At 60.4% G+C, this 230,686-nt stretch carries 207 protein-coding genes and 14 pseudogenes (1 of these 221 cut by a window edge); 128 read left to right on the plus strand and 93 right to left on the minus strand.

Annotated elements, in window-relative coordinates; all coding sequences use genetic code 11:
* Positions 1-212: hypothetical protein (locus tag AC1DX6_RS25075; RefSeq protein ID WP_477318314.1), on the plus strand; the 212-nt coding region annotated here is incomplete at its 5' end.
* A gap of 114 nt (positions 213-326) precedes the next feature.
* On the opposite strand, the gene AC1DX6_RS25080 is transcribed toward AC1DX6_RS25075, so the two are convergent.
* The 6 genes from AC1DX6_RS25080 to AC1DX6_RS25105 form a co-directional block, all read right to left on the minus strand.
* On the minus strand, positions 327-665 hold the full coding sequence (locus AC1DX6_RS25080; RefSeq protein WP_477318316.1) for a hypothetical protein: 339 nt from the start codon (positions 663-665) through the stop codon (positions 327-329).
* Positions 666-723: 58 nt separating this feature from the next.
* Positions 724-1,047: a DUF736 domain-containing protein gene (locus AC1DX6_RS25085; RefSeq protein WP_477318318.1), complete on the minus strand. Its 324-nt coding sequence runs from the start codon at positions 1,045-1,047 to the stop codon at positions 724-726.
* A gap of 705 nt (positions 1,048-1,752) precedes the next feature.
* A complete protein-coding gene (locus AC1DX6_RS25090; RefSeq protein WP_477318320.1) occupies positions 1,753-2,286 on the minus strand; it encodes a hypothetical protein in 534 nt (177 codons plus the stop codon).
* Positions 2,287-2,600: 314 nt separating this feature from the next.
* Positions 2,601-3,542, minus strand: coding sequence for a DUF2493 domain-containing protein (locus AC1DX6_RS25095; RefSeq protein WP_477318322.1), 942 nt, complete (start codon positions 3,540-3,542; stop codon positions 2,601-2,603).
* A 246-nt stretch (positions 3,543-3,788) separates the two neighbouring features.
* Positions 3,789-4,832, minus strand: coding sequence for a DUF7146 domain-containing protein (locus AC1DX6_RS25100; protein WP_477318324.1), 1,044 nt, complete (start codon positions 4,830-4,832; stop codon positions 3,789-3,791).
* A 12-nt stretch (positions 4,833-4,844) separates the two neighbouring features.
* Positions 4,845-9,341, minus strand: coding sequence for a strawberry notch-like NTP hydrolase domain-containing protein (locus AC1DX6_RS25105; protein WP_477318326.1), 4,497 nt, complete (start codon positions 9,339-9,341; stop codon positions 4,845-4,847).
* A gap of 185 nt (positions 9,342-9,526) precedes the next feature.
* On the opposite strand from AC1DX6_RS25105, the gene AC1DX6_RS25110 reads away from it, so the two are divergent.
* Positions 9,527-10,720, plus strand: coding sequence for a DUF1173 domain-containing protein (locus tag AC1DX6_RS25110; protein WP_477318719.1), 1,194 nt, complete (start codon positions 9,527-9,529; stop codon positions 10,718-10,720).
* A 34-nt stretch (positions 10,721-10,754) separates the two neighbouring features.
* Here the strand turns inward: AC1DX6_RS25110 and AC1DX6_RS25115 are convergent, their stop codons facing one another.
* The gene (locus tag AC1DX6_RS25115; protein WP_477318328.1) at positions 10,755-11,219 is read right to left on the minus strand and encodes a transposase; all 465 of its coding nucleotides are present in this window, start codon (positions 11,217-11,219) and stop codon (positions 10,755-10,757) included.
* Positions 11,219-11,437: a hypothetical protein gene (locus AC1DX6_RS25120; RefSeq protein ID WP_477318330.1), complete on the minus strand. Its 219-nt coding sequence runs from the start codon at positions 11,435-11,437 to the stop codon at positions 11,219-11,221. Before AC1DX6_RS25120 ends, AC1DX6_RS25115 begins: the two co-directional genes overlap by 1 nt.
* 292 nt (positions 11,438-11,729) lie before the next feature.
* Between AC1DX6_RS25120 and AC1DX6_RS25125 the strand changes: the two genes are divergently transcribed.
* Positions 11,730-12,125, plus strand: a complete 396-nt coding sequence (locus AC1DX6_RS25125; protein ID WP_477318332.1) for a hypothetical protein — start codon at positions 11,730-11,732, stop codon at positions 12,123-12,125.
* 172 nt (positions 12,126-12,297) lie between these two features.
* Here AC1DX6_RS25125 and AC1DX6_RS25130 read toward each other — a convergent pair whose 3' ends face one another.
* From AC1DX6_RS25130 to AC1DX6_RS25145, 4 genes are all read right to left on the minus strand, one after another.
* Positions 12,298-12,897, minus strand: a complete 600-nt coding sequence (locus AC1DX6_RS25130) for a DUF1419 domain-containing protein (RefSeq protein WP_477318334.1) — start codon at positions 12,895-12,897, stop codon at positions 12,298-12,300.
* Positions 12,894-13,430, minus strand: a complete 537-nt coding sequence (locus AC1DX6_RS25135) for a hypothetical protein (protein ID WP_477318336.1) — start codon at positions 13,428-13,430, stop codon at positions 12,894-12,896. The genes AC1DX6_RS25130 and AC1DX6_RS25135 overlap by 4 nt, the downstream gene beginning before the upstream one ends.
* A 105-nt stretch (positions 13,431-13,535) precedes the next feature.
* Positions 13,536-15,686: a ParB/RepB/Spo0J family partition protein gene (locus AC1DX6_RS25140; protein WP_477318338.1), complete on the minus strand. Its 2,151-nt coding sequence runs from the start codon at positions 15,684-15,686 to the stop codon at positions 13,536-13,538.
* 285 nt (positions 15,687-15,971) lie between these two features.
* Positions 15,972-17,168: a DUF932 domain-containing protein gene (locus tag AC1DX6_RS25145; RefSeq protein WP_477318340.1), complete on the minus strand. Its 1,197-nt coding sequence runs from the start codon at positions 17,166-17,168 to the stop codon at positions 15,972-15,974.
* A gap of 407 nt (positions 17,169-17,575) precedes the next feature.
* Here AC1DX6_RS25145 and AC1DX6_RS25150 point away from each other — a divergent pair, with 407 nt between their 5' ends.
* Both AC1DX6_RS25150 and AC1DX6_RS25155 read left to right on the plus strand, forming a co-directional pair.
* Entirely contained in the window at positions 17,576-17,818 is a 243-nt protein-coding gene (locus AC1DX6_RS25150) for a DUF982 domain-containing protein (RefSeq protein WP_095775686.1), read from the plus strand.
* A gap of 199 nt (positions 17,819-18,017) precedes the next feature.
* Positions 18,018-18,236, plus strand: a complete 219-nt coding sequence (locus tag AC1DX6_RS25155; RefSeq protein ID WP_127399524.1) for a hypothetical protein — start codon at positions 18,018-18,020, stop codon at positions 18,234-18,236.
* Positions 18,237-18,663: 427 nt separating this feature from the next.
* Here the strand turns inward: AC1DX6_RS25155 and repC are convergent, their stop codons facing one another.
* The 3 genes from repC to repA all read right to left on the minus strand — a co-directional run bounded on the left by repC (position 18,664) and on the right by repA (position 22,236).
* Complete coding sequence (gene repC / locus AC1DX6_RS25160; RefSeq protein ID WP_477318342.1) at positions 18,664-19,869, minus strand: plasmid replication protein RepC; 1,206 nt, start codon at positions 19,867-19,869, stop codon at positions 18,664-18,666.
* Positions 19,870-20,023: 154 nt separating this feature from the next.
* Positions 20,024-21,058 (minus strand): plasmid partitioning protein RepB, encoded by a 1,035-nt coding sequence (gene repB / locus AC1DX6_RS25165; RefSeq protein WP_477318344.1) that lies wholly within the window; start codon positions 21,056-21,058, stop codon positions 20,024-20,026.
* The gene (gene repA, locus AC1DX6_RS25170; protein ID WP_477318346.1) at positions 21,055-22,236 is read right to left on the minus strand and encodes a plasmid partitioning protein RepA; all 1,182 of its coding nucleotides are present in this window, start codon (positions 22,234-22,236) and stop codon (positions 21,055-21,057) included. Before repA ends, repB begins: the two co-directional genes overlap by 4 nt.
* Before the next feature lie 413 nt (positions 22,237-22,649).
* Here repA and AC1DX6_RS25175 point away from each other — a divergent pair.
* Positions 22,650-23,038: pseudogene (locus tag AC1DX6_RS25175) on the plus strand (site-specific integrase); the annotation flags it as partial.
* 444 nt (positions 23,039-23,482) lie between these two features.
* Here AC1DX6_RS25175 and AC1DX6_RS25180 read toward each other — a convergent pair.
* Positions 23,483-23,938 (minus strand): annotated as a pseudogene (locus tag AC1DX6_RS25180) (integrase); the annotation flags it as partial.
* A gap of 106 nt (positions 23,939-24,044) precedes the next feature.
* Between AC1DX6_RS25180 and AC1DX6_RS25185 the strand changes: the two are divergent.
* Together AC1DX6_RS25185 and AC1DX6_RS25190 are read left to right on the plus strand one after the other, a co-directional pair.
* Entirely contained in the window at positions 24,045-24,434 is a 390-nt protein-coding gene (locus tag AC1DX6_RS25185; RefSeq protein WP_135867138.1) for an MbcA/ParS/Xre antitoxin family protein, read from the plus strand.
* Positions 24,431-24,949 carry an RES family NAD+ phosphorylase gene (locus AC1DX6_RS25190; protein ID WP_135883098.1) on the plus strand — a complete coding sequence of 173 codons (519 nt, stop codon included), beginning with the start codon at positions 24,431-24,433 and terminating at the stop codon, positions 24,947-24,949. Before AC1DX6_RS25185 ends, AC1DX6_RS25190 begins: the two co-directional genes overlap by 4 nt.
* A gap of 44 nt (positions 24,950-24,993) precedes the next feature.
* Here AC1DX6_RS25190 and AC1DX6_RS25195 read toward each other — a convergent pair whose 3' ends face one another.
* Entirely contained in the window at positions 24,994-26,217 is a 1,224-nt protein-coding gene (locus AC1DX6_RS25195; protein WP_477318349.1) for a site-specific integrase, read from the minus strand.
* A gap of 125 nt (positions 26,218-26,342) precedes the next feature.
* Here AC1DX6_RS25195 and AC1DX6_RS25200 point away from each other — a divergent pair, with 125 nt between their 5' ends.
* The 3 genes and pseudogenes from AC1DX6_RS25200 to AC1DX6_RS25210 form a co-directional block, all read left to right on the plus strand.
* Positions 26,343-27,368, plus strand: a complete 1,026-nt coding sequence (locus AC1DX6_RS25200; protein ID WP_477318721.1) for a DUF1403 family protein — start codon at positions 26,343-26,345, stop codon at positions 27,366-27,368.
* A gap of 5 nt (positions 27,369-27,373) precedes the next feature.
* Entirely contained in the window at positions 27,374-28,081 is a 708-nt protein-coding gene (gene scpB, locus AC1DX6_RS25205) for an SMC-Scp complex subunit ScpB (RefSeq protein ID WP_477318351.1), read from the plus strand.
* A 197-nt stretch (positions 28,082-28,278) separates the two neighbouring features.
* Positions 28,279-28,362 (plus strand): annotated as a pseudogene (locus AC1DX6_RS25210) (LysR family transcriptional regulator); the annotation flags it as partial.
* A 414-nt stretch (positions 28,363-28,776) separates the two neighbouring features.
* Here the strand turns inward: AC1DX6_RS25210 and AC1DX6_RS25215 are convergent.
* The 7 genes from AC1DX6_RS25215 to AC1DX6_RS25245 form a co-directional block, all read right to left on the minus strand.
* Positions 28,777-30,363 (minus strand): hypothetical protein, encoded by a 1,587-nt coding sequence (locus tag AC1DX6_RS25215; RefSeq protein ID WP_477318353.1) that lies wholly within the window; start codon positions 30,361-30,363, stop codon positions 28,777-28,779.
* Positions 30,354-33,182, minus strand: coding sequence for an AAA family ATPase (locus AC1DX6_RS25220; RefSeq protein ID WP_477318355.1), 2,829 nt, complete (start codon positions 33,180-33,182; stop codon positions 30,354-30,356). Before AC1DX6_RS25220 ends, AC1DX6_RS25215 begins: the two co-directional genes overlap by 10 nt.
* A 462-nt stretch (positions 33,183-33,644) precedes the next feature.
* On the minus strand, positions 33,645-36,620 hold the full coding sequence (locus AC1DX6_RS25225; RefSeq protein WP_477318357.1) for a TrlF family AAA-like ATPase: 2,976 nt from the start codon (positions 36,618-36,620) through the stop codon (positions 33,645-33,647).
* Positions 36,621-36,744: 124 nt separating this feature from the next.
* A complete protein-coding gene (locus AC1DX6_RS25230; RefSeq protein ID WP_140776928.1) occupies positions 36,745-37,773 on the minus strand; it encodes a hypothetical protein in 1,029 nt (342 codons plus the stop codon).
* Between the two features lie 196 nt (positions 37,774-37,969).
* A complete protein-coding gene (locus AC1DX6_RS25235) occupies positions 37,970-41,440 on the minus strand; it encodes an AAA family ATPase (protein WP_477318359.1) in 3,471 nt (1,156 codons plus the stop codon).
* Positions 41,437-42,696: a metallophosphoesterase family protein gene (locus AC1DX6_RS25240; RefSeq protein ID WP_477318361.1), complete on the minus strand. Its 1,260-nt coding sequence runs from the start codon at positions 42,694-42,696 to the stop codon at positions 41,437-41,439. Before AC1DX6_RS25240 ends, AC1DX6_RS25235 begins: the two co-directional genes overlap by 4 nt.
* A gap of 219 nt (positions 42,697-42,915) precedes the next feature.
* Positions 42,916-44,712 carry a TOPRIM nucleotidyl transferase/hydrolase domain-containing protein gene (locus tag AC1DX6_RS25245; protein WP_477318363.1) on the minus strand — a complete coding sequence of 599 codons (1,797 nt, stop codon included), beginning with the start codon at positions 44,710-44,712 and terminating at the stop codon, positions 42,916-42,918.
* 230 nt (positions 44,713-44,942) lie between these two features.
* Between AC1DX6_RS25245 and AC1DX6_RS25250 the strand changes: the two genes are divergently transcribed.
* From AC1DX6_RS25250 to AC1DX6_RS25275, 6 genes are read left to right on the plus strand one after another with little or no spacing between them, the layout of a single operon-like run.
* Entirely contained in the window at positions 44,943-46,133 is a 1,191-nt protein-coding gene (locus tag AC1DX6_RS25250; RefSeq protein ID WP_477318365.1) for a DNA-methyltransferase, read from the plus strand.
* Positions 46,134-46,159: 26 nt separating this feature from the next.
* A complete protein-coding gene (locus AC1DX6_RS25255) occupies positions 46,160-48,262 on the plus strand; it encodes a DEAD/DEAH box helicase family protein (RefSeq protein WP_477318367.1) in 2,103 nt (700 codons plus the stop codon).
* Positions 48,262-48,471 carry a hypothetical protein gene (locus AC1DX6_RS25260; protein ID WP_477318369.1) on the plus strand — a complete coding sequence of 70 codons (210 nt, stop codon included), beginning with the start codon at positions 48,262-48,264 and terminating at the stop codon, positions 48,469-48,471. Before AC1DX6_RS25255 ends, AC1DX6_RS25260 begins: the two co-directional genes overlap by 1 nt.
* Entirely contained in the window at positions 48,468-50,453 is a 1,986-nt protein-coding gene (locus tag AC1DX6_RS25265) for an AAA family ATPase (protein ID WP_477318371.1), read from the plus strand. The genes AC1DX6_RS25260 and AC1DX6_RS25265 overlap by 4 nt, the downstream gene beginning before the upstream one ends.
* The gene (locus AC1DX6_RS25270; protein WP_477318373.1) at positions 50,450-50,830 is read left to right on the plus strand and encodes a hypothetical protein; all 381 of its coding nucleotides are present in this window, start codon (positions 50,450-50,452) and stop codon (positions 50,828-50,830) included. Before AC1DX6_RS25265 ends, AC1DX6_RS25270 begins: the two co-directional genes overlap by 4 nt.
* Positions 50,831-50,841: 11 nt before the next feature.
* Positions 50,842-53,316, plus strand: coding sequence for a DNA-directed RNA polymerase subunit alpha C-terminal domain-containing protein (locus AC1DX6_RS25275; protein WP_477318375.1), 2,475 nt, complete (start codon positions 50,842-50,844; stop codon positions 53,314-53,316).
* Positions 53,317-53,461: 145 nt separating this feature from the next.
* Here the strand turns inward: AC1DX6_RS25275 and AC1DX6_RS25280 are convergent, their stop codons facing one another.
* The gene (locus AC1DX6_RS25280; RefSeq protein ID WP_477318377.1) at positions 53,462-54,550 is read right to left on the minus strand and encodes an AlbA family DNA-binding domain-containing protein; all 1,089 of its coding nucleotides are present in this window, start codon (positions 54,548-54,550) and stop codon (positions 53,462-53,464) included.
* Between the two features lie 629 nt (positions 54,551-55,179).
* Positions 55,180-55,500 (minus strand): MoaF-related domain-containing protein, encoded by a 321-nt coding sequence (locus AC1DX6_RS25285; protein ID WP_477318379.1) that lies wholly within the window; start codon positions 55,498-55,500, stop codon positions 55,180-55,182.
* 484 nt (positions 55,501-55,984) lie between these two features.
* On the opposite strand from AC1DX6_RS25285, the gene AC1DX6_RS25290 reads away from it, so the two are divergent.
* Positions 55,985-56,542 (plus strand): NADPH-dependent FMN reductase, encoded by a 558-nt coding sequence (locus tag AC1DX6_RS25290; protein WP_477318381.1) that lies wholly within the window; start codon positions 55,985-55,987, stop codon positions 56,540-56,542.
* A gap of 91 nt (positions 56,543-56,633) precedes the next feature.
* On the opposite strand, the gene AC1DX6_RS25295 is transcribed toward AC1DX6_RS25290, so the two are convergent.
* Positions 56,634-57,326, minus strand: a complete 693-nt coding sequence (locus tag AC1DX6_RS25295; RefSeq protein ID WP_477318383.1) for a GntR family transcriptional regulator — start codon at positions 57,324-57,326, stop codon at positions 56,634-56,636.
* 685 nt (positions 57,327-58,011) lie between these two features.
* On the opposite strand from AC1DX6_RS25295, the gene AC1DX6_RS25300 reads away from it, so the two are divergent.
* Together AC1DX6_RS25300 and AC1DX6_RS25305 are read left to right on the plus strand one after the other, a co-directional pair.
* Positions 58,012-59,655 (plus strand): aldehyde dehydrogenase family protein, encoded by a 1,644-nt coding sequence (locus AC1DX6_RS25300; protein WP_477318385.1) that lies wholly within the window; start codon positions 58,012-58,014, stop codon positions 59,653-59,655.
* Between the two features lie 60 nt (positions 59,656-59,715).
* Complete coding sequence (locus AC1DX6_RS25305) at positions 59,716-60,429, plus strand: ribonuclease activity regulator RraA (protein WP_477318387.1); 714 nt, start codon at positions 59,716-59,718, stop codon at positions 60,427-60,429.
* A gap of 321 nt (positions 60,430-60,750) precedes the next feature.
* Here AC1DX6_RS25305 and AC1DX6_RS25310 read toward each other — a convergent pair whose 3' ends face one another.
* The 6 genes from AC1DX6_RS25310 to AC1DX6_RS25335 all read right to left on the minus strand — a co-directional run bounded on the left by AC1DX6_RS25310 (position 60,751) and on the right by AC1DX6_RS25335 (position 66,581).
* A complete protein-coding gene (locus AC1DX6_RS25310; RefSeq protein ID WP_477318389.1) occupies positions 60,751-61,149 on the minus strand; it encodes a RidA family protein in 399 nt (132 codons plus the stop codon).
* A 125-nt stretch (positions 61,150-61,274) separates the two neighbouring features.
* Positions 61,275-61,691 carry a cupin domain-containing protein gene (locus tag AC1DX6_RS25315; RefSeq protein ID WP_477318391.1) on the minus strand — a complete coding sequence of 139 codons (417 nt, stop codon included), beginning with the start codon at positions 61,689-61,691 and terminating at the stop codon, positions 61,275-61,277.
* Between the two features lie 136 nt (positions 61,692-61,827).
* Positions 61,828-62,769, minus strand: a complete 942-nt coding sequence (locus tag AC1DX6_RS25320; protein ID WP_477318393.1) for a VOC family protein — start codon at positions 62,767-62,769, stop codon at positions 61,828-61,830.
* Between the two features lie 11 nt (positions 62,770-62,780).
* Complete coding sequence (locus AC1DX6_RS25325) at positions 62,781-65,147, minus strand: xanthine dehydrogenase family protein molybdopterin-binding subunit (protein WP_477318395.1); 2,367 nt, start codon at positions 65,145-65,147, stop codon at positions 62,781-62,783.
* Positions 65,144-65,638 (minus strand): (2Fe-2S)-binding protein, encoded by a 495-nt coding sequence (locus tag AC1DX6_RS25330; protein WP_477318397.1) that lies wholly within the window; start codon positions 65,636-65,638, stop codon positions 65,144-65,146. The genes AC1DX6_RS25325 and AC1DX6_RS25330 overlap by 4 nt, the downstream gene beginning before the upstream one ends.
* Positions 65,639-65,648: 10 nt before the next feature.
* On the minus strand, positions 65,649-66,581 hold the full coding sequence (locus AC1DX6_RS25335) for an FAD binding domain-containing protein (protein ID WP_477318399.1): 933 nt from the start codon (positions 66,579-66,581) through the stop codon (positions 65,649-65,651).
* 179 nt (positions 66,582-66,760) lie between these two features.
* Here AC1DX6_RS25335 and AC1DX6_RS25340 point away from each other — a divergent pair, with 179 nt between their 5' ends.
* A complete protein-coding gene (locus AC1DX6_RS25340; RefSeq protein WP_477318401.1) occupies positions 66,761-67,612 on the plus strand; it encodes a fumarylacetoacetate hydrolase family protein in 852 nt (283 codons plus the stop codon).
* Between the two features lie 30 nt (positions 67,613-67,642).
* Complete coding sequence (locus AC1DX6_RS25345; RefSeq protein WP_477318403.1) at positions 67,643-67,930, plus strand: DUF1330 domain-containing protein; 288 nt, start codon at positions 67,643-67,645, stop codon at positions 67,928-67,930.
* 21 nt (positions 67,931-67,951) lie between these two features.
* On the opposite strand, the gene AC1DX6_RS25350 is transcribed toward AC1DX6_RS25345, so the two are convergent.
* A complete protein-coding gene (locus AC1DX6_RS25350; RefSeq protein ID WP_477318405.1) occupies positions 67,952-69,334 on the minus strand; it encodes a GMC oxidoreductase in 1,383 nt (460 codons plus the stop codon).
* Between the two features lie 160 nt (positions 69,335-69,494).
* Between AC1DX6_RS25350 and torT the strand changes: the two genes are divergently transcribed.
* The 9 genes and pseudogenes from torT to AC1DX6_RS25395 form a co-directional block, all read left to right on the plus strand.
* Positions 69,495-70,595, plus strand: coding sequence for a TMAO reductase system periplasmic protein TorT (gene torT / locus AC1DX6_RS25355; RefSeq protein ID WP_477318407.1), 1,101 nt, complete (start codon positions 69,495-69,497; stop codon positions 70,593-70,595).
* Between the two features lie 28 nt (positions 70,596-70,623).
* Positions 70,624-71,265 (plus strand): carboxymuconolactone decarboxylase family protein, encoded by a 642-nt coding sequence (locus AC1DX6_RS25360; protein WP_477318409.1) that lies wholly within the window; start codon positions 70,624-70,626, stop codon positions 71,263-71,265.
* 22 nt (positions 71,266-71,287) lie between these two features.
* Complete coding sequence (locus AC1DX6_RS25365) at positions 71,288-71,875, plus strand: carboxymuconolactone decarboxylase family protein (protein ID WP_477318411.1); 588 nt, start codon at positions 71,288-71,290, stop codon at positions 71,873-71,875.
* A 90-nt stretch (positions 71,876-71,965) separates the two neighbouring features.
* The gene (locus tag AC1DX6_RS25370) at positions 71,966-73,531 is read left to right on the plus strand and encodes a sugar ABC transporter ATP-binding protein (RefSeq protein ID WP_477318413.1); all 1,566 of its coding nucleotides are present in this window, start codon (positions 71,966-71,968) and stop codon (positions 73,529-73,531) included.
* Between the two features lie 13 nt (positions 73,532-73,544).
* Positions 73,545-74,558 carry an ABC transporter permease gene (locus AC1DX6_RS25375; protein ID WP_477318415.1) on the plus strand — a complete coding sequence of 338 codons (1,014 nt, stop codon included), beginning with the start codon at positions 73,545-73,547 and terminating at the stop codon, positions 74,556-74,558.
* 21 nt (positions 74,559-74,579) lie between these two features.
* Entirely contained in the window at positions 74,580-74,972 is a 393-nt protein-coding gene (locus AC1DX6_RS25380) for a nuclear transport factor 2 family protein (RefSeq protein WP_477318417.1), read from the plus strand.
* Positions 74,973-75,001: 29 nt separating this feature from the next.
* Complete coding sequence (locus AC1DX6_RS25385; RefSeq protein ID WP_477318419.1) at positions 75,002-75,376, plus strand: hypothetical protein; 375 nt, start codon at positions 75,002-75,004, stop codon at positions 75,374-75,376.
* 72 nt (positions 75,377-75,448) lie between these two features.
* The gene (locus tag AC1DX6_RS25390; protein WP_477318421.1) at positions 75,449-75,712 is read left to right on the plus strand and encodes a hypothetical protein; all 264 of its coding nucleotides are present in this window, start codon (positions 75,449-75,451) and stop codon (positions 75,710-75,712) included.
* 168 nt (positions 75,713-75,880) lie between these two features.
* Positions 75,881-76,513 (plus strand): annotated as a pseudogene (locus AC1DX6_RS25395) (IS6 family transposase); the annotation flags it as partial.
* A gap of 277 nt (positions 76,514-76,790) precedes the next feature.
* Here AC1DX6_RS25395 and AC1DX6_RS25400 read toward each other — a convergent pair.
* Positions 76,791-77,594, minus strand: a complete 804-nt coding sequence (locus AC1DX6_RS25400) for a helix-turn-helix domain-containing protein (protein ID WP_477318422.1) — start codon at positions 77,592-77,594, stop codon at positions 76,791-76,793.
* A 162-nt stretch (positions 77,595-77,756) separates the two neighbouring features.
* Between AC1DX6_RS25400 and AC1DX6_RS25405 the strand changes: the two genes are divergently transcribed.
* Both AC1DX6_RS25405 and AC1DX6_RS25410 read left to right on the plus strand, forming a co-directional pair.
* Positions 77,757-79,181, plus strand: coding sequence for a purine-cytosine permease family protein (locus AC1DX6_RS25405; RefSeq protein WP_477318424.1), 1,425 nt, complete (start codon positions 77,757-77,759; stop codon positions 79,179-79,181).
* A 5-nt stretch (positions 79,182-79,186) separates the two neighbouring features.
* Complete coding sequence (locus tag AC1DX6_RS25410) at positions 79,187-79,978, plus strand: MBL fold metallo-hydrolase (protein WP_477318426.1); 792 nt, start codon at positions 79,187-79,189, stop codon at positions 79,976-79,978.
* Positions 79,979-80,084: 106 nt separating this feature from the next.
* Here AC1DX6_RS25410 and AC1DX6_RS25415 read toward each other — a convergent pair.
* A pseudogene (locus tag AC1DX6_RS25415) lies at positions 80,085-80,954 on the minus strand (tyrosine-type recombinase/integrase); the annotation flags it as partial.
* Between the two features lie 37 nt (positions 80,955-80,991).
* Positions 80,992-82,023, minus strand: a complete 1,032-nt coding sequence (locus tag AC1DX6_RS25420; RefSeq protein WP_477318428.1) for a helix-turn-helix domain-containing protein — start codon at positions 82,021-82,023, stop codon at positions 80,992-80,994.
* Between the two features lie 329 nt (positions 82,024-82,352).
* Here AC1DX6_RS25420 and AC1DX6_RS25425 point away from each other — a divergent pair, with 329 nt between their 5' ends.
* The 11 genes and pseudogenes from AC1DX6_RS25425 (at position 82,353) to AC1DX6_RS25475 (ending at position 94,000) form a co-directional block, all read left to right on the plus strand.
* On the plus strand, positions 82,353-83,975 hold the full coding sequence (locus AC1DX6_RS25425; RefSeq protein WP_477318430.1) for an ABC transporter substrate-binding protein: 1,623 nt from the start codon (positions 82,353-82,355) through the stop codon (positions 83,973-83,975).
* Positions 83,972-84,742 carry an SDR family NAD(P)-dependent oxidoreductase gene (locus AC1DX6_RS25430; RefSeq protein WP_477318432.1) on the plus strand — a complete coding sequence of 257 codons (771 nt, stop codon included), beginning with the start codon at positions 83,972-83,974 and terminating at the stop codon, positions 84,740-84,742. Before AC1DX6_RS25425 ends, AC1DX6_RS25430 begins: the two co-directional genes overlap by 4 nt.
* Positions 84,743-84,868: 126 nt before the next feature.
* Positions 84,869-85,759: an SMP-30/gluconolactonase/LRE family protein gene (locus tag AC1DX6_RS25435; protein WP_477318433.1), complete on the plus strand. Its 891-nt coding sequence runs from the start codon at positions 84,869-84,871 to the stop codon at positions 85,757-85,759.
* An 11-nt stretch (positions 85,760-85,770) separates the two neighbouring features.
* Entirely contained in the window at positions 85,771-86,367 is a 597-nt protein-coding gene (locus tag AC1DX6_RS25440; protein ID WP_477318435.1) for a cysteine hydrolase family protein, read from the plus strand.
* Positions 86,364-87,389, plus strand: a complete 1,026-nt coding sequence (locus AC1DX6_RS25445) for an ABC transporter permease (protein WP_477318437.1) — start codon at positions 86,364-86,366, stop codon at positions 87,387-87,389. Before AC1DX6_RS25440 ends, AC1DX6_RS25445 begins: the two co-directional genes overlap by 4 nt.
* Positions 87,390-87,484: 95 nt before the next feature.
* Positions 87,485-88,240 (plus strand): ABC transporter permease, encoded by a 756-nt coding sequence (locus tag AC1DX6_RS25450; RefSeq protein ID WP_477318439.1) that lies wholly within the window; start codon positions 87,485-87,487, stop codon positions 88,238-88,240.
* The gene (locus AC1DX6_RS25455; RefSeq protein WP_477318441.1) at positions 88,240-89,148 is read left to right on the plus strand and encodes an SMP-30/gluconolactonase/LRE family protein; all 909 of its coding nucleotides are present in this window, start codon (positions 88,240-88,242) and stop codon (positions 89,146-89,148) included. The genes AC1DX6_RS25450 and AC1DX6_RS25455 overlap by 1 nt, the downstream gene beginning before the upstream one ends.
* A complete protein-coding gene (locus AC1DX6_RS25460; RefSeq protein WP_477318443.1) occupies positions 89,145-90,038 on the plus strand; it encodes an SMP-30/gluconolactonase/LRE family protein in 894 nt (297 codons plus the stop codon). Before AC1DX6_RS25455 ends, AC1DX6_RS25460 begins: the two co-directional genes overlap by 4 nt.
* Positions 90,035-91,693 (plus strand): ABC transporter ATP-binding protein, encoded by a 1,659-nt coding sequence (locus AC1DX6_RS25465; protein ID WP_477318445.1) that lies wholly within the window; start codon positions 90,035-90,037, stop codon positions 91,691-91,693. The genes AC1DX6_RS25460 and AC1DX6_RS25465 overlap by 4 nt, the downstream gene beginning before the upstream one ends.
* A 45-nt stretch (positions 91,694-91,738) precedes the next feature.
* Positions 91,739-92,545: a MoaF C-terminal domain-containing protein gene (locus AC1DX6_RS25470; RefSeq protein WP_477318447.1), complete on the plus strand. Its 807-nt coding sequence runs from the start codon at positions 91,739-91,741 to the stop codon at positions 92,543-92,545.
* A gap of 86 nt (positions 92,546-92,631) precedes the next feature.
* Positions 92,632-94,000 (plus strand): annotated as a pseudogene (locus AC1DX6_RS25475) (MATE family efflux transporter).
* A gap of 51 nt (positions 94,001-94,051) precedes the next feature.
* On the opposite strand, the gene AC1DX6_RS25480 reads toward AC1DX6_RS25475, so the two are convergent.
* Positions 94,052-94,426, minus strand: coding sequence for a winged helix-turn-helix transcriptional regulator (locus tag AC1DX6_RS25480; protein WP_477318449.1), 375 nt, complete (start codon positions 94,424-94,426; stop codon positions 94,052-94,054).
* Between the two features lie 140 nt (positions 94,427-94,566).
* On the opposite strand from AC1DX6_RS25480, the pseudogene AC1DX6_RS25485 reads away from it, so the two are divergent.
* Positions 94,567-95,164: pseudogene (locus AC1DX6_RS25485) on the plus strand (NAD(P)-dependent oxidoreductase).
* Positions 95,165-95,188: 24 nt separating this feature from the next.
* Positions 95,189-95,653 (plus strand): nuclear transport factor 2 family protein, encoded by a 465-nt coding sequence (locus tag AC1DX6_RS25490; RefSeq protein ID WP_477318451.1) that lies wholly within the window; start codon positions 95,189-95,191, stop codon positions 95,651-95,653.
* A gap of 73 nt (positions 95,654-95,726) precedes the next feature.
* On the opposite strand, the gene hpaI is transcribed toward AC1DX6_RS25490, so the two are convergent.
* The 3 genes from hpaI to AC1DX6_RS25505 all read right to left on the minus strand — a co-directional run bounded on the left by hpaI (position 95,727) and on the right by AC1DX6_RS25505 (position 99,094).
* Complete coding sequence (gene hpaI / locus AC1DX6_RS25495; RefSeq protein WP_477318453.1) at positions 95,727-96,533, minus strand: 4-hydroxy-2-oxoheptanedioate aldolase; 807 nt, start codon at positions 96,531-96,533, stop codon at positions 95,727-95,729.
* A 45-nt stretch (positions 96,534-96,578) separates the two neighbouring features.
* Complete coding sequence (gabD, locus tag AC1DX6_RS25500) at positions 96,579-98,033, minus strand: NADP-dependent succinate-semialdehyde dehydrogenase (RefSeq protein ID WP_477318455.1); 1,455 nt, start codon at positions 98,031-98,033, stop codon at positions 96,579-96,581.
* 224 nt (positions 98,034-98,257) lie between these two features.
* Positions 98,258-99,094 carry an SDR family NAD(P)-dependent oxidoreductase gene (locus tag AC1DX6_RS25505; RefSeq protein ID WP_477318457.1) on the minus strand — a complete coding sequence of 279 codons (837 nt, stop codon included), beginning with the start codon at positions 99,092-99,094 and terminating at the stop codon, positions 98,258-98,260.
* Positions 99,095-99,257: 163 nt separating this feature from the next.
* On the opposite strand from AC1DX6_RS25505, the gene AC1DX6_RS25510 reads away from it, so the two are divergent.
* The 7 genes from AC1DX6_RS25510 (at position 99,258) to AC1DX6_RS25540 (ending at position 108,805) form a co-directional block, all read left to right on the plus strand.
* Positions 99,258-100,190 carry an AraC family transcriptional regulator gene (locus AC1DX6_RS25510; protein ID WP_477318459.1) on the plus strand — a complete coding sequence of 311 codons (933 nt, stop codon included), beginning with the start codon at positions 99,258-99,260 and terminating at the stop codon, positions 100,188-100,190.
* Positions 100,191-100,652: 462 nt separating this feature from the next.
* The gene (locus AC1DX6_RS25515) at positions 100,653-101,105 is read left to right on the plus strand and encodes a (2Fe-2S)-binding protein (RefSeq protein ID WP_477318461.1); all 453 of its coding nucleotides are present in this window, start codon (positions 100,653-100,655) and stop codon (positions 101,103-101,105) included.
* A gap of 14 nt (positions 101,106-101,119) precedes the next feature.
* The gene (locus AC1DX6_RS25520; protein ID WP_477318463.1) at positions 101,120-103,279 is read left to right on the plus strand and encodes a xanthine dehydrogenase family protein molybdopterin-binding subunit; all 2,160 of its coding nucleotides are present in this window, start codon (positions 101,120-101,122) and stop codon (positions 103,277-103,279) included.
* A gap of 41 nt (positions 103,280-103,320) precedes the next feature.
* Positions 103,321-105,330: a 3-hydroxyacyl-CoA dehydrogenase NAD-binding domain-containing protein gene (locus AC1DX6_RS25525; RefSeq protein ID WP_477318465.1), complete on the plus strand. Its 2,010-nt coding sequence runs from the start codon at positions 103,321-103,323 to the stop codon at positions 105,328-105,330.
* A 292-nt stretch (positions 105,331-105,622) separates the two neighbouring features.
* Complete coding sequence (locus tag AC1DX6_RS25530; RefSeq protein WP_477318467.1) at positions 105,623-106,474, plus strand: alpha/beta fold hydrolase; 852 nt, start codon at positions 105,623-105,625, stop codon at positions 106,472-106,474.
* Between the two features lie 348 nt (positions 106,475-106,822).
* Positions 106,823-107,998, plus strand: coding sequence for a serine hydrolase domain-containing protein (locus AC1DX6_RS25535; RefSeq protein ID WP_477318469.1), 1,176 nt, complete (start codon positions 106,823-106,825; stop codon positions 107,996-107,998).
* 330 nt (positions 107,999-108,328) lie between these two features.
* Complete coding sequence (locus tag AC1DX6_RS25540) at positions 108,329-108,805, plus strand: nuclear transport factor 2 family protein (RefSeq protein WP_477318471.1); 477 nt, start codon at positions 108,329-108,331, stop codon at positions 108,803-108,805.
* 1,429 nt (positions 108,806-110,234) lie between these two features.
* On the opposite strand, the gene AC1DX6_RS25545 is transcribed toward AC1DX6_RS25540, so the two are convergent.
* The 7 genes from AC1DX6_RS25545 to AC1DX6_RS25575 form a co-directional block, all read right to left on the minus strand.
* On the minus strand, positions 110,235-111,572 hold the full coding sequence (locus AC1DX6_RS25545) for an MFS transporter (RefSeq protein ID WP_477318473.1): 1,338 nt from the start codon (positions 111,570-111,572) through the stop codon (positions 110,235-110,237).
* 125 nt (positions 111,573-111,697) lie between these two features.
* Positions 111,698-112,489 (minus strand): enoyl-CoA hydratase/isomerase family protein, encoded by a 792-nt coding sequence (locus AC1DX6_RS25550; protein ID WP_477318475.1) that lies wholly within the window; start codon positions 112,487-112,489, stop codon positions 111,698-111,700.
* A complete protein-coding gene (locus tag AC1DX6_RS25555; RefSeq protein ID WP_477318477.1) occupies positions 112,486-113,373 on the minus strand; it encodes an amidohydrolase family protein in 888 nt (295 codons plus the stop codon). Before AC1DX6_RS25555 ends, AC1DX6_RS25550 begins: the two co-directional genes overlap by 4 nt.
* Complete coding sequence (locus AC1DX6_RS25560) at positions 113,370-113,996, minus strand: carboxymuconolactone decarboxylase family protein (RefSeq protein ID WP_477318479.1); 627 nt, start codon at positions 113,994-113,996, stop codon at positions 113,370-113,372. Before AC1DX6_RS25560 ends, AC1DX6_RS25555 begins: the two co-directional genes overlap by 4 nt.
* Positions 113,993-115,234, minus strand: a complete 1,242-nt coding sequence (locus AC1DX6_RS25565) for a CaiB/BaiF CoA transferase family protein (protein WP_477318481.1) — start codon at positions 115,232-115,234, stop codon at positions 113,993-113,995. The genes AC1DX6_RS25560 and AC1DX6_RS25565 overlap by 4 nt, the downstream gene beginning before the upstream one ends.
* Positions 115,227-115,877, minus strand: coding sequence for a glutathione S-transferase family protein (locus AC1DX6_RS25570; RefSeq protein ID WP_477318483.1), 651 nt, complete (start codon positions 115,875-115,877; stop codon positions 115,227-115,229). Before AC1DX6_RS25570 ends, AC1DX6_RS25565 begins: the two co-directional genes overlap by 8 nt.
* Positions 115,878-116,171: 294 nt before the next feature.
* Positions 116,172-116,930 carry a GntR family transcriptional regulator gene (locus tag AC1DX6_RS25575; protein WP_477318485.1) on the minus strand — a complete coding sequence of 253 codons (759 nt, stop codon included), beginning with the start codon at positions 116,928-116,930 and terminating at the stop codon, positions 116,172-116,174.
* An 813-nt stretch (positions 116,931-117,743) separates the two neighbouring features.
* Between AC1DX6_RS25575 and AC1DX6_RS25580 the strand changes: the two genes are divergently transcribed.
* Positions 117,744-118,121, plus strand: a complete 378-nt coding sequence (locus AC1DX6_RS25580) for a c-type cytochrome (protein WP_477318487.1) — start codon at positions 117,744-117,746, stop codon at positions 118,119-118,121.
* A 67-nt stretch (positions 118,122-118,188) separates the two neighbouring features.
* Here AC1DX6_RS25580 and AC1DX6_RS25585 read toward each other — a convergent pair whose 3' ends face one another.
* Together AC1DX6_RS25585 and AC1DX6_RS25590 are read right to left on the minus strand one after the other, a co-directional pair.
* Positions 118,189-119,100 (minus strand): LysR family transcriptional regulator, encoded by a 912-nt coding sequence (locus AC1DX6_RS25585; RefSeq protein ID WP_477318489.1) that lies wholly within the window; start codon positions 119,098-119,100, stop codon positions 118,189-118,191.
* 257 nt (positions 119,101-119,357) lie between these two features.
* Entirely contained in the window at positions 119,358-119,984 is a 627-nt protein-coding gene (locus AC1DX6_RS25590; RefSeq protein WP_477318491.1) for a LysE family translocator, read from the minus strand.
* A 158-nt stretch (positions 119,985-120,142) separates the two neighbouring features.
* Here AC1DX6_RS25590 and AC1DX6_RS25595 point away from each other — a divergent pair, with 158 nt between their 5' ends.
* The 3 genes from AC1DX6_RS25595 (at position 120,143) to AC1DX6_RS25605 (ending at position 121,398) form a co-directional block, all read left to right on the plus strand.
* On the plus strand, positions 120,143-120,562 hold the full coding sequence (locus tag AC1DX6_RS25595) for a DOPA 4,5-dioxygenase family protein (protein ID WP_477318493.1): 420 nt from the start codon (positions 120,143-120,145) through the stop codon (positions 120,560-120,562).
* 303 nt (positions 120,563-120,865) lie between these two features.
* Positions 120,866-121,282, plus strand: a complete 417-nt coding sequence (locus tag AC1DX6_RS25600; RefSeq protein ID WP_477318495.1) for an RraA family protein — start codon at positions 120,866-120,868, stop codon at positions 121,280-121,282.
* Entirely contained in the window at positions 121,207-121,398 is a 192-nt protein-coding gene (locus AC1DX6_RS25605) for a hypothetical protein (RefSeq protein WP_477318733.1), read from the plus strand. Before AC1DX6_RS25600 ends, AC1DX6_RS25605 begins: the two co-directional genes overlap by 76 nt.
* A 30-nt stretch (positions 121,399-121,428) precedes the next feature.
* Here AC1DX6_RS25605 and AC1DX6_RS25610 read toward each other — a convergent pair whose 3' ends face one another.
* From AC1DX6_RS25610 to AC1DX6_RS25630, 5 genes are all read right to left on the minus strand, one after another.
* Positions 121,429-122,130, minus strand: coding sequence for an IclR family transcriptional regulator (locus AC1DX6_RS25610; protein ID WP_477318497.1), 702 nt, complete (start codon positions 122,128-122,130; stop codon positions 121,429-121,431).
* A 164-nt stretch (positions 122,131-122,294) separates the two neighbouring features.
* On the minus strand, positions 122,295-123,767 hold the full coding sequence (locus AC1DX6_RS25615) for an aldehyde dehydrogenase family protein (RefSeq protein WP_477318499.1): 1,473 nt from the start codon (positions 123,765-123,767) through the stop codon (positions 122,295-122,297).
* Positions 123,768-123,792: 25 nt separating this feature from the next.
* Complete coding sequence (locus tag AC1DX6_RS25620) at positions 123,793-124,572, minus strand: MoaF C-terminal domain-containing protein (RefSeq protein WP_477318501.1); 780 nt, start codon at positions 124,570-124,572, stop codon at positions 123,793-123,795.
* Complete coding sequence (locus AC1DX6_RS25625) at positions 124,569-124,988, minus strand: carboxymuconolactone decarboxylase family protein (protein ID WP_477318503.1); 420 nt, start codon at positions 124,986-124,988, stop codon at positions 124,569-124,571. Before AC1DX6_RS25625 ends, AC1DX6_RS25620 begins: the two co-directional genes overlap by 4 nt.
* A complete protein-coding gene (locus AC1DX6_RS25630; RefSeq protein ID WP_477318505.1) occupies positions 124,985-125,992 on the minus strand; it encodes a fumarylacetoacetate hydrolase family protein in 1,008 nt (335 codons plus the stop codon). Before AC1DX6_RS25630 ends, AC1DX6_RS25625 begins: the two co-directional genes overlap by 4 nt.
* A gap of 270 nt (positions 125,993-126,262) precedes the next feature.
* Between AC1DX6_RS25630 and AC1DX6_RS25635 the strand changes: the two genes are divergently transcribed.
* The 10 genes and pseudogenes from AC1DX6_RS25635 to AC1DX6_RS25680 all read left to right on the plus strand — a co-directional run.
* Complete coding sequence (locus AC1DX6_RS25635) at positions 126,263-126,823, plus strand: VOC family protein (protein WP_477318507.1); 561 nt, start codon at positions 126,263-126,265, stop codon at positions 126,821-126,823.
* Positions 126,824-126,889: 66 nt separating this feature from the next.
* Positions 126,890-127,723, plus strand: coding sequence for a MoaF C-terminal domain-containing protein (locus AC1DX6_RS25640; RefSeq protein ID WP_477318509.1), 834 nt, complete (start codon positions 126,890-126,892; stop codon positions 127,721-127,723).
* A gap of 150 nt (positions 127,724-127,873) precedes the next feature.
* Positions 127,874-128,953: an ABC transporter ATP-binding protein gene (locus tag AC1DX6_RS25645; protein ID WP_477318511.1), complete on the plus strand. Its 1,080-nt coding sequence runs from the start codon at positions 127,874-127,876 to the stop codon at positions 128,951-128,953.
* Positions 128,954-128,999: 46 nt separating this feature from the next.
* Positions 129,000-130,049, plus strand: a complete 1,050-nt coding sequence (locus AC1DX6_RS25650) for an ABC transporter substrate-binding protein (RefSeq protein WP_477318513.1) — start codon at positions 129,000-129,002, stop codon at positions 130,047-130,049.
* Between the two features lie 55 nt (positions 130,050-130,104).
* The gene (locus AC1DX6_RS25655) at positions 130,105-131,289 is read left to right on the plus strand and encodes an ABC transporter permease (RefSeq protein ID WP_477318515.1); all 1,185 of its coding nucleotides are present in this window, start codon (positions 130,105-130,107) and stop codon (positions 131,287-131,289) included.
* A gap of 1 nt (position 131,290) precedes the next feature.
* The gene (locus tag AC1DX6_RS25660; RefSeq protein ID WP_477318517.1) at positions 131,291-132,091 is read left to right on the plus strand and encodes an ABC transporter permease; all 801 of its coding nucleotides are present in this window, start codon (positions 131,291-131,293) and stop codon (positions 132,089-132,091) included.
* A 107-nt stretch (positions 132,092-132,198) separates the two neighbouring features.
* Positions 132,199-132,837, plus strand: a complete 639-nt coding sequence (locus AC1DX6_RS25665; RefSeq protein WP_477318519.1) for a malonic semialdehyde reductase — start codon at positions 132,199-132,201, stop codon at positions 132,835-132,837.
* Between the two features lie 94 nt (positions 132,838-132,931).
* Positions 132,932-133,078, plus strand: a pseudogene (locus AC1DX6_RS25670) (sugar phosphate isomerase/epimerase); the annotation flags it as partial.
* Positions 133,079-133,995: 917 nt separating this feature from the next.
* Positions 133,996-134,172 (plus strand): hypothetical protein, encoded by a 177-nt coding sequence (locus AC1DX6_RS25675; RefSeq protein WP_477318521.1) that lies wholly within the window; start codon positions 133,996-133,998, stop codon positions 134,170-134,172.
* A 240-nt stretch (positions 134,173-134,412) separates the two neighbouring features.
* Positions 134,413-134,655: pseudogene (locus AC1DX6_RS25680) on the plus strand (dihydrofolate reductase family protein); the annotation flags it as partial.
* Positions 134,656-134,719: 64 nt separating this feature from the next.
* On the opposite strand, the gene AC1DX6_RS25685 reads toward AC1DX6_RS25680, so the two are convergent.
* Positions 134,720-135,790 (minus strand): porin, encoded by a 1,071-nt coding sequence (locus AC1DX6_RS25685; RefSeq protein ID WP_477318523.1) that lies wholly within the window; start codon positions 135,788-135,790, stop codon positions 134,720-134,722.
* A gap of 612 nt (positions 135,791-136,402) precedes the next feature.
* Between AC1DX6_RS25685 and AC1DX6_RS25690 the strand changes: the two genes are divergently transcribed.
* Positions 136,403-137,623, plus strand: coding sequence for a mandelate racemase/muconate lactonizing enzyme family protein (locus AC1DX6_RS25690; RefSeq protein ID WP_477318525.1), 1,221 nt, complete (start codon positions 136,403-136,405; stop codon positions 137,621-137,623).
* On the opposite strand, the gene AC1DX6_RS25695 is transcribed toward AC1DX6_RS25690, so the two are convergent.
* Positions 137,587-137,868, minus strand: a complete 282-nt coding sequence (locus tag AC1DX6_RS25695; protein WP_477318527.1) for a hypothetical protein — start codon at positions 137,866-137,868, stop codon at positions 137,587-137,589. The two genes, AC1DX6_RS25690 and AC1DX6_RS25695, sit on opposite strands and share 37 nt — an antisense overlap.
* 45 nt (positions 137,869-137,913) lie before the next feature.
* On the opposite strand from AC1DX6_RS25695, the gene AC1DX6_RS25700 reads away from it, so the two are divergent.
* From AC1DX6_RS25700 to AC1DX6_RS25725, 6 genes are all read left to right on the plus strand, one after another.
* Positions 137,914-138,639 carry an NAD(P)-dependent oxidoreductase gene (locus tag AC1DX6_RS25700; RefSeq protein ID WP_477318529.1) on the plus strand — a complete coding sequence of 242 codons (726 nt, stop codon included), beginning with the start codon at positions 137,914-137,916 and terminating at the stop codon, positions 138,637-138,639.
* A gap of 75 nt (positions 138,640-138,714) precedes the next feature.
* Positions 138,715-140,268 carry an ABC transporter substrate-binding protein gene (locus AC1DX6_RS25705; RefSeq protein ID WP_477318531.1) on the plus strand — a complete coding sequence of 518 codons (1,554 nt, stop codon included), beginning with the start codon at positions 138,715-138,717 and terminating at the stop codon, positions 140,266-140,268.
* A gap of 19 nt (positions 140,269-140,287) precedes the next feature.
* Positions 140,288-141,247 carry an ABC transporter permease gene (locus AC1DX6_RS25710; protein ID WP_477318533.1) on the plus strand — a complete coding sequence of 320 codons (960 nt, stop codon included), beginning with the start codon at positions 140,288-140,290 and terminating at the stop codon, positions 141,245-141,247.
* On the plus strand, positions 141,244-142,191 hold the full coding sequence (locus AC1DX6_RS25715) for an ABC transporter permease (protein ID WP_477318535.1): 948 nt from the start codon (positions 141,244-141,246) through the stop codon (positions 142,189-142,191). The genes AC1DX6_RS25710 and AC1DX6_RS25715 overlap by 4 nt, the downstream gene beginning before the upstream one ends.
* Positions 142,188-143,075 (plus strand): ABC transporter ATP-binding protein, encoded by an 888-nt coding sequence (locus AC1DX6_RS25720; RefSeq protein ID WP_477318537.1) that lies wholly within the window; start codon positions 142,188-142,190, stop codon positions 143,073-143,075. Before AC1DX6_RS25715 ends, AC1DX6_RS25720 begins: the two co-directional genes overlap by 4 nt.
* Before the next feature lie 16 nt (positions 143,076-143,091).
* On the plus strand, positions 143,092-143,913 hold the full coding sequence (locus AC1DX6_RS25725) for an ATP-binding cassette domain-containing protein (RefSeq protein WP_477318539.1): 822 nt from the start codon (positions 143,092-143,094) through the stop codon (positions 143,911-143,913).
* 68 nt (positions 143,914-143,981) lie between these two features.
* Here the strand turns inward: AC1DX6_RS25725 and AC1DX6_RS25730 are convergent, their stop codons facing one another.
* Positions 143,982-144,803: an NAD-dependent epimerase/dehydratase family protein gene (locus AC1DX6_RS25730; RefSeq protein ID WP_477318541.1), complete on the minus strand. Its 822-nt coding sequence runs from the start codon at positions 144,801-144,803 to the stop codon at positions 143,982-143,984.
* Between the two features lie 123 nt (positions 144,804-144,926).
* Here AC1DX6_RS25730 and AC1DX6_RS25735 point away from each other — a divergent pair, with 123 nt between their 5' ends.
* Positions 144,927-145,955, plus strand: coding sequence for an aldose epimerase family protein (locus tag AC1DX6_RS25735; protein ID WP_477318543.1), 1,029 nt, complete (start codon positions 144,927-144,929; stop codon positions 145,953-145,955).
* A gap of 34 nt (positions 145,956-145,989) precedes the next feature.
* Here AC1DX6_RS25735 and AC1DX6_RS25740 read toward each other — a convergent pair whose 3' ends face one another.
* Positions 145,990-146,709 (minus strand): FadR/GntR family transcriptional regulator, encoded by a 720-nt coding sequence (locus tag AC1DX6_RS25740; RefSeq protein ID WP_477318545.1) that lies wholly within the window; start codon positions 146,707-146,709, stop codon positions 145,990-145,992.
* A gap of 12 nt (positions 146,710-146,721) precedes the next feature.
* A complete protein-coding gene (locus AC1DX6_RS25745) occupies positions 146,722-147,438 on the minus strand; it encodes a ribonuclease activity regulator RraA (RefSeq protein ID WP_477318547.1) in 717 nt (238 codons plus the stop codon).
* 342 nt (positions 147,439-147,780) lie between these two features.
* Between AC1DX6_RS25745 and AC1DX6_RS25750 the strand changes: the two genes are divergently transcribed.
* The 3 genes from AC1DX6_RS25750 to AC1DX6_RS25760 all read left to right on the plus strand — a co-directional run bounded on the left by AC1DX6_RS25750 (position 147,781) and on the right by AC1DX6_RS25760 (position 149,410).
* Positions 147,781-147,912, plus strand: a complete 132-nt coding sequence (locus tag AC1DX6_RS25750; protein ID WP_477318549.1) for a hypothetical protein — start codon at positions 147,781-147,783, stop codon at positions 147,910-147,912.
* A 166-nt stretch (positions 147,913-148,078) separates the two neighbouring features.
* The gene (locus AC1DX6_RS25755) at positions 148,079-148,303 is read left to right on the plus strand and encodes a phosphate acyltransferase (protein ID WP_477318551.1); all 225 of its coding nucleotides are present in this window, start codon (positions 148,079-148,081) and stop codon (positions 148,301-148,303) included.
* A gap of 240 nt (positions 148,304-148,543) precedes the next feature.
* Entirely contained in the window at positions 148,544-149,410 is an 867-nt protein-coding gene (locus AC1DX6_RS25760; RefSeq protein WP_477318553.1) for an SMP-30/gluconolactonase/LRE family protein, read from the plus strand.
* 325 nt (positions 149,411-149,735) lie between these two features.
* Here the strand turns inward: AC1DX6_RS25760 and AC1DX6_RS25765 are convergent, their stop codons facing one another.
* The 5 genes from AC1DX6_RS25765 to AC1DX6_RS25785 all read right to left on the minus strand — a co-directional run bounded on the left by AC1DX6_RS25765 (position 149,736) and on the right by AC1DX6_RS25785 (position 156,205).
* Entirely contained in the window at positions 149,736-150,776 is a 1,041-nt protein-coding gene (locus AC1DX6_RS25765; RefSeq protein WP_477318555.1) for an ABC transporter ATP-binding protein, read from the minus strand.
* A gap of 42 nt (positions 150,777-150,818) precedes the next feature.
* Positions 150,819-152,876: an alpha-amylase family protein gene (locus tag AC1DX6_RS25770; protein ID WP_477318557.1), complete on the minus strand. Its 2,058-nt coding sequence runs from the start codon at positions 152,874-152,876 to the stop codon at positions 150,819-150,821.
* A 105-nt stretch (positions 152,877-152,981) separates the two neighbouring features.
* Positions 152,982-154,289 carry an ABC transporter substrate-binding protein gene (locus AC1DX6_RS25775; RefSeq protein ID WP_477318559.1) on the minus strand — a complete coding sequence of 436 codons (1,308 nt, stop codon included), beginning with the start codon at positions 154,287-154,289 and terminating at the stop codon, positions 152,982-152,984.
* 60 nt (positions 154,290-154,349) lie between these two features.
* Positions 154,350-155,231 (minus strand): carbohydrate ABC transporter permease, encoded by an 882-nt coding sequence (locus tag AC1DX6_RS25780; protein WP_477318561.1) that lies wholly within the window; start codon positions 155,229-155,231, stop codon positions 154,350-154,352.
* On the minus strand, positions 155,231-156,205 hold the full coding sequence (locus AC1DX6_RS25785; protein ID WP_477318563.1) for a carbohydrate ABC transporter permease: 975 nt from the start codon (positions 156,203-156,205) through the stop codon (positions 155,231-155,233). The genes AC1DX6_RS25780 and AC1DX6_RS25785 overlap by 1 nt, the downstream gene beginning before the upstream one ends.
* A gap of 583 nt (positions 156,206-156,788) precedes the next feature.
* On the opposite strand from AC1DX6_RS25785, the pseudogene AC1DX6_RS25790 reads away from it, so the two are divergent.
* A pseudogene (locus tag AC1DX6_RS25790) lies at positions 156,789-158,494 on the plus strand (Tn3 family transposase); the annotation flags it as partial.
* Positions 158,495-158,547: 53 nt separating this feature from the next.
* Here the strand turns inward: AC1DX6_RS25790 and AC1DX6_RS25795 are convergent.
* Positions 158,548-158,736: pseudogene (locus AC1DX6_RS25795) on the minus strand (succinate-semialdehyde dehydrogenase (NADP(+))); the annotation flags it as partial.
* A 413-nt stretch (positions 158,737-159,149) separates the two neighbouring features.
* Here AC1DX6_RS25795 and AC1DX6_RS25800 point away from each other — a divergent pair.
* The 9 genes from AC1DX6_RS25800 to AC1DX6_RS25840 all read left to right on the plus strand — a co-directional run bounded on the left by AC1DX6_RS25800 (position 159,150) and on the right by AC1DX6_RS25840 (position 168,996).
* Positions 159,150-160,094: a helix-turn-helix domain-containing protein gene (locus tag AC1DX6_RS25800; RefSeq protein ID WP_477318723.1), complete on the plus strand. Its 945-nt coding sequence runs from the start codon at positions 159,150-159,152 to the stop codon at positions 160,092-160,094.
* A gap of 113 nt (positions 160,095-160,207) precedes the next feature.
* Positions 160,208-161,614: an aldehyde dehydrogenase family protein gene (locus AC1DX6_RS25805; RefSeq protein ID WP_477318565.1), complete on the plus strand. Its 1,407-nt coding sequence runs from the start codon at positions 160,208-160,210 to the stop codon at positions 161,612-161,614.
* 3 nt (positions 161,615-161,617) lie between these two features.
* Positions 161,618-163,213: a GMC family oxidoreductase gene (locus AC1DX6_RS25810; RefSeq protein ID WP_477318567.1), complete on the plus strand. Its 1,596-nt coding sequence runs from the start codon at positions 161,618-161,620 to the stop codon at positions 163,211-163,213.
* Between the two features lie 74 nt (positions 163,214-163,287).
* The gene (locus AC1DX6_RS25815; RefSeq protein WP_477318569.1) at positions 163,288-164,544 is read left to right on the plus strand and encodes an ABC transporter substrate-binding protein; all 1,257 of its coding nucleotides are present in this window, start codon (positions 163,288-163,290) and stop codon (positions 164,542-164,544) included.
* A gap of 87 nt (positions 164,545-164,631) precedes the next feature.
* Positions 164,632-165,498, plus strand: a complete 867-nt coding sequence (locus AC1DX6_RS25820; RefSeq protein ID WP_477318571.1) for a branched-chain amino acid ABC transporter permease — start codon at positions 164,632-164,634, stop codon at positions 165,496-165,498.
* Positions 165,499-165,500: 2 nt separating this feature from the next.
* Positions 165,501-166,532 (plus strand): branched-chain amino acid ABC transporter permease, encoded by a 1,032-nt coding sequence (locus AC1DX6_RS25825; RefSeq protein WP_477318573.1) that lies wholly within the window; start codon positions 165,501-165,503, stop codon positions 166,530-166,532.
* Positions 166,529-167,233, plus strand: coding sequence for an ABC transporter ATP-binding protein (locus AC1DX6_RS25830; protein WP_477318575.1), 705 nt, complete (start codon positions 166,529-166,531; stop codon positions 167,231-167,233). Before AC1DX6_RS25825 ends, AC1DX6_RS25830 begins: the two co-directional genes overlap by 4 nt.
* A 1-nt stretch (position 167,234) precedes the next feature.
* Positions 167,235-167,951, plus strand: coding sequence for an ABC transporter ATP-binding protein (locus tag AC1DX6_RS25835; protein ID WP_477318577.1), 717 nt, complete (start codon positions 167,235-167,237; stop codon positions 167,949-167,951).
* 64 nt (positions 167,952-168,015) lie between these two features.
* Complete coding sequence (locus tag AC1DX6_RS25840) at positions 168,016-168,996, plus strand: helix-turn-helix domain-containing protein (protein ID WP_477318579.1); 981 nt, start codon at positions 168,016-168,018, stop codon at positions 168,994-168,996.
* A gap of 17 nt (positions 168,997-169,013) precedes the next feature.
* Here the strand turns inward: AC1DX6_RS25840 and AC1DX6_RS25845 are convergent, their stop codons facing one another.
* The 4 genes from AC1DX6_RS25845 to AC1DX6_RS25860 form a co-directional block, all read right to left on the minus strand.
* Positions 169,014-169,403 (minus strand): nuclear transport factor 2 family protein, encoded by a 390-nt coding sequence (locus AC1DX6_RS25845; protein ID WP_477318581.1) that lies wholly within the window; start codon positions 169,401-169,403, stop codon positions 169,014-169,016.
* Between the two features lie 18 nt (positions 169,404-169,421).
* The gene (locus tag AC1DX6_RS25850) at positions 169,422-170,204 is read right to left on the minus strand and encodes a MoaF C-terminal domain-containing protein (RefSeq protein WP_477318583.1); all 783 of its coding nucleotides are present in this window, start codon (positions 170,202-170,204) and stop codon (positions 169,422-169,424) included.
* 25 nt (positions 170,205-170,229) lie between these two features.
* Positions 170,230-171,018: an SDR family NAD(P)-dependent oxidoreductase gene (locus tag AC1DX6_RS25855; protein WP_477318585.1), complete on the minus strand. Its 789-nt coding sequence runs from the start codon at positions 171,016-171,018 to the stop codon at positions 170,230-170,232.
* Positions 171,019-171,246: 228 nt separating this feature from the next.
* A complete protein-coding gene (locus AC1DX6_RS25860) occupies positions 171,247-172,083 on the minus strand; it encodes a VOC family protein (RefSeq protein WP_477318587.1) in 837 nt (278 codons plus the stop codon).
* A 209-nt stretch (positions 172,084-172,292) separates the two neighbouring features.
* Between AC1DX6_RS25860 and AC1DX6_RS25865 the strand changes: the two genes are divergently transcribed.
* Positions 172,293-173,219 carry a LysR family transcriptional regulator gene (locus AC1DX6_RS25865; protein ID WP_477318589.1) on the plus strand — a complete coding sequence of 309 codons (927 nt, stop codon included), beginning with the start codon at positions 172,293-172,295 and terminating at the stop codon, positions 173,217-173,219.
* A gap of 297 nt (positions 173,220-173,516) precedes the next feature.
* On the opposite strand, the gene AC1DX6_RS25870 is transcribed toward AC1DX6_RS25865, so the two are convergent.
* The 7 genes from AC1DX6_RS25870 to AC1DX6_RS25900 all read right to left on the minus strand — a co-directional run bounded on the left by AC1DX6_RS25870 (position 173,517) and on the right by AC1DX6_RS25900 (position 180,983).
* Positions 173,517-174,518, minus strand: a complete 1,002-nt coding sequence (locus AC1DX6_RS25870) for a GlxA family transcriptional regulator (protein WP_477318591.1) — start codon at positions 174,516-174,518, stop codon at positions 173,517-173,519.
* 42 nt (positions 174,519-174,560) lie between these two features.
* Positions 174,561-175,361 carry a 2-oxo-hept-4-ene-1,7-dioate hydratase gene (gene hpaH / locus AC1DX6_RS25875; RefSeq protein WP_477318593.1) on the minus strand — a complete coding sequence of 267 codons (801 nt, stop codon included), beginning with the start codon at positions 175,359-175,361 and terminating at the stop codon, positions 174,561-174,563.
* A complete protein-coding gene (locus tag AC1DX6_RS25880; RefSeq protein WP_477318595.1) occupies positions 175,358-176,236 on the minus strand; it encodes a fumarylacetoacetate hydrolase family protein in 879 nt (292 codons plus the stop codon). The genes hpaH and AC1DX6_RS25880 overlap by 4 nt, the downstream gene beginning before the upstream one ends.
* A gap of 307 nt (positions 176,237-176,543) precedes the next feature.
* Positions 176,544-177,965 (minus strand): pyridoxal phosphate-dependent decarboxylase family protein, encoded by a 1,422-nt coding sequence (locus AC1DX6_RS25885; RefSeq protein WP_477318597.1) that lies wholly within the window; start codon positions 177,963-177,965, stop codon positions 176,544-176,546.
* A 76-nt stretch (positions 177,966-178,041) separates the two neighbouring features.
* Positions 178,042-179,022: a 3,4-dihydroxyphenylacetate 2,3-dioxygenase gene (gene hpaD, locus AC1DX6_RS25890; protein ID WP_477318599.1), complete on the minus strand. Its 981-nt coding sequence runs from the start codon at positions 179,020-179,022 to the stop codon at positions 178,042-178,044.
* A gap of 13 nt (positions 179,023-179,035) precedes the next feature.
* Entirely contained in the window at positions 179,036-180,553 is a 1,518-nt protein-coding gene (gene hpaE / locus AC1DX6_RS25895) for a 5-carboxymethyl-2-hydroxymuconate semialdehyde dehydrogenase (RefSeq protein WP_477318601.1), read from the minus strand.
* A 43-nt stretch (positions 180,554-180,596) separates the two neighbouring features.
* Positions 180,597-180,983 carry a 5-carboxymethyl-2-hydroxymuconate isomerase gene (locus tag AC1DX6_RS25900; protein WP_477318603.1) on the minus strand — a complete coding sequence of 129 codons (387 nt, stop codon included), beginning with the start codon at positions 180,981-180,983 and terminating at the stop codon, positions 180,597-180,599.
* 227 nt (positions 180,984-181,210) lie between these two features.
* On the opposite strand from AC1DX6_RS25900, the gene hpaR reads away from it, so the two are divergent.
* Positions 181,211-181,621 (plus strand): homoprotocatechuate degradation operon regulator HpaR, encoded by a 411-nt coding sequence (hpaR, locus tag AC1DX6_RS25905; RefSeq protein ID WP_477318725.1) that lies wholly within the window; start codon positions 181,211-181,213, stop codon positions 181,619-181,621.
* 6 nt (positions 181,622-181,627) lie between these two features.
* Here the strand turns inward: hpaR and AC1DX6_RS25910 are convergent, their stop codons facing one another.
* Together AC1DX6_RS25910 and AC1DX6_RS25915 are read right to left on the minus strand one after the other, a co-directional pair.
* Positions 181,628-182,137, minus strand: a complete 510-nt coding sequence (locus AC1DX6_RS25910) for a flavin reductase (protein WP_477318605.1) — start codon at positions 182,135-182,137, stop codon at positions 181,628-181,630.
* 8 nt (positions 182,138-182,145) lie between these two features.
* A complete protein-coding gene (locus tag AC1DX6_RS25915) occupies positions 182,146-183,690 on the minus strand; it encodes a 4-hydroxyphenylacetate 3-hydroxylase N-terminal domain-containing protein (protein ID WP_477318607.1) in 1,545 nt (514 codons plus the stop codon).
* Positions 183,691-183,783: 93 nt separating this feature from the next.
* Here AC1DX6_RS25915 and AC1DX6_RS25920 point away from each other — a divergent pair, with 93 nt between their 5' ends.
* Positions 183,784-184,656 carry a helix-turn-helix domain-containing protein gene (locus tag AC1DX6_RS25920; RefSeq protein ID WP_477318609.1) on the plus strand — a complete coding sequence of 291 codons (873 nt, stop codon included), beginning with the start codon at positions 183,784-183,786 and terminating at the stop codon, positions 184,654-184,656.
* A gap of 59 nt (positions 184,657-184,715) precedes the next feature.
* Here the strand turns inward: AC1DX6_RS25920 and AC1DX6_RS25925 are convergent, their stop codons facing one another.
* From AC1DX6_RS25925 to AC1DX6_RS25940, 4 genes are read right to left on the minus strand one after another with little or no spacing between them, the layout of a single operon-like run.
* Complete coding sequence (locus AC1DX6_RS25925; RefSeq protein WP_477318611.1) at positions 184,716-186,065, minus strand: aminotransferase class III-fold pyridoxal phosphate-dependent enzyme; 1,350 nt, start codon at positions 186,063-186,065, stop codon at positions 184,716-184,718.
* A gap of 25 nt (positions 186,066-186,090) precedes the next feature.
* Positions 186,091-186,756: an HAD family hydrolase gene (locus tag AC1DX6_RS25930; protein WP_477318613.1), complete on the minus strand. Its 666-nt coding sequence runs from the start codon at positions 186,754-186,756 to the stop codon at positions 186,091-186,093.
* The gene (locus AC1DX6_RS25935) at positions 186,753-188,015 is read right to left on the minus strand and encodes a Tm-1-like ATP-binding domain-containing protein (protein WP_477318615.1); all 1,263 of its coding nucleotides are present in this window, start codon (positions 188,013-188,015) and stop codon (positions 186,753-186,755) included. The genes AC1DX6_RS25930 and AC1DX6_RS25935 overlap by 4 nt, the downstream gene beginning before the upstream one ends.
* Before the next feature lie 40 nt (positions 188,016-188,055).
* Positions 188,056-188,829 carry an IclR family transcriptional regulator gene (locus tag AC1DX6_RS25940; RefSeq protein WP_477318617.1) on the minus strand — a complete coding sequence of 258 codons (774 nt, stop codon included), beginning with the start codon at positions 188,827-188,829 and terminating at the stop codon, positions 188,056-188,058.
* Positions 188,830-189,007: 178 nt separating this feature from the next.
* Between AC1DX6_RS25940 and AC1DX6_RS25945 the strand changes: the two genes are divergently transcribed.
* The 5 genes from AC1DX6_RS25945 (at position 189,008) to AC1DX6_RS25965 (ending at position 195,141) form a co-directional block, all read left to right on the plus strand.
* Positions 189,008-190,453 carry an APC family permease gene (locus AC1DX6_RS25945; protein ID WP_477318619.1) on the plus strand — a complete coding sequence of 482 codons (1,446 nt, stop codon included), beginning with the start codon at positions 189,008-189,010 and terminating at the stop codon, positions 190,451-190,453.
* A 56-nt stretch (positions 190,454-190,509) separates the two neighbouring features.
* Entirely contained in the window at positions 190,510-191,703 is a 1,194-nt protein-coding gene (locus AC1DX6_RS25950) for a cytochrome P450 (protein WP_477318621.1), read from the plus strand.
* A complete protein-coding gene (locus AC1DX6_RS25955; protein WP_477318623.1) occupies positions 191,700-193,190 on the plus strand; it encodes an aldehyde dehydrogenase in 1,491 nt (496 codons plus the stop codon). Before AC1DX6_RS25950 ends, AC1DX6_RS25955 begins: the two co-directional genes overlap by 4 nt.
* Before the next feature lie 453 nt (positions 193,191-193,643).
* On the plus strand, positions 193,644-194,513 hold the full coding sequence (locus tag AC1DX6_RS25960) for a hypothetical protein (RefSeq protein ID WP_477318625.1): 870 nt from the start codon (positions 193,644-193,646) through the stop codon (positions 194,511-194,513).
* A gap of 40 nt (positions 194,514-194,553) precedes the next feature.
* Entirely contained in the window at positions 194,554-195,141 is a 588-nt protein-coding gene (locus AC1DX6_RS25965; RefSeq protein WP_477318627.1) for a YceI family protein, read from the plus strand.
* Between the two features lie 424 nt (positions 195,142-195,565).
* Here AC1DX6_RS25965 and AC1DX6_RS25970 read toward each other — a convergent pair whose 3' ends face one another.
* Positions 195,566-196,312, minus strand: coding sequence for an IclR family transcriptional regulator (locus AC1DX6_RS25970; RefSeq protein WP_477318629.1), 747 nt, complete (start codon positions 196,310-196,312; stop codon positions 195,566-195,568).
* 148 nt (positions 196,313-196,460) lie between these two features.
* Here AC1DX6_RS25970 and AC1DX6_RS25975 point away from each other — a divergent pair, with 148 nt between their 5' ends.
* The 10 genes from AC1DX6_RS25975 to AC1DX6_RS26020 all read left to right on the plus strand — a co-directional run bounded on the left by AC1DX6_RS25975 (position 196,461) and on the right by AC1DX6_RS26020 (position 205,244).
* Positions 196,461-197,855 carry a transaminase gene (locus tag AC1DX6_RS25975; protein ID WP_477318631.1) on the plus strand — a complete coding sequence of 465 codons (1,395 nt, stop codon included), beginning with the start codon at positions 196,461-196,463 and terminating at the stop codon, positions 197,853-197,855.
* Positions 197,855-198,652: an SDR family oxidoreductase gene (locus tag AC1DX6_RS25980; protein WP_477318633.1), complete on the plus strand. Its 798-nt coding sequence runs from the start codon at positions 197,855-197,857 to the stop codon at positions 198,650-198,652. The genes AC1DX6_RS25975 and AC1DX6_RS25980 overlap by 1 nt, the downstream gene beginning before the upstream one ends.
* Positions 198,649-199,422, plus strand: a complete 774-nt coding sequence (locus AC1DX6_RS25985) for an SDR family NAD(P)-dependent oxidoreductase (RefSeq protein WP_477318635.1) — start codon at positions 198,649-198,651, stop codon at positions 199,420-199,422. The genes AC1DX6_RS25980 and AC1DX6_RS25985 overlap by 4 nt, the downstream gene beginning before the upstream one ends.
* Positions 199,423-199,724: 302 nt before the next feature.
* On the plus strand, positions 199,725-200,810 hold the full coding sequence (locus tag AC1DX6_RS25990; RefSeq protein WP_477318637.1) for a beta/alpha barrel domain-containing protein: 1,086 nt from the start codon (positions 199,725-199,727) through the stop codon (positions 200,808-200,810).
* On the plus strand, positions 200,807-201,724 hold the full coding sequence (locus tag AC1DX6_RS25995) for a DUF6282 family protein (RefSeq protein ID WP_477318639.1): 918 nt from the start codon (positions 200,807-200,809) through the stop codon (positions 201,722-201,724). Before AC1DX6_RS25990 ends, AC1DX6_RS25995 begins: the two co-directional genes overlap by 4 nt.
* A 31-nt stretch (positions 201,725-201,755) precedes the next feature.
* Positions 201,756-202,088, plus strand: coding sequence for a cupin domain-containing protein (locus AC1DX6_RS26000; RefSeq protein ID WP_477318641.1), 333 nt, complete (start codon positions 201,756-201,758; stop codon positions 202,086-202,088).
* A 24-nt stretch (positions 202,089-202,112) separates the two neighbouring features.
* The gene (locus AC1DX6_RS26005) at positions 202,113-203,540 is read left to right on the plus strand and encodes an NAD-dependent succinate-semialdehyde dehydrogenase (protein WP_477318643.1); all 1,428 of its coding nucleotides are present in this window, start codon (positions 202,113-202,115) and stop codon (positions 203,538-203,540) included.
* 36 nt (positions 203,541-203,576) lie between these two features.
* Positions 203,577-203,906 (plus strand): hypothetical protein, encoded by a 330-nt coding sequence (locus AC1DX6_RS26010; RefSeq protein WP_477318645.1) that lies wholly within the window; start codon positions 203,577-203,579, stop codon positions 203,904-203,906.
* A 26-nt stretch (positions 203,907-203,932) separates the two neighbouring features.
* Positions 203,933-204,322: a RidA family protein gene (locus AC1DX6_RS26015; protein ID WP_477318647.1), complete on the plus strand. Its 390-nt coding sequence runs from the start codon at positions 203,933-203,935 to the stop codon at positions 204,320-204,322.
* 40 nt (positions 204,323-204,362) lie between these two features.
* Complete coding sequence (locus tag AC1DX6_RS26020) at positions 204,363-205,244, plus strand: amidohydrolase family protein (RefSeq protein ID WP_477318649.1); 882 nt, start codon at positions 204,363-204,365, stop codon at positions 205,242-205,244.
* A 29-nt stretch (positions 205,245-205,273) separates the two neighbouring features.
* Here AC1DX6_RS26020 and AC1DX6_RS26025 read toward each other — a convergent pair whose 3' ends face one another.
* The gene (locus AC1DX6_RS26025) at positions 205,274-206,089 is read right to left on the minus strand and encodes an IclR family transcriptional regulator (protein WP_477318651.1); all 816 of its coding nucleotides are present in this window, start codon (positions 206,087-206,089) and stop codon (positions 205,274-205,276) included.
* 186 nt (positions 206,090-206,275) lie between these two features.
* Between AC1DX6_RS26025 and AC1DX6_RS26030 the strand changes: the two genes are divergently transcribed.
* From AC1DX6_RS26030 to AC1DX6_RS26080, 11 genes and pseudogenes are all read left to right on the plus strand, one after another.
* Positions 206,276-207,646, plus strand: coding sequence for an aminotransferase (locus AC1DX6_RS26030; RefSeq protein WP_477318653.1), 1,371 nt, complete (start codon positions 206,276-206,278; stop codon positions 207,644-207,646).
* A gap of 5 nt (positions 207,647-207,651) precedes the next feature.
* Entirely contained in the window at positions 207,652-208,746 is a 1,095-nt protein-coding gene (locus tag AC1DX6_RS26035; protein ID WP_477318655.1) for an ABC transporter ATP-binding protein, read from the plus strand.
* A gap of 42 nt (positions 208,747-208,788) precedes the next feature.
* Positions 208,789-209,829 carry an ABC transporter substrate-binding protein gene (locus AC1DX6_RS26040; protein ID WP_477318657.1) on the plus strand — a complete coding sequence of 347 codons (1,041 nt, stop codon included), beginning with the start codon at positions 208,789-208,791 and terminating at the stop codon, positions 209,827-209,829.
* Positions 209,830-209,942: 113 nt separating this feature from the next.
* Complete coding sequence (locus AC1DX6_RS26045; RefSeq protein WP_477318659.1) at positions 209,943-211,124, plus strand: ABC transporter permease; 1,182 nt, start codon at positions 209,943-209,945, stop codon at positions 211,122-211,124.
* A gap of 98 nt (positions 211,125-211,222) precedes the next feature.
* Complete coding sequence (locus AC1DX6_RS26050) at positions 211,223-211,942, plus strand: ABC transporter permease (RefSeq protein ID WP_477318661.1); 720 nt, start codon at positions 211,223-211,225, stop codon at positions 211,940-211,942.
* 21 nt (positions 211,943-211,963) lie between these two features.
* The gene (locus AC1DX6_RS26055; RefSeq protein WP_477318663.1) at positions 211,964-213,118 is read left to right on the plus strand and encodes a phosphotransferase; all 1,155 of its coding nucleotides are present in this window, start codon (positions 211,964-211,966) and stop codon (positions 213,116-213,118) included.
* Positions 213,119-213,159: 41 nt separating this feature from the next.
* Complete coding sequence (locus tag AC1DX6_RS26060; RefSeq protein WP_477318727.1) at positions 213,160-214,374, plus strand: aminotransferase class III-fold pyridoxal phosphate-dependent enzyme; 1,215 nt, start codon at positions 213,160-213,162, stop codon at positions 214,372-214,374.
* A 64-nt stretch (positions 214,375-214,438) separates the two neighbouring features.
* Positions 214,439-214,570 (plus strand): annotated as a pseudogene (locus AC1DX6_RS26065) (glycine C-acetyltransferase); the annotation flags it as partial.
* Positions 214,570-214,803, plus strand: a pseudogene (locus AC1DX6_RS26070) (alcohol dehydrogenase catalytic domain-containing protein); the annotation flags it as partial. The pseudogenes AC1DX6_RS26065 and AC1DX6_RS26070, both read left to right, overlap by 1 nt.
* 107 nt (positions 214,804-214,910) lie before the next feature.
* The gene (locus tag AC1DX6_RS26075) at positions 214,911-215,114 is read left to right on the plus strand and encodes a hypothetical protein (protein WP_477318665.1); all 204 of its coding nucleotides are present in this window, start codon (positions 214,911-214,913) and stop codon (positions 215,112-215,114) included.
* A 498-nt stretch (positions 215,115-215,612) separates the two neighbouring features.
* Positions 215,613-215,757: pseudogene (locus AC1DX6_RS26080) on the plus strand (3-oxoacyl-ACP reductase); the annotation flags it as partial.
* 54 nt (positions 215,758-215,811) lie between these two features.
* Here the strand turns inward: AC1DX6_RS26080 and AC1DX6_RS26085 are convergent.
* Positions 215,812-216,708 carry a LysR substrate-binding domain-containing protein gene (locus AC1DX6_RS26085; RefSeq protein WP_477318667.1) on the minus strand — a complete coding sequence of 299 codons (897 nt, stop codon included), beginning with the start codon at positions 216,706-216,708 and terminating at the stop codon, positions 215,812-215,814.
* Positions 216,709-216,842: 134 nt separating this feature from the next.
* Here AC1DX6_RS26085 and AC1DX6_RS26090 point away from each other — a divergent pair, with 134 nt between their 5' ends.
* The 4 genes from AC1DX6_RS26090 to AC1DX6_RS26105 all read left to right on the plus strand — a co-directional run bounded on the left by AC1DX6_RS26090 (position 216,843) and on the right by AC1DX6_RS26105 (position 219,642).
* On the plus strand, positions 216,843-217,682 hold the full coding sequence (locus AC1DX6_RS26090) for a transporter substrate-binding domain-containing protein (protein WP_477318669.1): 840 nt from the start codon (positions 216,843-216,845) through the stop codon (positions 217,680-217,682).
* Positions 217,683-217,695: 13 nt separating this feature from the next.
* Positions 217,696-218,373, plus strand: a complete 678-nt coding sequence (locus AC1DX6_RS26095; RefSeq protein ID WP_477318671.1) for an amino acid ABC transporter permease — start codon at positions 217,696-217,698, stop codon at positions 218,371-218,373.
* Positions 218,374-218,531: 158 nt separating this feature from the next.
* On the plus strand, positions 218,532-219,116 hold the full coding sequence (locus AC1DX6_RS26100) for an MBL fold metallo-hydrolase (protein ID WP_477318729.1): 585 nt from the start codon (positions 218,532-218,534) through the stop codon (positions 219,114-219,116).
* A gap of 52 nt (positions 219,117-219,168) precedes the next feature.
* A complete protein-coding gene (locus AC1DX6_RS26105; RefSeq protein ID WP_477318673.1) occupies positions 219,169-219,642 on the plus strand; it encodes an ATP-binding protein in 474 nt (157 codons plus the stop codon).
* 468 nt (positions 219,643-220,110) lie between these two features.
* Here AC1DX6_RS26105 and AC1DX6_RS26110 read toward each other — a convergent pair whose 3' ends face one another.
* A complete protein-coding gene (locus AC1DX6_RS26110; protein WP_477318675.1) occupies positions 220,111-220,569 on the minus strand; it encodes a hypothetical protein in 459 nt (152 codons plus the stop codon).
* Positions 220,570-220,626: 57 nt separating this feature from the next.
* Positions 220,627-221,229: a hypothetical protein gene (locus AC1DX6_RS26115; protein WP_477318677.1), complete on the minus strand. Its 603-nt coding sequence runs from the start codon at positions 221,227-221,229 to the stop codon at positions 220,627-220,629.
* Between the two features lie 96 nt (positions 221,230-221,325).
* Here AC1DX6_RS26115 and AC1DX6_RS26120 point away from each other — a divergent pair, with 96 nt between their 5' ends.
* On the plus strand, positions 221,326-221,847 hold the full coding sequence (locus AC1DX6_RS26120; protein ID WP_477318679.1) for a helix-turn-helix domain-containing protein: 522 nt from the start codon (positions 221,326-221,328) through the stop codon (positions 221,845-221,847).
* A 439-nt stretch (positions 221,848-222,286) separates the two neighbouring features.
* On the opposite strand, the gene AC1DX6_RS26125 is transcribed toward AC1DX6_RS26120, so the two are convergent.
* Both AC1DX6_RS26125 and AC1DX6_RS26130 read right to left on the minus strand, forming a co-directional pair.
* Positions 222,287-223,312: an alpha/beta hydrolase family protein gene (locus AC1DX6_RS26125; RefSeq protein ID WP_477318681.1), complete on the minus strand. Its 1,026-nt coding sequence runs from the start codon at positions 223,310-223,312 to the stop codon at positions 222,287-222,289.
* Positions 223,302-224,915, minus strand: coding sequence for an RcgA family putative transporter (locus AC1DX6_RS26130; RefSeq protein ID WP_477318731.1), 1,614 nt, complete (start codon positions 224,913-224,915; stop codon positions 223,302-223,304). Before AC1DX6_RS26130 ends, AC1DX6_RS26125 begins: the two co-directional genes overlap by 11 nt.
* Before the next feature lie 267 nt (positions 224,916-225,182).
* Between AC1DX6_RS26130 and AC1DX6_RS26135 the strand changes: the two genes are divergently transcribed.
* A complete protein-coding gene (locus AC1DX6_RS26135) occupies positions 225,183-225,527 on the plus strand; it encodes a hypothetical protein (RefSeq protein ID WP_477318683.1) in 345 nt (114 codons plus the stop codon).
* On the opposite strand, the gene AC1DX6_RS26140 is transcribed toward AC1DX6_RS26135, so the two are convergent.
* Genes AC1DX6_RS26140 through AC1DX6_RS26150 form a run of 3 tightly spaced genes read right to left on the minus strand, consistent with a single transcriptional unit; the run spans position 225,524 to position 226,832 of the window.
* The gene (locus AC1DX6_RS26140; protein WP_477318685.1) at positions 225,524-225,688 is read right to left on the minus strand and encodes a hypothetical protein; all 165 of its coding nucleotides are present in this window, start codon (positions 225,686-225,688) and stop codon (positions 225,524-225,526) included. The two genes, AC1DX6_RS26135 and AC1DX6_RS26140, sit on opposite strands and share 4 nt — an antisense overlap.
* Entirely contained in the window at positions 225,685-226,233 is a 549-nt protein-coding gene (locus AC1DX6_RS26145) for a thermonuclease family protein (RefSeq protein ID WP_137935518.1), read from the minus strand. Before AC1DX6_RS26145 ends, AC1DX6_RS26140 begins: the two co-directional genes overlap by 4 nt.
* Positions 226,230-226,832, minus strand: a complete 603-nt coding sequence (locus AC1DX6_RS26150) for a hypothetical protein (protein ID WP_095776129.1) — start codon at positions 226,830-226,832, stop codon at positions 226,230-226,232. The genes AC1DX6_RS26145 and AC1DX6_RS26150 overlap by 4 nt, the downstream gene beginning before the upstream one ends.
* Positions 226,833-226,970: 138 nt before the next feature.
* Here AC1DX6_RS26150 and AC1DX6_RS26155 point away from each other — a divergent pair, with 138 nt between their 5' ends.
* The 5 genes in view from AC1DX6_RS26155 to AC1DX6_RS26175 are tightly spaced (at most 12 nt apart) and all read left to right on the plus strand, a layout consistent with a single transcriptional unit that may run on beyond the window.
* Positions 226,971-227,573, plus strand: coding sequence for a lytic transglycosylase domain-containing protein (locus tag AC1DX6_RS26155; RefSeq protein ID WP_477318688.1), 603 nt, complete (start codon positions 226,971-226,973; stop codon positions 227,571-227,573).
* 12 nt (positions 227,574-227,585) lie between these two features.
* On the plus strand, positions 227,586-227,900 hold the full coding sequence (locus AC1DX6_RS26160) for a TrbC/VirB2 family type IV secretion system protein (protein ID WP_477318690.1): 315 nt from the start codon (positions 227,586-227,588) through the stop codon (positions 227,898-227,900).
* Positions 227,901-227,903: 3 nt separating this feature from the next.
* Positions 227,904-228,197: a VirB3 family type IV secretion system protein gene (locus AC1DX6_RS26165; RefSeq protein WP_023720449.1), complete on the plus strand. Its 294-nt coding sequence runs from the start codon at positions 227,904-227,906 to the stop codon at positions 228,195-228,197.
* Entirely contained in the window at positions 228,194-230,596 is a 2,403-nt protein-coding gene (locus tag AC1DX6_RS26170; RefSeq protein ID WP_477318693.1) for a VirB4 family type IV secretion/conjugal transfer ATPase, read from the plus strand. Before AC1DX6_RS26165 ends, AC1DX6_RS26170 begins: the two co-directional genes overlap by 4 nt.
* A protein-coding gene (locus AC1DX6_RS26175; protein WP_477318695.1) for a transglycosylase SLT domain-containing protein crosses the window boundary here: on the plus strand, positions 230,580-230,686 show its 5' end (the start). 1,051 nt of this gene lie beyond the right edge of the window; the window shows 107 of its 1,158 coding nt (coding positions 1-107); the start codon lies at positions 230,580-230,582; its stop codon lies off the right edge, out of view. The genes AC1DX6_RS26170 and AC1DX6_RS26175 overlap by 17 nt, the downstream gene beginning before the upstream one ends.

Consider the following 230,686-nt stretch of genomic DNA (forward strand, 5'->3'; position numbering starts at 1 on the left):
AGCTACTGCGGCAGGGTCAGAAAAAGGATCCCATCGCCGGCAAGAAGATTCGCGAGGAGGAGATGATCCGCTGCGGCTACTATTTGACGGCTGCGGAGCAGCGCCAGTTCAAGTTGCTGGCGATCAGCAACGGGCACAGCATGACCGAACTGCTGCGAAAGGCTGTCCAGGACTATATCCGCATTCATAAGCACAAACTGCCGAAGGAATAATCGGCAGTTTGGAGTCGCTGTCTCTTGCTGTAGCGGGTGATGTTCGTGGCTCGTTTGCAACGTGCAAAAAAAGGCCGCGACGGAACACTCCGTCGCGGCCCTGGGACGTGTTGCCTACTTGGGTTGGTTGAGGTGTTTCAGCACCTGGCCGAAGATTGTGTCTCGCACCGGACGCCCGCTGGCTGCCGCTTTGTCGTCSACCAGCTTTGCGGCCAGTTTGGGCGACAGCGGGATGAAGTCGTAGCCGTGTGAGATGGCTGCGCGGCGAAGATCCTCAAGCGTTTCGAACGCGCGATCGTGGGTGCCGAGCCAGAGACCGGGCTCGTCGGTTTCTTCGTGCGGGAAAGCTTGCAGGAAGTAGGTCCGGAGTGGTGGATCGTAACCGATGACAGCGTCTGGATCCGAGCGGACTTTTCCGGTGGTACCAGTGACGGTGATGGTGTAGCGGCTCATTGCAACCTCCTTTTTGCCGGTGGGGAGCCGGCCCCTTGCGGGGCCGGCCACCGATGCCTCACTGGGGGTTGTTCCAGAGGATGACCTTCTTGTTTTCCTCGCCACCCGGGGCGGGAGCGAGGTTGCCGAAGATCACGCCGATCTCGGGGGCTTCCAGCTTGACCGAGAGGTATTCCTCGCCCGAACGCTGGGAGATGCGGTGCCAACCGGCTCCGATCTCGAAGCCCGTGCGCTTGTTGACGATCCGGTAATCGGGGGCGTCCTCGCGCGACTTGTTGGTGTTCGGGATAAGGGTGATCGGGGCGTTGACCCGGAGCGTGGCAAAGACGCCTTCCATCGAGCCGTCAGTCTTGGTGGTGAGGTTTGCGATCGTGGTGGCCATGGTAGTTCTCCTTCGGTTGCATCGGGACCATTCCCGATGGCGCCAAAGGAGAGGGCCGTCCTGCTGCGGTCATCTCGGCGAAAATTCTGGAAAATTCTATTTGCCGAAAAATTGCGGGCAGGCCCTTCGCCTGCAGACCAAAAACAGAAATCGAATTTCCCTGAATATTCGCTGAGTGTACCCCCAAAGGGGGTTGACCGCACAAAGCAGGCGGTCGTCTACAAAGGCGACATGGAACGGGAATGGCCCCGGATGCGGCAGATGGACAAGAACCCAGGCCGCCATCGCTTGACCGCCGACGCAACGCTGCCGGATCGCAGGAACATGCTGCAGCCTCTCGGGTCATGTCGTCGGCATGCCAACACATCGAAACGCAGCCTGACGCGTGACCGCCTTGCGTGTTCGGTATGGCGGCATAGCGGTTTCGAGATCGGGGCCGGCTGGCAGCGGCCTTCACGCCCCCTCGGGGATACCGAGCAGTCAGGTTGGATGACCCGGCAAGCCAGCATGTTGTTCGGCACGCTTGCACCCGCTTCAGAGGCGAGGCGGGTCAAGATGATCATCCGCACAACGCCCCGCAGCTCTGCGCGTGGGCCGGTTTCGTAAGGGGCCAGCTCCGTCCGCTCATACAAGTGGATTAGGCGACGAGAAGCCGGACCAACACATCGGATGGGACCCGCCAGGCTGTCGGCGGACCGCGCCATATCATCCTGGCAGCGCCAAACGCTCATCCGGCGTCATGCGGGCTTCGGCCTGCCGGCGAACGTCGGGACCGGCATGGCGGAGCATGGCACACCAGTCTTCCACATTGTACGTGGTCGCCATGCTGCCCCTGGCCAGATCATAAGTGACGCACGGCTTGTTCGCTATGGCGAGCCGAAGCACGTTGACGGCCGTGCCGGGTGATGCGCCGTCCCAGACCATCATGCCGAAGTCTGCGCGCCGCGCCATCTCCCGGCCTTTGGCGGCGTGGACAAAGTCCCCTGTGGCATCATCAGGAGAAGGAACATGGTAGGCGGCCCAGTCGCCCAGATTATTGCGGGGTTCCTTGCCGGCATGGAAGACGCCGACATGCTCATATCTGTAGCCCGCGAGCAGGCCTTGCGCCTCGGCATCGGCTCCCGAAGCGTCGCCAATCAGCACGCCGTGCTCGGCAGCAACGATTGCGCCGATGCGAGTAATGGCAGGCTCCGGCAGCTCGAATATCTCGCTTGATCCACCTATGAATATCATCGACATCGTGACTTTCCTTCTCTCCAGCCTCCCGCCCCGCGCCGGCCGCCCTCTCCCTCTGGCCCTGCGCGAGGGACCATCACCTGGCCGTGACTGCGAAGCCGGCGCGGGGAGCGGCGGGACGCCGCGACTAGAGCCCGGTCGGACGCAGGCCGGCGCGCCTAGGCCTTGCACCGCCGCAGCAGGTGCTACGCGCGTGGACTAGCGGCCTTCGGCCAGCCAGAGGCTCACGTCCTGGATCGAGCGCATCAGGATAGACGGGTTGTCCCGCGACGGCTTGCTCCACGTCGCGCGAGTGCGGATCCGAGGAAAGCGGCGCTTTACGCGCCGCCCTCCGCGAACCGCCAGACGGGGATGCCCAGCTGACGGGCCTTGTCGGCAAGGTTGCCGGTGATGCCGGAGCCGGGAAAGACGATCAGGCCGTAGGGCACCACCGAGAGAAGCTGGTCGTTGCGGCGGAACGGGGCTGCCTTGGCGTGTCGGGTCCAGTCCGGCTTGAAGGCGATTTGAGTGACCTTGCGGTTCTCGGCCCAGCAAGCGGCGATGCGCTCGGCGCCGCGTGGGCTGCCGCCGTGGAGCAGAACCATGTCGGGATGCTTGTCGCGGGCCTTGTCGAGCGCGTCCCAGATCCGATCGTGATCGTTGCAGTCGAGGCCGCCGGCGAAGGCGATCTTTGTCCCGGCTGGAACGAGCACCTCTGTTTCGGCGTGTCGGCGGGCGGCGAGGAAGTCGCGGCTGTCGATCACCGAAGCGGTCATCGCCTGGTGGCTGACCTTGGAGCCGGTGCGCGGCCGCCATGCCGATCCGGCTTGTGCCTCGTAGAGGTCGGCAGCCTCATCGCGCATGATTTCGAGCACGTTGCGGCGCTCGATATAGGTGATGCCCTCGGCGGTGAGCCGTTCGAGCTCGACGGACTTCACCTCCGAGCCGTCCTGCTCCTGCTGACTCGAGCGCTGCGCCTCCTCGTTGCGGTCCAGGCTGCGGGCGACGCGCTCGGCAGCACGGTGGAAGACGTTCGCGAAGGACCAAAGCAGATCGTCGAGATCGGGTTCGAGCCTGGTGTCGCCAAGCATGCCGGCGAAGGTTTCCACGATCCCGGCGAGGCCGGCCCGGATCACCTCGTCGTCGGGAAGTGGCCGAGGATCAGGTTCGTCCTGATGCGGGCGATGGCCGTACATCTGCAGTTCGAGGATGACGCGGTCGGTYGGCGAGGAGGCGTGGTAGGGCTCGTAGGCGTCGTCGAGAGGAAGGTCGTAGGTCATGGCGGTGTCTCCGTCGGGTGTGGCCGCGCCTATCGCGGCCTGACAGCGCATCCCGGCCGCGCGCCGGGCGCGGCCGCACCGAAGGCCGGAGCGCGAGCGAAGGACGGCGAAGCCGTTGCGGCCGTGACCGGGGGGTGGCGGGTCGCCTCTTAGGCAGGCCGCTGGCGCGGCCTCTCCGGTGGACCGCCGCCATGCCTGCAGGCTATCCGGCGGCGTCGCGCCGGCCCGCGTGCCGGCCCGACCCATTCATCCGGGCGGCAGGAAGCGACGGGCATCCTCCGGGACAAGCTGGTCGCTGAGCCATGCCGCGAGATGGGCCGGGCCGAGATGACGCAGATCGTCGTTGAAGTCGCCGAGCTGCGGCCTCAACACCAAGGCGAGAATCCCGGCCTCGGCTGCGCGCTGGCTGAGACGCTCGATGCCGTGCCGGCCGGCGGCGTCGGCATCGGCTGCGATGTAGAGGCGACGGCAGCCAGGCGGGAAGATCAGGCCGGCGAGGTGATTGGCCGAGGTGGCGGCTGCCACCGGAACCGCCGGCATAACCGTCCGGAGCGACGCCATCGTCTCAAGGCCCTCGCCGGCGGCCACAACCGGGACTGGTGCACCGGGCTCGTGGCCTAGCCAGATACCATTGCCAAACAGGTGACCCAGCGAGCGGCGTGGATCGGCGAGTTGCGCCTTGCCTTGACCCGAGAGATCAAGCCAAGTGCGCTGTAGGCCTGTGATCTGCCCGTCGAGGTTGGTGACAGCAGCAATCAGGGCAGGAAGCGTCCGCGTCTCGCCCGTAACGAGCTCCCTGTAGTAGCAGCCGGGATGGAAACGCAGGGCACGCTCACGCGTGGAGAGCAGAATGCCGCGGCCGGCAAGATAGCGTTCGGCCAACGTGCCGGCGATCGGCTGGGACATGCCGAACAGGCGCCGCGCGGCGTCAGGCGAGCCGCGTGCCGCGACAGGTTGGCGCTGCGCGCCAGGAGCTTGGGGCGGTGGGAGCGGCATGGAGAGGAAGCGACGTGCTTCATCCGCGACCTCGCGGAAGTCGACCAGACCACAACTCTGCTCGATGACGTCAAGCAGGTCGCCATATTCCCCCGACGATTCGTCCACCCATTTCCCGGCTGCCTTGCCGCCAACCGCCTTGAGCCGCACATGCATGGAACGGCCGCGCGTATTGCGGACATCGCCGACCATCCAGTAATTGCCGGAGCGATGGCCGTTGGAGAGATATTCGCGGCACACCGCCTCGGCATGTTCGCCAAGGCGGCGCGCCAGCTCGGAGGCCGAGACGGTCATGATCGTCTCCCCTCACGCCGCTGCCGTAGGGTCGGCGACCCCGACCAGCGTATGACGCTCGAGAAGGGAGGCGAGGATGGCGCACCCCAGCGCGGACGTCGGGATGAACAGCCGGAGCTTCCAGGAGATAATCTCGGAGATCAGCCCCAGCGCCTTCAGCCGGGGGATCGTCGTCTCGGTGAAGCCGATCAGCTCGATACGGTAATCGTTCATGACGCGGCTGCGGCGCAGGATCAGCCCATCGGCGAGTTGCAGTCCGATCCTGCCTTCCACAAGCCCCGTCCATGCATCTTCCGGCGCGAGCACCGGCACATCGTCGAGCCCCAGATTGCGCAACATGGTCGCCACAAGGGTCGGCGCGATGTGACGGCCGATGATGCGCTCGCCGGCATCGGTCTGGATCCGATAGACCTGGCAATCATGATCCGGCAGCCGACGCCAGATCGGCAGCAGCAGACCCGTCACGATGTGGAAGGTGCTGGTGGTGAACTCAGGGACGGCGGCGACTTCAGCCTGCCACAGGTCGCAGAACAGTTTTCGGTCGGCGGGCTGCCAGTGGGTCTCGGCAAGGGCATCGAGACCGAAGCGCAGTTCGTCCGTCGGCCGCAGCAGGCGCACTCGGTGTTCGATGGTTCCGTCGTCGAGCATCAGGCTCGCCGTGGGCAGCCGGATCGCCGCACGGTTGGAACGGGCGTTCACCAGCAGAACAGCTTGCGGCTCGGCCCGGACGATGGCCAGCGCGTCGACGAGGCTGAGCGGCCGAATTCGGTCCTTGCGCGCGACGGTCAGCACATGCGACTGCGCGCCGGCGACCGGGTGCGCGTAGATGGTGCGACGATCGGTGACGACGATGCTCTCCGCCGTGATGGTCTCCAGACCTTTGTCATAGGAGCCGGCAGCGATCGCGCCCTCAACCTTCGCGGTCATCAGTTGCTCGAACACTTCGAACAGCAGGTTCTGGGTCTCTATGCGCAACGCTAGCAGGCGGTTGAGCCAGGTCGTGATCGGCGGGAGCTCGTCGCGCAACCCGCCCTCGTCGGTCGTTAAAGACAGCCCGGTCACGGTCTCGAAGGTCGTGAGCGAACAACCTTCGATCTTGCCCTGATGCAGCAGCATATAGAATTGGCGAAGTGCAGCCCGCGCGTACCGGCTTTCGAGATTGTCCTCGGCACGGAACAGCCCTGCCCCGCCAGTCTGGCGCTGGCCGCGTGTGATCGCGCCCAGCGTGTCGAGACGTCGAGCTATGGTTGACAGGAAGCGCTTGCCCGCCTTCACATTGGCGGCCATCGGCCGGAACAAGGGCGGTTGCTTCTGATTTGTGCGGTGGGTCCGCCCGAGACCCTGGATGGCGTTGTCGGCGCGCCAGCCGGCTTCGAGCAGATAGTGCTTGCGCAGCCTCTGGTTCCTGACCCCGAGATCGGCGTGATAGGAGCGGCCGGTGCCGCCGGCGTCCGAAAAGATCAGGACGCGCTTGTCGTCATCCATGAAACTCTGGGTCTCGGCGAGATTGGCCGATCCAGGGCGGTTTTCCACGGCCAGCCGGTCGATGCCGTCTCGGCCGGTCTTCTTCACGATGCGGCGCGACCGGCCGGTCACCTCGGCGACGGTGTCGGTGCCAAAGTGGTGGATGATCTGGTCGAGCGCGCTACCGACCGGCGGCAGCGATGCGAGTTTTTCGATCAATTCGTCGCGCCGGCGAATGGCCTCCCGGCACTGGACGGGATTGCCATCGTCGTCATGGACAGGCCGAGAATAGACGTCCCCTTCCGCGTCCGAATATTCCTCGAACAATTGGGTTGGGAAGGAGTGCATCAAGTACCCGCCGACGTACTCGCGCGGCGTGACGTCGACATGCAGATCCGACCATTCCTCGGTCGGGATTTCGGCAAGGCGTCGTTCCATCAGCGCCTCGCCGGTCGAAACGATCTGCACAACCGCCGAATGACCGTCGGCGAGGTCCTGCTGGATCGCGCCGATCAGGGTCGGCGTCATCATCGAGGTGATGAGATGGCTGAAGAAGCGTTGCTTGGTGCTCTCGAAGGCTGAACGCGCCGCCGATTTTGCGATGCGGTTCAGCGTGCCGGACTCACGGGTGATGTTGGTCGCCTCGAGTGCGGCGGTCAGGTTGTTGTGGATCACCTGGAACGCGTCGGCATAGGCATTGTAGCTGCGGATCTGCTCCTCGGTCAGCGCGTGCTCGAGCAGGTCGTATTCGACACCGTCATAGGAGAGCGAGCGCGACGTGTAGAGGCCGAGCGACTTAAGGTCACGGGCGAGCACTTCCATCGCGGCGACGCCGCCATCCTGGATCGCCGCGACGAATTCAGAGCGGTTGGCGAACGGGAAATCCTCGCTGCCCCAGATCCCGAGGCGTTGCGCGTAGGCCAGGTTCTCGACGGCGGTCGCGCCCGTCGCCGAGACATAGATGACGCGCGCGTCGGGAAGCGCGTGCTGCAGCCGCAAGCCTGCCCTACCCTGCTGCGAGGGTGCGACGTCACCGCGCTCGCCTTTGCCGCCCGCCGCGTTTGCCATGGCATGGGCTTCGTCGAAGACGATGACGCCGTCGAAAGAGCTTTTGATCCCGGGCGGGCCTTCGGCCCTCCCTGCCTCTTGGCCGACCCAGTCGATGATCTGCGCGATGCGGGACTTCTTGCCCTCGCGCTCCTGCGAGCGCAGGGTTGCGTAGGTCGTGAACAGGATGCCCTCGGCAAGGCGGATCGGTGTGCCCTGCCGATAACGTGAGAGCGGCTGGACGAGAAGTTTTTCCTGGCCAAGTGCAGCCCAATCGCGCTGGGCGTCTTCAAGCAATTTGTCCGACTTGGATATCCAGATCGCACGGCGTCGCCCCTGTAGCCAGTTGTCGAGGATGATGCCGGCGACCTGCCGTCCCTTGCCGCAGCCGGTTCCGTCACCCAAAAACCATCCACGGCGGAAGCGGACAGCGTTCGCAGCCCCTTCTGGTGCGGCCGAGACGACATCGCAGGTCTCGTCAACCGTCCAGGTGCCGGCGAGATGGCCGCAATGGGCTTCGCCGGCATAGACCACGCTCTCGAGCTGGGCGTCCGACAGCAGGCCTTCGTCGATCACCGCATCAGGAAGAAGCGGCCGATAGGAAGGTTTTGGTGGCGCGACGGCGGCCATTGCTGCCGACTGCACGAGCGGCGTCGGATGCGGCTTTGCGCGGGGAATGTCGATCGACTGTAGCGCGTAGGGTTCGTAGATCGTGTCGGTGAGCCGGCCGCCCTCTTCCGGTATCCAGTCGCGTATCTCATATGCGAGGGGGACCGCCGGCGTGCTGTTTGCCTTGACCTGGCGGGCGGGGTTCGCCCGCGCATTCGTACGGACCGATTGGATGGCCTTCGGAGCAGAAGTTGCGACTGTTAGGGGTGCGGCTCTTGTCCCCGATCGGGCGCCCATGTGCATGGCGGCATTGCACGGGATGCCGCGGGACAACGCGCCGATTGTATCCGGAAAGCCGCCCAGTGTCCGGGGCGGGAGATCTGTGATCCAGGAGAGCAACGTTTCGACATCCTTGGCCTTGCCGGGTGACCGGACGAAGCTTTTCGGGTCGGCGGCCGGTACCTTGTCGATAATTGTCAGGCGCGTATCAGTGGTGGTGCCATGGCGGGCGTAGACACGGCCGTCGATCCCTGCTGTGAAGATGACGATGCCCTGCTGCTGCAGGCGTTCGAAGGCCGGCCGCCATTTGGGGTTTTCGGGAGACAGCCCGGTGCCGGTGATGGCGACCAGGCGCCCGCCGGCGCGCAGGCGGGCGAATGCGGAAAAGAGATGCCGCCATGCCGCGTCAGTGACGTGGCCGTCGACATAGGCGCCGACGCTGAACGGTGGATTCATCAGCACGACGGACGGCTCGATGGCCAAGTCGAGATGATCGTCGATATGGGCCGCGTCGTGCCGCGAGACGGGGACCCTTGGAAACAGCAGGCCGAGGAGATCGGCCCGCGTCGCGGCAAACTCATTGAGGGCGATCGAAGCGCGCGCCATCTCGGCATGGACGGCGAGCAAACCGGTGCCGGCCGAAGGTTCGAGAACCAGGTCGCAAGATGCGATCGCCGCGGCGTGCGCCGTGACGAAGGCGAGCGGCAAGGGCGTCGACAGCTGCTGCATCGCCTGGCTCTCGTCGGACCGTCGCGTATGGGTAGGAAGAAGGTTCGCGATGCGCTTGATCATCGCCAGCGTTGCCTGCGGCGTGGTCGACCGCGACAGGATCGCAGGGCCGAACCGGCGCAAAAACAGCACCTGGGCGACTTCGAGCGCCTCATAAGCGTCCTTCCAGACCCAGAACCCTTGCGCATCGCTGCCGCCAAAACTGGTCGTCATGGCGGTGCGCATTGCGGCGGTGATGACAGGCTCGCCCTGTTCGAGAAACGGCAGAAGCTGCATTCCCGCCTGATAGATCGCCTGGGCGGTGTCGATGCCGTCTTGTGCCGGCACGTCGAGGGGAGCAGCAGTCCGGGCAACGGCCGGTGTGGTCGAAACAATGTTCATGGAAATGTCCTTCGCGAGAGGGGAGTGGCGCCCGCGCCGGGCACTCTCTGCGCGCCAGCCGGGCTCCAATCTTCACGGCTCCCCTCTCCCTCTGGCGCCGATGCACCAAAGGGGTTGCGCTCCGCGCAAAGCCAGACTTGAATGCCCGGACAGGGATGCGGCGGCGACCTGGAGCTGTGGAGGGGATGCGACGGTTCAAAATTGGCAGTGCGGTCTATGAGGAGGGAGCGCCCGACCTGCAGTCGGCGCTGGCGAACGCCTATGCCCGCAGCGAGCGCCCGCTATGCCTGTGCAGCGAGCCGGGCTGCCCGATGTACATCGCCCGCATCGGTGACCTTCATCTGATCAAGCGCATGCCGCTCAGCGGCGGCGGGCATGATCCGTCCTGCGATTCCTACCAATCGCCTTACGAACTGTCCGGCCTGGGCGCCTTGATGGGCAGCGCGGTACAACTCGATCCGCAAAGCGGCATGGCGGCCCTCAAGTTGGACTTCAGCCTGTCGAAGACGGGGAGCCGCGCGGCATCGGTGCTTTCGGGGCAAAGTTCCGCCAGCGTGACGGCCGATCCCAGGCGGATGTCGCTGCGTGGCCTGCTTCATTATCTCTGGCACGAGGCCGAATTGACCGTCTGGACATCGAGGTGGGCTGGCAAGCGACATTGGTGGAATGTCCGCTGGCATCTGCTCGAGGCTGCCGGGCAAATGACAGTGAGGGGCGGACCGCTCGCGGATATCCTGTTCGTGCCCGAGCCATTTCGCGCCGAGAACAAGCAATCGATCGGGCAGCGTCGCAACGCGGTTCTCGGCACGGCGCTCCCGCCGAAATCCGGCCCCCGAAAATTGCTCGTCCTGGTCGGCGAGGTGAAAGAGATTGTTCCTGCTCGTTCCGGTCAGAAACTTGTCATCAGGCACCTGCCCGGCTTTCCCTTCATTATCGACGATGCATTGCACCGCCGTTTGCAGGCACGTTTCGACAGAGAGTTGTCGCTGTGGGCAGCGGATTCGAACTCACATCTGATGGTGATCGCGACCTTCGGACTGAACCTGGCCGGCCTGGCCATTGTCGAGGAGATTGCCTTGATGGTGGTCTCCGAAAACTGGATTCCTTACGAGACGGTCCCGGAGAAAAGGCTCGTCGATGGGCTCGCCCGCCTTCGCGAAAAGAGCGTGAAGGGATTGCGCTTTGACCTGCAACCCGACCAGCCGATCGCCAATGCTTTGCTTCACGACAGGGACGAGCCGATAGCGCTCTTTGTCGTTCCGGCCGGAGCGGGCGAGAACTACGAAGCGTCGCTCGACGAAATGATCGCCGCGCGACCGGAGATCGGCTCCTGGGTGTGGCGGGTCGGCGAAGGCGACATGCCGCCGCTGCCGCTCTGAGCGTCGGCGGAATTTCCAATTGGCTCAGTATGTCTTACGCAAGGCCCAACTTCTTCTTGAGCTCGGCATTTTCCTTGCGCAGACGCTCGGCAAGCAGGTTCTTGAGGCGCTTGTTTTCTTCTTCGAGCGCCACAAGATCGCGGAGATCGCCGCTGTCTAGAGAAGGTGCGACAGCCCTCTTCCAATAATAGTAGGTCTGCTCAGATATGCCGGCCTGGCCGATCGCAATCTTGCTGGTCGCGCCGGCAGCGATCGATTTCTCGATCTGGGCAAGCTTCTGCGAGCGTTCCTTCTCGGAATATGTCTTGCGGGCGGTCTTCGCTGCCACTGGAGCTTCCGCCGCCTGGGGCGCAGGTTTCGCTCCGTTCTTGCGGACCGGCTTTAAGAGCTCTGCCTTCACTTTCTTTGCTCGCGGAACTTTCTTCTTCGATTCAGGCCCTTCCACTTTAGCTGGCGCTACTGTCGTCTGAACAGTCTGAGCGTCCTGAAAATCGGCCATCATATACTCCGCTTGTGGTTATCCCCTTCTTCAGCATCAAGGGGTCTTATATTGAAGTCAATGACCTGGGAATTTGGGAGCGGAGAAGCATAGCCAGGCTGCGTCATCTCCGTGGCAATCTTGGACAGGTCGAGATCCCCCCAGATCGAATGGCTTGGCTTCTCCTTACCGCGCCTCTGTTTCATTTCCACGATGAATGGCCGGATCTGGCGCTCCATAGTCTGTTCCTTGATGTGAGCATGACTTGCTAGCCAAGTCGCAGTTTGGGTTAGCGAGTACCCGACGTATCATATCGCTTTCGCCGTGCTTTATCGGAGAAGCCCCGCAACGAGCAAGCGGTGTGTCATGGGCCTAGGGCAATCGGCTCAATGAACGGGGGCAAACACGCCTACCGAGAGAGCGCTGCCTCATACACGCGATGCTCAGGCGTCTAGCTGGCGGAGTGCGATGACTGTGCACAATCCGGCTGGAGCGGTTGCAATCCTTATATTCTTGGGAACTAATCTTCTCATGGCGGCGGATGAGCTGGACGCGCTTGTTTTCGGGATGGCGGTCGACAGCGTTCGGGCGCTTCCTGTTCCTTTCACGGAAAAAGTCGCGGAAGTCGCCAACAGAAGCCAGGGCGTCCTGCTTTTCAATTTGCGCATCGATGGCGACATGGAACTTCAGCGCGTCGCCGCCATCCGGTATCCCAGCAATCAGACAGGCGTTCTGGTGCTGGATAAGCAAGGCCATTTGACCAGCCATTGCATGGTCAATGGCGCTTTCTCCAGCTTTATCGCTCCTTTGGAGGACTGGAACACGCTGCCGCTCGCAACGCAGGCCAGGACGAGTATCGCCGGCCCGGCCAGCCTGTTCATCGGCGCTTTACGCAATGCCGGATACCTCCCGCGCGGCAGGCACTGACCCCAAGTTTTGCTGAGGACCGGATGCTTGTATCCCGGCAGTTGGCCAGGTCTCAACAGCTGAGGATGGGCCGTACGCGGGTGCATACATTGAGCGAAAGTCGGTCACGTTGATGGAGACACTTTGCCGCCGAAGCGCGGTTCTTATAGATGCCCATCGTCGTCTTCCTTCGTCAGCTCCGACGCAATCGCACTTTGGACAGGTACTCGGCGATCTCGAGATCCGACAGATCATCGAGCAGCCTGAAGGTAGCATCATGCCTTCCGGCGTTAACGAGAATCGTGCGTTTGCCGCGATGTTCGGCCCACCCGGTCTCGGGGTCTGCATTGCGGGCGGTCCCCCTGAGCTCGACAGGGGTTATGTTCCAGATCGCCTCGAGCTTTTCCGCGCGGGTCATGCTGTCGCTCGCGCCGGTCTCGTCGGCGATGATGGCGGCGCGCATCTTGTCTGGCGACTGCCGATCCGTGAGATCGCAGAAGCCATGAAACCAGCGCTCGCGGCCCCGGATCCGGATCGCGAAGAATACGCTGGTCACGTTGCCCGCCTTATACTCCGACATTCCGAGCATGCCGGTGCGCATGAAGAGCGGCGGCAACAAATCTAGCATGAAGTGGTATTCGGACGCGGTGATCTCAAACCACTCGCCTGAATAGGGAGTGCCGGAATTGGGATCGATGCCAGGAGTGTCTTTGTGACGGCTGAACAGTTGGAACATCTGCTCTCGGGTGGCGACGCCGTCGAGCACCTTCCTGAAGGGTGGATGTGCGGTCATAAGGTTCTCATGAAGGCAAGTCGGCCACGCGCGGCATCGCCGCGCCATGGCAACTGCTTGCTGTGTTGTGGCTGGCGACGGGCCGAGCCTGCGGCCGGCACGTGCACTGGCGATGATGGGGTTTGCAGGAGTTTAGGCGGCGCGTCGCTCGGAGGAACAGCGTCTCGACCAACCCCGGTGATGGCACGGACGGCGGCGGCGAGCGCCGGGATATCGTCGAGCATGCCGAGTGCGACGAAGTGGTTGGCCCCGCCGATGTAGTCTTTACGGCCCTTGCAGGTGCGGATCAGGATACCGTGACCTGAGGACAAACCGAACTGGCTGACCTGGATGTAGGCGTCGTCGTGGTGCAGGGTAATTTCACCGCAAACGGCGATACCCGCTTTGTTTGAGCGCAGGTCATAGCTGTCCGATGACAGGTTTAATTCAGCGGCAAGTTTCTTCAGTCGTGAACGGGCCGTGGTGTGGAAACGTTTCTTCTGCTGCTCGTCGTAGGAGCAGCTTCTGTTCCAGTCGAACATGTCGATCTCCATGAAACGCAAGCGCCCGGGGTCGCGATGGCGACCCCGGGCTCGAGAGTGAGTTGGAACTGAAATGGGTCCGGCGGAGCTGCCGGGCCGGTGGGAGCGGGAGGCCGACTATTCGGCGGCCTGGAGGTGGTCCGTTGCGTCGCCGTCGATGGTCACCGGCTCATCGGAGGACGGATCCGCATCGTCGGCGAGGAAGGCCGGCAGCTCGGCGGCATCGCCGTCGAGAGCCGCTTCCTCCGACATCTCGCTGGCGGCCGCGTCGCCAGCATCGGCAGACACTTCATCGACCTCAACGCGCAGCGGCTCTGGCAGCCAGTTCGATCCTTCGAGAAGACGGGCAGCTTCACGGGCCATGATGTCCTTCTTCATGTGGTCGATCAGCTGCGCGGAGTCCGCGCCACGCGCTTCCCGGACAGCCTGTAGAATCCGCGCCTTGGTGAGCCTCCCGAGGAACTCGACCGTGGGCGTCCAGCCCGCGTCGACCATGTCGAACTGGAGCGAGCGGCCAAGCACGTCTACATGCTCGAGCGCCTTCGCTCGCCTGTTCCAGGGTTCGACCACCGCATTGAGGGTCAGCGAGACGCAGTGAGCGAAAAGCGCCTTGCGGCTTGCTTCATCGAGGCCGAGAAGGAAGTCCCACAGGCCTTCCGCCTCATCGGGCAAATCGCGGTCCCAGGCTTCGTGCCGCTCGGCGATCTCCTTGGCCCAGGAGGTCTCGGCAAGACCGTCAACCTGGCTGAAGCTGCCGCTCTTCATGCTGATCTCCAGGCACGTGTTCGGCGCGAAACGATAGAAGACCTGCAGGACGAAGGCATGGAGTGCGGCGATGATGGCGATATCGACGTCGCCGGCGAGCGCGTTGCGTAGCGCCAGCGTGCGCTGCGCGGTCAGGTCGAAGACGAGCCGATCAGGCAGTGGCTTGATGCCGTCGTCCTCGCCGTCGTCGATAGAGGCGTCGTTCACCGGCTGGCCGTTGACGCCAACACCACCGCCGTCATCGTCGCCATTGGATCGGGTTCCGCCGTCGGTGCCCCCTTCCTCGCCCTCATCGACGTCGCTGGTTTCGGGCCGCGGCTCGTCCTCGGACCGAACGAAACCGGCGTCGACCTGGAGCTTGCCGTTCGCGGCAAGCGTAACGAACGCACCGGCAATCACCTTCTGGGCGGGATCGTAGCTTTGAGGACGATCATCGATCGCATCGAGCTCGGCACCCAGCTGGTCGAGCTTCGCCTCGATTGCTTCGTCGGCATCCTCGGCCTTGGCATAGTCCGCATCCAGCTTGTCGTATTCGGCCTTCAGCGCGTCGTACCGTTCGATCTCCTCGGCGCTGAGCTCCTGCGCCTCGGCGTAGATGCGCCGCATGCCGGAGGTGTGGCCATAGGGAAAGCTGATCGCCGCCTCGACCCATTTCCAGCCTTCGGCGCGGATCGCCTCGGCATCCCCCTTCAGCCTGTCGAAGACAAGCTGCTCTAGCAGTGCGGCATCCTGGAACCAGCCGCCGGAATCCTGCTCGAACAGATCGCGAAGGATGACGCCTCCAGCCACTTCATAGGCTTCGGCACCGACATAGACGGCCCGGCGATCATCAGCTCGGACCGTCGTCTCGGTCAGCAGGCGCCTGATGTAATAGGGTTCCTGCGTGTGCGAGCTGGCAATCCGCTCCCAGACCTGTTCCTGGCGCGCGTGATCGTCCGAGATCGAAAACGCCATGATCTGCTCGAGCCGGATTTCGTCCTTCTCATAGAGCTCGAGCAATTTCGGCGACACCGAGGCCAGCCGGAGGCGCTGCCTGACCGTCGCCGGCGACACGAAGAAGCGGGCGCCAATCTCCTCCGGATCGAGGTCCTGATCGCTGAGTGTCTTGAAGGCCCGAAACTGATCGAGCGGGTGCAGGTCGGCGCGCCGCAGGTTTTCGGCAAGCGAATCCTCCTCGGCCGAGGTCTCCTGCCCGCGATTGACGATGCAGGGGATTGGCTCATTCTTGGCCAGGCGCTTTTGCTTGATGAGGATACCGAGCGCGAGATAACGCCGGCCGCCGGCGGGCACCTCGTACGTGCCGGTCTCCTCGCCCTCGCCGTCGAGCACGGGACGGACGTTCAGGCTCTGGATCAGCTTTCGCCGTCCGATGTCTTCGGCCAGCTGCTCAGTCGACACGCCGTCCTTGATGCGCCGGACATTTTTCTGCGAGAGCATCAGCTTGTCATAGGGAATGTTCTCCGCGGCGTTCATCGCGATCTTCTGAATGGCGTTCTTTGCCATGGTCAGGTTCTCCGTGACGGGCGGCCCGGGGCCTCTCCCCGAACCTCCAAGCCCGTCAAAAACCCTCCCCTCCCCCCTCTGCCTCCCGGCCTCACGCCGACCTGGCCCCGGCTCGCGGATCTGGACGCGACCGAGCCGCCCGAGGGGCCTCCAGCATGTTGGGCACCGGGTTCTATCCACGAAAAAAGCGCCGTACCCCTGCTTAGGAGGACCGCGCTGGAATTGATGGAGACGGCCCGGAGGCGAGGCCGGCGGCGAGAGTTTTCGTAGCCGGCCTGCGGAGGATCAGGCCGCGAAATCGAGAAGTTTCTTGGCTTTGCCCTCCATGTCCAAGCGGACATCCTGATGCGGCTTGTCACGCGCGATCCGCGTGATGCCCTGCACGAAATCAAAGATCGATTCCGGTGGTCGGCCTTCCTCCAGGAGAACTGTATCGATGATCTTCGTGGTCTCGGACTTGGAGAAGCCGCGCTTGCGCAGGAAGTTTTGGCGGTCTTCGTCATCTCGGGCCACGATCCTTTGCCGCGCCGTCTTGATGCCGTTGACGAACGGCATGGGGGAGGAATCGGCAAACTGGATCAGGGCCGGCTCGGCTTCCAGTGCGAAACGGGAGGCCGCGTATTTTGAATGGCGGATGGTGATTTCCTCGAAATCTTCCACGCCCCACAAATTGCGATTCTGACAAACTGCGCGCAGATAGAAGCTGGCGATGCCGAGGGTGCGGGCTCCGACTTCGGAATTCCAGCAGTAGAAGCCGCGGAAATAGAGATCCGGTTCCCCATTAGGCAGCCGCCCGGCCTCGATCGGGTTCAGATCGTCGACGAGGAAGACAAAGATATCGCGATCAGACGCGTAGAGCGTGGTGGTGTCGCTGGAGATGTCGACGTGCGGATTGTAGATTCCCGTTGACCAGTCGAGCACGCCGGGCACTTTCCAGCGCGTGTCACCGGTACCGTTGCCGGCGATCTTTTGCACGGCGTCCACCAGCTCTGAGTCAAATATTCTGCCATAGTCAGGGCCTGTTACCGCCCGCAACTCGAGGCGTCCGTTCTCGATTTCCAGCGTCTTCACCTGCTCGGCGCGGTGGTTGAGGAGACCGTGCTGAAGGTTGATGGCCGCGAGCGGAGCTGGAAGCTGACGCAGATAGGTGGCAGGCGCGCCGACCAGGCTGGCGAGTTGGCCAAAACTCCAATGCGTTGGGGCAACAGGCGCACGCGTATCGGGCAGCATTAGCCTCAGGCGCTCCGGATCGTCGCGGCTGGCCTCGACGCGGATCAGCTCGCTTTCGACGATGCGGGTCTTGCTACGCTCCGACCGGCTCTTCACCGAATGCCGGAGGTCGGTGAGCGACAGGTATCGCTCGTCCGCCGGCCGGTTGAACCATTCTGACGACACGCGGCCGATGCGCTGGCCGCGGCTGACGTCGACCTTGTAACCGGCACGCTCGTTGCGCTTGGGCGCGTGAATTTCCATCTGGGTCATGAGTGTCGCTCCTAGGCGGGCGCCGGAAGACTCTCTCCCGGACCTTTACCCGCCATCGCAACCCGCCCGCCCTCTTCCTCTCCCGGCACCCGCGCGCCCCTAGAAGCGTCGCCCATGCGGCAGGGCCGCTTCAAAGCTTGCAACCAGGAAGGAAGGCTTGGTTTCAGCAAAGCCCGAGACTGGGCGAAGCACCCATTCACGTTCCGGACGCGACAGAATTCCCGTGTGCTTGATTGCGCACCAAGACCGAGGCCCCTCCGGATTGAGGTAGCGGCCTTCTGAAACTGGTCAGGCTCGAGATTGAGCACTGCTGTTTCTCTTCGGTGCATAGTCAATGACTGTATAAACTGACCCAACGTTATGATACGCGAAGTCCGTGTCATGGTCTGAATTGAAAGTGTAATTGCATGTCGAGCAGGTTCGTCCGGCCCGTGGTGGTGCAAGTTGGCCGGCAGGAGCGTGAGCGCGTCATATTCGATGTGAACGACGCAGCCGCGATCCTGCTGCGGAGTTTCCCTCATCAGACGACGAAGCGAAAACTGGCTATGGATGCATGTCTTCAGGTTCTGCGCGGCGAAGCTCAGACGCCGGTTGCGAGACGGGCTTTCGTTGCAGCGGCGTTGGAAGCGAACATCTTACGCAGCGACTGAGGTCCAAGTTGATAGTAGCCTCGATGGCTTCGAAAGTGACTTTGAAAAGTAGAGCTTCAAAGCAACACAGCGATGAAGGGGATTTGTTCAGCCGTCAGCAGAGCATCGAGTTCTGCCATCGCGGGAAACAACCGACGTTCATCTGCTTAAAGCGACATCGGTCAGCAAGACCGCAATTTACCTCGATCGGAGATGGGATATGAGAGATTTGCCGAGCGACTTCGATGCTGACGTTGTGATCGAAGTCAGTCGGTTTCTCGATGATGCCGAGGATCTCGCCCCGTTGCCGGTGCACGAACTGGTTAAGCGGATTCGTACGACACTGCAGACCCGCCTTTCCGATCAAGCAATCGAAAAACTGGTCGTCGAGATGGCGTCTAAACGTGGATTGCCCATGGTCTTCGACAAGCCTGCATGACTGGAGAGAATGGCAGGCCGAGAAAACGGCCATGTGCGAGTCTTCACCTGCCGGACTGGCGAACATAAGCCGTCGGCTTGACAGCTCTGATAATGGTTCTCAGTTCGCCGGGAGGGGCAAGGCGATATTGGACGATCTTGGTAGCGAGATGCCCAATCAGTGGCCGGACGTCGTCGCCCCGTTTGCCAGTTTCTCGCACGCATGAAAAAGGCCGGACCAAAGGCCCGGCCAGGTATGAAGGTCAAAACCTCCAGAGGGGAACGCGCCAGACGAATGGGAGGAAACATCCGACGCACCGCGCATATGGGTCAGCAAGGGTGACACTTCAACGACATGCCGTAGGCCACCAGACTTGTTCTCTTGGTGCACTGAAGCTTGCATGCCTGATGCGATTTCGCAAAGGGACAAGCTGCGGGATTGGCGCTCGTCATCCCGTCATCCTCGCCGTCCTCCCGTTCGCCTTGAGCGCCGCCATCAGCATCGGCCCGACTGAGAACTGCCCTGCCGTTGCCTTTTCGGTCAATACCCGCAAATAGCCGCCGGCCGAGTTGATGTGCTGCGCCCTTTGCAGAATGCAGGCAATCACGATCGCCGCGATCTCCTGGCCCATCACATGGCAAGCCTCCTCATACGCTGACGGCGAAACGCCCAGATATCCCCTCACCTGGGCGGCGGTTATCATGAGATCGCGCCAATTGCCGATCCCGTCGACGGCATAATCCGCAATTTCGGGGCAGGCCTTTAGCACCATCCCCAGCGGGTATGTTTTCGGCGCCTCTGCGGTCCTCGTCCTGGGCTCGGCCGTCGCCCCGCTTTTCTCTAAAGCAGGTTCAAATTCAAAAATAGAGTCGGTATTTGAATCAGATTGCTGCCGCTCGTTTTGAGAGTCATTGCCGCTCGGATTCGTAGATTTCATATGAATTTCCAGCAGCTTATCCACATCCTCACGCAAGGCGGCCAGATCGGCGACGATGGGCCCGAGCTCGGCAATGCAAGCTCGGCGAGGAATTGCCTCCACAACGCCGCGGAAGCGCTTCCACAGGCCTCCCCAGTCGCCAGGGACGTCTTCATCAAGGGCCGCCTCTATCAGCTTATGGATGTCACGGCGGTGCAAGGTGATCCGCTCGCGCATAAGCCTGAGCGCCCTGTTGTCGGCGCGAACACGCTCGGCCGCCGCCTGGAATTCGTAAGCACGGGCCAGCAGCGGCGCCAGGGAGAAGCCAAATGCTTCCTCGATCTCCCCTCCCCTGCCCTTGCGGGCGTAACGCTTGCCGTTCGGGCTATCCCGACGGGTGATCAGCCCGCAGTCAACAAGAGCCGCCAGGTGCCGCCGGAGCGTGGCATCAGGCATCCCGTGCGCCCTGAGCGACAGCTGAGCGTTTGAGGGAAAGACGATGAGATCGTTCTCCTCACTCAACTCACTGTCAGGATAGAAAGATAACAACGCATTCAGGACGGCCAGAGCACGATCGCCGATGCCGACGATGCTCTTGCCTTCGCAGAGGTTGCGGTAGATCTGCCACTTGTCGACGACCCTGCCCTTGGGGATTTCACGTGAATCGTTTTGCGCTGCCAACATGGCAAGCGACATCGGCCGCCGCCCAAAGGGCGTCGTTGCAATACCCGTCTCCATTTTCTTTCACCCTCGATTAGGCAAAAGAAATCTGCTCGCCAAAACGACGCCAATGACTCTTGACAGTGATTCGTGGAGATGCGATTCTCGGAGTGCTTAGTTCAGAGAGAGGCTTCCACGGCTTGCCGTTCGGGGGCCTTTTTCTTTTGCGGCTTCAGACTCCTTGTTTCGTGGTGGACTTCCGAAAGGCCTCAAACAGGTCGTCCAGTTGTCCGGCGATAAACGCTGCGAAACGCGATCCTTCGGCCTCTCCCACGGCAATCATGGTAGTTTTTCCGTTGTCTTTGAGGCTGACGCTGACCGTTTTGTCTGGAGCAGCCCACGATTTCATAGCAATCATGGGCTTTGATGGCTTGGGCGGAGCCGCAGGTCCTTTAATCGCATTGGTATCCGACGGGAGCGTCTCAAGCAGCATGATGAACCTGTCATCGGACGTTGCCTCGCGGAATTTGTTTTTGTGAGTAAGATCGAAGGCTTTCGCGAGTGAGCCATCGACGGAATAGCGGTTTGAGAATTCCTGCCATCGTCCTCGACCAATCCCGGGGGCTTTACCAATCGATTGCAGTATCTCCTTGTCGACCGAGGAGGCGATTTTGATCATCTCGGAGACGTGCGATTTTCCGGTCGACAACGAAGCGCAGATGGTATCCCGTTTGTATCCTGCTTCCTGTTGCGCAAGCGCAAAAGCGCATTTTTCGATGTATGAAAGATCCTCTCGAGCTGTGTTTTCTTCCCCTTGGAAAATGACAGCTTGTTCATCGGTTAGCTCGCGGACGGCCGCTTTGAAGCCGATCCCAAGCTGCTTAGCTGCCGCTAGTCTTCTGCGACCATAGACGATTTGAAACTCGCCATCCTTGCCTTGTACTGGTCGAACCAATCCCGGCACAATTTGACCGCGCTCCCGCATGGATTCTGTGATTTCAGCGATGGCGGAAATCTCATAGGCGTCATCATATCGATCGGTGATAGATGACGGCCGTATTTTGTCGGGATCGAGTTCAATGATCTGTTCGCCTGACTTCAATAACTTGTCGGCTATATCGCTACGCTCTTGCATTTGGCGAACACCAGCCGCTACCTTCATCAGGTGTGGGGATGACGTGCGACGGCTGAGGGCTTCCTCCGAATTCTCCTCCCCAAGTTGCCCCAAAACAGCAGCAAACATGCCCTTAGAATCTTTGCGGCTCACTGTTCACGCCTCCATGCCATCGTGATGAGGCTTTCTATTTCCGCGTTCGCGGCATTGATCGATTCGATTGCACGATCATAAGTTTTAGGTGCCGAGAACCTCGATCGTTGCACTTCGTAGAGGCTCTGCTTCCAAGTGAGAGCGTCGGCAACTGCAGTTGATTTGGAGACTGAATTCAGAAGTAGATCCTCGCCAAAAACTTGACGCATTAGGGCCTGCATATTGGCTTGCGGGTGGTCATTCGCCTCAAATTTGGTGATGAGGAATTTGGCGAAATCCCAACGCGCACCTGCACCAGCCTCATCCAGGATTTGCATATAAGACGCGGCCAGCTCCAAAAACTTGCCTGTGGAATCGACATCGAGCATGTGAGCCGGAACTGGGATGAGGACCCCGGTAGCGGCCGTGAGCGAGGAAAGCGTCAGGAAATTGAGTGACGGAGCGCAGTCGAGAAGAACGATGTCGTAGCGATCAACGATCTGTTCTAGCGCCTGTGACACTCGAAGAAGGAAACTCGTCCCACCGCTCTTGCGCATCTCAAGGGTAACGGCGGTTTCGAATTCTGTCAGCTCAAGACCGGCGCAGATGACGTCGAATCCGATGATATGTGTCTGATGCACAATTTTTTCTGTTGGCACCGGATCGTCAAACCGGATCGCCGAGTAAAGGGTATCACCTTCTCGGTAGTCAAATCCCGGTAATGCTCCTTGCAGACTGGTTAACGACGCCTGGGGATCCATGTCGACTGCGAGAACGCGATACCCACGAAGTGCCAGCCAGTGACCCAAGTGAATAGTGGTCGCTGTCTTGGACGATCCGCCTTTGAAGTTGGTGATCGCGATGATCTGGCAGTCTTCGCCATCAACGCGACGAGGATTGATCCACTTCTTTCGCGCCTTTTCCGCCAGATGCATCCGAAGCTCAAGCACCTGCCCCACGGAATATAGGCGCTTTCCGGTGGTTGTTGCCTCTGGCTCGGGTCCCTGCCCTTTTAAGGAAACCTGGCGTATATAAGCTTCGGTCACTCCCAGCAACGCCGCCACTTCGGTCGAAGTGAATTTGCGCATGGTACGAACCGCGTCAGGAGGATACTGAGCCAACGAAAGATTGTTGAGTGCCTTCTCGAGTTTCGTCGAAAAGGTATTCATGAACTGAAGGCTACTTAGATGCCGCGTCACCCAGATTCTCCTCTTGCACCCAGCCACAATGATAGCGACTGTGGTTAACAAGCCGTTAACGCCACGCCAACTACGCCAACTTTTCGAATTACGCGGTTTTTCCGTTACTGGCTTATGCCCGATTCGGAGTATTCGAGCAAATGGACACAAGGCAGTTCCCAGCTGGGAACTTTTCGTGGTCGCCGGCTTCCTGTGCCTCAAGTTGCAGTCGACGTCGGTGTTCCGGTTGGCCTCTAGCTTTCCGCGTACGGCGGCGAGTGACCTACAACAGTGCAGGCACCTTTCGACGCCTGGAGAGACCGCCACATTGGCCCGGCGGCGAAATCTCTTTGTGACGGCAGGCGCGGAGCTCGGGCGGTCGTTCGCATCGGCAACGATCGGTTATGTTGTGATGATGCGGCCATGCCACGCCGCTTCCGATGTCGCGCGATCAAACCAACGGTCGCCGCTGGATTGAATTCTTTCCAGACAAGGGGCGTGCCGGTTACGTTGCGGGGCAAGACTGGCTGGCGGAGGTCGAATTGGTCGCGGCTCGTCCGACGCCACCTGCCGATCGTCGCCCTGCAGACCTGGCTGAAGCTGGCCCGTATTGCGCATGGTCCCCTGTTCCGCGGCGTCACCGGTCAGGGCAAAGTGGTGGAAGCCGAGCATCTGAACGGTCAGGAGGTGGCGCGGCTGGTCAAACGCGCGGCCTTGGCCGCCGGCGTGCGAGAGCGCTATGAGCAGAAGCAGCTTCGCCACGCCTACCGAGATGACACGCAAGTATCAGCGACGGCGTGACCGTTTTCGACTCACGCTAACTCTGGAAGCGCCAACCCACCCGAGAGCCACATGCCCCAACCATAAAGTTGATGGGTATCTAGGTTTATTGGTGCCGTGCAAGCCTCCAACTTGAAGAGCTGTTCCCAGCTGGGAACTCAAAGTACGGGCGGACGAGTTGTGCGAGAAGTTTGGTTCTCGATACGTCCTCAGGATCCTTCGCCAACACTTGGACTAGACCCAGAGGGAAGTTGCCTGACGGCGCAGCAGCCTCTTGCTTGCCTCATCGTCGACGCACCGGAGGAGAGTGCGCGTGGGGCGCCCACGTGCCAAACGGTGTCGATTGCTGGCAAATCGCGCTTCGTGATCGCCCCCGCCGGGCTGGCCAGTCAGACGCCCCACGGCCCCCTTTTGCAACGAGGCATTCTTTCCGTGCCGAGCGATTCTCGCGAATGGCAAATTCAATGGCTAGGATTTGTCGCCAGCCGGCAACATCGAGGCCGACGATTCGGATCGGCGCAAGCCACCGGCGAAGCCCAAAAGCAGCATGACGCGGTCGCGCAGACCGCGCAGGTGCCGCGATCAAGCGTTTCCAGCATGGCGAGAAGAACGTCGCGCAGGATGGCTTCCTTTGATGGGAGGAGAGGCGTGTTTGTTACGGATGCCGGCGAGCACCGTGGCGATATGCCGGTCCTCTCGGTCGAACGGTCGACCGCGTTGCGTGCCAAGTCAGCGACGACAGGCAGCACTCGATGGTCGACGCCGACTTGTGTCCCTTGCCGATCCCGAGGCCTGGACCGTGACGTTGAGGCCGACGATCTGTGGATCTGGCGGCTGCGGATCAAACGGCTTACGCCGGCACCAGGCTCAAAAAATGCTTCCAGTTGGCGGCATAGGCGCGACGGGTGTTTGCCGAACTCGCTGCTTCGACATAAGCGCGCAGACCGTGGCAGCAGCTTGAATGGTTCGGTCCTGGGCTTGAAAGGTGCCGAGAACTGCCATATCTTTTGCACAAGAAATATGACTCTCAATATGGTAGGATGAATTCTGTGGCCCATGCACTCAAGATCCCCGAGCAGAATGGACCTCTCGTTTTGTCCTACATGGACCGGAACGGGAAGATTGCGATCGAGCAGGTCGCGGATGGTTTTGGCATGTCCAAGGGCCAGTTGGCCCAGACCGCCGGTCTTGCTCGCGAGACCCTTTATCGCTCAGAGCGCAGCGCTACGGTTAAGACACAGGGGCGTCTGCGGGAAATGCTCGAGATCATAAGTCGCGTGACGGATTGGGCGGGCGGCAAGGAGCAGGCGATGGCTTGGTATCGAGCTCAGCCGCTTCCAGCATTTGGCGGACGCACCGCTGAGGCGCTGGTGAAGGACGGCAAGGCAGCAGCGGTCCGTGACTATCTCGATCACATGGCCGTTGGCGGGTTTGCGTGAGGTTCGTTGGAACCTGCTACCGCGCACACGATCCACGTTGGGCATTCAAGCCGACTTCCGGCGAAGGGGCGGCGATCAGAGGTGCGCGATTTAATCCCAAAGGCGTGCCGGCGCTCTATTTGGCGCTGACCATCATGACAGCGGTCAAGGAAGCCAACCAGGGGTTCGCGCACCGGATCGATCCTTGCGTGCTGTGTTCCTATGAGATCGACTGCGACGACATCGTGGATCTGACAACGGACGAGGCGAGGGGAGAATTTTCTATCGCGCTCGAGGACATGGCCTGCGCCTGGGCGACGGCGCTTAGCGACGGAGAGCGCCCGGCGTCCTGGTCCGTCTACGACCGGCTGCGGCCTCGGAGTATTGCCGGCATTGTGGTCCCAAGTTTCGCGCCGAGCGCCGAGATGGAGGATCGTAACCTGGTCCTTTGGGACTGGGGTCCGGGTCTGCCGCACAAGATAACCGTATTCGACCCAAGCGGCCGGTTGCCGAAGGACCAGCTATCCTGGCGATAACGTACTTCTCGGCATCCGAAGGGCAGGGGAGAGGCGTGCCCGGCCTATAGTCCGCTCGCCTTGGTGAGATTGATACGGAAGCGATCGCGTCTGCGCTGATAGCGGCGAGTCATTTCAGCCGAGGCATGGCCGAGCTGCTTTTGCACATAGCGCTCATCCACTTCGGCCGAAGAGGCGAGGCCAGCGCGTAGCGAATGTCCGGCAAAGAGCTTTGCTCGTTCGCCTTCCGACAGATCGCCGCGCACGCCGGCCGCCAGCGCAGTGCGCTTGACCAGGCGCGCGACCTCCTGGTCGTTGAGCCGATCGGCGCCGACCGCCTTGCCCTGGCCGGTGACGCGCCTGAAGAGGGGACCATGCGCGATACGGGCGAGCTTGAGCCAGGTCTGCACCGCGACAACCGGGCAGGTGGCATCGGACGAGCCGCGCCCGACTTCGACCTCCCGCCAGCCGGTCTTGCCGCGAAGAGAAACGAGCATGCCCTTGTCAAGGATCTCGATCCAGCCTCGGCCGTCCTCGGTCTGGTCGCGGCCGACATCCAAAGCCACGATCTCGGAGCGCCGCAGGCCGCCAGCGAAACCCAAGAGCAGCATGGCGCGGTCGCGCAGGCCGCGTAGCGTGCCGCGGTCGAGCGTCTCCAGCATGGCGATCAGATCTTCCGGCAACACCGCCTCCTTCTGCCGGGGTGGGGAGGCGTGCTTGTTGCGAATGCCGGCCATGACGGTCGCGATATGGCGGTCCTTCCTGTCGAGCGGCTGGCCGCGCTGCGCATAGTTCCACGTCAGTGAGGAAAGCCGGCGCTCGATCGTGGACACCGAGTTCGGCTTCTTGTCGCCGGTCGCCGTGCCAGAGGCGCACGCGGTGATGTAGAGCCCGACCACCTGGGCATCCGGCGGGAACGTTTCGACGCCCTGGCGCCGGCACCAACTCGCAAAATGCTTCCAATCAGCCGCATAGGCCCGACGCGTATTGGCGGAACTCGCCGCCTCGACATAGTCGCGGGCGCGATCGGCCAGCGCGTCGAGATGCGCCGGCAGGCGGGGATTGGCGACGGCCGGGAGAGGGGAGGGGGCTTCGGCCGGCGGTTCCTCCGGGATACGACCCATCTCCATGACAACGTCGACGATGTCGGGCAGGTCGTCGGCGATCGGCGTGTCGTGCCCGGCCGAGGCCACCTGCGCGATTTGATCGACACCCCGCGCCGTTTCCTGTGGCCGAGCGGAGCGATGCCGAGTACGATTTTCGGGGTTTTGATCGACGATAGGGGCCATTTCCTCTATAAAGACCAAAACGAACGATAATGCAAGATTATCATTCATTTAATGTGCGCGACAGGCGCGGCGGTTATGTGCAAATTGGGTTGCTAAAAGCGCCGCCAGGATTCATCCTATCGCGGATGATTCTTCGACCCAAACTGTCCCTGCGCTACCACGGTACGCTGACTGGTGAAGCCAGCGTCGCTGCATCGAAAGCCGCCGTGCCTGCTTGGTTGCGTCGGGCGGTTCCCGATGCGCAAAGCCTTGCTGGAAAAAATGTTGAGGAGGTGGCGCTCATCGCAGGCGCCACCATCAGCGCACTCGATGCGGTGGTTCGGCGGCAGGAGCGGTGGGCCGGCGCCTGGCGGCAGCGGCTGGCACTTTCGGCGGCCGCGGTAACGGCAAAGCAGGCGGGCCGCGTCGAAGATGAGGCAGCATTGCGCGATGCGGTGCTGCTCACGCGGCCGGGCGATTTTTTGTCCGTCGGTCCCGCCGGATCGATGCTGCTTGCCTGGCGCCGGCTGGCTGGCACGCCTGCCGAGAAACTGCTGACCGAGGCGAGCATCGGCGCGGTGCTGGATGACCTTGGTCTCCGCCGCGACGACGACGCAGTCGGCGAACTGGCAGATGATCTTCGACAGCTTTCCGCGAGCATCGGAATGGTCGGCATGCTGACCGGCGCGTTCACGGCCGCCGAAAGGTATGGCTTCGCACGAGCCTTCGGATGTTGGCTCGCGGACGCCCTGCTGGCGCAACGGCTGGGTTGGACGCAGGCCGTGCCGCTGTTGGGCGCCGAAGCGGCCTTGGGAACAAGCGGTCGCTCGCGTCGATCGGCAGCCAGATCGGTGGCGACAGGCACTGAGACAGATCCTGAGCGTGCGAAAGATCTGCTTGCCGCGCAGGCGCGCGCTGCGTTGCGTGCGATTGATCTGTCCGCTGAGCTCGAGCGCCGCGCGGATCGGCTGCTTGCGGTTGCGCCGAAACTCAGGGCCAAGGCGGCGGACGTCGTCGTGGAAAGGCTGCTCTCTGACGACGCGATCGTCGCTTCGGAACAAATCGCCGGCATGAGCGATCGCGGCCTGCGCCGCCTGTTCGACCGGCTGGTCGAGCTCGGTGCCGTGCGTGAATTGTCCGGCCGCGCCACCTTCCGCATCTACGGGCTGTGAAGACAATGGCGGAGACTGCACGTAGGCGAGGAGGGAGCCAGCCAGATGACCGTCGATCAGCTGACCAGCTGTTTGACCGGGAACTGGATCATCTGCCGCCGGAAGCGCGTTGGCGTGAATGGATGCACCGAGTCGAGGCAACGATCTTCGCCGCTAGCGAGCCGGTCGACCGCGAAATGCTCGCCCGCATTGTCGGGAAAAGCTGCAGCATTGATCTTCTCATCGACGACATCCGCGAGGAGCTGCGCGGCCGCCCTTACGATCTGGTTTCGGTCGCCGGCGGCTGGAAACATTTGACCCGGCCTGCCTATGCAGACGCCATCCGCGCTGCTGTAGGTGGAAGTGGGAAGACCGCCGACCTTACGCAGTCTGAGGTTCTGGTGCTGATGTGCATCGGCTACTTCCAGCCGATCACCCGCGCCGAACTGTCGTCTTTCTTCGGCAAGGAGATCAGCCGCGATTTAATTGGTCATCTGCGCGGTGCGAAGCTGATTGCGTCCGGTCCGCGTAGCCCGACGCCGGGCGCGCCCTACACCTACGTCACCACCAAAAAATTCCTGCTGGAGTTCGGGCTCGACACGTTGCGCGACCTGCCGGATTTCGAGGCGCTCGAGGATGCAGGCCTGCTGTCAAAAGAGAAGTTGCTGGCGGGCGACATTGTCCCCGACTTTTCCGCCAGCCGTCGAAACGCCGACGTCGAGATCGAGGATTAAGAGCTCGCTGCCGCGCAGCAGTCCCTTGGCAATTGCTCACGTCAACGGCTTCTCAATAGGAGGCTGCTCAGGCAGGCAGAGGTTATGAGAATTTGCCGTGTTCGTTGCCCGAAATTCGTAAGCATGTCTCGGACAAGGAGCGGTTCATTCGAAACGCTCGTCTCGGCCGCGGTCGCGCTGTGTCTCCCAGCGCTGCTCCTCGGATCGCCTGGCTCCCCGATTGCATCGCACATGAATATGTGGCCTCCGGCGCGCTTGTCCCGATTATGACACGCTATCCTCAAATGATTTGGCCGGACCGAGAAGGAAGAAAATTTGCGTCGCCAAGGATGAGATCGGGAAAGGTGCGCTCCGGCTTTCGGAGCCTCAATGATGGTCAGAAGATCAGTTACAAGTTGGTGCTGGACAAACGTTCCGGAAAGCCTCAGCCAGCGAGCTCAGGGTGATCTGATACGGACTGACCGGCTACGCGGCGTCAAGGTTTACGCCTTCCACATCGTTGAGCGGAGAAGAGCCCGCATGTGCGCTGGCAGGTCGAGTTCACCGCACGCCTCGATCTCTAATAGGTATCGGGCCTTGGCCAAGCGATCGTTTTTCCTGGCCGCCGGGTAGCCGCAGACAGCCATGAGAGCCCTTTCCTCTGCGCGGCGGGCACTTGCTGCACAGATCAGAAAAAAGCCGCTGGTCCCCGTTTGCTACTTACAAATCTCCGGCGCCACGGTCATGAGTAAGCTTTCCAACCGTCGGCTTGCTTCCGGGTCACCTTGCGGACTTGGGCAAAGGATGGTGCAGTCGCCCGCACCGGGTAGGCGCTCAATATCGACCCACGCGCCCGCGGGCGGCGGGAATATGACGAAACCGCCCATAGGGTGACACCGAACAATGTGAGCTTCGGTCGACCACCCCAACGTTCTCCTGTACATCTCGACCGTATGCGGCTTGACGTCGAGTTTGTTGTTCTTCCCGTGATGCTTTGGGCTTGCCAGGCATGCATCGCCAACCATCAGCAACTTTCCATTCGGTGTCGTGATCCTGATCAGATAATCAGGTGAGCAACGAAGCTCCAATCCAAGAAAGGGACGCTCAGCGTCGAGTTCCTGATTACGTGCCGCCCACTCGAGTGCAGGGATATCGCGTTCGTGCGCCGGCGGAAGTTTCTCGTAGTCGACGAACACAGGTTCCGCCTCGTAATCCAGTTCAAGAACAACATCATTTCGTTTCAGGCGCCAAGAGCAGGACTTGGCCAGATCAGTCGCATTCGTCGAATGGGCGCCAGAGAAGCCCAAACGTCGCAATTCCTTCACCAGCCAAACTGCTCCCCAGAGCTCCCACAAACTATTTAGAAACACAGGTGGATAGTGCGACTTCGCAGATTCAATCTCGGAAAGCGCCTCGGAATAAAGGGGAGCAAAGGCGCGAAGAAGTTGCCGAAGACGAACGTCTCGCTGAAACAACGGACTAGGGTACACAAAAGTCGTCAGTTCCAAGTCGTTGCCGAGACGCGCCAGAATGCTCTTAAAATCCCCCAATCGTTGCTCAATTGAGGTGAACTGCCTGATCTCTTCGTCGATCTTCTCCTGTCGTTTTTCTGGGTTCCTGCGGCCACCTCTCAACCGAAGCGACTTCAGCTTGCTTGCAACGGCATCAGCCGAATCCCGCATCTGACTCCATCTGCGCATCGCCCAATGCGAGACGATTGCATTCTCCGCCAGCGGAACGCCACGTCTTGACTGGGGTCCCAGCTCGGTAAACGGATCACGGCGTATCGAGTGCGCCGCACGCAACTCCTCGTCAACCAGACGAATGAGTTCGGAGGGGATCGTCATGCCGCCGCTGTTGCTGCGGCGACCCCATGATCGCTCGGGGCGCTCGGCAATCACATCCCAGGCCGCCGCAAACCCAAGCTCGGCTTCGATATCTTCGACCATCGCTATTACATCGCGGTAGTTTAGCAGCGCCGTTGGAATGACGTAGCAACGCAACGTACAGCTTTTCGGAGTCTGCAGCGGAAGACTGATGTCGCCCAGACGACGCTGTCTTGCCAATTCACTTTCGAAGCTCCATCGCTGCCACTGGGTGCCGTCTTCGGCCGGCTCGGCAAGAGGGACTAGCTTCGTGTGGACGTCCTTCGCTCGCGCGACAATGCCGCGGGTCAAGATGTCGATATAGGGGGAGTCGTCGCGGACGAGATACCAGGTGTTCGGCTCCCATCGATGCTCAACACCGACACCATCCGCTCCCATCACGCGGATAACTTCAATGGTGGACCTGTCTACTGCCAAGGCGAAATGAATCCGAGACGCGCTTGCTGACGCGCCAGTTTCAGACGCCGACGTGTTCTGGGGAGTTCATCGACCCCATCAACGACCTTCTCTAGCGCGTCCAATGCTGGTTGCAGTTGATCGAACGCTCCCGACAACTTTACCAGGATACGGCTCGCGATTACACGGTCCACCAATTCATCCCGGTCCAACAATCCTTTGCCCTGAAGGTCCAGTCTGTGGTGCAGATTGAGCAGCGCTTTGATGTCCGAGAGCACCCGGCGAGAGGGAAGCAGGTCGTGTCGGAGTTCATGATCATGAACCGCTAGGTGCAGCGCTTGCAACACTGCATCGACCCGTGCGTCGGTGTTTGCGCCACCGACTGATATGGCCGGCAGGCCTGGAAGGGGAGGAATTGACGCCAGGTTAGAGAGCCCGGCTGGCCCCTCCATATCCCACGAGACTTGCTTGAGCTCAAGAAGGAAGCACCGGTCCAGGACCTTTGGTGAGGGTGGACGCGACGAGTCATCGATGTTCAACGTGCCAAAAACGCGGCACGGAGCAATCGTTGTGTCTTGCGTGATCACGCCGTTTCCGCCGTCCAATGCGTGAAAGAGCCGAGACAGATAGTACTCCGGCCGTGTGAGGTTGAACTCATCAAAGAGGATCAGATGCGACAGCGTTCTTTCTTTGAGGAGGTGGCTCAAGAGGCCCGTTTCGCCGAAGAGAACGCTGTCGTTTTCCCAATGCGCCTGCACGGCGACTTCGTGAAAAGTCTCGCCAATTTTCTTGCCAAGCATGCGCGCAATAAGCCGGACAAGTGTCGACTTTCCACACCCCGGAGGCCCCGCAAGGAGCACGAATGGCCGCACAGCGAGCGCAAGCAGAGCCACGACAACGTCGTCGAAGTGCAGATGGGGTTCTGCGGATTTGACAGTATCCTTGAGTGATGCGAGGGCTTGCGAAAACTCGGAGTCTGTAACGCGTTCCCCCCAATTGAAGCGGTCTTCCTCATCGGGCGTAGCTTGCGTTGAGGGTGGTAAGCCGGGCACTACAGCCGGTTCACTCGGCGCGAACGATCCGGATTTGTCTTTTTTCTCTTTGCTGTTCTTCCCGATATCGCCATTGTCAGGCACGAGGTTTCGCGTGAGGCTCTGCCCGTTCGCGACCTCGGCCGCCTTGGCCTGAGAAACCCGTTGCTGAGGGCTGCGATCAAGAGCATCTGGGCGCTCTGTCTCCCGATCGTCTTTCTTGTCCGCAGTCGTGCCAGGCACGCGACCGTCAACGTTTACCCCCTCGCGCACAACACGCTCAAGTTCTTGGGCTGACGTCCAACCGCGGTTCGCAGTCACCGCAACGATTTTGGACATGCCCAAGTCCAGAATAATGTCATTCGCACCGTCTACGGCCAATGCCTCCGAGTCCAACAGTTCATCAAACGGATCTAGAGCTGGTTCCTGACGCTTGCGGAGCATATTGGCATCGATCCAGAGATGACCCGTTTCGTCGACTTGGTTCGAACGGATTGTTGCGCGCTCGCGAACCGGATCCCATTCGAGCTCCATCTTGCCAGGCGACTCACGTACCTTCATCGCGCGAAACTGACGTCCCTGCCGAGCGGACATACCCGCCGCGGGTCCTGGCACCAGCCGTGTTTTTGGCTGCGATCCTTTTGCAAGTGCGGGTAGATCTTCAATCTGACGCTTTCCGCCGTCGTCGACAAACGGATCGTTTGGATCAAGCACGATAATTTGTTGTTCGCGGTCTGCGGACTGCTTCATCCCCAGCAACAGCGGATAGGGAAGTGTCGATTCGAGCGGAGCGGTAAAAACGTCCCTGCCCTGCTCGTTCGGCTCGCGAAGGCGCGGCGGATCGTAGTTGTGCAGAATGTGGGCGAGCCCACCGACCGCTGCAGCAATTGCGAAAGAGCTCCCAACCCGAAGGACCTCTGGCTGATCGCCATCAGGAAAGAGCGTCTCCATCATCGCATCCTGGAAGCCAGGGAGCAGACTTGTTCCGCCAGCCAACAAAATTGTGTCGATCAAACGATGGGCATCACTTGGACCGGTCACGCCACGCTGTTCGAAAAGCTCCTTGCTCTTGCGCTTCGCGTCCGCCGAGGACGTCTGGTTGTCGTAAAGCCGCTCACAAAGTCGTTCGAAGAGAGGGCGCAGGCCGCTCCAAAGTTCGCCAGACACAGGCACAAGCGTCTGTCGATCGATCGTGAGCTGCTTTTCCGACAATGGCACTTTGAAGGTAATCGCCGTTTCACCCAAGCTTGATCGAACTTTCGCGTCTTCGATTGCGCGCAACGCCGCATCGGTGACGTCGACACCAAGGAGCTCGCAAAGGCGCTGATCGACCCAACGGCCCGCGTGGCCGACGCTGTCGCCTCGAAGGGCACGAAGCCGCAGGTCACGCTGTGCCCCCTTTGAATCGGGGCTGACAATACTTTGATCGCGCCGGCTGAGAACCAAAGTCATATTGGTGGTCGCAGCGCCCACATCCACCACCAGAAGGACGTTGTTTCGTCCAGCTTCGAGTTCCATGGTTCGCTTTAGGAGGCGGAAATACTCAGCAACCATTTCCGGCTCTGGTACAACAGCTATCCCGGGGATGGCGGCCTCCACGGCACGCTTATAGCGAGTTCGCGTTTTTTCGTCTGCGATCGACGGCATCAAGGCGTATTTTCGACGGGATTGATATTCCGGCGGTAGTTTTTCCAATATTTTTCTAAGGTATTCCCGAAACACCTCGTCCCGCTCCAAGTCTCGATAGGGGGTGCGTGGATCCTTTCGATCGTATATGATCTGCCGCACCGCCTTGCTGCCGTGCAACATCCAATCCTTTATGTCATCCAGTTGGTAAACCCAGGGGGCGTCTTGGGGTGAATCCAGTTGGAGGGTCCACTGATTGCGATCTTTAATCTTCGGGTCAGCTATTATAAAGCATCGAGACGGGTAGAAGGGCTGACCTTCATATTGCAATAGGAATTGAAACGCAGTTTCGGACATATTCTTATTGCACTTTCGTGAGCATCAGATTCGACGCTGCAGGACTTAGCAGAAAACCCTACGCCAAGCCAAACCCTGAGAAGTTCTATCAACCTGAATCGAGAATGATCGCGGTTTCGTTTCGATAGGCAACCTAAACTGCAATGGATCTGGCAAAGAAATGTACGAAGGCGGGTGCTTATGTTGCCAAGGGCACAGATCATAGATTTCGTCCTGGTCTTCAGAGGGCTCAGAACGCGTAGCCTTTCCTCGGAGGCGAGACAGCGGCTCGGCAGTAGGGGCATTTCCTTAGCGATCTAATCTGACCCGCAGCCTCCGTGCGCGCTCCCGGAAGGCTTCCTCGCCGCCTTCGAGGATGTCGCATACCGCCTTGCGGATTTCAGCGTTTTCCAGGCCGCCAGCCCTGTAGGTGATCGGCGGAAGTCCGCCTGCCGGATGCGGTCCGGCATCGGCGACGATGATCTGATCCGCATCCGTGTTGATGACGAGGTTGGCGTTGTGAGTAACTATGATCACCTGACGCTTGGCCTTGGCGGCCACGAACAGGGCAACGAGTTCATCGAACACCGACTTGGGGTCCAAATTCTCCTCGGGCTGATCGATGACAAGGGGGCGGTCGTCTGCGTCGTCCAATGCCAGATAGAGCAGGAGAAGCACGATGCCTCGTGCCCCCGGCGACAGCTTACGAATGTCGATCCCGTCATAGACGATCTCGTAGCGGACCGAGATGTGGTCCGTGTCGAAAAGCCAGTGTGCGAACTGCTTCAGCCACGTACGAAATTCCACCTGCTGGTTTTGCGCATAGGGCGCGTGGCCAATCAGATCTCTCATATACAGCGCGAGGAAGCTGGCCATCGCCGCCTGCACATCTGCGGCCGACCCTGTTTCCCACGCGGGCCGTAGGGTGGTGTCGGCCAGCGCGATCAGCGCGCCGCGACCCTGGAACGGTCCCGCCTTGCGCCGGTCGAGAAGATCTTCTTCGGCGACCGTTCCCCAGGCGGCGACATCGACGACGCGGCACACGGAGAAGCCGAGCTTGCGCAGCGTGCCTGTCGATGCTGTGAGGCGAGCCATTAACGGCGCGTAGAGGTCAGCAAGTGCGTCCTGCTCATTGATGATCGCCTGAAAGACCCGGGCGTAGGCCGCATCCCGCTCACCTTGTAGCTCTCTCCGACGTGTGGCGGCGCCGTGGGCGTCGGCCAGTCGCGTTTGCAGGTTTTGAAGCGCCGCGTTCTCGACTGCGATGCGCTGGGAGAGGGTGGCGTACTGATTTCGGACGATATTGTCGGCACTGACCAAGGCCTCTAGGCGGACCATCTCGGCCAGAAGCGTGTTGAGGGTCAGCTTGGATAGATCGGCATTGTCCGGGAAAAGTGGCGTGCTCGGGGCTGCGGGCGGGATCGGCGGACCCGTCAGTGCTGCGACCTGCTGGTCGGCCCAAGCCACGTAGCCCGCGAGGCTCGTGTCGACGTTACCTTTGTAGATGAGCAGGAATTCATCCCACTGCTGCGCACTCAGGCCGCTGTGCTGGTGCCGTTCCTTGGCCTGGCGCAAAAGTTCTGGCGCCTTGGTGGCGCGGGTGCTGGCCACCTCGTCCTGCAGGGCGACAAAAGTACGGCGCTGGTTGCCATAGGCCAGGATCGTTCCGCGAAGTGCCTGAACCGCCTGCCCAAGCTGCGAGTGGCGGCTTGCCTGCGCTTCGCTGCCCTTGACAACGAGCTTGGCTAGATCCTGGTTGTAGCTCTTGATCTGACCGTCCTTCTGAGTGACCTGCAGCGACAGGCCGGCCACCGAAGCCTCTTTCTCGATTTCGGTGGCGATGCGTTCGGAAATGTCGGCGATCGCGTCTGCCTCCCTTTCCCGAGCCTGCTGGAAACGAGCGGTGCGGAAGTCGCGCAGTTCGGCGAAATCGATAGCGCCGTCGCGGTCGTCCTGGGGATGGGCCTCGAAGATCACACGTTCGATCTCCGCGATCAGGCCGTCAGAAACACCGGCGGAGGAGCAAAGCTCCTCGACGAACTGCTGAGATAGATAACGCGCGCGGGGAAACGCTAGATGGCTGTTGGCGTCTCGGCCGTCCAGGAAACGCGTGACCGACGCGCCGCCGCCCCAATCCAGTGTCGCGGTCGCGTTGCCGAGAAGCGTGCGGGCGCGCACGAGGAAGGACGGGCTGATATTCTCGTTGGCTCCCCATGCTGCTGGCGCGATCGCATCGCAGCCGGCGGCGATAACGTCAGCGAGTGCGGTCTTGCCGGACCCGCGCGCGCCAATGATCGCGACGAGGCCCGGGTTGAGCGGGATCGCGGGTGTGGCGGCCCAACCGGCGTCGGCGATCGAGACGTGGGAGATTACCTGGGAAGGCATTGCCGTGCGCGGCGGCTCGGCGCCGACATGGGCGCGGCCCTCGGGGTCGATGCAGGCCTGACGCAGGGCGTCGAATTCCAGCCCGCCCTTGATCCACGAGTATCGCTCCTCCACCGGCTGGCCGACGGTCTGCTGGTCATGGGCGTCGCTGCCGTGCAGGCATGGTTTGCAGCCATCGTACCGTTCGCGAAGCTGATCGAGTGTCACCCCCCGGCGTCCGGACCAAAACTCGCGCTGCGCCGGGCTGCTCGAGAAGATGATGTGCGCGAACTTTTCGATCTCCTGGCGCACGGTCGCGTCGGCGGCCTGGCGCAGGCCTGACGTCCCGTCGCCAGCCGCGCCCGCGACGGCGACGAGGATGTTGGCTTTCGCCCAATCGCTTTCGCGCATGACCCGCCGAAGGTGGTCGAAATTGACCTTAAACTGCGTTGCGCCATGGGCGAGCGCTGCCCGATCATCGATAATGCTGGTGTCAGCCTTCTTGCCGAGAGAGATCAGATCCTGGCGGGTGCAGTTGAAGGTATCGCCGTGAGCCTGGAACTGAAGGCGCTGAAGGATGCGGTGCAATTCCTCGACGTGCTTCGGGTCTTCGGGGCTGACAAGAAGGTGGAGGTTGACGAAACCGCTCTTGGCGGCGACGTCGAGGCGCAGCTCGACGTTCGGGAAAATGAGCTGGACGCCAGGCAGGCGCCCCGCCGCCTTGCATCTCAGGACCTCCTGATAGCTGTCCGTCAGATAGTAATCCGTCACCGCGATCGCCTCGATCTTCGGCGTGACAGTCTCAAGCGTGTTGAGATAGGTCTCCCAAGGCGTGCCACCGCCGAACTGGTTGTTCAGGACGGTGCCTGGTGCATGAATATGCGGTTCCCAGCGCCGCCACTCAGATCCACGACCGATCATGTTACCTCCTTCAATGCCGGTCGCTGTCAGTCCTGACGGTCGTTCCCCGGTCGATCTGATCGAGGACAACATAAGGTCGTCCGAACCGACAGTTGAGAGGTTCGGGCACAGTAATGTTAGGGGTTCAGCGGCTTACGCGATATTCCCAGCCCAGCTCGTTTCGCTGATCGTTCAGGCCATCGGAATAATCATGAAGGACCGTCTCGATCTCGTGCTCGCTCAGGGTGCAAGGGTTCTCCAGAGCTGTCTGATCCCAGCCGATGTTCCAGATGGTCAGTAATTCGGGTTTGTCGCTCCAGCGCGGCAGGAGGAACGTGATCGCCATCAGAGTGGGGAACTGTCGCAGGATGCCCGTCTGGGTCTGGTGGCCTGCAAGATTGCTTTTGCCGTCGAACTCAGGGAGCGAGAGAATCTGTTCGCCCGGCAATCCGAGCGCCACCTGCCAAAGCTCGCCGCTCACGCAGCTTTCAGCTGGCGGCGCTTCATGGAAGAACACCGGCAACAAGCCAGAAGGACCCTGCGCGATGCTGCTGAGACGTCCCAGATCAACGACAAGCACGGTGGGACCATATTTGATCTGACCAGGCTTGATGTTGTTGCTGATCTTCTGGATCGTGTCGTCAATCCGGGCGACCGAGCCGGCATTTGGCAGGAGTCCGGAAATTTCGTGTGGTTCGCCAAAATGGATGCCGGGTTTGTGAGCGCGCTCTTCCAGCTCGGCCGCGATCTCCAGCGCTTCGTGACCGATCTCCTTATGGCGCCGCAACGGCTCGGCGATTTCGAGCGCCTTGACCTCGAAATAGAGGTGCCCGGACGCATGCGAATATCGGAAGTCCGGCCGCTTCGCTTTGTGGCCGCCGGTCCCAGGAGTGCGCTCCAGGACAACACCGCGGTCCTTCATCGCCAGATAGAATGACGCTTCCGAATAGGCCTCATAGGCCTGCGCCATCTGGACATGATCTTCCGGTGCGGCCACCGCCTTGAACTTTGTGCGCAGCTCGCGATCAAGCGCTGCGAGCGTGGTGTCTGTGCTCGCGTCTTGCGTGATCCGCTCGACCTGCTCCCGCGTCATCATCATGATGGGAACCGACACGGTCAGGCCGGACAGCAACTGCGATACGCGGATGAATTCGTCGGTTGATGTCGTCGCCATCGTTGACCTTACTGCGCCGCAGCCAATTGGGATGGCACCGCACCTGGGTTGCGTCTCTCAGGGCCGGTTCGCTCCGCTCCGAGTCATGGGCGCTCCGTTCCGCTCACCGGACGTCGAGACGCAACACAAGGGCCACGTCTGGCATGTCGGGTCGACGTACGCAACGGCCTGTGTCTGAATGGCGGCGAGAAATCGACTATCCAAGCTCATGGATCGTTACGCCCGGCACAACCGTCTTGGCGATCTCGCATAGGTGCTGGTGATGCGTGAGGTAGATTACCTGTCCGGCACCCGCCATATCGCCAAACAAGCGGAAAACCTCCTCAGACCGGACATGGTCGAACGTTTCCATGATGTCGTCGGCGATGAACGGGACTGAGGGTCGAAACTGGGCGAATTCGTAATATCCCGCAAGCCTCAGGGCCAAATAGAGTTGGAACCGCGCACCCTTTGACAGCGCGTCGGCGACCTTGGATTGCCCGTCGTGTTGCAATGCGATCAGTACTTCACCGCCTTTGATCGGTTGGGTTGTCAGGCCTGAGTATTGGCCACGCGTCATCAACGCGAAAGCATCGGATGCGCGCGCCATCATGCCGGAGCGATGGCGCTCTCGATAGACGCGCAGCGCATTGCCGGCAGCCATAACACCCAGCTTCAGCTCGACGTAGCGGACGGCCTTGTCTTCGATGTCCAGAAGGACGGTGCGCCGTTCGGCATCAATGCGGGCAACGGCGCTGTCGCCGCCAATTGCATCCAGCTTGTCGGCTGCGCGCGTTCGCCGAATGAGCTGTTGTTGGATCGCTTCGTCAAGATCCTGAAGCCGCTGATCGGCTTCGGCCCTCTCGATGGCAAGCTTGTCGAGATCGAGAGCGTCCAGGATCGAGCGCGCCTGCTCGAACCCTTCCACCGCGAGTTCGGCCGCCGCCTGCTCTTCGAGTTCGGCCACGGCAGTGCGCAGCCGATCCCTGTTGCGCAGCTGCTCGTCGCGTTCCACGACCTCTGACAGGGTAGTCACGCCAAATACGCTCAGGACGTCGGTCTTGTCGCGCTCATGTGCAAAAATCTCAGCATCGAGGAACTCGCGGGCATCCTGCAGGCGCTGCAAATCGGTGACGAGGTTTGCTTTCGCCTCGCGGGTACGATCGGCGCGCTCGAGGCGCTCGGCAAGACGGATCGCTATCTGTTCCGGCTCGTCGCCGTTCGCCGGCTCGCCCACTTCCGCTGCAACGGCGGTGACTTCGGCCAAAAAAATGTTCCTGTCCGCCACCATCTTATCGACGCGGAGCTGCATGGCGTCGCGGTCTTGAAGGCTCTTGGACAAATCGGCCAATTGATCGAGCACGGTGCCGACGCCAGGCGCCGAAAGCCCATTTTCGAGCCAGGTGCCCTTGAGCGCGTCGACAATACCGGCCAACCACTCTTCCTCACCGCGCTCCGCCGCGTCGACGGCTCGGCGTCTGGCTGCCAGATCCTCCTGCCTTGCGCTGACTGTTTTGAGCGCCTCGCTGCGCTCGGCGTCGATCTTGAACTGTCGGTCGAGGAACAGCTCTGTGACAGCCATGACCGTCTCCAGACTGTCGCAGGTATCCGAACCGATGCCGACGCTCAAAAGCGCCCCGCTCAGCTCCAGGCGTATCCGGTCTGCCTCGTCAGCCGCCCGCCCGGCTTTCTTGCGGGCAAGCTCGATTTCCTCCCAGGCGGCGAGCGCATCGATGCGGGCAGAAATTCCCTCCTCGATTCGTTCGATCAGACGTTCAGGCGACGGTTCCGGGCACTCTGCGAGCAGGTCTCTTGCGGCTGTGCGAACGTCAATGAGCGCGGCCTCCCGTTCTGAAGCGTTTTGTGCAAGTTGGTCACGCATATGCGTGATGGCTGCTGCGGCTTCGGCGAGACTGCGGTTTGTCGTTCGTATCTCGACCAGCTCGCGTGCGTTGGCGAGACGGCCTGTGCCGACACTGTCGTCTCGCGCCAACGCTGCCGCGAATTCATCCGCCGTGTCCCCGGTAAGCAAACCGCGATGCCGTGCCCAGCTCTGGTCCCGTACGCGCCGAATGGCGGCAGCCGCGTCATCGTCGGTGACATCGACCGAGGCACGCAGCGCATCAAGGCGTGCCGAAAGCACGTCGTGATCGCCATGGTATTCGACAAGACGTGCTGAAAGGACGCCCCTGCTCTTCGCGAGATCGGCGGCAAGCGATTTCCATGCACCAAGCTGCCCAGCATTCGGTATGGCGATCCTGGCCAGGGCCCGCGCATCACCCGACCATGGGTGCAAGCGTCCCAATGCAGCCTCCCATCGAATAGCCCCCGCATCCTCAGCCTCGCCTGCCGCCTTGATGTCGCCGAAATGCTCGCCGGCGCGTGCCGTCGACAAAGCCGAGACCAGTCTTGCCCTGGCAGGCTCGGGCACGGCCCGTTCTTCGCCGACCCGTTCGCGGGCTGCTTGAAGCGCATCAACGGCTGCCGCGGCTTCATCGCGCGCGACGCGCACACTGGTGGCCATACCAGATCGCTGCTCGAGCATGGCGCGGACAGCGCCAACGGTTGCTGCCGGCAAAAGCAGTTTGGCTGGTTCTGACTCGGAGGATCTTCCCAATGCGGCAAGGCAGCTTGCCACGGCGTTGTTGAGGATTTGCAGTTCCGTCCTGCGGCTTGGCAGGTCCAGGCCCGCTGAAACATAACGAACCTTACGGTCGGCCAGGCCACGAATGCGCTCGGAGATTGCAAGGATCACGTCGTCGACATCGACCGCGGCGCTTTTCATCGTCACCCTTTCGAGATCGTCGGCGCTCGCGGACAGCCGCGTTCTCAAGCTGGCGTCGGTCTCGATCATGTCGGCGACACTACCGGTCCAGGTCCGTGACGGTGATACGATGTCTGGCAGCTCGGCCAGCTGGGCCGCCTTGCGTCGGATATCGGCAAGAACCGGCACGGCGCGCAGATATTTCGCAATGGTATCGAGCCGCGCCTTCAGCACCGATCGTTCGGCGATGCTGCGGTCATATTTTTCCGTCGCATCAAGGCGCTCTGTCTCGAGGGTTTCGAAGGTCGACGCCAAGGTGTCGATCGCGTCCTTCCCAGACTTCAGCTCGGCAAGCCGCTTCTTGAGCAGTGCAAGCTCGGTTCCATGTGCCTGCTTGCGATAAAGCCCCTCGGCTTCGGCCTCAAGCGCGCTCAACGTGTCACTGGCATGCCCAAGACCGGCGCTGGCCGTGAACAGCAGTTTGCCGAGGTCGCCGCGCGACTCCAGGATTGATTTTCCACCTGCTTCCAGGGTCTCGTCATCGAGCGAGAACATGGTCGCGTAGGCATCTCGGGACAGGCCGGCAAGGTGTGCCGTTATCGACACCTCGCTGACCGGCTGGCCCATCGCGTTCAACAGCGAGTTGTTGCGCTGTTTCGTGCGCGTGAAGACATGCTCCGCGCCACCGAGTTCGAGCACGCCGCCGATGCGCATCGCGCTGTACTCGTGCAGGAAATTGTAGCGGCTGCGCTCTTCGATGCCGAACAGCAGATCGAGATAGCCAGAAAGTGCCGTCGACTTGCCGGCCTCGTTCAGCCCGAACACGATGTGCAGGTCGGGCCCGGATTCCGGCTTGGGACCGAAGTCGATCGTCCGGTCGGTGAACTTGCCATAGCGGATCAGGTCGAGGCGCCGCAACCTCATTGCGATCCACCTGCCTTGAGGCGGGCGGTGACCAGGTCGGCGCCGCTCTCAAGCACTCTGTCGAGAAAGGCTTCCAACCCGGCCTCGTCCTTGCCGGCGAAGTCGCGCCCGTCGGGCGGCAGGTCGGCAATCATCTTCTGGACGAGCGCCCTCGCTTCGGCACGGAAGGCTTCCGAGCCGGCGTCAGCGCGCATGGATTGAGCGAGTTCGAAAATCGGGTCTGCGATGCCCTCTGATGTTTCCGCTGTGGGTAGAACGAGGTTGAGCTCGAGCTTCTCCACCCATGTGTCACCCGTCTGTTCCGCAACCTGTTCAGCTTCTGCGAGCAGCAGGTCACGGTCGCGGATCAGCGCCCACGACAAAGGCGACGCCCCGGTCAGGCCGAGACGCACCACAACATGACGGGACCTGATGGCAGCCCTGACATCTTGAAGCGCTGAGCGAACATGCCCGACCACTTCAGACCATTCCATCATCCCGGACACGTCGACGCTCAGCCGCTCGAACTGTGCGACACTGGTCAGCCTTTCCTCGATCTCGATGGAGCGGTCGTTCCGTATCGTCACCAGCGTGACGGATTTCTCGCCGGCCTCGTTGATGTCCCTACCCTGCGGTATCCCTGGCATGATGACTGTGCTTGCACCGGGATGGACCTGGCGAGAATGGATGTGCCCGAGCGCCCAGTAATCAAAACCATGAGCATGCAGGTCAGCTACACTGCAAGGCGCATAGACATCATGACCGGGCGATCCGGCCAGGCTGGTGTGCATCATGCCGACATTGACCGCCCCTTCGCGGGCGGCCGGATATTTGGGCAGCAGGCTGTCCGGCGCCTTGGGGCTGGCAAAACTCAAGCCATGAAACATGACGTCCAGACCGCCGGCCGTCTGCAGCACCGATTGGGGACGGCCACTGAAGATGGTGACCGTGTCGGGAAACACCAGCTGCTTCGAAATCCGCGACAAGGCGTCATGATTGCCGCGGATCTTGAAAACCCGGATACCGGCTTGGTCCAGCCGCGTCATCTGTGAGGCCAGGAATCGTGCCGTTTTCATCGACGTCTGGTCGCCATCGTAAAGATCGCCGGCGATGACCAGCGCATCGACACGCTCCGCAAGGCAGAGATCGACAATGGCGACAAACGCCTGGCGGCTGGCGTCACCGACAAGTTCGGCCAAGTCGCGGTTTCGAAGCGCCAGCGAGCGCAGCGGCGAGTCGAGGTGAATGTCGGCCGTGTGAACGAATCGAAATGCCATTCGGCGGTCTCCATCTGCGAACATATGGCTGTTCGATTGCAGTTCGATAGGGTTTTCTAGACTGACCTGACCGCCCTCAGAACAGTCTGCGATTCAATAAGCCAAACACGGGCTATTACCGGCTTGCCATAGCGTTGAGGCATGCGGTTGTAAAAGCTCAGTCCCAGCTTGGCTTTTTGGCGTCGCGAGTGCGGTGGTATTGGTTTGTGGCGAACCAGCTCATTTTTTGCGCGCGGTCACAACGCTCGTTCTCCGAGGGCGCGTGCGATCAGGCTTCGGTTTGGCTCGTGTCCGTGTCTTGCCAAGATAGTTCGAGACCTGATTGTGCTCCCAGCTTTCCTCCATGGTTGGAAAAGGATTCATGGCGGCAAGCCGGACGACGCGGACCAACGTTTTGATCAATGGTCGGTTGGCGAGGGCCTTGCGGCTGGACGGGTCGAAGAGTACTTCGACCAGCGCCAAAGCAAGCTCAATCTTGTTGAGGCCGGCATTAGTTCGTGCTGCGTAGAGAGCTGACAGTTGCGCACCTGGATTCTGTGCCTTTTTGCATGCCGCGACGTCGCGCGATGTGAAGCGGACGCCGCCATGCGCCTGCGCCGTCATCGCTTGCGCAATCTCTGCCGCTGAAAAATTGTCGAACTCGAACGACGTCCGCCAGACCTTGATGTATTCAGGCCGCGTGGCGTAGCGGTTGGTGTGGAGCATTGACGCAAAGCCTTTGGCAGCGGCCTTCAATTTTCGCGCGTTGTTTTCATTGTCGAGAATTAAAAACGTGAAGGTTTGATGGTGATGCAAGTAGTCCACCAACCTTAGGATCGCGCGGAAGCGGTCTTCCCTCTTGCCGCCTGTTGCGTTGTCGACACCACCGAGATTGATGATCTCGATCTGATGTGTACCGACGGGCGCACCGAAATAGCGTTCGAAAATTGCCCTGACGGCGGCCTCTTCGCTGGCGCCTTCAACAAACAGCGTCAGCTTTGGGGAAGGGTTCAGGTCGAAGCGATTGACGACCAACTCCATATGCCGGCGAGCATCAGCGCGAGCTGTCAACTCCGGCATGTTGGTGATTATTGTCACACTGACTTCGTTGGGATGGGGTAGTTCCTTGCCATATAGCTCACGGTATAAAAAGCGCAGCATGAGTGCGCCACCACGCATCGTCTCTGCAGCGAGGGCTTTGCCCTTTAAGCGGTCTCGCTCACGAGGTGAAACGAACTGCAGCAGCTGATACCAACGCTGAAGTGGGTCGTCCCACGTCTGTTGATTGGAGAGGGCCTCGTATGCGTGTCTCAACTTGCTTGGTGTAAGCTCAAATGCTTGCTCAGCTTGTCTTGGATCCCACGCGCGGGCGTACTCTTCCCATTTCCAGTCTCTCCCATTGACAACCGTCCAGGCATCCCAGGCAAATCCACCTTGGGCGACAGTTCGTGTGCGCTGATTGCTGCGGACATGCGGATAGTATCGATCCGAGATAAATTGGCACAGCAGATCGATTGCCGGTCGAAATCGTTCGACCTTACCCGGCAGGCTCCCATGCATCGCTACAATCGCCCTGAGCTCTTCGCCGCGACGTAGCCATGCCCTATTGTCCAGTGCGTCGCTTTCAAGAAAGCTCTCGAGATTGATTGAGGCTGTGAATTGGGTAATCGCCCAAATGAGCGATGCGATCTGGAACTGCGAGTAGTAGGCCTCGCTTTCGTCACCATTTTGCTCGGGTATGGCGTGCGGCTGACCAAGTGTTGTGTCAACAGCGTAGCCCTTTTTGAACCAATGGGTTGTCGTAAGCGGCAGCCGAAATTGCGTTGTTGTTTTGGATCGGTAGACGCGAAACAGTGGTGTGAAAATTCCAAGCCGCTCAAATCGCAATAGCCGCGTCGCATCGATCTTGAGACCGCGTTCATTGCAAAAATTTACGAACTCACCTGAGCGAAGCAGCAGGCAAAGATGGACGCCACCGTTTCGCAGCAAGAGCGTCGCGGCGTCAGCGGGAATTGCCAGAAGGTTAGTTTCGCTCATCAAAGCGAATGTAGCATCAGCTGGCGATCATATGTCAAAGCTGCCGTTCGTTCAGAGGCTCTGCGATTTCTTCCATGGCTCGAACGGCTGTTTGCGTCTCATTATCGCCGTTTGGGCGGTGTTTGCCGACGTCATCAAGCTGGCAAGAAAACTGGATCAATAGAAATCAAAGCTTGACGGGCTGTGCGAAGCACCCTTTCTAAGCACCAGTCAAGTAACGAGGGGAAGCGGTGAGTTTTTCTCGATTCGGCGGCGGAAATATCCGTCCTTCCGCGAGAATACGTGCGCGCGCCGAAAGGCGGTCGGCGCGCGCCGAGCGTGATGCCAATAGCCACAGTCCAGATGAAACGTCTCAGGCTGCCCAACGAGGTACCACCCCGCCGAGCGAATTCGCCATGGAGGCGGACAAATCACCGCCGGAATCCGACAAGGCTACTGCGATGACTTCGCCAGCGCCGCTCCATCCTGCTTCTATCATAGAAGCGTATCACACGGCATCCGGCCGCATGCTTCATGGTCGTATCGAAGATGCGCTGGCAAGTGAGGCTCTGACGAATCTTAAGGGCAAGGTCAACCTCATTGTCACGTCCCCGCCGTTTCCCCTAGTTCGCAAGAAGCGATACGGCAACGAAACCGGCGAGGCTTATCTGAACTGGCTAAGGTCGTTGGCCGTCCCGTTGTCAGACCTGCTTACCGAAGACGGCTCGATTGTCATTGAGATTGGCAACGCATGGGAAGAAGGCGCTCCCGTGATGTCGACGCTGCCACTGGAAGCGCTTCTGGAATTCAAACGCGCGGCCAAGCTGCATTTATGCCAGCACATCATCTGTCATAATCCCGCGCGCCTGCCGAGCCCCGCGGCCTGGGTCAATATCAAGCGCATTCGCTTGAAGGATTCGTTCACTCACGTCTGGTGGATGTCGAAATCAAAGACTCCGAAAGCCGACAACCGCGAGGTCTTAACGCCCTACAGCAATGACATGAAGAAGTTGCTGAAGAAGCAAAAGTACAACGCCGGGGTTCGGCCCTCCGGCCATGTCATCTCGGAAACGGGCTTCCTCAAAAATCATGGTGGAGCGATTGCCGCCAACGTCCTGGAATTGGACGACGAGGGCGCAATTCCAGAATCCCTGCTCAAATTCTCGGGTACGAAGTGGGACGCAAATTATAGGGACTACTGCAAGCGGCTCTCGCTTCCTGCTCATCCCGCGCGCATGCAAGCCATGCTGTCCGCCTTCTTCATTAAATTCCTCAGCACACCTGGCGATCTGGTGTTTGATCCCTTCGCCGGATCGAACACAACGGGCGCCGCTGCCCAAGAACTGGGGCGAAGCTGGATCGGTGTGGAGGCTTCCGCAGAGTATGTCAGGGGCTCGCGCGGACGCTTCGATGAATTTGCGGACGAGGTCGTATCAGAATAAGTCGTTGCAAGCCGATGGAGGAATTGTTGGGCGCCGCCAGCGAATCGCCCGAGACGCAGGGGCAATTTTTAGGCGATCTATCCGTCCTGAAACTCAAGACGGAATATCGCTCCATCAAAGAGGCGCCAGCGCAGGCATTCTATCGCCCCTGCCTTCAGCATGCGATCATCTGCAAGCGCGCCGCCGGCTATTTTCGGTCGTCCGTATTTCTAGTCACCGGGCCGAGCGTCATCGAGTTTGCCCGGCGCGGCGGGCTGATGAAATTGATTTGCTCGCCTGAACTGGATGCCGAAGATATCGACTCCATTGCTCTTGGATATGCCAGAAGAAGCCAGATCATCGCAGAAAGACTGATCGAGCAGATCGACCAAATGCTCTCGGAAGACAGGACGGCCTATCACACGCGAATTCTTGCCACTCTTGTCGCGGTAGGCGGCCTGGAGATAAAGCTGGCCGTGAGAGCGGATCGAAAGGGGCTGTACCATGAAAAGATAGGCATCTTCGCCGACGGTATCGGCAATCGCGTTTCGTTCAAGGGTTCCGCAAATGAAACCTGGAGCGCATGGGATCCCTCAGGCAACTTCGAATCAATAGAGGTTTTTTGCAGCTGGCGCGGCGGGCTGGAGCAGGAAAGGGTCAGCAAGCATGATGCGCATTTCGACGCCCTGTGGTCAGAGAACGACGCAGATATTGAAGTCTTTCCCTTCCCTTTGAATGCCATCGACCGTCTCAAGAAGACGGCGTTCGCAAGGCTGGATGACGTGACCGACATCGCCCTACACAAGCCGAAGGAAAGACGTTCGCCAATGCCGCACCAGAACCGCGCAATTGCGGCCTGGGACGCGCAGGGCGGGCGCGGCATTTTCGAGCACGCCACCGGCAGCGGAAAGACGTTTACCGCCATTATCGCGATCTCGCGCCAAGCGGAAAAGGGGCTTCCCACACTTGTGCTCGTTCCCAGCCGTTTGCTGCTAGAGCAATGGGCGAAGGAACTTCGCGAGGAAATTCCCGCGGCGGCCCTTCTGCTTGCCGGGGCTGGCAACGACAAATGGCGGATGCCGCGAAGGCTCCAGAGCATGAGCGATCCCGATCCGGCGCTTGGCGGCCGCATCATTCTTGCCACGATGCAAACGGCCTCAGCGACGGAATTCAGAGACAGGATCGTCACCGGGGATCATCTTCTCGTTGTCGCTGACGAAGTTCACCAGACAGGCAGTCCGCAAAATTCGCAGGTCTTTGGAATAGAAGCGGGGCTTCGGCTGGGACTCAGTGCAACACCCACGCGGTACGGTGATCCCAACGGCACTGCGAAAATGTTTCGCTACTTCGGGACTGTTGTGCCCCCGCCCATTACGCTCAACGACGCGATCGATGCCGGGCGGCTTGTCCCCTATGAATATTTTCCCCACTGTCTCAATCTGACTGCGGAGGAGGCTGACGAGTGGAAAGAGCTGACGCGTGCTATCAGCCTCGAAATAGCCCGCCAGCGTCCCGACGAGGGCGGCAAGAAGGCGATCAGCGAGCGGGCGAAAATGCTTCTGATCCGACGAGCGCGGATCGCCAAGAAGGCTGCCGGTAAAGTCAAGCTTGCGGCTGCAATACTCAACTCTCATTTTGAGAACGGGCAGAGCTGGCTCGTATATTGCGAGGATGCTGATCAGCTGACTGAAGTTCTCAGTAAGCTAAAAGATGCAGGAATTGACGCTGTGGAGTATCATTCGGCGATGGCGGGTGACCGCGACGCCACGATGTCGTGGTTCCGGGCATACGGGGGAATACTTGTGTCAATCAGGTGCCTGGATGAAGGGGTTGATATCCCGGCCATTTCGCATGCCTTGATCCTCGCTTCATCCCAGAACCCCCGGCAATTTATCCAAAGGCGCGGGCGCGTTCTGCGGCGGTCGCCGGGAAAGGAGATCGCCGTTATTCATGATGCAATCGTTGTGCCGGTAGATCCGGAGGACGAGCCAGAGCAAATGAGCCTGTTGCGCGCCGAACTGGTGCGGTCGATAGAATTTTCAAAACACGCAATCAATCGGGCGGCTGGAGCCGAGCTTCGGGCAATAGCCATTGAGATGGGGATCGATCCTGACACCCTGATTGATGACGGAATGGAAAGTGACGACTGATGGCTGACGAAGACATGACGCTAGAGACGCTACTGGCAGTCCACACGGAAGTGTCGCCGGGTCTCGACGAATCCCTCTTAAGGCAGTGCTATCTCGTTCAGAAGCGCTTCCAGTTCAGCGCCGATCGCACCGTCTCGGCCTCGAATATGGAGAGGCTGATTGACGAGCAGGTCAAAAAACTGAGCGGTGAGGCGCAAGAGCAGCCATGAAACTCCATCGTATCACCATTCAGAACTTTATGCCCTACAAAGGCCCAGTGACGGTCGACTTCCCAACTGATGACCAGCGCAATGTCATGATTGTCTTTGGCGACAACATGCGCGGCAAAACAAGCCTGTTGAATGCGCTGCGTTGGGCTTTCTACGGGAAGGCCGTGGGACGACACTCGCGGCCCATCGGACTCCACGATATTGCGAACAGAGAAGCTGCGCTGGCTGGCGACTGGAAGGTTCAAGTCTTTGTTGAGTATGAGGCCAACGGATACAGATACAATCTGAGACGGACAGCAGACCGCCGCAGTCATGTCGCCGTTCCCAGCCGATCGGAGGATTTTCAGGTTTCCGTCTATCTGACGCGCGATAACATTGTCGTTAGCGGCGACCAAATCGCATCCGAGATCGATCAGATCGCGCCGGAGCAAATTTCGCGGTTTTTCCTGTTCGACGGTGAATTGCTGCAGGAATACGAAAGCCTTCTCATCGAGGGAAGCGAGCAGGGACGGCAAATCAAGGACGCCATCGAAGAGGTGCTCGGCGTTCCCGCTCTCATCAGGGGGCGCGACGAGCTTGGAGCAATCCTGAAGAGCGCGACCAAGAAACAAACCGCAGAGCTCCAGCACATCCAGGGGCTGGAAAAGCAGGCCGACCGACAAAAGGAGCTTACGGCGAGGCAGGACTCCCATGATCGCGACCTGGCGGCCTTGCAGCGGAAATTGGACGACACGCGCGACGAGCGCCTTAAGCTCGAAGACGAACTCGATGCCGCTGCCGTGCTTCTGGCCCAGAAGTCGAAGCTGGATGGTCTGAAGGCCCAGAAGACCAGCCTGGAAGCGCAGATAAAGAGACGAGACGACGACCGCCGTTCTCTGCTGGGTGATGCATGGCAGGATCTCCTGGATGCTAAGCTGGAGGTCAAACGACGTTTCCTGGGCCAGCGGCAGGGTGAGCTTACGCGCGCGCTAAAGCAGCAGGGAAAACTCGAGGATCAAATTGAGAGATTGCAGAAATTGCTAGCGAGCGGGGTCTGCTCCCTTTGCGGACAGGAAATAGAGGAAGGGCATCGTCACGATCTCGGTTCCGCCCTTGGCAGCCTGCAAGTGGAAATGAACCGGGCCGTCGACACAGGAAATGAGCTGCAAACAATCGCTGCCCAGCTTGCCTCACTCAACAAGATACGCGGCGTTCGCGCCCGCGAACGCTTGATTGAACTGGACCGGGATTTGCGGATGGCTTCCGTAAATCTGCAGCGGGTGGAAAATGAAATCGAAACGATATCGGATGAGATAGCGGGTCAGGATACAGCGGAGCTGGCAAGGAAGAGGGTCATTAAGGACGAGTCTGTTCGGGAAGAAGGTCGGCTCCAGGGTGAGATCAACGCCGTCCGCAAGAGCATCGATCAAATCAAGCAGGACCTGGCGATAAGCCAAAAGGCAATTGAAGGACTTGCACCGGCACGATCGCGAAAGAGCACCATAAAGGTCAACGTAGCAAGCGATCTCGAACGCACTTTCGCGGCCAGCATCGAGCGTCTTAGAGACCGCCTGCGCACACGCGTCGGCAACCTTGCCAGCGACGCCTTCCTGAAGATGACAACGCAGAAAGCCTATCGCGGCCTTGAGATCAACGCCAACTATGGCCTTAGCATCCTCGATGCGCACGGCCATAAGGTGCCTCTCAGAAGCGCCGGCGCAGAGCAGGTCGTCGCCCTGTCGCTGATTGACGGCTTGAATCGCACCGGCCGCGCCGTTGGCCCCGTAATAATGGACACTCCTTTTGGGCGTCTTGATCTAAAGCATCGGGACAACATCCTTTCGTACTTGCCCGAGGTAACGAGCCAGTTTGTCCTTCTGGTCCACAGCGGTGAGGTTCGTCCCGACACCGACCTTTCAAGCATCAAGGCGCGCATCGGCGCGGCCTACAAAATTGTCGAAATCTCGCCCACGCACTCGACGATTGAGAGGACAACGCTGTGAGCCAGCAGGAGATCGTCAATATCGGTTTGTCGGAGGCAGGAAACGACAAACTCGACGAGTTGAAAGAAAACGGCATCTTTGCGGAGAAAATGGACGGATACCGCTTCGCTGTTGCCCTCGCATTGGCGCAGGGTGCTATCGCGCCCGAGATCAGCAAGAGATCCACATTCCTGAACGTGGGTTCTCTCGATCCAGACCAGACCCTACGGCGTGCGGTCGAGACGCTAATGCCGGAGCACCTCAAAGATACCACGCCTTACCGGCTCATTGAGAGATTGGCGGACTGGGGCGTCAATGACCTTCATGCGCAGGCCAAAAGCGGGGGGATCGATTTTGCCAATCTCCTCGACCAAGTAGCTGAAAACACCGCCGACTGATGGCGACGGGGTTGCGCGCTTTCCTGATGACCCGGCGGGATGCCGAGTGGTCGATCAGCGTGCATCGCGATCTCGAAGAACTTCTCGGCGCATGGAAGGACCGACAGTCGCCAGAAGAAATGGTTGGCGTGCTTCATCTCGGTTTCGACCGGCCTCCGGCGCGCGAGTTCGATACCATCGCAGAGCAATGGCCAGGCCACATGCTCGTCACTGCTTCCGCCAAGTTCGGCCTTCCGGTCGGGTTTGTCGCTTCCGACGGCGAGATCGGAAGAGTCAGCGATCTACCCGTGTATCTTGGCGTTCGCGGCTGGGGTTACACGGTCGACGAAGCTCTCATCCCGAAGGTGAAAAAGACGGAAGCTGTGAGCCCCGCCCGCCCACCTGCTGGGTGGGTACGGCGCCTTCTGGATCAACATCCGGAGGCGGCTCCAGATTTCGAAAAATGCGGCATTTTTGATGAGAACAGTTACGTAGCGGCAGAATCGGGATTGCCGACCACGCTTAGGCGGGCTGCGGGAGCGTATCGCTTCGATGAGATGATTGCGGGCGATCCCAACGACCCGTGCGCATTTGCTCGGGCGGCCCCGCCATGGCTATCAGAGCAAGATTTCCAGACAATGCCGGTAACAGTTCGCGTCGCCAACGTGTTCACAAAACTCGATATTCGGACGGTGTCCGACCTGGAAAAACACTCGCTCAACGAACTGCTGGATACGCAGAATTTCGGCAAGAAATCGGCGGCCGACCTGCTTCGGTGTCTTCGAACCGCCCTTGATGACGGACCGATCGAAAAAAATCCGATCGAAAGCGAGGCTGTCCATTCCACGCTTATCGAATGTATCGACGCGTCCCTCTCGAAGTACCCGGAGAGGGCTCGGGACATCATGTTCAAAAGAATGGGCCTCGGTCAAAGGCCGGCGACACTGCAGGATCTCGGCGACCAGCACGGCGTCACGCGTGAACGCGTCCGCCAGATCGAGGCGGCAGTTACCAAACGCCTCATTCGCGAAGAAATATGGGACGACCTGCTTACCGAGAAGCTGGCTAGCCTGATGGAAAACCGGCGAATCCCGTTGCCGATTAAGGGGATTGAGGCGGTTGACGGATGGTTCGCTGGCATGGGCCAGCAGGGTGAGGCGCTAGCCTACCTTCTGGCGAACGTTTCGACCGGACCAGCCAAGCTGCTGGAAATAGACGGAACGGACTACATTGGCCTTCTGACCCAGGAGGAGTGGAACGAGGCTCTTTCGGGTGCCCGCGGCTTACTTGAAAACGGCGCGGATCGCGGCTGGACGGTTGAACATTGCCGCTCGGTTGTTCAAGCGATGCTGCCTGGGAGATGCAAGGAGTTCCGCGATCTGCTCTGGGATCACGCATCCCGTCACGCCCAATTTGTCGATCGGGACGGGGTCGCCGTTCTTGTCGCATTCGGGCGAAGCGTGGAGAATTTGGTGCATGCAGTCCTGGCGGCGTCGGAACGCCCGCTTCACTACTCGGAAATTGCAACTCTCGCCGCCGAACGCTCCGGCCGTGAAGTCGATATCAGAAGGGTTCACAACGCCGCCGCCAATATCGGTTACCTTTTTAGCCGCGGGACATATGGGCTTGATCGCCACGTCCCTCTCTCGAAAGAGGTCATGGTCCAGGTCGCGGACGAGGCGGAGCAAATGGTCGTGGAAGGCGCGCCCGGCAGGCAGTGGCACACCGCCGAAATTGCTGCCGAACTCATAGAGCGCAGGTTCCAGCATGCATCCGCGCTCGACAAACATCTTATAGACATCGCACTCAAGCGATCTGGCAATCTGGAACAGTTGGGCAGGCTCGTTTGGTCGGGAAGCAGCTCCGACCAAGCCGCCTATCGTGTCGATCTCCGTCAGGCCATCATAGCTACCTTGCAAGAGGCGGGGACTCCGCTACGGACGGAGGAAATCCGGCAACGCATTGAGTCCATGCGCGGTCTTGGCGAGCATTTTCAGATTGCGCCTGTCGACCCCATCATGCGGATTGAGCCGGGAGTGTGGGGGCTTAACGACCGCGATCTTTCAATCAAACGTCCGGATCAGCCCCGATTTTTGGACGCATTGGTCGAAATATTGCGCAAGCGCGGCACCGGTTTGCATAGCTCCGAAATCGAGCAATCTCCCTTTCTAAAATCACGTGGCCTCAACGCAACCGCCCTTTGCAGTCTCGCTACGACCGACCCGCGGCTTAAGGTCAGCCCCAGCCGATATTTGTTCCTGCAGGAATGGGGCGCGCCCCGGCGGGAGAGCCTTGCCGAAGCGGTCAGCGCGGTGATGGATGCAGCGGAACGTCCGCTCGCGCTGGGTGAGATTGTTGACCGGGTGAAAGCCAGGTTGGACCGGTCCTGCGAAGGAGCCGCAATCTCCGGGAGCCTTCAGGCCATCGACGCCGTCTACGATCCGTCGAGTGCCACTTGGAGCCGAGGTGCGAATGCCGAAGCGGAAATGGAAGTGGCAGTCGAATAGACGTTGCCCTGGGCTGCGCCGTGCCACGTAAGTGGCCGCTGCGATGCAGCGGTTCCATCGAGCCGTTCTTTGGCGCTGCGAAGCCGGCCACCGCGAGGAAACCGCCGATAAGCCGTCATGGAGCGGCGACAGCGGCTGGCGCCGCTTACGCTTCTGGCAATTCGGCTGCAGCCGCATGCGCGACCAGATAGCCTTCGATCGTCTTCTTGGAAGCGAAGCTCTGCAATGCTCTGAGTGGCTCGGCGCGGATCGCATCCTGCAGGGCGGCGATTCCTTGACGAGTAATGTAGCGCCGTTTCACCTTTGCGTCGTACTCATGGTAAGGCAGCTCTATCAGGTCGAATGCCTTAAGCAGCGGCAGGACCCCGCTCTGGTTCAGTGTAACTTCATTGCCGCACACCTCGTGCACGACGTCCGCTAAAGCCCCCGCGGCTTCCGAGGGCAGGTTCTTGTCGGCGTCCTCAAGCGGAGCCCGGACGACTTCGCCCAGCGACACCTTGCCTACCACCATGTAAGCCGGGGATCCCTCGTCCTCCTTCTCCGTGAAGCGTCCCTCCTCGATGAAGTTCATCGAGCGCGCGGTCTCCTGCGACACGTACAGGTTGGTGGACTTGTTGGCGTCGCCGAACGTAGTGATGTCGACAACGCCAGCCCGCTCGACGCCGACCCGTTCGACGGCCTCAATGGTCTCCAGCAGCATCGTCATGCGCCGCTCCTCGCGTGCATCTAGTAGCGCCTTGAGTTCCGGATACCCGATGGCCGAGGTTCGGGCTGTATAGCGGTAGTAGATGGTAGCCTCGACGATTACTGGCTCGGTAACCTTCTTGCCAGTCGGATCCATGTAGCTCCGATTGCGTGTTTTAGTGCAGATCACTGGCCGGTCGAGCGTAGGCTCGACGGCTATAGCGAATAAGGTTTTGCCGTCGACCTCATAGACCTTGCTCTCGAACGGCAACTCTGGCGCGAAGTCCTGGCGCAGCAGGGTGGTGATGTCCGCCTCGTCGGCGATGTCCGCCGCCGGGGTGCCGATGATGACGCGGGGATTATTGTCCACACCGAAGACGATAACGCCGCCTTGGGCGTTGGTGAACGCCGCCATCGTGCGCTCATACGCTGGAAGGTTGGCCCGCACGAACGCCTGCTTAAACTCGAGCCGTTTGCTTTCGCGACTGGTAACCCTCAGCGTGTGGGCGTCATAGGCAATCAGATCGGACAGTTCTGCTGGCAAAATCATAATGGACCTTCGAAGAGCAGCTCACGTCAACTACACTCTCTCGTCGCACGAATTCCGCTAGTGCTAAAGTGCAGTAACGCTTGAACGACGCAACCAAGTCGGTGCCGCTTTGGAATGTCTGCTTGCGAGCATCAGCAATCACTGTTTTCTCGGATAATGAGGTCGATAGCTAGATGGCTTATTGCGCCATCATGCCGGAGAACGAAAGCTGACGGACAGATACCGGCTCGGAACGCGTCATTCCTGAACAACCCGCCTGAAGGCGAACGGGAAGCGTGAGAACCACCTGGGGCCGATGTTCACCGTCTGTGCCTCTGAAGTCGCATAAATGGCAGTCGGGAACTTGTGAACTATGGGACCAAGCATGCCCCGGCATCCCTGACGCTGATCATCGCTATAGCAGACAGGAGTGGGATGCGGATCGCGCGTTCGTGATTGAAACGCGTTGGCCGCACCACCGGCTCCACGACTTCGATCACTTTGTGCTGCTGCGTGGTGATGCCGGCTTAGTCGACCAGGCGCAACGCGATCTCCTCCCGGTTCTCAATGCTGTAGGCGTCGATCTCGTTTGAAAACTTGCCGATCGCCAGGTGGCCATTTGGTCGATAACTGACGTCCCTGGGCTATTGCTAGCTCGCCAATATTTTCCCTGAAAGCATGAGACCGAGAGGCATTTCCTTTCCAGCCAGGGCAGCCGGAATGATGATGGTAGTGTTGATTGCTGCGGCTTCGGGCTGAATGACCTGGGTGACTGCTATGCCGTCTGCCTCCATCCAGTGAACGAACCAGAAGCCGGGCGCGATCTCTAACGCCTCGTAATTTTCTTCCGCTGAACGACCCTTGTCCTGGCCCTCCAGGCAGGTCCAGCGAAGGCGGCTGCCTGGCAAATACTCGACACGGTAGACAGCGCCGTTGTCGTAAGAAATCCGAATGGTCTGGCGATTGAACATGATCATGCACTCCAGGTTTTGCTGCGATCTATTGGCTAGCCGATGGAGCAGGGCCGCATTCCAGGCCCTTTTCCTCCAGAAGAATCAAAGGCGGATCCGCATTATCCGGCCAGTGACGGACCATAAACCGAAAATTCGAATTGAACTAGTGAAATTCCTCTGATATTTCATAAGTATGACGCGTGAAGTGTTACGCGATGAGAGCTAGGGGCGCGGTTGACCCAGGCGAAGGCGGGCGATTGCGGTTGTATCGGAGAAGGATTTCTATCGGAACGCTTTGGAAGCCCTGGAAACCGGCAGTGGCCCTGTCTATCCGATCTAGGTCGTCCCCGGATGATCTCCTCGACCTGCCGCGTCCAATCAGGTCGGCGGCGCCTGAAGCGCGGCAAAAGTATGCCACGGACCGTCTGCGTGAATGAATGGCGAAATCATAATTGAACGCGTCCAGCCGACGAAGCGACCTAACATTCAAAAGGAATTCAGAATGTCCGGAAAACGCAAAGTTGCATTGTTCCCTGGAAGCCTGCGCGAGCATGGCATCACCAGACGGCTGAGCAAGGCTTTGACCGATTTTGCGCCCCAAACACTTGACGTTGAAACTGTAGAGATCGGCGCGCTGCCGCTTTACAATGCTGATTTGGAAAATGCCCCTCCGCAGGCTTGGCTCGACTTGCGCAAGCAACTGCTTGGGGCGGACGCCGTGCTGTTCGTCACGCCCGAACACAATCGCTCGATCCCGGCTGCCTTGAAGAATGCAATTGACGTTGGTTCGCGTCCGTACGGCCAAAATTCGTGGGCCGGCAAACCAGGTGCGGTCGTTAGCTTCTCGACGGGCGCCATGGGCGGATTCGGTGTGAACCATCATCTTCGCCAATGCCTGGTTTTCGTGGACGTGCCAACCATGCAGCAGCCTGAGGCCTATCTCGGCAACGCAACTGACCTGATCGACGATGAGGGACGGATAATCAATGAGGGATCGGAAGCCTTCTTGCGCCAGTTCATGGCTTCATTCGCGAACTGGATTTCTTTGACGAAGCGATAGGCGGCCTGGCTTTTGCGGCCATCATTCGCGTTGCCCTGCTGCGCCGCTCCTCTGATGTACCCCGGCCAGGCGTCGAATTGACCAGGCAACGTCAGCTCGGGCCGGCCTCCATGATGCGGCGACGAAGACTTTCGATATGCGTTGACATTGCCTGCGCCGCGGCTTGCGGGTTCCGGTCGACTATTGCCGCCAGCAGATTGCCATGCTCGTTGCCCGTGAGCTTGAAATCATGGAATTGCCAAAGTGGCAGAAACCATATCCGTGACATGCGTTCGTGGATGCTTTTGAGAAAATCAGCCAGCAAACGGTTGCCGGTCGCCTCCGCGACCTTCACGTGGAACTGACGGTCCAATTCCATCAGCCTTGTCTTCGTGGCGCTGTCACGGAGACTTTCATAGCTGTCATATATGTCTTGCAGCGCCTTAAGGTCGTGTTCCTGGATTTTTTCCGCGCATTGTGCCGCGCAATAGGGCTCGACCAGGGCGCGCGCTTCGAGCGCGAGGAAAATCTCGCTCAGCGAATCGGAGCGTACCAGGACACCTTTGCGTGGAATGATCTCGACCAGGCCCTCCTGCTGCAGACGGTGCAATGCCTGGTGGACGGGTGTGCGACCAAGCCTCAGGTCATTTGAGACCTGTGTCTCCTGAAGAAATTGCCCGGGGACGTACTGCGCCGATATCAGCTTCTCCTTGATCTGCTCGTAAGCTTGTTCCGACAGATTTTTCGGAGCTTTTGTAATCTGGCGGCCGCCGCGACCAGCTGTTTTCCTGGATGGTGTTTTCATCAGATATTCGATCCTGCGTCAGTGCGCTTCTCGCAAATACGTTTGGCACAACTATAATATATCAAAAAAATATGAGAAGATGGAAGCCGTCTCGTAGCATTGTCAGTTTTCCTCGACCAGAGCCGCTATGAGATGGGTAGGCATCGCGATCAACCATCGTCGTTCCCTCTTGTTTTCAGGATCCCTTTCATCCAACCGGAAACCAAACAACCTGCTACGTGGTCGATAGTGCCGTGGACATTTGCAGTCGCTCGCCGGGCGAACGACAATTAGAAGCACTTAATGGCAACTCTCGACGGAGCCACTGCGACCACGGCCAAAGCGAAAATCCTGCCCGACCACAGACCGACAAAACTGGTGTCGCCCTGCTCTCATAGGAAGTCCGGCACAGTGTCGTGCCTTTCCATACCCAGGGGCAGGTCAGATCCATTCGACCGGGCATGATTGGCAAGGGGCCGAAATCGAAGTGCCAGTTTGGCGGTTTTTCTCTGTTCTGCATCACTATCGGTTGTCCCCATGCGTTTCGACCGCGGAACGATCATAGGCGAAAAATAGGAATTGAACTATTGAAATTCGTCTGATATTTCATGCGTACGGTTTTGAAAAGCATTGAGGCAGGCTCATAAAGGGCGTGGATTGATGTCGCGCAGGCGAACAGGCAGCAAGAAGGTACGCTTCGGCCTCGATGGCAATCTGCACCTCTACAACGAAGGCAGTTTTGCGACCATTCGATCAGCTATGTGATTGTCAACAGGCATCCTCTGCCGTTCAAACAAGAGAGCTCGACATGAACGTCCAAATTTCTTCCGCCGTATCTCGTATTCTGGCATCGCTTGGCATTACCGAGCTGAATGCTGGCGCTTGCAGTGGGCCGAATGGCTGGTCGAAGGTTGATGAAGCCAACGCCTTTGCATCGATCAACCCTGCCACGGAAGAACCGATCGCCCGGATCGCGCCGGCCAGCCATGAGGATCTGAAAAAGGCAGTGGACGTAGCCTCCAGGGCCTTCCAGAGCTGGCGCATGGTTCCGGCGCCCAAACGAGGCGAGCTTATTGGCCGTATCGGGGAATTGCTGGAAGAACACAAGGAAGCGCTTGGAGGGCTCCTATCGCTGGAAACCGGTAAATCGCTGGTCGAGGGCAAGGGTGAGATCGGTGAAATGGTCGACATGGCAAAATTTGCCGTGGGCCAGTCCCGCATGCTCTACGGCTTCACCATGCAGTCGCAGCGCAACGAGCACCGCATGTATGATCAATGGTTGCCGCTGGGCGTCGTCGGCATCATCACGGCGTACAACTTTCCTGCGGCTCCGTGGTCCTGGAATGCGCTGGTTGCCGCTATCTGCGGCAACACGATCGTCTGGAAGCCCAGCCCGAAGGTTGCGCTGCCTGCGATCGCCATCCAGCACCTGTGCAATCAGGCGATGAGCGAGCTCGGCTATGAAGGCATTTTCTCGCTCGTCATACCGTCCGACGAAACTGTTTCCGAAGCACTTGTGCGAGACAAGCGCGTGCAGGTGGTTTCATTCACCGGATCGAGCAAGATCGGCCGACGGGTATCCCAGATTCTGTCAGAGGATCTGGGGCGCCGCCACATCCTTGAATGTTCGGGCAACAATGGATGCATCCTGGACGAAAGCGCCGATCTTGATCTGTCGATCGCTGCGATCACCTTCGGTGCGTTGGGCACGACCGGCCAGCGATGCACGAGCACGCGTCGACTGATCGTTCACAAGAGCCGCACGGCAGAGGTCGTCGAACGCCTGAAGAAGGCCTATGCGAAAATCAAGATTGGCGATCCCTTCGTCGCTGGCAATTTGATCGGTCCATTGATCGACAAGCCGGCGATCCAGCAGTTCGAAAAGGCGGTAGCCGAGGCCAAGGCGCTGGGCGGCGAGGTGCTGTATGGCGGCGAGGTCCTGTCTGGCCCCGGCTACTATGTCGAACCGACGATCATCCTGGCCAAGAATGATTGGCCCTGTGTCCAGCATGAAACCTTCGCGCCTATCCTCTACGTCATCGAGTACGAAACGTTCGAGGAGGCGCTTGAGCTGCACAATGGCGTGCCTCAAGGCCTGGCCTCTGGAATCCAGAGCACCGACATCCGTCACATCGAAGCGTTCCTATCGGCCAAGGGAAGCGACTGCGGTATCGCCAAGGTCAACATGGGCACCACCGGTGCCGATATCGGCGCCGCCTTTGGAGGCGAAAAGGAAACCGGTGGCGGGCGGGCTAGCGGCTCTGAATCATGGAAGTCCTACATGCGGCGTCAAAGCGTCGCCATCAACTGGGGCGAGGAGACCCCGTGGCGCAAGTTGCTCGACGCCTAACGTCTTGATGGCCAAGTACGATAGCTTTGGGCGGTTCGCAATTGTGAGAGCACGAGAGCAATGAGCGAATTGAACAAAGAGTCTCTGGACAAGCTCGCCCATGTCAATGTGGCAACCATAACCAACTGCCTGCTGAAGCGCGGGCTGAGAAACCAGTTCCTGCATGGCGTCGTTCCCGTTGCTCCAGGGTCTCGCAATATGGTCGGCCCGGCGTACACGTTGCGCTTTATTCCTTCGCGAGAAGATCTCGACACCATGGCGGGCTATCAACTTGACAGCCATGTGCAAAGGCGCGCCATGGAGGAATGCCCCCCGGCCGCCGTTCTGGTCATCGATGCCCGAGGCGATGCCCGCGCGGCGTCGGCGGGAGACCTGCTGATCGGACGTCTCAAGGCGCGCGGCTGCGCGGGCATCGTCACAGATGGTGGCTACCGCGACATCGCCGGAATAGTGAAGGCCAGACTGCCGGCCTATCAGCGGCAGACCGCTTCGCCTGCGACACCGATTGCCCTGCACCCGGCCGATCTCAATTTGCCGATCGGCTGCGCCGGCGTTGCGGTCTATCCAGGCGACATCGTCGTCGGCGATGCCGAAGGCGTGGTGATCATTCCGGCAAACCTTGCAGACGAAGTTGCGGACGAGGCGTTCGCAACAACGCAATACGAGGAATTCGCAGAGGAGAAGATTGCCGAGGGCCGCTCGATTTTCGGACTTTTCCCGGCGACTGAAGCAAGCCTGCGCGAATATGAGGCCTGGAAGGGCCGGGAACGTTAAAACGGGCTTCGAACTCTCTTATCCAATGACGAAGAGGCGGCTTAGGGCCTCGAGAGACGGAAGGCCAGCCGGGCCAGCGCTGCCGCGGCCGCCAACACGATCAAGGGCAGAACGCGCCAGCTCTTGCCGCCGCTGGAGAGGACCGCGATTGCCTTTACCAGACCGGCGTCGGCGCGCCCTGGTATGGGAGAGATGAGCGTCGGGGGATGCAGGTTTTGAGTTTTTGCAACGGCTGCACCGTTGGCACTCGCCCCAACCCTGGTCGCCGATGACGGCCCTTGATGTTTGCGCCCTCGGCTCACCATTGCTTGCGTCCAGGACCTACGAACCTTTGCCGAGGTGAGCGATGCCCTCGATTTCGATCAGGATTTCCGGGCTTGCCAGATTGCTGACCTCGACCAGTGTGCAGGCCGGGAAGTCGCCCTGAAAATATTCCCTGCGCGCTTTCCAGACCTGCTCGCGATTTTCAATTCGCGTGACGTAGATGGTCAGCTTGACGAAGTCGGACATCTTGCCGCCAGCCGCTTCCACAAGCGCCTTGTGCTTTTCGAGAATTACCTTGGTTTGGGCGTACTCGTCGCTGCCAAGGATTGTATTGAAGTCTGAACCTCTCGCGGTTAGCCCTGACATATAGGCAATGCCGTCCACCACGAGGCAGTTCGACCAAAGGCCGGCCGCGGCCTCGGTTACCTTTTCACTGATGATGCGCTGTATCGTCATTAGTAATCTCCTTTGTCTTGGTCTTCTGTCGCCCGCGCCAGATCGTTCCTGGCAGCTATGCACAAGGCAGCATTTTCGCGTGCATCGGCGTCGTGGCGACGAAACAGCGCGGCTGCTCGCTGCGCTCAGCTCTTCTGATCGCCGGCCAGGAACCCGCCGATCGTGGCGTCGGTGTGGAAGGACGGTTTGTCGTAGTAATGTGGTCCGTCATAGACCTCGATCAGCCGGCACTTGGTGCGGGCAACGGTTGGTCCGTGTGGGTGATCCTTGGGATTCATGTAGAACGAGCCCTGCTTCAGCAGGATGTCGCTGTCGGTGTATTCGTACTCGCCTTCCAGGCAATACATGAACTGGTTGGATGCATGGGAATGCTTGATCGGAATCCCTCCGCCGGGCTCGTATTCGAGAATGGCGATGCTGGCGCCGGTCTTTTCGTTCTTCCAGAGGAAATACTGACGAAAGCCGTACTCGGGAAAATCGAGCCAGTTTTCTTCGACCAATTCTTCCTTGCCGATCAGGACTTCGAGTGTTTCTGGTGTCATGGATTCAGTCTCCTTGGACATGCGACCTGCCTTGTGAAGGCGGCAGTGTTTTGGGGATACAGCCCCGTTCGGCCGACGTGGGGAACGAAGGTCGACCAATGCCGGAGTTCGATTGCGTATTCTTGATGCCGATTGTTCAGTCGAAGAAAGAGGGCGGCGGCGCCATTCCCCACTGCGTCGTTTCATGGGCGCCGCCAACGAAGCGGACAGGGACGTACTCATCGTTGATGAGGTCCGTGTCGGTATAATGCTCGACGCGGAAACCGAACGGATCGAGCCAATAATCGTAGATCAGGCTGCCGAGATAATGTCGTCCCACGCCGGCGTCGAGCTTCCATCCTTGGGCGACGAGGTAGTCGTGGCCGGCGGTCACTGCGTCGAGATCCAGAACTTCATAGGAACTGTGGTGACAGCCGAAGAATTTCGACTGGTTGATCAGGATGGCGTGATGCTCCACGAACTCCTGGCCCCGGTCATAGCGCAGGAAGGTGCCGACGGTGATCGGTTCCGGTTCGGCGGGAGCGCAGATGTAATCGGCAGGCACCAGGGCGAAGTGCTTCATGAACCAGTCGATCTCGCTGATGGCGTCGGGTACCCAAAGCACGAAATGGCCGATCCGCAGCACTGGCGTTGGCTCCGGCCGCTGACGCACGGCCGAGTTGTGACGCAGATGCTCGGAGGCAAAGTTCAGCCGGTAGGAGCGCCTAACCGCCATTTCCGGCACGCTGGCCACGCCGTGCTCCAGCCAGATCGTGTGTTTGTTCGGCGTCGTCAACGTGACGCGCAGGCCGCCACCGGGCTCGTTGATGGTCTCGACCGATGACGCACCCGGAATTTGCGTTGCCTTCTCCAGTTCCTCGATCGTGGCAACTTTGAAAGCGCCCCCCAGAAACTTGTTCTCCTTGCCGAGGCGCGCAACATGGACATGGTGATTGGCACCGGCGCCGCGCATATAAAGCGCATTGTCGGTGCGAGCCGAACGCTTCATCCCGAAATCGAGAAGGAAGCGCTCCATGAGGTCGAGATCGTCAACCTGATAGGCTGTATAGGCGACGTCTGAAATCGTGACACGGGTCATGGTCGGATCCTCTAGAGGTGTTGGCCGGACACGCGCGAGCTCCCCGGCGCAGCCTGCTCGCCATGACGAAGGGCCCACAGCACCTTGTCGGCGGACATGGGCAGCGAGTGTATGCGTATGCCGACAGCATCGTAGATGGCGTTGGCGATCGCCGGCGCAGGGTTGACCAGTCCGGCCTCTCCGACGCCCTTGGCGCCGTATGGACCGGCGGGAAGCGGATCCTCGACCAGCATGTTGTCCATGTCGGGCACGTCCATGGTGGTCGGCAGCCGATAGGTGAGCAAACTGTCGCTGAGAACCTCACCGCTCTCCGGGTCGACGACAAAGTCTTCCGTCAGCGCAAAGCCGATGCCCTGTACAGCGCTCCCCTCGAGTTGCGCCTCGACCAGCAACGGATTGATGGCACGGCCGATGTCGTGAGCCACGACGTATTTTTCCACCGTCACCATTCCGGTCTCGGTATCGACTTCAACCTCGGCGAATGCCGCCTGGTGGTTGGGGTGATGCGACGTCGACAGATAAGAACCGGTCGCCACGATCTGTCCGCCTTCCGCACCGAAATTGTAGATCGCGTCATAGGCGACCTCACGTACGTCGAAGCCGATTTTCGGACTGTCGATCAGGAACACGCGGCCTTCGCGGACATCGATCTGGTCGGCGGTGGCTGCGACCTGGCGCAGCTCGAACTTGGCGACGGCAAGCGCCTTGATCTGGTCCTTGATCTTGTTGCCGGCGGCGGCGACCGCGTTGCCGATGACCAGCATCGAGCGGCTGGCGTGGGAGCCGATGTCGAACATCGTCACATCGGTGTCGCCGGTGGTGACACGGACCTGTTCGTAACGCAGGCCGCTGGATTCAGCGCCGACTTGCGCCAGTGCGCCGAGGATGCCCTGGCCCATCTCGCAAGGACTGACGATCAGATTGAGCGTGCCATCCGACAGCACCTTCATGACGGCGCTGGAATGCTCGAGCAGAAACCCGCCGGCGCCGCTGGCATGGGTGAGGATCGACATACCGACGCCACGGCGGTAGCGGCCGCCCTTGGGTGCACCCCAACCCTTCCATTTTTGCGCCCATCCGAACCGTTGCGCCGCGACGTGGATACACTCCTCAAGCTTGGTATGTTCGAGCACGACCGGCACGAAGCAGCTCGGATCGCCGACCTGCTTGAGATTCCTCAAGCGGAACTCCATCGGATCCATGCCGATCTTCTCGGCAAGTCGGTCAAGAGCCTGCTGCAGGATGAATGCCCCTTCCGGATTGCCATAGCCGCGGAAGCCGCTGGTGGTCGGTGTGTTAGTGTAGACAACGGTCAGATGGCCGTGGACGTTGTCGCAGCGCAGCAAGCCGAGCGTCTTTTGCATGTTGACGATCGCCGTGGTCGCGCTGTGCGACAAGTACGCGCCAGCGTCGGCGACAATCTTCTGGTCGACGGCGAGCAGCTTGCCCTCTTTCGTCGCCGCAACGCGGATGGTCTGATGCTGGTCGGTGCGGGAGCTGTAGCCCGAGAAATCCTCCTCGCGTGTCGTTGTGACACGCACAGGGCGTTTCGATGCGCGCGCCAGAAGCACCGCCACCGGTTCAACGCCAAGAGCGAGGCGAGCGCCAAAGCCACCGCCGATGGTGGGCGAGATCCAGCGAATGTCACCGTCATCGAGATCGGTGAAGACGCGCCGCGTCAGGTGTTTCTTGGCCAGATGCGGGCCTTGCGACGGCGAGACGATGACCAGCCTGGAGTCTGCCTCGAAATAGGCAATGGCCGCGTCTGTCTCGAGATGCAGATGCTTCTGCCGCGAGTTGACGCCGGAGAATTCCACCACGGCGTCGGCTTCGGCGAAGGCCTTTTCCACATCGCCGGCATTGAACGGGTGATCCATCTCAAAAGCGATATTGCTCTTGACGTCGTCATGGATCGTGGCTGCGTGTTTCTCCATTGCAGAGAAAGGATCGAGTGCGCTGGGAAGGAGCTCGTACTCCACCTCGATCAATTCGAGCGCGCGCTCGGCGATATAGATGTCTTCGGCCGCAACCGCCGCGATCCAGTCGCCGACATAGCGCGCCTTATCGGAGAGGATGTACTGGTCCTGCCGCTCGCCGCTGAAGGCGAATTCCGGAAGCGCCTCGGCCATGGTCGAACGGGAGAATTTCTGGTCTGGACAGTCGGCGTGCGTCAGAACGCACACGACACCGGGTAGCGCCCGTGCTTTTGACGTATCGATCCGCTTGACGAGCGCGTGGGCATGGGGGCTGCGCAGGAGCCGGCCCTCCAGCATGCCAGGGATGACGAGATCCTCGGTGTACTTGGCCTCGCCGGTCACCTTGCCGGCGATGTCGGGCTTTGCAAGGCGCTTGCCGACATAGGAGAGTTCCTCGCTCATGCTGCCACCTCGCGCGCGGCGATCATCTTCTGGGCGGCGTCGAGCACCGCGTCGACGATTTTCACATAACCCGTGCAGCGGCAGATGTTGCCGGACAGGCCCCGGTTGACATCGTCGCGTGTCGGCCGCGGATTGGCTTCCAGCAGCGCCGTGGCCGACATCAGCATGCCGGCAGTGCAGAAGCCGCACTGCGAGGCGCAGTGGTCGATGAAGGCCTGTTGCAGCGGATGCAATTCGCCGTCCAGCCTGCGAAGTCCTTCAATCGTGCGGATATCCTGCTTCTGCGCGGTTATCGCCAGCGTCAGGCACGAACAGACTGGCAGCCCGTCGACAAGCACGGTGCAGGCGCCGCAATTGCCGCTGGCGCAGGCCCGCTTGGTGCCGGTCAATCCGATTTTCTCGCGTATCACGTCGACCAGCAGCATCTGCGGCTCGATGATGACCTCCCTGACCCTGCCGTTGACGTGAAACGAACCAATCTGTGCGGACATCGCGGGTCTCCTAGAATGCAAGATGAGCGTCTTCGGCGGGATCGTGGCGCGAGCGGGCGCGGCTTGCCGCTTGCTCGAGCACATCGCGCGCCAGAATCCGGATCCATTCGGTGCGGATTTCTTCGACCCAGCCGGCATCGGTCATCGGGGCGACTGTCCCGGCGGCGATTTCGGCCGCCGCCTCATAGGCAGCGTGTCCCGCCGGTTGACCCACCAGCCCTGCCTCGGCCTTTACGATACGGACCGGCTTGGAGCCTACCGAACCAATCACCAGTGTTGCATCGACAATCGTCTCTTTGCTCTCATCCAGCGCCACATAGGCGGCGGCGTTGATCTTGTGGAGATCGTTGGACCGGCGGCGCGCCTTGTAGATTTTCTTGAAGGCACTGCCGGCGTCGGGCGCGGGCGGTGGAACGAAGATCGACGTCACCATTTCGCCTGGTCCCACCGCCGTCTGCCGCGAGCCAAGATAGAAATCGTCGATCGAAAGATTGCGGTTCGTTTTGCCGTCGCCGATGCGGAGCATCGCGCGATGCGCGTAAAGCGACGTCGGCAAGTCGTAATAGGGGACAGCGCTGCAGACGTTGCCGACCACCGTGCCCATGTTCATGATGTGGGGAGGGTGTAACTGCTCAATCGCTTCGTGCAACGCCGCCCAGCGTTTGCCGACCCAGATATGGTTGGCCAGCTGGCGTATCTTGACCTGGGCTCCGAACTCCAAGCCATGCTTGGGATGGGCGCGAAATCCATCGAGGCCAACCACGTCCATGATGCTGACCAGACGTTTGTAGCGCACCAGCCCACGGCGCAAGCTCAGGACCAGTTCACAGCCACCCGCAAACAGACGCGATCCCGCGACGGAGGCCAGACCGAGGGCATCCTCGATCGTGGTGGGCTCTACGAATTCAAAGGGTGGAAGGACCCTTCCCATGCCAGACACCATCCTATGCTGGGCGACCGCGATTGTCCGCATCGCCATGTTTCACTTGCATACTACAGATATTTTACGTGCATATCAAGCGTTGACAGCTGCTTGATTTCTGTGGAAAGCAACGGGTCAAATAATGGTCTGGATCCGGACCATGAAGCGCGGACCCAGACATCGGATGGAAGGATCATGGCATGAGACTTTTGCGTTATGGAGAGGCTGGACAAGAACGTCCGGCATTGCTGGACAGCGCCGGCGTGCTTCGCGATATCGGCGCGGTCATTCCCGATATTTCGGGCGAAAACCTTGCCGACTCCGTACTGCAGCGACTTGCCTCCATGGATCCCGCAACATTCCCGCAGGTGGATGGCTCCCCGCGCATCGGACCGTGCGTCGCGGGGGTCGGCAAATTTATTTGTATCGGGCTGAACTACGCGGATCACGCGGCCGAGACCGGCAAGAGTGTGCCACCCGAACCGGTCATTTTCATGAAGGCGACATCCGCGATCTGTGGTCCCCACGATCCGATCGAGATACCGCGGGGCTCTGCGAAAGCGGACTGGGAGGTCGAGCTTGGCATCGTCATCGGCAAGCGTGCGAAGTACGCAACCGAGGCCGAGGCGCTGAGCCATGTCGCAGGTTACTGCACGGTCAACGACGTGTCGGAGCGCGCCTTTCAGTCTGAAATGCAGGGGCAATGGACCAAGGGCAAGAGCCACGATACGTTCGGCCCTGTCGGGCCGTGGCTGGTGACGCGCGATGAAGTGTCGGACCCGCAGAACCTGACGCTGTGGTGCGAGGTGGATGGTCGTCGCTATCAGGACGGATCAACGCGAACAATGGTCTACGGGGCGGCATTTCTCGTCGCCTATCTGAGCCGCTTCATGACGCTTGAGCCTGGCGACATCATTGCCACCGGGACGCCGCCGGGCGTAGGACTTGGCATCAAGCCGAACCCGGTGTTTCTAAAGGCGGGACAACGCGTCCGGCTCGAAGTCGAGGGGCTGGGCGTTCAAGATCATCGCACGATCGTCGCGCTTGACTGATCGGTTCGACTGCAACCGAAGGGGATTGTCATGGCTGCATACTTCATTGCGCACGGAACACTCAAGAATCCGGAAAAGATGCTGGAGTATGTCGATCGATCAGGGCCGATCGTAGCCCGTTTCGGCGGCGAGTTCATCTCGGTCGGCGAGGTCAAGGCCGTGCTGACCGGCAGCCATCGTCACAAGCGCACAGCGATCTTCAAGTTTCCCGACGTTGCCTCGGTCGAGGCCTGGTACAACAGCGACGACTATCGCGCGCTATGGCCGCTTCGCAACGAAGCGGGAGATTTCGATTTCATCGCCGTCGAGGAATATTGAACCGGATTTCCCTGACCTCGTTCAGGTCGTCGTCGGGGTCGTTCGACCCAATATGCTGTCGGCGGTTCTCAGCGACTGGGCGACCGTCGTGAATGTCGGATTGCCGGCGTTTGACGTTCCCAGCACGGAATTGTCGGCGACAAAGATGTTCTCGTAGCGCCACAGTTTTCCGAAACGATCGACCACGGATTCACCGTCATCCCTTTCGCCCATGCGACATGAGCCCATGAAATGGGTCGAGCCGCCGGCGGGATAGATGCTTGGGGTCCAGCCCGCTTGCATGTCGCCGACCTCGGAAGCAATCAGGAAATGCTCGGCCATCGCCGCGCCGATGCGTTCGCGGTCGCCCCTGGTGAAGCCGAACGCCGCGCCTGCACGAGGCAAACCGTAGGGGTCGAGCTTTTCGGTGTCGAAGATGAACCGGTTCTCGGCAATCACATCCATTGATACGAAAGTGAAGATGTCGGAGGTGTCGACTTCACGGATCCCGGGCGCCAGCCGGGTCCCATCCGAACTCAGCGTAAACCGGCAGAGCTGGTTCTGCCAGGGCCGTCCCTGGGAGAACGGCACCCAGATCGAGTAGACCGGCTCGTCATCCCTGATCAGGCCGCGAATGCTTTCGTTCAGCGTCACCCTGGAGCCGATACACACATGTTCGTGGATGTAGCGTCCCAGTGCCGGTCCGATGTCGAGCTTCGACGCGGCGAGTATCTTGGGCGACCCCACGGTGCCGCCGCAGATCACGATCGTATCGGCCGAAATCTCGATCCGGTCATCATCGCGCTCCGCTTGCCGCCGCACCGCGCGCAGACCCCTCGCCCTGTGTCCGTTCGTCATAACCTCCTGCACAACGCAGTCGCTCATAATGCGAAGATTGGGCAGTGACCCGGCGCCGCGAAAGAACAGATCGTCCGAGGCGGTAATTTTCAGTTTCCCATCAATTCGCCGCGCCGCGAATGGCATGGGCCTGACCTCGCGGCCAGCCGGTCTGGGTCCTATCGCTTTTTGTGTCCTTTCGAGCAGCGTTTCGAACATCCTGCCGCTCCCGCCGCCCTTCTGGTCGACATGCATCAGCGCCAGGGCACGGTCGAAGTAAGGCTTCCAGTCGGCTGGGTCCATCCAGGCCGGCAGTTCACCCGCGTCGGGATAGGGGCAATTGCCCATCCACAGCGCGAACATGCCGCCCGTACCATGCGCGACCTTCAATTCGGTGAGGTGGCCAACCGGCTCGGACGACCCGCTCGGATAGCCCAGCATCTCTCCATAAATGATATCGCCGACGCGCGAGAGATCGGCCTCCGAGCTGTAGACGTTGCGCACATGGGTGCCCACCGGATCGAACCATTTCGGGCCTGCTTCGATCACCATGACATCGAGGCCGGCGGCCGCCAGTTCACCGGCCACGGCGGAGGCTCCCGCGCCGGATCCGGCTATCGCGACATCTGCTCGAAACCGTTGCGCCATTGGGCTCTCCGCTCACTTGTTGACAGTTTGATGTGACGCTGATATTCAATTGAAATATCATGGATGTCAATGAACAGTCATGATCCAGAGGGAGTAAAAAATGAACAAGCTTGCCACATTGCTGAGCGGCGTCGTTGCCGCGACGACCATAGGTTTTTCCGCAATCTTCTCTGCTTCCGTCCCGGCCAACGCCGCCGACAGCTGGAAATTTCCGGTGCTGGCTTCGGACATGCGTCCGTCGGCGACAAAGCCATTCGAAGGCAAGGAAATCGAATACAATTCACTGGATTCCAGCGAGGTGACGAAGAAGTGGAATCTCTGCTTCCTCGCGCCGCATACGACCAATGACATTTTGCGTGCCTACATCTACGGAACGGTCGAGGAATCCAAACGGCTCGGCGCCAAGCTCACCATCTTTGACGCTGGCGGCTACGGCAATCTCGACAAGCAGCTCGCTCAATTCGACGACTGCGTCACGCTGGGCGCCAATGCCATCCTGTTGATGGCCGTCTCGCCGACCGCTTTCAGCCAGAAGATCGCCGAAGCCCGCGCCAAGGGCATCAAGGTGATTGATCTGAACATCGGTGTCGACGCCCCGGTCGATGGCCGCGTGGTCGTCACCTACATTGAGGTCGGCAAGATCATCGGCCGTGAACTCGCCAAGCTGCATCCCAAGGGGTCCGGTCCCGTCTCTACCGTCGTGATGCCCGGCCCGGCCGGTGTCTCCTGGTCTGAGGACACAGCCAAGGGCTTTGCCCAGTCCATCGAAGGCTCGGACATCACCAGCGAGAAGGTCATCTATGGTGGTTCGAGCAGGCTCGAGCAGCAGCCGCTGATCGAGGATACGTTGGTGACATATCCCAAGCTCGGCCTGATCGTCGGCATGGGCACGAGCGTCGAAGCGGCGCTGAATGCGTTGCGCGAACAGGGTCGCGTCGGTTCTATCGCGCTCTATGGCAGCTTCATCACGCCAGACCTTATCCCTGCTATCAAATCGGGTGACGTGGCCGGGGTCGTGGTGGAAAACTCCATCGTCATCAACAAGATGGCTGTCGATATGGCCGTCCGCCTGCTGGAAGGCAAGGCGACCGTCGTCGACGCCGTTCCGGCAGTGACCTTGATCGACAAGACCAATGTCGACCAGGTGCCAGCCAGCAACTTCGCCCCTGCCGACTGGAAGGTTCAGCTTACCGTCGATTGAGCCTGGTCTATGACGAAGTGCGGCGGKGGTGGTTTCCCGCACCGCCGCACTTCCTTGGAATTGTATGGATGCAAGCAGGAGCCGCGGCATGGCGCGTATAGAACCTCTCCCCCGGGAAGAACTCGCTGAATACGAGCCTATTTTCCAGGGCATGGTCGATTCGATCGGCTATGTGCCGAACAGTTTTTTGACAATGGCGCGCGATCCGGCATTGCTCAACGCCGTCGGGGCGCTGTCGGACGCAATGTGGTACCCAAAGACGGTGGGCGAGCCGCTGCGCCGTCTGGTTACGTTCGCCTATAGCCACTTTGCGGGTTCCTTTTACAGTTCTGCTCATTGCGCCTGCGGTGCCGAGGAACTCGGCCTGCCGCGCGAGAAGATCGAGGCGATCTTCGACTACGAGACGTCGCCGGCCTATTCCGACGCCGAACGAGCAGTGCTGCGCCTGTGCCGACATGCCGCGCGCATTCCCGGCGAAGTGACGGACAAGGACGTCGAGGATGTGAAAGCGCATTTCAACATCGAGACCGTGACGTTCGTTGTCGGGCTGATCTGCTTCATGGCCTTTCTGAACAAATGGAACGAGATCGCCAAAACCCGCCTTGAAGACGTGCCCTACGAATGGGCGCAAAAGAACCTGAAGAGCCTGGGCTGGCATCTTGAGCGCTAACGCAACTGGAAGGGATCGGGTCGTGCCGAGAATCGATCCGCTGGAGGAAAGCGAGGTCCCGCAATTCGCCGATGTGATTTCGGCGATCCGTGGAGATCACGGCTATGTTCCCAACAGCTTCCTCACGCTTGCGCGCAATCCTGCTTTGCTCGGCGCGATAGGGAAATGCGCGGATGCATCGTGGTATTCGGACACGCTCGAACAGCCGGTCCGCCGCCTAGCCGGCTTTGCCTTCAGCCTCTTTTCGGGGTCGATGTACAGTGCCGCCCATCTGGCCTGCGGCGCCGAAGAGCTTGGCTTGCCAAAGGAGAAATTGCTGGCGGTTCGCGACTTCGAAACGTCCGATGTCTATGACGATCGCGAACGGGCGCTGCTGCGACTGTGTCGCAATGCGGCGCGCATGCCCGATGAGTTGCGCGACACGGATATCTCGGATCTACGCCGCCATTTTGGTGAAAAGACCGTCGTCGCCATTGTTGGATTGATTGCCTGGCATGCTTTCCTCAATCGCTGGAACGACATCATGGCAACGGCGCTTGAGGATGAACCACGGCGATATGCGGAAATGAATCTCGCAACTGTGGGCTGGAAACTGGGCGTCCACGGTTAGAAACTGGACAACAGACGTTTTCGAGCGCCGGAAACAGGCGACGACGACGCGGTATCCGTCAGGGGACGGGTGAATGGGAGTTAGGGCTTGATGTCAATCGGCTTCGCGGAACGACGGTCGAGTGCGCCGGTGGTGGTAGATGGTTCGTCGCTGCTCCTGAGCGCGTCGGCCATCTCCAAGCGGTACGGCGCCGTGCAGGCGCTCGACGGCATGGACTTCGATCTCAGAAGAGGGGAGGTTCATGTGATCTTCGGCGAAAACGGTGCCGGCAAATCGACCCTGATCAACGTCATTGCCGGCGCCATCCAGCCTGATCAGGGGACCTTGGCCATGGCCGGCAAGGAACTGCGGTTCCGCGATGTGCAGGACGCGCGCCGACACGGCATTGCGGCCATGTTCCAGGAGTTCAGCCTTGCACCGCATCTCACCGTTGAGGAAAACATCTTCCTCGGGGCGGAGCCAAGTCGGTACGGGTTCCTCAAAATCGCGGAGCGGCGCGGGCGGGTGCGAGATGCCCTAGCGCGTTTCGGCTTCGCCATCGAGCCCAAGGCAATCGTGTCTTTTCTGTCGCGCGCCGAGCAGCAAATGGTCGAGATGACCAAGGCCCTGCTGACGGAACCACGCGTTCTCATCCTCGACGAGCCAACGGCTTCATTGTCGCAAAAGGAAACGGAGTCGATGTTCGGCCTGGTTCGGCAGCTGTGTTCGCAGGGTGTCGGCATCATCTACATCACGCATCGCATGAAGGAGATCGAGGCAATCGGCGACCGTGTGACGATCATGCGCGATGGCCGTTTCGTGAAGACGGTCGATGTCGCGACCACAAGCCAAAGGTCCCTCGTGGAATTGATGACGGGCCGGTCGTTCGAGCAGTTCTATCCAGAGATTGCGCGTAATCCTGGCGAGGTCGTCCTCGATGTCAAGAACCTGACCACCGTGAACGGCTGCGTCTCGAATGCCTCCTTTCAGGTTCGTGCCGGCGAGATCGTCGGCATTGCCGGGCTTGTCGGCTGCGGCAAGTCAGAGATGATCCGCTCTATCTTCGGCCTGGAGCCGGTTGGTTCCGGAACCGTTGCAATCAATGGCCAAGGCGTGGTCGCGCCGTCGCCGGGCAAATTGCTGCAGATGGGTGTTGCCTACATCACCTCGGATCGGCGCAACGAAGGACTGATGCTGTTGCGCCCCACCAAGGAGAACCTGACGCTTTCGTCGCTCGGCCAGACCGCACTGTCGCGGGTCGGCTGGCTGAAGATCGCCAGCGAGAAAAGCTTCGCCACGAAGCTTGGAGAACGACTGCGCGTGCGTCCGCTCGATCTCGACAAGCTGGTCGTCAAATATTCCGGCGGCAATCAGCAGAAGATCATGATCGCCAAGGCAATGGGGCGCGACACGCGCGTCTTCCTGTTCGACGAGCCAACGGTCGGGATCGATGTCTCGGCGCGCGTCGAGGTCTATGGCTTCATCAAGGAACTGGTTGCAGCGGGAGCGGCGGTGGTCATCGTCAGTTCCGACATGTCTGAAGCCATCAACCTCAGTCACCGCCTGCTTGTGGTGCGAAATGGCCAGATCGTGGACGACATCGACAAGCAAGACATTTCCGAAGCCCGCGTCTTGCATGGGTTCTTTGACACAACCGACGCTGCGTCGCGGCACTAGAAAGGTCAAGCAAGTGGGAATTTCATCCGAATCCGCCGCCGGATCCGCGCCGACGAACTGGACGAAAACAGCTTTTGTCCATCTTGGTATCCTGCCTTTTCTGCTGGTCGGCGCGATCGTTTTCTTCTCGCTCCAGGAGGAGCGCTTCTATTCATCGCTCAACATCTTCAACGTCGCCCGCCAATCGACCTTCCTGATAATCATCGCGATGGGCCAGGCGGTCGTGCTGCTGACGGCCGGACTCGACCTGTCGGTCGGCGCCGTTGTCGGCTTTGCCGGCGTCGTGACAGCCTTGATCTTGAAGAGCGTGTTGGGCGCCTCGCCTGATGCGTTCGTGCTGGCTGTGACACTGGCTGTCGCGGGCGGACTGGCTGCCGGCGTTCTGATCGGGCTGATCAACGGCTTTGGCGTGGCGCTTCTCAATGTTCCGCCTTTCATGATGACGCTCGGCACCACCACCAGTCTGGTTGGTGTTTCGCTGAGCATGACCAGTGGCCTTCCGGTGACCCAGATACCGGACGATTTCATGCGTGTCCTTGGTTATGGGCGCGTCTTCGGTCTAGCCCCTGCGGTCCTCGTCACCGGGCTCATATTTGTCGCCATGTGGGGTCTGCTCAACAGGACCACTGTCGGCCGCTATTTCTATTCGGTCGGTTCCAACATTCGTGCCTCGCAGCTTTCGGGTATCAACACCCGTCGACAACTCGTTCTGGCATACATCATCTGCTCGGTTCTGGCGGCCATAACCGGCATTCTCTTCCTCGCCCGCACAGGTTCGGCCGAGGCGCTCAACGGGCAGCCCTACGGGCTGCAGAGTGTGGCGGCTTGTGTGATCGCCGGCGTCTCGCTGTTCGGGGGCAACGGCAAGGTACGTGATGTCCTGCTCGGTGCGGTATTCATAACCATCCTGACCAACGGCATGAATCTCATACGTGTCGAGTCCTACGTGCAGCAGATCGTTCTCGGCGTCATCCTGGTTCTGGCTTTGGTGGCCGACCAGTTGCGCACCAAGATGATCGCCCGTTGAATCGCAAATTGGAGAAACGAAATGTCCGACTCGGCTAGAGCTGATGCCAATAAGAAGGTCGTCGTCGATTTCCTCAATACGGTTTTCAACGAGCACAAGGTGGAGGAGGGGATCGATCGGTTCATGGGGCCGGTCTATACCCAGCACAACCCGGGCGTGGCCGATGGCAGAGAAGCATTTCGTGCCTTTTTTATCGAATTCTTCGCAACGCGATCACAGGCGCGGTTCAGCATCAAACGCGTCTTGTGTGAAGGCGACTATGTTACGATCCATGCACATTGGACCGAGGATGAGCATGACCGCGGCAGCGCTGTGATGGACATTTTCCGGGTCGAGAACGGTCGCGTCGCCGAGCACTGGGATGTCATCCAGGCGATCCCTGAGCGTTTGGCCCATTCCAACACGATGTTCTAGCAAGCTCACCAGATCAAGAGGGCCTCACAATGACACTGCCAGAATGGTTGAATCTGCTCGGCCGCCTTGGAGTCGCTTTCTACTTCCTGTGGGCGGTTTGGTTCAACATCGGTGGTCGCGAGCATCACTACGCGGAGTTCCGCCGTATCGGGTTGCCATATGGCACTGTATTTTTCTGGGCTGGCAATGCACTTGCGCTGGTTGGCGGCCTGCTGCTTCTCTACAGCCCGACGGCTGCCTACGGGGCCGCCATGCTGGTCGTCTTCACCCTAGCGGCTGATGCGCTCTTTCATCGCTACTGGACCTATTCGGATCCAGGCGAGGCCTTGATGCACAAGTTCTTCCTGTTCGAACACGCTGCGCTGATTGGCGGCCTGTTCGGCCTTGCCGCACCGTTCGTTTGAGCTGATTGCGGGCGATGTTGGTGCCGGGAAGTGTCAAGGAATGCGGCATTCCCGCCAACGTCTCCGGGAGTGATGCCCGACATGATCGTGGACTATTGGAAGTTCCACGAAGGCTGCATCGACAACCAGATCGCCACCAAGACGCTGGTTCCCGACATCGTCCAGATCCAGACGCGCCAGAACTTCCCGCGCTGGAAGAAGGAGGGGATCCTGCGGCCTTACAAACCGAATCGGCTGAGACAAGGTCTATCGCGCCTTCAAGGACCCCGACGGCGCCTACAGCAGCGTCTTTGTCGATGCGTTCTCCAATCTCGTCAATTCGAAGCTGCGGCCTGATAAGGCGACCTGGGCGCGGGAGGCAAAGGACTACTGAGCGTCTTTCGCGCCGCCACGGGGCGTCAGATGCGCCGAAGCCCGGACGGCGGAATCATCATCAAATCAACCGTAGCTGCCTTTGGTTGATAAAAGCCGCGTGTCTGTGGGAACCGCTCTTGTTCCGCTCCCTACTTCCGCTTTAATCTGAGCGTGCGCGATGTCGAGGAAATGCTGCTCGATCGGGGGATCGTCGTTTCGTACGAGACCATCCGCCGATGGTGCCGAAAGCACGGCCCTGATTATGCGCGCCGCATACGCCGCAAGGCGCCAACGAAAGGCGATGTCTGGCACCTTGATGAAGTCGTGGTGCGCATCAACGGTCAGAAAGGCTGGTTGTGAAGAGCGGTTGATCAGGACGGATATGTGCTCGACGAGATCGTCCAGGCGCGCCGCAACACCAAGGCGGCCAAGCGCCTGCTGACGCGACTTCTGAAGAAGCAGGGCATGCCGCCAAAGCGTATGATCACCGACAAATTGCGCTCCTACGGGGCGGCCAAACGCCAGGTCATGCCGAACGTGGAACACCGCTCGCATAAAGGCTTGAACAACCGGGCGGAGAATTCTCACCTGCCGTTCCGAAAACGGGAGCGAACGCGACAGGGTTTCCGGTCGGTCGGCTCATTGCAACATTTCGTGTCGATCTTCTCCGCCGTCCGAAACCTCTTCGTCCCATCCCAGACCAACCGCTCCGCAGCACAAATTCGAACTTATCGACGCCAGGCCATGGCCGCGTGGGAAGCCGTGAGTGCACGGCCTGCCTAAAAAGCGCGGTGTCGGCCTCATGCGGCCACATTTCAAACAACGTGACAACGCCGCGAAACTTGATATCACTAGTGAGCGGGAGTTATTTCGCATGTTCTTAGCTGAAATCCTGACGAATCAGATAGACACAAGGTACCCGGCTGAGCTGGGCGTGATGTCAGGTTAACGCAGTAAAACCGTTATCCGACAATCTGCAATGATAATCCAGTCGATAGTCATCGTTTTCCGCGGACTGCCCCCAGCTCATGCGGTCTGGCTGTAACTCTTCGACGGCAGGTCACCGCTTGTCTTTCCTCAATGGAGCTATCATCTCCACCCAAAGACAAATTGCGGCGGCTTCCCCGTCATTTTTCCACGCAACCGGAGTGCCGCCCTCCGCAATGACGGCATCGCCTTTCAGAAGGCGAGTTGTTTCGCGAATATCTCCAAACTCAAAAACCATTTCGCCCTGCATGACAAAGGCGAAGATGTCACCAGGCCGGAGGACCAGACCGCCGCTCGTCTGGCCCGGCGGAACGTGAAGCATGGCCGGTTCCAGATCGTGGCTGCCTGGAGAAGCCAATTCTTCCCAAGTGACGCCACCGGCGACCACCGTGCGCGGTCGCTCAGCGGATCGCATGACCCGACCAACCGGAACATCTCCTGCAAATTCGCTCATCGGAATCGAAAATGCGTCAGCCAAACGGGCAAGCGTTTGTATAGAAACGCCCGATTCACCCCGCTCAACTGCCGCAATGAACGAACGGGATACCCCGGCCTTTGCGGCTGCTTCTGCCTGGCTGAGGCCCTTCTCAAGACGGGCACGCTTTATTCTGATGCCAGTGGAGGCAAGTTCTGCGTTGGCGGCGTTTGCCGTTGGTTGCAAGCGAGGTTGATCCCGCTTGCGCCTGTTTGCGGCAGCACGTTCGACAACCTTGCGAAGTGCTGCTTCAGAAAACATGCGCTGCTTGCCGTCGGTGCGGGTGGCTTCAACATGCCCAAGCCGCTCCCATATCCGCACGGTCTGGACGCTTACTCCAGCGGCGGCCGCAACCTTGCCGATTGAAAACATTTTTCCGTGCTTGGGTTCGTTCTTGGACATGGGCATTGGCATTTCTCATTTCATACAACGGCTGATGTACCAGCGCGGCACTTAACGTCCCATTAGCTATCTCACGATTCGAATTGACAAGAATACAATCCGATTGTAGATGTCAGTGTCATATGTAGGTTTTGTCTCATCGAAACCGGATGGAGCGTAAAAATGGCTGAAACGACACAGACCCCTGCGCCGCAAGCTTTAGATGTCAACAAGACCTTTGCTATCGAACAAAATGGTATCAACCTCGTTCCGGACAGTGAGCGCCACGGAAGCCCCCGCGATCTCTTCTGGATTTGGGCTGGCGCCAACCTCGTTCTGACCTACATCATTTCGGGATACTTCATCGCCAAAATGGGCTTAAGCGCGGGCCAAATGTGGGCCGTTGTTCTGGCAGGAAATCTCTTTTTCCTGCTCGTTGGATACGGAGGCATTCCCGGAGCGCGGGCTGGAACCGCAACGATGGTCGTCAGCCGCGCCGCCTTTGGCCGCAAAGGCAATGCATTTCCCACATTTCTATCATGGTTGACAGTGGTGGGTTGGGAAGCTGTCAACCTGGCGCTTGGCGCATTTGCCCTGTTTTCATTGCTGGAAGGCATGGGAGTCCAACTTGGAGGAATCGGCAAGGCAATCGCGCTTCTCCTGCTCTCGGCGGTTACCTTTGGTGTTGCCATTCTTGGGCACGCAACAATCATCTGGATGCAGCGGATCTTCACTTGGGGTATGGGCCTGATCATATTGGGCGTTATTCCGCAAGTCTGGGCTGCGCCGGCTATGGAGTCGGCGTCTGCAACCGGTGACGCAAGTCTTGCTACACTATGCATTGCCTTAGGATTGGTAGCCGCTTTGCCCATCAGTTATGCCAATTACCCGGCTGATTACACCCGATATCTGCCACGCGCGACCCGTGGTTCAGCCATCATGTTCTGGACATTTCTCGGAGCAGTCATTCCGTCGGCAGGGCTGACGGCCTTGGGGTATTACGCGTCCCAGGCTGCAGATCTCTCTGATCCGGTTGGGGGATTCGCGCCGCTTTTGACCGATCGGTACTTCACCTTGTTCGTGGTTGTTGTATTGGGTGGGACGATCACCAACAATTTCCTCAACACATACAGTTCGGGAATGTCGTTGCTCGCGCTGGGGCTGCGGGTCTCCCGTCCGGCGGCAATCATGGTTGATGCAGTTCTTGCCAGCGCCGCCGCTGCCTATGCCATCTTCTTCCACGATTTCACATCGACGTTCATCGCGTTTCTGTCGCTCATGGTGATTTGGCTTGCGCCGTGGACTGCCATCTATGTCGTCGACACCTGGCTTCGCAAATCGAAGTACAGAGGCGAAGATCTTCTTTCAGCCGATGGCGGTGCCTATGACTATGGCAGCGGATTTCACACTCCTGCTGTCGTAGCATGGTTGGCGGGCGCCGCCGCCGCCATACTGTGCACATCAACCGACTTGTTCCGGTCGCCATTCGCTGCATCTGTCTTGCAAGGTGCAGATTTGAGCATTGTTGCAGGCTTGCTGGTAGCAGGAGTGCTCTATTTCCTGCTGGCAGGCCCGAGCATACGGGCATCTCAGCAGAAGGCGGAGTGACGTCAGTGGCGTTTCCGATCGCAGAGTCCTGGTTCGAAAGAACACGCATCACCGATGACATATCGCTTATCTGCGAACCGCATGTTGTTCCGTTGCTACGCTGCAACATCTGGCACGTACGCGGGAGGGATCGCGACCTCATCATTGACACAGGCACCGGCGTTCAAAGCCTGCGAACATTTGCGAAGGATTTTCTCGACAAGCCGGTAACTGCGGTCGCTACCCATGTGCATCTCGACCATATCGGATGTCACCACGAGTTCGGCGATTGCCTGGTTCATGAGCTGGAGTGTGAAGGCCTGATCAATCCTGCTCGACGGTACAATCTTGCCGGCGATGAATTTGATCCCAACGACATAGCAACACTTCTGCTGCCGGCAATCGACGGCTATGATATTTCTGGCCCGATGATCACGGCACTTCCTCGCGCCGACTATGATCTCTCGGAATTTCGAATCTGTCCTGTGCCAAACGCGCGAGCTATCACCGACGGTGATTTGATTGATCTGGGCGACCGTGTCTTTGAAGTCCTGCACCTCCCGGGGCACTCGCCAGGTGGGATAGGTCTTTGGGAAGCGGAGACAGGCACTATTTTTTCCGGTGATGCCATTTACGATGGGCCATTGCTGGACAATCTGGATCACTCCGACATCGCCCTGTACTGCAATACGTTCGATCGGCTTCGGGCACTACCGTTGAAGACTGTTCACGCGGGCCATGATCCGAGTTTTGGTGCCGATAGGTTCCTCGAAATTACTGAGAGTTATCTAAGGAAATGGCATGCTGTAGAACTGTAGCGCGAATTTCTACGCACCTTTTGCCGTTGAGTGTCAGCGATGTTGCGAGGCCACACGCCATGTCAAACTGGCGGTTTTTGGATTGATGCCTGAGCAACCGGATATGGCGTTCGTATGGCTTCAGCTTGGCAAGTGCGGATTCCTTCAGCTCAAGATGTGCGTGAAGATAGGTCAGCGTCGTTTCCATCGCCTCATGGCCCATTCATAGGGCGATGACCGAACAATCGACGCCCGCCTGCAGCAGCTCCATGGCAGCGCTGTGCCTCAAAACATGGGGCGACACCCGCTTCGAGCGGAGGGTGACGCAGTGTTCGCGAGGCCTTGGCGACATATTTGTTCAGCAGCGCCTGCATGCCGTCGGCGCTCAGCTTGCCGCCGTGCGTGTTCGGAAAGAGAGCCGTTGCGCCCCGCTTCCTGGGCTCGTTGAGCCAGCCCCAAAGGGCTTGCTGTGCAACCTTGGTGAGCGGCGTACTTCGCTCCTTGCGGCCCTTGCCAACGCATCGCACGTGGGCACCACGCCCCAGCATCACCGAGTCCCGGTCGAGATCGATGATCTCCGAGACCCGCAACCCGTTTGCGCGGCCAGCAACAGCAGAGTGTGATCACGCCGTCCCAGCCATGTGCTGCGATCCGGACAGGCCAGGATCGCTTCAATCTCGGGCCTGGTGAGAAACTGAAGCTGTCGCTTGTCGCATCGCTTGCTCGGGATCGCGAGCACGCGTTGAATCTGGGCGCTATGGGCCGGCTCCTCGAACGACGCATATCCAAAGAAAGACCGAATGGCCGTGAGGCGGAGGTTCCGGGTCCTCACCGAGGCGGATCGCAGTGTCTCGAGGTCCTCCAGGAATGCGCCGATGAAAGGCGCGTCCAAATCCCGAAGTGTCAACTGCGACGGAGACCTGCCAAGGCGTGTCTGCGCGAATGCAAACAGGAGCCGGAAGGTGTCGCGATAGGAGGCGATGGTGTCGGAGTTTAGCTAGACGCTCGCGCGGCCGGCCCTGCATAAACCGCAGTCATGTAGATCGACCGTCAAGGCCATGGACTGATGTGGGCTCACTTCGGTCGACCACGGGAAGAATTCGGCTCTCCATCTCTGCAATCCCGGACAGATAGTCGCGTGGTGTGTTGCCAAAGGCTCGCCGGAAGGTTCGCTGAAAATAGGAGAGATCGGAAAACCCGGATTCGAAGGCGATCGTTGATATCAGCCCTGTCCGGCGTCCAGCGATGACATGATCGATTTCCTTGCGCGCATGCTCCAGCCGCTTTATCAGCAGGTATTTTGTTGGCGTGGTGCTCAGAGCGGAGAATCCGCGCTGAACCTGCTTCATCGACAGCCGAAGAATTCTTGCCATTTCCCTGATCCTTAATTTTGGATCGCGGTAGCGGGTGTCAATATACTGGCGGCTGATCTTGAGCGCCCTGTCGGTGCCGGTGTCGTTGTGCGCTTTGTAGATGAAATCGCCACGGGGCTCTTCGCTGACCATGACGCCGACGAGCCCAAACAGCGCATCGCTAAGGAGTTTCCCGAGCGCCTCGTTTACGATGAAGAGACGGATTTTTTGCAATACGGCGGCAATGGCTTTGTTGACGGGGTCCTGCCGGGGAAGAAAATTGCCCCCTGCCACAGAGCCGGGGGGGACACGGCTCAAAACATCCGCACGCGACAGAAGCATGAAGTTCTGACGGTTAAACTCACCGAAAAAGGTGAATTCTGATGGTTCTGCACTATCAATCACCACCATGTCGCCTGGCTGCAGCCAGTGCGACGCTTCATGCTGGCTCATCAGCGCATTGCCTTCTTCCTGGATGATCAGGAAAAAACAACTCTCCAAATCCAGCCGGATCTCTTTTCGGCTGCGGGAAAGCTGCTGCAGGTTGGAGCAAATCTCAACGAAGCGGATACCGGCCCTGTCCGCCCTGAAAACTTTGCCCTCGGTTTTTCGCCGCTCTGGCGCATTGAGCAGGACAAAATGGCCGCAGGCTTCCCGCAGCGAAGAGTCAAAGTCTCCCAAGTCCGTGTCGATTGCGCCAGCATCGTTCCTCATGGCGAAATATTCGCTGGAGTTGTGCCTACCGTCAATCGACGTTGAGGACAGGGCAGACCGAGCGGTGTCGCTGGAGTCCGCATTTTATGTCTTCTTCGTCCAAGCCGTTTCAAAGCAAGTCGTCTTAGATGGTTCTGATGGAACGGCCCACTGGTCCGGATGCCGAGAGCTTCGAGGATCCGACGTACAAGGACTAGTCATCGGGCGAGCGACAATGGGTTCAGGCGTCAGTGAAGCCCCGTGACGGTGCTGTGCATCGTTGCGTGGATACCACTTACCTATTGAACGGAAACAGTCCTGACGCGGAAATGGGCCTACGGCTCGGTCGAGTGGAAGAGCCGATCATAAAAAAGAAAAACAGGATCAGACCTGGGGGTAACGAGGTGAGCAAAATGTCGGAGAGCAGGTTAGGCCGTCGGGACTTCCTCAAAGGTGGTCTTGCGCTTGGAGCGGCGGCCATCGGGGGGCCGGCGCTTGTCGATCTCTATGGAAACCCTTTGCTGACGGAGGCGAAGGCGGCCACCCCAAAACGAGGGGGTATGATCATCCATGGCGTGCAGGGCGGCAGCGCCGGCGATTCGCTGGACCCGTTCAAGGTCCTGTCGGCTGCCGACTATGCCCGTTTTGCGTCGCTCTATGAAACGCTCTGGCTGGCTTCCGCCAGCTACTCCATCGATCAATGGCTGGTCGAATTCGGCGAACCCAACGCGACGTTGGATGAATGGACCGTTCGGGTCAAAAAGGGAATTCTGTTCCATCACGGCAAAACCCTGACCGCGGACGATGTCATCTACAGCGCCCAGCGCATGCTGGCCACGGCGACAGGTGCCATCTATGGCGGTTTGCTGGCGACATTGGATCTGAAGGAAACCAAAAAGCTTGACGACCGGACGGTGCGGTTCAAGCTGAAATCCGGGATGATCTGCTTTCCAGAAGCAGCGTCCGTCGCACTTCCAATCGTGCCCACGGACTTCGATCTCACCAAGCCGGTGGGGACCGGCCCGTTCAAACTGCAGAGTTTCGTTCCCGGTCAGCAGTCGGTCATGGTTCGCAACGACAATTACTGGCGCGAAAGCCGGCCGTTTGCCGACGGCGTCACGCATGTCAACTTCAATGACGAGACCGCGCGCATCAACGCGCTGCAAGGAGGCCAGATCAACATGGCCGACTTCGTCTCTTTTCCTTTGATCCGCATCCTGGAGAAAGACACCAATCTCCAGATCAACCGCTGCGAGACGGTCAGCTTCATTCCCTTGAACATGCGTGTCGATCAGAAGCCCTATGAGGACGTGCGCGTTCGCCAGGCGCTGAAACTGCTTATCGACCGCGAAGCCATGGTGAAGGGCGCCTATCTGGGCGAGGGCCGCATCGCCAGCGATCTGTATGCACCGCTCGACCCGCTTTTCAACAAGGACTTGCCGCAGCGCGAGCACGATCCGGACAAGGCAAAATTCCTGCTGAAACAGGCCGGCTATGCAGACCTGAAAATTGAACTCACCACCGGTGACTTGGGCTCAGGTGTCCTGAACTCCACCGAGCTCTATGCCTCCCAGGCAAAAGCGGCGGGTGTCGACGTCAAGCTGAACAAGATCGACCCCGCCGCTTTCTACGGCACCCAGTACGGACAATGGGGCTTCTCGCCGAACCTGCAGCCGCCCTACAACTACTTCGTCACACTCATGCAGGCGGATGGGCCGACCTCCACCCTCAATCTCTCCCACTTCCAGGACAAGGAATTCTCCGACCTTTACTACAAGGCGGTGGCAGAGCCCGACGATGCGAAACGCAAGGATTTCGCACACCGCATGCAGCAGATCCAATACGACAGCGGCGGGACGATCATCTGGGGCTACCAGAACTCCGTCGATTTCACCCGGGGCATCGGGGGCATACAGCCCGACGTGTCTGGCCTGTCGACCTACCGGACCGGCGATCTCTGGGTGGAGGAATGATACGGGGCAGGCCAGTCGCAATCGTCACCGGCGGTGGCAGCGGTATTGGCCTGGCTTGCGCCACGTCTCTCGCCGCCGCCGGCTTTCGCCTGGTCATCAATGGCCGGCGCAAGGACCTGCTCGACCTCGCGGCCCGCGAAATCATCGCCTCGACGCCCGGGGCGGAAGTGGAAGTCGTCAGCGGCAGCGTCGCAAACCCCGAGGATGTTAACGCGATTTTCGCACGGGCCACGGATGCCTATGGCCGCCTCGATGCCGTGGTCAGCGCAGCAGCCGCGCTGCATGTCGCCAATTTCAAGGAGCTTACGCTGGAGGATTGGGACGCCATGAACGGCACCGTACTTCGCGGCGCGGCTCTGATTGCGATGGCGTCCACCAAGGCTTTCCTCGCCTCCGCGACGCGAGGACGGATGGTGTTCATCTCCTCCATCAGCGCGCGTGTGGCGGATCCGGGCCTCGCGCACTATTGCGCGGCGAAAGCAGGCGTCGACGCATTGGTCCGATCTCTGGCGGTAGATTTGTCGGCTGACGGCATCGTCGCCAACGCGGTGGCACCGGGCTGGATTCATACACCCATGATCGGCGAATTCGTGGATTCCCTGGCGCCCGGAGCTCTGGCGGTCATGAATCCCCAGGCGCGCGCAGCCGACCCAAAGGAAGTTGCCGACGTCGTCCGGTTTTTGGTGGTCGATGCGCCTGAGTTCCTGACCGGCTCGACCATCACCGTCGATGGCGGCCAGACCGTCATGAACCATGTCATCCGTTGACCTTCCCTGATGCTGGCTGGCGCGTAGCCAGGATGGCCCCGAGGCTTGCACCGCCATGAAGGCGGTGGCGCAAGCGTATGCGGAAAATGCCGCCAACCTTTTTGAACGCAAGCGGAAATAGTTCAAATGCTCGCATACCAGTCCACCACTTTGGCAACTGACCTGGGACACCCACAAGGACTGGACGTCACCTCGGACGGTGCCGTCATCTTCGCGGAGACCTATCGCTCACGTCTCGCCATGTGCAATGCCGCCGGCGAACTCACAGAACTCTTCTACTGCGGTGGTGGCCCCAATGCGGTGATTCTGGGGAGTGATGCACGGATCTATTTCACACAAAACGGCGGCCAGGCAGGGGCATGGCGCGCGGATGACCAACGTCCGCCGGCGCTCGAATTTTTGGACATGGCGACGGGCAAGGTCTCCGAAATCTGCCGCGAGGTGGCGGGACGTCCCTTTCTGGCTCCGCACGATTTGGCCTGGGGTCCTGACGGGTGGCTCTACATGACGGATTCAGGCACCTGGGCGCCGGGCGGAAAAACCGAGCCTGGGGCAATCATCGGGATTTCGCCGCGCGGCCAGGCCGAACTGATTGTTGACACCGGCCATGTCTTTCCAAGTGGCATCGCCTTGACGGCCGATGGGACCATTTACTGGGCCGAATGCTATACTCGGCGGATCATGTCCATGCGCAAGGGTGGCGCGGTCGCGCAGATCTGTACGCTGCCGGAGGGCCATATTCCCGAATCGCTCAAGATAGACGAGAATGGGAATTTCTGGGTCGCCGCGCTGGAGGCTGCAGGTTTTGACGTCATCAGCCCGCGCGGCGAGAGGATCAATTTCGTCCCAACCGGTGGCTTGCCTCTGAACGGCACCTTGCACGACGGCAAGCTCTATGTTGCCGATCTCGGACCCTATGACGAGTCCGGGCCGGAGATGCAACTTGTCGGACGGCTTCAGTCCGTTCTGTGCGATGTCCGTCCCGGGCCCGTCTTCCGCTCTGCAATCGATTTTTGAGGAGATGCGTCATGCCTTTGCAGGATATAAGCGCCGCCAGAGCCGCGCTGATCATTCTCGACATGCACGCCTGTATCGTCGGCCCTCAGGGCAACGCACAGCCGCACGCGACCGAGCAGGATCTGATTGCCCACATCGTGCGGCTGCGCCAGGCAGCGAATGAAAAAGGCACCCCGGTGGTCTTTGTCCATCACCGCCGACCGCGAGGTTTGCGCGACAGCGGAATGATCAGCGCGCTGTTTCGCGAAATCGCCGACGATCCCGATCTGCAGCCCGGCTCGGCCGGGCTCGAGATGCTGCCGGAGCTCAGTGTAGACCCTGGCGATCTCGTCGTAGAAAAGCAGCGCGCCAGTGCCTTCGCCGGAACCGATCTCGATCAGACGCTGAGGGCGATGGGCGTCGATACCATCATCCTGACGGGAGCATGGACCAATCTTTCCGTGGAATCGACCGCTCGCTTCGGCAGCGATACCGGCTACCGGGTCGTCGTCGTCAGCGACGCCACCGCCTCCCAGAGTGCCCAATTGCATCAGATCGCGTTGGATGGCGGTCTGTCGATGATCGCTGAAATTGCAACCTGTGACGAGGTGGTTGGTGCGCTGCGATGAGCAAGACATCGAATCTTGAACCGGCAAGCGCATCCTTTCGCACGCCCATACAGTCAGGTGGCAAGGCGCGCTGGCTTTTGCGCAGGATCCTGAGCGGCGCCCTCGTTCTTCTCGTGGTTTCCATCCTGATTTTCGTCGCGACGCAGGCGTTGCCGTCCGATCCGGCGCAAACGATCCTGGGACGTCAGGCGACGCCCGAGCTTGTTGCGAATTTACGCGAGCAACTGGGCTTGAACCGGCCCCTGCCGGTCCAGTATTTCTCTTGGCTTGGCGGGTTGCTCCAAGGCAATCTCGGCGTCTCGATCGCGGCGAAACAGCCGGTGGCGGCATTGCTTGGCACGCGACTTCTGAACTCGTTGGCCCTGCTTGTCTTTTCGGCAGTCGTCCTCATTCCAGTGTCAATCGCGATTGGCGTGACGATGGCGGTCTGGCGCGACGGCATTCTCGATCGATCGCTGATGCTGGCGCTCCTCACCCTCATGGCGCTGCCTGACTTCGTCGTTGGAACCGTCCTTCTCATTCTTCTGGCGACGCTCGTCTTCCAGATCTTTCCGGCGGTTTCGCTGATATCGCCAGGCCAGACCGGCTTTTCCCAGCCCTATAAGCTTGTGTTGCCCGTTCTGACAGGCGTCTTGATCACCGCGCCCTATCTCATACGCCAGACCAGGGCGTCGATGATCGAGGCCCTGCAATCGGAATATGTGGTGCAGGCACGTCTGCGCGGCATCAGCAAATGGCGAGTGGTTTGGCGCCAAGCGCTTCCCAACGCATTGGTCCCGATGGTTCAGGGAAGCGCCCTCATGCTGAGCTATCTGCTCGGCGGCGTCGTGGTCATCGAATACATCTACAACTATCCAGGCCTCGGTGGCCTGCTGAACGATGCCGTTCGCTTTCGCGACCTTCCTGTCCTACAGGCGGTCACCCTGATCTTTGCCAGCGGCGTCGTCTTTTTCAACCTCGTGGCGGATTTGCTGACGATTCTGCTGACCCCGAGGCTTCGCACCAGCGAGTGGGACCGATGACGCCGTCGCCCAACGAACAAAGCGAAGCTGGAATCTCTTGTCGGCTGCTGGCATCGCCGAAGGTTCGTGGTGGGCTGGCTGCAACCATCGCAATATTGGCCATCGCATATCTTGGGCCGCTGTTTGCACCCCACGACCCTTCGGACATCGTCGGCGTGCCGTTCGACATTGCTGGCGCGAGCACCTGGCTCGGCACGGACTATCTCGGGCAAGACACGTTTTCCCGTGTCCTGTGGGGTGGCAGATCGGTGGTCTGGATGGCCACGCTGGCAAGCCTGATCGCCACTGTGCTCGGCGCCGCCATCGGAACTTTCGCGGCCTATACCGGTGGCCTTGTGGACCTTGCGGTCGGCTGGCTGAACGATGTGCTGCTGGCATTTCCGCTGATCGTCCTCGTCATCCTGTTTTTATCTATGCTGGGTCACGATCCAGTCCTGATCGTGCAGGTTGTCGCGATCGGATGGCTTCCGACCGTGACGAGATTGAGCCGAAGCGTGGCGCTGGCTGCCATTCACCAGGAGTATGTCGCCTGGGCGGAGCTTGCCGGAACGCCGCGCTACAAGATCCTGTTCAAGGAAGTCCTGCCGAACATCACAACGCCGCTGATCGTGCAGTTCGGCGCGCTTTTGACCTGGTCGATCGGGGTGATCGCAGGCTTGAGCTTCCTCGGCTTTGGCATTCAGCCACCGAACGCCGACTGGGGACTGATGGTCAATGAAAACCGCAGCGGCCTGATGATCGCGCCATGGGGAACGCTAGCCCCGATCATCATGATCGCGGCCTTCGCTCTTGCGGTCAACTCGCTGACCGAAGCAGCGGGCAAGGTCCTTGGTGTGGGGGAAAATCTGTGATGGCGGCCGTCGAGATGGAAATCCTAGTCGAGGGGTTGGGGCATCCGGAGGGGCCCGACATTCTTGAAGATGGCGGCATCGTCTTTGTCGAGGCCGACAGCGGTCGAGTTTGCGTGTGGTATGCGGACCGTGCCGTTGTCACTCTCGCCTCCACGGGCGGTGCGCCTTACGGCTCGACCGTCGGCGAGGACGGCTGGATTTATGTCACCCAGAGCGGAGCAAATTATGGTGATCACCGGCTGCCGCGCCCGATGTCTCCGTCCATACAGCGCATCTCGCCGGACGGCTCCATCGTGCAGACGATCTGTTCGGCATCGGATGGCGAAGGCTATTTCGCCCCCAACGATCTCGTCTGGGGCAGGGACGGACGATTGTATTTCACCGACTCCGGCCTTTGGCAGCCGGAAAACCCCTCGCAATCGAGCGCGATCCACGCCGTTCGCTCGGACGGCGTGGCCGAAAAAATTCGCGACCTCGGCCCGGTGTTTGCAAACGGCATCGCCTGCGAGGCCGACGGCTCCATAATCTGGCTTGAGTCCTACACTGGAACGATCGGACGACTGCGACCAGGCGGGCAAACGGAAGTCGTCACCCGGCTGCCCCAAGGGCAGACGCCAGAGGGTGTCGCAATCGATGCTGAAGGAAATCTTTGGATCACGACGTTTGAAGCGGGGCTAGTGACGGTCATAGCGCCCGATGGCCGGCCGTTGCGCGAAGTGAGGACGGGCGGTGTCCCCGTCAACTGCGCCTTCGATCGAGGTTGGCTCTACATCACCGATTTCGGATTTGCGACCGACCCCGCCGATGACAATTCACTGCGACCTGGACGGCTTCTTCGCCTGCGTGTGGACACCGAGCGGATGCCGATGCCGCGCGGCTCAATATCTCTCAAAGGAAAATCAGCATGACGCGCGTACTGCCGATCGAGATTCTGGACGAAAATTTCGGCGACATGCCGCAAGGCGGTGACACCTTGAAGGACGGACGCCTGCTGATGGTCGATGTCATGACTGGCGAGATCGTCGCTTATGCATCAGATACCGGGCGCGAAGTCATCGCCAAGGTCACGAGCGGTCCGATTGCCATACTTCGCGGAAGCGACGAGGCATTCTACCTCGCGCACACGGGAGGCGTGCTTGGTGATTTCTGGGCAGCAGATGACCGGATTCCGCCTTGCATTCAAAAGCTGTCGCCTGGGCAGGTCGGTCCGGAAACGATTCTGACCGAAGTAGCGGGCGAGCCGATCGTATCGCCGCACGACATCGCCTTCGGCGCGGATGGCCGCCTCTACGTCGCCGATTCCCACATCTGGGAATGGGAGCCGCACAAGCGCAAAGGCGACGGCAGGATCTTTGCCGTCAATGGCGATGGGAGCACCGAGCTACTGGTCAACACCGGCTGCACCTTTCCCTGCGGGTTGGTCGTGGAAGCTGACGGATCAGTTGTCTGGACCGAGTCCTATTCCGAGAAGATCCGTCGATTGCGCAACGATGGAACCCTGGAGGATGTCGTGCAACTGCCCGACGGCCATACACCGCACGGGATACGCATCAGTGACGACGGTACGTTGTGGATTGCATCCTTCGGCTCGTGCTCGATCGACGAAGTGGCTGCGGATGGCAGCAAGGTGACATCTCATCCCATTCCCGGGCATCCCATGCATCTGGTGTTTGATGGCGATAGTCTGCTGATCGCGTCTTTCCGCAAGATCGACGAGGAGAACATGGCCGGACAATTGCTTCGGCTGCATGTCGGCAGATCCGGCGCGCCCACTTGGCGTGGCGTGATCGGCGCATGATACGAAAAGCTGACAGCGCGATGATGGCCGATCAAAAACAGGAGCAATCGCCGCGTGCGAAGGTGAGCAGCCTTTGCGTTACGCTCAAGGACAGCCGCGAGATCGTCTCGGATGTAAGCTTCGAAATCTCGCCCGGCGAGATATTGTGCCTGATCGGCGAATCCGGGTCCGGCAAGACCACGGTCAGCACGGCCCTTCTGGCCCACACGCGAACAGGCGCGAGCATTGTCTCCGGCACTGTCGAGATCCAGGGGATCGACATCCTGTCGCAGTCGCCGCGGTCGCTCCGTTCCCTGCGCGGAAAGGCAGTTGCCTATGTTGCACAAGACCCGGTGTCAGCCTTCAATCCGGCCATTCGCATCCTCGATCAGATGATGGACGTCGCCTTGTGTCACGGGTGGAGAAGAACGACCGCGCGAGTCCGTGCGATCAGCATCCTGGCAGAAGTGGGTCTGCCCACCGACCCGGCATTTCTAGCCCGCTTTCCCCACCAGGTTTCCGGCGGGCAGTTGCAGCGCCTTGGCATTGCAATCGCCATGATGCTGCAACCTGGCGTGCTGGTGCTGGACGAACCGACCACCGGTCTCGACGTCGCAACCCAGGCGGTGGTGCTCAAACTCATCAAGCAGTTGTGTACAGGGCACGGAATCGCGGCGCTCTACGTTACCCATGATCTGGCGGTCGTGGCCGCCATTGCCGATCGCGTTGCCGTCATGCGGCACGGAAGGATCGTCGAATCGGCAGCCGCGGCTGCGTTCTTCAGCACACCTGCGCATGAATACAGCCGTAAGCTGCTTCAGACAGCGCCTGATGTTGCATGCGCCAGACCCAGAGACGGCGCGCTGTCCGACGGATCGCTCGGGCCGGTCCTGCGCGTATCCAATCTGGCTGCGCGGTACGGAAGATTGCCGGTGCTTTCGGATGTGAGCTTCGAGCTTTTTGCCGGTGAGTGTCTCGCCGTCGTCGGTGAGTCCGGCTCCGGCAAGAGCACGCTTTCCAAGAGTATCGTCGGAATGCATGTCGAGCAAAGCGGTCTTGTGGAACTGGACGGCGTGCCAATGGACCCGTATTCGCGCCATCGGCCATTGCGGGCGCGTCGCGACCTTCAATACATTTTTCAGTCCCCTTTCTCCGCGCTCAATCCTCGCCGCAGCGTCGGCGAGAGCATCGGCATGGCCTACGATCTGATCAAGGGCGAGCGCATGTCACGGCGCCGGGCGATCGATGAAGCCTTGATGAAAGTCGGACTGCGTTCCGACCAAGCCAGCCTTCGGCCCGATCGCCTGTCCGGTGGCGAGCGTCAACGCGTGTGCATAGCCCGCGCATTGATCTGCAAGCCCAGGGTTCTGGTATGCGACGAGATCACCTCTGCGCTCGACGTTGTGGTGCAGGAAGCCATACTCGACCTCCTGATAGAGCTGCGCGACGCCGAGGGGCTGGCAATGCTGTTTGTCACCCACAACCTTGCCGTGGTCCGCAACCTGGCCGATCGGGTCCTTGTCCTTGACGGAGGAAAGACGGCCGAAATAGGCGCCACGGAAAGCGTATTGACCCACCCAAACCACCCCTACACCCGCTCCTTGCTGGACAACACGCTTTCGATTTCGACGATCTCGCAAGAACGATGGGGCGCATCGGCCCGGCCGGTCCCGTAGCGGCGATTTCATCCACATCCAATTCGATTACAAGGAATGCAGAAAATGGCTGAACATCACGAACCCGCCTCCGACAGCGCATTGGGGCTCGGAGCCAACTTCACCGCGAACAAAGCCGCCCGCAGCGCAGAACTGGCCGGACGGAAGCTTGAGATTGAGCTGGTGGATGGACAGGCCCATTCATTCGATCTGATCGACGAAAACGAATTGCGCTGGTCAGGCAGGGGAAGCGCAGCGACCGTCGAGCAGTATGAGGCACAGAAGGTGGCCGAGGGGTTGTTCCTCATCGCGTTCCGTCATGCAGCCGATTCCGAAGTCTCCACCAGCATGATTGTCGATTGGCCCTCGGGCGAAGTCGTTTTCATCCGCAATGTCGTCGGTCCCAAGGTCGGAAATCTGCCCGCGGTCGAGCAGGTCGTCACCCTTGGCAGGATCGCGGGCCAACCACTCAACGGCGGCAAGTTCTCCCACACCAGCGATCTGTTCGGGCGCCGCGCCATGTGGGTTTACAGCGAAGACGACGTCTATGAACACATCTATCTCAACGCATCCTGGTATGCTTGGCATTGCCTGAAGGGCGAAGAGTATCCGCTGGCCGACGTCGATCCGTGCCAGGTCTTCAAGCTGCGCGACGATATTTACCTGCTGACATTTTCAGAGAAGGTCATGGTCATGGCGGCTGGCATGGTCCTGGACTTCGGCAAACTGCGCTCCTATTGCGCGGCGCTCGGCCGAGACCCGGTCACGGGCCAGCTTACGCATTTCACCTTCGGCGCGTTCGGCAAGATCCTCAGCCAGACAGACTACCCGCAGCCGTTGGCGGCCCCGATGGTCGAGGCGATCGGACAGTAGTCGCGCGTTCTCCATCAATTCCGCACCGCTGGGTGGCGAAAGGCTGCGGCCTTTCGCGCCCGGCCGACCGTCATGGCGCACAGATCATGGAAGCTTCGACGCAGGTAGGGCCGGACAGTTGGTCTGACCATTTCGCCGCGACGTTACGGCTCGCCCTGCCGCTGATCGGTGCTCAACTCGCTCAACTCGCGATCAACACGACCGATGTCCTGATCATCGGCCACATCGGCGTCGAGGATTTGGCGGCCATCGTGCTGGCGACCCAATATCTCTTCACCATCCTTCTGTTCGGATCCGGATTTTCCACCGCCGTCATGCCACTGGCGGCGCAGGCGACCGGGCAGGGTAGCAAACGTGACGTGCGCAGGTTCACAGAATGGGGCTGTGGGCATCGCTCGCCTATGCAGTCCTGGTGATGCCGCTATTCATCGGTTGCGAACCGATACTTGGCTTGCTCGGGCAGAAGCTGGAGATCGCTTCAAAGGCGGCGTCCTACCTCAGGATCGCAGGCCTTGGCATGGCACCGGCGTTGATCTTCATGGTCCTCAAGGCGTTCCTGAGCGCGCTGGGAAAAACGAAGGTGATCTTCCTGACGAACCTGGTCTGTGTCGCCGTCAATGCTGTGTGTGCCTACATATTCGCTCTTGGTCATTTTGGCTCACCCGCCTACGGGCTTGTGGGCGCTGCCTGGGTTGCCGTTTCGGTAAACGTCCTTTTCGCGGTCATTCTTTCAATCCATGTCATGCGCGAGCAGACTAGTCTCGGATATGCGATTCACACCCGGCTCTGGATGCCTGATTGGGCCGCGCTGATCGAGGTGCTGTGTGTCGGTGTGCCAATCAGCCTGATGATCCTTTCAGAAATAAGCCTGTTTTCGGTCGCCTCGATCATGATGGGCTGGATCGGAACTTCGCAGCTTGCCGCCCACGGTATCGCCATGCAGCTGGTGGGGCTGGCATTCATGGTTCCACTCGGACTGTCGCAGGCCGCAACCGTGACAGTGGGGCTTGCGGCTGGACGGGGCGACAGGCAGGCCATTCGTCGTGCGGCCTTTCCGCGATCGCCATAGCATCCGGTTTCGCGCTGATCAGCTGCATGCTTTTTGTCCTGGAAAGAAAGGCCCTTGCCAGCCTTTTCATCGATTCCGCCTCTCTCGACGCGAAAGCGGTCCTCGCCGCAACTGGTCCCTTGATCGTCGTGGCCGGGACGTTTCAACTCTTCGATGCATTACAGGCAATCGGTGCCGGCCTTGCACGCGGGTTAAAGGACTCCGTCGTGCCGATGCTCTTGGCCATCGCGAGCTATTGGGGCGTCGGTTTTGGCGCTGCCCTGTTGCTTGGGTTTCCACTGGGCCTCGGCGGCGTAGGCATCTGGCTCGGATTTCTGGTCGGTCTGGCGGCGGCCGCTGTGTCGCTTAATGCGAGGTTCTTCAGCATTTCCGCGCGAATTCATTGAAAAAGGCTTGCGGGCGTATGCAGGTTCGCGACCTCGAAATTGTCAAATGCTTCAGCCACCCTGCGGATCGCCCCTATGATGGCGTCGTGCCTCCACGATTGCCCGGTGGTTATGGTCGGCCCACACGACCAAGGTCTTCATCGGACCGAGGAAGGAACTGCCGAGTTCCGTCAGCGCATACTCCACGCGTGGAGGCACTTGCGGATAGAGCGTGCGCCGCACGAAACCATCCTGCTCCAGCCGCTTCAGCGTTCGTGACAGCATCTGTTTCGAGATGTCGCCGATCTCACGCATCAAGACGCTGAAACGCTTGGTTTCATGTTCCAGCGATTCCAGCACCAGCAGGCTCCACTGGTCGCCAATGCGGTCGAGAACATCCCGGATCGGGCAGGGCTGTTCGAACCTGAACGGTTGCGTCTCGGTCATTTCCACCTGTTCCTCGGATGGTCATCGTGGACTGACCTGATCAGGCTGCGATGACTTCTTGCGCGTCTGTCGGGATTATCATAGCTAACTCAGGTCTACAAACATGACCTTGTCCGATAATTGGACCATTGGAGTATAATGTGGCGAAAGTTGCTCTCATCGGTGCCTCGGGTAATGCAGGGGCACGAATCCTAAAGGAACTCTCAGACCGGGGCCATCGCGCGCGACCCGGAGCGGATTGCCAAGCTGCCGAACGTTTCGGCGGTCAAGGGCGACGTATTCGACAAAGACGGCCTCGCGGCCTTGCTTCGTGGCCATGACGCCGTCATCAGTGCAGTCCATTTTACCGCCAGCGACCCGGTTATGCTGATCGAGGCGGTCCGCCAGGCAGACGTCAAGCGCTACTTGGTCGTCGGCGGCGCCGGCAGCCTTGAGGTCGCGCCCGGAAAGCGCCTCGTCGACCAGCCCGAATTCCCTCAGATTTATAAGCCTGAAGCCACGAAAGGGGCAGAATTTCTGACCCTGCTCAGGATCGTCACCGACCTCGATTGGACCTTCCTGTCGCCCTCGGCCATGTTCGTTCCGGGCGAGCGGACGGGAAAGTTTCGGCTCGGCAAGGATGCCCTTCTCTCTGGTGAAAAAGGCTCGAGCATTTCGTTCGAGGACTATGCCATCGCGATGGTCGACGAGATCGAGAAACCCGTGCATGTGCGTCAGCGCTTCACGGTCGGCTACTGAAACGAAGCCGAAGGAAATACATCAATGCAACTTTTCAAATCGCTTGTCTCTGCAGGACTGCTGTTCACGGCGACGCTTTCCGCTCCGGCCTCCGCCGCATCGCGCGACCTTGCTGCGGAAGAGGCCAATCGAAAGCTGGTGGTCGAATTCTACGACCGCGTCTTCAACAGGCACGATGTCGCTGAAGGCGCCAAGGTGATCGTCGATGACTACAAGCAGCACAATCCTGAAGTGCCGGACGGCAAGGAGCCTTTCGTCTCCTTCTTCACAGGGTTCTTCAAGGACAATCCGCAATCGAAGGCCGAGATCGTGCGCAGCGCCACCGACGGCGATATGGTGTGGCTGCACGTGCATTCAACCAACGATCCAAAGGGTCGCGGCCAGTCGGTGACCGACATCTTCCGCGTCAAGGACGGCAAGATTGTCGAGCATTGGGACGTGATCCAGTCCGTGCAGGCGGCGTCAGCCAATTCCAACACGATGTTTTGAAGCGGCGACCCAAAGGATTTCTCGGAGCGGCCTGGTAATAGGCGCCGTTGGCCTTGGCGTATGATGCAGCCGGTCAGTACACCTTCACGTCGGCCATTCCCTTAGCCGGTTCGGCGGCCTTGAAATCAGCCAGCAGCTTCGTCGTGGCACCGGCGAGCAGCGTCACATCGTTGCCGATGGCGACGAAGGTGGCGCCGAGATCGAGATAACGCTTGGCGAGCGAAAGATCGCCGATCAGTATGCCGGCGGCCTTGCCGTGCTTCCGGATCCTGAGCAGCGCCTTTTCCACCTCTGCCTGCACCTGCGGGGCACCCGGCTTGCCGAGATGCCCCATATCGGCAGCAAGGTCGGCCGGACCGATGAACACGCCGTCGACGCCTTCGGTCGAGGCAATGTCGTCGAGCGCGGCGAGGCCAGTCCGGCTTTCCACCTGGAGCAGCAGGCAGATTTCGTCATTGGCCGTCTGCAGATAGTCGGGAATGCGGTTGAAGGCAGAAGCGCGTGCGAGCGCCGCGCCGACGCCGCGCACGCCGTGCGGCGGGTAAAGCACCGCCTTCACCATCGCCTCGGCCTGGGCCTTGCTCTCGATCATGGGCACCAAAAGGGTCTGCGCACCAATGTCCAGCAACTGTTTGATGATCCAGCTTTCGCCGACGACGGGGCGGATCACGGCCTGGCTCGCCGTTCCCTTCATCGCCTGCAACTGTGAGACCAGCAGAGGCACGTCATTGGGTGCGTGTTCGGCATCGAGCAGCAACCAGTCATAGCCCGCAGCCGCGCATATCTCGACGGTGTAGGGGTTGGCCAGCGCCTGCCACAGGCCGATCTGCGCACGGCCTTCCCTCAACGCCTGCTTGAACAAGTTCCTCGGCGCGGGCATGGCGGGCTCCTTGGAGCGAAAACAGCTGGAGTATGGGTGAATTATCTAGGCAATGCCGCCGAGGCAGACGTATTTGATCTCGGTGAATTCCTCGATGCCGTATCTTGAGCCTTCTCGCCCCAGTCCGGACGATTTCACGCCACCGAAGGGCGCTTCCGCCGTCGAGATCAGTCCGGTATTGACGCCGACCATGCCGTATTCGAGCGCTTCGGCGACCCGGAAAACGCGGGCCAGGTCCTTCGCGTAGAAATACGAGGCGAGGCCGAATTCCGTATCGTTGGCCTGGGCGATCACGTCGGCTTCGTCCTTGAAGCGGAAGAGCGGCGCAACCGGACCAAACGTCTCCTCGCTGGCAACGGCCATATCGGGGCGCACATCAGCCAGCACCGTCGCTTCGAAGAAGGTTCCGCCGAGGCCGTGGCGCTTGCCGCCTTGTATGATGCGCGCACCCTTGGAAGTCGCGTCGGCAATATGTTCCTCGACCTTCTCCAACGCGGCTTGATCGATGAGCGGGCCGAGAACCACACCTTCATCGAAGCCGTTCCCGGTCTTCAACTTGCCGACCGCGGACGCCAGCTTTTCCGCGAAGGCGTCATAGACGGTTTCCTGCACATAGAGGCGGTTGGCGCAAACGCAGGTCTGGCCATTGTTGCGGAACTTGGCGATCAGTGCGCCTTCGACTGCGGCGTCTAGGTCGGCATCGTCGAAGACGATGAAGGGGGCGTTGCCGCCGAGTTCGAGGCCGAGCTTCTTGATGGTTGGCGCGCTCTGGCGGTAGAGTTCCGCGCCGATTTCGGTCGAGCCGGTGAAGGTCAGCTTGCGCACGGTTGGATTGGCCGTCATCTCGCCGCCGATCTCCCTGGCCGAACCGGTCACCACGCTGAACAACCCCTTGGGCAGACCCGCGCGCTCGGCCAGAACGGCGAGCGCGATGGCTGAAAACGGAGTTTGCGAAGCAGGCTTCAGCACCATCGCGCAACCCGCGGCGAAAGCCGGTCCCGCCTTGCGCGTAATCATGGCGTTGGGAAAGTTCCACGGTGTGATAGCCGCAACCACCCCGATCGGCTGCTTCATCACGAGGATGCGCTTATCGGGCTGATGCCCAGGTACGATGTCGCCGTAGAGACGACGAGCCTCTTCGGCGAACCATTCGACGAAGCTCGCCCCGTAGGCGATTTCGCCCTTTGCCTCGGCGAACGGCTTGCCCTGTTCGAGTGTGAGGATGTGGCCGAGATCGTCCTGGTTCGTCATCATCAGGTTGAACCATTTGCGCAGGATGCCGGCGCGCTCCTTGGCGGTCTTCGCAGCCCATCCTTTCTGCGCAATGCGAGCCGCCTCGATGGCGATACGCGTTTCGGTGGCGCCGAGCCTTGGAACGTAGCCCACCAGCTCGCCGGTCGCAGGGTTCGCTACAGGGACGGAATGTGTCGGATCAGCTTCGATCCAGTCCCCTCCAACGAGAGCGGCCTGGCGCAGCAACGAGGGGTCGCGAAGGTCCATTGATGGGATCCTCATGTGCTTGAAGGCTCCGGCTCCCGCAGCCGCTTAGCCTGGAGGTCGGTTAATGGATTACATAATACACATGTTAAATATATACCGCTTTGTCAAGCGAATTCAGTCCAACCATCCTATGAAGCGGAGTGGGACGAGGTCGATTTCGAGAATGCGGTCTGGACGATCCCGAAGGAACGAATGAAACGCTCCAAGCTGGCCCCACCCTTCGATCAAACGGCTACGGCTTCCATGGCGGCTTCAGACAGCTCGCGCCATCTCGACCATGTCTCCAGCCGCTGCGCATATTCTTGCTGCATCATTTCCAGCAGCCCCTTGCCAAAGAAGGCTCGCAACGGCGGATGCTCCGCATCCACCAAAGCTAGCAGTGCAGATGCGGTTGCGGCAGGGTCCCCCGGACGGAAGTCACGCCATCCCAGCGCAAGGCGCTCCCGAAGATCGTCATAGGCGACCAGCGATCCCGCATGCGTCGCCGACCCCGCAGCCCACTCGGTGGCGTAGCCGGTCGGCTCCACCAAGGTGATCTTGATACCGAAATCCTGGACCTCCGTCGCCAACGCTTGGCTGAGACCCTCGAGCGCCCACTTGGATGCGTTGTAGAGGCCGAGCTGCGGTAGCGCGGTGACGCCCCCGATGGAGGAGACCTGAACAATATGGCCACTGCCCTGGGCCCGCAGCAGGGGCAGGGCGGCCTGCGTGACCCACAAGGCGCCGAAGAAGTTTGTCTCCATTTGTTCGCGGGCCTGCTCCTCCGAGACCTCTTCGACCATCCCAAAGACGCCGAAGCCGGCATTGTTCACCACCACGTCCAGGCGGCCGAAATGCGCATGGCCCTGCGCGAGAGCGGCCTGGACGGCGGGTCTGTCCCGAACATCGAGCTGCAGGGCCAGGATCTGCTCTCTGTATCGCTCCTGCAGTGGCGCGAGCGCCTCGGAATTGCGCGCGGTGGCGACCACCCGATCCCCTCTGGCCAGCGCCGCTTCAGTCCAGATGCGACCGAAGCCTCGCGATGTGCCGGTTATGAACCAGGTCTTGGGAAGGGAACTCATTTGTGTTTTCTCCGTGATCATATTGATGACGGAGAGCTAACCCATCGAGCGGACATCCATGTAGGGCTGAACCTCCAAAGGTATTGCCTAAAACTCCGAAATGCAGCGGGAATGGTTGCACGCTTCCCATTATCGAGTGCACATTTCACACATGCGCACACAAATGATCCAACAGCTCAAATTACTCATTCTGACGCAGGCGAACGCAGAGGGCTTTTTGCCGACACGCCTTCGGGACGTCGTCCTGATGCGCATGGACCGGCACCGTCCCCTGGCACCAACCGTCTATGAGCCATGCATTCTCATCGTGGCCCAGGGCTGCAAGGTGGGAAGCCTCGGTGGCAGGCGCTACGTGTACGATGCTGACCGCTGCCTCGTCCTGGCAGTGCCGATGCCGTTTGAGAGCGAGACGATGGGCAGTTCCGAGGAGCCCTTTTTAGGAATGGCCATCAGGATCACGCAGTCCGTCGTTACTGAGTTGTTGATCCAGATGGACAACATACAGGCCACTGCCGACTACGAGGGGGGAATTCCTGGCGTGCCGGTTGATACTGAGGTGTTGACGGCAGCGGTGCGCTTGGCGGCAACCCTCTCCGACACGGAACGGGCGCGCGTGCTGGGCCCCGGCATCGTGCGCGAACTGATCTATCTGTTGCTGCGAACGCCCGGCGGCGGTGCTCTTGCCGGCTTCGCCTTGGGAAACGAAAATCGTTGGCGCATCGGCAGGATCATTGAGCGCATGCACAACGACTATGCCGTCAATTTCGATGTGCCGGCGCTGGCTCGCGAGTCGGGCATGAGCGCTTCTACCTTCCATGCTCGGTTCAAGGCCGTGACAGGGGTAACGCCGCTGCACTATCAGAAGCTGATCCGCCTTCACAAAGCGCGGGACCTCATGGTCAATGCCGGATCATCCGCACAGACTGCGGCTATCGAAGTCGGTTACGAAAGCGCCTCGCAGTTCAGTCGCGAGTTCCGCAGGTTGTTCGGCGGGAGCCCCGGCGCCGTCGCTGCCGGGTTGCGTGCCCGCCTCATCGAGATGCATCAGCCGCGGCTGTCGATGACCCTGTCTTTCGGTTCGTCCCAAAGTGCCTGATTCATCCCGATACGCTGGTGCTTTTGGAACCCGGTTTGCGGCGCTTCATCGCCCAGTGCAAAGCGGTTTGCCGCAGCAAAGGGCTGGGTCTGTTGACGTCCAACGAAAAGCCTCTCATCCAGGAAGCTGCGGGAGCGCGCTCGTTGAAGCTTGGGTTATATTCTGGGCTGTTCCAGCGCCTTTCGCCAGCGGCGGCGTCGAGCTGCGAAAGGCATCATGGGGTGACCTCTTTGGAGTCCTGGTACATGTAGCGACGTTTTCAACGGTATTGGTGTGCATGACGACAGTCGTTGCCGCACCAAGCGCAAACCGGCTCTGTCGGCCGGTTCGACATGGACGGGCTTCCGTATCCCAAGAGATTGTTTAGTGCAGCTATAAATTCAGTGTAGCGATGGCACGTTTATCTCTGCCAATAAAACAGCCATCGTCCACCGATCAAGAGGTCGAAGCCGGAGCACACGCATGACAATCTCGGTCCAAATCAATGGCCGCACGCACTCAGTGGACGTGGACGGCGACACCCCACTGCTTTGGGTGCTTCGCGACGTGCTTGGCATGACCGGAACCAAGTTCGGGTGTGGGCAGGGTCTTTGCGGTGCATGCACCGTCCACGTTGATGGCGTGCCGACTCGGTCCTGTGTGACTCCCCTGGAAAGCATCGGAGAAGGCCAGATCTCGACGATCGAAGCTTTACACACCGTCGCGCATGGGAAGGCGCTTCAGGATGCGTGGATCGAGCTTGAAGTGCCTCAATGCGGATATTGTCAGTCAGGGCAGCTGATGTCGGCCGCCGCGTTGCTGAACGAAACACCGAAACCGACCGACGACGAAATAAACAGTGCAATGTCGGGCAACGTCTGTCGCTGCGGTACCTATCAGCGCATTCGGGCCGCCATTAAGCGCGCAAGCGCGTAAAGGAAAAGCAGATCATGTCGAACCGTACTCGCGGCCCGCAGTTGAACCGCCGCCTTTTCCTGAAGGCAAGCATTGTCGTTGGCGGTGGTCTCGTCGTCAATCTGGCACTTGGCCCAGAGCTCTCTGTTGCGGCTGCCGCGGGCTTCGCTCCCAACGCATTCATCCGCATCGACCGGAAAGGTCTTGTCACGCTGGTCATGCCACAAGTGGAAATGGGCCAAGGAATCTACACTGCCCAAGCCATGCTGCTTGCCGAAGAGCTGGAAGTCGCGCTCGATGATGTAAAGTTCGAACATGCGCCTCTTAACGAGGCGCTCTATGCCAATCCAATGCTCGGGCGTCAGATGACGGGCGGCTCAACCTCAATACGCGCATTCTGGACGCCTTTGCGCACCGCCGGTGCGACGGCCCGCATCATGCTCATTCAGGCCGCAGCAAACGAGTGGAAAGTAGACGCCGCAACGTGTCGGGCCGAAGATGGCTTCGTTATCGATGAGAGTGGAAAACGGAAGCGGGCTTATGGTGAGTTGGTCGATATTGCTGCGTCACTGCTTGTACCTCCACCGGAAACCGTAACGCTCAAATCTCCGAAGGACTTCAAACTCCTGGGAACCTCGGCGAAACGTCTGGACACACCAGGCAAAGTGGACGGATCGCTCAAGTATGGCATCGACGCATCTCCTGCCGGTACCAAAATCGCGGCGATCGCCATTTCGCCGGTTCTCGGTGGCAAGCCGAAGTCTGTCAATGAGCAGGCTGCGCTGGCGATCAAGGGCGTGCATCAGGTCGTGCAGACCGACGGCGCAGTAGCGGTCGTGGCGGATCACACCGGAGCTGCCAAAAAAGGGCTTGAGGCGGCGGCGATCGAGTGGGACGACGGCCCAAACGCACACGTTTCCAGCTCCGATATCGTCGAGCATCTGGATCAGGAATCCCGCAAAGCCGGCGCCATTGCACGGAGCGAAGGCGATGTGACAGCGGCGCTGGCGAGTGCCGCGCAGCGGATCGACGCCGTTTATCAATTGCCTTTTCTTTCCCACGCCGCAATGGAGCCGATGAACTGCACGGTTCACGTGCGCAAGGATGCGTGCGAACTTTGGGTCGGAACTCAGAACCTTTCCGCGGCCAAAGAGGCCGCCGCCGCCGTCACCGGTCTCGCCCCCGAGAAGATCATAATCAACAACCATATAGTCGGCGGCGGCTTTGGCCGCCGACTCGAAGTCGATGGCATCATCCATGCTGTGAAAGTGGCGATGCAGGTCAACGGTCCGGTCAAGGTTATCTGGAGTCGCGAGGAAGATATTCAGCATGGCTATTACCGGCCACACTACTACGACCGTATGTCAGGCGGAATTGATGCCCAGGGAAACCCGGTCGCCTGGACGCATCGTGTCTCCGGATCGTCGATTTTTGCCCGGATCTTCCCACCCGCAATGAAGAACGGCGTGGATCCCGATGGCGTGGAAGGGGCAGCCCATCCACCGTACAAGCTTCCCGCGATTCAAGTTGAATTCAACCAGGTTGAGCCACAGGGTGTTCTCACGAGTTGGTGGCGCGGTGTTGGGCCCTCGCATAACGTGTTCATGGTCGAAAGTTTCGTGGATGAGCTCGCCGCTGCAGCGAAAGTCGATCCAGTCGAGTACCGCAAACGGCTACTGACGGAAAATCCGCGTGCGCTGAAGGTCTTGGAGCTGGCTGCAGAAAAGGCCGGGTGGGGTAGGCCACTATCAGCCAGGCAGGGCAGGGGTGTCGCTGTGCAGTTCGCATTCGGCTCCTATCTCGCGATCATTGCTGAAGCAACCGTCGCGCCGAACGGTGCCGTCAAGGTGACACGCATCGTTACAGCTGTGGACTGCGGACTAACGGTAAATCCCGACACGATTGCGGCCCAGATGGAAGGCGGCGCGCTCTACGGACTCACTGCCGCACTCTATGGCGCGATTACCTTCAAGGATGGCCGCGTCGAACAAAGCAATTTCGACAATTATCTGCCGCTCCGCATCGACGAGGCACCCCACGTTGAAACGTATATCGTCCCGAGCGCGGAGCCGCCAGGAGGTATAGGTGAAGCGGCAACCTCGGCGGTGTTTCCAGCCGTCACCAATGCGATCTTCCTAGCAACAGGGAAGCGTGTCCGGACATTGCCGATCAACTCCGAAGACCTAAAGGCCTAAGAGGTCTATCTAGCGTGATCAGTTGGAGAAAAGTTGAGGAGTTGGCGATTGTTACCATCAACAACCCTCCTGTGAATGCTGGTTCTCACGCCGTGCGCAAGGGGCTGGTCGCGGCGATCGCCGCTATCGCGTTGGATACGGCGCTTAAGGGCGTGGTGCTGATCGGGGCAGGCAAAACGTTTGTGTCCGGATCGGACATAAAGGAGTTCGGCGAACCGCTCTCCGAGCCGCAGCTCCCGGCTGTAATTGAGGCGATCGAAAATCTCGAGATCCCCGTTGCGGCCGCCATCCACGGGGCGGCCCTAGGCGGCGGTTTTGAATTGGCGCTCGGCTGCGATGTTCGCGTCGCTGACCGTAGCGCGGTCCTTGGGTTGCCGGAAGTCGGCCTTGGGCTGGTTCCCGGCGCTGGCGGCACCCAGCGCTTGCCGCGGCTGACAGGCGTTCCGGTCGCCTTGGAGCTTGCTGTCTCCGCACGGCGCGTAAAAGCCGAGGAGGCGCTGTCACTGGGCATTATCGACGCCATCAGCGAAGGCGACCTGCTCGATGATACGATGGCGGTGCTTCGTCGCTGTTCCGGCAAACGCCGTGTCGCTGAGATGCCGATACCGGATTTCGATGGCGGCGAGGCGCGCGTGGTGCGCGACAACGTCGTCGCCCGTGCGCGACGCAGGCCAGCGGCCGTCAAGGCAGCGGAGCTGGTCCTGTGTGCCGCGGAAAAACCCTTCCGGCAGGCTTTGGCTGAAGAGCGGGCTGTTTTCCAGGACATCCGTATGTCGCCTGAAGCCTTCGCGCTTCGCCATGTCTTCTTTGCCGAGCGGGATGCGAGCCGCTCGGAAAGCACCGATGCCGTTGCATTGCCGATTGGCTGCGTGGGCGTCGTCGGTGGCGGAACCATGGGCGCCGCGATTGCGCACGCGCTTCTTTCGAGCGGCTACCAGGTGATCCTCATGGAGCGGAACGGGGACGCACTCACGACCGGCGTGGGGCGGATCGCGGGACTGCGCACCGACGATCTCAGGCGCGGGCGCATTGACGACGCCGCGGCCGCCCGCCAAGCCGCCGCACTGACGGCGTCGGCAGACCTGTCCGATGCTGCTGGCGCGGATTTGGTCATCGAGGCCGTATTCGAGGATATCGCGGTTAAACGGGAGCTGCTCGCCCGTCTCGGCGCTATCATCGCTCCCGAGGCGATCGTTGCGACGAATACGTCCTATCTCGACATCGATGAGATGGCCGAGGCTCTACCCAATCCTGAACGCTTCCTGGGGCTGCACTTCTTCGCTCCCGCCCACGTCATGAAGCTGCTCGAAGTGGTCAGAGGCGCTCGATCTGACGCGCAAACGCTGGCAACGGCGCTCGCGTTGGCGAAAAGGCTCGGCAAGCAGGTCGTGATCGCTCGCAACGCCGATGGCTTCATCGGGAACCGCGTTTACAACGCCTATCGGCGTCATGCCGAGTTCCTGATCCAGGACGGGGCTTCGCCGCAGGCGGTCGATCTCGCCATGACGGATTTCGGCATGGCGATGGGCCCTTTCGCGGTGGCCGACCTGTCTGGGCTCGACATTGCGTGGCGCATGCGCAAGGCGCGGGCAACGTCGCGCGACCAGTCCGTGCGATATGTCGACGTCCTGGACCGGTTGTGCGAGGCGGGCCGCCTCGGTCGCAAGACGGGAGCAGGTTATTATGATTACGCGAGCGGCCACGCTGAAGCGGACACCGCGCTGGAGGCCTATCTCGAAGCGTCGCGAAAGTCGGCGGGAATACGTCCCCGCCTCATCACCGACGACGAAATCCGCGCACGGTGCATTGGGGCGATGGTGAACGAAGGTGCCCGGCTGCTAGCCGAAGACGTCGCGCGCCGGGCGTCGGATATCGATGTCGCGCTGATCCATGGCTACGGCTTTCCGCGCTGGACCGGCGGTCCGGTCTGGTGGGCGGCGCATCTGGCGGATCAGGACCTGAAGAGGATGATCGCAGAGGTAGCCAACGCGGAAGGTCCCGGCTTCCTGCGGGGTGACGTGAATGCCCTCTTTGCCGGTCTGCGGCTTTGAACCGACCGTTGGATCAAGGCAGGCCGAAGGGCATCGAGTTCGTCGAGTTCCGTGTCTCCGCAACCTGGATGTTCCAACCCATGAGTCCATTGGGATCCAGGTGCTGAACCCATCAATATTGGCGATGCCGGTGACAAATTCACCACACGAGTTTGCTGCAGTCCGCTGCATCGGATCGACACGGCCTACAGGCTCCGCGGATCAGTCAAAATGCTAGACTATCAGCTTTATCTTGAAAAAGGACAATAAGTCAGCTTAATGTCCTTTTGCCACTATAGAAGGAGGAACTGACATGACGAACCGGGGGAAAGGTCTCCTCATCGCACTCGTCCTTGCGGCCGTTTCGGCGGCGAGTGCCCCGCATGCGGAGGAGGCGGTCATCAAATCCGTGACGAACGGCAAAGCCACCATCACCTATCGCACGCAAGGAGACGGGCCGCTTATTCTGTTTATTCCCTCGCAGGGCCGGGGGACTGAAGAGTTCGGCGCGCTTGCGGAGCGATTGGCTGCCCGTGGCTATCGCGGGCTGTGGGTGGATCCGCGGGGCATCGGCGCAAGCAAGGGGCCAATGGAGGCGGTGTCTTTCCATGACTTCGCCGATGATTATGCAGCCATCATTCGCAAGGAGGGTGGACAGGCGATCGTGGCGGGCCATGCATACGGCAACTGGATCGCCCGCACCATCGCATCCGACCATCCAGATCTGACGCGCGGTGTGGTGCTGGTGGCAGCCGGGGCGAGGAAATGGCCGAAGGAACTTAGCGATGCAATCGTCATGATCAATGACCCAGCCTCCACCCGTGAACAACGCCTAGGAGGCTTGCGACTCGCTTTCTTCGCCGAAGGCAATGATCCGACACCTTGGCTTGAGGGGTGGCATGCCGACGTCACCCAAAGCCAGAGGGCGGCGATGAAGCTGACGAACCAGGCAGACTGGTGGGCAGGCGGAACGGCTCCGATGCTCGACCTTGAAGGGGGCTCCGACCCCTTCCGGCCTGCATCGTCGCGGCAGGAGCTGAAGGATGAGTTGGGTGAGCGCGTAACCGTCAAGGTGATCGAGGGGGCAAGCCACGCGTTACCCGCCGAGAAACCGGCCGAGGTCGCCGACGCGATCGCCGACTGGGCTGATCAGTTGAAGAACTGATTGCTAACGGACGCGGCGGTTCCCAACGGGGGCGGCCGCCGCGACTGAGGGGCTGCATATCACTTAATCTCGACCGCCCGACGATGGACATTGGTGGGCCGGGTAAGGATGAGCGGCATGTGCTGCAATTCGGCGTTCCGATGGTCATTGTCTGCTGCGCAACGACAAAGATGCCGCGCCGGTGTGCTCATACTGTGCCTGGGTTGCTGACCGCACGCGGCTCCTATCGCGCGCAAAATTTGACTTGCAATTCTGCGGGTGCAACGTAATGTGCTAATAAGCTAGCCTATAGACTTTTAGGTCTGGAATTTTCTGCAACGCATTGGACAATCGCTGGGAGGAAATGAAATGACAACCGGGTTCTCTCTATCCAGATTCGCAATTCTCGGTGTGGCAATTGCACTGTCGGCGGGCTCGATTGCGGCCTTGGCGAAGCCGCTCGATCCTGCGCTTGTGGAGGCGAGACGTAACAAGACCAGCGACACGTTCAACTTGCTGACCTACCGTCACCTTGACGAACTTTTCGACACGCGTTCCGTCGAACCGGGACCGAATAAATGGGCCTTGCCATCGTCCACACTGAAGCTGCCGGACGACACGCCGGTCCAAATCGAGGGAAAAGAGACGACATTCCTTGCGGCGCTACAGGATTTGCGCATCAACGGCATTGTTGTGATGCGTGACGGGAAGATCGTGCGGGAAGTGCACCGCAACGGCGGCAGCGAGAGCAGCCGCTACATTGGGTTCTCGATGTCGAAGTCCTGGACTTCCATGCTGTTTGGCATTGTGCAGGGACAGGGGAAGATAAATGTCAACGATCCGGTGGTCAAATATTTGCCGGATCTCAAAGGAACCGCCTACGATAAGGTGACACTGCGTAACCTTCTAACAATGCGCACGGGCACGTCCTGGGTGGAAGACTATTCTCCCGGAAGCTTCCTTGACGGCGTTCGTGATGCGTCCACCAACACAGAAAAGTCGTACTACGAAGATGTCGCGCGCGAACTAAAGCCAGTCGCCGATCCAGGGACGAAGTTCAACTACTCGACGCTCGAAACGGAGCTAGCCGGAAAGGTCATAGCGGCCGCAACAGGAAAGAGCATTGCGCAGCTTATGACCGAGGCGATCTGGCAGCCGGCGGGCATGGAGGCGCCGGGATATTGGATCATGCAAGGGCCACGCGGACGCCAGCATGAATGGTATGGTGCGGGATTTGCAGCAACGCTACGCGACTTTGCGCGGTTGGGCCAGATTATGCTTGACGACGGCAAGGCCAACGGCAAGCAGATCGTACCGCCCGCTTGGGTGAATGAATCGACCAGTACCAGCTTTCCGGAAAAGAACTATTTCTATTTCTGGTGGGCGGTTCCCGGACTAGACGGCTTCGCCGCTCAGGGCGTAGGCGGCCAAAGTGTCTATGTCGATCGTCAAACACGCACCGTTATGGTTATTGCCGGCTACAACAGTCCTCCCAAGCGGGTTGATCTCTTCAAATCGGTCGTGAAAGCCTTGAATGGCAACTGAGCGGAGGCTTGGCCGGCGGTCAGAGCCGTGCCAGTCGATCATTGGTTCCGACTGTTTGAGATCAATCAGATTATCCGCGAGCAGAAGTCGACACCTTCGTGATCGACCGGTGGTTCTCCGGACGCTTTGCCCCGGCATACGTGTTCGGGCGATCGTACGCACCGGCAAATTCCAGCTGAGCAAGGACGGGCCAGCTCCTGCGCGGGGAGATCGCTCCTGCAACTCGTTAGAGAACTACGCCATGGCCATGGCAGACGAGATCGAAGACCCAAAGCACATCCGCCAGCCCTTCACCGTTGGCTACTGACTTCAAACCAAAAGGAGAAACTCATGTTCGATCCAATCAGACTGCTTGCCGCTGCAACCGTTGCGGTGACCCTCGCTGCGGCTGCCCCAGCTCTGGCCCAAACGGCTTCACGCGATCTTGCGGTCGAGGAAGCGAACCGCGAGTTGGTTATCCATTTCTACAACCAGGTCTTCAATGAGCACGACGTGGCAGGCGCAAGCGAAATCGTGGCCGATGACTACATTCAGCACAACCCGAGGGTGGCGACCGGTAAGGCGGGGTTTGTGAAGTTCGCTACCGGCCTTCTGGCAGCAAACCCCCACGCCAGCGGCCGCATTATACGCAGTGCGGCCCAAGGCGATCTCGTCTGGCTGCATGTTCATGCAGGGGGCAAAGAGGACGGCACCGGAGGTCTGGCCATCATGGACATCTTCCGTGTGAAAGACGGACACATTGCCGAGCATTGGGATGTCTCGCAGCCTGTTCCCGCCGAAGCGGCCAACCAAAACACCATGTTTTGATCCCAAACCAAAAAGAAGGAACAACCACGATGATCGACAGCCGCACGGGCCTCGATCATTAGTTCCGGCTTTTTGGAGGTCGATCAGGTGATCGACCAGTGGTTCTCCGGACGCCTTGCAACGGCATGCGTGTTCGGGGGATCTCATTGGCGCGGATCGCGAGCCCCAGCCCACGCACGCGGTGCGAGAGTCGCGCCAGGCTGAGCCGGTTTTGCGCATATTTTGAAATCATCGCCAGGCGCGGCGAGCATCTGGTGGCGGATACGCGAAGGTTCTCGATCTCGGCATGTCCGCCGGGCACCGAACTGCTGCGACCAGCGTCCCGGAGAGCGGCGCTAGCGGCATGTCTTGGATGGGCCGCCCCACCTCGTCGTCGATATCGGGCGTGACGTCGGCGACGGCGAGCAAAAGGTGCTCACGCTCCGGCAATAGCCCTAGGGGTGGTGAATGCGAAAAAAGTGATGGGCCGTCCGCTTTCCACATTAGGAAGCTGCTTCCCACGTGCAACGTCAAAACTTCCTGTTGCACCGGCGTCAGCACGGACCGGATTTCGAGGCCAACGGTGCCAAGATATCTAATGAGGGCTGCCGAAACGGCAAAAGGGATGCTTCCCGACCGGCCCATTCGGTCGAGCCCGGGCGTACGTTGTTGACGATGTCAGGCTGCAATGCGGCAGCGCCTCTGCAGCCGATTACGGCGGATCCGAGATGACCGAAAGTATCCATGCCTCGCTCCGGGCGGACAATGCCGACATCGATGCACATTATCGCGACGCTTAAGGCAGCGCTGGCACGAGAGCGCGTTCGATCCGACCAAGTTGGCGCAGAACAACTGCTTGGGCCGCACGTTGATGCATGCTCAATTTTCGGCAGCGCGGCGTAAGCATTAGGTTTTCGGACTAATAGAGCCGCGTGCGGGCGGTCGCGAGCGACGTCGTCGGGAGCGCTCGGCCGGTCCCACGGTTTGCCAACTGGAAGTCGGGACTGCGGCGCCGCCGCATCAACTCACTTCAGTCTCGGCGAATGAGAATGCATCCTCCGAAAGCCCTCGCTGCCGCCTCTCACCGCCTCTCTGGCGCCATGGTGAATTTCGCGCCAACGTCTCGTCGCTGTGGGGTTATGGGCATCAGGTCACGGTGCTTGACCAGGCCCGAAGTCTGAGAGGGCAAAGCCTGCCTGGAACTTGGAGCACGTTCCGCGGCTTGATATCCTTTGAGCCATCCCGCGAACATCCAAAGCGACGAGCGTTTCTCAGCGCCGTCGATTCTTCGTCGCTGGCGGCGTCGAGAAATGCTGGCGGGTCGTCGATGTCGAACCGGTGAGTGCGGCGGCGTCGAGCCGCTGGCAACGCAAGGATGCGGATGCCAACGGCGCTAGTGTTGCCCCAACCAGGAAGTCAGCGGCGCCGCACCGACCGATCGAGGAGCAGGTCAGGCCTTTGCGAGGGGTTGAATATTTGCAGAGGTCTCACGGATCGAAAGCGTCCGCGTTCCCACAAGCATGATCACCGCACCGAGCATCATGAGGCCACCATAGAAATATTGGCCCAGAGAGAGCGATCCTGTCGTGAAAGCCACCCAGCCGACAATTGTCGGGGCGAAGAAGGCTGCAATACTTCCCGCAGTCGTGATCAGCGCGATGCCGCCGGCCGCGGCGGAGCCCGAGAGAAAACGCGCCGGCATCGTCCAGAACGGCCCGGTCGCGCAGAGAAAGCCACTCGTCATCACGGTAAGCGTTACCAGCGATAGCGGGACGCTTGAACGCACCGAGGGAAGGAGAATCCACCCCAGCCCCGCCAGAAAAGCAGGAATTGCAGCGTGCCAACGCCGTTCGCCGATCCGGTCGGAACGCCTGGCCCAAAGCTGCTGTGCGATGATGGCGACTGCCCACGGGATCGCCGAGAGAAGACCGATATACCACACGTTGGCGACACCCGACTGCTTGACGATCGTCGGCAGCCACAGCGAAATGCCGGCGCCGCCCGCGATCAGGCAGATCGACATCGCAACCAGGCTGTAGACTCGCAGATCGGTCAAGGCGCCGAGGAACGAGGCCTGCCGCTCGACGTTCTTGTCCGTCGCCTCGCTCGCAAGCTCCGCCTCGACGATGTCCCGCTCGCGCGGCGACAGCCATTTGGCTGTCGCCGGACGGTCCGCGAGAAACAAATACACGATCACGCCCATCAGGCAGGCCGGTATGCCCTCGGCAATGAACATCCATTGCCAGCCGCGCAATCCCGCTACGCCTTCCAAGCCCTGCATGATTGCGCCCGAGATCGGTCCGCTGATCACGCCGGAGATGCCGATCGCCGACATGAACATGGCGGTGAAGCGGGCGCGCCGCGACGCCGGTATCCACGTTGTCAGATAGAAGAGGACGCCAGGGAAGAAGCCAGCTTCCGCCGCACCGAGCAACGATCGCAGAACATAGAAGTGGGCGGGTGTAGACATCAAGGCCAATGCCGCCGAGCACGCGCCCCATAGCACCATGATCCGCAACAGCGTCAGTCGTGCGCCGGTCTTTGCGAGAATGAGATTGCTGGGAACCTCGAAGAGACTGTAACCGAGATAAAACAGGCCGCCGCCGAGGCCGAAGACCGCCTCGGTAAATCCGAGGTCGCTCATGAATTGCAGTTTGGCGAAGCCGACATTACCGCGGTCTACGAAAGCGATGATATAGCTGACGACCAGGATCGGAATCGTGCGCCAGAAGACCTTGCGGTAGAGTGCATCGATTTCGGATCGAGTTGCTGAATGCTCCGGTTGCATGTTTGACGTCTCCGTTCCCATTGCCAACTGGCTTGTTGTTGGGCGTCACCGCGCACTCATTGCGCGGCGATCATGATCAAAGCCTGCTGTTCCGACCGGTGGCCGGGGCCGTCTGTCGCGTGGGCTCATCGCCCCTTGAACACGGGCTTGCGTTTTTCGCGGAAGGCGGCGAGCGCCTCCTTGGTATCCTCTGTCTCTGCGAGCAGGGCCGTCTGGGTCTGCTCGTAGCGATACCCGTCGCGCAACGGCATCTCCTCCGTAAGGCCGAACGAGCGCTTGGCGGCAGCGACCGCAAGCGGTCCCTTCTCAGCGATCTTGCGTGCTATGGCGGTCGCTTCTTCGATGACATGCTCGCGCGGCACGCAGGCCGACGCGGCGTTCATGCGGTAGAGTTCCGGTCCCGTCACGCGCATTGCCGTGTAGATCATCAGTCGCGCGTCGGATGGGCTGAGTGACCGCAACACATGCCGGGTGCCTCCCGCGAGGCCGTAGTCGACCTCCGTCATCGACATGAATGCTTCCTCGGCGACCACAACAATGTCACAGACGAGCGCAAGCACACATCCGGCGCCGACGGCCGCGCCATTGACGGCGGCGATCACCGGCTTGGGGCATTCCATTACGCAATCGAAGCAGGCGCGAACGAGCCGGTTGTGGCGCGAATAGCCGCCGGGCTCGCTGACAAGCGCCGGCCGCTCCAACAGATCGGCGCCCGCGGAGAAAGTCTTGCCATCGCCGGTCAGCACGATCGCTCGAACGCTGACTTCCGCGCCGAGCACGTCGAAAATCTTGATGCATTCCTCGCGGAAGCGGCGATCCTGCGCATTGGCGGGCGGCGCCGCGATCGTGACCGTCGCGACGTGATCCTTGATCTCGACGCGGAATTTCGTGATCTCTTCGAGCCCCTTGAAAGTCATTCTTCACCTCCAAACTTGTAAAGTCGCGCAGGGTTGTCGACGAGTATACGTTGGTGCGTGGCCTTGTCCGGTGTCCAGTCAAGAAAGAGATCGAGCAACCGGCCGGCGTCAGGGGCGGGCGACAGCCGGACATAGGGCCAATCCGAACCCCAGATGCAGCGATCAGCCGCCGCATCAATGAAGGCTGCGTGAAAGGCGCGCGCGTCGGGATAGTCCGGTGCGTTCTTCGAGACGCGACAGATTGAAAGCTTCGCCCAGATGTTTTCGCCCCGGAAGACCTCGATTATTTTTGCAAACGACGGATCGGCGACGCCGCGGTCGGGCGCGGGGCAGCCCATGTGGTCGAGCACAAGAGGAATGCCGAGGCGCGCGAGGTCCGGCAGTTCGGCGGCCAGCGTTTCAGCGCTTGCCCAAAGCTGCGCGTGCAGCCCAATGCGCCGCATCCGCGGCGCTAGTTGACGTAATTCGTCAAAACCGACGCTGCCGGGATATCTGTCGCCGGCGGGTGTGCGCATCTCGGTAAACCGCAAGCCGACAATCCCGCTGGCGGACCAGGCCTGAAGGGCTTGGTCGCCAACACCGGTGGTCGCGACAGCGACGCCCTTCAAGGCGCGGTTCGATTGCGACAAGGCGTTCAGCATTGCCGACGGATCGTCGGCGTAAGGAGCGGGTTGCACGAGCACGCCCCGCGTTATGCCGAGCGCCGCGCGTACCGCCGCATGAACGTCGGGCGACGCATTCGGCAACGCATATGTGGAAGCCCGGTGCGGCCGAAAGCGATCGAACGGACCGAACACATGCGAATGCGTGTCACAGGCACCTGGCGGAAGTTGGCGGCGTGGCGCCGAGGCAGCAGGCGCGGGAATGGTCGCCACGCCGGTCATGCGTCGACGCCATCGCTTAGCCGCGCGCTCGGCAATTCTGCGAGTGACCCGGTTTCGGGAAGCGGCTCGTGCGCCTCAGGCACGGGAATGCGATGCGCATTCAGCGTCATCGCAACCATGGTGTAGTAGCCGATCACTGCGGTCAGTTCGACCACGCCACGAGCGCCCCAGCGCCGCATCACGGCCGTATGGGTCGCCTCGCTGACCTGACCGGTCGTTTGCAGCTCGCGAGAGAATTCGTAGACTTCGTAGTCGGCTGGCTCGTCGAAGACCGGCGGGGTTAGCGCGCGAATGTGCTTGACCACCGATTCCGGCAAGCCGACTTCGATTGCGGAACGTGCATGCACCCACCATTCGATCTGTGCCGTCCATCGTCGCCCGGCCGTTATGATCGCGAGTTCGTTGAGGCGCGCCGGCAGGCAGGTACGAAAGCGGAGAAATTCTCCGAGGTCGGACCACAAGCCGGCAAGTTCCGGGCTCTGGATCGCCGCGCGCAGCGGACCGATCATGCGACCCCTCGGGCCGGTTACGACCTTGTCGTAGATGCGCCGCTGTTCCGGAGTCATCTCGGCGACGGCCGGCAATGGAATGCGTGCGGAATCCCCGAGCATTGGCGCGTTCATATGACCTCCGCGGCCGCGAGGCGGTCTCGCTCGCCTGCGTCGATGCCGATTTCAGCCAGGACGGCCGCCGTATCTGCGCCAAGCAGCGGCGGCGCCCTGTCGAAGCTCAGCGGCGCATCCAGGAAATTAATGGGACTCACTACCTGTGGAACCTCGCCCGACAGCGGATGAGGGATCAGTCGCAGCATCTGTCGGTGCACGATTTGCGGGTCGGCGAAAACGTCAGGCACGCTGTTGATCGGCGCAGCCGGAACACCCGCGGCATCGAGGGCGGCCAGAAGCTTGTCCCGCTCCCATTGCGCGAAGGCGTCGCCCAGTAAGCCTGTCAACTCGACATTGGAGCCGACGCGCGCCGCATTGCTCGCAAAGCGCGGGTCGCCCGGCCAAGCGTCGCAGCCGAGCACAGCGCATAATTTTGCGAACTGTCCATCGTTGCCGACCCCGAGTACGAATCGGCCGTCCTTTGCGGCAAACACGTCCTGCGGCTGGATGTTGGGATGGCGGTTACCGCCGCGTTGGGGGGTACGCCCGGAAACCAGGTGGTTCATCGCCTGGTTGGAAAGGAATGCTGAAGCCACGTCGAGCATGGCCAGGTCAATCGTCTCGCCCGCACCCGTTTGCGAGCGTCGAGCCAGGGCGGCGAGGATGGCGACTGCGGCGTACATCCCGGTCATGATGTCGATGACGGGAACGCCGACCTTTTGTGGACCGCCGCCGGACATCTCGTCGCGCTCGCCCGTGACGCTCATCAGGCCGCCCATGGCCTGGATTGCGAAATCGTAAGCCGCCTGGTCGGCGCGCGGTCCACTCTGGCCGAACCCGGTCACCGAGCAATAGACGAGGTCCGGCTTCAATGTGCGCAGCGATGTTGCGTCGAGCCCGTATTTCGCGAGCGCGCCTACTTTGAAATTCTCGATGACGACATCGGCCGTCTCGGCCAGCTTGCGCACGATCGCCTGCCCTTCGGGCTTGGCGATGTCGACGGTCACGGAGCGCTTGCCGCGGTTGACGGAGAGATAATAACCGGATTCCCGGGTCTTCTTCCCATCTCGATCGGCGAGAAACGGCGGCCCCCAGCTGCGTGTGTCATCGCCGGCGCCAGGGCGCTCGATTTTGATCACTTCGGCGCCGAGATCGGCGAAGATCTGCGTTGCCCACGGTGCTGCCATGATGCGCCCGAGATCCAGTATGCGGATGTGGGCCATCGGCCCTTGCCGGGCAATGGCTTGCTTAGACATCCATGATCTCCGTGGCGATTGCCGAAGGGCGGCTCTTGAATTGGGTTTGCCATGCCGTGAGCGCAGGGCGCTTTGCGCGCCAGTCGAGGTTTGTAAATCTGAAGTCGAGGTAGCCGAGCGCGCAGCCAATCGCTATATGGCCAATGCCGAAGGACGCCTCATCGAGGCACAGAACCAGGCTCTCCAGACGGTCGAGCGAGGCGTCGACCTTGGTCGCGAAGGCCGACAGCCATTCGGGAGTTTGTCGTTCCTTGGGCTTGTCACGCTCATTGCGCCACAGGACCAGCACGTCGAGCAGACCCGTCGCTAGTGCATGCCACGTCAGCGCGCGCCAGCGATCGGGACCGTGTGCCGGAAACAGCCGGCCGCCACCAGCCAGATCATCGAGGTATTCGCAAATAACAACGGAATCGAAGATCGGCTCTCCGTTTTCGAGTGTCATGGTGGGGATTTTGCTCAAGGGATTGTCGCCCATGATCGCCGAATTGGGACGCGTCATATCCGCGACCGAGCGCACGAGTTCTATGCGCTCGTGGAGACCGAGTTCATGTGCGGCAATCATTACCTTGCGAACGAACGGAGACCTTGGCGACCAGTGCAACTTCATTTCCGCGCAAACTCCGCCGGGGAAAGCGTCCTGCATTCCAAAAGGTCCATAAGTCTATACTATTGTCAATCTATGAATTTCGCAAGCCTGTTTCTTCTCGGAAGGGGGCGCTCGCCACGGCGCTCGCGCCGGCGATGCTGATCGCCTCATGCCCCTGCTGGGAGTCGCTGGGTCAAGCGCGCCACCCGGTTGGGAGAGTCCCTCACGGAGGCGCCGGCGGAAGAGCGCAGGATTCTTTGGGTGACTATTCGCAAGCCCGATCAGAAGGAGGGCATGTCCGCCTTCCCGGAAAAGCCCGGCCCCGCTACCTCGGCGCTCTGACGGGCGCGCCTACTTGAGCTTGACGTCCACGCGGACGATCTCGCCGCGATAGATGCCATTCGACACCAGGACCAATTTGCCGCGCTGATCGACCGCCGAGCGCGCCACGTGGCAGACCGGCGCGTTGAGAGGCATGTCGATGAGCGCCGCAGTCTCGATGTCCGCGGTGCCGATCGTCAGGGTTTGCCTCGCCTCAGTAATCTTCACGCCCGCAATGCCCGCGACCAGCCGCAGCGCCGTCTTGGACCTGACGTCTTTGTCGGTGACCTTCTTCGCCAACCGCTCGTCGATGTAGACGTCAGCGATGAGGAAAGGCTGCCCGTTGAGCGAGTGCCGGCGCTTGAGGTGACGGTAGTTCTGCCCGGTCGTCCCGATCGCGTGGTGGACAAGCGGCGGCCCGCCCATGCTGTCCGAGAGCACCTCGATCTCGGCGCCGTCCCGCGAGCTGAGGAGCCCCTCCCAATTGGTCTCCACCTCGCACCAGAGCCGGTCCTGCGGCCTCCGCTTGACGAAGGTCCCCTTGGCCCGGAGGCGCTCGATCAGGCCGTCCGCCTCCACCAGCCCCAGAGCCTGGCGGATCGTCGCGCGGGCGACCCCGCACTCGGCCAACAGCTCGTCAATGGTAGGGATTTGCTCTCCCACGGGCCACTGGCCCGACTCGATCCGCCTGCGGAATAGGGTGGCGAGCTGAATGTAGCGCGAAACGGCGCTTCGGCTCAGGTCCACGCGATCGCCTTTTAGTTCATCCATGTGGCCCATATAGCCCATGATTGTGGCCGACCTCAACCCCGTAGGGCCATGGGATTTCTTGAAGTTGCTCGCCACTCGACTAACGGTGCCTTTGGGGGGAAGTGCAATCCTATAGGCCATAAGACCATATGATTGACGAAATCAGACGTCGGCGTCGCGCGGCTATAAATACAGTTCGCGACTAGCTGCTTGTCGGTTCGCTCAACGATTTCAACAGTGTCGCAAGGCTGGGGATGCCACAGCCGTGCGCGCAGGAAGGCCGCCTTCGGCGCGAGCGTGGCGGCATCGGCCACCGCTCACAGGCCCATTCGTTGCGTTGGCTGGGCACATCTGGGGGTTGACCAAAGAGCTAAAAGGCTAATAAATAAACCTATAAAAGATGCTCCATTCGGCTTTGGGCGGCCTGATTCCTTGGCGAGTCGCGGCGGCTGAGCGCTCGCCATTGGCGGCTCGGTACTGCAGAATGAAATGAGAGGAAAATGCGTTCAATTCGGAAGTGCCACCCACGAGTGTTGCTGTTTTGCCGTGGTTGATCGCCATTGCTTGTGCCCGAGAAGGGGGGGCGTGTCGATCGCACCGCCCTTCAAGGGAGCTCATTCTGGCATGATGAACACTCGCCGAAAGTTTCTTTCTGCAGCAGTCGCCGCGACGGCTGTTTGCAGTGTAGCGCTGACCAGTTCCGTCCCCCCGCAAGCTCAGATCCGGCGGGAGCCCAACATCGGCGGCGTTGACGACCTCGCCATGGTACGCGGGCTTGCCGCGGCGACGGTGCGGACAGTCAGCGTCGGCGTCCGAACATTACCAATCAATATCGAAGAAAGGACCTAACGCATGACCCAGATCTTGCGGTTTCTCACCATAGCGTCGATCGTCTGTGTCATCTGCCCCAGTTCTGTTTTTGCAGAAGGAGACGCTGTTCGCGGCAAGCAGCTTTTCAATCGATGTGCGGCGTGCCATTCGATTGAGAGTCAAAACAAGTCCGGGCCCGCTTTGAATGGCGTGTTCGGCCGGAAAGCCGGAGCGGTAGAAGGCTATCGCTATTCTGCGGCGGTCGCGAATTCGAACATCATCTGGACGGATGAGACACTTGATGCCTTCTTGTCGGGTCCAGCCAAGATGTTGCAGGGCACGCGCATGACCACTAGCGTGGTGAAACCGGCCGATCGGGCGGACATTATCACGTATCTGAAAACGCTTACCGTCCCATGATACCTACACGATGCAACGCCTCGCGGCGCAAGGCTTGCATCATTTGGGCAGGTTGAGCTGTCGCTGGCTAGGCAGGCGATGAGCGCCTTAGTTGGGAACAGGCGTCAATGAATGCTCGCAACTTGGGCTGGTTTTGCGCTGTCCTGGTAAAGTACAGGAATAGCCCGTCGGTACCCGGTGAATAGTCGAGCAGAACGGGTTCAAGTTGGCCGGCGGCAACCCTTCGCGATGCGTGAAAGGTTGATGAATAGATCAAGCCCAAACCTTGCGCTGCAAGGTTCTGCATGAGTTCGCCGTCGTTCACGGTCAAGGGGCCACTAGGTTCGATGCTGACGTTTTGTCCGCTTTCGAGAAACTCCCATCGATAGATGTCGCCTTTGGCCGGTCGTCGAAACCGGACGCATTGATGTTTTGTGAGGTCACCTGGCACCCGAGGACGTCCATTTTTCCCAAAGTAGTCAGGTGATCCGAAAACCGCCCATTTGAAGGGCGGTGAAAGCCTCACCGCGACCATCTCCTTGGCAATATATGATCCGATGAGAATACCGGCGTCGTAGCCCTCGGCGATGAAGTCTCCGTGCGTATTGCTTACGGTTATGTCGACCTTCACGTTCGGCCAGGCCTCACGAAAAGCCGGCAGGATCGGTTCTAGGACATGGGACAAGGCAAGACGCTCGACTATGAGCTTCAAGGTGCCTGACGGTTCGCTTGAAGACTGGAATGTCTCCCCCAGGCTCGTCTCGATGAGTTGCGCTGCAGGGGCGATTTTTGCAAGCAGGGTCTCTCCTGCCTCGGTCAAGGATATGCGCCGTGTCGTGCGGTGAAAAAGCGGCGCTCCCAGACGACGCTCAAGCTTTTGAAGCGTTTGGCTGATCGCACCCGGCGTCACCTCGAGATCGAGCGCAGCCTTTCGGATGCTCTGCCGCTTTGCTATGGCCAAAAACTCGGACAAACCATCGAATGTGTTTTGACGGCTCATTTCATTCCTTTTTCAAAGCAATCCCCAACGGGCCTTTTCGCGCGTAGTGCCAGCCGTTCTAGTTAATCTTGCCCGATAACAAAGCAAACTTAAACAATGTCCGGCAGTGTCCCGTCGAGGCCGACCGTCGGCTAAGGCTCGGCTGCTTTGAAGGTCACCATGTCGGTCTCCGCCGCATCTCGGGAGCTTGCCGAGAAAGATTTGTGACCGTGCTCGTCTTCGGCCGCCGACCACATTCGAATCGTCAACCTAGATGACTACCGATGGGAAGTGGCAAGTTTGATTGCCAATCCCACAAACACGATAGCAGCAACGCGATTGAGCCACAGTTGACCTTTTGAGGATTGCCGCAGCCAGTCGTTGAGTGAACCGGCAAGGACGGAGATGAGCACGAAAGAGGCGAACGCGCACAGGATAAATACACCTCCCAGAGTGAGCATCTGGAGGACAACACTGCCGCGCTCCGGCGCGGTGAACTGCGGTAAGAAGGCGAGAAAAAATATCGCGACCTTCGGATTGGTCACGTTCATCACAACGCCGCGAGCAAACATCTGCCGCATAGACCCAGTCCGCTCCTTGACGGCCTCCAGTTCGTCTGGCTTCGCGGTGAAGGCCCTGTAGGCGAGATAGAGCAAATAGGCGGCGCCAACGAACTTGAGCGCATCGAACGCTGTCTGCGACGTCTGGAAGATCGCTGCCACACCCAGCGAAACAGCGACGGTGTGAACAACCAGACCGACGCAAAGCCCAAGCGTTACGTACACGCCTACCATGCGGCCCCAGAGAGCCGATTGGGTCAGCACGAAGAGGTTATCCGGCCCTGGCACCCAAGCCAGCAGGGTGGCAGCACCTACGAAGGTCACAAGCGTGTCCAAAGGTATCATGAATTCCCCTTCACACGTGTGTAGGCGTGTAGCATGCTCAGAAACGGACTATGCGACTGCTGCGCCAAGTTTGTAGATCCCGCGCCGGCTACAGACAAGCGTGCGTGCTTCGGGCACAGTTCTCCCGGTCGCGACGATCATCGAAGGAGAACATTGAGGTGAATGAAGACCCTGCCAGCCCAAGACCGCTCGCGGAGATTGCCAGCTATCATGCCCATATCTACTTCGGCGGGCAGACCGAGCGGCAACACGCCGAATGGCTGCGTCTTCGGATCGCAGAGCGGTTCCGCGTACGCCTGGGCAACTGGCACGAGCAGAAAGTCGGCCCGCATGACCAGGCAATGTACCAGGTCTCATTTGCGAACGAGATTTTCGCTTCACTCGTTCCATGGCTCATGCTGAACCATAGGGGGCTCAGCATACTCATCCACCCGAATACGACCAACCCCCGTCGTGACCATCTGGTCGATCCGATCTGGATAGGCCGGCCGCTCGTCGTGAACGCCGATATCCTTGACGACGATCACGAAGCGGAAGCGGCGCTGCCGCCCAACACCAACCCGTCCCTGCCGGCATAACAGCTCGAGCGCATGCCGCGCCCGCCTTTGCTCGCCAATCTCGGTCGCCGTCCCAAAGGTGCAGACAATGTCCTCATGGAAAACGGCGGCCGAACCAATAACCCTGTTTGTGCAGTCGGCAATCGTTCCAAGGCAAAACAGTCCGGACCAGAGTGTGCGGCTCTTGAGGGAATGACGTCGACGAGAAGCCGAAATTCGAGCTGTGTTGCCGTGGCTGGCGGCGGGCCGGCAAAAAATGGCCGAACCAGAGGCTCGGCCAAGATGTGAAGGTGTAAACCTCCAGAGGGGAACGCGTCGTGCGCAATGGGAGGAGAACGCCCGACGCATCCAGCAGATAGGAACTGGGCGGCTGGTGTTCAACCGATCGAGGAGTGCCCGGCCGGACACGTTCTGGTGATCGATGCACGAGGCGATGCTGGCGCGGCCTCCGCGGGCGACATCATGATCGGGCGGTTGAAGGCGAGGGGTTGCGTTGGCGCAATCAGCGACGGAGGGTTCCGTGACACGGTCGACATCGCTGCCCTGGGCCTTCCAGTCTATCACACCGCCCGGCCCCGCCTTCCACTCCGATCCGCCTTCACCCCGCCGATCTCGATCTGCCAATCGGCTGTGGTGGCGTTGCCGTCTATCCCGGAGACATCGTCGTGGGCGATGGCGAAAGCGTGGTCGTCATCCCGCGCGACATTGTCGAGGAAGTTGCCGCCGAGGCCTTCGAGATAACCGGCTACGAGGCGTTCGCGGCCGCAAAGGTAGCGGAAGGACGTTCGATCTTCGGGCTCTTCCCGGGCACGGCGGAAAGCAGGGCGGAATTCGAAACCTGGAAAAGAAACAGATAGCGAGGAGCGGACTTTGGACCACGGTTCCTTCTACAGCAGCTTTGAAATGTCTGACACCATGCCGAGAAGCTTCGGCTTCAGTGCCGGCAGTGTCTCGGCCCTGCTGCTGGGCACCAATATGGCGAGGCTTGCATTGCAGCGCCCGTCAGGTTCGATCAGCGGTGCGGCAACGCCGTGGACGCCCATCTGAAGTTCGTCATGCGAGATCGCGTAGCCGTCACGCCGGGTCTGCTCGACGCGCGCCAGCGCAGCGTCTGGGTCGGAGGCTTTCTTGATGATGCGGGCGATCGTCTTTTGGTCCTGGAAAGCAAGCATCGCCCAGCCGCTGGCACCAAGATGGAGTGCGTGGTGCGATCCGGGAACATGTTGCACGCGGACGAGGTGCCTGTTTCCCAAGGCCTGTTCGGTAACCACTGCCTCGTCCTTGTTGAGGCAATGCAGCACCACCGTTTCCCCGACGGCATTGGCCAGCGTGCCCATCAAGGGCCGGGCTATGGCGGAAATGTCGCGCTCGAGTTGGCGGACCAGGTCGTTGACTGCGCTGCCTAAAGTGTAACCGTCATGGCCGCGCCGAACATAGGCCCGCTGCTCCAGCGTAACCAGAAGCCTGTAGGCCACAGTCCTGTTGATGTCGCACACGCGTGCTACATCGGCTGCGCCTATCGGGCCTTTCTTGCCAACGGTTTCGAGGACGGTGAGCATCTGGTCGCCGGTCAGCGATATTTCGGCCAAAAGGAGACTCCAATCTTCCGGGGCATAGTCATAACTCGTCCATCGCTGTCCGTGGCGACGGGTACCAGCAACGGGCGTATGGATATCGAACTTCGATTGTCCGATAATCGAGACTAGTCCGAACCCCCGGGACCTTCAATATGCAACCGGCGATGGTCGCAATCTCATGAAATGACCGACACCGTCTTCTCGACCGTGTTGGCGAGAATGCCGGACCGGCCGAGTTCCTCCCCCAGGCCGCTGGTCTTGACGCCGAGCCATGGCAGGGCAGGGTGCGGCGGCCCCCAAGCGTTGACCCAGACCGAGCCGGTGCGCAAATGCCGCGCAAAACGGTTGACGGTGGCGAGATCGCGCGTCCAGACAACCGATGTCAGGCCATAGTCCGTCGCATTGGCGAGAAGCAAGGCTTCATCGTCGTCGTGGAAACGGATGATGGTGCCGACAGGCCCGAAGATTTCCTCGCGCGCGATGGTGAGGTCGTTGCCGCCGGCAAACAAAGTGGGTGCATAGAAATATCCCGGACGATCGATGCGGCTGCCGCCGGTCAGCAGGCGGGCGCCCTCGGCCTTGCCCTTCTGCACATACCCGTTCACCCGTTCCAGCTGCCTTTCGCTTACCAACGATCCCATCTGGGTCTCCGGCGCAAAGGGATCGCCGACGACGATGTTTTCGGCCGCAGTGACCATGCGCTCGATCACCTCATCGGCGATCGACTCGTGGACGAGGACCCTGCTGCCCGAGGCGCAGGTTTGACCCTGATTGGCGAACAGCGAGATCGAAGCGCCTGGGATGACGCGGTCGAGATCCGCATCCCGGCACACGATCTGGGGCGACTTGCCGCCAAGTTCGAGCGTGACCTTCTTCAGCGCTTCTGAGGCAATTGCGGCAATTCGCCGTCCGACGCCGGGGCTGCCGGTGAACGAGATCTTGTCGACGCCCGGATGCCGCACCAGGGCGTCGCCGGCGGTCGTGCCGCTGCCGGTCACCAGGTTGACGACGCCGGGCGGAAAGCCGGCTTCCTCGATCAGCTCGATCAGCCGGATTGTGCTCAGCGAGGCATCCTCGGCCGGCTTGATGACGACGGTGTTGCCGGCGGCGAGCGCCGGCCCCAGCTTCCACGAGGCGATCATCGTTGGAGCGTTCCACGGCGTGATCGCGCCGACGACGCCGATCGGCTGGCGCAGCGTGTAGGAATGGCGCTGCCGGCCGTCGAAATCCGGCAGGTTGAAGGTGCTGCCGCCGATCTTGTCGGCCCAGCCGGCAAAATGGCGGAAGGTATCGGCCGCCAGCGGGATTTCGAACATGAACGGCTCGAAATAGGGTCGCCCGATATCGATGGCCTCGAGATAGGCAAGGTTCTCGCGATTGGCCTCGACGAGATCGGCAAGCCGCCAAAGCAGCTTGCCGCGATCGGCTCCCGACAGGCGCGACCATGCGCCCGTCTCGAATTGTGCACGGGCGGAGGCGACGGCAGCGGCCACATCGCCCACTGTCGCCATGCTCAGCGTGGCGAGCGGCTGACCGCTGCTTGGATTGATGACGGTCTGAACGCCACCATCCGCTGCCGGCCGCCATTGTCCGCCGATATAAAGTTCGACGCGCGGCAGCCGCTTCGCCGTTTCGCTCAGCCCCGTCATGCCATTCCTCCCGGCAACAGACCCGTCAATACTTTGTTTCGTTGACCAGCACGCCCGTGGCGCCGACGATGATCTGGCTGATGGCTCGTTTTTCTGGATCCCAGCCGACCAGCCGGCCTGCCGATTTCGGCGCTTCGTTGAGGTCGATCACCAGGGCGCCGTTGAAAGGCGTGGCTCGGTCGGACCAGCTGAACAGATAGAGTTTCTCGTCGATCTTGCGGACCGAGGTCGGCTCCACCGCGCCCATTCCGGCTTCCGGCCCGATAATGCCGTGCCAGACATAGAGTTCCGGCTCGATGTAGATATGCTCGAAGAAGTGGGTTGGGCCGTAGGTCCAGTGGATGCGCTTGCCAACCAGTTCCTTGGTCGGTTCGAAGCGCTCGCCGATTTCTCCTCCAATGCCGGCTTCCAAGATGACGCTGCGCTCGGCAACCGTAGAGCTTCCGCCCATGATCACGGTATGGACGATCACGGCGCGGCTTTTGACGAGGTCGAACACCACCATATCGTTCGAATTGCTTTCGGGATGGTTGATCGTCGCCGCAAGCAATCCGCGCCGCACTTCGATCGCTTCGTAGCTCGCCTCGCCGATAGGATAGGCAACGTTGGCGGCCGGCGTTGAGGTCCACCGGACGGTCTTCTCGTCGAAACTGAGCGACAGGGGCGGCCGGTCGGCGAAATGCAGCACCTGCGTCGTCCCGACAAGCGACAGCGTCGCATCGAGCCGCAGCGCGTCGTGACCGGGAAACAGCTTGTCCGGGGTGACGGTATCGAGTCGTTTGTAGTTCTCGGCAATCTGGCTCATGGCTTTTGACCTTTCGAAGGTGCGGTGGTGGACTGGGTTTCAGGCGGGCTCTCAAGGACCTCTTGCGCGATCCGGAAGGATTCCACCCCCGCGGGAACGCCGGCGTAGATCGTCAGCTGGATCAGTGCATCGCGGATTTCATCTGGGGTGACGCCGTTGCGCAGCGCTCCGCGCAGATGCAGCCCGAGTTCCGCATTGCGACCGAGCGTACCGAGGATGACGATGTTGAGCAGGCTGCGGTCGCGCCGGCTGAGCGCCTCGCGACCCCATGACGCTCCCCAGCAATATTCTGTAACCAGTTCCTGGAAATCCCGGCCGAATTCGCCCGCTCTGTCGAAAGCACGCTGGACATAGTCCTCGCCGATGACGTCCTTGCGGATCTGCAGCCCTTTTTCGAACAGCGCCGACTTGCTCATGCCGGGGCCCTTTCATCGACCACTGGGTTGGTGAGCGTGCCGAGCCCCTCGATCTCGACAGAGATGACGTCTCCGCCCTTGAGAAAGCGCGGCGGCTTGCGGGTGAAGCCGACACCGGCCGGCGTGCCCATGGGAATGACATCGCCAGGCTCCAAGTCGATGAACTCCGACAGGTGCTCGATGATGGCCGGAATATCGAACAGCATCTCGCTCGTATTGCCGGACTGCACGACTTCGTCGTTGAGCGTCGTGGTGATCTGGAGTGCGTGAGGGTCGGCGACTTCGTCGCGGAGCACGAGATAGGGACCGAACGGCCCCGTGTGGGAGAAGTTCTTGCCAGCCGTGTATTGCGAGATGCGGAATTGGTAGTCACGGACGGTCACGTCATTGAAGATGGAGTAGCCGGCGACATGGTCGAGCGCGTCATCCCGCGAAATGTAGCGGCCCGGCTTGCCAATAATCACGGCGAGTTCGCCCTCCCAGTCGAGCTGATGGGACACACGCGGGACCACCACATTGCCGCCGGGAGCAACCAGAGTCTTGGCGAAACGAGCGAAGATGATCGGTATCTCGGAAATGGGACGCCCGGCCTCTTCGGCATGCTTGCCGTAGTTGCGGCCGACGCAAATGATCTTGGGCGGGAAGGGGATGGGCGGCAGCAGGCTGACCGAGGCCGACTGAACCAGGATCGAATTCCGGCGCGCGTCTGCCGCGTCCAGCTTGGACGCCTTGTCGATGATGTCCTTCAGGGCGGTCAGCGCCGGAGCGCCCGCCGCGAGAAAGCCGATAGTGTCCGCGGTCCAGCTGTCGCCCGTAGGCACAACCTGTGGAAAGGCGGCGGTGGCGTCGGCGAGGTCGATGATCATATCGCCTTGCACCGCGCCGAGGCGGGGCCGGCCTCCTGATATATAAGTGACGAGCTTGGTCATTTCGCTCTCTTCAGTTGTCAAGTTCTTAAACAATATCCGAATATCGAACACAATTAGTTCGATATTCGGTACCATAGAAGATGCCCTCCATGTGGTCAAGACAGGATCGCGCATGTCGCCGTGAAGGTTGAACCCGGCGGCTACCGGCGCGAACTTTGACCCTGGAAGTCGCATATCGAACTCGTTCCTCAGCATTTTCCACCTCTCCAGGCGCCTTTTCAGGTAGGCGCGCAAGCACTCTTGACGTCGCACTCAAGGTCATCTAGTTTCGAATAACGAACAAAGTTGGTCCGATTATCGGACCAGATGAGAATCAAACCAATCGCGTACAGGAGAGGAATCACAATGACGCTACGGGTCGGTCGACTGGGACACGTGGGGATCGCCGTCCGGGATATGGAGCGGTCGGTCAGCTTCTATACCGAGGTTTTGGGAATGCAGCTGACCGAGCAATTCAACTACGGTCTGGATGAGGTAGGGCATGGGGTGGCGGTCCTGTCGGGATCGTTCGTCCGGAACGACTCCACGCATCACTGCCTGTCGATCTTCACGCTCAGAAGCGCCGTCGAGCCGCCTGCCGAGCATGCCTTCGGCCTGCACCATATCGCCTTTGAGATGAACAGCTCCGACGACTTGCTTGCGCTGTACAGGCGCTTTGAGGAGCGCGGGATCGTCATTGTCAACGCGCGCAAGGGCGGTCCCGGCAACCAGCCACGCTTCTATGGCCGCGACCCTGACGGAAACCTGCTGGAATTCTATTGGAGCATCGACCAGATCGGCTGGGATGGGATCCCCCGACCCTATCCGCCGATCGAAGAAATTGAGCTGGAAAGCTTCGATTTCGTGGCCTTCGAGCTCGAACGCGAGCGCATGGCCGAAAACGCCAGGAACGCAAAGAAAATCTGAGCAAGCGTGAAAGCCGTAGCTGCCACCGAGGAGGTGGCGCTGCGATCGCGACAGGGAGGTTCGATAATGGTTACCAGTGCTGTTTCTTCTGCCGCCGTCCATTGGCCGCAGATCGGAGATATCCTGCAAAATCATTCTGGCGGCAGGCCGGACCCAACGTCCGATCTGGTGGGGAAGTCCTTTGCCGTCGCCTTTGGTGATGGGGACAGGCTCAGCCTGGCGTTCGAAACCGCGGGCATTCTGTCCTGGAGCGCCAAAGGTACCAAGGGGCATGGCCAACAGCCATACCAGGCGTTCTGTGTTCGCGATGGGATGTATTTCGTCGACTTCATCGACGCCAATGACGAGTTGAAGTCGATCAGCCTATGGCTGGACCTGACGCGAGACGCCGTTCTCCTGATTGAAGGTTCGGTGGCCGACAAGTCGGCGGAGAACATGAATCTCCTAACCCGGGTCGAGCAGACCGGCGCGCAGAGTGTGCCGACACTAACTTATCGTAGCGGAAGCATAGGAAAGGCATCCATCGTCGAGTTTGCGCGCACCGACAAGCTTTTCGGCAAGTTTTTTCGCTACGTTTACAGCGATACGCATATCTATGATCACTACTATGTGAACCCGAAATACTACTTCTGGTACTGTTGGCATGGCCCGGATGCCGGCATCGGTGAATTCGACGAAGCCGACTATTTCGAACTGGCCGATGATATCTACCTGATCTGCTGGCGAGAAAAATTCCTGCCGTGCCTCGCCGTCACGATCGAGGACCTCAGTTCGATGCGATCGATCGGCAAGGTCTTCGGCGCTGACTCTCGCACCTGGCGGACCGGGAACAGCACGGTGGGTGCAACCATGAGCATCGTCGCTACCATTGCGCCAGGCACAGCCGACGTCCCTGCGTAGGGTCGCGGCATGCTGCTTCGGTAGCTGTGCAGCAGACACGACGCGAGCGACGAAACAGCGGCGATGCCGCTTCCATGTCATTAAACCTGGAAAGAATCGCCGGAGATGAAGCAGCACGATACAACCGGAACAGAACCGACGGCGACGTCAGTGACGCCGCCAATAGTGCGCTTCAGTAGTGTTTCGAAGCACTACGGCGCGTTCCGGGCCCTCTGCGACATCGACCTGGAAATCCAGCGGGGCGAATTTCTGACGCTGCTCGGACCGTCGGGCTCGGGGAAAACTACATCGCTAATGCTGCTGGCGGGTTTCGACAGGCCGACAGCCGGCACGATCGAAATGGACGGCACACGCATCGAAGGCTTGCCCGCACACAAGCGCGACATCGGCGTGGTGTTCCAGAATTACGCGCTGTTTCCGCATCTTACCGTGGCCGAGAACCTGGCGTTTCCTCTCTCCGTGCGCCGCGTGTCGAAGGCGGAAATCGGCGAACGGGTCGAGAAGGCGTTGAGCCTCGTCCATCTCGACAGCATGGGCGAGCGAAAGCCGTCGCAATTGTCGGGCGGCCAGCAGCAGCGTGTCGCGCTCGCCCGCGCCATCATTTTCAAGCCACGCCTCATCCTGCTCGATGAGCCGCTTGGTGCCCTGGACAAGAACCTTCGCGAGCACATGCAGGCGGAACTGAAGCACCTGCACCGGCAGCTCGGCATAACCATGGTGTTCGTCACCCACGATCAATCCGAGGCCCTCAACCTGTCGGACCGTGTCGCCGTCTTCAACAACGGCCGGCTGGAGCAGATCGATGCCCCAGAGTTGCTGTACGAACGGCCATGCACGCCCTTCGTCGCTTCCTTCATCGGCGAGAACAATCTGCTTGACGGTCGGATCGAGACACTTGCGGCCGGTCAGGCCGCCATCCGGCTGGATCGAGGAACTGTCCTGCATATGACCGTCGCGGGAAATCCCGCCGTCGGCGACCGCGTCAAGGTCGGCATCCGGCCGGAGCACCTGATGGTCGCGGGCGGCGAAGGGGCATTCGTGGGGACTGTCACCGAGATCTCCTACCTCGGTGACGCGCGCCGCCTGGCCGTCGAATGCGACGGCCTCGGACGGCTGACGCTGAAACTTCCGGCAGCGGCCGGGGCCGACCGCTTCGGCGTCGGCGACGAAATCCGGGTGGCTATACCAGAGGCGCTGTGCCGGGCACTGCCCGACACAGGCCGCGGATGACACTCGCGATGCATTCCGAACCACCAACCAAGAAAGGGGACTAGTCATGAGAACAAGAACGACAATCCTTCATGTGGCATTTCTGGCATCCGTTGTCGCCTTGCCGGGCGTCGCGGCCGCCCGCGATCTAACGGTCGTGTCGGCGGGCGGCATCTTTCAGGATGCACAGCGCGAGGTGTATTTCGACCCGTTTCGCAAGGAGACGAGTATCCCGCTTGCCGAAGACAGCTGGGACGGCGGCATCGGCGTTTTGCGCACCAAGGTTGGTGCCGGCGAGGCCAATAATTGGGACGTGGTCGAGGTGGAAGCCGAGGAACAAGCGCTGGGATGTGAAGAAGGCCTATTCGAGCCGATCGATCCTGCCACCGTGGGCGGCGTCGAGCGCTACATTCCGGGAAGCGTCAAGGAATGCGGCGTGCCCGCCAACATCTTCAGCATCGTGCTGGCCTATGACGGAGCAGTGTTCAAAGACGGTCCCAAAACATGGGCTGATGTCTGGGATACGAAGAAATATCCAGGCAAACGTGCCCTCCGCAACGGGCCGAAATTCACGCTCGAAGCCGCGCTGATGGCCGATGGCGTCGCGCCGGCCGACGTGTACAAGACCCTCGGTACGCCAGAGGGAGTCGACAGGGCTTTCAAGAAGCTCGACGAACTCAAGCCCAGCATTGTCTGGTGGTCTTCGGGCAACCAGCCGATGCAGTTGCTTGGATCCGGTGAGGTGGCGATGACCACCTCCTACAACGGCCGCATCCGGGGTGCCAACGCCGAGAACAAGCGTGACTTCAAGATCATGTGGGCCGGCAATATCCTCAACATCGATTCCTGGGTGATCCTCAAAGGATCCCCCAACAAGGACAATGCCGTCAAGCTGTTGGAATATCTCGGCCGTGCCGACCGCCAGGTGGAGTGGCCGGCGAAGCTCGGCTACGGCGTCGGCTCGGTCGCGGCCCAGGCGGCTTTGCCGGCCGATGTCGCGGCGACGCTGCCCACAGCACCGGAGCATATTGCCGCCGGGATTACCGTCGACGCCAATTTCTGGGTGCAGAACATCGATGCCCTGAATGAGCGCTTCGCCGCCTGGGCGGCAAAGTGACGACAAGCACGGCGGCGGACTTGCGTCCGCCGCCCCATTGCGAGAGATAACGACCATGACCTCCGGGATCTACAGGCCGCGCCGGGCGCTTGGCGCAAACACCGTGGGTATCGCCTTGGTGGCCCCGCTGGCGTTGTTCCTTCTCGCCGCTTTCTTCATCCCGCTCGGCGGCATGCTGTTTTTGTCCGTCGATGACCGGGAACTCGCCTTGATAATGCCCGGCACGGTCGCCGCGCTGGCTGATTGGGACGGGGCAGGGCTGCCGGGAGTGAAAGCATTCGAGGCAGTGGGGCGGGATCTGGTCGAAGCGCGCAAGGCAAAGGTTGCCGGAACGGCCGCGCGCCGGCTTGGCTATGAGGCCAGTGCCTGGCGCACGACGATCCAATCGACCGCGCGCGCCTTGCCGCGCGATATTGCCGCCATCATCGACTGGAAATCCACGCTGATCGCGGCCGATGGCGCCTGGGGCAAGCCCGATATCTGGCGTGCGCTTGCACGGGCAAAGGGGCCGCTCACCGATATCTACCTGCGGTCTGCCCTAGGCTTGCAGAGCGGCCAGGATAGCACGCTCTATGTCAATGTGCTGGCACGGACGTTCGGGATCGCGCTGTCGGCAACGGCGATCTGCATACTTCTGGCATTGCCCGCCGCTTATCTGCTGGCGAGCGTCGGCCCGACCATGGCCAACCTGCTGATGCTGGCATTGCTTTTGCCATTGTGGACCTCCGTGCTGGTGCGCTCGACGTCCTGGCTGGTCATCCTGCAGAAGAACGGCATTTTCAATCAGGTGCTGATGGGCCTCAACATCATCGATGCGCCGCTCGAACTCGTCTACAACCGCATCGGCGTGCTGGTTGCGCTCACCCACATCCTGCTGCCGTACGCCGTACTGCCGTTGTATGCCTCGATGAAGGCGCTGCCGCGCTCGCAGATGCAGGCGGCGCGGTCGCTGGGAGCCGGCCCGCTGAATTCTTTCTTTCGGATCTATCTGCCGCAGATCCTCCCAGGGATTTCGGCCGGTGGACTCCTGGTCTTCATTCTGGCGTTGGGCTATTACGTCACGCCCTTGCTGCTTGGCGGACAGGGCGACCAGATGCTGCCATTCTACATCGCCTACAACACGTTGCAGGCGTTGAACTGGGGCCTTGCGGCCGCACTCGCCAGCATTCTGCTCATCGCCACCGTCATCCTGTACGCGCTCTACGTGCGGCTTGTCGGCGTTGAAAGGGTGGGGGTCTGAGATGCTGGACAGTACGCGCATCTGGCTTTGGGGCGCCCGGCTCGCAGGAGCGCTGGTGCTGGGCTTCCTGCTGTTGCCGATCTTCGCTATCGTACCACTGTCGTTCAATGGCGGGTCGATCCTCGCCTATCCGCTGCAGGGCCTGTCGCTCAAATGGTATGCCGCAGTCGTCTCGACGCCGCGCTGGCTCCATGCCGTCGGCAACTCGCTGGTCGTGGCGGTCTCGACGGTTGCCATCGCGACGCCGCTCGGCACGCTCGCCGCGCTCGGCCTTGATCGTATCCAGTTCGCCGGCAAGTCCTTGCTGATGGCGCTGTTGATCTCGCCGATGATCGTGCCGGTCATCATCACCGCGATCGGTGTCTATTTCTTCTTCGCGCCGCTTGGTCTGGCAAATAACCTCGTCGGGCTGGTGCTGGCCCATGCGGTGATCGCGGTGCCGCTGGTCCTGGTCACCGTCAATGCTTCGGTGAGCCAGCTGGACAAGGGCCTGCTCAGGGCGGCCGAGAGTCTCGGCGCGCCGCCCTTGACCACCTTCCGCCAGATCACTATCCCGCTCATCCTGCCGGGCATCGTGTCCGGCACTATCTTTGCATTCGCCGCGTCCTTCGACGAAGTGGTGATCGCCCTGATGATCACCGGTCCCGGCCAGAAGACCTTGCCGCGGGAGCTTCTGAGCGGAACCCGGGAGAATCTCGACCCCACCGTGCTGGCGGTCGCCAGCATTCTGATCGCCATCTCGGCGGGCCTGCTGTTGCTGCTGACGCTTGTTCAGCACCATTCGGCGAAGCAGGTCGGTTAAAGTGCTGACGAACAACGAGCAGCTTCCCGGCTTCGAGCACGCCGCCTTCGGGACAACGCTATTCAGGCGTCGAGGTCGCGTTGAAATCAGGCGTGCGGTGCTTGCCAATGCCGCCATTGATTGAGCCTGATGACATCGGACCCGACGAGCCAACGGCCTTGCCCGCCGTCGATCGGAAAGCCCTTGATATCGCCTTCACAAAGGCGCGGACCCACAAGGCGTGGCATGACCGACCGGTCAGCGTCTCCACCCTGCAGGCCATCTACGAAACCGCGCGCCTTGGCCCGACCAGCCTCAATTGCGCACCTCAGCGCATCGTCTTTCTTGCCAGTCAGGCCGCCAAGCAGCGCTTGATGCCGGCGTTGGATGAAGGCAATCGGCAGAAGTCGATGTCGGCGCCTGTCGTCGCGATCTTCGCTTACGACACTCGGTTCTACGAGTTCATGCCAAAGCTGGCGCCGCATCTTGACGCGAGGGAATGGACGGCACTGCCGGCGGAAGCGCTCAAGAGAGCCGCGTTCCGCAACGCGACGCTGCAGGCTGCCTATTTCATGATCGCGGCCCGAATGCACGGCGTTGACTGCGGCCCCATGTCGGGATTCGACAACGAAATGGTTGATCGCGAGTTCCTGACGAAAGGTCGCTGGCATTCCAACTTCCTGTGCAACCTCGGCCATGGAGATCCCCTGCGGCTACGCCCTCGCGCCGCCAGGCTGGATTTCGACGAGGCGTGTCTCGTCCTCTAGTGCTCAGCTCCATCGCAAGTGGACTGGCGCTGACGTCTCGTGTGTGGGCACGACCCTTTCGCTCGGCTATCGCCCATCGGCGACGGCGAGGTTGGTCGAGGAGCGTACCGGTGTGCCGCCCACATCGGGTGAACTGGACACAGTCGCACGGATCATGACCGCGGCCGCCAAGCACGCCAAATCGCGCGGGGTCGAACTCGGCATCGAGGCGGTCAACCGTTACGAGAATCACATCATCGATCTTGCGTTTGCGCGCGGCTATCTCCCGCGAGGTCTGTGCGCTGTCGGAACCAGTCCGGGCAGGAGATCGGTATCGACGGTTGCGTGCATATCGACGGCCTCCTCCTCGATTCCGATCTTCGCACAGTCGATACCAAGGGCAGGGCGCTCCCTGCCTTCGCCGGCGGTATCGTCCCGGGGGCTACGTCTTCCTTCACTCCAGATTTCCAGGTTCATACGCCGCTCCCAGTCAGCGTTCGACGGTCGGCGTCCAGAGGCCAGCGGCGCATTCTGGTAGGACAACGATGCTCACGCCGTCCATCGCCGCCGTCTTGGAGAGAGCGATCGTCTTGAGTTGTTGTGCATAACCGGCATAGTGACCGGCCGAACCCCGGAACAATGTATCGACACCCACCCACCCTTCAGGCAGATTGGGAGGGCGTCCAATTTGCGGCGGACCAGGCCCCAAAAGCCTCCCAGGAGCGCGGCCGCGATCGACAATCGCTTCGTCGTCATGGCGAGCATCAGGATCGCGGCCGCAATCACCCCGAACCAGCCCCATTCCGGAAACAGAATTCCGGCCGCCGTGATAGGATACCCCCACCCGAAAATGCCGAAGGGGGGATACTCATTACGACCGCTCGAGCGCGTAGCGCTGCGCCCGTCCCGACCCCTCGCTCGACGTCCGGAGCCCGGCGTGGACTGCGACGAAGGCCAGCGACGCAGCGAACCAAAGAGCGATGCCAACCGCAAACTGCGAGCCGTAGAAATTCGCGAGGCCCCTGCGTCAGGCCGCGAGAGACGGCAAAAAAGTACCCCTGCAGACACACGCGCCTTGTCCTCGCAGGATTGGTCCTGGTCGCGGTATCGGTTTCCCTTGTCCGACATGCTCGGCGACCGGGGCGTGTTCCGAAAGGTTCGCGGTTCTGGGTGCGGCATATGACGACGGGCGTTTCGCTCATCCTGTTCAGCGCGGCGCTGGCCTACAGTCTGACCGGCTTTGCGATGCCCGAGCATTCTCGCTCGCTCGCGTTCCCCCTGGAGCGCGGTCATTTCATGTTCGCACAGGGCGGTGGCATCGGCTTGCCGCCTTTTGGATCGGGCGCCAGACGATGAGCTGCTCGTAGCAGCTCAGCTGCGCAACCTTCACACCCTCGACATTAACGACCGAAATGGCAAAGATATGCACCCTCGCCTCGCTGCCCTGTCCCGACCCAGGCGACCCAAGGCTGCCACATGGAAATAGGCACCGGCATGCGCTCACGTTAGAGGACCTTGCTGCCTCGGTGGTGATCCGCATCATAACGTTGTCATAGCCATCCTGGTCGACGACGGCGGCCGGCGATGACAGTCACCGAAGGGAAGCTAGAGAGGCGCAGCGACATCGACGATCTTGTCACGGAGCTGCGAGATCTCAGCGACGAAGATGTCTGGGTTCTCGGCGGAGGGAAATTGCAGATGGCTTTCATCGAGCGACGCGCGCTGGACGAAATCGAGATCTATGTGATGCCGGAACTCATAGGCGGTGGAAGACCACTCTTTCCCTGTACCGGTTTTCGGACGGCTCTGCGTTTGCTTCATCGCCGCCTGAACCGGTAGGATCCGATGACGACCCGCAGCACCAGGCTACGGGTCGTCTCCCGAAAGTCTTCAGAGCGATAGATCAGAACGACCGCTGGAAGCGGACAATACCGCCGAACGCGTCGGAGCTGCTGATATCGAAATTATCGAAATAATCGACTTCAGCGGTGATCGTGTATCCCGGGACGATGCTGTAGGCGACGTTCGCCGCGACTGCAAAGTCCTTCTCGTCGGTGTAGGAAACCTGGGCGTTGAGCGAGACCTTCTTGGTGACCTTGTAGGTGCCGCCACCCCAAACCGCAAAGTTCCCGGTCCACGGCTTGTAGAAGTTCTTGGCGACATTGTTGTCGCTACCATATCCCGCCATCGCGAAGAACGTTAGGTCCTCGGTTGCATTAAGGTCAAGCCGGACCTTGCCGGCCCACTCTTCCCAGTTGCTGTTGTAGGCGCCGACCGCGGTGATCGCACCCCAGTCGCCCTTGTACTTCACACCGCCGACGACATGCGGGACGTAGCTGTCAATCGTATCGGCTGCACCGGAACCCTCCTCGAGTGAAGCCACTGCCGAGAGGCCGTTGCCGGCGTCGAAATAGTAGCTGATCAGGTTGGTATTTTTGATGCCGTAAGGGATGATCGAGTCCTGGATGACGCTGCCCGCGTAGCCGATAAAGGTGTCGTAGGCCGTTTCGTCCTTGCCGACACGCAGGCCGCCAAGCTGGATCCAAGCGAAATTCAGAGTATTGCTGGTGGTTGTTCCGTCAACGGTCAGGTCGGTATTGCCGAAGTTGAAACGCACGTCCGCGTATGTCTTGAGTGTGCCGAGTTCAGTTTCTTGGCCGGTCCACATCTTAAGCGAGAAGCGGGCGTTTTTCTTCCAGGTGTTTTGGTCTTCACCTGTCATACGGTCCGTTGCAGACCTGCCATCGTTCGCGCGCCCCCCATCGCCGAAGCTCGCGTCATAGCGCACGAAACCACCCAGGCGCAGACAGGTTTCGGTGCCGGGAATGTAGACGTAACCAGCGCCGTAGAGATCGCAGATCCTCACGTATTCGGCCGTTTCCGGTTCGGCGATCGCAACCGTATCGGCTGCGTGCACTCCCGATGCGGTGAGTACGGCTGCAGCGGATACGAGCAATGCTCCCTTAAAGTTCATTCTTGGACCCTCCAGTGAATAATTAGTGATAACAACATATAACAAAAATAGACAACTTGGACGATTGTCAATACGCTCAGGGCAAGGTAGATGCCGAAAATGGGTGGGATTGTGGTCCGAAAATGTGCATATAGCTCCATAAGATGTCATAAGTTATGACAACGCGTCGCTTTCGCGCCTTGCGCCCTAACGAAGGGGACACAATCGCCGCCGCGCAAGGGTTTACCGTCGCTGAAGCTTTCCGAGAGCTTCAGCAAATGCACGCAGTCGTTTGAGGAGAATTGTCCGGATGTCGCCGCCCGGTCTGCCCGGGTCGAAGAAATCGCGCAATTCCACACGTTGGCCGGAGAAGCGGATTTGGAGGACACGGTTACGTCGACGCTGTTTGTGCCCCATGTGCCCATCGGTGAGGGTTGCCGGCTTATGAATTACGTGCCGATGGTCAGATCAACATGCCTTTTTATGTCCAAATTCGTAAAGACTTGTTATTTCTGGGCGCGGTCGCTATGGTGCATTTCCGGCGGGAGGCTAGGTCCAGGTCATTAGCATGGGCAGCATGACGGAGAGTATTGAAGGGCTTGCGGCTCCCCATCCGCAACAAGGGAAGAGAATATGAAGATCACTGGCGTTCGTACTTTTCTCATGCAGGCGGGGCTTTCCCGATCAGGTAAGCCCTCCAAGACCCCTGCAGGTGAGGAGGCGGGTCGGGATCAGAAGCTCCCGGGCAGCCGTAATTGGCTTTTCATCAAGATCGAGACGGATGCCGGCATCTATGGCGTTGGCGAGGGGTCGGGTTGGCCGCGGGTCATCGAGCGGGCGATCGAGGACCTTGCCCCGCTTCTCATAGGGGAGGACCCGACCCACATCGAGCGCATTCAGCAAAAGCTCATCGTTGCCATGATGGGTCACGGCTTGCTTGGCACGGTGGGGGGCGGGGCGCTTACAGCCATCGATTTCGCGCTCTGGGACATCAAGGGCAAGACGCTTGGCGTTCCGGTGTGGAACCTGCTCGGCGGCAAAGTCCGCGATCGGGTTCAGATCTATACCCATGCCAATAACGCGGAATTTGCCCTTTTGGCGCGGGACAAGGGGTTCAAGACGGTCAAGTGCAGCGGGCTGGACGATCCGGTCCGCAAGGTGGAGACGATCCGCGATGCCGTCGGCATGGATGTCGACATCGCGATCGACATGCACGGGGCGCCGTGGTGGACGCCGATCGATGCGGCGCGGGTGGCGCGGGCGCTCGAGCCGTACAATTTGCTTTGGATCGAAGATCCGGTGTCGCCTGACAATTTCGATGGTTTCCGGCTTATCCGCGATACGGCCGCGGTGCCCATCGCCTCGGGCGAGCGTGTCGCAGGAATATTCGGGGAGCGCGAGCTCATCGAGCGCAACCTGGTGGACGTTATCCAGCCCGACGGCGGACGGGCCGGCGGCATCACGCAGATGAGGAAGATCGCCGCCATGGCGGAAGCCCACCATATCATGGTGGCGCCCCATTCCGGCACTCTGGGTCCGGTCGCCGAATATGGCTCGTTGCACCTGATGGCGTCGATCCCAAATGCGCTGATGCTTGAACGGATGGAAAACGATTGGGAGGGGCGCCGCGAGACAGTCGTGCCGCACCCCATTCAGGTCGATGGCTTCCTGGCCGTGCCGGATGCGCCGGGCCTGGGCTGCGACATCAACGAAGAGTTCATCGCCCGCTACCCGAGCCACGGGAATGTCGCCGAGCCGATCCCGACAGAGGCCGATGCGGCGGGCGGCCACGGGCGGCTTTACGTGCAGACACGTCTTCAGCGCAACAGGCTGTTCAATCGGGGAGAGCAATGAACGTTGCGCCAACGCAGGCAGGCGCCCGTTCCATCCGGAGCGTACTGTGCACTTTGCCGTTCGGACCCGAGCAGATCGAGCAGATCCGTGCCGCTTTTGAGCCGGCGGAATTCATCCATTGCCAGTCGAGCGATGCCGCCGCTATCGCCGCCGCTCTCGACGATGTCGATGTCGCTGTTATTGCGGGCGATCTCGACGACCGTTATGTAGCGGCCCCCAATCTCAAATGGGTCCACTGCGATCACTCGGGCCTGACGAAGTCGGCGCGCCCGGATGTCTTTGCGAAGGGTTTGATCGTCACCGGCGCGGCGGGCCGCTCCGCTTCGGCCCTTGCCCAGCACGGGTTTTATTTCGCGCTCGCGCTGACTTTCGACGCCCCCGGCCTGCTTGCCGATCAGGCAAGGCACGTTTGGCGGGGCAATCCCGACTACGGCAAGAAGGTCGGCCTCGCCGGCAAGACCCTCGGCATCGTTGGCCTGGGGAACACCGGGCGCGAGATGGCGGCGCTCGGCAAGGCCTTCCAGATGAGGGTCGTCGCCTATACGCGCAGCGTGCAGCAAAAGCCCGCTAACGTCGATGAACTGCTGTGCGCCGAGCGCGAGGACCAGCTCGACACGCTGATCGACGCTGCCGATGTCATCATGCTCGCCACGCAGCTGTCCGACGACACCTACCACATGTTCGGTGCGGCCCAGCTCAAGCGGATGCGCAAGTCCGCCTTCATCATCAACATGGCGCGCGGTCCCGTCATCGATGAAGCGGCTTTGGTTTCGGCCCTCAAGGCGGGGGAAATAGCCGGAGCCGGGCTCGACGTGTTCACCCAGGAACCTTTGCCGAAAGACGACCCGATCTGGGATGCGCCCAATGTCATCATCACGCCGCACCAAACTCCGGTGCAGCCCGACCGAACTCAGCGGTCCATCGTCATGATCGTCGCCAATGCCGAGCGCTACCGCGCCGGCCAGCCATTGCTGAATGCTCTGTCCCAGCGGGATATTTTTACCCCTCGAACGTAGCTGAAGGCGGCGTCCTCGCTTAGCTCCTGGGCCTGGTTCGTCTCTACCAAAGCAGGAGGTCGATAGGAGGATCGAATGAAAGTCTACTCTCGTCTTGTCGCGGTCGGGATCGTCGCTGCAGCAATGGCCGGCATGGCAACCGCCGCGCTCACGGCGCCGACGGATCGCGGCATCACCGTTGCCCTGGCCGTCGAGCTGGATTCGCTCGATGCGTGCGATACGCAGCCCGCCCAGAACGCCAATATCGCGCGTGGCAATATCTACCAGTCCCTTACCCATGTGAGCCCCGTCAATGGCAAAGTCGAACCCTTGCTGGCGCTGTCCTGGAAGGAGGTGGACGACGTCACCTGGGAATTCAAGCTGCGGCCCGACGTGAAGTTTCACGACGGCAGCCCGTTCACGGCGGAAGTGGCCGCCGCCAACATCAATCGCAGCCAGCCCGGGTTTAAGATTGGCGATAAGGAAATCGCCTGCCTGAATGTCGTTCAGTTCCCGGAAGCCGTGAAAGCCGAGGCGGTCGATGAGCTGACTCTGCGTGTCAAGACCCCGAAAGCCGATCCGATTCTGCCGCTTCGGCTCACCTATGCCGACATCGGCAACCTCGCAACCCAGCAGACCGTCGAGAAGACCCTTAAGCCGGTGGGCACCGGTCCATACAAGTTCGTCGATCGTATCCAGGGCGAGACCGTACGCCTGACCCGCTTCGACGGCTATTGGGGCGAGGCTCCCGAGGTAAAGGACGTCGCCTATGTCTACCGTGCCGAGGCCTCTGTCCGGGGTGGCATGATCGAAACCGGCGAGGCTCAGCTTGCGACCGCCATCAGTGCGCAGGACGCCACGGACGACGGCCGCACGGTTACCTACAAGGACAACCGCATCGTCATCGCACGCCCCAATTCCTTCAAGGAACCCTTCATCGACGATCGGGTGCGGCAAGCAGTTTCGCACGCGATCGACCGCGCCACCATTGTGCCGACGCTGATGGGGATTGGCGGCAATCCATGGTTTCAGATGCTCGGGCCGCAGGTTAACGGCTACATTCCCGGCTTTGACGATACCGAGGCGTTGCGCTACGATCCGGAAAAGGCCAAGGCGCTGATCGCCGCCGCCAAGGCTGACGGTCATCCCGTCGAAACCGAATTCGTTATCGTCACCCGTCCCGATCTCTTCCCCGGCTCTGACGAAGTGGTTCAGGCGATTGCAGCCAATCTCGAGGCCGTGGGTCTGCATCCACGCATCCTCAGCCTCGAGAACACCGCCTGGCGCGTCTACCTGCGGCAGCCTTTCCCGGAAGGCCAGGAAGGCAGCATTGTGATGCTCTCGCATGACAATACGTCCGGTGACGCCTCGTTCAGCTTCTCGGGCAATTACGCGACCTGCAAAGGCCGCAACTCGGCCACCTGCAACGAAGAAATCGATCGTCTCGTCTTCGCCGCCGATGCCGCGGTGGGGGATAAGCGGGCTAGTCTTTACCAGCAGGCAGCGCGTATCATGTATCTCGAAGAGAGCTCCATGATCGGCATCGCCGAGCAGGTTCGTCTGATGATGCTTGGCCAAGGCCTCGAATACCAGCCCAACCCCCTGTCCGGTATCGAGATCCGGATCGCTGACATCAAGTTCAGCAGCTGATCTGAACCAAAACTCTTGGGTGCCCGGCTTCACGGGCACCCATCCACCAGGAGTTCATGCTGTGCTAACCTTCGTCCGCAGACGCCTGCTGTCGGGCCTCATCACCATCCTGGGTGTCGTGGTTCTCGTCTTCTTCCTCGCGAGGCTGACCGGATCGCCCGTCGACCTGTTCTTTCCGGAGGGTGCGTCGCCTGCCCAACTCGATTCCTTCAGTCGGGCATATGGGCTCGACCGGCCGCTGATAGAGCAGTTGTGGATATTCCTGTCGAACGCGGTGCGCGGCGATTTCGGCATGTCGATCTGGCAGCAGCGCCCAGCGCTTCAGATCGCGCTCAGCGAGATGCCTGCCACCCTCCTGCTGACCCTCTTGGCGATGACCGTCTCCGTCGTCATCGCTGTCATCCTCGGCATCGCCGCCGCCGCGTTCCGATTCCGCCTTGCCGATCGCATCATCACCATCGTGACGCTAATCACGGGCAGCATTCCAGCCTTTTGGTTTGCGATGGTCAGCATCCTGGTGTTCGCAATCCTTTATCGCTTGGTGCCGACGTCGGGCGCAGGCAGTTGGAAATCATGGATCCTGCCGGTGGCGACCGTCAGCCTCGGTCCAATCGGCATCCTCACCCAGATCACGCGCGGGGCGATGATCGAGGTCTTGAGTTCCGGCTTCGTGCGCAATGCGCGGGCGCGCGGCTTCGGTTCGACGCGCATTCTCTATCGCCACGCGCTCCGCAATGCCGCCTTGCCGATCATTGCCGTCGCCGGCGATATCGCCGCCAGCATGGTCAATGGCGCTGTGATCGTCAGCGTGGTGTTCGCCTTTCCCGGCATTGGGAAGGCAATTATCGGAGCGGTGCTCGCGCGCGACTTCCCGGTCCTGCAGGCATGCATTGTCGTGGTCGGTGTTGCGGTAGTGCTGCTCAATCTCCTCATCGACTTGGTCTATGTGGTCGTGGACCCGCGGGTGCGACTGTCATGAAACCCGAGATCAACATGCCGCCATCCCTTGGTCAGAAGACGAGATCCTGGTTCGAGCGCAGCGAGCGTTGGCAAATGTTCACGGCCTCGCCGATGGTCATCGCTTCGACAATCTGGCTCGCGATCATCGTGCTGGTTGCCCTTGTCGGTCCGCCCCTTGTCGCCGAGAAGGCCAATCTGCAGGATCTGAGCCTGCGCTTCTTCCCGCCCTTTCAGCTCCGGCAAGGGATCGAGTTCATCCTCGGCGCCGACAGCCTGGGCCGGCCGCTTCTCCTGCAGTTGGTGTTGGGCGCGCGGACGTCGATGATCATCGCGTTATTCGCAGTCGGGGGCTCTTCGCTGATTGGGTACGCCATTGGTCTTGTCGCAGGCTATTTCGGCGGCTGGGTGGACAATGCACTGCTCCGCATCGCCGATATCCTCCACACCGTCCCCTCGATACTGCTCGCCCTGGTGGTGCTCTTTATCCTTCAGCCCAGCATCCTGAACGTCATCATCGTTCTCGGCATCACGCGCATTCCGGTCTATCTGCGGACAGCGCGCGCCCAAACCGTCGAAATAAAGGAACGGACGTTCGTTGAAGTGGCAAGGTCCATGGGGGCTTCCCACTGGCGCATCATGACGCGAGAGATCGCGCCCCTGGTCTTCCCGACGATCCGCACGCTGGCAGTGCTCGAGGTTGCCATGGTAATTCTGGCCGCCGCCAGCCTCACATTCCTTGGCATCGGCCTGCAGCGACCCGACGTGGACTGGGGAATGATGGTGGCCGACGGCAAGGCCTACCTCAAGACGGCTTGGTTCGTGGCGATATTCCCCGGGTTCGTCATCGTTCTCACCGCCCTCTCCGCCAGCATTCTTTCAAACTGGCTCCGGGCGGTTGAGGACCCCACGCAGAACATCCTCTTTGCGCGAAAGCCAAAAACCGACAAAGGCAAAAGCCAATGAGCGCGCTTCTCGAAATCTCAGGTCTGAACGTCACGTTCGAGACCCGATTCAAAAGCGTATCGGCAGTCCGCGACGTAACGTTTTCCGTCCGGCAGGGAGAGTCCGTCGCCCTGGTCGGGGCAAGCGGCTCTGGAAAAACCGTGCTGGGACGATCCATATTGGGCTTGGTCGATGAACCTGGCGTTGTCCACGGCAGCATCATGTTCGACGGCAAACAGGTCGTGGGTCGAAGCGAAGAGGCCCTTCGTGAAATACGGGGCGTGGGTGTCGCAATGGTGTTCCAGGACGCCCTCGACGGCCTCAACCCGGTCTATTCGGTGGGGTCGCAGCTCAAGGAAATCCTGACTGTGCGTCTGGGACAGCCGAGCGGTCAGGCAAAAGCGCACGCAATCGAGCTCATGCGTCAGGTCGGCATTCGCGAGCCGGAGACCCGCTACCACGATTACCCGCATCAATTCTCCGGCGGTATGCGGCAGCGCATCTGCATCGCGCTTGCCGTTGGAATGAAGCCCAAATTGCTGATCGCCGACGAACCGACCACCGCTCTGGACGTCACCGTTCAGGCCGGAATTCTGGATCTGCTCAAATCGCTCCAGAACGATACCGGGATGGGCCTGGTCTTCGTGACGCATGACCTCGCAGTCGCGCGCCAGGTTTCGGACAGGATGGTGGTCATGTATGACGGCCAGATCGTCGAGGAAGGGGCAACGGAGACGATATTCCTCAACCCTCGACATGCCTACACGCGCGCGTTGCTGTCGGCGCATCCAGGGCGCGCGAAAAGCTGGCGCGACCTCCAGCCGATCCCCGAAGAGTTCGTGACCGACGGTCCCGGGGGCGGTTCTAGGACCACTTCGCTCAAAGAGCCGGTCCTTATCGTTTGATTGATTGGATACGAAGATGATCGCCACATCAACGACAGCGCCCCTTCTCGAGATTCGTGACCTCTACAAGTCTTTTGGTCCGCGCGGCAAAAACAAGCACGGTCCCGTGATCGCCGTTGGCGGCATCAGTTTCTCGCTCGAGGCCGGCGAGTGCCTTGCGATTGTCGGCGAATCCGGCTCGGGCAAGTCCACCTTGGCGCGCACGCTGCTGCGGCTCGTTCAGCCCGACAGCGGTGCAGTCCTTTTCAAGGGTCTCGATCTGGTCGGGCTTTCGTCAGGCCAGATGCGGAATCAGCGTCGTCATCTGGCGATGGTTTTCCAAGATCCCTACGCCTCCCTGCATCCGCGCAAAACTGTCGCCGAACTCATTTCGGAGCCTTGGGAAATCCATGCTGGCGCCGTTGGCAAGGCAGAGAGGCCTGCTCGCATCGGCGAATTGCTCAAGCAGGTGAACCTGCCTCAACACCTCGCCGCAAGCTACCCAAATCAGCTTTCGGGCGGTCAGCGCCAGCGTATCGCTATTGCGCGTGCCTTGGCTCTGCAACCGGAGATCCTGATCCTGGACGAGCCGGTTTCCGCGCTCGACGTTTCGGTTCAGGCGCAGGTGATCCAGGTTCTCATGTCGCTGCAGGAGCGGCTGAACCTTGCCTATATCTTCATATCGCATGACCTTGCCCTCGTGCGGCTGGTCGCCACGAAAGTTGCCGTCATGCACCGGGGTGTCTTCGTTGAAGCGGGGAGGACCGAGGACATTTTCCCTAATCCTCAGCACGACTACACCCGTGCCTTGCTGGCCTCGTCCCCCGCGCTGCACGAACACGCCACGGACGCCGCATAAGGAGAGGTCCCCGGCCAGTCGCATCGGCGTTCGGAGCGAAGCCCCGCCGTCCCTCGGCTCGCGCCTGTCTATCGTCGTCTGATGCCCCCCCGATGCCCCGCCGCCGCGAAGCGTCCGCCTTGGAAATGCTGGGCAATGCCGTTCTCGTCATCCTGCGCGAGCGCGGCGGGAGCATGGTCGGCGATGATGTCGCACGGACGATAACCGAGCTTCGCCGCGGCGGCATTATCCCACCACGAGCCGCCGCCGCCCGATACGCCGAAAACTGTCGTGGCATCGACATCTGGGTGGGTCAGACCCAAAAGCGTGAGCTGACACATGTCGGCCGGGCTCAACCAGACCTCGAGAGCGCGCCTTGTCCGGGGATGGGCGGCCGCATTGCCGATCCGCACGATGAGGCTGCGAATGCCGTATTTGTCATAATACAGCCCGGCAACGAGCTCGCCCCAGCACTTGGACAGACCATAAAGCCCATCGGGACGCATTGGTGAATCAGGGGAGACCACGACGTCGCGCGGGTAATAGCCAACCGCATGGTTGCTGGACCCGAGAACGACGCGGGGAACACCGGCTGCCCGAGCCGCCTCGTAAACGTTTGTCGTCCCCGCTACGTTGACGCGCAGAATGTCCTCAAGCGGCGCCTCCTTGGGGATGCCCGCAAGATGAACCACCCCGTCCAACCCGGCAAAAGCGTCGCGAAGTCCACCCACGTCCTGGAGATCCAGCCTGAGGAATATCTCGTTATCCGCCAGGGTCGAGGGCTCCAACAGGTCGAGGATCGCGATGGAGCCGACAAGGGGGGCCAGTTCTCGCCTCAGCGCCGATCCCACCCGTCCCGATCCGCCGACGATGGCAAGCTTGAGCGTGCTGCGCTCCCTGGCTTCCGGCATGCTGTACCTCTTGGATCCGCAAATATTCGCTGCCTAGTAGTGTCAAATATGTCAAGAATTGTAAATTACCATTCGGCATTTCGCATGCCTCCAAGTAAGAATGGTTTGAAAAGTAAGGGCGCCATGACTGACGATGAGGGTTTCATTATCCAACGCGGCGGGATCACCATCGAGGTGATCGAATACGGAGCGTGCCTGAGGCGATGCCTCGTCCCGGATCGGAGGGGCCAGACCGTCGACGTGGCGCCCGGATTCGACCGCGCCGCCGACTATAGGCAGCGTGGCGGGACGATGGGGGCCGTCCTGGGGCGGTATGGAAACCGCATTGGCCACGGCCGAATAGAAATCGGCGGCAGGATCTTTCATCTGTCCCGGAACGACGGCGAGCACACGATGCACGGTGGCAAAGGCCATTTCGGCACCCGCCACTGGCACGGCGAGCGTCAAGGCAGCGACGCTGTAATCCTGACGCTTAAGAGCGAGGATGGAGACCAGGGGTGGCCAGGGCAGTTGCGCGCGCAAGTCACATACTCCCTAACCGACGACGCGGCTCTTTCGATCGAGATGTCGGCGGTGTGCGACGCGGACACGTATATCAACATGATCTTCCACGGCTACTGGAACCTGGCGGGGCACCAATCGGGACCTGTGACAGGCCATGTGATGAAGGTTGCCGCCGATGCCTATACCCCCAAGGGAAAAGACGGCCTGCCAACGGGACGCTTACTGTCCGTCGCCGCGACACCTTTCGACTTCAGGGAGGCGACGGCCATCGGGCGGAACATCGACCGGACCGGGTCTGGCTATGCGCATAATCTGTGCCTGAGAAACCACGCCAACGGCCGCCTCGCTCCCGCGGCATGCTTGCTCGACCCCGAAAGCGGCCGTGCCTTCGCACTCAGCACCGATCAACCCGGCGTACAGGTATTCACAGCCAATTCATGGTCGGGCCTGTCGGGCAAGGACGGCGCGGCCTACAAGGCCCATGCTGCGGTTGCCCTTGAAACCCAGCAGTTCCCTAATACGCCCAACACTCCATCATTCCGACCTCGGCTTACACGAGCAGGGGCGGTATATAGCCACCGAATGTTCGTGCGCTTTTTTGCGTTGGAGGAGGATCAATATGCCAGTTTCTTCAGCGAAGCGATCTGACAGCTTACGGTACGAATCTTTTTCTCAGAGCCGCTCAAGTCCCATCGAACATACGACTGCGGGCATTTATGATGTGGGCTTTCATGCTCTCGAACGCTTCGTCCGCATCTTGCCGGCGGATGGCCTCGATGATCCGCTCATGCTCGGTTTGAACCGCGGTGAGTTGCGCCAGAGGGCGGCGCAGACTTAGGCTACGGGTAACGTTCATACCAGCGATGATATGGGAGTGCAGCGAAGTCTGGATGGAGACATGATATTGATTGTGCGTGGCACGCGCGATTTCGTCATGGAGAGTACCGTCTTCCTCTGCCCCCAAATGGCCCTCGACGATACACTTGTCGAGTGCTTGCATCGCTGCGGCTAACCGTTCCAGGTCGCTATCCTCGCGCCGCAGTGCCGCAAGCGCTGCGGCCGCAGGCTCTAACCCGGCCCGGAACTCAAAGCAGCGCTGGATGTCGGCCAGCGACCCCACAGGAACCAGTTGGAGGACATCTGCTTCGGGCCGTCGCTTGACGTAGGAACCCGAGCCTTGGCGGGAAATTATCAGCCCGTCGTCTCTCAAACGCTGTAAAGCTTCACGCACCACTGGGCGGGAAGCCTCAAAACGCTCAGAAAATTCTTGTTCCGTAGGGAGACGCGTGTTGATAGGGAATGTGCCGGTCGCTATCATATCGACGATGCGGTCGTAGACGATCCCACTCAATCTACCGGCGATGGCTTCTCGAGTTGTCGTCTGCGTTACTGAAGCCGGCATGGCTGCTCCTTCTTACCGTCCAGCCTTTAGCCTCCAGGAGGCGAACTCCTTAAGTGCTTCCGGGCCTGGCGGATAAATGCCAAAAATGGACGAACCCTCAACAACTTTATCATATACGAAGTCCTCGAACACGGTCTGTTCGAATGCTTCCTCAGCAATTTCGCGAGCGAGATGAAGCGGAATAACGACAACACCCTCGCCATCTCCGACCAGAATGTCGCCAGGGAATACCGCAACGTCTCCACACCCGATGGGAACATTCACGTCGATGGCGTGATGCCGGATCAGATTAGTTGGAGCTGCCGGGGCGGCATGGTAGGCAGGAAAAGGCAGCGTAGCGATATCGGGAGTGTCGCGGAAACCCCCATCGGTGACAACACCTGCGGCCCCGCGCTTGAATAGTCGAGTTATAAGGATGCCCCCCGCCGAGGCGGCAGAGTGGTCTTTTCTGCTGTCAATGACGAACACATGCCCAGGCGGGCACTCCTCCACGCCTTTGCGCTGAGGGTGTTCCCGATCCTCGAAGGCGCTGATGATATCCAGGTCTTCGCGCGCCGGAATGTATCGCAGGGTGTAGGCAGGGCCTACCATCCGAGGCGCCTTCGAATTGATAATGCCGACACCCGAAATGAAAGTGTTTCGGAACCCGCGCTTGAACAGTGCGGTCGTCAGCGTCGCCGTCGATATCGTCATCAGCATGGCGCGTATGCCGTCATCATAGGGAGGCATCAGGATCTCCTCTTAAACAATTGAAAAGGGCCGACCTCTGCACAAGCCGTAGCAGCGCAGATGAGACCTTTCAAACTTAGCTGTATGAATTTGTCAAGACTTGTCATTTGTATAAGATGGCAGCCGGCGTCAAAGGTGCAAGGTATGTCGTTTTGTAGGGTTAGGTCCCGCGCATCGTGGAAACCACGTGGGCACTGCGTGAACCACGACCAGCGCCGACCTCCTAAGCTTCAACTGGATCAAAGGAAGGCGCTCATGAGTACGCATCGGGCGCAAGGGGGTGACGCTGGACACGGCGCGGACCATCGTGCGCACCAATAGCACTGTCATCGGGCGTTGGCGGTGAAGCGCGGCGAGGCGGACGCGCTGATCTGCGGGCTGCAGGGCCGGTTCATCAAGCATGCCCCCGATATCCAGTCGGTGATCGGGCTGGCCGAGGATTCCCAGCAGCTCTGGCCCTGTCCATGCTTGTGATGAGCCGCGGCGTGTTCTTTCCTCGCCGATACCTATGTCGATATCGATCCAAGCGCCGATGAGATCGTCTCGAGCACGCTGCAGGCGCGCGATCATCCCAAGCGCTTCAATGTCGACACCAAGGCGGCTTTGCTCCGCTATTCCAATTTCGACTCGCGCGACGGGGGTGACCAGCGAGAAGATGCGGCTGGTCTATCAGAAGCTAAAGGAGGCAGTGCCCGATCTGGTGGTGGATGGCGAGATGCAGGGAAATCTGGCGATCAACGCGGAACTGCACGAGCGCTATGTGCTCACGGGTGAGGCGAACCTGTTGATGTTCGCGAACCATGAGGCGGCGAACCTCGCCAGAACGCTGCTCCAGGAGTTCAACAATGCCTTGCCGGTGTCCTGACCCTGATGGGCACGCGGCCGCCGGCGCATATCTGGCTTCCTCGGTCACCAACCGCGGCATCGTCAATATGGCGGCGATCGCTGCGACGGAGGCGCTGGCACGGCCCTACTTGATGGGTGGTCACTATTTGTATATTTGTCAGTGATAAATATTGATAACTTCTGGGTTGGTTGCCATCGTCCCCGGCACGGGGAAGCGACCCGTTCGGCACGTCCCCACGAAACAACTGAAAGGACCAAGGTGGATTTCGTTAAGGTAGCGTCGAGCCATTGTCGGGTGGGCGAAAGCCTCGTTTGGAATGCCGAAGCCCAGCGGCTGCTTTGGTGTGACATCCATGTGGGCCGCGTCTACAGTCTGGACACAAGCTCCGGATCAATATCTGATTGGGTACTCCCAGAGAGAATTGGGTCGTTCGGCCTGACCGATGACGATCGACTGATCGTCGCACTGGTTTCGGGCGTCCATCTATTCCACCCAGCTACAGGTGAGCTGACTTTTCTGGTGGATCCAGAACCAGACGACGCGCCGAACCGACCTGTCAATCGACTCAACGACGGTAAAGTCGGCCCGGACGGCGCATTCTGGGTGGGAAGCATGCATGCCGACGGCTCCACCGCCGCGCTTTTCAGGGTCACTGCAGACGGTGGGGCCGAGGCCAAAGTTACGGGGCTGGGCACATCCAACGGGCTTGCCTTTTCTGCTGACGGAAGAACCATGTTTCACTCGGACTCCAAACAATGCTGGGTGGATAGGCACGATCTTGATCCAGGCACCGGCCGGCTCTCAAACCGTAAACGCATCGTTACGTTGAGTGAGGCGGAAGGGCGCCCGGATGGCGCCGCTGTCGACCTGGCGGGCCGTTACTGGAGTGCAGGCGTGTCGGCGGGGCGGCTGAACTGCTTTGATCGCGAGGGGACCCTTGTGACCAGCATGACTGTACCCCCAAGGCACCCAACGATGCCCTGCTTTGGAGGCGTGGATATGCGCACGCTCTATTTTACCAGTCTGCGGCGTCCCTACGAAGCGTCTGATGACTGTGGGGACGTGTTCTCAGTACGAGTGGATGTTCCCGGCGTCCCGGTACATCGGTTTCGCGCCATCCGCTGACCCTGCCTTGAATCTCTGTCCCGCAGCGAAGCCGGCCGAAGTGGCCCGACCATTGCGAGGGCATCCAGATTAATCAAGCCGATGCCAGAAGAGGAACGTGTTGCGAAATCCACGCTTGAACAAGGCTGTGGTTAGCGTAGCCGTTGAGATGGCAATCAACTTGGCGCGGAGGTGGCGCGACCCGTTCGTGCTGTAGCCCAACGCCAACGGGGCGTTCGCGATCCCGGCGTGCCGTGGAGCAAACTAAAATAACGAGCATCCACCGCTCGGCAGTAATCACTTTGATACTTCAAGTCGGTCGTGGGTGTTGAGGTCGAAGGGTATGTCAAGCCGCTCGCCGGCCGTCGGTGTCAAAGAGGTGTACATTGGTGGCCACCGGCGTAACGCGGATCGTTTCACCGGGCGATAGATGGATTCGTTCGCGGAAGAGTGCCGTCACATTTTGGGTGCCGATGCTTCCGATGACTTGCGTCTCCGACCCCATGGGCTCAATGACTGAGACGGTAAATGGAACTCCCGCGGGATCAACTCTGATATGTTCGGGTCGCACGCCATACGTCACCGCAGCCCGAGGTTCTCCGTGGTAAGGAAGGGCGATGCCATCGGAGGTCCTAAATCCGGCCGCCGTCAGCTCTCCTCTGATAAAATTCATTGCCGGGCTACCCATGAAGCCTGCAACAAATTCGTTCGCGGGGTTGTCGTACAGCTCAAGGGGCGTGCCGATTTGCTCGACGACACCGTCACGCAGAACGACGATCCGGTCGGCCATCGTCATCGCTTCGACCTGGTCGTGCGTCACGTACACCGTAGTCGTCTTGAGCCTTTGGTGCAGTTGCTTGATTTCCGCGCGCATTTGCACGCGCAGTTTCGCGTCAAGATTAGACAAAGGCTCATCGAATAGAAAGACAGATGGATCGCGAACGATCGCTCGTCCCATGGCCACACGTTGCCGCTGCCCTCCGGACAGTTGGCGAGGATACCGGCCAAGCAGCGAATTAAGCCCGAGAATTTCGGCTGCACCTTGAATGCGGCTGTCGATTTCGGCTTTCGACATCCTCCGCAGCTTCAGGGCGAACCCCATATTTTGCTGTACAGTCATATGCGGGTAAAGAGCGTAGTTTTGAAAGACCATGGCGATGTCTCGCTGTTTAGCGGGAAGTTCACTGACAACGCGGCCGCCAATAACCACGTCGCCAGCGCTGATTTCTTCCAATCCGGCGATCATCCTTAGAAGCGTGGATTTTCCGCAACCCGACGGGCCCACAAGGACAACAAACTCTCCATCGTCGATCGAAATGGATATGTTCTTCAGAACGTGAACGCTGCCGTAGTACTTTTCAGCACATTTAACTTCAAGGTTTGCCATGGTCTAACTTTCGTTGGGTGACATTTTTTTTGATGGGTGCGATCAACGCGAGGTCGGGACATAGATTACCTCGAACAGTTCCATGTCAGACAGTTCGATCTGCATGTAATCTCCTTCCAAACTAGTGTTTGGCACAGAGCGGGATTTCAAGAACTCGGGGGTACCAGCGCCGTTGCGAATGCGAATCATCCCGCCGGAAACTCGAACATGAGGTCCAAAAGACTTGCGACGTAAGCCGGACTGGTTGATGAGGTGAATGACGACACCTTTATCAATTCGGCCGACGATCATCTCCACCTGTTCGGGCAGGTCAGCCGTTACTTCCGTATTAATGAGGTCGTCAATCGCGCGCAGGAAATAGTCTCTGACCGTCGTTATGCCAAATTCATGATAAGTGCGACCTACCGCCCACGGGAACTGCAATACCGATCCCGCGCCGCTTGACAGGCGAGCCGCTCCTGGTTTCTCACTGCTTATATGGCCGTAACACTTCTCCGGCGGACCATATGGCGCTTGCGGAAGCAAGTTCCCTAGCTTTTCGGCCCAGGGTTTCCATACGAAACTTGCATAGCTACCAAAAACGGGCACGATTTGCCCTTCATACCTAAACTCGCGGCTGTTAAGTTGCGGTGTTTCTGCAATATAGGTTGCCCATAAATCCTTGCCGGATGTCGGGTTCTCGATCCGCATTACTGATGGTGCCGTGGCAAGCTCAACACCGCCATCCAGCGTCACCGCGCTATTGGCAGTCAGGACTATGTGGCCGCCGCCGACGGCAACATACGTGTCCAAGCAAGTTGCAGTTTCCACTCCGATGTCTCTAATGTCCGGTAGAATGACAAGAGTGTAGCGAGCGAGGTCACCTGTTTTTGCCATCCGCGCAATCCATTCGGCTCCGACCACGTCGAAAGGAATATGCTTTTCTTTCAGCGAGCTATAGATTCCACGGTACTCTGAAACTGCGTCCAGGTAATCGACTTCTGCCCTGCGCAATGGGTCGGGCCGCACCAACGCTATCTGCGAACCAGGCCGATAGGCGGCATAGATATGGCGGTTCGACTGGAAAAAATGCTGGATTTCGCTGGCTTGCCGCAAGTTAGGGTAGGGGATGCGGCCTGGCGCACCCATCAGGTAGGTCGAAGGGTTACCACCTCTTGCGATTGCTTGTAGCAAATATTGTGCAAAGTGCTCGGGTTGCTCTCCCGCCATCCGGTAGGGCATATCCACGAAGCACGTGGCGTTGACCAGGACCGCCGCCCCCGGAATTCCTGTCCGATACACGCTTACGGCTTCCGATGTGGCGTGATGCCAAAAATCACGTCCGAAAGCGTTGTTTGCCTCATAATAGATGAGAGGCGACTTTCGGCTCATGATCAGGCCTACGTCCTTATACCGCTCGTCGATATGCTTCGATATCTTGTCGACAAGAGCCTGGATTGTCTTCGCGGCAAAACGCAGCCAAAGCGAGTAGTTGCCATGTTGGGGACCGCCGGGAAGTTCTGTCCCATCAGCGTAGGCAGCAAAGGCTGCTTTGCATTTTTCGCAGTGACAAACCCCGTGGTAGACACGGCTATAATCCACCTCCGAGAATTTAAACCAGTTGATAAAAAGCCCCTTAATCGGATATCGGGAAATGACCTCATCGATGATATCTAGCGACCGCTCCTGATAATAATCTCCACAGGGACACGTGCTATAGAGAGTATTGTAAACTTGGTATTTGCCAGTTGGAGACTTGAAGAGCCACTCGGGATGTTCCTTGGCTATCCGGGAGGAAACTTTCGAGAAATCCATTCTCGCGAGAATCCTGATACTCCTCTTTCCCGCAGCCTTGCAGGCGTCACCGATGAGATCGCGTGAGGGCCTGTCAGCGAGGAACGACACCCGTGTCTGGAACGGAAGATCCGTTGGATAAAATGACTCGATGCCTCCGACGTTCAGAAGCCAGGTATCAGCTCCTTGGGCTTCGATGAAATCCAGAGTGTCCTCGACACTCATTGTGGCGTCAATCTCTTGGATGTTCGTCTGGATATTCGAAAACGGTTGATCCCACCACTTCTGCGCCCCCGAAGTGTCCTCGGTGGCAGTTTTGTCAAGCATACACTTTATCCCAATCAAGAACGTTGCGTGCGACGCCGCGACTGGCGGCTTCGCGAAAAGAAGTCCATGCCCGGTTGCGAGCAAGGACTTGGCTTTCGTTTCGCTTCACGCTCTTTTCAAAATGGCGTTCGCTTGCGAGATAAAATCCTGCGCAGCGTCTTTGACTGTAGAAGATCCGAAGCCAACGCTTTCGTTGACCCGGCGCATGAGGTCGGTCATCGCTCGCTGAGCACGATGTGTCTGGGGTTCTTTGTTTGCCTTAGGCAGTGCGTCTTGGCTGTATTTCAGAACCTTCTGGTCCGCCGCACTGAGATCTTGCATCTGAAGAACGGTCTCCAATGCAGGCCGCGACGCGGGAGGTCCGCTGATCAGCCCAAGAATCTTCGCCGATTCCGGGTCGGTCACAAACCAGTCGATAAGTTTCGCCGCAGCTTCTTTGTTTTGGCTACGAGCATTGATCGTAAGGGAACTTGACGGACGTGGATAATATCCGGGTCCGGTATCCGAGCTCGGTGACACGGGCGTCATCAGATTGAGTTCATCTTTGGTCAAAGCTTGGAACCCGCCTGCCAGGTCTTGTGATGTGATACGCGCAAACACAGCGGTACCACGAACAAGGGGAGCGTTTGGCCATTCGGTACCCGAAAACTGGGCTTGCAGGTCTGCGGGAACTGCTGCGCCGGTTTTGCGCATTTGATCCCAGATCTCGAGCCAAGCAGCTACATCATCGGCTGTGACCGCCAGTTGCTCACCATTGTAGATCTGGTGCCCTTGAGCAACAAGATACATCTGGAAGTCTTCGATCCGCGAAGCCATGTCGTGGCTCCCGTAGATCTTCTTGTCAGTCTTATGAATCTCGGCGCAAAACTTAGCAAATTCTGGATAGGTAAACTTTTCCGGCGGCGGTCCCATCTTGAGCCGATCGAGTGCTGTCTTGTTGTAGCAAAGGGCCTGAATGCTGACGGCGATCGGTATACCAAAGAGCTTGCCTTCCCTGTAGCCGAGCTGCAGAACCGGCTCATCAAATAGATTTGTCCGCAGAAGGTGAGGGGTATACCCTTGCAAGGGTTCAATGGCGCCTCGTCTTGCGTACTGACCAAAGTCATCATATCCCATGGTAATCACGTCCGGCGCGTTGCCGCCCGCGACCATGGCAGCGATCTTATCAGGCCAGCTATCGCTGGGGACGCCTTCGTAGACAACCTTTACCTGCGGATTGAGCTCCGCATAGCGTGCGATGGCTTTGCCTCGGATCGCAAGTTTTTCAGCATTGCCGAAGATGCCAAATCGAACGGTCTCGGCTGCGAAAGAGTATAGCGGGCCCATCGCAGCCAAGGCCATTCCTCCGCCGCCGGCAGCGAGAAACCGGCGTCGGTTCAGGGGCATCAAGAGAGAATTAGTTTTAGAGTTCATGGAAATTCCTCCTTCCTTTTCGGAATACTTCCCAGGTGTGGATTTGTGGCGGCGCCGAACCTAACCCTTCAGACCGGACGTGCTGATGCCCTCAACCAGACGACGCTGGAAGAAGAGGAAAACCGCAAACACCGGGATCATGCTAAGTACCGACATCGCGAGCAGTTGGCCGTAGGAACCACCGGACGAGTCGACCAACGAACGCAGACCTACGGGGACAGTGAGAATCTCGGGTGATGTCAGATAGATTAGCTGCGAGAAGAAGTCGTTGTACGTCCAAATGAATGTGAAAATGGTCGTAGTGATGATCGCCGGCTGCATCAGCGGAAAGATGATGCTTGCGAAAATTCTGAAGGTGCTGCAGCCGTCGACCCTCGCGGCTTCATCCAATTCCTTGGGAATTTTTCGAATGAACTGAACCATAAGGAAAATGAAGAAAGCGTCCGTCGCCAGAAATTTCGGAACGATCAGAGGCAGATATGTGTTCACCCAATCTAGATTCACGAACAAGACGTACTGCGGTATGAGCAACACGTGAGACGGCAGCATCAACGTCAATAGCATAATGCCGAAGAGTGCCCGCTTCATCGGAAACTCAAGACGAGCAAAAGCAAATGCCGTGAGCGAACAAGCCACGACATTCCCGATCACAGATCCAAGGCAAATTATGAATGAGTTGAGGAAGTAACGGGTGAAAGAAGGGCTCGTAGCAGTCCAACCGTCGACAAAGTTCGAGAAATTTATCGTGGTGGGTAAGGCGAGGGATCTCGAGAAAATCTCTTGGTCTGAACGGAACGACCCCAGAACCATCCACAACAACGGATAGATCATGAGCGTGGCGCCAGCGACCAAAATCGCGTAGGTTACCAGGCGTGAGGTTCTAAATCGCACCGGCCGTAGCGGGTGTTCCGAGGTGCGCACCGTTTCATCAACGATAGCCATTAATCTTTGTCTCCATAGAAGACCCAACGGCTGGATGCGACGAAGTTCAAGGCTGTGAATGCACCAATGATCAGCAGCAATATCCAACCCATCGCCGACGCGTACCCCATTCGGAAATTCATGAAACCTTCCTGATAGAGATACAGCGTGTAGAAGAGGGTGGAGTCCGCCGGTCCCCCACTTCCTCCACTCACGATGTAAGCCGAGGTGAACGCTTGGAAGGAATTTATAATTCCAAGGACCAGGTTGAAGAAGATGACAGGTGTCAGAAGAGGAAACGTCACGTTCCTGAATTTCTGCAAGGGACCTGCACCGTCGACCTCTGCAGCTTCATACAGCTCCCTTGGTACTTGCTGAAGGCCAGCAAGGAAGATCACCATGGCCGAACCGAACTGCCACACGTGCAGGAGAATGAGCGTATATAGCGCGTATCTTGGATCCGAAATCCAGTTTGCAGGCTCTATTCCTACCAACGAAACCAAGTCATTGATCGCGCCTTCGCGGCCGAAGAGTTGGCGCCACATGACCGCTACGGCGACGCTCCCGCCTAGGAGGGAGGGGAGATAGTAGATCGAGCGAAACAACCCGAGCGCCGCGACCTTTTGGTTCATTAGAACCGCGATCAGCAATGCGAATACGAGATTGAGAGGGACGCCGATCAACACGTAGGTAAAAGTCACTCGGAGAGCTCCGAGGTACCGCGGATCGCTTGTGAAAAGTTCGGCGTAGTTCTCGAGTCCAATCCAAGCAGGGGGCTGCAAGAGGTCAAAGTTGGTGAATGATAGATATAACGACGCGAGCAACGGCCCCGCAGTAAAAATCAGCACGCCACCAAACCACGGAAGCAAAAACAGATAGGCCTCGACCGCCTGTCGACGGCGCTCGCGTTTTCGAATGGGCGTAGTTGAATTCACAATGATAGCCTCCGGCTCCTCCCGCTCGCCTTTTTGAGGCGGGCATCCGGGTAGATGCATGATCGATAGCCAGCGCTTGGTGCTTAGGTCCGTCCGGACGACAATTTGCAAATAGTTACAAGTTTGTCAAGCTTGTTTTTGTGCCTTTTCGACTCAGCCGAGGAAGTTCCATTTGCGTTTTGGTGGAGCCCCGTGAGGCTGATCGGCGCCGACCCTGGGTGGCCCGATCAGCGGGGGTCAATTCAATGTCGAGCCGCCAAGGGCTTCCACTATTCAAGTCAAAACTGCCGCCGGTGGAAAACCAACATCTCGAGGCGCGTCCGCATGGCTTAACGTTGGATCAGGAGACAGAACGGCTGCGACTCGTTTCTCGGCAGGACTAAGGAAATCTCGTCGCGATCAACGATGCTGATGTGGACCTGAATACCGTCGAGAACCTCGCTGCCGGCGTTTCAGCCCATAGACGGGGTCGGAACAAGAACTGCTCAAAATCGTACGCTAACGGCGAACGGATCGAGAACCCGAGTGCGATATCGGTCGCCTTGCACTTGATCTCTGTGGATAGCCGTAGCCAAGGCTGACGTATGTGCCGCCCAGTTTGTCATCGTTCCATCGAGTATTGTGATGGAGTCGGGCGACGCGCAGACGGAAGCTTCTCAAAGATCAAGATCGGCATAGACTTTTCAGTGTACCGACCGATGAGGACAGCCTCATCCGACACTATTCGCTGTCGTCGGCTGACAGGCTTGAGATTGGCCTTCGGAGGCGAGAACACAATCAGCTCGGCTTTGCTGTTCAGCTTTGTCTGATGCGCCACCCAGGTAGAGTGCTCGCCGCTGGAGAGACTCCGCCTCGCGCAATGCTAAAGTATGTTGCCGATCAGGTCGGCGCCGACCTCGGAACGTTCGCGCTCTATGCGCGCCGTGAAGAAACCCGTCGCGACCACGCCGCGCGCTTGATGATGTATCTGGATACGAAGAGCGCAACGGGGGGAGGACCGTCGAGCGGCGCTACTGGCTGCGATTCAAGCGGCAACAATATCCGACGACAGCCTCGGGATTGCGAAAGCCATCGCCGCGTCTTTTCGGGAACGCGGTTCCCTGCTTCCGGTGACCGAGACGATCGAGCGAATAGGGCTCGCGGGCCGCTCAATTGCTCGTCGGCGGGCAGAGAGAGCGCTCCTCGAAGAAATTTCGGTCGATACGCTTCAATCATTGGATAAGCTATTGGAGGTTGACCCGGCCATCGGCCAGACGCGCTTTCATTGGCTGCGATCGGCGCCAGAAGCGCCGGGTGCATCCAACCTAGTCGGACTGACCGAACGGATTGCATTCCTGCGGACGTTGGAGATCGATCCGAAATTGCAGGCGCGCACATCATCGGGACGGTGGGAGCAGATGATCCGTGAGGGCAACGCCACGCCGGCATGGCTGGCCAACGACTTCAATGCGAGTCGCCGGCACGCTTTGATCGTGGCACAGGTCATCAAGCTCGGCCAGAAGCTCACCGACGATGCTGTGTCGATGTTTATCAAGCTTATGGCTCGGCTGTTTTCGCAAGCCATAGGCTGCCTATGTTCTCGACGGACTATTCGATCAGGACACAATTCTCGAAATACAGGAGCACTTCACCGACACCGGCGGCGCCAGCGATCACGTCTTCGGATTGTTCACCTTGATCGGCAAGCGGTTCGCACCGCGGCGCAACCTCAAGGATCGAAAGTTCCACACGTTCGAGAAAGGCGATGCATATCCGGCACTGTCGAACCACATCGGGGCGCCGATCAACACCACGCTCATTCTCGACCACTGGGACGATCTTCTTCATCTCGCGGCGTCGATCACGACGCGATCCGTCGTGCCGTCGACCATCCTGAAGAAGCTCTCGGCATCGCCAAAGGAAGGTCAGCTCGCCAGGGCGCTGCGGGAACTGGGTCGTATTGAGCGGTCTCTCTTCATGATCGAATGGTACTCGAGCCCGGCATTGCGCCGGCGCTGCCAAGCCGGACTCAACAAAGGTGAGGCCGCGCACAAGCTCAAACGCGCGGTGTTTTTCCATGAGCGAGGCGAAATCCGCGATCGGTCGTTCGAAAGTCAGGCCTTCCGGGCATCTGGCCTCAATCTCGTTGTCAGCGCGATCGTGCATTGGAATACGGTCTATCTTGATCGGGCTGTCACACACTTGAAAATGGCGGGCAGAAACATTCCCGAGATGCTGCTGAAGCACATCTCGCCACTCAGCTGGGAACACATTAACCTGACCGGCATCTACACTTGGGACAGCGAGCAGCATCTGCCGGAGGGCTTTAGGACACTGCGCCTTCCCGTGGGGTTAAAGCGTGCCGCATGATGTTCATGATCCGTTCGACCTTAGCGTACGATTTTGAGCAGTTCTTGTTCCGACCCCTTCTGCGCAATGCGAGCCGCCTCAATGGCGATGCGCGTTTCGGCAGCGCCGAGCTTTGGAACGTAGCCGACTAGCTCGCCTGTCGCTGGATTCGTTACGGCAACGGCATGGATGGGATCAGCTTCGATCCAGTTCCCTCCAACGAGAGCGGCCTGGCGAAGCAAAGAGGGGTCGCGAAGGTCCATTGATGGAATCCTCATGTGCTTGAAGGCTCCGGGGCCGGCAGCCGCTTTGACAACGTCCAGGTGGTAATATAATTTACATGTTAAATATATCGTGCCTTGTCAAGCAAATTCAATCCTCCTTCCGAGGAGGTCGGCTTGATCGAAGCTTTCGATATTGGCTGTCGGCGGCTTGCCGCTCCAGGATGACGAAACCTTGGAAAGATCGCCGGAGATGACGCAGCACAGTACGAAGAACAGAAAGGCCCGAGACTATTTAACGTGTTAATCATTGACAAGGCTTTCGGGTTGCGACACCTTGGTTGCCGACTGCCACACCGACAGGGCCGCCGCACGGACGAGATGGTGGCGTTGGACGTGTATTGGGCTAACGCTGTTGGGAGGCAGAGTTGGAGCTACTGAAGAATCAAGACCTGATGCAAAGAGCCTGGACCCCCGTGCCCTACGATCAATGGACAAATGACCTGCGCTCGATTTGCGGCAGTTTCAATCCGAGGGCTATGGAACACAACGGCGTCGTAACCGGCGCGGCCCGCCGGGTCGATGTCTGCGGTATGGAATTTGCCCATGTCTCCAACGATCTTGATCGCGTTCATCGCGATTGGGACGATATCCGCAAGGATGCCAACGAGCACCTCTTCCTCATCATGCAGCTAGAGGGCTCGTGTGGTGTAGAGCATGTTGGGCAGCAGGCGGTCCTGGACGTCGGCGATTGCATCCTGGTGGATTCGACCCGGCCCACGACCTTTTATTTCGGCGGGCAGTTCAGCAATCATCTGTCGCTGCATCTGCCTCGCCAGATCATGTATTCCGCAAGCGACGTCGATTTTGATATCGCCCGCAAGCTGGAAGCCTTTGATCCGATGGCGATGATGCTGCGTGCGCTTGTCGCCAAGATCATGTCCACGGCCCAATCAGACGCCACCTCATCCAATCTGCGGCACCTGATGTTCAGCGCGACACGTCAGGCCTTCGTTTCGAGCGGCGATACGATGTCGGCACTCAACGACAGCACCGCACGGCGGCTTCAGATGGTCGATATCCTGATCGACAGGCACCTGACAGAAAGTGATCTGTGCGCCAAATGGCTGGCGACGCGCATCGGCGTTTCGATCCGCACGCTGCAGGAGGATTTTCAGGGACTGGGCATGACCTGCACGACGGTCATCCGTGACAAACGTTTGCGTTTCGTGCGCGAAAAGATAGAGCAGACCAAGGATCAGAAGGGTGCGAAGACCATCGCCGAAGTGGCATATTCTGCCGGTTTCAACGATATCTCCTATTTCAATCGCAGCTTCAAGGAACTGTTCGACTGCGCGCCGAGGGATCTGCTGAGGCCCGTATCGGCACCCGGGCATTAAAGCCTTATGGGCGCTCCGCGTCGCGTTTCAGGTCAAGTCGTAGCGCGTTCCAGCCCAAGACGGTGTTTTTCCCCTGCGGCATAGTCCTCCCATAGCTACGGGAGGAGCCTATTGTGAAGCAGTATAGCCTGATCATCGATGGAGCGCGCGTCGATACTGCCGCGTATGCCGACATACGCAATCCATCAACCGGCGCTGTCGTGGGGGAAATGCCGCTGGCAACGCCGGCGGATCTTGACCGTGCCGTGGCCGCGGCGTCAGCGGCCTTCAAGGGATGGAGCCGGAGTTCGGAAGAAGAACGGCAGGCTGGATGCCGCGCCATCGCGGAAAAGATTGCAGCCCACAGTGAAGAGCTTGCCCGCCTTCTGACGCTGGAGCAGGGAAAACCACTGGGTGGCCTCGGCTCGCGTTTCGAAATTGGAGGGGCGATCGCCTGGACCCGCCATACCGCCGAACTCAGCCTGCCCATCGAAGTGCTGCAGGACAACGACCAAGGTCGTGTCGAGATACATCGCAAGCCAATCGGTGTCGTTGGCGCCATCACGCCCTGGAACTGGCCGGTGATGATTGCCTGCTGGCATATCATTCCAGCAGTTCGTACCGGAAATACGGTCGTCATCAAGCCTTCACCCTTGACGCCGCTGTCGACGATCCGGCTGGTCGAAATCATCAATGAGGTGTTAGCCGCAGGCGTCGTCAACGTCGTCACTGGCGAGAATAGCATCGGCGCCGCTCTTTCCGCGCACTTAGGCGTCGGCAAGATGACCTTCACGGGATCGACCGAGACCGGAAAAAAGGTCATGGCGTCGGCGGTGGCGACGCTCAAGCGGCTGACGCTGGAACTTGGCGGCAACGATGCCGGCATCGTCCTTCCAGACGCTGATCCGGCGCAGATCGCCGAAGGCTTGTTCTGGGGCGCCTTCATCAACAATGGCCAGACCTGCGCGGCCCTGAAACGTCTCTATGTCCATGACAGTATCTACGAGGCGGTATGCGAGGCGCTTAGCGAATACGCGGCGAGAATTATCGTAGGCGACGGCCTTGATGAAACCAGTGCGCTGGGTCCGATTCAAAACGAAGCGCAGTTTAACAAGGTGCGCGAACTGATCAATGATGCGCGCGCCAACGGTGGCCGCATCCTGACCGGCGGCGCCCCGCTGGACCGTCCCGGTTACTTCTACCCGGTTACGCTCGTCGCCGATGTGACCGACGGTGTTCGCCTGGTGGATGAGGAGCAGTTCGGCCCGGCGCTTCCGATTATCCGTTACAGCGATATCGATGAGGTAATTGCTCGCGCCAATGCCAATCCCGCCGGGCTTGGCGGTTCCGTCTGGTCAGCCGATCCTCAGAAGGCGCGCCACTATGCGCGCCAGCTGGAATGCGGTTCCGTCTGGATCAACAATCACGGCGCCATCCAGCCAAATGCACCTTTCGGCGGCGTCAAGCAGTCAGGCATCGGCGTCGAGTTCGGCGTCGATGGGCTGAAGGAATTCACCACCATCCAAACCATGCTGAGCTGAGCCATGACACCATATGATTACATCATTGTCGGTGGTGGATCGTCAGGCTGCGTGCTGGCAAACAGGCTGTCGAAAAATCCGAAGAATACTGTTTTGCTGATAGAATCCGGGAAGCGGGACAGCGACCCGTGGATTCACATTCCAGCGACCTTCTTCAAGGTGCTGGGCAAAGGCGAAGCCGTCCATCCCTATGCATCCGAGCCGGACAGTGGGCTCAACGGCCGGCCAAGCATCGTGCCGCAGGGCAACGTGCTGGGCGGCGGCAGTTCGGTCAATGCGATGATTTATATCCGCGGCCATCGCAACGATTACGACACCTGGGCACAAACGGGCTGCACCGGCTGGTCTTACGATGACGTGCTTCCCGCCTTTCGTTCGCTTGAGAACAACGAGACGATGGGCGGCCCATTCCATGGCCGGGCGGGCACGCTGCATGTGTCCAATTCACGGTATCGTCATCCGCTGAGCGAGGCCTTCGTTCAGGCTGCTACTGAAGCTGGCATACCTTTCAACCCGGATTTCAACGGTCCCGAACAGGAAGGTGTCGGCTTCTATCAGACCACGACGCACAACGGCCGTCGCTGGAGTTCGGCGCAGGCCTTTCTGCGCGAAGCGGAAAAGCGGCCAAATGTGACGGTGCTGACCGAGCGGCGCGTGGCCCGTATCCTGTTCGAAAGCAAACGCGCCACCGGCGTCGAGCTCCTCGACGGTACCCGTTTCCTCGCCTCCAGGGAAGTTGCGCTGACTGCGGGAGCGCTCGCAACCCCAAAGATCCTGCAGCTGTCGGGCATCGGCGATGCGGCACATCTTGGTCAACACGGCATTGGCGTGATCGCCGATCTGCCGGGTACCGGGGCCAATTATCAGGATCATCTCGAGGTGCCCGTCCAGGGTGAAACCTATGCGCCGATTTCGATGCTCGGCCATGACAATGGCTGGCGCGCGGCCCTGCACATGCTGCGCTACCTCACCACTCATCGCGGCCTGCTTTCGTCGAACGTGGTCGAGAGCGGCGGGTTTGTGGATACGGCCGGCACCGGCCAGCCGGATGTGCAGTTTCACGTCCTGCCGGCAATGGTCGGGTTCGTCGATCGCGAACCGGAGCCGGGTCACGGACTGAGCATCGGTCCCTGTTATCTGCGACCGCGGTCGCGCGGAACCGTCCGGCTGCGGTCGGCCGAACCACAGGATACGGCCCTGTTCAACGCCAATCTGCTGTCGGATCCCGCCGATCTCGAAACGTTGGTGCGTGGCGTGGAGATCGCGATCCGCATCCTGGAAGCGCCGGCGCTGGCCAGGCTGGTCAAGCGCCGGGTACTGCCGAAGCCTGGTGTGGAAAGCGATCCGCAGGCGCTTCGGGACTATATCCGTCAGACAACCAAGACCGTGTTTCATCCAGCCGGTACCGCCAAGATGGGGCGGACAGACGACAGGATGAGCGTGGTCGGGCCGGATCTCAAGGTTCACGGGGTGGAAGGATTGCGGGTGTGTGACGCGTCGGTGATGCCGACGCTTGTCTCGGGCAATACCAATGCCCCTGTGATGATGATCGCGGCCAAGGCCGCCGCTTTCATGACGGGGCGGCAAATATCGGGCTGACGGTAGCTACGGGTGGCGGAGGAGGCTGCTCAAAGTCTGCCGGTGTGACTTTCATCAACACAGGAGGAGGAACCATGAGACATACTCTTGCAGGTCTGGCCGCAGGGCTGACCCTATTTCTGATATCCACATTCGGCGCCAATGCCGCGGCGTCCTGCGGCGCCAATGGCGCGGAGGCTGCCACTGGCGAACCAATCGTCATCGGCGCGATTACCGGGAAGACCGGGCCGGACGACTTCTCGAACTCGACCAAGGCGGCAAAGGCCTATTTCGACTGCCTCAACGCCAAGGGCGGCATTCACGGGCGGCCGGTCAAATACCTGGTTGAGGACGATCAGTGGAATCCCGAAATCGCTTCTCAGCTTGCCGCCAAGCTCGTCAACGACGAGAAGGCGGTGCTGATGGTCGGCAATTCGAGCTTTGTCGAATGTGGCGCAAACGCCGAGTTCTACAAAAAGTCCGGTATTGTCGTCGTCGCCGGCGTTGGCGTTCCTCGCGAATGCTTCTTTGCCGAGAACTACGCGGCCGCGAATGCGGGACCACGCGTCTCCATGCTGGGCGCCATGGGTTATGCATTGGACCAGCTCAAGGCGAAGTCGGTCGTCTGCATCGGCCCGAACATCCCGAACGTCGGTACGTGGTCCTGCGACGGCATTGCGTCGCTGGCCAAGGAGAAAGGCTTTACGGCCGAAACGATCCTGATGGATCCCGGGACTGCCGACTCGACATCGACGATCCTGCAGGCGGCGGCTTCGAAGCCCGATGTCATTATTCTTGGCCTACCCAAGGGCGTCACCATTCCGCTGCTGACGGCGGCCGAAGAGCAGGGCCTCAACCAGACCATCAAGTTCCTCAGTGCCGCGTCGGCTTATGACCTGTCGGTGCCCGCGACGATCGGTGCTGGCTGGGACGGAAACTTCTATGTGAACATGGAGTTCAACGATCTCGAGGCCGCGACGCCGGACAACCAGAACTGGCTTGCCGTCATGGACGCGTATGGTCAGCCTTCCGACCCGCGCGATACGTTTGCTCAGGCCGGATATCTTGCGGCCCGTATCGCCGAGCAGGCCTTGATGTCGCTGGATCCGAAGGACATCACGCGCGAAAGCACCAGTGCTGCTGTCCGCAAGGTCAAGAACTTTACCAGCGATATCTTCTGCACCCCCTGGTATTTCGGGGAGGGTCAGCCGCGCCATAATGCCAATTCGACGACGCGCATGGCGGTCAGCGAAGCCGGCAAGTGGAAGGTGATTTCCGGTTGCTCGCCATCGCCCGATCCGGAGTTGGCCGACATCCGGGCCTATGAAAAGAGCACCGGGCTCGCACCGTAAATCAAGGCGTCACGCACTATCCCGTGGTTTGGCCCACGGGATAGGACTGCCCGCCGTTTCTTGCGGCCTCGACATCGGATTCCGCTCATGACCTTCTTGCCATTTCTCGTATCAGGTCTCGGAATAGGGGCTGTCTACGCCCTGTCCGGCGTCGGTCTCGTTGTTCTTTTCCGGGCGACAGGAGTACTCAATTTCGCTTTTGGCGCGGTTGGTGCGCTGGGCGCCCATGTCGCCTGGCAGTTGCTGGAATGGCGGCTTCCGTTGGCTGCGGCGATCCTCGCCGCGGTAGCAGTCTCGACGCTCGTCAGCTTCCTTTATGGCAGCTTCCTTGCTCCCCTGTTGTCCCACCGGGACACGGTCGTACGGGCAGTCGGTACGCTGGCACTGGCACTCGTGCTGATTGCCGCCATGGGCGTCATCTGGGGCGAACTTCCGCGCAGGCTGCAATTTCCCACCGACCAGATGTTTATGACGCTGTTCGGTGTCCGCCTCACATTTACGCGCATTCTTGCATTGGTGCTGGCCGTCTCGATGGTCGGCGCAATCACCCTGCTTCTGACCCGGACACGGCTTGGCCTCGATATGCGCGCGCTTGCCAATGACAGGGATCTAAGTTCAATTTTGGGTGTCCGCATCCGGCATACGGAAACCGCGGCCTGGTTGATCACCGGTGTCTTCGCCGGCCTGGCCGGCCTGCTGCTCGGCGATCTGGTCCGCCTGCAAGGCACCTTTCTCACCTTTCTCGTTATTCCGGCAATTGCGGCGGCGATTCTGGGGCAGTTGCGTTCCTTGTGGATTACCGCCTTGGGAGGGCTTTCAATCGGTATTGTCGAAGCCGTTCTGACGCCGCTCGCCACCATCTCTCCCTATCGTGCCGCCGCGCCCTTCATCATCGCCTTGATCGCCGTGACAATCTTGGGAAGTACGGCGCAGGCCGGCTTGAAGGACCGATGATCATGGCAAATCCGGTGGCTCAAACTTTTTCGGGAACCGGTGCCGCGCGTTTCGCGCGCCGCGACCTCCTCGCCATTCCAGTGACCATGGCAGTCTTTTCTGCCGCCATCGCATGGTCCGCCAATTCCTTCTGGCTATCGGCGGCCACCTCTGCGGTAGCTCTTTCTCTATCGGTTGCCGGGCTTGCCATTCTCTATGGTCAGTTGGGCCTCGTTTCGCTCTGCCAATTTGCACTGGTGGGCGTTGGTGGCTGGGTTACCCTTCGCGTCGGCCATGGCCTTCATACGCCTTTCGAAGTGAGTGCGCTTGCTGGCGGCATCGCCGCTTCGGTGATCGGTCTTGCATTCGGTTTGCCGGCTTTGCGACTGCGCGGGCTTTACCTCGCTCTGGTCACTTTGATGGTCGCAGGCGCTTTCCAGATCATCATCAGTGCCTGGGGTTTTCCTGATGGCGGTAGCGGATTTCTTGGTCGTGCCGATGGCGCGGGCCGAGCCATGTTGTCTCGCCCGGCTATGGCAGCTGAGGCCGTGCCGTATTTTCTCTATGTCAGTTGCATAGCCGCGATGGGGTTGGTGGTTGTCCAATGGCACAAGTTAACCCGACCCGGCCGTGCCTGGGCGCTGATCCGCAAGGGCGAGACGGTGGCGATATCAGCCGGAGTGCCGGTGCTCATTTACAAGGCATGGGCTTTCGCGCTCAGCGGCTTTCTTGCAGGCATTGCCGGCGCACTTCTGGCCGGTAATGTCGGACAACTCGATGGACGTGCCTTCACCGCCTTCGAAAGCCTCAATCTCTTCGCGCTCGCCGTCGTCGGCGGGGTCTATAATTGGTACGGCGCGCTCATCGCGGGTCTTCTCCTGCGAGCCATTCCTGCCCTCCTCACCGATCTGGGAATCGACGGCTACGTCACCATCGGTATTTTTGGCGCGGCGCTGTTCCAGGCGCTGGCAACGGCGCCCGCAGGCATCGCCGGACAGATCGCCGGACTCATAGACCGTTTGCGCGCCCGTAAGGGCAAGGACGGTGCGGCATGATCGCAATCGAGAATCTGGTCGTTCAATTCGGCGGTGTGCGACCAATCGATCGCTTGACGGCGCAACTCGCAGCGCCCGTGTCCGGCCTCATTGGCCCCAACGGAGCCGGCAAGACGACGCTGCTGAACGTACTGTCCGGTTTCCTGCGGCCGATCGAAGGCAAGGTGACGTTGAACGGGCAGGCATTGCTCGAGCTTTCGCCGCTGCAGCGGGTTCGTGCCGGCCTTCGCCGTTCGTTCCAGACGGAGCAAGTTGTCGAGGATCTGACTGTTGCCGGAAACCTCGCCGCCATTGCCGATCATGTCTTGCCAGCGAGGGCTAGGCTCCATGCGGTCTCGGCGGCGCTGGAGTTTGTCAGGCTGGGTTCCGTCGGCGCCAGACTAGGCGGTTCTCTCAACCTGTTCCAGCGCCGGCTGGTGGAACTCGGCAAATGCGTCGTTGGCGCGCCGAAGCTGATCCTGCTGGATGAGCCCGCGGCCGGCCTCAGCAATGAGGAAAGCGGTGTATTGCGGGAGTTGATCCTGCGCATTCCCGCTGAATACGGCGCGCAGGTTCTGGTCATCGACCATGACGTGGAATTGATCCGTGCCATGTGTACCGAAACGCTGGTGCTGGACTATGGCCGGATGCTGGCACTGGGTCCCACCGATGATGTTCTGGCCAGCCCGGATGTTCGTCGCGCTTATCTGGGAGAGTTCTGAAATGGCTGTGCGCTCGATCACCATTTCCGATCTTGTCGTCAATCGCGGTGGCAAGCGCGTCCTGCACGGCATCGGATTTACCGTGCGTCCCGGCACAATCAGCACGTTGCTGGGCGCCAATGGCGCAGGCAAATCCACGACGGTCATGACGCTTGCCGGCGCGCTTCCGCTTGAAAGCGGAACGATCCGCCTCGGAGAGGTGTCGCTGAACGGTCTTTCGCCGGACCATATCCGCCGCCACGGCGTGGCGCTGGTTCCGGAAGGGCATAGGGTGCTTGGCGCGCTCAGCGTAGAGGATAACCTTTTGGTTGCCGCTCTTGATCGTACCACCCAGGGCCGACGTTCCGGGCTCGAGCGCGTCTATGCGATCTTTCCCGAACTTGCCGAGCGGCGGCGTCAATCGGCGTCCGACCTGTCGGGTGGCCAAAAGCAGATGGTGGCGATGGGGCAGGCCTTCATCGCCCGTCCCGATTTCATGATCGTTGACGAACTGTCCCTCGGCTTGGCGCCAGGGGTCGTCCGGCGATTGGCGGAGGCGCTGACGCTTGCTGCGGCGCAGGGTATCGGCGTGCTGCTGATCGAGCAGTTCGCCCATCTGGCGCTGGGGCTTGCAACGCACGCCATGGTGCTTGAACGTGGGCGTCTCGTCTATGATGGGCCCTCGGCGACCTTGCGTGAACAGCCCGACATTCTGCACGGCGCCTATCTGGCACAGTAGGAGTTTGAAGACAAAACCGGTTAGCCCGAATGGGCGCGAGCCGCGCCTGGGCAGGAGGTCCGTCATGGAAATTGCAGACAGCATGCCACCACCCGTCCCGGTGACCCGCATCGACCATGTACCATACCGCGCGACCAGAATTGCGACGGGCTGTGAATTTGCCAGCGCCGCTGCTCAATTGTTCGGGAATGTTCGGCTGGAATTTCCCGGCGAACACAAGACCGGCCGCAGGTTGGCCTCGCTGCCATTGGGTGATTGCAGGCTGTCGCAGTTGCAGGCTGGAATTCACACCGTCCATGGAGAGCGCGTTGCCGCCCGCTCCTTCGATCCCGATGCCGTGAAGCTCATCATCCAGTCTACCGGCCAGTCCGTGCTTGAGCAGGGCGGATCACTAAGTGTCTTTCGCAACAATGCTCCAATTATCTATGATCCCACCCGCCCTTACCGGCTCGTCAACAAAACACCGGTACGCCTCTTGATGTTGCAGCTGCCCCGTGGCCGCTTTCCGCAAGCGGTGCTGCATCGGCTCAAGAGTCCGATACTTCCCGAGGAGAACGGCCTCGTGCCGATCTTGCTCGCAATGATGCGCTCAACGATGGCACAAGCGGACACTGTCGGTGCTTCAGCCCGCGCCGGTATTGGCTCGGCGATGATCGAGCTGGTTCGCGGTCTCATCGATGGGAGACCTGACCCATTGCCTCAAATGCCGCGACCGCCACTCGACCTTCTTCTGGAGCGCGTTAAGGCGTTCATCGCTCACAATCTCTCTTGTCCGGACCTCTCGGTTGAGCTGATCGCCCGGCGAATGGGCTGCTCGCAGCGTTACGTTTATCGCGCTTTCGATCAACACGGCACCACGCCTTCGGACTATGTCTGGGGTTTGCGTCTTGAGCACGCCCGCGCCTGTCTGCAAAGGCAAGACCAGAGGGCACGCTCGATTACCGACGTCGCCTTTTCGCTTGGCTTCTCGTCCACCTCGCATTTTTCTCGGGCATTTCGACACCGCCATGGCATGACGCCAAGCGATTGCCGCCGCCAGGCATGACCCGGGCGGCGATCTCGCTACACCATGGACTGGGCGACACGCAATGTGTCGGTAAATTGCTCGAAACTGCGGATCTTGCCGCCCGATGCACCCCACACATGAGCCACGCGGGCGCTGAAGGATTTTCCTGTTTTCTTGTGGGTGCCGGTATAGGTGCCGAGGCCGATCGCCGAGCCGTCGGCATCCAGTAGCCGCTCAAGAGTGAAGGTATAGTCGTCGAAGGTGCTCCCTAACGCCTTGAAGACATTTTCGACCACGGCCGGCCCGCCGATATAGGTGCCTGCGCAGGGAAAGCCTTCCATCTCAGTCCAGCGGCAGTCGTCGGCGATATCGGCAATCATGCCGGCTATGTCATGCCGGTCGTTTGCTTCGTAATGTGCTTTCACCAGTTCGTAGGCTGTCTTCATCATCGCGTCCCCGTGTTTTCACACCGGCTCCTGGCCGGGCAGGTAATAGGTCTTGGATGCCTTGCGGATGAAGGCGCCGGCCGGGCTGTTCTGGATGTGGCCGTCGCCGGTGATACCGAGGAATTTGCCGGTCGAGCGCAGATCCTTGAAATTATAGAAGAAGGTAGACGCGACCGCGATCTTGAATTCGCGGAAGGTGAAGACGTACTGATCATCGTCGAATTTGTAGGTGGTGGTCAGGTCCACGTCGCCGTGTCCGCGCTGGACACCGACTAGGCACTGCCAGGCATAGCGCTGCGACGACAGATATGTGTGCTCGTAGACATGGTTGGGACTGTAGGTGAAGTGAGCCCGCAGCCCGATCAGGTCGCGGCTTTCGGCAGGCGCGGAGATGTCTTTTGCGGCAGCGCCCGTCGTGCCGGCGCGGAATATCTGCGCGACCTGCGGTTCACCGACGGACAGTTCCTTGTCGCGCACGATCGAATAGATTGAAAGGGCACGGCCTTTTGCCGTGTTGAGGATAATTGTCTCGGCTTCTTTCGGGCGCGCTGCGAAAATAATCTCGATGAAGAACGTGTTTTCCGCAACCTCGATGACTTCGGCGCTGTCTTGGGCGGAGTTGGTGCCGTCCGACCATGTCACCTTGCCATTGCTAAAGGACAAATCGAGCTTGCGGCCATCATCGAAGGTGATTGTGTGGGAAGAGCCTGACAGGGCGCTGGTTGCGGGCAGTCGGTTGGCATCGATGCCATAGGCGAACTGGTCATATGTTTTCCAGTCCTTTGGGTTCTGTTGGGTCACTCCGAGGGTTCCTCCTGTTTGGCATTTATTGAGCGAATGCAAGTGTCGGCAGGTCGACCGTGCCCGCACCGCCGTCCACCGTGAGAATAGCGCCGTTGATCATCGAAGCTTCGCCCGATGCAAGAAAGCAGACGGCGTTGGCGACGTCTTCGGGACGCGCAGGCCGCCCAAGCGGTACGTCCTTGGTCACCAGAGCGTAGGCTTCCTCTATATTGTTCAGCCCCTTCCTCTCCACGAGGAATTGCATCTGTTCATCGGCCATGGTGGTCGTCACCCAACCGGGGCAGACGGTATTCGTGCGCACGCCGAAGCGGCCGTAATCGCGCGCCAGCGATTTCGCCAGTCCGATGCAGGCATGCTTGGTGGTGACATAACCTGCGGCATCAGGCCCTGCGAAAAGGCCAGCAATCGAGGCCACAACCACAATCGTGCCTTTTCGCTCGATGAGTTGCGGCAGGCATTCGCGGGCGCTGACGAATGCTGTATTGAGATTGAGCCTGACGGAAAGATCCCATGTCGCGTCTGGCATCGCGATTGTCGGCCCGACGCCGTGACCTCCGGCGTTGGCAACCAAAATATCGATGCATCCAAAACGCTCGATGATGGCGGCGACCGCTGCTTTCATTGCCGCACCGTCCGCTGCATCCGCCGAAAATACATAAGCACCGATCTCGTCCGCAACGGCGCGAAGCGGCTCGACGCGACGTCCAACGAGAGCGACATTGCCGCCTTCAGAACAAATCCGCCGCGCGACAGCTGCCCCGATTCCTGTTCCTCCACCGGTAATGAGTGCTGTCTTTCCCGCAAAGCGCATTCCCGGCATCCTTCTTTTGCAGGCTTGACCCTGCATCAGACGAGCCTTGAAGTCGTGTCCCAGAGCGAAATCCGATTTGACTGAGAGTGAACTTTCTCGAACCGCTGAAGGGTGCCTTCCCCCGTGGCCCTGGACGGTTCGCTGACGTTTTGCGGCTGTTTCCGCGAGATCGGCCACCAGGAGCGCCCAATGAGGGCGGCAAACAGCGAGGTGCAATGGTGCTTGTAGTCATTGCGCCCGCTGATCTGGTTCTCTTCGCCGACGCCGATCGTCAGGTGCTTGTGCAGGGGCCACAATCTGGGTCCCCCAGGGGTCGGTATACATGCCGCCCTTCAGAGACGTAGACGCCCCGGCGACCGCCAGTTCAATTTCCGCCAGTCCCGTTGCGTCGGCGCTTCTTTTTCCTGCTCGGTCGCTGTTCCAGATATTGCCTGCAAAATGATGATGATATCCTCCCCAGGCATAGAATCCAGCTGAAGGCCTCTTTGCGGTGCACGTCAGGCCCAGTTGATCCCGAAAGAATCTGTCCGCCTCTGCCATGTTGCCAACCTGAAGATGCACATGCCCAATAACAGTCCCGGAAGGGGCGCCCCGCCAGGCGCCTGGTGACGCCTCAGACAACGCGTCAAAGTCGATTGGCTGCGACCCCATTTGGACCTCACCGTCTTCAAAGATCCAACTTTTTCGCGGCCGGTCGACATAGACCTCAATTCCGTTGCCTTCGGGATCCCGCATATACATGGCCTCGCTGACCCCGTGATCTGTGGCTCCGGTCAAGGGTACGGCCATCTTTTGAATGTGCCGGAGCCAGCGCCCCAGATCGACGCGGCTTGGAAGAAGGAACGCATTGTGGAACAAGCCCGCCTCAAACGGGTACTGCCTTGCGTGTCGATCCTGACGGAGCTCGAGTAGGATGTTACTTTCCACCCCGAGCTGGCGAATTTCACCGTCGCTATGCAAGAGTTGTAGACCAAGGACAGACCGATAATAGCTTGCCATCCGGTCGAGGTCATTCACCGTTAGTGAAACCCGGGATATCGTAACCGGCGCATCACTCGTTGCCATCGTCTCATCTCCAGCTTGGATTGTTAGTTGCCTCGTTGTCGAAGCTGAGTTGCCGAGCCCAGCGGCGATTCGAACGTCCAGTGCCCACAACTCAGAATGCCGAGGATTCCCGACGCGGCGGCACCACGCGTCCAGACATATCTAAGATATTTGCTTGACCCGAAAAACGGCGCTAATGGCGAATGACAATCGCTGCCGTGGAGATAATCATGGATCTCATTGATGGAATGCGCACCTTCATCTCAATTGTCGAATGCGGCTCGTTCAAAGGCGCTGGGGATCGGCTAGGACTGACGAACAAGTTGGTTAGCAAATATCTGGCGACTCTCGAAACCCGGGTTGGGGAAAAGCTTTTGCATCGGACGACCCGCTCTTTGTCTTTGACTGAGGCGGGTGAAATCTACTTGGAGGGATGCCGTAAAATCCTTGAGGTCAATGACGCTGTGCAAATCCGGCTGAAGGCCCCCAGTGAGCGATTGATCGGCAAGTTAAGAGTCGCAGTGCCCGCATCTTTCGGCGAAAGTTTTGTGAGCGACGCGACCCGGCTGTTCTTATCGGAACACCCTTCACTGACCGTGGACCTGCACATGTCGGACAGTCAGGTGGATTTGGCTGCAGGGGGTTTTGACTTGGCAATTCGCATCGGCAATTTAAGGGATTCCGCTTTGGTGGCCAGAAAAATTGGACAGACATCCCGGCTGGTCGTTGCGAGTCCGAATTATCTCGGTCGTTTTGGCGTGCCTCTCCATCCCGACGATTTAGCCAGTCATAGTTGTATTCGTGACACGAATGACAGTGACCCCAACAGCTGGCCATTTGAGATCAAGGGTACACTCCAGCGGGTTCCGATAATGGGGCGGTTCTCAGTAAACAGCGCGACCACGTGCCTGCAATTCGCCCGCGCTGGTTTTGGCCTGGTGCAATGTCCCGATATCTTCCTGATGGATGACTTGAAATCCGGCACCTTGGTTCCGGTACTCTGCGGTTTTCCATCCGGGTCAATCAGCATTCAAATGGTCCACTTGCCAACCAGCTTCCGCCCTCAGAAGGTCACAGCTTTTATGGAGTTTCTACAAGCACTGTTTCTGGAAAACTTTAGACCGAAGGTATCGACGCAGTCATCTATAACAACGTAATTGTCCGGCTGCCGAGGTTTGTTTGAGAATGTTGGACAGTATGAGGTCGAAACTCATCGAGCCGGGGCGCACTGCGAGTCTTGCGGCGTCCGGTTGAACATTCCGCCATGCACGTAGATCCACGCGGCCCACACCGATCAGCGCCCTGCCGCGGGTGCTGCGGAGCGACCAAAGATCGTCTGCGAAGCCCTGTGTCGAGTCAGCCAGGCTTGGTGGTTTTGCTTGCGCGGCGCGACGTTCATGAACGTGCAAACTGCTTGGCTAACTGGCCGTGAAAGTCACAAAACTGGGTGACGTTTATTCTGCGGCGGGGTGTTTCCTGTCCAGGCGCTCCTGCTGCGGCGTGTGGGCGTAGAGTTCTCGGTAGCATTTGGAAAAATGCGACGCCGAAACGAAGCCGCACGCTACGGACACATCGACTATGGGCAAGGATGTCTGGATCAGCAAATGCCGCGCGCGCTCGAGGCGGATATCCAAATAGTAGCGGGCGGGGGAGCGACCCATTTCGCCGTGGAACAGACGCTCGATCTGCCGTCGCGAAAGCCCGACTTGGTCGGCAATGTCACCGATCGATATGGGTTCGGACGGGTTGGCGTCCATAAGTTCTATGATCGTCAGCACCTTGGAGTTCTGAACGCCGAGCCGTGCCCGCAGAGGAAGTCTCTGGCGATCGCCCGGGCTGCGTACTCGATCGGTCAGCACCTGCTCACATATGTGCCTGACCAAAGTGTCGTCGAAATCATCACCGATCAGCTTCAACATCATGTCGAGAGCGGCCGTGCCGCCGGCGCATGTATAGATATTGTGGTCGACCTCAAAAAGGTCGGCAAAAACATTGGCCTCTGGAAATGCCTCGGCGAAGCCCGGCAGGTTTTCCCAATGGATGGCGCAGCGTTTGCCCGAGAGCAGCCCGGCCGCCGCCAGCACATGCGCACCGGTGCAGAGGCCCCCGATCGCAACGCCGCGACTATGTTCCTCGCGCAACCAGGCAAAGGCCGACTTGTTCGAATAACGTTCGATGTTGATGCCGGTGCAGACGATGACCATTGACGGCCTTTCGGGGCCAGTCATCTTACGCCGCTCGTCCTCCAACGACGTGTTCACGGTACACGATACGCCGCTCGAAGCGGACACGGGCTGCCCATCGATACTGGCGAGCCGCCAGTTGTAGGCTTCGTAACCGAGCATCCGGTTGGCGATGCGGATCGGCTCCAGTGCGGTCGAAAAGGCGAGCATGGTGAAATCCGGCACCAGAAAGAAGACGAGAGAGCGTTTGACCGGATGTTTGGCTATGTTCACTCGGGTTACGTCCGATATCGGGAGCAGGATGTTGCGAATATATCAGGCAAAAGCCATACGGATTGTTTCGTATGGGCCGAAATCGGCAGCAATGTTGTCGCCGTGACGCGCTTCGACCGGGCGCACGAACGAGCCCGACAGCACGACCTGTCCGGCCTCGATCTGCATGCCGTATTGGTGCAGCCGGTTGGCCAGCCAGACGATGCCCTTGGCTGGATGGTCGAGCACACCGGCGCCAAGGCCGGTTTCCTCGACCTCGCCATTGCGCGACACGATGGCGCCGATCCAGCGCAGATCGGCCTCGCGCGGACCGGCCGCGCGACCGCCCACGACGATGCCGGCATTGGCGGCATTGTCGGAGATGGTGTCGAAGAAAGTCCTGATCTTGCCGGTCTCCTTGTTGACACGCTCGATGCGGGTGTCGAGGATCTCCAAGGCCGGCGTGATGTAGTCGGTGGCGTCGAGCACGTCCTCGATCGACACGTCCGGGCCTGAGAGCGTCGCCTTCATGACGAAGGCGATCTCGGCCTCGATGCGCGGCTGGATGAATCGGTCGGCAGGGACGGTGCCACCGTCGTCGAAAAACATGTCGTCGAACAGCACGCCGGAATCGGGAATGTCGATGGCCAGCGCCGATTGCATCGCCTTGGAGGTCAGGCCGATCTTCCAGCCTTTGATGGTCAGGCCGGACGCCACCTTCTTCTTCACGAGTTCTGCCTGCACGCGGTAGGCGTCGTCCATCGTCGCGCCTGGAAAATCGAGGCTGAGCAGCCTGATTTGCCGGCGGTCGCGTTCGGCCTCGAACAGCCGCATGGCGGCGTCCTCGACTTGCTCAGGGGTCATTGTTCTGTCCCTTCGTCGACGACGCCGTTGCGCAGCAGCCCGATGCCGTCGGCTTCGACCTCGATGACGTCGCCGGGCTTCAGCCAGATCGGCGGCTCGAAGCGGGCGCCAGCGCCGGTCGGCGTGCCGGTGACGATGATGTCACCAGGAACAAGGGTGGTGAAGGTCGAGACATAGTTGATGATCTTGCGAAACGAAAAGATCATGCGGCTGGTGCGGTCCTGTTGACGAATCTCGCCGTTGACGCGCGTTTCCAACTTGATGTCGGCAATCTGCGCTTCATCGGTGAACGGGATCAGCCAAGGACCGATCGAGCCCGTGCGGTCGAAGTTCTTGCCCTGGGTAACATTGAACTTGGCGTGGCGCACCCAGTCGCGGATGGTTCCTTCATTGCAAAGCGAGAGGGCTGCGACATGTTCGAGCGCCCGAGCCTCGGCAATCCGCCTTCCACCCTTTCCGATAATGAGTACGATCTCGCCTTCGTAATCTAGCTGCAGGCTTTCAGGCGGGCGGATGAGCGGTTCATCATGCCCAGTGAACGAGCGCGGGAAGCGGATGAAGAGCGAGGGGTTGGATGGTGCTGCTTGCCCGTCCTTGTATTCCTCGTTGCGATCGGGGAAATTCACCCCGACGCAGATGATCTTTTCCGGCGACGGCACCGGAATATCGAGACGCACGTCGGAGAGCGGGAAATCTGGCTGCAGACCCGCGGTCTCTTGCGCAATTCTTTGCAGCGCGCCACCGGCAATTACTTCGCGCAGCGTTGGCCACTCTGCTGCATGGCGTGCGGAAAGATCGATAATTCTATCGCCAACAAGAACGCCGTATCCACTGCGGCCGTTGCGGACAAAACTGACAAATTTCGCGGGTGACATGATCTCTCTCCGCATTGCTCAGGCGATGCCGCCGAGGCAGACATCGTCGCGTTCAAAGTTCCAGGAAGCAATGGCGGCGACGACACCAATCGGCTGTTTGGTCACCACGATGCGCCAGCCCATGTGGGCGATCCGCACCGCTTCGATCGCAGCCCGCGGGTCAGCCCGCGCCCGCTTCGAATGTGGCCGATGGTTTTGCCTGTGGTGGTGTCCACCGCCGCATCGGCTTCAGTCCAGCTATCGCCGACAAGCGCAGCTTGGCGAAACAGTGAAGGATGGTTCAGTTGCATTATATTTTTCCAGTCCTTCAAGCCTGACCGGTGGTCAGCATTTTGCTGGCAACTTCGGTGATGACGTCGTGCGCAATGTCGGCGTCGGCCTCCGTCATCTCAAACTGACCGGCCTGGAAGCGGATTGCCACGCTTCCGTTCACGCGTGTCTGTGTCAGATAGATGCGGCCGTCATCATTGATGGCGTTCACCAGAGCGATGTTGTGAGCGTCGAGATCCGTTGCGCCGAGGTGCCTGAATGAGAAAAGCGAGAACGCCGGATCAGTCACGATCTCAAAATTGTCAGCGTTGCGCAGGCGTTCGCAGAGTTTTTCCGACCATGCCACATGGTTGCGGATCATCGTTTTCAGGCCATTCAGCCCATGGAACCGCAGCAGGAACCAGAGCTTGAGGGCACGGAAGCGGCGGCCGAGCGGCACCGTCCATTCCGAATAGTTGATGATGCCGTCGCGGCCGTGTGTCTTCAGATATTCCGGCTGAATGGCAAGTGTGCGCACGAGATCGGCAGGGCTGCGGATGAAATGCGCCGAACAGTCGAACTGTGCGCCCAGCCATTTGTGCGGGTTGAATACGACGGAATCGGCGCCCTCGACACCTGCCCATAGGGGGCGGAACTCCTCGCAAATCATCGCAGATCCGGCCCAAGCCGCGTCGACATGAACGTAAAGCCCATGTTTGCCCGCAACGGCGACCACCTTAGCGATGTCATCGCAGGCGCCGGTACTGGTTCCACCTGTGCAGGCGATGATGCCAGCAGGCACATAGCCCGACGCTTTGTCATTGATGATTGCCGCCTCCAGCGCGTCACAATCCATGCTTCTGAGTGTGCCTCCGGCGGGAATTCGCACAAGATTGTTCTCGCCGATGCCGGAGACCCAGATCGCGCGGTCGATGGAGGTGTGGACCTGATCGGATGAATAGATACGCAGTTGCGGATTGCCGCTGAGGCCGGTCTTGTTGCCATTCCAATCAAGGGCGCGTTCGCGCATGACGAGAACGGCTGAGAGCGTGGCCGAGGAGGCGGAATCTTGAATGACGCCGGAAAATCCCTCTGGCAACCCTATCGCCTGCCGCAGCCAATCGATGACCCTGGTCTCAAGTTCGGTTGCCGCGGGCGAGGTCTGCCAGAGCATGCATTGGGCCGCCATTGCCGTCACAAGATATTCCGCAATGACGGACACGGGTGCCGCGTTGGCAGGAAAATAGGCAAAAAAGCGCGGGTGCTGCCAATGCGTCATACCAGGCAAGATGATGTTCTCGAAATCGGCGAATATGGCATTCATATCCTCACCGGTTTGCGGTGGCTGCATCGATAGCTGGGCGGTAATGTCACCGGGTGCGGTTTTTGCACGCACCGGCCTGTCACGCAGAGACGCGCGGTAGGCGGCGCCCCAGTCCGCCGCCCTGCGGGACCACGCGGCAAAATCATTCTCGTTCATGCGTCTCTCGCCTCGATCATTCTTGTCATGCCGGGCGCGCACATGACACACGGCTGCAAATAATTCTGTTTGCCGGTCAAGGCGCCACGATCGGCGATGCCGCCAGGTCGGACCTGCGCGGCTCGACGCCGGCAAAGACGCTGCCTTCCTCGAACCAGCTTTTTGGCGCCGGCGCGCCCCACAGCGTCTGCCGCTGCGGGTCCTTCAGGTCCCACTTGATCGGCTCCAGATCGGGATCGACCGTCTGGTAGTCCGAACAGTAGATCTCGATGCGGTGATTGTCGGGGTCGCGGATGTAGAGGAAGAAGGCGTTGGAGATGCCGTGCCGGCCGGGACCGCGTTCGATGTTCGGCAGCCAGCCGGTGGTCGCCATCAGGTCGAGCAGGTCGATGATGTTGAGCGGCGTCGGCACCCAGAAGGCGACGTGGTGCAGGCGTGGGCCGATGCCGTTGGTGAAGGCAATGTCGTGGACGCCGCCCTTGCGGTGCGTCCAGGCGGCCCACAGCTTTCCGGTCGCTTCATCCTCGGTGTATTCGGTGACGCGGAAGCCGAGCTCGTTGTAGAACGCCACCGATTCATCGACATTGGGCGAGAAGCAGTTGAAGTGGTCAATGCGCAGCGGCTTGACGCCCTTGTACAGCGCGTACTTCTGGTGGATCGGCGGCAGCCTTTCCATTTGAGCGTAGAATTCGAGTGGAATGCCGTGCGGATCGCGGGTACGGAAGGTGCGCGATTGGTAGGGGCGCTCGACCCATTCCACCGGCAGGCCCTTGCCCTTAAAGAAGTGCTCGGCCTTGTCGAGATCCTCTTCGGAGAACAGCTTGAAGCCGAGGTCGCGGGCTTCCGGCTTGGCACCCTTCCGCAGCACGATGCAATGATGGCCGCGTTCCTCCATGGCGCGCAGATAGATGGCGTCGCTGGTCTCGTCGGTCACCTGCAAGCCGAGCGTGTCGACATAGAAAGCGCGGGATTTTGCAAGGTCGGTGACGGCCAGCTCGATATGGCTGAGCCGCACGATGTTGAAGGCCGGATAGAGGTTGGGTGTGGGCAAGGGCATCTGATTTCCTCCGTCAACCGCCAAGTTTCTGGATCGAGTGCGGCGCCGTGGCGAACGCAATGTTCTTGGTTTCCATGTAGAAGTCGAAGGAGTGATCGCCGCCGTCGCGGCCGATGCCGGAATTCTTGACGCCACCGAACGGCGTCGGCAAATGGCGCACATTCTCCGAATTCACCCAGATCATGCCGGCCTCGAGCGCGTCGGTGAAGCGGAAGGCGCGGGTGACGTCGGCGGTCCAGAGATAGCCGGTCAAGCCGTATTGTGTGTCGTTGGCCAACGCCAGCGCCTCGGCTTCGTCCTTGAACGGGATCGCGGTCAGCACTGGTCCAAAAATTTCTTCCTGGGCAATGCGCATGCGGTTGTTGGCGCCGGTGAACAGCGTCGGACTGACATAACAACCGCCGCCTGGACCTGCGAATTTGCCGCCGCCGGCAGCGACAGTGGCGCCTTCCGAGCGGCCAATCTCGATATATTCGAGAACCTTCTTTTCATGCACAGGATGGATGAGGGGCCCGATAACCGTTTTCGGATCGAGCGGGTGGCCGACGACGATGCGCTTTGCCCTTTCGGCGACCTTGGCGGTGAAGCTTTCATAGATCGAGGCCTCGACCAGAAGGCGGGACGATGAGGTGCACCGTTCGCCGTTCAGCGAATAGATCATGAAGACGGCAGCGTCGGCCGCACGCTCCAGGTCAGCATCGGCAAAGACGATGACCGGGTTCTTGCCGCCAAGTTCGAAATGCACGCGCTTCAGCGTGTCAGCGCCTTGCTTCATGATCATCGAGCCGGTGCGGCTTTCGCCGACGAAGCCGATCGCCTTGATATCGGGGTGTTCGGTTAGCGCCTTGCCGGCATCCTCGCCTAAACCGTTGACGAGGTTCCAGACGCCCTTCGGCAGCCCGGCCTCCTCGGCGATCTCGACCAGCAGCCGGGCAGTCAGCGGCGAAAATTCAGCTGGCTTGTGAACGATGGTGCAGCCGGCCGCCAGCGCCGGCGCGATCTTCCATGTCGACAGCATGAAGGGCGTGTTCCACGGCGTGATCACGCCAACCGGGCCGATTGGCACGCGCGTCGTCATGTTGACCTGGTTCGGTGCGCGGATCGTCTCGCCGTCGCGGGCTTCGGGCGCACGGTCGGCGAAGAAGCGGAAGTTCTCGGCGCCGCGCAGCGCCGCCTTGGCCATGAACTTCAGCGACTGGCCGGTGTCCATGCATTCGACGAAAGCTATTTCCTCGGCCCGCGCTTCGATGGCGTCGGCGATGCGGTGCAACAGCTTCTTGCGGGTCTCGCCGGCCATTGCCGCCCAGTCACGGAAGGCTGCCTTTGCCGCCTTTGCGGCGCGGTCCACATCGATAGCCTTGCCGCGCGCCACCTTGGCGATCAGCTTCAGGTCGACAGGCGACAGTGACTCGAAGGTCGAGCCGTCGGCGGCCGGCACGGCCTCGCCGCCGATCTGGTTGAGCACGCCTGTGCTCCGGAAGCGCTCGAGATAGGCTTCGGCCTTCTTGATATTGTCGTCTAGTGCCGTCATGGGGTCTTCCCTGTAATTTGCCGCTGTCTCACTCGCCGCACGGTTACTTGCCACGCAGACGCGGGTGAATCGCGTTCTTCTTCCAGTTCAATTCGGCGTCGATCTCGCGGATTTCCAGCGACAGCGCGAAATGCGGTGTCGTGAACAACGATGCGAGATGCTCCGAGACGGTGGCGAAAATCGCCTCGCCGGTGCGCTTCTTTTCTTCGTCACTGCGGCCCTTGCCGATGCGGAAGTTCATGTCGATGAAACCGTTCTCGGGCAGACGGTCGGCGATCGCATAGGCCTCAGTGCGAAAGGCGCGCACCCTGACCGCGCCAGGCTCGAACAGGCCGGTCTCGAGAATTGTCCGCGAGACCAGCGCGCAAAGCTCTGTCATGTCGACCTTGGCGTCGAGATTCGCGGAATATTCAATCGCCATGTGCGGCAAGGGGCTCCTCCACCTTGTAATTAACATGTGAATTACATCTTGACATCGGAATGTCAAGCGTAGTTCTCTGGGTAAAACCGCTTCCGTTCGGTCGGGATTTGCCGCTCCCGACAAAATGACGGATATAGCTCAATGTTGCGTCCCGGGCTGCGTACTGGGACGGAACGGAACTGGAATCGTCTGGAGACCTGATCTTGCTACCGCCCAGCACCCGCCGCTCCTTGCCGATGGCACTGCTTCGTGCCCGCGAAGTAATCATGGCGCATTTCCGGCCGATGCTTGCCCGCCACGACATCACCGAACAGCAATGGCGCGTGCTGCGCGTGCTTGCCGAGGCCGGTCCGCTTGAGGCGACCGAGCTTGCCAACCGCGCATCGATCCTGCCGCCGAGCCTGACCCGCATCATCAAGGCGATGGAGGAACGGCAGTTCATCACCCGCAACAAGGTCAAGGACGATGGCCGCCGGGCGCTGCTCGCCATCAGTGCGGCCGGGCTGGCGCTGATCGAGGATCTGTCGCCCGAGCGTGCCTCCATTTACGAGGCGATAGAGCAACGCTATGGCGCGGAGCAACAGGAGCGTCTGCTGGATCTGCTGGAAAGCCTGATCCAGTCGGAGTCATCCGAGAACCAGACCTGACGGCGATTAGCCGCCAAAACTCCCCAGCGCTGTCGGCTGCATGTAGTTGCGGTCGACGTAGAGCAGGGCGGCCTCACCGCTGCCGTGACGGATGTCGACGACGCGGCCGAACATGACATTGTGGGTGCCGACGCGGTTCACCTCGCCGATCTCACAATCGAAGCTGACGATGGCGTCGAGCAGCGCCGGCATGCCGGACGGCATGGTCTGCCATCGTGCGGCGCCGTAGCGCTCGGCCATGTCGCGCATCGCCCCGGCAAACTTTGCCGCCAGGTGCATATGCGCCTGCGTCAGCACGTTGACGCAGAAGCGCCGGTTGGCGAGGAACAGGCCGGCCTGTGTCGAGCGCTCGTTCATGCAGACAAGCAGCGTCGGCGGATCGTCGGAAACGCTGCACATGGCGGTCGCGGTGAAACCGCCGCGACCTGCCGGACCATCCGTGGTGACGATGTTGACCGGCGCGCAGACGCGCGCCATGGCGTCACGGAATTCGAGCCTTGCGACCTGCGCCTCCATGGTCGGCCTCAGCCTGCATTGGCCGGCAGCGGCGGCAGCCAGGTATCGCCGGTCCAGCCCTTTTCGTCATAGTCGGCCATGCAAGTGTCGACCAGCTCTTCCATTGCCTTGAGGCGGCCGCCGCGCTCGGCACCTTTCAGCACCTGCAGCCGCACCTCTTCGGGTGCGCCGGCATAGTTGAGCTCGTAGAGCGCGTGGCGGCCGCCGAATTCGGTGCCGGTCGCATCCCACAGCAACTTCATGATCTTGATGCGCTCGACATGGCCCATGTCGTTCGAGCCGCGCACGTACTGGGCAAGGTACTTGTCGATCTCCGGATTTTCGAAATCCTTCACCGAGGAGGGGAGATAGATCAGGCCCGAGGCGATCACCCGGCGCACCGTGTCGATAACGCGCGGATAGGCTTCCGACATGAAGGTGCGGTAAGCGAGTGCGGCCTCCAGATTGGGCAGCACCGCGCCGTCGGCCCAAGGCACCGGATTGTACGCCATGGCGTTGGAAAAACTCCAGAACATGTGGCGCAGTGCGATGACCTCGCCAAGTGCTGCCTGGTTGCCGCGGAATGCGTCGCCGCCGGTGGCGCGCAGCGCTTTGGCCAGCAGGCCGGCAAGGAAGTCCAGCTTGACGGCAAAGCGGGTGCAGCCCTGGAAACAATAGCCGTGCATGAAGCCCGATGCCGGGTGGAAGGACAGGATTTTTTGCGCGTCGCGCAGCACCAGCACGTCCTCCCAGGGGATGAAGACGTTGTCGAGCACCAGGATGGCGTCGTTCTCGTCGAAGCGCGATGACAGCGGATAGTCGAACGGGGTGCCCACCGTGTTGGCGGTCTGCTCGTAGGAGACCCGGCAGAACATCTTTATGCCCGGCGCATTCATCGGCACGATGAACATCACCGACAGCGACGGATCCTCGGTCACCGTTGCCGAACTCTGCGCCAGGAAATTGTAGTGGGTGAGCGCCGACGACGTCGCCACCACCTTGGCGCCGGACACCCAGATGCCGGCGTCGCTCTCCTTGGTGATGTGGACGAACACGTCCTTCACCTGTTCGGCCGGCTTGTGGCGGTCGATCGGCGGGTTGACGATGGCATGGTTCATGAACAGGACGGCTTCCTGTGCTCTGCTGTGCCAGGCGCGCGCATTGTCCTTGAACGGCCCGTACCATTCGGCATTGGCGCCGAGCGTGTTCATCAGCGCTGCCTTGTAGTCGGGCGTGCGCCCCATCCAGCCGTAGGACATGCGCGACCAGTCGGCGATCGCCGACTGCTGTGCGACGAGGTCGCTCGAAGATCTGGCGACGCGAAAATATTTGTGCGTGTAGCCGCCCGAGCCGGTCTCGGTGGGCGAGGTCAGCACCGCCTGTCGCGCCGGGTCGTGCAAGGCATCGTAGAGACGGGCAAGCGAGCGGGCGGAATTGCGCATCGCTGGATGGGTGGTGACGTCGGCGATGCGCTCGCCATTGATGTAGACCTCGCGGCCGTCGCGTAGGCTCTCGAGATATTCGGCACCGGTAAACGGCCGTTTCGTCTCAGCCCGGAACTCTTCCGATCGCATCCTTGATCCTCCCTTGATGGTCGAACACTAGCCCGGCGCGCTGCAATGGTTTATGGACGAAAGGCCAAAACCATTTGGACTTTTTCGGGTGCCATGAACCAGACCAGCATTCCCGAATTCTTCGTCTATGGCGAGCCGGCGCAAACCATCGATGTCGGCTTCCTGCATGTCGAGACGGTTCTTGCCCGCGCTGCTGTGCATCGGGGCCATGTGCTGGCGCACAAGCATCCGCAAATGGCGCAGATCACCTTCTGGACCAGCGGCAGCGGCAGCTATCGGATCGAGGACCAGACCTGGAGTTTTTCGGCGCCGACTGTGAGTTTCATGCCGAGCGGCGTGGTGCACGGCTTCAGCATCGAACCGGGCACCGATGCCATCGTGGTGTCAGTCGCCGACGCGGCACTTGCGGCAATCGCCGAGCACTCCTTGCTGCCACTCGACCAGCCGGTCTTCGTCACTGGACGCGGCGAAGCAGCCCTTTGGGAGAAGCTCGCAAGCATCATCAGGCTGATCCAGTCGGAATATGCCGACGCCTTGCCGGGTTTGGAGAAAATCCTGCCGTCGCTGATCGCTGTCGGGCTGTCGGGGATTGCTCGCCTCGATGCGGAGTCGCATTCCGTCGCGGTGCCGGCGGCCGTTGCGCTGGCAGGCCGCTTGCGGCGGCTGATCGACCGGCATTTTCGCGACGACTGGCCGGTCGAGCGCTATGTCGCCGCACTCGGCACCACGCGCCATCTGCTCGACAAGGCGGCGCGGCAGGGTCTGGGTGCAGGCGTGCGCCAGGCCATCGGCGAGCGGCGGCTGGTCGAGGCCAAGCGCCTGCTGCTGTTCACCGTGCGTCCGGTCGAGGACATCGCCTATGAGACGGGGTTCAATGACCCCGCCTATTTCTCGCGCTTCTTTCGCTCGGCCGTCGGCCTGTCGCCGGCGGCGTGGCGGCGGGAGAGGCTTGGAAGTAGCGAGTAGCGAGTAGCGATGATGGCTCACCGCACCTATTCGCTACTCGCTATTCCCTATTCGCTAGTCTAGGCGGCAGCCAACCCCGCATCCAACGCCTCACCGATCCTCGCCACATCCGCTGCCGTGATCACCAGCGGCGGCGACAGGATGATGGCGTTGCCGGAGACGCGCAGCATGACGCCGGCCGCATAGGCGGCATCGGCGACGGCATTCATCGTCTTCTTGTCGACCGGCTTCTTGGCGGCGCGGTCGGAGACCAGTTCGAGCGCTGCCATCAGCCCGATGTACCTGACATCGCCGACCAGTGCGTGTTTTGCCTTCAGCGCTTCCAGCGCCTTGCCGAGTTCGACGCCGCGCGCGGCGGCGTTGTCGTGGAGGGCGAGCCGCTTGGTCTCGGCCAGTGCAACCAGCCCGGCGGCGCAGCCGACCGGATGGCCGGAATAGGTGTAGCCGTGGCCGATTGCGCCGAAACTGGTCTTGTCGGCTTCGAAGACCTCGGCCACCTTGGCGCCGATCAGTGTCGCGCCGAGCGGGAAATAGCCTGAGGTGACCGCCTTGGCGATGGTCATGAAATCCGGCTTCACACCTGAGAGACGCGAGCCCGACCAGGCGCCGGTGCGGCCGAAGCCGGTTACCACCTCGTCGGCGATGAGGAGGATCTCGTGGCGGTCGCAGATGGCGCGCACCAGCGGCATGAAGCTCTCATGCGGGACGATGACGCCGCCGGCGCCAAGCACCGGCTCCATGATGAAGGCGGCGATGGTGTCGCCACCCTGGAAGGCGATCTCGTCCTCGATCGCGCGGGCGCACAGCTTGGCCAGCTTCGCCGGGTCGGTTTCGTCGAACGGGTTGCGATAGGTCCAGGGCGCCGGCGTATGGAAGACACCGGGCATCAGCGGCTCGTAATTGCGGCGGAAATTGGCGTTGCCGTTGACCGAGGCGCCGCCGAAATGCGTGCCGTGATAGCCCTTCTTCAGCGCCAGGAATTTTGTTCGGTCGCCCTGGCCGCGGATCTTCCAGTATTGCCGGGAAAGCCGCAGCGCCGTCTCGACCGAATCCGAGCCGCCGGAGGTGAAGAAAGCTCGGACCATGCCTTCCGGCGCGAACCAGTCGCAGAGTTCGAAGGCGAGCTCGATCGACGGTCCGGTCGAGGTGCCGCGAAAGCCGGAATAGTAGGGCAGGGCGTCGAGCTGGGCGGCAATCGCCTGCTTGATCGGATCGCAGCTGTAGCCGAGGTTGACGTTCCAGAGGCCGCCGACGGCGTCGAGCACGGTGCGGCCGTCAATGTCGGTCACCTCGACACCTTTGCCCTGCATGATGATCCTCGGCGGCGTCGTCCGCATTTCGGCCGGATGCGCCATCGGATGCCAGATCGGCTTGGCGTTGTTCTCGGTGAGGAAGTTGATGTCACGCATCTCTGGAGACTCCGGATTTTCTGGATCATGGGATGGCGAGGCCAAAATGACCAAGCGCCTCGGCATAGCTTCGCGCCGGCTCGGCGACGTCGAACTGCACGGCCAGCATGCCGGCAGCAATCGCGCCATCGACATTGCGCTTCTGGTCGTCGACGAAGACGCAAGCGGCAGGCGGCAGATCAAGTGCCGTGCTGACCATGGCATAGGCTTGGCGGTCGGGCTTGAGGATCTGGGTGTAGGTTGCGTCGACGATTGTTTCGAACAGCGATAGCAGCGGCAACCGCTCCCGGAACGTGCTGCCGTAGAACAGGTCGAGCTCGTTGGAGAGGATCGCGAGCCGGACGCCGGCTTCATGCGCCGCGCGGACCGCCCGCTCGGCCTCAGGCCGCACCACGGCCTGCGGATCGGCGCCGCGTGCGCGTTGCACGAAGGTCGACATGTCGTGCCAGTCCTCGCCGACCAACTGTCCAACCTCGCGCGTGCGCGTCTTCCAATAGCCGCGTTCGCTGATCGCGTCGGCCTGCATGGCGCGCCACAGCGGGTCCGATGCCGGGTCGAACGGCCCGCGCCAGTCGAGCGTGCCGGGCGCCAGCCCGAGCGCACGCTCGGTCAGCGCATGCGTCTCGAACAGCGTGCGGGTGACGACGCCGCCGAAGTCGAGCACCAGCGCCTGTGGCCGTACCGCGCTCATGCGGCCTGCTTTCCCTGTGGCGCCCCTGGCGGGATGAGACCCTCGGTGACCCAGCGATCGAAAATCTCCAACGCCTTGGCGCTGAAGGCGGCATCATTGATGTGGCCCGATATCTCGTGCAGCTCGGCATTGGTGGGCACGCTGACGCGCATTTCCTCGATAAAGGCCATCAACGCTTCCGGCTCATGCAGGGGTTCGCCTTGCTGGTCCCATTGCTGGATGCCGCCGGCCGGCAGGATGAAGGCAGTTGGGCCCTTTGCCGCCGCCAGTTTTTGACCGATGGCGCGTGCGATCTCCCGGCGCGTTGCGCCGTCTGAGGTCACCGAGGCGAGCAGGCGATTGTGAGCGTGATAGGGGCGGTCGGCAAAGCGGGAGGGCACCGCTTGCCAGGTCGGAAAATCCACCATGTCGATGGCGCCCGGCGCGACGATCTGCGGGATGCCTTGCCGCCCGGCGTTTTCCAGCCGATCGGTGCCCGAATTGACCACCGAGCCGGTGAGCTGGTTGGCGAGTTCCTGCAGGCTGAAATCCATCACCGCGACGAAACCGCGCTGCGCAGCGATCGCTTCCAGCGCTCGTCCGCCCATGCCGGTGGTGTGGAACACGATGACTTCATAGCCGCGCTTCTCCAGCTCCGGCTTCAGCGCCACCATGTAGTGCAGGCAGCTCTTCCCGAGCGAGCTCATGCCGATCATCGGCCTGGCCTGGTCCGGCTTGACGACGGCGCGCGCAGCACCTACCACCGCGCCGCTGGCTTGCGACAGTACAGCCTTGCAGGCGCTGTTGAGGCCATAGAGGCCTCCCGCCCACAGGATCATCATCAGATCGGTTGCGATCCGTTCCGGCGGCAGCAGATGCGAATAGGCGATGGTCGAGACGACGAATTTCGGCACGCCGAGCGGCAGCGACAGGGCAACGTCGAGCGCAAGGTCGGTTCCCATGGAGCCGCCAAGCGCAATGAAGCCGTCGATCTCGCTTTGGTCGTAGAGCGAACGCGCAAGCCGCGAGGCGCCGAGCGCCATCAGCGTCATCGCCGTATTCTCGTCGCCGCTGGCAATGATCGCCTCGATTGTCGTTTCTGCAGCTTGAGCCACGGCGTGCTTGTCATGCGCCGGCCGGTAGGGCGGGTCGCCGAGCACGCTGACATCCATCATAACGGCGACACCGCCGACCGCCTCGATGCGCTCGCGCATGAACAGCAACTCATCGGCCTTGGTGTCGCCCGTGCCGATAACCAGGATTCGGCGTTTGTCCTGCAAAGTCAGTCTCCCCAGTGAATGATCAAGATGTGCGCCTGCATCATGATGCGCGCCAGCGCCCCGACAGGCTGCGCCGTCCGACAAGCTGCTCGCCGATGCTGCGCGCGGCGTCCGCGACGCTTGAGCCGTAGCGCTCGATATCGCCCTCCACCACACGCACCCGCGGTGCGGCAATGGCAATGGTGCCGATGGCAAAACCGCCGGCGCCCAGGATCGGCGCGGCGACACTCTGCACGCCTTCCTCGAAACCTTGCGAGCTGATCGAATGACCGCGCACGCGCGCTGCCGCAATCTCTTCGGCCAGCGCTGCTGCACCGGACACGGTGAAAGGCGTAAAGGCTGGCAGGGGGCCTGCCACAATGGCTTCGCGGATGCGGTCTTCGGTGAAAGCCAGGAAGGCAATGCCGGACGCGGTCGCATGCATCGGCAGGTATCCGCCGAGCGGCACGCTGACGCGGTTGGCCTTGGCCGATTCGACGACATGAACGGTAGTCAGGCCGCGCTTGGAGTATTCCGAGAGATGCACTGTCTCGCCGATTTCACTGGCCAGTGCCTCGACCAGCGGCGCTGCCGTTCGCACGAATGGAAACTGCGCCTCACGCATCAGCGTCAGCCAACCGAGCCCGGGGCCGAGCCGGTAGCGGCGGGTGGTTTCGTCCTGCTCCACCAGATCATGTTCCATGAGCGAGAGCAGCAGCCGGCGCGTTGTCGCCTTGTCGAAGTTCGCATTGCGAGCGAGGTCGGCCAGCGCCATCTCTGGCTCGCCGCGACCGAGCATTTCCAGCAGGGAAATGGCTTTGGTCACCGTGCTCATGCCTGCTTGATCCTCCGATCATGTACTTAACGTGCGAATTAACTTGACAGGAACTGGATTCCTTTGCAAGTCTATATTCGAAATGCCGTTGCAAATAATGAAATGAACATTGGGCCCTCAAGAAGGCCGCGGCATTCCAGGGACACTTGTTTCCGCAGCGCGGAATTTGGAGGGTAAAATGACGACAAGCGAAACCGGTCAGGTTAACCGGCTGAGGAAGAACAGCCTCGGCGTCGGCGCCATCACCTTCATGGTTATCTCGGCAGCGGCGCCGCTGACGGCTGTCGCCGGCGGCACGCCGCTCGGCATGCTGATGGGCAATGGCGCGGGCTTTGCCGGCACCTATCTGATCGTGACCGTGCTGCTGCTGCTGTTCGCGGTTGGCTATGTCGCCATGTCGCGTCATGTCGGCAATGCCGGCGCCTTCTACGCCTATGCGGCGCGCGGGTTGGGCGGTCTGGCCGGCGGCGCCACGGCGCTGATCGCCATCCTGTCCTACAACGCCATGCAGATCGGCGTCATGGGCCTGCTAGGTGCCGCCACCGCCGGGCTGTTCGCCGGCTGGGGCATCAACCTGCCCTGGTGGGTGTGGAGCTTCATCGCCATCGCGCTCGTCGCCGTGCTCGGCTATCGCCAGGTCGATCTGTCGGCCAAGATCCTGACGGTGCTGGTCCTGTGCGAATATCTTGTGGTGCTGGTCCTCGACATCGCCATCCTCAAGACCGGTGGCGACAGCGGCCTGTCGGCGGCGCCATTCAGCTGGAGCCAGATCACATCAGGCGCCCCGGCCATCGCCATCCTGTTCTGCTTTGCCGCCTTCATCGGCTTCGAGGCGACGACCATCTATGCCGAGGAGGCGCGCGACCCCAAGGTCACCATTCCGCGCGCCACCTATTTCTCCGTCCTGTTGATCGGCGTCTTCTACACGGTCACCGCATGGCTGATGGCGGTCGGCGCCGGCGTCGACAAACTGCTTCCGGCGCTGCAGGGGCTTCAGGATCCGACCACCTTCCTGTTCGGCCTGTCCGACCGCTACGCCGGAACGATGCTGTCGCATGCGATGAGCATCCTGTTCGTGTCGAGCCTGTTTGCCGGCGTGCTGGCCTTCCACAATGCGGTCGCCCGCTACATCTACGTCGCCGGCCGCGAAAAGCTGCTGCCGCAGAGCATCGGCGTGACGCATTCGGCACACCAGAGCCCGCATGTCGCCTCGGTCATCCAGAGCGTGCTGGCGGCAATAGTCGTCGGTCTCTTCGCCGTGCTCGGCCTCGATCCGGTGCTGGCGCTGTTTTCGTGGCTGACCAACGTCGCCACCCTCGGCGTCATCGTGATGATGGCGGTGGCCTCGCTCGCTGTCGTGATGTATTTCCGCGCCAATCCGTCGGCCCAGGAAAACGCGCTGAAGACCACCGTCCTGCCCGGGCTGACCTTCATCGCCTTCGTCATCATCATCTACCTGATCGTCATCAATTTCGGCAGCCTGTCGGGAGCCGGCGGCTTCCTCGGGGCGTTCCTGCCGGGACTGGTGCTGATCGCCGCGGTCGTCGGACTGCTGCTGGCGGGGGCGTTGAAGAACCGCGATCCGGTCGCCTTCGAAAATCTCGGCGTGCCGCTGAAGGACTGAGACAGACGAGAAGGGGCGGCGCGCTCGGCGCCGCCCTCGCAAAGGGAGTGACGGCGTTGAGCTTTGCCGATGGTATCACCGTTGAGGCGCTGGAAGCCGATCCGTATCCGATCTATGCGGAATTGCGGCGCAGCGCGCCAGTCGCCTTCGTGCCGGCGGTCAATCTGTGGTTCGTCACCCGCTGGAAGGATGTCGAGACGGTCGCGAAGTCGCCCGACACCTTCTCCGCCGTCGTCGGCACATCGCCGGTCGAACGCTCGTTCGGCAAGCCGACCATCCTGACCACCGACGGCGAAATCCATAAGGATTTGCGGCAAGGCATTGATCCAAAATATCGACCGCGCACAGTGGCCGCCTATGCCGGCGACCTGGTGCGCTCGATTGCCGAACCCTATCTCGACCAGATCGCCGAACAGGTTTCGGCCGAACTGATGGCCGACTATTTCGAACCGGTCTCGACGCTCAGCCTGGCGCGCTCGCTCGGCCTGGCCGACATCGACATGCCGACCTTGCGGCGCTGGTTCTATGGCCTTGCCCAGGGCGCCATCAATTTCGAGAATGACCCGAAGCGGCAGGAGATCGCCGATGCGATCAGCGCTGAAGTCGGCGCCACCATCCTGCCGACGCTGGAAAGACTTGCCCGGGCGCCGGATGACTCCGCACTGTCGCATATGCTGCATGACGGAATGCCGGAAGGCACAACGCGCGCGATCGACTTCCTGATGCCGAGCATCAAGGTCATATTGCTCGGCGGCATGCAGGAGCCAGGCCATGGCGCCGGCTCGATCCTCGCCGGCCTGCTCTCGCATCCCGAACAGTTGCGGCAGGTGCTCGCCAACCCTGAAGCACTGGTGCCGAAGGCCGTGGACGAGGGGCTGCGCTGGGTGGCACCGATCGGCACGCAGACACGGCAAACGACGCGCGCGGTCGAACTCGGCGGTGTGACGATCCCTGCCGGCGCTCCGGTCGCCGCGCTCGTCTCCTCGGCAAGCCGCGACGAGAGCCGCTTTGCCGAACCCGACCGGTTCGATATCAACCGCGACGAGGGCAACCACGCCGCCTTCGGCTTTGGCCATCATTTCTGTTCTGGCCGGTTCTTTGCACGCGAACAGATGTGCCTTGCAGTACGGCTGCTGCTGGGACGGTTCCCGGATCTCCGGCTGGTGCCGGGCAACGAACCGGTGTTTCGCGGCTGGGAATTCCGGGCGCCAACCACGTTGTATGTTTCCCTCGGAGCCAACCGTCCATGATCAGCCAGAACGCCATCGATATGCTGCGCAAGACGGAGATCGGCGCACGAAAGCTCTTCATCGATGGCGCACAGACAGAAGGCGAAACACGCGCGACGCTGGCGGTGACCTCGCCGATCGACGGCCGCCCCTTCGCCAGCATCGCCGACGGCAACGCCGCCGATGTCGATCGCGCCGTGGTCTCGGCACGCAAGGTGTTCGACAAGGGTTCGTGGTCGCGCGCAGCGCCGGCGCTTCGCAAGAAGGTACTGACGCGGTTCGCCGAACTGGTCGAGAAACACGCCGACGAGCTCGCCGTGCTCGGCGTGCGCGACAATGGCACCGAGATCGTAATGGCCTACAAGGCCGAACCGCTCTCGGCGGCAGGCACCATCCGCTACTATGCCGAGGCGATCGACAAGGTCTATGGCGAGATCGCGCCGACGCCCGACAACGTACTCGGGCTGATCCACAAGGAGCCGCTCGGCGTCGTCGGCGTCATCGTGCCGTGGAATTTTCCGCTGATGATCGGCGCCTGGAAGATCGCGCCGGCGCTTGCCGCCGGCAATTGCGTGGTGGTCAAGCCGCCGGAGATCGCCTCGCTGACGCTGCTGCGGCTGGCGGAACTCGCCAGCGAGGCGGGGCTTCCCGCCGGTGTGCTCAATGTCGTTACCGGCCGCGGTTCGGTCACTGGAGAAGCGCTAGGCCTGCATATGGATGTCGACGCCATCGCCTTCACCGGTTCGGGGCCGGTCGGCCGGCGGTTGCTCGAGTACTCCGCGCGTTCCAATCTGAAGCGCGTCTTCCTTGAACTCGGCGGCAAGTCACCCAACATCGTCTTTGCCGACGCCCCGGACCTCAAGCAGGCGGCAATCGTCTCGGCCAACGGCATTTTTCGCAATTCCGGCCAGGTCTGCGTCGCCGGCTCGCGCCTGCTCATCCAGGCGTCGGTCTATGACCGCTTCATGGACGAGCTTCTCAAGGCAACCGCACGGCTGAAGGTCGGCGACCCGCTCGATCTCGCCAGCGACATCGGCGCGGTGTCAAGCGCCGAGCAGCTCGACAAGAATCTCGGCTTCGTTGCGAAAGCCGCCGAGGAGGGCGCCCGTCTCGTCACTGGCGGCGAACGCATTCTCACCGAGAGCGGCGGCAGCTACATGGCGCCGACGATCTTCGAGAATGTGACGCGCGACATGCAACTCGCCCGCGAGGAAGTGTTCGGGCCTGTGCTTGGCGTCATGCGCTTCGACACCGAGGAAGAGGCGGTGAGCCTCGCCAATTCCACGGTCTATGGCCTCGCCTCGGCGGTGTGGACCGCAAACCTGTCGACTGCGCATCGCATGGTGCGAGCAATCCGCGCCGGGGTCGTCCACGTCAACACCTATGGCGGCGCCGACATCACCGTGCCGCTCGGCGGCGTCAAGCAGTCCGGCTTCGGCCGTGACAAGTCGCTGCATGCGCTGGAGAAATACCTGGAGCTCAAGACCGGGTGGATCGCACTTGCCTAAGTCACCCGCCTCGCTCTGCTCGACAACCTCGCGTCAAGAGCGAGGGACGGCGCCCTGCTTTTGGCCGGCGACAAAATCGGCGCAGCGATCGCCGATCATGATCGGCGGGGTTGTCGCCGCTGCTCAGCCGCGGTCTACGGCGAGGCAATCACCCGCAAGGCCGTCGACCAAGCGCCCGTTGATGAACCGCCGACGCGGGCGGGACAGGAACGCGGCGGCAGCGGCGCTGATCGGCGGCGAAGTTCTCTCGAAAGCTGGTGAATGCTCGAAGGCCGTGCCGGCTCCCTCAAGCCGTCGAAGACGCGAGTGCGCGTCCACTCATAACAAAGTTTCCGTTCGGATAAGACGAATTGCATTCGGCTGGCCTGGATCGCCCGCACATCGACCGGCGGATTCGATCGGTCCACGAAATCGGGAGAGGTAGCAGCGTTGAGTGCATTTCTGGGAAACCCAATGGTCACCACGGCAGCGCTGCCTTTGCTGCTGGGCATCGTGCTGGCTCTGGTCACGAGGCTTTTCATACCAGGCGCATCGTTTTTCGCCACCTTGATCTGGGGCGCGGTGGTGCTGTTTTTCTACTGGGACACGCTTGGCTCGCCGGTCATGCCGCCGATCGCCGCCAGCCAGAAGCTGATCTATCTCGCCTTTGCCGGCATCGTGGTCGGCCTCTTACCGCGACGCATCCTGGAGGGCCGCAAAGCTGGTATTCTCGCTGCTGCCGCGATTATTGGAGCCTTCCTCTGGCTCGGCTGGCTCCGCATTGCGGCTGGTCCCATTGACCTGCGGATGGTTGCCGCTTCCGTGACCGGCCTGCTCCTTTTGGCCGGCGCCGCCGCGGTGGCCCGGATGCCGGCTGAGCCGTCAGCCGAAGGGCCGTTTCTGGCGCCTGCCGCGGTGCTCTGCATGGCGCTTGCCGGCGCGATCGTCTCGGTGCTTGGCGCCTCGATCGTCGTTGGCCAGTTGCTCGGCTCGCTTGCCGCGTTCGCCGGCGGCTGGAGCCTCTTCGAATACGTTGCCGCGCTCCGCGGCCGCCACGCCGCTGACTGGAGCAAGGGCGTCCAATTTCTCATGGTCTTTGCAACCGCGGTGGCGCTGATCCAGGCAGCATTGCTAGCGCCCAAGGCGAACCTGGGCGCGCTGATGCTATCGCCCTTGCCGCTTATGATGGCAGCACTTCTGCCCGGCCCCCTGCGGGGCTTGCTTCCCGGCACCAGGCCCATGCGGCCGCTGGTCGCCGGTTTCCTGATCGCCATACCGGCGATGCTGGCTGTGCTCGCGGCGGTCGTTTGGGCGCCGCACGGGGCAGCCCTCGGCTTTTCCTGAGCCGCAACGACAACAACTCTTTAACAACTAGGAGAGATACGTGACGACAAGAAATCTGATTGCCGCCTTTGCCTTAGCCGGCGCCTCCATGCTGGCTTCGGCCGCCTATGCAGACAACTACGAGATCGACGGCCAGCATGCCTGGATCACCTTCACCATCAAGCACGGCATCTACAGCATCGCGCACGGCCAGTTCGACGCTGTAAAAGGCGCGATCGTTATGGACAAGGCCGATCCGTCGAAGAGCAGCGTCAAGGCCGAGATCGATGTCGGCTCGGTCCACACCGCTTTCGATCAGCGCGACAACGACCTCAAGGGTCCCGACTTCTTCAACGCTGCCGAATTCCCGACCATCAGCTTTGAGAGCACCAAGGTCGAGAAGGTTGACGACAAGACCGGCAAGGTGACCGGCAATCTGACCATCAGCGGCGTCGCCAAGGAGATCACGCTCGACGTGACGCTGCGCAACGAAGCGCCGGCGCCATGGGATGCGACACTGACAAAGGCGGCGTTCACCGCCACCGGCAAGATCAGCACCGCCGACTTCCCTATGGCCAAGGCCGCCGACGGTTTCGGCCTCGGCCCTGATGTCGACATCGTTATCGATGTCGAGGCGATCAAGAAATAGACCATGATCCGAAAAGTTGGGACTGGTCTTAGGAAAGATCATGGGTCCAACACGCAAATAGGGCCATCCCGATGCAATCGAGGTGGCCCGGCCGTCCTGGGTGTGGTCGGAGTTCCGGCGCTATCGGCTTGGCCTGGATCAACCACTTGACGTCTCGTCACCGAAGGTCGGGTGCGGCACATACAGGATGAGCTGGTGGACTTCCGACAGGTTCTGCAAGGCGTAGCTGCGCACCCGGTCATAAATAATGGCAGAGCGGGGACCATGATCGACGGCGACCGACTGCTTGTTGAAAGCGGCTGCGACCTTAGAGTTGCATCAGGATTTTGATGGCGCCGGGCGGCGGCGCGAGGGCAATGCCCCGATGCATCCGTCATGGAGATTAACATGCTAACCATCTATCGCAACGGCAGAGATGCGGGTGTCAGGCGTCGCCGGCAAAGCGCGCCGAAATCAGCTTTGCCGCCCGAATCGCCGCCTGGCCCTGGCTGGCCGCGACCGCATCGTCGACGCGCGATACCGGCGACGCCACGGCCAGCGTTCCCAGCGGATAGCCGTCGGAGCCGAGGATCGCTGCGGCGATGCTGTGCACTCCCTCCTCATAGCCTTGCGAGCTGCGCGAATAGCCGCGCGACGCCGCGAGGCGGATCATTTCGATGACTTTGTCGTGCCGCGTCACCGTATGCGGGGTGAAGGCATCCAGCGGTCTTCCGAGATAAGCGTCCACTGTCTCCGGGCGCGAGGCGGCGAGGAAAGCGATGCCGGATGCGGTGCCGTGCAGCGGCAGCACCTGTCCGACATCGACGTTGACGCGATTGGCCTTTGCCGAAAGCTCGACATGCATGATGAGCAGCACCCCGGCGCTGAACTCCGACAGGTGGACTGTCTCGCTCGTCTCAAGCGCCAGCTCGCGCAACACGGGTGCTGCGATCCGGATAAAAGGGAAATGCGCGTCACGAATCCGGGCCAGCCGCGACAGGCCGGCGCCGAGGCGGTAGCGGCGGCTTTTCGGCTCCTGTTCGATCAGCCGATGGCCGGCAAGCGAGACCAGCAGGCGCCTGGCGGTGGCCTTGTCGAGACCGGCTTTGCGGGCGAGGTCGGAGAGACCGATCTCCGGTTCGGCCAGCGTAAACAGTTCCAGCAGCGAGATCGCCTTGCCGACGGTGCTCATTCCATTTCTCCGAGATAGTTCGCGCGTGAATTAACTTGACAGCGGTTGTTGCGCCTTGCAATCTGCTTATAGCATACAAAACGTCGGTTCAAATAACGAACCAATTTCGCGCCACAAGACCATGGCGCACAACGGGAGAGTTTGCGCCGTGACGGCTGTCGCCAGACAAGATCCGCATTCTGCAACCATCAGCGACCTGCTCGACCGCGAGCAGCAGCGCTTTCTTGAGATGCATTCGCGTTCGGCGGCTGCGTGGGAAGAGGGCAAGCAGCATTTCCTTTATGGCGGACCCTCGCATTGGATGCGCCGTTGGGCCGGTGGTTTCCCCGTCTACGTCGCCTCGGCCAGCGGCGCCCATATCCACGACATCGACGGCCACGACTATGTCGACTTCGCCCTTGGTGACACCGGCGGCATGTGCGGCCACGCGCCGGAGGCGGTGACCCGCGCGGCGCTGCGCCAGTTGCAGAACGGCGCGACGATGATGTTGCCCACCGAAGACAGCCTGTGGGTTGGTGCTGAACTGCAGCGACGCTTCGGCTTGCCCTACTGGACGTTCACCACTTCGGCGACCGACGCCAATCGCGGTGCCATCCGCATCGCCCGGATGATCACCGGCCGCGACAAGGTGCTGGTGTTTTCCGGCTGCTACCATGGTGGCGTCGAAGAGGCGCATGTCGAGATCCGCGACGGCCGCATCGGCCTGCGCAATATGATCCACCCCAATGGCGTCGACCATTCGGCGGTTTCGAAAGTGGTCGAGTTCAATGATGTCGCCGCACTGGAGCAGGCGCTGTCGGCAGGTGATGTCGCCTGCGTGCTGACCGAACCGCTGATGACGAATTTCGGCATGATCCCGGTCGCCGACGGTTTTCATGCGACACTGCGCGAGATCACCCGCCGCACGGGCACGGTGCTGATCATCGACGAGACGCACACCATCTCCAGCGGACCCGGCGGATACTCCTCCGAGCATGGGCTGGAGCCGGACATTCTGGTCGCCGGCAAGGCCATCGCCGGCGGCATTCCGGCTGGCATCTTCGGTGTTTCGCGCGAGATCGCCGAGCGCCTGTGGGCGATCGTGCCGATGGTCAATCCGCGGGTGCGCCAGTCGGCGCATCTCGGCATCGGCAGCACTCTGGCCGGCAATGCGCTCACCGTCGCCACCATGCGCGCGGTGCTGGAAGAGGTGCTGACGCCGGCCAATTTCGAAATCATGATCGCCAACGCCTCGCGGCTGGCCGAAGCGGCGCGGGCCATCATCCACGCCAACGGTCTGCCTTGGCATGTGACGCAGATCGGCGCCCGCGCCGAGATCATGTTCATGCCGCAGCCACCCAGGAATGGCGCCGATGTCATCGCCAGCCGGCGTGGCGATCTCGAGACCCTGCTGCACGCCTTCTACATGAACGAGGGTATTCTGGTGACGCCGTTCCACACCATGTTCCTGATGTGCCCGGCGACCACCGAGGCCGATGTCGAGCGCCACACGCAAGTGTTTGCGCGCTTCGTCGACCTGGTTCGCGGCGCCGGAGTCGTCTGATGGCGCAGCCCTTCAACCTCAGTGGCAAGGTGGCGCTGGTGACCGGCGGCGGACGCGGCATCGGTGCAGCCATCGTCACGCGTTTTGCCGAGGCCGGCGCTTGCGTCATCATCGCCAACCGAACCCTCGACGTTGCGAAAGCGCTGGCCGCCGACCTTTCGGCCCGCAAGCTGGACGTGCGGGGGGTGCCGTTGGCAGGCCTCGATCGCGCCAGGCTCCACGCATTGGTCGGCGACATCGTGCGCCAGACCGGCCGGCTCGACATCGTTGTCCACAATGCCGGTGGTTGCCCCTGGGCGTCGATCGAGGAACTCGACGAGGACAAGCTCGACGAGGCGCTGGCGCTCAACCTGAAGGCCTGCTTCTGGCTGGCGCAAGCAGCGGGTCCGATCATGCGCCGCAACGGTTTTGGCCGCATTCTCGTCACCTCGTCGGTGTCGGCGCGCGTGGCGATGGCCGGCGGCGCGCACTATTCCGCCGCCAAGGCCGGCGTCAACGCCTTCATCCGCGGTGCGGCCTTCGAATTCGCCCGCGACGGCATCACCGTCAACGGTGTCGAGCCCGGTTTCATCGCCAAGCCGGGCAGGGGCACGATGAGCGCGCCCGAAATTGCCGACAGGCTCGGCCAGCACATTCCCGTCGGCCATCTCGGCGAGGCCGACGACATCGCCTACGCCATGCTTTACCTCGCTTCCGAGCAGGCGAAATACACCACCGGCCAGACCATCGTCGTCGACGGCGGCTCGACGCTGCCGGAGACCGGCTTTGCCGTCGAACGGCATTGGGGGCTGACATGAGCCGACGCCTCGCAGGCCGCAAGGCGCTTGTCACCGGTGCCGCCTCCGGCATGGGCAGGGCGACTGCCGAACTGTTCGGACGGCATGGCGCCGAAGTCGTGGTCTTCGGCCATGGCGGCGACATGCTGGACGAGGCGGCAAAGGCAAGCGGCGGCACCGCCGTGCGCGGCGACATCACCATTGCCGACGACATCGCGCGCGCCATCGATGCTTGCGGCGGCCGGCTCGACATCGTCGTCAACGCGGCCGGCGTGATGATCCTCGACGAGCCGGAGAGCCTGAGCGACGAGACCTGGGAACGCAGCTTCGCCGTCAATGTGACGGGCGCCATGATGGTCTGCCGCGCCTCACTGCCGCTCTTGAAACAGCGCGGCGGCGCGATCGTCAACATCGCCTCCGTCGGCGCCTTCAACGCCAGTGGCCAGAACGCCGCCTATTCGGCGAGCAAGGCAGCGCTGGTCTCCTACACCCGCTCGCTCGCCTACGCGCACGGCCTCGACGGCATTCGCGCCAATGCGGTGGCGCCGGGCTGGGTGCGCACGCCGATGAGTGTCTACGAGATGGAAGTGGCGGCAGCCGCCAACGGCTCGACGCCGGACGAGGAATTCGCCGCGCTCACCGGCCGCATTGCCTTGCGGCGCGTCGCCGAGCCGGCCGAGATCGCCGCTTGCTGCCTGTTCCTGGCTTCCGACGATGCCTCCTTCGTCACCGGCGCGGTGCTCGTCGCCGACGGCGGCGGCCGCGCGCCGACACAGAACAGGGCGGTGTGACGAGAACGTAGCTATTGAAACTGCCCGACCCGCCACCGCTGCGAGCGGGCTGATCGCGGGCGGAAGGCGAAATGCCCGACAGAAGCGCAAACGCGCTTCGTTTCAATGCGAAGAAGGCATGCGCCGGCTGCGCCTCATGCGCCTTCCACTTTCGCAGAACTCGCACGATCTCCCGCGGGGCTCTTTGCTCGTTGACGGCGCTCGCTCGTAGTTGTATCTAGAGAAACGATGTTTTGTGTAGCAAAACGAACGACGGCACTCGTGAACATGCCACCTGTAGCAATTGACGAGCGGAAATCTTGATGAGCCGGCTGGCGAGACTGCGTTGCAAGATCGGCCGCATCGAGCTGAAGAATCCTGTGATCGCGGCCGCCGCCGAGCACATGATCGATGCCTCCGGGGTGGAACGCGCGATCGGCGCCGGCGCCGGCGCGGTCGTCGTCAAATCTACCAACGAGTCCGAAGCCGCCCGCGACCAGCTCCAACGCGCCGAATATGTGGCGCTCGGATCGGACTGGCGGCCGGTGTCGTGGGGCGCCGGTGCGGCTGATGACGTCACCATCGCCAGCCGCTCCGGCCTCACGCCGCAATCCTTCGCTGCCTGGCTTGACCAGACCGTCGCGCTCGACCGCACGGCGCGCGCCTATGACTGCTTGCTCGTCGCCAGCCTGATCCTGGCCGATCTCGATCATGCCGTGGCGATGGCAAGGCAGGTCGAGCAGGCGGGCTTGCCTGTTCTCGAATTCAACATCGGCACGCCCTACGCAAGCCAGGCTTCAAACGGAGCGGTCACCACCGAGCTGTCGCCTGAGCGCGTCGGCGTCATCGTCGGCAAGATCCGCCAAGCTGTATCGATTCCGCTTTGGGTCAAGCTCACCGGCCAGAGCGAGCGGGTACCCGATCTCGCTCGGGCGGCATTCGCCAGCGGTGCGGATTCGGTGGTCATGGCGGGCCGTCTGCTGGGTTTCGTTCCCGATGTCGAAACGCTGGAGCCAATGCTTGGCACCAGCCTCGCGGTAGGTGGGTTCTGGAACCTGCCACTGACCTGTCAGTGGCTGGCCCTGACCCGCGCCCAGCTTGGTCCGGCTTGTCCGCTCATCGGCATCAACGGCGCGCGAAACGGTCTGGATGTTGCCCGCATGCTGCTCTCAGGCGCGTCGGCGGCGGGCCTTGCCTCCGCGGTGATGCTGCGCGGCTTCGGTGTCATCGGCGACAGTCTCGCCGAGCTCGATCGCTGGCTCCAGGACAAGGGACTGACCGCACAAGGCGCAGTCGGCATCGCCGCCGACCAGCGCAAGAGCTTTTCGCAAATGCCGCTGCGCATCGATCATTGGCGGCGATTCATACCGGCGGAGATCACGCCGGACATCGGGAGAGAGACACAATGAGCGATGCAATCGATCCGCAGCGGGAAGCCACGATCACGCGGCTGATGCAAGGCGCCGTCGACCTCCATGTGCATAGCGGCCCATCGCTGATGCCGCGCGCCGTCGATCATATTGAGGTGGTCCGGCAAGCGGCCGACGCCGGCATGGCGGCGATCCTGCTCAAGGATCACTACTACCCGACAATGCCGATCGCCCATCTCATCAACAAGCATTACCCGAGCGCCGTCACCACGCTTGGTGCCGTCGTGCTGAACAATCCGCTCGGCGGGATCAATCCGAGCGCCGTCGACTACGCGCTGAAGCAGGGCGCGCGCATCGTGTGGATGGCGACGGCCCATGCACAGAACCATCTCGACCACGAAAAGAAGGATGCCGACTTCAAGAACAAGTTCCCGGTCAACAGCAAGAAGACCGTGGCGCCGGTCGGCTCGCGGCTGGTCGATGCGTCCGGGCAGGTGACCGAGGAGGTCAAGCTCGTCCTCGACCTGGTCGCGCAGGCCGACGCGGCGGTATCGGGCGGCCATCACCACATGGACGAACTCTGGCCCTTCTATGAGGAGGCCAAGGCGCGAGGCGTCAAGCGGCTGTTCCTCAACCATCCGACCTATGTCAACGAAGGCTCCTTCCAGGACGTCGCGCAGCTGGCGCGCATGGGCGTCATGATCGAACACTCGATCTGCATGTTCGTGCCGTCCACCTTCTACCTGTTCGATCGCGAGCACCTGCGCCAGGTCATTGATGCAGCGGGCGTCGAGAATACTTTTTTTGGTTCGGACCTCGGCCAAAAGAACAACCCGACGCCGGTCGAAGGCTTCCGCTTGATGATCGGCGTTCTGCTCGATCTTGGCTACGGCGAGGACGACATCCGGCGCATGGTCGCCACCAACGCATCGACATTCATCGGGCTGGCCTGAGCACCGTCCTGTTCCTCCAAGGAGGATTTCCATGAGCATTCATTCCATAGATTGGGAAGCGATCGACTGGTCGCCGGTGCGTCCGGGCATCGAACGCAAGGCGTTCTCGGGCAACGGCGCCACGCTTGCCCTGCACCGACTTCAACCGGGACATGAACTCAAGCCTCACGCCCACCCGCACGAGCAGATCGTCTATATCCTCGAGGGCCTGGTCGACTTCCACATCGGGGATGAGGTGGTTCGCCTCGGAGCGGGCGGTCTGGCGCACATACCGGGCAATGTCGTGCACTACGTCGAAGTCGTCGGCGACGGCCCGGCGCTCAATCTCGATGTCTTCACGCCCGCCCGCCCCGAATACACCTGACCCTTCTCGAGGAACGCAATTCTCATGACCAAATCCCTTTTCATCGGCGGCACATGGACGGCCGGCAGCGGCTCGCGACGCGGCAAGGTCGTCAACCCTGCCACCGGCCAGGAGATCGCCTCGGTCGCGTTTGCCGAGCCGGCCGATCTCGATGCAGCGCTTGCCGCCGCCGAAAGCGGCTTCCGCGTCTGGCGCAAGGTCACAGCCTTCGAGCGCTATCTTATTCTGGCCAAGGCCGCCGATCTGGTACGCGAACGGGCCAAAATCATTGCCCAGGCCATTACGCGCGAACAGGGCAAGCCGCTCGCCGAGGCGCGCATGGAAGCCGGAGCGACCGCCGAAATCATCGACTGGTTCGCTGAGGAGGGCAGACGCGCCTATGGCAGGGTCATCCCGTCGCGCCTGCCAGGCGCCGGGCAGGTTGTGCTGGCCGAGCCGGTAGGCCCGGTTGCCGCATTCAGCCCGTGGAATTTCCCATGCGCACAGTTGGTGCGCAAGCTTGCGGCGGCACTTGCGGCGGGCTGTTCCATCATCGCCAAGGCGCCCGAGGAAACGCCGAACTCGGCGATAGAACTGGTGCGCTGTTTCGAGGAAGCCGGTATTCCCCCCGGTGTCCTCAACCTCGTCTTTGGCGTTCCCTCGGAAATCTCGTCCTATCTCATCCCATCTCCCTCGATCCGGAAAATTTCCTTTACCGGCTCCGTCGCGGTCGGGCGTTCGCTGTCGGCGCTCGCCGGCCAGCACCTCAAGCGCACGACCATGGAGCTTGGTGGCCATGCGCCTTTCATCGTTTGCGACGATGTCGACGTCGATGCGATCGCGCGCCTTGGCGCGGGCATCAAGTTCCGCAATGCCGGGCAGATCTGTACGTCGCCGACCCGTTTCCTGGTTGACGATAAGCTCAAGCAACACTTCACCGAAGCATTCGCGGTGCAAGCAGAGAGCCTCGTCGTCGGCGACGGTTCGGTCGATGGCACGCAGATGGGGCCACTCGCTCATGCCCGCCGCATCGATGCGCTCGACGGGTTGATCCGCGACGCGGCAGAGCAGGGCGCGCGCATCGTCACTGGCGGCCGGCGCATCGGGAACGAAGGCTATTTCTATGCGCCCACCGTGCTGGCCGATGTGCCGCTCTCGGCCCGCATCATGAACGAGGAGCCGTTTGGTCCCGTCGCTATCGTCAACGGCTTCGGCACGCTGGACGAGGCGGTGGCGGAGGCGAACCGTCTGCCCTTCGGGCTCGGCGCCTATGCCTTCGCCGCTTCCAGCGCCAAGGTCGCGAGGCTCAGCGACGAGATCGAATCCGGTATGGTTTCGATCAATCATTTCGGCTTTGCCGCGCCCGAAACGCCGTTCGGCGGCATCAAGGACAGCGGTCATGGCGCCGAGGGCGGCAGCGAAGGTTTGCAGGCCTATCTGGCGATGAAGTTCGTCAGTCAGGTCGGCGCATGATCAGTCGTGCCGGCTATCGAAGAAGCGGTGGGCGAGATGGATATCGACTATCGGCATTTGCTTGAAGGGACGCCCGGCGCGCTCCGCTATGGGCCTGCCAGCGCCCAGCGCATGGAGGAACTCCTGGCCCGAGCGAGCGGCTGCGTACTTGGCCGGCAAGGCGGCCATCCCTGTATCGACATCGTTGTCGATACAGTGTCGCATCGTGTGCGTTTTGAGCGAGAAGCGGACTTCAGGGAGGTCCTCGGCCGGATCGAGACCCGCGAACTTCCGGTGCACCGCGACCGGGAGATGGCGTTTGCGCTCTTCGGCATTGGCTCGGTTCTGATCTTGGGCATCGCTCTGGCGATGTGGCTGAAGCCTTGAGCGCCGGTCTAGTGGACCCCCATCCGATGAACCGTCGTCAGTCCATCTACATCCCCGGCTTCCGACACAAGAACCCGATCCCCAATGCGGCGATGATCGACAATGTTCTGATGTCCGGCGTCATCAACGGCGTCGACCCTGCAACGGGCTCGGTCGCGCATGGGATGGAGAGCCAATGCCTGTTCATGTTCGCGCATGTCCGGGCAATAGTTGACGCGGCCGGCGGATCGACCGACGACATCCTGAAGATGACCGTCTGGATGCGGGACAGGTCCAATCGCGAGCCGCTCAACCGGGAATGGCTGCAAATGTTCCCCAACGAGGCGAACCGCCCGGCCCGGCACTCGTTTCAGGTAGATCTCGAAGGCGGGATCGAGATCCAGTGCGACGTCACCGCCATCATCGGCCGCACGTAGTCCTAGTAGCCTTTGGCACAATTACCCCATCCGAGGCCGAATGACCGACTATCTTCCGTTCGATCCGCATCCCGAACCGGCCTCCAAGGCGCCTCCACCCGGCGCAACCGATTGCCAGTTCCACGTCTTCGGTCCGGCAAGCGTCTATCCGGTGCGGAGGGGCGCTGCCTACGAGATGCCGCAGGCCACCATCGCCAGGGCGCTTGCCATGCACAAGGTGCTCGGCATCGACAGGGGCGTCATCGTCCAGCCGACGACCTATGGGACCGACCATTCGGCGCTTCTCGACGCGTTGGCAGAAGCCGGTCCTGCTTATCGCGGCTGCGTCATCGCTTCGGCCCTCACAGATTGTTCCGATGCGGAACTGGGGAGGCTCAATGCCGCCGGCGTCCGAGGCGCTCGGTTCAATTTCCTTGGCGCGGTAAACCTCGCGCCGGACGAAAGAGCGCTCGGCCGCGCCTTTGCACGAGCGCGTGAGATCGGCTGGTATATCAAGGTCCAGCCGGGCCAGGACGGCATACTTGACAGCGCCGCTTTCTATGAAACCGTCGATGACCTGCCTGTCGTGATCGACCATATGGGGCGTCCGGATCTGCGGCAGCCCGGTCATCAAGCGACCGTGCAGAAGGTAATCGAGCTGCTGCGGAAAGGAAATTTCTGGGTGCTCTTGTCCAATGGCCACAAGATATCGCAGGCCGGCTTTCCCTGGCACGACGTGCTGCCGGTGGGCCGCGCCTATATCGAGGCCGCCCCGGACAGGGTCCTGTGGGCCAGCGACTGGCCGCATCCACTGTCCAAAACCCAGCCGCCCAATGACGGTGCCTTGCTCGACCTGATGTTCCGCTACCCCGGCGATGATGAGACGGCGCGGCGCATCTTGGTCGACAATCCGGCGCGGCTTTTCAGCTTCGGCCCGGCCTGACGACCTCACGCTATGCGGATGGCGCCCGATCAGGACGCGACGCTCTCCGTGCGCCGGCGTGCATCTATAGCGCCGCGGTCGTAGCCGAGATTCCAGGAGATGCGCAGACTGGCCTTGAGCAGAGCCTCGACTTGAGCCTGGTCAGGCTCTGGCTTGATGTTCTGGACGGAGCCGACGATGGCGATGGTGCCGGCGACATCGCCGGTGCGGTCGAAGATGGGGGCTGCCACCGCGTTGATGCCGAATGTCTCTTCATTGGCAGCAGTTATGAAACCTTGCGCCCGCGCTTGCTCGAGCTGCGCTTCCAGCCTGGCCGGATCGACGGTCGTATGGTCCGTCAGGCGCGTCAAACCCTGGCGCATCACATGTTGCAGCAGCGAACGATTGCTGAAGGCAAGGGCGACCTTGCCTTGTGCGGTGCCGTGCAGGACGAGCTCGCTGCCTTGGCGGACGCCGATCTCAAGGTTCGACTTTCCGAACACCGTGCGCAGCACGATCAGCGTGCGGTTGCGCAGCGCCGACACGACGACAGTCTCACCGATCTCGTCGCGCAGCGATGCGATCGCATCGGATGAGGCGGTCAAAAGCTCGATGCGGTCGGCGGCCACTTGTCCGATCAGATAGGAGCGGGTGCCGAGCTTGTAGCGGCTGGAAACGGAATTCTGTTCGACATAGCCGCGCTCGACCAAAGTCTGGAGATGGCGAAACGCCGTCCCCTTTGTCGTGCCGAGCAGCGCCGCCAGCTCGCTGACGCCGACTTCGCCGGGCGCGGCGGCCACCGCTTCGAGAACATCGAAAGCCAGTTGGACCGATTTCACGCCGCCGTCGGACCGAGCCGTGGTCATGTTGAACCATCCTTGCGTCTTGCGCCCTGGATTCGGGCGCCAGTTTCCGTGCTACCCCGGCGTGTCTCCCAAGACAAGATTCTCGGAATCGGCGGATTCTCCACGGTCCGTTAACTCCGTAAAAAGCGTCTTGTAATACGAAACATCATTTTGTATCGTAAAACAAGCTTCGATAAGGAATGAGCGATGGACCAGGCCATATTGAATTCGCCGCACGGCCGCGACGTACGCTTCCATGCCCATCCCCAGACCAATTTCCGGCTGCACGAGCAGACAGGCCCGATGGTGATCGGGCATGGCGATGGCGTGCGAATCGTCGATCTCGATGGCCGCAGCTATCTCGACGGTATGGCCGGGCTGTGGTGCACCTCGCTCGGCTTCAGCAATCGCCGCCTTGCCGACGCCGCCTATGCCCAGATGCTGAAGCTGCCCTACCAGCAGACCTTCGCCCATCGCAGCTCGGAGCCCGTCATCGATCTTGCCGAGGCGCTGCTGGCGAAAGCGCCGGTGCCGATGTCCAAAGTGATGTTCCAGGCGTCGGGCTCGGAAGCGGTCGACACCGCCATCAAGATGGTCTGGTACTATCACGCCGCGATTGGCAAACCGGAAAAGCGCAAGATCATCGGCCGGCAGCGCGCCTATCACGGCACCACAATCGCGGCGGCGAGCCTGACCGGCCTGCCCAACATGCACAATGGTTACGGCCTGCCGTTGCCGGGCTTCCTGCACGTCTCCTGTCCGGACCTCTACCGCGGCAAGGCGGAAGGCGAGACCGAGCAGGCCTATTCCGAGCGGCTGGCGGCGGAATTGGAAGCACTGATCCTGGCCGAAGGCCCCGAGACGATTGGCGGCTTTTTCGCCGAGCCGGTCATGGGCACAGGCGGCGTCGTGGTTCCGCCGGAAGGCTATTTCGCGGCCGTCCAGCATGTGCTGCGCAAATACGATGTCCTCGTCATCGCCGACGAGGTCATCTGCGGCTTCGGCCGCACCGGCGACTATTGGGGTTCGCAGCGCTTTGGCATGGAGCCCGACATGCTGACCTGCGCCAAGGGCCTTTCTTCCGCCTATTTCCCAATCTCGGCATTGTTCATCAACGATCGTGTCTACCAGGCGGTCGCCGACTTCACCGCCAGGCTTGGTGGCTTCGGCCACGGCTACACCTATGGCGGGCATCCAGTCGGCGCGGCGGTGGCGCTCGAAGCGTTGCGTATCTATGACGAAATGGACGTCTGCGGCCATGTGCGGGCCACAGCACCGGCGCTGCAGGATGGCCTGCGGGCGCTGGCCGACCACCCGCTGGTCGGCAATGTGCGCGGCGTCGGCTATATGGCGGCGGTCGAGTTCGTCGCCGACAAGGCTGCCCGCACGCCCTTCGCGCCGGAGCTTGCCGTCGCCCAGCGTATCTCCGACGCAATCAAGGAACGCGGCGTTCTATTGCGTGCGCTTGGACCGACGCTGGTGTTTTCGCCGCCCCTGATTGCACAGCAAGAGCATATGAGCGAAATCGTCACGGCCGTAGGCGAAAGCCTCGACCAGATCCACGCGCAAATGAGCTGACCTGGATGACAGACTGGCCAAATCCCGACCCCGCAGCGCCGATCGTGTCGTTTCGCTCGGTCACGAAACGGTACGACCCAAAGACCACGGTCGTCGACGATCTGTCGCTCGACATCGTCAAGGGCGAGTTTCTGACGCTGCTTGGGCCAAGCGGTTCCGGCAAGACCACCACGTTGATGATGCTGGCCGGCTTCGAATGGCCGAATTCCGGACGCATCTTCATGGATGGGCAAGACATCACCGACTTGCCGCCGCATAAGCGCGACATGGGCGTGGTCTTCCAGAGCTACGCGCTGTTTCCGCATATGTCGGTCATCGACAACGTGGCCTTTCCGCTCTCCGTGCGCAATGTGCCGGCGGGCGAAGCGAAGCGTCGTGTCGGCGAGGCGCTCGAACTCGTCCACCTCTCGGGCTATGGCGATCGCAAGCCCGGGCAGCTCTCTGGCGGCCAGCAGCAGCGCGTCGCGCTCGCCCGTTCGCTGGTCTACCGCCCGCGCATCGTCCTGATGGACGAACCTCTCGGCGCGCTCGACAAGGCGCTGCGCGAGCAGATGCAGATCGAGATCAAGCAGATCCACCGGCAGCTCGGCGTCACCTTCGTCTACGTCACGCACGACCAGGACGAGGCGCTGACCATGTCCGATCGGGTTGCCGTGTTCCATGAAGGCCGCATCCAGCAGATCAGCCCGCCGGTCGAGATCTACAACCGGCCGCGCACGCGCTTCGTTGCAAGTTTCCTGGGCGAGACGAACATGCTGCCTGGAACCGTGGTTGGAATCGAGGGCGCATTTGCAGAGATAAAGCTGGCCAATGGGACTGTGCTTCGCGCCCGCGCCGGCGATGGCATCTCGGCCGGCAAGGATGCTTCGCTGGTGGTGCGGCCGGAGGCCATTTCGGAAATTCATGCCGACAGCAACGCGATCGAAGGGACATTGCTCGACCAGCTTTTCCACGGTGACCACGTGCGCGTCCGCATTGCCATCGCCGGCGCGCAAACCCTGCAGCTCAAGCTGAAACCGCAGGCCTGCGCGACCTTGCCGTCGCCCGGTCAGACGCTGCGCCTCTCCATTCCGGCCGAGGAGGCACTGATCCTCGCCTGAAGCTTAGACGTGACCATCCAAAATCAAAGAAAGGGGAACTCAATGCTCAAACAAACCGGACTACTCGCTGCTTCATTTCTTGCTTGCACCTTCCTTGTCGACAATGCCTTTTCGCGCGATCTCGTAATCGTCTCCAATGGCGGCACCTTCCAGGACGCGCAGCGCAAAGCGCTGTTCGAACCCTATACCGCCAAGACCGGCGAGAAAATCGTCGAAGACACCTGGGACAACGGCATCGGCGTGTTGAGGACCAAGGCCGAGGGAGGCGATAGCGGCTGGGATGTCGTCATCACCGAAGCCGAAGAGACCGAGATCGGATGCCAGGAAGGCATCATTCTGCCGATCGATATCGACAAGGTCGGCGGCAAGGACAATTACGTTCCTGGCGCAACGCACAAATGCGGCGTGGGCGCGGTCACCTATGACTTCGTCCTTGCCTACGACAAGAGCCGGGTGAGCGCGGCGCCAAGCTGGGCCGATTTCTTCGAAACCACGAAGTATCCCGGCAAGCGCTCGCTGCGCAACGGCCCCAAGACCAATCTCGAGATCGCGTTGATGGCCGACGGCGTGGCGCCGGCCGATGTCTACAAGGTGCTCTCGACGCCGGAAGGTGTGGACCGCGCGTTCAAGAAGCTCGACTCGATCAAGTCCTCGCTGGTTTTCTGGAGCTCGGGTGGTCAGCCGATGCAGTTGATGGCCTCGGGAGAGGTCGTGATGGCGTCATCGTTCAATGGACGCGTCACCAATTCTATCAACAAGGAAAACAAGCCATTCGGTATTGTCTGGGATCAGGCGCTGCAGACGACGGATTACTGGGCCATTCTCAAGACCTCGCCCAATGTCGACAAGGCCTACAAATGGCTTGACTTCGCTGGCCAGGCCGCACCCCAAAGCCATCTGCCGGAGGTCCAACCCATCGGTGTGACGTCCGCGAAGGCGTTGCCGTTGATCGATCCCAAGCTCTTGACCGATCTTCCGACCGCGCCGGAAAACGCCAAGAATGTGCTGCATATCGATCCGGCCTTCTGGGTCGACAACACCGACGCGCTGACTGCCCGCTGGTCGGCCTGGGCGGCAATGTAGCCTTCATGAAATGACCGCTGGATATGGTGGGGGAACCGACCATATCCAGGCTGATCAGCGCCTTGGGAGGTGGCTGGCAGGTGGTGGCTGACGGATAGAGGTGGAGATGCGACATGTCGAAGAGCGGACGCAGAGCCATGTTTCGCGGTTACGCGCTTGTGGCGCCGCTTGTGCTCTTTCTGCTTGCCACCTTTCTCGCGCCTTTGGCCATGGTGGCGTGGAGAAGCATCGCCGATCCGGAGCTTGGCGCAGCCCTGCCGGAAACGGCGCGAGCGCTGGCTGACTGGAATGGGCAGGGGCTGCCCGAAGACGCGGCCTTTCGGGCCCTTGGAACTGATCTTGAAGGGGTTGACGGAGCCAAGCTTGCTTCGCTGAGCCGTCGCCTGTCCTATGAGGATCCGACCTTCCGCGCCCTGCTTCAAGGGACCAAGCGCCAGCTGGGTACCACGGCGCCGACGAAAGCGGCTCTGGTGGCCATCAATCCGCGGTGGCTCGACAACACCATCTGGCAAGGCATGAAGCGCGCCGCGGGACCGGTCGGAACCTATCACCTCTTGTCGGCGATAGATCTCAAACGGGATTTCGAAAAAGGCATCGTGCCGGCACGGCCGGAGGGCGCGCTCTATCGTTCCATCATGCTGCGCACCTTCGTCATCGCGGCCACAACGGCCATCATCACCCTTGTGCTGGCGTTTCCGCTTTGCGCCTTTCTGGCACGTCAAACGGAAAAGGTGCGCAACTTGCTTCTGGTGATGGTTCTGCTGCCATTCTGGACGTCGATCCTGGTGCGCACCACCGCCTGGATAGCGCTGCTCCAGGACCGCGGTGTCATCAACAAGCTGCTCATGGACATCGGACTGATCGATGCACCAATGAAACTGCTCTACAACCGGATCGGCGTCATCATCGCGCTCGTGCATGTGATGCTGCCGTTCATGATATTCCCGCTCCTCGGCTCCATGCGCTCCATGGACCCGCGCCTCATGCGTGCTGCCCTTTCGCTCGGAGCCGAGCCACTCTATGCATTCAGGCGCGTATACATCCCTCAGGTCCTGCCTGGGGTCATGGCCGGAACTCTGATGGTCTTCGTCGTGACGCTGGGCTTCTATGTTACGCCGCTGCTTGTCGGCGGCCCGGCGGACCAGATGATCAGCTACTACATTGCCCTCTTTACGACCAACACACTCAATTGGGGCTTGGCGTCGTCGCTCGGCATGATCCTGCTGGTGGTAACGCTTGGGCTCTACGCGACACAGGCTGCGTTACTGCGACGCAGCGGCGTCGCCATGCGATAGAGGGGCCGGTCATGGCATCTCACTCACGACAGCGTTTCGTCGAACGGACTGCTCGGTGGAGCCTTGCTGGCACGGCAGCGCTCATCCTGATATTCCTGATGGCACCCCTGGTCATCATCGTCATCTTCTCCTTCAAGGACAGTGGCGATTTCACTTTCCCCATCCACGGCTGGTCACTGCGATGGTACCGGGACTTCTTCACGTCTCCGGCCTGGACCGGCGCCATGATCAACAGTCTGGTGATAGCAGTTGCAACAACTCTTCTGGCGACGCCGCTCGGAACGATGGCGGCACTCGGCCTGGCCAGCCCGGGATTGCCCGGCAAACGGCTCATTGAATCGCTTCTTCTGGTGCCGATGATCGCGCCGGTCGTCATCGTCGGCGTCGGCATGTATTTCGTCTTCTCGATGACCGGGCTGACCGCGACCTATCCGGGTCTGGTCATGGCGCATACGGCGCTCGCGACCCCCTTCGTGGTGGTGACGGTCTCCGCCGCATTGGCGAGCCTCGACCGCCGCCTCTTGTGGGCCGCAGCCAGCATGGGCGCCGCGCCGCTCGTTGCGTTCCGGCGCGTGACACTTCCCGCGATCGGCTCTGGCATCGCTTCAGGAGCGCTGTTCGCCTTTGCAACCTCACTTGACGAAGTGGTGGTGACGGTCTTTCTGGCAGGCCCGGGACAGCGGACCTTGCCGAGAGAGATGTTCACGGCCGCGCGCGACACGATGACGCCGACCATTGCAGCTGCCGCCACCGTCCTGATCGCCGCGTCGATATTCCTGCTTGCTGTCTCCGCGCTGGTTTCCCGGCGCAGGCCTTAGGCGAAAAGCCAATTTTGCCGGTTGCAGGCAATCCGGTTCGAAGGGGACAATGTGAGTAACAACCAACTGAACGATCTGGAAACGGAACGCTTCGAGCAGCGCATACGGCTGACGCTTGACGCTCCGGCTCCTGATTTTTCGACCGATGACGCTCGGCGCGTGGCGTCGGAGACGTTCGGGATCGAAGCGACCGCCACGCTGATGACCAGCGAGCGGGACCAGAATTTCCTCATCCGCACGCCGGCTGGGGATGGCTTCATCCTGAAAATCGCCAACAGCGCCGAGGACCTTTCGGTCCTCGACTTTCAGAATCAGGCGATGGAGACGGTGAGAATTCACGCGCCGGACATCCCTTCGCCCCGGATCCGTCGAACCCTTGATGGGAAACTGCTAGCGACGGTTTCGAGGGCGACAGCGACATACGGCGTACGCATGCTGGCCCATTTCCCCGGCCTGCCTCAGTCGCGCTGCGGCCCGTCAAGCGCCGCCTTTCGCCGTGAGATCGGCCGCGTGTCGGGAGCTATGGGGGCCGCGCTGGCTGCCTTATCCCATCCGAGCGCCGACTATCCGCTGCTCTGGGACATGAAACATGCGGCCCGACTGCGCCGTTTCCTGCCGTTCGTCGAGCAAGCGGAAGAACGGAGGCTGGTCGCCCTTGTTCTCGATAGATTTCACGACGACGCGCTTCCAATGCTGCGACAACTGCCGTCACAGCCAATCCACAATGATTTCAACCGCAACAACATCATACTCGATCCCGCTTCTCTTCGGCTGACCGGCATCATCGATTTTGGAGACGCCGTCGCCGCGCCGCGCATTGTCGATCTCGCCGTCACCGCCGCCCATCAAATCTACGATCAGGCCGATCCTTTGACTGCTGCCGGTGAGGTCGTCGCGGCCTATGGTTCGATCGTTCCGCTGTCGCTGCCCGAACTCCACCTGCTCCCGGTCCTGATCTGCACGCGGTTGATGATGCGCATCGCCATCAAAGGTTGGCGCCAGGCGACCTATCCGGAACGTCCAGCCTATTATGAGCCTGGGCTCGACGAGATGTATTTCAGCGCGGTGGAAACGCTGCTTGCCGGTAACGCGGCCGCTGAGCGTCTCGGCGATGCAGCTGGCCGTCGTGCGGATATGAATCGACAGGATAGCAAAAGTGCAAAGGATGACACGTGACCGATCTGATAACCCGTCGCGAAAAACTGCTTGGCCCCGGCATGCGGCAGTTCTACGAATTCCCTTTCCAGCCCGTGCGCGCCGAAGGCGTGTGGGTGCAGGATGCGGCCGGGCGCAAATATCTGGACGCGTACAACAACGTGCCGCATGTCGGGCACTGTCACCCGCATGTCGTGGCGCGCACCCTCGAGCAGTTGCGCACCCTGAACACCAACACGCGTTATCTCGACGAAACCATCCTCGCTTACGCTGAAAAGCTGCTTGCCACCATGCCGCCCGAACTCGACGTGTGCATGTTCACCTGCTCGGGGACGGAGGCGAACGAACTGGCATGGCGGCTTGCGCGCGCCTTCACCGGGGCAGGCGGCGCTATCGCGACGCGCAACGCCTATCATGGCAATTCCACCATCATCGATGCCCTCGACGTGGCTTCGGCGCCGCCCGGCGTCGTCAATGACTGGGTGGCGACCGTTCAGCCGCCGCCCCATGCACTGGGCGGCCTGCCGGCAACTGCCGCTGCCGACTACGCGGATGCATTCCTGCAAACCATCGCCACGCTAGCTGCGCGCGGGCATCGCCCCGCGGCCTTCTATTTCGACCCGCTTTTCGCCACCGACGGTCTGGCGCGTCCTCCTGCGGGATTTCTCGCGCCGGCGCTGGCTACCCTGCACGAGGCGGGCGGCCTGGCGGTGGCAGACGAAGTGCAGCCAGGGTTTGGACGCACCGGCCGCCACATGTGGGGTTTTCAGGATATCGGCATAAAGCCTGATATCGTTACCATGGGCAAAGCCACCGGCAATGGTCACCCGATCGGTGTCGTGGTGACGCGGCGCGAAATCGTCGAGGCGTTTCGTCGCCAGGGACGCTACTTCAACACGTTTGGCGGCAATCAGGTCTCCTGCGCCGCAGGCATGGCGGTGCTCGAAGTGCTTGAGCGCGAGAATCTCCTGGCGAATGCCGAGAACGTCGGCGCCTATCTGCATGCGGGATTGAACACGCTACGCCCGCGCCACGAACTTGTGGCCGATATTCGCGGCACGGGTTTGTTTATCGGGGTGGAATTGGCGGTGAATGGCAGGCCGGCAACGGCGGAAGCACGCCGCGTCATCAACGAGCTTTGTCGCCAGGGTGTGCTTGTCGGGCTCACCGGGCCGGGCCTGAGTGTCCTCAAGATCCGGCCACCAATGGTGTTCACGCGAGACAATGCCGATATGGTGGTTCAGGCTTTGGATACGGTATTGGCATCGCCGCGATAGCCGAAGAGCTTTTCGTTTCGCATTCGACGTATCGGCCGGCGGGCCCATTTGCCCGCCGGCCTTGTCGTGGAACCTACTGCCCAAGGGCAAAGCCCGGATCAGGACGCAGATGTCGGCCGCCCATTCGGCAGCCGATATCGACCGGGCAGTTGCAGCGTTCGGTGAGGTCGGCCGCGAACTCGGAGTGATTGGCTGATGTCCAACATGATGCCCGCACTCGTCAAAACTCGCGCCGAGCCCGGCATCTGGATGGAAGAGGTGCCGGAGATCGGCCCCAACGATGTGCTGATCAAGGTCAAGAAGACCGCCATCTGCGGCACCGACGTTCATATCTACAACTGGGATCAGTGGGCGCAAAAGACGGTGCCGGTGCCGATGGTGACCGGCCATGAATTCGTCGGCACGGTCGCCGATTTCGGCGCCGCGGTGCTGGTCGACGCTGGGTGGATGGCGCTTTCGCGCGACCGGGGAACCGCAAACCAGCAGATCGACCAGGGTTACGGCGTGGTCTGCGACGGGTGCTTGAAGATGTGATCGTGGCCCAGGCCAGCCAGGAAACACGGTATCCTCGCCATTCGTGCCGGCTCTGGAAAGTCCATCGGAGTTGCCACTCGGGGACTCGGGTCCGGATCCTGCCCAACCATAAGTGTGCGATGGCGGCCCTGCATGATTTCTACAGCATCGTCAACGGGGACAGCCCAACGATTGAAGCGCGTTGGGAGCGGATGCGCGGCTGGTAGGCGCGCAACGATGCCTCGGATGCCGCCCCACACAGAACAGGGCTGTGTAACCAGAATTTAGTCATTGAAACTACCAGCCCCACTAGGGATGGGCTGATCTAGGTCTGCAGACTTCCATGGGACATCGTTCGATTTCGTTGCCCCAGAACGAAGGTACGGGCTACCGTCGACTTCAACGCGGTCGCGGGACGTTTTTTCTCGGCCCCTGTGTTCGATCAAGCACTAGTCGGTCGAACGTTTGTGATCGCGGTGCAGCAAGGGCCATTTGTGGTGCCGTTGTGAACTTGAGGTCGGGATGCGGATGGCGGTGTAGATCCCGGCCCCTGATCGTCGGATCGATTTCTATGGAGGCGTTGCGATAGGGGTGGTTTCGAAGCTCCAGGATCTCTTGGCCTATGTGCTGGGGGCTGAGCATTCGTGCCTCGGACAACGGGTTGAGACCACGGCCATTTCGTGAATCTCACGCCCGTCGTATGCACTGCCTGGCAGCCTTGGCCCCCGCAAGCCAACAGCATTGCCGCCGAAACGGTGATGGATGTTTAGCGCGTCGCCGATGCCGTCGTCCACATGGCCAGCCGGCCTCTTGACGCCAATGTGCTGTTCATGACCGCAATGGTGCAAGATGCCGTTCGTTTGGCGAGGTTTCGCCCTAGTCGAATGCCCCCGACCTCGACAAGACACCGGTGCCATTGTGCCGTCAGCCTGACGGTCTCGACGCCTGGCCGACCAACCAGTCGACGAACCGGCCGATTACCGGATTTGCCAAACCTTCCTCATGGCATATGCAGTAATAGCTTCGGGAAGACGCGACACTGAGCGTCAGGGGTTGAACAAGTCTACCCTCATCCAGGTCCCTGAATGAAATGATATCGTTCGTGAGCGCAACGCCATGACCGTCGCGCGCTGCCTGAAGCACCATGGCAAAGTTATCGAAATAGATATCGGGCTCCACTGAACGTGGCACGCGCGCTTCGGTTAGCCAACGCCTCCACTGGTCGCCATCGTCTTCGTGGAGCAGGCGGTGTTTCAGGACGTCGCGCGGCTCGCGAATGGCGTTTGGGCCGCGCAGCAATTGTGGGCTGCACACTGGTGCCGCGTAGATGCTATGCAGAAGCCGCCACCAGAATCCGGTCCATGGCGGTTTGCTATAGACGATGGCGACGTCGATTTCCCGCCAGTCTACCTCTTCGAAGCCCACCGCCGTGCGCATCCGCACACGGATGCCCGGGTTCGCGTCGAGAAACCGAAAAATCCGCGCTGCAAGCCAGGTCGTGCCGAAAACCGAAGGCACAGATACTGTGAGGGTGGCCTTGGCGGCGGCGCTGTAGGCATCCGCCGATATTTCGTGGATCGATCCCGATATCTGCTGCATGGCTATGCCAACGCTCTTCTGCAGCGCGGTCCCACGATCCGTCAGCACAAGTCGGCGGCCGTGCTTCTCGAACAGGTCGAGACCGAGCGACAGCTGCAGTGCGCGCAATTGCTGGCTGACTGCGCCCGATGTCACATGGAGTTCGGCGGCAGCAGCAGCGATGCTACCCAGTCGAGAAACGCTTTCGAAGGTGCGAAGCGAATGAAGCGATGGGAGAGCCATTTGACCGCCAATAGTTTAGAAAAACTGCTCATACTTTCGCATAAAGATTTAGCTTGTTTGTCAAAAATACGCAACATAACGTCCCCTGCGCTGCCGCCGGGCAAGCCATGACAAAAACAAAGGGGAATCCAGACATGTTCCACGCGCCGATTTCTGCCTCAAGCAAACTCGCCCTGGGCGGTATGATCGCTACGGTGCTTTCCGTCGCCATGCCGACGGCGCAGGCCGCCGATTCAAGCCTCTTGCGCGACGGAGTGCTCAACGTCTGCACTGGCGGCGATTTCCCCCCAATGCAGTACTATGCCAATCCCGGAGACGAGAAGCTCGTCGGTTTCGAAGTCGATGCCGTGGACGCCATCGCCAAGCAATGGGGCGGCTCCACCAAATACGTGGTCGGCGACTTCAAGGGCCTCTTGCCATCGCTCGGCGCCGAGCGCTGCGATCTCGTCGCCAGCGGCATCATGGTGACCAAGGAGCGCCTCAAAGCGTATGACGCTGTTCCTTACTTTGTCTCGAACGTCGTGATGGTCACGGCCGCCTCGGATTCCGAGACCAAGTCGCCGCTCGACCTGAGCGGCAAAGTGCTGGCGATCGAGGCGGGCACCACTTATGAGAAGACGGCTGCGGAGCTCAACGTCGAACTGGCGAAAGCTGGCAAGGCGCCGGCGGAGATACAGACCTATCCTTCCGCATCCGCCGTCATCGAGCAGATTCTGGTCGGCCGTGCGGCGGCGACGATAACCCAGGACACAACGGCAGCGTTCCGCATCAAGCAGATGCCGGGCAGGTTGCAGGTGCCGTACAACTATGGCGACGGCGAAACCTATGGGATCTATCTGAGAAAGAGCGGTGACAATCGCGAGGCATTGGTGAAGGCCATCGAGACATTGCAGAGCAGCGGCGAGATGAAGACGCTGCTGCAGAAGTGGAACCTTCCCGAGACCGCCACCGACGTCAAGCACACGACCAACTGAGGGAAGTGCGGCCGTGTTCGACACCAACCTCTTCTTGACGGCGCTGTTCGGCTGGCCCCTCGCCAAGGGGGCCATGCTGACCTTGGCCCTTTCGCTTCTCGTGATGGCCGTCGCCTTGGCGATATCCCTGGCGACCGCGGCGCTGGCGACGTCAAAGCGGCGCTGGATCCGTCTGGCGATAGCCACTTTCGTCTGGCTCTTTCGTGGTGCACCGGCGCTGCTCGTGCTGCTGTTTATCTGGAATGGCCTGCCGCAGATTTCGGCGGTCTTCCGGTCGAGCTGGTTCACGCCTTTCATCGCGGCCTTTTTGGCCCTGACGCTGATCCAGATCGCCTACCTGACCGAGATCCTTCGCAGTTCCTATGCCTCCATCGGCAAGGGGCAATCGGAAGGTGCGGCGGCCCTTGGCCTGCACCGGGGTCAAATATTCTTCCTGATCATCTTGCCGCAGGCGCTGCGCGTTGCACTGCCGGCGCTGGTCAACGAGTTCATTTCGTTGCTGAAGGCAACCTCGCTGGCGACGGTCATTTCCTTGAAGGAGCTTATGACTGTCACCCAGTTTGCGATCGCCACCAGCTTTCGCTTCCTGGAATGGTATGGCGCAGCGCTGATCTACTACATGTCGATAGTATCGGTTCTTACCGTCTTCCAGATAAAGGTCGAGCGCATGCTCGCGCGGGGCCATCACTGATGTCGGCGCCCGCGCCTGGCGAGGTTTCCAACTGGTTTTCGCGCGAAATTCTCGGGCGGAGCATCACGCGGATATGGGAGCCGCATGTCCATCCCTATTTCAGAAGCAATATCTTTCATATTCGCGGGCGAGACGTCGATCTGATCATCGACGGGGGCATGGGTCTCGTGCCGCTCAGACCCACGCTGAACCTTGCTCCCGGCAAGCCGGTCGTCGCCGTTGCCACCCACATCCATGTCGATCATGTCGGAGCATTGAGCGAGTTCGAGATGAGAGCCGCCCATCGCGACGAGGCCGCATTTTTTGAAGGCATGGCGGACGAGCACACACTGGCTCATCTCTTTCGCCGGCAGCCGGATGCAGTCAGCAGGCCACCGCATGAGGCGTGGTCGTCGCAGCGTTTCCAGATCAGGCCGGCGCCATTGTCCCGAATTCTGGACGAAGGCAGCACCATAGAGACAGGAGACAGGTCGTTTCTGGTCGTTCATCTCCCGGGTCATTCGCCGGGATCGCTTGGACTCCTTGATGAACGCAACGGCGACTTCCTGGCCGGCGACGCTATCTACCGCGGGCGGCTGGTTGACGATCTTCCGGGTTCGGACGTGCAGGTCTATCGAAAGACAATGCTGCGGCTTCTGGACATGGAGTTCAGCCGGGCATATTGTGGACACGGTGAGATAATCGACCAGAATGAATTGCAATCGATTGCAAGAACTTATCTGGCTAGGGTCAGGACCCATTAATTTGTTGGGTTGAAGGCTGGCGGGTGATTCAAGGTGGCAGGAGGATGCTGCCTTGAGTGATTTGCTGATGTTGACGCCGGAGCAGATGCGCCGGATCGAGCCCTATTTTCCTTTGTCGCATGATGTCGCGCGTGTGGATGACCGCCGGGCGCTGAGCGGCATCCTGTTCGCTAACGCTCGCGGCCGCTTCTTCAATGTCGTCGATCTGGTCAACAACAGGCTCGACACCGAGACCCGCGCCGGTCGCCAGGGCCAAATTGCCGATCACCTGACCCGGCTCGACTTCGTCGTGCTCGATGAACTCGGCTATCTCTCCCAATCCGGTGGCCAATTGCTCTTCCATCTCATCAGCCGGCTCTACGAGCGCACCTCAATCATCATCACCACCAATCTCGCCTTCGGTGAACGGCCGAGCGTCTTCGGCGACGCCAAGACGACCGCGCTGCTTGATCACCTTACGGATCATGCGAGATCGTCGAAACCGGAAACGAATCCCTGGCGCTTCAAAAGCCGCGCTCAAAGCTAAATCCGAAAAGCCAATCAGGCGCGCCCGATCAGGCTGTGCAATTCCTTTTGCGCGAAAACATGGGTCCCGATTCCACGGTCATTGACACAGGATCGCCATGGACGCGTGCCTACAATTCTTCACGGACATTTCCAACCGGTCGCGGCTGTAAAATAGGTGTTCGGATTCCAATGGCTTAGCCCAGTTCCATAAGATAGATTATGCGACTTTTACAAGTGTAATCAATATTTATTTACATTTTAACGTATTGTAGGCCCTTATCCAAGTCTTTCCGATAGTCATAGACAGAAATAAGGTCAGCTTCCAACAGTCAAATCAACTTTAAGACAGATCGACAGATCGCTGTTAAATGGCCCCGTCTCACCGTCTGATTAAAACTCGGCGGTCGACTATGGACTATTCTTAACCGCCGGAGTCCCAAGTCAGACTATATCGGCCTTCGCTCGCTCGCGTCCCCTCTCGGCGCACTCACTTGTGCGGCACGCAATAGACTCCCTCGGATTCCATCAGTACCGCGCCACCCTTCAACTCGCTCAGTGCGCCGACCCACGCTTGCGAATAAGTACGGCTGGCATCCACGGCCGTCAGCCAAAGAACGCGATTGTCGGCCAATTCAACTTTAACTTCCTGCTGCAAAGGGCTCCCCTGCACAGTCTGTTGATAGTGGCGTTTGATCCTGACATTGCTGGCCGGAAACTCAGCTTCGTTGCTGCCGTAGTTCAGCACAAATCCAGTGTGGTCCTCAGCCACCGAACAACTGCCATCGCGCTCGCACACGATTTTGGCTGCGGTCTTGCAGTCCCATTTCAGTGAAGCCGGCCACATAGGGTTGTCCACGTTTGATCGCGGCTTGTCGCTCTGACCAGCCGCCGCCAACACTGCGCCTGTGTTCATAATCACAGTGGACAGGAGAAGCACCTTTAACACTTCAAACCTCCCTGAATTGTCACCCTCATAGCACCTCGTCCTGCGTGATCGCCTGGCTCATGGCATGTTGAGATTGAACCAGCTTTTCTGGCGCACGCCGTTCGCGTCATCATACTCGATGAACCAGGGCTTTCCGCGCGTCGGTCGAGGGATGGTGTAGTAGGTGGGGCCATTACCAAGGGAATGCCCTCGATCGTTTCCCGCGGTCTGGATTGTTGCCGCAACCACCTTACCGTCGATTTCGATTTGGACCGGACGTGATCCGTCTCCATAATGCCCGCCGAGGGCGTTGTTTTTGAAAACAACGGGCAAGGGGAGCCTATCAGCCGCGATGCGGCAGATGTTCCGTTCTTGACCTATGCCCGGCCGATCGGATTCAGAGCTGCCAACTGCTTGCCAGCCAGATGGACAATCCTCATACTTCTCATATCTCGCCGCGCTGGAGTTGGCTTGCGGACAGGTCGGCCAATTAAAACCCGGGGCTTCCATCGCCGCAATCAACTTGTAAATTGGCGGGTGGCACGAGGGGGTGCCTTGCCAATCGCCGGAAAGACATAGGAGAACCTGACAGCCCCATTCCGACGCTTTTGATTGGGATGGAAGAGCTGCGGCGCCCGCGATGGCGACGGCACCCCCTAGTAGGAATTTGAGTATGGTCATAGCCTTTTCCTCGCTGCAGATTTGACAGTTTACTATGGATGATCCGCGCGAAAAAGGACAGGTCGAAAAGGCAGGTTTGTGCGACTACATCGATTTATGAAACGAGACGACGGAGGGGTGGTCAACAACCCGTTGCGCGCCAACATTGCACTGGCGCTTGAGCGGGAGAGAGCCAGACGCGGCCTATCCCATATGCACATGGCCGAACTGTTTCGGACCGCCGAGGGCGAAAAACTGGCCTATCGAACCTACATTCAGACAGTGCGTCAGAAAAATAATGTCACATTGACGACGCTGCAGATCATGGCAAACGGCTTGCAAGTGTCTTTTGCAGGTCTGCTCGCCGGTGGTAAGAAAGTTCCGGAGTGGGTGCATCGGTTGGACGACAATGCGATCCGCAAGAGGCTGGCCCACATCATCGATATTGAGCGACAACGACGTACTTTGCACCGCTATGAGATGGCTGAGCTCATCGGCGTGGCGGAGGCGACATACACGAAGCTCGAACGCGCGAGCGGTAACATCAGCGTGGACACGATTGCCGCGATCGCCCAGGCGTTGAAACTTGATCCAGCGACCTTCCTCTTTTCCGAAAAGATCCCCAGAACTGACACCTAGCTAGCCGCCCCACGAGTGCTCCTAAACGGCCTATAATTCGCCCCAGCCGCCGCCGCTCCTATGCCCCTGTCGTCAGGCCCGGCGGCCGACTAGCGCCCCCCGCCGCGGCTGTCGGGCGGCCGCTGGCGTCATCGTCGGCTGTTGGCGCCAGGATGATAACGGGACTTTGACATGGACGACTGTGCCGGCGCCGTGAATGCTTGCTGATGAAGAGCTTCCCTTGAGGGTCGAAACCATATGAGAACAAGCCGTCAATCCTGCCGGCGCGTGTAGAGAAGAAGGGTGTCGTGGCCTTTTCGACAATTGCCAGCGTCATGCCTGCACCTTTGTCGGCCACTTCCAGGGGTCGGTTCCGCCAGGTGGCGCCCTACATTCATCACTTTTGTGTCGTGATGCCTGCCAGAGAATCTGCTGGTGAACGGACCGGCCAAAGCCAAACTCATGCCCGCCGGGCCGACTTGTCAGCACGCGACAGAAACCGCTTCAAGCTCAAACCGGCCAACAAAATATAAGGCGGTATGGCGAGCGAATAGTGACCGCAGTTTAATTCCATAATATTTGGCCTAGCCCCGGCGTCCTTCAGCCTCTGCATGAACCTCTCCGATAGCTCTGGCAACACCACTTTGTCTCTCTTAGCCAACACAACCTGTAGATCGAGGTCAGGCCGTGCCAAACTATGCGCGTAATTCTCCAAGTTAAGTGGACCCCAGGCCCTTCTGAGATCGGTCAGCTCAATCTCAGGCTCAAGGCTATCGCGTATCGATCGTGTCGCGCGGCCCGTCCAAACCATATCCGCTAGACTCCCCGCCGTCAGAAACAACGAGGCTTTTGACACAGCCAAATCGTGTGCCGCGACTATGGCCGCAACCCAGGAACCTAAGCTCATTCCGAGAACCGCAATCTCTCGATAGCCTTCGCTTTTCAACCAACGTATGAGTTTTCGCCCATCCAACACTGCCTGCCTTACAGATTGGATCGTTCGACCGAGATTAGGGCTAAGCATATAGTCGGCGTGCACAGAGCCGGGCCGGCTGCGTTCGAAGTGATAAGGCATAGCAATCTCGACAACCGTGGTGCCACGCTGCGAGAAAAAGTTGGCAATTTGACGATTCCGAGAGCTTGCATTCCAATGGTGAAAAATCACCATCGCCTGATTGAACGACCCGCTTTCTGTGATTTTCGCCGAGACGACATTGTTCTGTTCGATATCAGTAGATATGTCCGATGGAAATTTGAGCCACCCATCTAGCCTTTCAAACCCCTGATCACTCACATTCGGGTCATCGAAAAAGGCTGGATCAGCCACGGCTTGGTCCGCAAGGGCACAGAATTCCTCGATACTTGTTATCTTATTCGCATCTGGAAAGGCGAGTTCCGCGTTAAGGGCGAAATCGGTCGATTTCTTCCCTTCCTCACCGCGACGCGCCCGCCGCTCATCCCAATGATCAAGCCAACTATGATACACTCTGATTGTTTCCCAACTTAATCGCTTGCCGTCGCCCCAACCCTGGATCAAACAGGCCATATAGTGCGAACAGCACTCCAACGCCCAGAAGGATCGAAAAGCCAGCAAATGCATCGATCAGCAAGTAGCTAGCCACGAGTAACGCTACGATCGCTGACATCTTCCACAAAGACATACGAAACCGACGTTCGACACCTAAACGGATGGAGCCGTACAGAAATACAGCACAGGTCGAAATAGCGATAAGAAGGCTACTATAATGGGTCGGCCTACGGTAGCTGATCACCGCGCTCACATCATTTCGCCCATAGAAGGCGGAAGACATATCGCCGACCAACCACGCCACAATATTCTCCCCACGCGATGTCAGGTAAGCACTCTGGAGCTTCATGACTATGGCGATCAGAAGCCCCAAAACAGTACACCGAAAAATCGCACGCATAACCCTGAGGCTGGCTTCATGGAGCCCGTATTGATAATCCACCTCGGGCGGATTACTCGCTGCTTTCCCAATTCTCCAAAGATCATGGATCACTGTATAAAGCAAAATTAGGCCTACGAAGAACAGATAAAAACATAGGCACATGTATAGGTAAGCGAGCCCCGTGAATACGATCGCTTCCGGCACCGATATAACTTCAGGGCGCACAATCGCTAACGAGCCCCAGTCCGTCGCATAGCTGCCACCACCTTTGAGCAACGGGATTAAAGACACGCCGATCCACTGAAAAAGACCGGCGAATACCACACAAATCAAAAGAACCGCCCAATATGAATACGAATAAGCTTGTACGCTGCGCGCCCAGGCATCGTCGCTTTCCATCTTGTCGCCCTGCGCTACAAGCTTTGGGCGGCCTTCATCTTTCCAAAAGGTCACCAGCTCTGTCACGAAGGCAAAAAACAGTGGCAAAAGTACCATGAAGACGAATGTCCAATTCGCTGTCCAAAGAAACCCAACCTGCTTGACGACGCCATCCGCCCGGCCATATGTCACGCTGTGAATCCCCGTAAGATACGACAAAAACCCAAGAGCGGTGACACCCGCAAACACCGACGCCGGTAAATTCAGGGGAGATCCGTGACTAAAAAACGCCTCCGATTTCCTCGCCAAACTAAAATGCTGGCTTGGCCCCTTGGCGTCAGTATCCCGTGTGGGCTCTGCCGGGGGGTCTGTCTCATAATCGAAGGTCGTAGTCAGTGCCGTATCTGGAATCTCTTCTGCAACGCTGCTTCCGGCTCTCTTCCATTCTCGTCTCTTGGCCGATAACCGCGATTGGGCCGCGCTAAGCTCCATCTGCCATTCGCTAGTTGCGGCCGGATCATCGCATCCAAAAACCCTCGCCAGCCAACGAATGTTGGCAGTGCTAATTCCCTTGTCGTTCTCTTGAAACCAAAGCTGCACCGTTCGCAGATCGACCCCAACCCGGTTAGCATCAATCTGTGAAATCGCCTCTGCAAGGAGCTCGGGCGTCCATGGGCCTGCAGGAAACCCGTCTTTGCCCAACAGTCGACCCGCACCTGCCGCCGCCAGTCGTTTGAACAATTCTTTGAAATCACTCCCATCGTTAGGCGGAGGGAGAAATAATTTTCCGTTCCTAAACAACAACTTATAGGCTCTAGTTTCGTTCCGTTTCGCCAGGCTTCGTATCCTATCGTGCCTTCGTCCTCAATCAACGTTTTTATCAACTCGATTTGGCCGGCACGCCTACAATCTGAAACGTTTTGTCTGGTGGCAGCGGCGGAGTGTGACCGCATGAGTGAAAGTTGGGGAAGCTACGGGCCAGGAGCCTGAGAAACAGAGGATGAACCCCCTATTTTTCTCGCCTGCCGAAGTATCATTTACGAATTGTCATGGGCGAGGAGCCGGTCAATGCCTATTCAATTGGTCTGTCGCAACGGAGTGATGGCAACGGCTGAAGACGTCACGAAACTGATTGCGGAACATCGTCAGAGCGTCGCTGAACTTGAACGTATCGGCAAGCGTGCGATGGAGGCAGAGGGTACGGATGCTATCTTGCTGGGTCAGAGACTGGACGCGGTCATGGCGGAAGAGGCCGCGGTGCGAAGGCGTGCTGCCATTGCTCCAGTAGCCACTATCGAGGAAATGAAAATGAAGGCTGCTTACTTTGAACGACTGACGGCTCATGACTGGTGCGAGGTTGATGTCGACGATCTTCGCGCGTTGCTCGGTTCCTTCGCGAAACTCCGGTCCTAGGAGAAGAGCGCTGAAATCCATGCAGCCACGGTGTTCCAGGCCGCATAAAGCCCTGCAGGCACCAAGATGATCGCCAAGAACGCCGCAGCTCCGCCAATAGCGCCGTCGCCGCGTCTTTCCACGGGATAGTAATATTTGTGCGCCTCATCGTCGTGCTTCATTCTTGTCTCTCCGATCGCTTATTTAGCAGCAGCTGAACAGGGTGCTGAAACGTCGTGCCCCACAAACCTGCACGTTTCATCTTAGCGTTGATTTCCGCGACGAGGTAGTTCTCATTGACGGCTTTGCCCTTTGCTGTCGTTGCGGCAAACGCGTATCCGGTCGCTATGAGCGCGGTGCCGACGTCGATTGTGTCGCCATTCAGCTGCGCACCGCAGACGACAAAGGCCGCCTTGTCGAGGGCGTAGCCGATTGGCTGGCATGTCACCGCCGCGCTATCGAACAGTGCTGCCAGATGCGCCAGCGAGATGTTCCCGCAATCGAGTTTGTTCCCATTTCGCTGTTCAGCCGACGTGCCGCGAAGACATGACTGCACGCCATAGAGGCGGAAAAGGTGGTCGCCGTCACGCCAGGTATCTCCGGTCAGCAGTTGAGCCGATTTCGATACCGCGAAGGGCGTTGGCGCGGCAGATTCGGATGCACCCTGGGCCTGTGCCGATGCGCACAAACCAAAAGCGGCCAGCACTGCAAAGCGCGCCTGTTTCATTCCTGGAACTGTCCACCGAGGTCGGCGGAGTGCTCCAGATCGGGGCGCAGCGACTTGCCGTCCTTGTTGCGTCCGATTGCGGCCATGCCGAAGAAAACCATTTCGTCATCGTCGTAGGCGACGTTGTACGGGTCGTTTGTATTGCCCGCACCCACGAGAGAAAAACACGACACGGCGTCGGGTTCCCCCTTCCTGCTCTGCAGCACAAGCGTTTTGCAAAGCACGACAGAAGCACGATGGTTGTAGATTCCTTCTTCATAGTCCTGCGCGGCCTTCGTGCAGTCCCACGCCTGCGTCTTGTAGGTAATCTTTGGATTTGGGCAGGCGGCGAGGCCGCGCAGTCGATAGGCCACGCCGTTGATGACGCGCTCGGTCGCCGACGACGCCTTAACCGGCGAACTGAGGGTCGCCGCGTCGCGCTGAAAGAGCGCGCCTTTCGCATCGTAGCGCTCATAGACGAACACCTTCTCGCCCGGCTTGGCAAACTGGAGCAGGTAGTGTTCCGACGGCTGCGCGAAGGCATTTGGAGCGTCGGCGCCGGCAGCATAAGCCGCGGTGCCCTGGAGCAGCAAAGCCGTGCAAAGGGCAATCTGTTTCATCGAAATCCGTCCCTGCGGTGCATATGGTGTTGACACTTTACTAGGGCTGCGTGTAGCCATAGTAAAGTGTTAAATTTTGGCGACAGTATGAACACTCGAACAGCTCTTCTGCTCACCCTGTGTGCCGCTACAATGCCCTTGGAAGCGCACGGCCGGGATCTGGCATCAGACCGCGTCGCGGTCGCCTTTGCAACGCCGGCGCAAGCCCTTACCTCAGTCGGGGCGCAGAGGCCTGGGGCGTGCAAGACCGGAAACCGTACTGAAGTCGCCGAACTTGTGCGTTCAGTCGCGCTGGACGAAGGCTTCGACGCCGATCTGGCCGAGGCGATCGCATGGGCTGAAAGCGATCTCGGCGCCAATCAGGGTCCGTCCAAGGCCGGAGCCCTTGGGATCATGCAGTTGATGCCGGGGACGGCGGCCGATCTCGGCGTGAGCGACCGTTGCGATACGCAGGCGAATGTTCGGGCTGGCTTGCGCTATCTGAAGTCACTCTATGACGAGTTCCAGGATCCGCTGCTGATGCTGGCGGCATATAACGCCGGCCCCAACAGCGTCTACAAGGCGCAGGGCGTTCCGGTGAATCCGGAGACCGCGGAATACATCGTGAAAATCCTCAACCGCTGGAAGTTCGGCGGTGTCGCGAAGAAGCCCGTCCTGACCAAATCCGAAATGTTCGCGGCCGGTCCGCCAGCAAGCGGAGACGCTTGGCAGGAGGGTCATGTCATGGATTTCGGCAACTGAAAGGAGCCAAGGGTGGAATACAAGAAAGCAGGCAAATTTGCTCTGAAACTGGCCTTGGCCTCGGCGGTCGGAATAGCTCTGGCGCCAGCCACCGCATACGCCCAATCGGCGGCGCCAGTCGAAAACGTGCTGGAATGGTTCGTCGGCGTTCTGCAGGGCAACATAGCGCGCTCATTTGCCATCATCGCGGTCTGTTTTCTCGGCTTCCTCGCCATGACGGGACGGCTGGCGTGGATGATGGCTTTTTCCATCATCATTGGCATCGCTCTGATCTTCGGCGCTGCCCAGCTGGTGGACGCGGTTCGCGCCACCGCGGGAGGCAGCTGAGCCATGGACGACGAGGAAGTCTATGTCGAGCCGGTCAGTCTGCCACTGACACGCCCCCCGATGAAATGGGGGGTGCGATATGAAGTTTTTGCATTGAACGGCATCCTGGCGGTGATCGGCTTTATCGCCACGAGCAGCTTCATGCTCGGTCTTGGCGTGTTCGGCGTGGTGCATCTGGTCAGCGCATATTTGTGCCAGCGCGATCCCTACATGTTTCATATTTTCGAGCGGCGCGTCTCCAAACGCGGAGCGGTGGCGAATCTCACTTTCTGGGGGGCGAGGAGCTATTCGCCATGAGCCTCGATGCTGACCTGAAATTTGGCCGTGAGCGCCGCCGCGAAAAGCCGGCTGCGATGCACATCCCCTACCTTCGCCATGTCGATGACAATCTGATCGTGACGAAGAGCGGCTTTCTGGTCGGCGCCATCCGGCTCAGCGGCCTGCCATTCCAGACCATGGACCAGGCCGAGTTGAACAGCCGAATGTTCAACCGCAACACCACGTTCCGCAATCTTTCGACCTCTCGGTTTGCGGTCTACACAACGATCATCCGCCGTCACGTGACGCCGGAGATCGAAGGCGACTTTGACAATCCTTTCGTGGCCGAGCTCGACGCCCGCTACATGGACGAGCTTGGCTCGAAAAACCTCTTCGTCAACGAGGCGTATCTGACGGTCATACGGCGCCCGATGGTCGGCCGGGTCGGCTGGGTGGACAAGGCGCTCAATGCATTCCGTATCAGCACCGCTGGCGAAGAAACCCGCGAAGAGGCAATAGCCGAACTGCATGACATCCTCGACGGCATGGTCAAGGATTTCAGCGCATATGGGGGACGTCTTCTCGGTGTCGTGAAGCGCCGCGACAGCTTCTTTTCCGAGCCCGCCGAATTTCTGGCGAAAATCCTCGCCGGTGGTGGCGACGTGGAAATGCCTTTGCCGCGCATGTCCCTTGGCGATGTGCTGGCGACGCGGCAGCTGTTTTTCGGCAAGTCGGCGCTGGAACTTCGCGGTCCGGACCAAGCCAAGCTCGGCGCCATGGTGTCAATCAAGGAATATCCGCCGTTCACCGCGCCGGGCTCTTTGGACGGTCTGTTGCGACTGCCGCATGAGTTTGTCCTGACGCAAAGTTTCGCGATCGAAGACCGTGTCACGGCGATGCGCAGGATCAACACTATCGCCAACCAGGTCGAGGGTTCCGACGAGGCGGGCACGACGGTCGAGGTCTCCGTCCACGACGGTGCCGACAAGCTGGCTGGCGGCGAAGTCGTATTCGGACAACATCACATGAGCGTCATGGCATTGGCGCCGGACATGACTGGTCTCAATCGTGCGCTATCCGACATCACGGCCGAACTTTCGCGCATGTCGATCGTGCCGGTCCGCGAGACACTGAACACGGAACTAGCCTTCTGGGCGCAGTTGCCGGGAAATTTCAGCTACATCGCGCGACGTGCGTTGATCTCGTCGCTGAATTTCGCCGGCCTTTTTTCCGGACACAATTTCCCGTCCGGCCAACGTGACCGGCTGCATTGGAAACGGCCCATCGCCTTGCTCGAGACGACCAGCCAGACAGCCTACTATTTCAATTTCCACGTACACGATGTCGGGCACTTCACGGTGTTCGGCCCGACCGGCTCGGGCAAGACCGTGGTGCTGTCGTTCCTGATGGCGCAGGCCATGCGCATCATGCCGCGGCCGCGATGTGTTTATTTCGACTACATGCGCGGCGCCGAGATCTTCGTTCGGGCGCTCGGCGGTCGTTACGAGGTGATGGAACCCTCTCAGCCGACCGGGTTCGCGCCATTGCAGCTTGATGACACGGCGGAAAACCGTTCTTTCCTGGAAGATTTACTCCTCTACATTCTTACGCCGGAAGGCGGCGCGCTTGATGTGGCCGAGATGCGCGTCATCAACGCGGCCGTCGACATGATCTACAAGATACCGCGCGAACAGCGGACCTTCGACCTGCTGCCGGAAGTGCTGCGGGGCTCGCTCATGCCTGGCATGAATGATCTGGCGGCGCGGATACAACCCTGGCTCGACGCGAAGGACAAGGGCTGGCTTTTCAACAATCCCGTCGATCTGGTCGATTTCTCGAAACCCGTTGTCGGGTTCGACATGACGAAGATCCTGGGCGACCGAAAGCTGCGCTCGGCGGCGTTGCTCTACATCTTCCATCGTCTCGAGGACGTCATCGACGGCTCGCCGATCATGCTTTTCCTCGATGAAGGCTGGAAGCTGCTGGACGACGAGGTTTTCGCCGCTTTCATCAATGAGACGCTGAAGACCATTCGTCGCCGCAACGGCGTGGTCGGCTTTGGCACGCAGACAGCAGAAGACGTCGTCAACTCCTCCATCTCGTCGTCACTGATCGAGCAAACGAAGACCAACATTTTCTTCCCCAACCCCAAGGCGAGCAAAGAATCCTACGTGGAGCGCTTCTCGCTGACAGCGAAGGAATTCGAGTTCGTGCGCCGAACCGCGAAGGAAACACGCACCTTCCTCGTCAAGCACGACAGCGACTCGATCGTCGCCAAGCTCGATTTGTCGGCAATGCCCGATCTCATCAAGGTCTTGTCCTCGAACGAAGCCAACAGCAAGGAATGCGCCCGGCTCCGGGAGACCTTCGGCGACGAGCCGGAGATGTGGTTGCCTTACTTCTGCGGATGGGAGGACGAGCATGACGAAGCGGCTTAGCAGCTTTTGTCTGGCCGTGGCTCTCGCGACAGCGGAAAGCATGACCGTGGCTGTCGCTCAGATCGCGGTCATCGACGGGCCGAACCTCGA

This window comes from Mesorhizobium sp. P2_C4 (assembly GCF_056404575.1).

Coding starts and splice junctions, on each gene's coding strand:
- AC1DX6_RS25955 (WP_477318623.1), top strand. CDS start 191,700: ATGATCAGCCAGAACGCCATCGATATGCTGCGCAAGACGGAGATCGGC.
- AC1DX6_RS25630 (WP_477318505.1), bottom strand. CDS start 125,992: ATGGTACCGAATATCGAACTAATTGTGTTCGATATTCGGATATTGTTT.
- AC1DX6_RS25780 (WP_477318561.1), bottom strand. CDS start 155,231: ATGGCTATCGTTGATGAAACGGTGCGCACCTCGGAACACCCGCTACGG.
- hpaE (WP_477318601.1), bottom strand. CDS start 180,553: ATGACGGCACTAGACGACAATATCAAGAAGGCCGAAGCCTATCTCGAG.
- AC1DX6_RS25125 (WP_477318332.1), top strand. CDS start 11,730: ATGGCGGCGGATGAGCTGGACGCGCTTGTTTTCGGGATGGCGGTCGAC.
- AC1DX6_RS25140 (WP_477318338.1), bottom strand. CDS start 15,686: ATGGCAAAGAACGCCATTCAGAAGATCGCGATGAACGCCGCGGAGAAC.
- AC1DX6_RS25860 (WP_477318587.1), bottom strand. CDS start 172,083: ATGGCAACGAGTGATGCGCCGGTTACGATATCCCGGGTTTCACTAACG.
- AC1DX6_RS25730 (WP_477318541.1), bottom strand. CDS start 144,803: ATGCCGGAAGCCAGGGAGCGCAGCACGCTCAAGCTTGCCATCGTCGGC.
- hpaI (WP_477318453.1), bottom strand. CDS start 96,533: ATGCCCGCGCCGAGGAACTTGTTCAAGCAGGCGTTGAGGGAAGGCCGT.
- AC1DX6_RS25280 (WP_477318377.1), bottom strand. CDS start 54,550: ATGATTTTGCCAGCAGAACTGTCCGATCTGATTGCCTATGACGCCCAC.
- AC1DX6_RS25590 (WP_477318491.1), bottom strand. CDS start 119,984: ATGATACCTTTGGACACGCTTGTGACCTTCGTAGGTGCTGCCACCCTG.
- AC1DX6_RS25880 (WP_477318595.1), bottom strand. CDS start 176,236: ATGTCACCCGCGAAATTTGTCAGTTTTGTCCGCAACGGCCGCAGTGGA.
- AC1DX6_RS25560 (WP_477318479.1), bottom strand. CDS start 113,996: ATGAACGCGCCAATGCTCGGGGATTCCGCACGCATTCCATTGCCGGCC.
- AC1DX6_RS25135 (WP_477318336.1), bottom strand. CDS start 13,430: ATGGAGATCGACATGTTCGACTGGAACAGAAGCTGCTCCTACGACGAG.
- AC1DX6_RS25690 (WP_477318525.1), top strand. CDS start 136,403: ATGAAGATCACTGGCGTTCGTACTTTTCTCATGCAGGCGGGGCTTTCC.
- AC1DX6_RS25800 (WP_477318723.1), top strand. CDS start 159,150: ATGCAAAGAGCCTGGACCCCCGTGCCCTACGATCAATGGACAAATGAC.
- AC1DX6_RS25130 (WP_477318334.1), bottom strand. CDS start 12,897: ATGACCGCACATCCACCCTTCAGGAAGGTGCTCGACGGCGTCGCCACC.
- AC1DX6_RS26140 (WP_477318685.1), bottom strand. CDS start 225,688: ATGAAGCACGACGATGAGGCGCACAAATATTACTATCCCGTGGAAAGA.
- AC1DX6_RS25520 (WP_477318463.1), top strand. CDS start 101,120: ATGTCGAACCGTACTCGCGGCCCGCAGTTGAACCGCCGCCTTTTCCTG.
- AC1DX6_RS25920 (WP_477318609.1), top strand. CDS start 183,784: ATGAACCAGACCAGCATTCCCGAATTCTTCGTCTATGGCGAGCCGGCG.
- AC1DX6_RS25490 (WP_477318451.1), top strand. CDS start 95,189: ATGCAACTTTTCAAATCGCTTGTCTCTGCAGGACTGCTGTTCACGGCG.
- AC1DX6_RS25825 (WP_477318573.1), top strand. CDS start 165,501: ATGGCAAATCCGGTGGCTCAAACTTTTTCGGGAACCGGTGCCGCGCGT.
- AC1DX6_RS25325 (WP_477318395.1), bottom strand. CDS start 65,147: ATGAGCGAGGAACTCTCCTATGTCGGCAAGCGCCTTGCAAAGCCCGAC.
- AC1DX6_RS25970 (WP_477318629.1), bottom strand. CDS start 196,312: ATGAGCACCGTCGGCAAGGCGATCTCGCTGCTGGAACTGTTTACGCTG.
- AC1DX6_RS26025 (WP_477318651.1), bottom strand. CDS start 206,089: ATGACCACGGCTCGGTCCGACGGCGGCGTGAAATCGGTCCAACTGGCT.
- AC1DX6_RS25090 (WP_477318320.1), bottom strand. CDS start 2,286: ATGTCGATGATATTCATAGGTGGATCAAGCGAGATATTCGAGCTGCCG.
- AC1DX6_RS26010 (WP_477318645.1), top strand. CDS start 203,577: ATGGATATCGACTATCGGCATTTGCTTGAAGGGACGCCCGGCGCGCTC.
- AC1DX6_RS25530 (WP_477318467.1), top strand. CDS start 105,623: ATGACGAACCGGGGGAAAGGTCTCCTCATCGCACTCGTCCTTGCGGCC.
- AC1DX6_RS26090 (WP_477318669.1), top strand. CDS start 216,843: ATGTTCCACGCGCCGATTTCTGCCTCAAGCAAACTCGCCCTGGGCGGT.
- AC1DX6_RS25115 (WP_477318328.1), bottom strand. CDS start 11,219: ATGGCCGATTTTCAGGACGCTCAGACTGTTCAGACGACAGTAGCGCCA.
- AC1DX6_RS25910 (WP_477318605.1), bottom strand. CDS start 182,137: ATGGAGGCGCAGGTCGCAAGGCTCGAATTCCGTGACGCCATGGCGCGC.
- AC1DX6_RS25380 (WP_477318417.1), top strand. CDS start 74,580: ATGTCCGACTCGGCTAGAGCTGATGCCAATAAGAAGGTCGTCGTCGAT.
- AC1DX6_RS25505 (WP_477318457.1), bottom strand. CDS start 99,094: ATGAGTTCCCTTCCCAAGACCTGGTTCATAACCGGCACATCGCGAGGC.
- AC1DX6_RS25735 (WP_477318543.1), top strand. CDS start 144,927: ATGACTGACGATGAGGGTTTCATTATCCAACGCGGCGGGATCACCATC.
- AC1DX6_RS25480 (WP_477318449.1), bottom strand. CDS start 94,426: ATGACCGAGACGCAACCGTTCAGGTTCGAACAGCCCTGCCCGATCCGG.
- AC1DX6_RS25225 (WP_477318357.1), bottom strand. CDS start 36,620: ATGATCGGTCGTGGATCTGAGTGGCGGCGCTGGGAACCGCATATTCAT.
- AC1DX6_RS25240 (WP_477318361.1), bottom strand. CDS start 42,696: ATGGCATTTCGATTCGTTCACACGGCCGACATTCACCTCGACTCGCCG.
- AC1DX6_RS26015 (WP_477318647.1), top strand. CDS start 203,933: ATGAACCGTCGTCAGTCCATCTACATCCCCGGCTTCCGACACAAGAAC.
- AC1DX6_RS25430 (WP_477318432.1), top strand. CDS start 83,972: ATGATACGGGGCAGGCCAGTCGCAATCGTCACCGGCGGTGGCAGCGGT.
- AC1DX6_RS26040 (WP_477318657.1), top strand. CDS start 208,789: ATGCTCAAACAAACCGGACTACTCGCTGCTTCATTTCTTGCTTGCACC.
- AC1DX6_RS25515 (WP_477318461.1), top strand. CDS start 100,653: ATGACAATCTCGGTCCAAATCAATGGCCGCACGCACTCAGTGGACGTG.
- AC1DX6_RS25390 (WP_477318421.1), top strand. CDS start 75,449: ATGCCCGACATGATCGTGGACTATTGGAAGTTCCACGAAGGCTGCATC.
- AC1DX6_RS25915 (WP_477318607.1), bottom strand. CDS start 183,690: ATGCGATCGGAAGAGTTCCGGGCTGAGACGAAACGGCCGTTTACCGGT.
- AC1DX6_RS25545 (WP_477318473.1), bottom strand. CDS start 111,572: ATGCAACCGGAGCATTCAGCAACTCGATCCGAAATCGATGCACTCTAC.
- AC1DX6_RS25195 (WP_477318349.1), bottom strand. CDS start 26,217: ATGGCCCCTATCGTCGATCAAAACCCCGAAAATCGTACTCGGCATCGC.
- AC1DX6_RS25635 (WP_477318507.1), top strand. CDS start 126,263: ATGACGCTACGGGTCGGTCGACTGGGACACGTGGGGATCGCCGTCCGG.
- AC1DX6_RS25930 (WP_477318613.1), bottom strand. CDS start 186,756: ATGAGCGCGGTACGGCCACAGGCGCTGGTGCTCGACTTCGGCGGCGTC.
- torT (WP_477318407.1), top strand. CDS start 69,495: ATGAACAAGCTTGCCACATTGCTGAGCGGCGTCGTTGCCGCGACGACC.
- AC1DX6_RS25335 (WP_477318399.1), bottom strand. CDS start 66,581: ATGGTGTCTGGCATGGGAAGGGTCCTTCCACCCTTTGAATTCGTAGAG.
- AC1DX6_RS25420 (WP_477318428.1), bottom strand. CDS start 82,023: ATGAGGAACGATGCTGGCGCAATCGACACGGACTTGGGAGACTTTGAC.
- AC1DX6_RS25100 (WP_477318324.1), bottom strand. CDS start 4,832: ATGACCGTCTCGGCCTCCGAGCTGGCGCGCCGCCTTGGCGAACATGCC.
- AC1DX6_RS25615 (WP_477318499.1), bottom strand. CDS start 123,767: ATGACGGGGCTGAGCGAAACGGCGAAGCGGCTGCCGCGCGTCGAACTT.
- AC1DX6_RS25600 (WP_477318495.1), top strand. CDS start 120,866: ATGGGAGGAGAACGCCCGACGCATCCAGCAGATAGGAACTGGGCGGCT.
- AC1DX6_RS25145 (WP_477318340.1), bottom strand. CDS start 17,168: ATGACCCAGATGGAAATTCACGCGCCCAAGCGCAACGAGCGTGCCGGT.
- AC1DX6_RS25460 (WP_477318443.1), top strand. CDS start 89,145: ATGACGCGCGTACTGCCGATCGAGATTCTGGACGAAAATTTCGGCGAC.
- hpaH (WP_477318593.1), bottom strand. CDS start 175,361: ATGACCCCTGAGCAAGTCGAGGACGCCGCCATGCGGCTGTTCGAGGCC.
- AC1DX6_RS25980 (WP_477318633.1), top strand. CDS start 197,855: ATGGCGCAGCCCTTCAACCTCAGTGGCAAGGTGGCGCTGGTGACCGGC.
- AC1DX6_RS26050 (WP_477318661.1), top strand. CDS start 211,223: ATGGCACCCCTGGTCATCATCGTCATCTTCTCCTTCAAGGACAGTGGC.
- AC1DX6_RS25405 (WP_477318424.1), top strand. CDS start 77,757: ATGGCTGAAACGACACAGACCCCTGCGCCGCAAGCTTTAGATGTCAAC.
- AC1DX6_RS25580 (WP_477318487.1), top strand. CDS start 117,744: ATGACCCAGATCTTGCGGTTTCTCACCATAGCGTCGATCGTCTGTGTC.
- hpaD (WP_477318599.1), bottom strand. CDS start 179,022: ATGCCCTTGCCCACACCCAACCTCTATCCGGCCTTCAACATCGTGCGG.
- AC1DX6_RS25155 (WP_127399524.1), top strand. CDS start 18,018: ATGAGAGATTTGCCGAGCGACTTCGATGCTGACGTTGTGATCGAAGTC.
- AC1DX6_RS26020 (WP_477318649.1), top strand. CDS start 204,363: ATGACCGACTATCTTCCGTTCGATCCGCATCCCGAACCGGCCTCCAAG.
- AC1DX6_RS25625 (WP_477318503.1), bottom strand. CDS start 124,988: ATGAGCAAGTCGGCGCTGTTCGAAAAAGGGCTGCAGATCCGCAAGGAC.
- AC1DX6_RS25925 (WP_477318611.1), bottom strand. CDS start 186,065: ATGCGTGACATCAACTTCCTCACCGAGAACAACGCCAAGCCGATCTGG.
- AC1DX6_RS25675 (WP_477318521.1), top strand. CDS start 133,996: ATGACGACGGGCGTTTCGCTCATCCTGTTCAGCGCGGCGCTGGCCTAC.
- AC1DX6_RS25990 (WP_477318637.1), top strand. CDS start 199,725: ATGAGCCGGCTGGCGAGACTGCGTTGCAAGATCGGCCGCATCGAGCTG.
- AC1DX6_RS25120 (WP_477318330.1), bottom strand. CDS start 11,437: ATGGAGCGCCAGATCCGGCCATTCATCGTGGAAATGAAACAGAGGCGC.
- AC1DX6_RS25470 (WP_477318447.1), top strand. CDS start 91,739: ATGGCTGAACATCACGAACCCGCCTCCGACAGCGCATTGGGGCTCGGA.
- scpB (WP_477318351.1), top strand. CDS start 27,374: ATGGCGGAGACTGCACGTAGGCGAGGAGGGAGCCAGCCAGATGACCGT.
- AC1DX6_RS25960 (WP_477318625.1), top strand. CDS start 193,644: ATGGTCACCACGGCAGCGCTGCCTTTGCTGCTGGGCATCGTGCTGGCT.
- AC1DX6_RS26150 (WP_095776129.1), bottom strand. CDS start 226,832: ATGAAACAGATTGCCCTTTGCACGGCTTTGCTGCTCCAGGGCACCGCG.
- AC1DX6_RS25445 (WP_477318437.1), top strand. CDS start 86,364: ATGAGCAAGACATCGAATCTTGAACCGGCAAGCGCATCCTTTCGCACG.
- AC1DX6_RS25105 (WP_477318326.1), bottom strand. CDS start 9,341: ATGAACATTGTTTCGACCACACCGGCCGTTGCCCGGACTGCTGCTCCC.
- AC1DX6_RS25845 (WP_477318581.1), bottom strand. CDS start 169,403: ATGAAGACAGCCTACGAACTGGTGAAAGCACATTACGAAGCAAACGAC.
- AC1DX6_RS25330 (WP_477318397.1), bottom strand. CDS start 65,638: ATGTCCGCACAGATTGGTTCGTTTCACGTCAACGGCAGGGTCAGGGAG.
- AC1DX6_RS25320 (WP_477318393.1), bottom strand. CDS start 62,769: ATGACCCGTGTCACGATTTCAGACGTCGCCTATACAGCCTATCAGGTT.
- AC1DX6_RS25665 (WP_477318519.1), top strand. CDS start 132,199: ATGCCGCCATTGATTGAGCCTGATGACATCGGACCCGACGAGCCAACG.
- AC1DX6_RS25535 (WP_477318469.1), top strand. CDS start 106,823: ATGACAACCGGGTTCTCTCTATCCAGATTCGCAATTCTCGGTGTGGCA.
- AC1DX6_RS25720 (WP_477318537.1), top strand. CDS start 142,188: ATGAGCGCGCTTCTCGAAATCTCAGGTCTGAACGTCACGTTCGAGACC.
- AC1DX6_RS25510 (WP_477318459.1), top strand. CDS start 99,258: ATGATCCAACAGCTCAAATTACTCATTCTGACGCAGGCGAACGCAGAG.
- AC1DX6_RS25440 (WP_477318435.1), top strand. CDS start 85,771: ATGCCTTTGCAGGATATAAGCGCCGCCAGAGCCGCGCTGATCATTCTC.
- AC1DX6_RS26120 (WP_477318679.1), top strand. CDS start 221,326: ATGAAACGAGACGACGGAGGGGTGGTCAACAACCCGTTGCGCGCCAAC.
- AC1DX6_RS25865 (WP_477318589.1), top strand. CDS start 172,293: ATGGATCTCATTGATGGAATGCGCACCTTCATCTCAATTGTCGAATGC.
- AC1DX6_RS26170 (WP_477318693.1), top strand. CDS start 228,194: ATGAGCCTCGATGCTGACCTGAAATTTGGCCGTGAGCGCCGCCGCGAA.
- AC1DX6_RS25820 (WP_477318571.1), top strand. CDS start 164,632: ATGACCTTCTTGCCATTTCTCGTATCAGGTCTCGGAATAGGGGCTGTC.
- AC1DX6_RS25570 (WP_477318483.1), bottom strand. CDS start 115,877: ATGCAGGACGCTTTCCCCGGCGGAGTTTGCGCGGAAATGAAGTTGCAC.
- AC1DX6_RS26100 (WP_477318729.1), top strand. CDS start 218,532: ATGGGTCTCGTGCCGCTCAGACCCACGCTGAACCTTGCTCCCGGCAAG.
- AC1DX6_RS25300 (WP_477318385.1), top strand. CDS start 58,012: ATGGCAATCTGCACCTCTACAACGAAGGCAGTTTTGCGACCATTCGAT.
- AC1DX6_RS25465 (WP_477318445.1), top strand. CDS start 90,035: ATGATACGAAAAGCTGACAGCGCGATGATGGCCGATCAAAAACAGGAG.
- AC1DX6_RS25740 (WP_477318545.1), bottom strand. CDS start 146,709: ATGCCGGCTTCAGTAACGCAGACGACAACTCGAGAAGCCATCGCCGGT.
- AC1DX6_RS26060 (WP_477318727.1), top strand. CDS start 213,160: ATGCGGCAGTTCTACGAATTCCCTTTCCAGCCCGTGCGCGCCGAAGGC.
- AC1DX6_RS25725 (WP_477318539.1), top strand. CDS start 143,092: ATGATCGCCACATCAACGACAGCGCCCCTTCTCGAGATTCGTGACCTC.
- AC1DX6_RS25295 (WP_477318383.1), bottom strand. CDS start 57,326: ATGAAAACACCATCCAGGAAAACAGCTGGTCGCGGCGGCCGCCAGATT.
- AC1DX6_RS25285 (WP_477318379.1), bottom strand. CDS start 55,500: ATGTTCAATCGCCAGACCATTCGGATTTCTTACGACAACGGCGCTGTC.
- AC1DX6_RS25715 (WP_477318535.1), top strand. CDS start 141,244: ATGAAACCCGAGATCAACATGCCGCCATCCCTTGGTCAGAAGACGAGA.
- gabD (WP_477318455.1), bottom strand. CDS start 98,033: ATGGACCTTCGCGACCCCTCGTTGCTGCGCCAGGCCGCTCTCGTTGGA.
- AC1DX6_RS25230 (WP_140776928.1), bottom strand. CDS start 37,773: ATGGCGACGACATCAACCGACGAATTCATCCGCGTATCGCAGTTGCTG.
- AC1DX6_RS25640 (WP_477318509.1), top strand. CDS start 126,890: ATGGTTACCAGTGCTGTTTCTTCTGCCGCCGTCCATTGGCCGCAGATC.
- AC1DX6_RS25435 (WP_477318433.1), top strand. CDS start 84,869: ATGCTCGCATACCAGTCCACCACTTTGGCAACTGACCTGGGACACCCA.
- AC1DX6_RS25650 (WP_477318513.1), top strand. CDS start 129,000: ATGAGAACAAGAACGACAATCCTTCATGTGGCATTTCTGGCATCCGTT.
- repC (WP_477318342.1), bottom strand. CDS start 19,869: ATGGAGACGGGTATTGCAACGACGCCCTTTGGGCGGCGGCCGATGTCG.
- AC1DX6_RS25660 (WP_477318517.1), top strand. CDS start 131,291: ATGCTGGACAGTACGCGCATCTGGCTTTGGGGCGCCCGGCTCGCAGGA.
- AC1DX6_RS25310 (WP_477318389.1), bottom strand. CDS start 61,149: ATGACGATACAGCGCATCATCAGTGAAAAGGTAACCGAGGCCGCGGCC.
- AC1DX6_RS26000 (WP_477318641.1), top strand. CDS start 201,756: ATGAGCATTCATTCCATAGATTGGGAAGCGATCGACTGGTCGCCGGTG.
- AC1DX6_RS25540 (WP_477318471.1), top strand. CDS start 108,329: ATGTTCGATCCAATCAGACTGCTTGCCGCTGCAACCGTTGCGGTGACC.
- AC1DX6_RS25235 (WP_477318359.1), bottom strand. CDS start 41,440: ATGAGGTTGCGGCGCCTCGACCTGATCCGCTATGGCAAGTTCACCGAC.
- AC1DX6_RS25290 (WP_477318381.1), top strand. CDS start 55,985: ATGTCCGGAAAACGCAAAGTTGCATTGTTCCCTGGAAGCCTGCGCGAG.
- AC1DX6_RS25110 (WP_477318719.1), top strand. CDS start 9,527: ATGCGACGGTTCAAAATTGGCAGTGCGGTCTATGAGGAGGGAGCGCCC.
- AC1DX6_RS25260 (WP_477318369.1), top strand. CDS start 48,262: ATGGCTGACGAAGACATGACGCTAGAGACGCTACTGGCAGTCCACACG.
- AC1DX6_RS25200 (WP_477318721.1), top strand. CDS start 26,343: ATGATTCTTCGACCCAAACTGTCCCTGCGCTACCACGGTACGCTGACT.
- AC1DX6_RS25565 (WP_477318481.1), bottom strand. CDS start 115,234: ATGTCTAAGCAAGCCATTGCCCGGCAAGGGCCGATGGCCCACATCCGC.
- AC1DX6_RS25265 (WP_477318371.1), top strand. CDS start 48,468: ATGAAACTCCATCGTATCACCATTCAGAACTTTATGCCCTACAAAGGC.
- AC1DX6_RS25885 (WP_477318597.1), bottom strand. CDS start 177,965: ATGAACGAGAATGATTTTGCCGCGTGGTCCCGCAGGGCGGCGGACTGG.
- AC1DX6_RS25655 (WP_477318515.1), top strand. CDS start 130,105: ATGACCTCCGGGATCTACAGGCCGCGCCGGGCGCTTGGCGCAAACACC.
- AC1DX6_RS25840 (WP_477318579.1), top strand. CDS start 168,016: ATGGAAATTGCAGACAGCATGCCACCACCCGTCCCGGTGACCCGCATC.
- AC1DX6_RS25785 (WP_477318563.1), bottom strand. CDS start 156,205: ATGCATCTACCCGGATGCCCGCCTCAAAAAGGCGAGCGGGAGGAGCCG.
- AC1DX6_RS25945 (WP_477318619.1), top strand. CDS start 189,008: ATGACGACAAGCGAAACCGGTCAGGTTAACCGGCTGAGGAAGAACAGC.
- AC1DX6_RS25585 (WP_477318489.1), bottom strand. CDS start 119,100: ATGAGCCGTCAAAACACATTCGATGGTTTGTCCGAGTTTTTGGCCATA.
- AC1DX6_RS25995 (WP_477318639.1), top strand. CDS start 200,807: ATGAGCGATGCAATCGATCCGCAGCGGGAAGCCACGATCACGCGGCTG.
- AC1DX6_RS25305 (WP_477318387.1), top strand. CDS start 59,716: ATGAGCGAATTGAACAAAGAGTCTCTGGACAAGCTCGCCCATGTCAAT.
- AC1DX6_RS26045 (WP_477318659.1), top strand. CDS start 209,943: ATGTCGAAGAGCGGACGCAGAGCCATGTTTCGCGGTTACGCGCTTGTG.
- AC1DX6_RS25550 (WP_477318475.1), bottom strand. CDS start 112,489: ATGACTTTCAAGGGGCTCGAAGAGATCACGAAATTCCGCGTCGAGATC.
- AC1DX6_RS25855 (WP_477318585.1), bottom strand. CDS start 171,018: ATGCGCTTTGCGGGAAAGACAGCACTCATTACCGGTGGAGGAACAGGA.
- AC1DX6_RS25455 (WP_477318441.1), top strand. CDS start 88,240: ATGGCGGCCGTCGAGATGGAAATCCTAGTCGAGGGGTTGGGGCATCCG.
- AC1DX6_RS26005 (WP_477318643.1), top strand. CDS start 202,113: ATGACCAAATCCCTTTTCATCGGCGGCACATGGACGGCCGGCAGCGGC.
- AC1DX6_RS25810 (WP_477318567.1), top strand. CDS start 161,618: ATGACACCATATGATTACATCATTGTCGGTGGTGGATCGTCAGGCTGC.
- AC1DX6_RS25620 (WP_477318501.1), bottom strand. CDS start 124,572: ATGAGCCAGATTGCCGAGAACTACAAACGACTCGATACCGTCACCCCG.
- AC1DX6_RS26035 (WP_477318655.1), top strand. CDS start 207,652: ATGACAGACTGGCCAAATCCCGACCCCGCAGCGCCGATCGTGTCGTTT.
- AC1DX6_RS25835 (WP_477318577.1), top strand. CDS start 167,235: ATGGCTGTGCGCTCGATCACCATTTCCGATCTTGTCGTCAATCGCGGT.
- AC1DX6_RS25770 (WP_477318557.1), bottom strand. CDS start 152,876: ATGCTTGACAAAACTGCCACCGAGGACACTTCGGGGGCGCAGAAGTGG.
- AC1DX6_RS25150 (WP_095775686.1), top strand. CDS start 17,576: ATGTCGAGCAGGTTCGTCCGGCCCGTGGTGGTGCAAGTTGGCCGGCAG.
- AC1DX6_RS25315 (WP_477318391.1), bottom strand. CDS start 61,691: ATGACACCAGAAACACTCGAAGTCCTGATCGGCAAGGAAGAATTGGTC.
- AC1DX6_RS25345 (WP_477318403.1), top strand. CDS start 67,643: ATGGCTGCATACTTCATTGCGCACGGAACACTCAAGAATCCGGAAAAG.
- AC1DX6_RS25940 (WP_477318617.1), bottom strand. CDS start 188,829: ATGAGCACGGTGACCAAAGCCATTTCCCTGCTGGAAATGCTCGGTCGC.
- AC1DX6_RS25765 (WP_477318555.1), bottom strand. CDS start 150,776: ATGGCAAACCTTGAAGTTAAATGTGCTGAAAAGTACTACGGCAGCGTT.
- AC1DX6_RS25385 (WP_477318419.1), top strand. CDS start 75,002: ATGACACTGCCAGAATGGTTGAATCTGCTCGGCCGCCTTGGAGTCGCT.
- AC1DX6_RS25245 (WP_477318363.1), bottom strand. CDS start 44,712: ATGAGCGAAACTAACCTTCTGGCAATTCCCGCTGACGCCGCGACGCTC.
- AC1DX6_RS26165 (WP_023720449.1), top strand. CDS start 227,904: ATGGACGACGAGGAAGTCTATGTCGAGCCGGTCAGTCTGCCACTGACA.
- AC1DX6_RS26085 (WP_477318667.1), bottom strand. CDS start 216,708: ATGGCTCTCCCATCGCTTCATTCGCTTCGCACCTTCGAAAGCGTTTCT.
- AC1DX6_RS25085 (WP_477318318.1), bottom strand. CDS start 1,047: ATGGCCACCACGATCGCAAACCTCACCACCAAGACTGACGGCTCGATG.
- hpaR (WP_477318725.1), top strand. CDS start 181,211: ATGGCACTGCTTCGTGCCCGCGAAGTAATCATGGCGCATTTCCGGCCG.
- AC1DX6_RS26145 (WP_137935518.1), bottom strand. CDS start 226,233: ATGAAACAGGCGCGCTTTGCAGTGCTGGCCGCTTTTGGTTTGTGCGCA.
- AC1DX6_RS26115 (WP_477318677.1), bottom strand. CDS start 221,229: ATGACCATACTCAAATTCCTACTAGGGGGTGCCGTCGCCATCGCGGGC.
- AC1DX6_RS25745 (WP_477318547.1), bottom strand. CDS start 147,438: ATGCCTCCCTATGATGACGGCATACGCGCCATGCTGATGACGATATCG.
- AC1DX6_RS25775 (WP_477318559.1), bottom strand. CDS start 154,289: ATGAACTCTAAAACTAATTCTCTCTTGATGCCCCTGAACCGACGCCGG.
- AC1DX6_RS25340 (WP_477318401.1), top strand. CDS start 66,761: ATGAGACTTTTGCGTTATGGAGAGGCTGGACAAGAACGTCCGGCATTG.
- AC1DX6_RS25985 (WP_477318635.1), top strand. CDS start 198,649: ATGAGCCGACGCCTCGCAGGCCGCAAGGCGCTTGTCACCGGTGCCGCC.
- AC1DX6_RS25830 (WP_477318575.1), top strand. CDS start 166,529: ATGATCGCAATCGAGAATCTGGTCGTTCAATTCGGCGGTGTGCGACCA.
- AC1DX6_RS25400 (WP_477318422.1), bottom strand. CDS start 77,594: ATGTCCAAGAACGAACCCAAGCACGGAAAAATGTTTTCAATCGGCAAG.
- AC1DX6_RS26030 (WP_477318653.1), top strand. CDS start 206,276: ATGGACCAGGCCATATTGAATTCGCCGCACGGCCGCGACGTACGCTTC.
- AC1DX6_RS25685 (WP_477318523.1), bottom strand. CDS start 135,790: ATGAACTTTAAGGGAGCATTGCTCGTATCCGCTGCAGCCGTACTCACC.
- AC1DX6_RS25575 (WP_477318485.1), bottom strand. CDS start 116,930: ATGGGCTATATGGGCCACATGGATGAACTAAAAGGCGATCGCGTGGAC.
- AC1DX6_RS25370 (WP_477318413.1), top strand. CDS start 71,966: ATGTCAATCGGCTTCGCGGAACGACGGTCGAGTGCGCCGGTGGTGGTA.
- AC1DX6_RS26135 (WP_477318683.1), top strand. CDS start 225,183: ATGCCTATTCAATTGGTCTGTCGCAACGGAGTGATGGCAACGGCTGAA.
- AC1DX6_RS25705 (WP_477318531.1), top strand. CDS start 138,715: ATGAAAGTCTACTCTCGTCTTGTCGCGGTCGGGATCGTCGCTGCAGCA.
- AC1DX6_RS25815 (WP_477318569.1), top strand. CDS start 163,288: ATGAGACATACTCTTGCAGGTCTGGCCGCAGGGCTGACCCTATTTCTG.
- AC1DX6_RS25220 (WP_477318355.1), bottom strand. CDS start 33,182: ATGTTGCACGGCAGCAAGGCGGTGCGGCAGATCATATACGATCGAAAG.
- AC1DX6_RS25555 (WP_477318477.1), bottom strand. CDS start 113,373: ATGACCGGCGTGGCGACCATTCCCGCGCCTGCTGCCTCGGCGCCACGC.